The organism is Roseivivax sp. THAF30, from assembly GCF_009363575.1.
Classification (GTDB): Bacteria; Pseudomonadota; Alphaproteobacteria; order Rhodobacterales; family Rhodobacteraceae; genus Roseivivax; species Roseivivax halotolerans.
The window spans coordinates 2,412,668-2,643,353 of the sequence record NZ_CP045389.1; the positions used below are offsets into that span (position 1 = coordinate 2,412,668).

205 protein-coding genes, 3 tRNA genes, 1 other RNA gene and 1 pseudogene (2 of these 210 cut by a window edge) are annotated in these 230,686 nt (G+C 63.2%); 87 read left to right on the plus strand and 123 right to left on the minus strand.

Going from position 1 to position 230,686, the window contains the following annotated elements:
* From pgi to zwf, 3 genes are all read right to left on the minus strand, one after another.
* Positions 1–1,274 carry the 5' portion of a glucose-6-phosphate isomerase gene (pgi, locus tag FIU91_RS11710; protein ID WP_152462582.1) on the minus strand. Its footprint begins 310 nt before the window's first position, so the window shows 1,274 of its 1,584 coding nt (coding positions 1–1,274); it begins with the start codon at positions 1,272–1,274; its stop codon lies beyond the left edge, outside the window.
* Between the two features lie 4 nt (positions 1,275–1,278).
* Complete coding sequence (gene pgl, locus FIU91_RS11715; protein ID WP_152462583.1) at positions 1,279–1,950, minus strand: 6-phosphogluconolactonase; 672 nt, start codon at positions 1,948–1,950, stop codon at positions 1,279–1,281.
* Positions 1,951–2,015: 65 nt separating this feature from the next.
* Positions 2,016–3,467, minus strand: coding sequence for a glucose-6-phosphate dehydrogenase (gene zwf, locus FIU91_RS11720; protein WP_152462584.1), 1,452 nt, complete (start codon positions 3,465–3,467; stop codon positions 2,016–2,018).
* 217 nt (positions 3,468–3,684) lie between these two features.
* Here zwf and FIU91_RS11725 point away from each other — a divergent pair, with 217 nt between their 5' ends.
* From FIU91_RS11725 to FIU91_RS11735, 3 genes are all read left to right on the plus strand, one after another.
* Complete coding sequence (locus FIU91_RS11725; RefSeq protein WP_152462585.1) at positions 3,685–4,626, plus strand: nucleoside hydrolase; 942 nt, start codon at positions 3,685–3,687, stop codon at positions 4,624–4,626.
* On the plus strand, positions 4,623–5,237 hold the full coding sequence (locus FIU91_RS11730; protein WP_152462586.1) for a glutathione S-transferase family protein: 615 nt from the start codon (positions 4,623–4,625) through the stop codon (positions 5,235–5,237). The genes FIU91_RS11725 and FIU91_RS11730 overlap by 4 nt, the downstream gene beginning before the upstream one ends.
* A gap of 95 nt (positions 5,238–5,332) precedes the next feature.
* On the plus strand, positions 5,333–5,782 hold the full coding sequence (locus FIU91_RS11735; RefSeq protein ID WP_093010024.1) for an N-acetyltransferase: 450 nt from the start codon (positions 5,333–5,335) through the stop codon (positions 5,780–5,782).
* A gap of 4 nt (positions 5,783–5,786) precedes the next feature.
* Here FIU91_RS11735 and FIU91_RS11740 read toward each other — a convergent pair whose 3' ends face one another.
* The gene (locus tag FIU91_RS11740; RefSeq protein ID WP_093010025.1) at positions 5,787–6,326 is read right to left on the minus strand and encodes a CBS domain-containing protein; all 540 of its coding nucleotides are present in this window, start codon (positions 6,324–6,326) and stop codon (positions 5,787–5,789) included.
* A 99-nt stretch (positions 6,327–6,425) separates the two neighbouring features.
* Here FIU91_RS11740 and FIU91_RS11745 point away from each other — a divergent pair, with 99 nt between their 5' ends.
* The 6 genes from FIU91_RS11745 (at position 6,426) to eno (ending at position 12,884) form a co-directional block, all read left to right on the plus strand.
* Entirely contained in the window at positions 6,426–7,844 is a 1,419-nt protein-coding gene (locus FIU91_RS11745; protein WP_152462587.1) for a YdiU family protein, read from the plus strand.
* A 12-nt stretch (positions 7,845–7,856) separates the two neighbouring features.
* Positions 7,857–8,819 (plus strand): CorA family divalent cation transporter, encoded by a 963-nt coding sequence (locus FIU91_RS11750; RefSeq protein ID WP_172974997.1) that lies wholly within the window; start codon positions 7,857–7,859, stop codon positions 8,817–8,819.
* A gap of 70 nt (positions 8,820–8,889) precedes the next feature.
* Positions 8,890–9,684, plus strand: coding sequence for a tellurite resistance TerB family protein (locus FIU91_RS11755; RefSeq protein ID WP_152462589.1), 795 nt, complete (start codon positions 8,890–8,892; stop codon positions 9,682–9,684).
* A gap of 10 nt (positions 9,685–9,694) precedes the next feature.
* Positions 9,695–10,570 (plus strand): DMT family transporter, encoded by an 876-nt coding sequence (locus FIU91_RS11760; RefSeq protein ID WP_152462590.1) that lies wholly within the window; start codon positions 9,695–9,697, stop codon positions 10,568–10,570.
* Positions 10,571–10,630: 60 nt separating this feature from the next.
* On the plus strand, positions 10,631–11,527 hold the full coding sequence (locus FIU91_RS11765) for a DMT family transporter (protein ID WP_152462591.1): 897 nt from the start codon (positions 10,631–10,633) through the stop codon (positions 11,525–11,527).
* Positions 11,528–11,606: 79 nt separating this feature from the next.
* On the plus strand, positions 11,607–12,884 hold the full coding sequence (eno, locus tag FIU91_RS11770; RefSeq protein ID WP_152462592.1) for a phosphopyruvate hydratase: 1,278 nt from the start codon (positions 11,607–11,609) through the stop codon (positions 12,882–12,884).
* Here eno and FIU91_RS11775 read toward each other — a convergent pair.
* The 6 genes from FIU91_RS11775 to FIU91_RS11800 all read right to left on the minus strand — a co-directional run bounded on the left by FIU91_RS11775 (position 12,881) and on the right by FIU91_RS11800 (position 18,023).
* Positions 12,881–14,137, minus strand: a complete 1,257-nt coding sequence (locus tag FIU91_RS11775) for an MFS transporter (RefSeq protein WP_152462593.1) — start codon at positions 14,135–14,137, stop codon at positions 12,881–12,883. The genes eno and FIU91_RS11775 overlap by 4 nt on opposite strands.
* Before the next feature lie 37 nt (positions 14,138–14,174).
* On the minus strand, positions 14,175–15,512 hold the full coding sequence (locus FIU91_RS11780; protein WP_152462594.1) for a serine hydrolase: 1,338 nt from the start codon (positions 15,510–15,512) through the stop codon (positions 14,175–14,177).
* A gap of 100 nt (positions 15,513–15,612) precedes the next feature.
* The gene (ccmE, locus tag FIU91_RS11785) at positions 15,613–16,068 is read right to left on the minus strand and encodes a cytochrome c maturation protein CcmE (RefSeq protein ID WP_093010034.1); all 456 of its coding nucleotides are present in this window, start codon (positions 16,066–16,068) and stop codon (positions 15,613–15,615) included.
* A 55-nt stretch (positions 16,069–16,123) separates the two neighbouring features.
* Positions 16,124–16,960, minus strand: a complete 837-nt coding sequence (locus tag FIU91_RS11790) for a 1-acyl-sn-glycerol-3-phosphate acyltransferase (protein ID WP_254701953.1) — start codon at positions 16,958–16,960, stop codon at positions 16,124–16,126.
* The gene (locus tag FIU91_RS11795) at positions 16,957–17,718 is read right to left on the minus strand and encodes a GNAT family N-acetyltransferase (protein WP_152462595.1); all 762 of its coding nucleotides are present in this window, start codon (positions 17,716–17,718) and stop codon (positions 16,957–16,959) included. Before FIU91_RS11795 ends, FIU91_RS11790 begins: the two co-directional genes overlap by 4 nt.
* Before the next feature lie 116 nt (positions 17,719–17,834).
* A complete protein-coding gene (locus FIU91_RS11800; RefSeq protein ID WP_152462596.1) occupies positions 17,835–18,023 on the minus strand; it encodes a DUF3553 domain-containing protein in 189 nt (62 codons plus the stop codon).
* 11 nt (positions 18,024–18,034) lie between these two features.
* Between FIU91_RS11800 and FIU91_RS11805 the strand changes: the two genes are divergently transcribed.
* Positions 18,035–18,655: a histidine phosphotransferase family protein gene (locus FIU91_RS11805; protein ID WP_172974998.1), complete on the plus strand. Its 621-nt coding sequence runs from the start codon at positions 18,035–18,037 to the stop codon at positions 18,653–18,655.
* Between the two features lie 9 nt (positions 18,656–18,664).
* Here FIU91_RS11805 and FIU91_RS11810 read toward each other — a convergent pair whose 3' ends face one another.
* The 7 genes from FIU91_RS11810 to FIU91_RS11840 all read right to left on the minus strand — a co-directional run bounded on the left by FIU91_RS11810 (position 18,665) and on the right by FIU91_RS11840 (position 24,928).
* The gene (locus FIU91_RS11810; protein WP_152462598.1) at positions 18,665–19,930 is read right to left on the minus strand and encodes a glutamate-5-semialdehyde dehydrogenase; all 1,266 of its coding nucleotides are present in this window, start codon (positions 19,928–19,930) and stop codon (positions 18,665–18,667) included.
* 41 nt (positions 19,931–19,971) lie between these two features.
* A complete protein-coding gene (gene proB, locus FIU91_RS11815) occupies positions 19,972–21,078 on the minus strand; it encodes a glutamate 5-kinase (RefSeq protein ID WP_152462599.1) in 1,107 nt (368 codons plus the stop codon).
* Positions 21,066–22,115, minus strand: a complete 1,050-nt coding sequence (gene obgE, locus FIU91_RS11820) for a GTPase ObgE (protein ID WP_152462600.1) — start codon at positions 22,113–22,115, stop codon at positions 21,066–21,068. The genes proB and obgE overlap by 13 nt, the downstream gene beginning before the upstream one ends.
* Positions 22,116–22,231: 116 nt before the next feature.
* Positions 22,232–22,771, minus strand: coding sequence for a GNAT family N-acetyltransferase (locus tag FIU91_RS11825; RefSeq protein WP_093010042.1), 540 nt, complete (start codon positions 22,769–22,771; stop codon positions 22,232–22,234).
* A gap of 196 nt (positions 22,772–22,967) precedes the next feature.
* Positions 22,968–23,237: a 50S ribosomal protein L27 gene (gene rpmA / locus FIU91_RS11830; protein ID WP_093010043.1), complete on the minus strand. Its 270-nt coding sequence runs from the start codon at positions 23,235–23,237 to the stop codon at positions 22,968–22,970.
* A 28-nt stretch (positions 23,238–23,265) separates the two neighbouring features.
* The gene (locus FIU91_RS11835) at positions 23,266–23,916 is read right to left on the minus strand and encodes a 50S ribosomal protein L21 (protein ID WP_152462601.1); all 651 of its coding nucleotides are present in this window, start codon (positions 23,914–23,916) and stop codon (positions 23,266–23,268) included.
* 205 nt (positions 23,917–24,121) lie between these two features.
* The gene (locus tag FIU91_RS11840) at positions 24,122–24,928 is read right to left on the minus strand and encodes a DUF2059 domain-containing protein (RefSeq protein ID WP_152462602.1); all 807 of its coding nucleotides are present in this window, start codon (positions 24,926–24,928) and stop codon (positions 24,122–24,124) included.
* 145 nt (positions 24,929–25,073) lie between these two features.
* Here FIU91_RS11840 and FIU91_RS11845 point away from each other — a divergent pair.
* A tRNA-Ser gene (locus FIU91_RS11845) sits at positions 25,074–25,163 on the plus strand.
* Positions 25,164–25,333: 170 nt separating this feature from the next.
* On the opposite strand, the gene FIU91_RS11850 is transcribed toward FIU91_RS11845, so the two are convergent.
* From FIU91_RS11850 to FIU91_RS11900, 11 genes are all read right to left on the minus strand, one after another.
* Complete coding sequence (locus tag FIU91_RS11850) at positions 25,334–26,899, minus strand: bifunctional UDP-sugar hydrolase/5'-nucleotidase (RefSeq protein ID WP_152462603.1); 1,566 nt, start codon at positions 26,897–26,899, stop codon at positions 25,334–25,336.
* A 175-nt stretch (positions 26,900–27,074) separates the two neighbouring features.
* A complete protein-coding gene (locus FIU91_RS11855) occupies positions 27,075–27,956 on the minus strand; it encodes an intradiol ring-cleavage dioxygenase (protein ID WP_152462604.1) in 882 nt (293 codons plus the stop codon).
* Positions 27,957–27,966: 10 nt separating this feature from the next.
* The gene (locus tag FIU91_RS11860) at positions 27,967–29,751 is read right to left on the minus strand and encodes an FAD-dependent monooxygenase (RefSeq protein ID WP_152462605.1); all 1,785 of its coding nucleotides are present in this window, start codon (positions 29,749–29,751) and stop codon (positions 27,967–27,969) included.
* A gap of 48 nt (positions 29,752–29,799) precedes the next feature.
* Positions 29,800–30,846 carry a branched-chain amino acid ABC transporter permease gene (locus FIU91_RS11865; protein WP_152462606.1) on the minus strand — a complete coding sequence of 349 codons (1,047 nt, stop codon included), beginning with the start codon at positions 30,844–30,846 and terminating at the stop codon, positions 29,800–29,802.
* A complete protein-coding gene (locus tag FIU91_RS11870) occupies positions 30,846–31,709 on the minus strand; it encodes a branched-chain amino acid ABC transporter permease (RefSeq protein ID WP_093010050.1) in 864 nt (287 codons plus the stop codon). The genes FIU91_RS11865 and FIU91_RS11870 overlap by 1 nt, the downstream gene beginning before the upstream one ends.
* Positions 31,706–32,413: an ABC transporter ATP-binding protein gene (locus FIU91_RS11875; protein WP_093010051.1), complete on the minus strand. Its 708-nt coding sequence runs from the start codon at positions 32,411–32,413 to the stop codon at positions 31,706–31,708. The genes FIU91_RS11870 and FIU91_RS11875 overlap by 4 nt, the downstream gene beginning before the upstream one ends.
* A complete protein-coding gene (locus FIU91_RS11880; RefSeq protein WP_152462607.1) occupies positions 32,413–33,135 on the minus strand; it encodes an ABC transporter ATP-binding protein in 723 nt (240 codons plus the stop codon). The genes FIU91_RS11875 and FIU91_RS11880 overlap by 1 nt, the downstream gene beginning before the upstream one ends.
* Positions 33,136–33,193: 58 nt before the next feature.
* Entirely contained in the window at positions 33,194–34,474 is a 1,281-nt protein-coding gene (locus FIU91_RS11885; RefSeq protein ID WP_093010053.1) for an ABC transporter substrate-binding protein, read from the minus strand.
* 31 nt (positions 34,475–34,505) lie between these two features.
* On the minus strand, positions 34,506–35,561 hold the full coding sequence (locus FIU91_RS11890) for a maleylacetate reductase (protein ID WP_152462608.1): 1,056 nt from the start codon (positions 35,559–35,561) through the stop codon (positions 34,506–34,508).
* Positions 35,558–36,202 (minus strand): alpha/beta hydrolase, encoded by a 645-nt coding sequence (locus FIU91_RS11895; RefSeq protein ID WP_152462609.1) that lies wholly within the window; start codon positions 36,200–36,202, stop codon positions 35,558–35,560. The genes FIU91_RS11890 and FIU91_RS11895 overlap by 4 nt, the downstream gene beginning before the upstream one ends.
* A gap of 4 nt (positions 36,203–36,206) precedes the next feature.
* Positions 36,207–37,172 (minus strand): VOC family protein, encoded by a 966-nt coding sequence (locus FIU91_RS11900; protein ID WP_093010056.1) that lies wholly within the window; start codon positions 37,170–37,172, stop codon positions 36,207–36,209.
* Positions 37,173–37,312: 140 nt separating this feature from the next.
* Here FIU91_RS11900 and FIU91_RS11905 point away from each other — a divergent pair, with 140 nt between their 5' ends.
* Positions 37,313–38,260, plus strand: a complete 948-nt coding sequence (locus FIU91_RS11905; protein ID WP_093010057.1) for a LysR family transcriptional regulator — start codon at positions 37,313–37,315, stop codon at positions 38,258–38,260.
* A 63-nt stretch (positions 38,261–38,323) separates the two neighbouring features.
* Here FIU91_RS11905 and putP read toward each other — a convergent pair whose 3' ends face one another.
* Both putP and FIU91_RS11915 read right to left on the minus strand, forming a co-directional pair.
* Entirely contained in the window at positions 38,324–39,793 is a 1,470-nt protein-coding gene (gene putP / locus FIU91_RS11910) for a sodium/proline symporter PutP (RefSeq protein ID WP_152462610.1), read from the minus strand.
* A 292-nt stretch (positions 39,794–40,085) separates the two neighbouring features.
* A complete protein-coding gene (locus FIU91_RS11915) occupies positions 40,086–40,499 on the minus strand; it encodes a universal stress protein (RefSeq protein ID WP_093010058.1) in 414 nt (137 codons plus the stop codon).
* 236 nt (positions 40,500–40,735) lie between these two features.
* Between FIU91_RS11915 and FIU91_RS11920 the strand changes: the two genes are divergently transcribed.
* Positions 40,736–41,008: a hypothetical protein gene (locus tag FIU91_RS11920; protein ID WP_152462611.1), complete on the plus strand. Its 273-nt coding sequence runs from the start codon at positions 40,736–40,738 to the stop codon at positions 41,006–41,008.
* Between the two features lie 12 nt (positions 41,009–41,020).
* Here FIU91_RS11920 and yjfF read toward each other — a convergent pair whose 3' ends face one another.
* The 11 genes from yjfF to chvE all read right to left on the minus strand — a co-directional run bounded on the left by yjfF (position 41,021) and on the right by chvE (position 54,690).
* Entirely contained in the window at positions 41,021–42,001 is a 981-nt protein-coding gene (gene yjfF, locus FIU91_RS11925) for a galactofuranose ABC transporter, permease protein YjfF (protein WP_152462612.1), read from the minus strand.
* Positions 41,998–43,023, minus strand: a complete 1,026-nt coding sequence (locus FIU91_RS11930; RefSeq protein ID WP_152462613.1) for an ABC transporter permease — start codon at positions 43,021–43,023, stop codon at positions 41,998–42,000. Before FIU91_RS11930 ends, yjfF begins: the two co-directional genes overlap by 4 nt.
* Positions 43,023–44,531, minus strand: coding sequence for a sugar ABC transporter ATP-binding protein (locus FIU91_RS11935; RefSeq protein WP_152462614.1), 1,509 nt, complete (start codon positions 44,529–44,531; stop codon positions 43,023–43,025). The genes FIU91_RS11930 and FIU91_RS11935 overlap by 1 nt, the downstream gene beginning before the upstream one ends.
* A gap of 52 nt (positions 44,532–44,583) precedes the next feature.
* Complete coding sequence (gene ytfQ / locus FIU91_RS11940; protein ID WP_152462615.1) at positions 44,584–45,525, minus strand: galactofuranose ABC transporter, galactofuranose-binding protein YtfQ; 942 nt, start codon at positions 45,523–45,525, stop codon at positions 44,584–44,586.
* Positions 45,526–45,630: 105 nt separating this feature from the next.
* On the minus strand, positions 45,631–47,148 hold the full coding sequence (locus tag FIU91_RS11945) for an aldehyde dehydrogenase (NADP(+)) (protein WP_152462616.1): 1,518 nt from the start codon (positions 47,146–47,148) through the stop codon (positions 45,631–45,633).
* Complete coding sequence (locus tag FIU91_RS11950) at positions 47,145–48,089, minus strand: Gfo/Idh/MocA family protein (RefSeq protein ID WP_152462617.1); 945 nt, start codon at positions 48,087–48,089, stop codon at positions 47,145–47,147. Before FIU91_RS11950 ends, FIU91_RS11945 begins: the two co-directional genes overlap by 4 nt.
* Positions 48,076–49,818, minus strand: coding sequence for an L-arabinonate dehydratase (araD, locus tag FIU91_RS11955; protein WP_152462618.1), 1,743 nt, complete (start codon positions 49,816–49,818; stop codon positions 48,076–48,078). Before araD ends, FIU91_RS11950 begins: the two co-directional genes overlap by 14 nt.
* Positions 49,815–50,807, minus strand: a complete 993-nt coding sequence (araD1, locus tag FIU91_RS11960; protein WP_152462619.1) for an AraD1 family protein — start codon at positions 50,805–50,807, stop codon at positions 49,815–49,817. The genes araD and araD1 overlap by 4 nt, the downstream gene beginning before the upstream one ends.
* A 4-nt stretch (positions 50,808–50,811) precedes the next feature.
* Positions 50,812–52,008, minus strand: a complete 1,197-nt coding sequence (gene mmsB, locus FIU91_RS11965; protein WP_152462620.1) for a multiple monosaccharide ABC transporter permease — start codon at positions 52,006–52,008, stop codon at positions 50,812–50,814.
* On the minus strand, positions 52,005–53,540 hold the full coding sequence (gene mmsA, locus FIU91_RS11970; protein ID WP_152462621.1) for a multiple monosaccharide ABC transporter ATP-binding protein: 1,536 nt from the start codon (positions 53,538–53,540) through the stop codon (positions 52,005–52,007). Before mmsA ends, mmsB begins: the two co-directional genes overlap by 4 nt.
* An 85-nt stretch (positions 53,541–53,625) precedes the next feature.
* On the minus strand, positions 53,626–54,690 hold the full coding sequence (gene chvE / locus FIU91_RS11975; protein WP_152462622.1) for a multiple monosaccharide ABC transporter substrate-binding protein: 1,065 nt from the start codon (positions 54,688–54,690) through the stop codon (positions 53,626–53,628).
* 194 nt (positions 54,691–54,884) lie between these two features.
* On the opposite strand from chvE, the gene FIU91_RS11980 reads away from it, so the two are divergent.
* Complete coding sequence (locus FIU91_RS11980) at positions 54,885–55,823, plus strand: LysR substrate-binding domain-containing protein (protein ID WP_093010071.1); 939 nt, start codon at positions 54,885–54,887, stop codon at positions 55,821–55,823.
* 107 nt (positions 55,824–55,930) lie between these two features.
* Here the strand turns inward: FIU91_RS11980 and FIU91_RS11985 are convergent.
* From FIU91_RS11985 to FIU91_RS12045, 13 genes are all read right to left on the minus strand, one after another.
* A tRNA-Ser gene (locus tag FIU91_RS11985) sits at positions 55,931–56,020 on the minus strand.
* Between the two features lie 89 nt (positions 56,021–56,109).
* Positions 56,110–56,829: an alanyl-tRNA editing protein gene (locus FIU91_RS11990; protein WP_152462623.1), complete on the minus strand. Its 720-nt coding sequence runs from the start codon at positions 56,827–56,829 to the stop codon at positions 56,110–56,112.
* A 6-nt stretch (positions 56,830–56,835) separates the two neighbouring features.
* Positions 56,836–59,388 carry a DUF3772 domain-containing protein gene (locus FIU91_RS11995; RefSeq protein WP_152462624.1) on the minus strand — a complete coding sequence of 851 codons (2,553 nt, stop codon included), beginning with the start codon at positions 59,386–59,388 and terminating at the stop codon, positions 56,836–56,838.
* On the minus strand, positions 59,385–60,413 hold the full coding sequence (locus FIU91_RS12000) for a cysteine synthase A (RefSeq protein ID WP_093010083.1): 1,029 nt from the start codon (positions 60,411–60,413) through the stop codon (positions 59,385–59,387). Before FIU91_RS12000 ends, FIU91_RS11995 begins: the two co-directional genes overlap by 4 nt.
* A gap of 63 nt (positions 60,414–60,476) precedes the next feature.
* On the minus strand, positions 60,477–61,592 hold the full coding sequence (locus FIU91_RS12005; protein WP_152462625.1) for a gamma-glutamylcyclotransferase: 1,116 nt from the start codon (positions 61,590–61,592) through the stop codon (positions 60,477–60,479).
* A gap of 1 nt (position 61,593) precedes the next feature.
* On the minus strand, positions 61,594–62,034 hold the full coding sequence (locus FIU91_RS12010; RefSeq protein WP_152462626.1) for a TrgA family protein: 441 nt from the start codon (positions 62,032–62,034) through the stop codon (positions 61,594–61,596).
* 6 nt (positions 62,035–62,040) lie between these two features.
* Positions 62,041–63,249, minus strand: coding sequence for a cyclopropane-fatty-acyl-phospholipid synthase family protein (locus tag FIU91_RS12015; protein WP_152462627.1), 1,209 nt, complete (start codon positions 63,247–63,249; stop codon positions 62,041–62,043).
* 111 nt (positions 63,250–63,360) lie between these two features.
* Complete coding sequence (locus tag FIU91_RS12020) at positions 63,361–64,782, minus strand: deoxyribodipyrimidine photo-lyase (RefSeq protein ID WP_152462628.1); 1,422 nt, start codon at positions 64,780–64,782, stop codon at positions 63,361–63,363.
* Positions 64,783–64,870: 88 nt separating this feature from the next.
* Complete coding sequence (locus FIU91_RS12025; RefSeq protein WP_152462629.1) at positions 64,871–67,015, minus strand: DEAD/DEAH box helicase; 2,145 nt, start codon at positions 67,013–67,015, stop codon at positions 64,871–64,873.
* A gap of 210 nt (positions 67,016–67,225) precedes the next feature.
* Entirely contained in the window at positions 67,226–68,878 is a 1,653-nt protein-coding gene (locus FIU91_RS12030) for a BCCT family transporter (protein WP_152462630.1), read from the minus strand.
* Positions 68,879–69,181: 303 nt separating this feature from the next.
* Positions 69,182–70,825, minus strand: a complete 1,644-nt coding sequence (locus FIU91_RS12035; protein WP_152462631.1) for a BCCT family transporter — start codon at positions 70,823–70,825, stop codon at positions 69,182–69,184.
* Positions 70,826–70,955: 130 nt separating this feature from the next.
* Positions 70,956–71,942 (minus strand): acryloyl-CoA reductase, encoded by a 987-nt coding sequence (gene acuI, locus FIU91_RS12040; protein ID WP_152462632.1) that lies wholly within the window; start codon positions 71,940–71,942, stop codon positions 70,956–70,958.
* Between the two features lie 59 nt (positions 71,943–72,001).
* Positions 72,002–72,517: a DinB family protein gene (locus tag FIU91_RS12045; RefSeq protein ID WP_152462633.1), complete on the minus strand. Its 516-nt coding sequence runs from the start codon at positions 72,515–72,517 to the stop codon at positions 72,002–72,004.
* A gap of 122 nt (positions 72,518–72,639) precedes the next feature.
* Between FIU91_RS12045 and FIU91_RS12050 the strand changes: the two genes are divergently transcribed.
* From FIU91_RS12050 to FIU91_RS12065, 4 genes are all read left to right on the plus strand, one after another.
* A complete protein-coding gene (locus FIU91_RS12050) occupies positions 72,640–72,993 on the plus strand; it encodes a DUF4345 family protein (RefSeq protein ID WP_093010093.1) in 354 nt (117 codons plus the stop codon).
* Between the two features lie 40 nt (positions 72,994–73,033).
* A complete protein-coding gene (locus FIU91_RS12055; RefSeq protein ID WP_093010094.1) occupies positions 73,034–73,264 on the plus strand; it encodes an N-(5'-phosphoribosyl)anthranilate isomerase in 231 nt (76 codons plus the stop codon).
* 130 nt (positions 73,265–73,394) lie between these two features.
* Positions 73,395–73,750: a transfer-messenger RNA gene (gene ssrA / locus FIU91_RS12060) on the plus strand.
* A 251-nt stretch (positions 73,751–74,001) separates the two neighbouring features.
* Positions 74,002–75,309: a polysaccharide biosynthesis/export family protein gene (locus tag FIU91_RS12065; protein ID WP_172974999.1), complete on the plus strand. Its 1,308-nt coding sequence runs from the start codon at positions 74,002–74,004 to the stop codon at positions 75,307–75,309.
* A gap of 46 nt (positions 75,310–75,355) precedes the next feature.
* Here the strand turns inward: FIU91_RS12065 and asnB are convergent, their stop codons facing one another.
* The 5 genes from asnB to FIU91_RS12090 form a co-directional block, all read right to left on the minus strand.
* Entirely contained in the window at positions 75,356–77,353 is a 1,998-nt protein-coding gene (gene asnB, locus FIU91_RS12070) for an asparagine synthase (glutamine-hydrolyzing) (RefSeq protein ID WP_152462635.1), read from the minus strand.
* Positions 77,354–77,365: 12 nt separating this feature from the next.
* Complete coding sequence (locus tag FIU91_RS12075; protein WP_152462636.1) at positions 77,366–78,448, minus strand: glycosyltransferase; 1,083 nt, start codon at positions 78,446–78,448, stop codon at positions 77,366–77,368.
* A 154-nt stretch (positions 78,449–78,602) separates the two neighbouring features.
* A complete protein-coding gene (locus tag FIU91_RS12080; protein WP_152462637.1) occupies positions 78,603–79,952 on the minus strand; it encodes a UDP-glucose/GDP-mannose dehydrogenase family protein in 1,350 nt (449 codons plus the stop codon).
* A 34-nt stretch (positions 79,953–79,986) separates the two neighbouring features.
* On the minus strand, positions 79,987–80,673 hold the full coding sequence (locus FIU91_RS12085; RefSeq protein WP_152462638.1) for a PIG-L deacetylase family protein: 687 nt from the start codon (positions 80,671–80,673) through the stop codon (positions 79,987–79,989).
* Positions 80,670–81,302, minus strand: a complete 633-nt coding sequence (locus tag FIU91_RS12090; protein WP_152462639.1) for a sugar transferase — start codon at positions 81,300–81,302, stop codon at positions 80,670–80,672. Before FIU91_RS12090 ends, FIU91_RS12085 begins: the two co-directional genes overlap by 4 nt.
* Positions 81,303–81,946: 644 nt before the next feature.
* On the opposite strand from FIU91_RS12090, the gene FIU91_RS12095 reads away from it, so the two are divergent.
* The 5 genes from FIU91_RS12095 to FIU91_RS12115 all read left to right on the plus strand — a co-directional run bounded on the left by FIU91_RS12095 (position 81,947) and on the right by FIU91_RS12115 (position 89,615).
* On the plus strand, positions 81,947–83,137 hold the full coding sequence (locus tag FIU91_RS12095) for a glycosyltransferase family 4 protein (RefSeq protein WP_152462640.1): 1,191 nt from the start codon (positions 81,947–81,949) through the stop codon (positions 83,135–83,137).
* Position 83,138: 1 nt separating this feature from the next.
* The gene (locus FIU91_RS12100; RefSeq protein WP_152462641.1) at positions 83,139–84,479 is read left to right on the plus strand and encodes a lipopolysaccharide biosynthesis protein; all 1,341 of its coding nucleotides are present in this window, start codon (positions 83,139–83,141) and stop codon (positions 84,477–84,479) included.
* A 589-nt stretch (positions 84,480–85,068) separates the two neighbouring features.
* Positions 85,069–87,033 (plus strand): AAA family ATPase, encoded by a 1,965-nt coding sequence (locus FIU91_RS12105; protein WP_172975000.1) that lies wholly within the window; start codon positions 85,069–85,071, stop codon positions 87,031–87,033.
* Positions 87,034–87,135: 102 nt separating this feature from the next.
* A complete protein-coding gene (locus FIU91_RS12110) occupies positions 87,136–88,395 on the plus strand; it encodes an O-antigen ligase family protein (RefSeq protein ID WP_152462643.1) in 1,260 nt (419 codons plus the stop codon).
* On the plus strand, positions 88,395–89,615 hold the full coding sequence (locus FIU91_RS12115; RefSeq protein ID WP_172975001.1) for a glycosyltransferase family 4 protein: 1,221 nt from the start codon (positions 88,395–88,397) through the stop codon (positions 89,613–89,615). Before FIU91_RS12110 ends, FIU91_RS12115 begins: the two co-directional genes overlap by 1 nt.
* 141 nt (positions 89,616–89,756) lie before the next feature.
* On the opposite strand, the gene FIU91_RS12120 is transcribed toward FIU91_RS12115, so the two are convergent.
* Positions 89,757–90,968 (minus strand): polysaccharide pyruvyl transferase family protein, encoded by a 1,212-nt coding sequence (locus FIU91_RS12120; RefSeq protein WP_152462645.1) that lies wholly within the window; start codon positions 90,966–90,968, stop codon positions 89,757–89,759.
* A gap of 739 nt (positions 90,969–91,707) precedes the next feature.
* On the opposite strand from FIU91_RS12120, the gene FIU91_RS12125 reads away from it, so the two are divergent.
* Complete coding sequence (locus FIU91_RS12125; protein WP_093011030.1) at positions 91,708–92,853, plus strand: nitroreductase family protein; 1,146 nt, start codon at positions 91,708–91,710, stop codon at positions 92,851–92,853.
* A 277-nt stretch (positions 92,854–93,130) separates the two neighbouring features.
* On the opposite strand, the gene FIU91_RS12130 is transcribed toward FIU91_RS12125, so the two are convergent.
* On the minus strand, positions 93,131–93,970 hold the full coding sequence (locus FIU91_RS12130) for a sulfotransferase (RefSeq protein WP_152462646.1): 840 nt from the start codon (positions 93,968–93,970) through the stop codon (positions 93,131–93,133).
* A 781-nt stretch (positions 93,971–94,751) separates the two neighbouring features.
* Between FIU91_RS12130 and FIU91_RS12135 the strand changes: the two genes are divergently transcribed.
* The 13 genes from FIU91_RS12135 (at position 94,752) to FIU91_RS12195 (ending at position 108,774) form a co-directional block, all read left to right on the plus strand.
* Entirely contained in the window at positions 94,752–95,366 is a 615-nt protein-coding gene (locus FIU91_RS12135; protein WP_152462647.1) for a response regulator transcription factor, read from the plus strand.
* A 294-nt stretch (positions 95,367–95,660) separates the two neighbouring features.
* Positions 95,661–97,640, plus strand: coding sequence for a nucleoside-diphosphate sugar epimerase/dehydratase (locus tag FIU91_RS12140; RefSeq protein ID WP_152462648.1), 1,980 nt, complete (start codon positions 95,661–95,663; stop codon positions 97,638–97,640).
* Entirely contained in the window at positions 97,640–98,884 is a 1,245-nt protein-coding gene (locus FIU91_RS12145) for a DegT/DnrJ/EryC1/StrS aminotransferase family protein (RefSeq protein ID WP_152462649.1), read from the plus strand. Before FIU91_RS12140 ends, FIU91_RS12145 begins: the two co-directional genes overlap by 1 nt.
* 333 nt (positions 98,885–99,217) lie before the next feature.
* Entirely contained in the window at positions 99,218–100,141 is a 924-nt protein-coding gene (locus tag FIU91_RS12150) for a methionyl-tRNA formyltransferase (protein ID WP_152462650.1), read from the plus strand.
* Complete coding sequence (locus FIU91_RS12155; RefSeq protein WP_152462651.1) at positions 100,138–101,145, plus strand: ATP-grasp domain-containing protein; 1,008 nt, start codon at positions 100,138–100,140, stop codon at positions 101,143–101,145. The genes FIU91_RS12150 and FIU91_RS12155 overlap by 4 nt, the downstream gene beginning before the upstream one ends.
* The gene (locus FIU91_RS12160) at positions 101,142–101,816 is read left to right on the plus strand and encodes an HAD family hydrolase (protein ID WP_152462652.1); all 675 of its coding nucleotides are present in this window, start codon (positions 101,142–101,144) and stop codon (positions 101,814–101,816) included. Before FIU91_RS12155 ends, FIU91_RS12160 begins: the two co-directional genes overlap by 4 nt.
* A 464-nt stretch (positions 101,817–102,280) precedes the next feature.
* A complete protein-coding gene (locus FIU91_RS12165; RefSeq protein ID WP_152462653.1) occupies positions 102,281–103,660 on the plus strand; it encodes a polysaccharide lyase family 1 protein in 1,380 nt (459 codons plus the stop codon).
* Positions 103,661–103,670: 10 nt separating this feature from the next.
* Positions 103,671–104,867, plus strand: coding sequence for a glycosyltransferase (locus tag FIU91_RS12170; protein ID WP_172975002.1), 1,197 nt, complete (start codon positions 103,671–103,673; stop codon positions 104,865–104,867).
* Between the two features lie 123 nt (positions 104,868–104,990).
* The gene (chrA, locus tag FIU91_RS12175; protein WP_152462655.1) at positions 104,991–106,229 is read left to right on the plus strand and encodes a chromate efflux transporter; all 1,239 of its coding nucleotides are present in this window, start codon (positions 104,991–104,993) and stop codon (positions 106,227–106,229) included.
* Positions 106,230–106,317: 88 nt separating this feature from the next.
* A complete protein-coding gene (locus tag FIU91_RS12180) occupies positions 106,318–106,779 on the plus strand; it encodes an SspB family protein (RefSeq protein WP_093010997.1) in 462 nt (153 codons plus the stop codon).
* A gap of 151 nt (positions 106,780–106,930) precedes the next feature.
* Positions 106,931–108,325 carry a class II fumarate hydratase gene (gene fumC / locus FIU91_RS12185; RefSeq protein ID WP_152462656.1) on the plus strand — a complete coding sequence of 465 codons (1,395 nt, stop codon included), beginning with the start codon at positions 106,931–106,933 and terminating at the stop codon, positions 108,323–108,325.
* A 48-nt stretch (positions 108,326–108,373) separates the two neighbouring features.
* Complete coding sequence (locus FIU91_RS12190) at positions 108,374–108,550, plus strand: DUF4169 family protein (protein ID WP_152462657.1); 177 nt, start codon at positions 108,374–108,376, stop codon at positions 108,548–108,550.
* Positions 108,547–108,774: a ribbon-helix-helix domain-containing protein gene (locus tag FIU91_RS12195; RefSeq protein ID WP_093010988.1), complete on the plus strand. Its 228-nt coding sequence runs from the start codon at positions 108,547–108,549 to the stop codon at positions 108,772–108,774. The genes FIU91_RS12190 and FIU91_RS12195 overlap by 4 nt, the downstream gene beginning before the upstream one ends.
* Here FIU91_RS12195 and FIU91_RS12200 read toward each other — a convergent pair.
* Entirely contained in the window at positions 108,764–109,465 is a 702-nt protein-coding gene (locus FIU91_RS12200) for an SIMPL domain-containing protein (protein ID WP_254701954.1), read from the minus strand. The two genes, FIU91_RS12195 and FIU91_RS12200, sit on opposite strands and share 11 nt — an antisense overlap.
* 154 nt (positions 109,466–109,619) lie before the next feature.
* Between FIU91_RS12200 and FIU91_RS12205 the strand changes: the two genes are divergently transcribed.
* Positions 109,620–112,280 (plus strand): hypothetical protein, encoded by a 2,661-nt coding sequence (locus tag FIU91_RS12205; protein WP_152462658.1) that lies wholly within the window; start codon positions 109,620–109,622, stop codon positions 112,278–112,280.
* A 36-nt stretch (positions 112,281–112,316) separates the two neighbouring features.
* Here the strand turns inward: FIU91_RS12205 and hppD are convergent, their stop codons facing one another.
* A complete protein-coding gene (gene hppD, locus FIU91_RS12210) occupies positions 112,317–113,414 on the minus strand; it encodes a 4-hydroxyphenylpyruvate dioxygenase (RefSeq protein ID WP_152462659.1) in 1,098 nt (365 codons plus the stop codon).
* A 117-nt stretch (positions 113,415–113,531) separates the two neighbouring features.
* Here hppD and FIU91_RS12215 point away from each other — a divergent pair, with 117 nt between their 5' ends.
* Positions 113,532–114,005, plus strand: coding sequence for an Lrp/AsnC family transcriptional regulator (locus FIU91_RS12215; RefSeq protein WP_152462660.1), 474 nt, complete (start codon positions 113,532–113,534; stop codon positions 114,003–114,005).
* Between the two features lie 90 nt (positions 114,006–114,095).
* Complete coding sequence (locus FIU91_RS12220; protein ID WP_152462661.1) at positions 114,096–115,982, plus strand: monovalent cation:proton antiporter-2 (CPA2) family protein; 1,887 nt, start codon at positions 114,096–114,098, stop codon at positions 115,980–115,982.
* Positions 115,983–116,046: 64 nt separating this feature from the next.
* Here FIU91_RS12220 and FIU91_RS12225 read toward each other — a convergent pair whose 3' ends face one another.
* From FIU91_RS12225 to FIU91_RS12245, 5 genes are all read right to left on the minus strand, one after another.
* Positions 116,047–116,556: a CarD family transcriptional regulator gene (locus FIU91_RS12225; protein WP_093010974.1), complete on the minus strand. Its 510-nt coding sequence runs from the start codon at positions 116,554–116,556 to the stop codon at positions 116,047–116,049.
* A 282-nt stretch (positions 116,557–116,838) separates the two neighbouring features.
* The gene (gene fdxA, locus FIU91_RS12230; protein WP_093010971.1) at positions 116,839–117,177 is read right to left on the minus strand and encodes a ferredoxin FdxA; all 339 of its coding nucleotides are present in this window, start codon (positions 117,175–117,177) and stop codon (positions 116,839–116,841) included.
* Between the two features lie 50 nt (positions 117,178–117,227).
* Positions 117,228–117,641 (minus strand): RNA-binding S4 domain-containing protein, encoded by a 414-nt coding sequence (locus FIU91_RS12235; protein WP_172975003.1) that lies wholly within the window; start codon positions 117,639–117,641, stop codon positions 117,228–117,230.
* 82 nt (positions 117,642–117,723) lie between these two features.
* Positions 117,724–120,645: a helicase-related protein gene (locus FIU91_RS12240; RefSeq protein ID WP_152462663.1), complete on the minus strand. Its 2,922-nt coding sequence runs from the start codon at positions 120,643–120,645 to the stop codon at positions 117,724–117,726.
* Between the two features lie 17 nt (positions 120,646–120,662).
* A complete protein-coding gene (locus FIU91_RS12245) occupies positions 120,663–121,238 on the minus strand; it encodes a tetratricopeptide repeat protein (protein WP_093010965.1) in 576 nt (191 codons plus the stop codon).
* 70 nt (positions 121,239–121,308) lie between these two features.
* Here FIU91_RS12245 and FIU91_RS12250 point away from each other — a divergent pair, with 70 nt between their 5' ends.
* From FIU91_RS12250 to FIU91_RS12275, 6 genes are all read left to right on the plus strand, one after another.
* Positions 121,309–121,599 carry an SCP2 sterol-binding domain-containing protein gene (locus FIU91_RS12250; RefSeq protein ID WP_152462664.1) on the plus strand — a complete coding sequence of 97 codons (291 nt, stop codon included), beginning with the start codon at positions 121,309–121,311 and terminating at the stop codon, positions 121,597–121,599.
* Positions 121,599–122,561: an alpha/beta fold hydrolase gene (locus tag FIU91_RS12255; protein WP_152462665.1), complete on the plus strand. Its 963-nt coding sequence runs from the start codon at positions 121,599–121,601 to the stop codon at positions 122,559–122,561. Before FIU91_RS12250 ends, FIU91_RS12255 begins: the two co-directional genes overlap by 1 nt.
* A 39-nt stretch (positions 122,562–122,600) precedes the next feature.
* Positions 122,601–123,620, plus strand: coding sequence for a ligase-associated DNA damage response exonuclease (locus FIU91_RS12260; protein ID WP_152462666.1), 1,020 nt, complete (start codon positions 122,601–122,603; stop codon positions 123,618–123,620).
* Positions 123,617–125,215: an ATP-dependent DNA ligase gene (locus FIU91_RS12265; RefSeq protein WP_152462667.1), complete on the plus strand. Its 1,599-nt coding sequence runs from the start codon at positions 123,617–123,619 to the stop codon at positions 125,213–125,215. The genes FIU91_RS12260 and FIU91_RS12265 overlap by 4 nt, the downstream gene beginning before the upstream one ends.
* Positions 125,216–125,283: 68 nt before the next feature.
* Entirely contained in the window at positions 125,284–127,098 is a 1,815-nt protein-coding gene (locus FIU91_RS12270; RefSeq protein WP_152462668.1) for a M3 family oligoendopeptidase, read from the plus strand.
* Between the two features lie 3 nt (positions 127,099–127,101).
* On the plus strand, positions 127,102–127,458 hold the full coding sequence (locus FIU91_RS12275) for a YigZ family protein (RefSeq protein ID WP_152462669.1): 357 nt from the start codon (positions 127,102–127,104) through the stop codon (positions 127,456–127,458).
* A 4-nt stretch (positions 127,459–127,462) separates the two neighbouring features.
* On the opposite strand, the gene FIU91_RS12280 is transcribed toward FIU91_RS12275, so the two are convergent.
* The gene (locus FIU91_RS12280; RefSeq protein WP_152462670.1) at positions 127,463–127,732 is read right to left on the minus strand and encodes a DksA/TraR family C4-type zinc finger protein; all 270 of its coding nucleotides are present in this window, start codon (positions 127,730–127,732) and stop codon (positions 127,463–127,465) included.
* A 110-nt stretch (positions 127,733–127,842) separates the two neighbouring features.
* On the opposite strand from FIU91_RS12280, the gene FIU91_RS12285 reads away from it, so the two are divergent.
* A complete protein-coding gene (locus FIU91_RS12285) occupies positions 127,843–128,370 on the plus strand; it encodes a glutathione peroxidase (RefSeq protein WP_152462671.1) in 528 nt (175 codons plus the stop codon).
* On the opposite strand, the gene FIU91_RS12290 is transcribed toward FIU91_RS12285, so the two are convergent.
* The 7 genes from FIU91_RS12290 to FIU91_RS12320 all read right to left on the minus strand — a co-directional run bounded on the left by FIU91_RS12290 (position 128,348) and on the right by FIU91_RS12320 (position 135,382).
* Entirely contained in the window at positions 128,348–128,596 is a 249-nt protein-coding gene (locus FIU91_RS12290; RefSeq protein WP_093010936.1) for a YdcH family protein, read from the minus strand. The two genes, FIU91_RS12285 and FIU91_RS12290, sit on opposite strands and share 23 nt — an antisense overlap.
* Positions 128,597–128,669: 73 nt before the next feature.
* Positions 128,670–130,310 (minus strand): choline dehydrogenase, encoded by a 1,641-nt coding sequence (betA, locus tag FIU91_RS12295; protein WP_152462672.1) that lies wholly within the window; start codon positions 130,308–130,310, stop codon positions 128,670–128,672.
* Positions 130,311–130,382: 72 nt separating this feature from the next.
* Complete coding sequence (betB, locus tag FIU91_RS12300) at positions 130,383–131,849, minus strand: betaine-aldehyde dehydrogenase (RefSeq protein ID WP_371418168.1); 1,467 nt, start codon at positions 131,847–131,849, stop codon at positions 130,383–130,385.
* A 3-nt stretch (positions 131,850–131,852) separates the two neighbouring features.
* Complete coding sequence (gene betC, locus FIU91_RS12305) at positions 131,853–133,361, minus strand: choline-sulfatase (protein WP_152462673.1); 1,509 nt, start codon at positions 133,359–133,361, stop codon at positions 131,853–131,855.
* Positions 133,362–133,513: 152 nt separating this feature from the next.
* Positions 133,514–133,711, minus strand: coding sequence for a hypothetical protein (locus FIU91_RS12310; protein ID WP_152462674.1), 198 nt, complete (start codon positions 133,709–133,711; stop codon positions 133,514–133,516).
* 129 nt (positions 133,712–133,840) lie between these two features.
* Positions 133,841–134,743: a DMT family transporter gene (locus tag FIU91_RS12315; protein WP_245760219.1), complete on the minus strand. Its 903-nt coding sequence runs from the start codon at positions 134,741–134,743 to the stop codon at positions 133,841–133,843.
* 48 nt (positions 134,744–134,791) lie between these two features.
* On the minus strand, positions 134,792–135,382 hold the full coding sequence (locus FIU91_RS12320) for a LysE/ArgO family amino acid transporter (protein WP_152462675.1): 591 nt from the start codon (positions 135,380–135,382) through the stop codon (positions 134,792–134,794).
* A 116-nt stretch (positions 135,383–135,498) separates the two neighbouring features.
* Here FIU91_RS12320 and FIU91_RS12325 point away from each other — a divergent pair, with 116 nt between their 5' ends.
* Positions 135,499–136,239, plus strand: a complete 741-nt coding sequence (locus tag FIU91_RS12325; protein WP_152462676.1) for a YebC/PmpR family DNA-binding transcriptional regulator — start codon at positions 135,499–135,501, stop codon at positions 136,237–136,239.
* A 12-nt stretch (positions 136,240–136,251) separates the two neighbouring features.
* Here the strand turns inward: FIU91_RS12325 and FIU91_RS12330 are convergent, their stop codons facing one another.
* The 4 genes from FIU91_RS12330 to FIU91_RS12345 form a co-directional block, all read right to left on the minus strand.
* A complete protein-coding gene (locus FIU91_RS12330) occupies positions 136,252–137,364 on the minus strand; it encodes a PAS domain-containing protein (RefSeq protein ID WP_152462677.1) in 1,113 nt (370 codons plus the stop codon).
* Positions 137,365–137,487: 123 nt separating this feature from the next.
* Positions 137,488–138,645 carry an endolytic transglycosylase MltG gene (gene mltG, locus FIU91_RS12335; protein WP_152462678.1) on the minus strand — a complete coding sequence of 386 codons (1,158 nt, stop codon included), beginning with the start codon at positions 138,643–138,645 and terminating at the stop codon, positions 137,488–137,490.
* 113 nt (positions 138,646–138,758) lie between these two features.
* On the minus strand, positions 138,759–140,018 hold the full coding sequence (gene fabF / locus FIU91_RS12340; protein ID WP_152462679.1) for a beta-ketoacyl-ACP synthase II: 1,260 nt from the start codon (positions 140,016–140,018) through the stop codon (positions 138,759–138,761).
* 72 nt (positions 140,019–140,090) lie between these two features.
* On the minus strand, positions 140,091–140,888 hold the full coding sequence (locus FIU91_RS12345) for a glycosyl transferase (RefSeq protein ID WP_152462680.1): 798 nt from the start codon (positions 140,886–140,888) through the stop codon (positions 140,091–140,093).
* Positions 140,889–141,006: 118 nt separating this feature from the next.
* On the opposite strand from FIU91_RS12345, the gene FIU91_RS12350 reads away from it, so the two are divergent.
* Positions 141,007–142,068 carry a hypothetical protein gene (locus tag FIU91_RS12350; protein ID WP_152462681.1) on the plus strand — a complete coding sequence of 354 codons (1,062 nt, stop codon included), beginning with the start codon at positions 141,007–141,009 and terminating at the stop codon, positions 142,066–142,068.
* Positions 142,069–142,086: 18 nt separating this feature from the next.
* Here the strand turns inward: FIU91_RS12350 and FIU91_RS12355 are convergent, their stop codons facing one another.
* The gene (locus FIU91_RS12355; protein WP_152462682.1) at positions 142,087–143,913 is read right to left on the minus strand and encodes an ABC transporter ATP-binding protein; all 1,827 of its coding nucleotides are present in this window, start codon (positions 143,911–143,913) and stop codon (positions 142,087–142,089) included.
* A gap of 215 nt (positions 143,914–144,128) precedes the next feature.
* Between FIU91_RS12355 and FIU91_RS12360 the strand changes: the two genes are divergently transcribed.
* The 3 genes from FIU91_RS12360 (at position 144,129) to FIU91_RS12370 (ending at position 147,945) form a co-directional block, all read left to right on the plus strand.
* Entirely contained in the window at positions 144,129–145,835 is a 1,707-nt protein-coding gene (locus FIU91_RS12360; protein ID WP_152462683.1) for a peptide ABC transporter substrate-binding protein, read from the plus strand.
* A gap of 99 nt (positions 145,836–145,934) precedes the next feature.
* The gene (locus FIU91_RS12365; RefSeq protein ID WP_152462684.1) at positions 145,935–146,972 is read left to right on the plus strand and encodes an ABC transporter permease; all 1,038 of its coding nucleotides are present in this window, start codon (positions 145,935–145,937) and stop codon (positions 146,970–146,972) included.
* Positions 146,965–147,945 carry an ABC transporter permease gene (locus FIU91_RS12370; protein ID WP_152462685.1) on the plus strand — a complete coding sequence of 327 codons (981 nt, stop codon included), beginning with the start codon at positions 146,965–146,967 and terminating at the stop codon, positions 147,943–147,945. The genes FIU91_RS12365 and FIU91_RS12370 overlap by 8 nt, the downstream gene beginning before the upstream one ends.
* A gap of 89 nt (positions 147,946–148,034) precedes the next feature.
* On the opposite strand, the gene FIU91_RS12375 is transcribed toward FIU91_RS12370, so the two are convergent.
* The 4 genes from FIU91_RS12375 to FIU91_RS12390 all read right to left on the minus strand — a co-directional run bounded on the left by FIU91_RS12375 (position 148,035) and on the right by FIU91_RS12390 (position 153,130).
* A complete protein-coding gene (locus FIU91_RS12375) occupies positions 148,035–149,333 on the minus strand; it encodes a DUF3422 family protein (protein ID WP_093010888.1) in 1,299 nt (432 codons plus the stop codon).
* 213 nt (positions 149,334–149,546) lie between these two features.
* Positions 149,547–150,983, minus strand: coding sequence for an NAD(P)(+) transhydrogenase (Re/Si-specific) subunit beta (locus FIU91_RS12380; protein ID WP_152462686.1), 1,437 nt, complete (start codon positions 150,981–150,983; stop codon positions 149,547–149,549).
* 15 nt (positions 150,984–150,998) lie between these two features.
* Positions 150,999–152,573: a Re/Si-specific NAD(P)(+) transhydrogenase subunit alpha gene (locus tag FIU91_RS12385; protein ID WP_152462687.1), complete on the minus strand. Its 1,575-nt coding sequence runs from the start codon at positions 152,571–152,573 to the stop codon at positions 150,999–151,001.
* A gap of 125 nt (positions 152,574–152,698) precedes the next feature.
* Positions 152,699–153,130, minus strand: a complete 432-nt coding sequence (locus FIU91_RS12390; protein WP_172975004.1) for an isoprenylcysteine carboxylmethyltransferase family protein — start codon at positions 153,128–153,130, stop codon at positions 152,699–152,701.
* 123 nt (positions 153,131–153,253) lie between these two features.
* Here FIU91_RS12390 and FIU91_RS12395 point away from each other — a divergent pair, with 123 nt between their 5' ends.
* Both FIU91_RS12395 and FIU91_RS12400 read left to right on the plus strand, forming a co-directional pair.
* Positions 153,254–154,006 carry an SDR family NAD(P)-dependent oxidoreductase gene (locus FIU91_RS12395; protein WP_152462689.1) on the plus strand — a complete coding sequence of 251 codons (753 nt, stop codon included), beginning with the start codon at positions 153,254–153,256 and terminating at the stop codon, positions 154,004–154,006.
* 278 nt (positions 154,007–154,284) lie between these two features.
* Complete coding sequence (locus FIU91_RS12400) at positions 154,285–156,936, plus strand: Hint domain-containing protein (RefSeq protein ID WP_152462690.1); 2,652 nt, start codon at positions 154,285–154,287, stop codon at positions 156,934–156,936.
* A 3-nt stretch (positions 156,937–156,939) separates the two neighbouring features.
* On the opposite strand, the gene FIU91_RS12405 is transcribed toward FIU91_RS12400, so the two are convergent.
* From FIU91_RS12405 to FIU91_RS12435, 7 genes are all read right to left on the minus strand, one after another.
* Complete coding sequence (locus tag FIU91_RS12405) at positions 156,940–157,722, minus strand: gamma-glutamyl-gamma-aminobutyrate hydrolase family protein (RefSeq protein WP_152462691.1); 783 nt, start codon at positions 157,720–157,722, stop codon at positions 156,940–156,942.
* A 67-nt stretch (positions 157,723–157,789) separates the two neighbouring features.
* Positions 157,790–158,218, minus strand: a complete 429-nt coding sequence (locus tag FIU91_RS12410; RefSeq protein WP_152462692.1) for a heme-binding protein — start codon at positions 158,216–158,218, stop codon at positions 157,790–157,792.
* 135 nt (positions 158,219–158,353) lie between these two features.
* Positions 158,354–160,495, minus strand: a complete 2,142-nt coding sequence (locus FIU91_RS12415) for a malate synthase G (RefSeq protein ID WP_152462693.1) — start codon at positions 160,493–160,495, stop codon at positions 158,354–158,356.
* A gap of 132 nt (positions 160,496–160,627) precedes the next feature.
* Positions 160,628–161,158, minus strand: coding sequence for an adenine phosphoribosyltransferase (locus FIU91_RS12420; protein WP_152462694.1), 531 nt, complete (start codon positions 161,156–161,158; stop codon positions 160,628–160,630).
* Positions 161,159–161,187: 29 nt separating this feature from the next.
* Complete coding sequence (locus FIU91_RS12425) at positions 161,188–162,057, minus strand: S-methyl-5'-thioadenosine phosphorylase (RefSeq protein ID WP_152462695.1); 870 nt, start codon at positions 162,055–162,057, stop codon at positions 161,188–161,190.
* A 253-nt stretch (positions 162,058–162,310) separates the two neighbouring features.
* The gene (locus FIU91_RS12430) at positions 162,311–163,063 is read right to left on the minus strand and encodes an EcsC family protein (RefSeq protein ID WP_152462696.1); all 753 of its coding nucleotides are present in this window, start codon (positions 163,061–163,063) and stop codon (positions 162,311–162,313) included.
* A gap of 31 nt (positions 163,064–163,094) precedes the next feature.
* On the minus strand, positions 163,095–163,580 hold the full coding sequence (locus tag FIU91_RS12435) for a GNAT family N-acetyltransferase (RefSeq protein ID WP_152462697.1): 486 nt from the start codon (positions 163,578–163,580) through the stop codon (positions 163,095–163,097).
* 146 nt (positions 163,581–163,726) lie between these two features.
* Between FIU91_RS12435 and FIU91_RS12440 the strand changes: the two genes are divergently transcribed.
* Together FIU91_RS12440 and FIU91_RS12445 are read left to right on the plus strand one after the other, a co-directional pair.
* The gene (locus FIU91_RS12440; RefSeq protein WP_172975005.1) at positions 163,727–164,332 is read left to right on the plus strand and encodes a flavin reductase family protein; all 606 of its coding nucleotides are present in this window, start codon (positions 163,727–163,729) and stop codon (positions 164,330–164,332) included.
* A 160-nt stretch (positions 164,333–164,492) separates the two neighbouring features.
* A complete protein-coding gene (locus FIU91_RS12445) occupies positions 164,493–165,140 on the plus strand; it encodes a CatB-related O-acetyltransferase (RefSeq protein ID WP_152462698.1) in 648 nt (215 codons plus the stop codon).
* Between the two features lie 148 nt (positions 165,141–165,288).
* Here FIU91_RS12445 and ptsP read toward each other — a convergent pair whose 3' ends face one another.
* From ptsP to FIU91_RS12480, 7 genes are all read right to left on the minus strand, one after another.
* Positions 165,289–167,526: a phosphoenolpyruvate--protein phosphotransferase gene (gene ptsP / locus FIU91_RS12450; RefSeq protein WP_152462699.1), complete on the minus strand. Its 2,238-nt coding sequence runs from the start codon at positions 167,524–167,526 to the stop codon at positions 165,289–165,291.
* Positions 167,527–167,808: 282 nt separating this feature from the next.
* Complete coding sequence (locus FIU91_RS12455; protein WP_093010847.1) at positions 167,809–169,068, minus strand: aspartate kinase; 1,260 nt, start codon at positions 169,066–169,068, stop codon at positions 167,809–167,811.
* 97 nt (positions 169,069–169,165) lie between these two features.
* Entirely contained in the window at positions 169,166–169,621 is a 456-nt protein-coding gene (locus FIU91_RS12460) for an SgcJ/EcaC family oxidoreductase (protein WP_152462700.1), read from the minus strand.
* The gene (locus FIU91_RS12465) at positions 169,618–170,265 is read right to left on the minus strand and encodes an SDR family oxidoreductase (RefSeq protein ID WP_152462701.1); all 648 of its coding nucleotides are present in this window, start codon (positions 170,263–170,265) and stop codon (positions 169,618–169,620) included. Before FIU91_RS12465 ends, FIU91_RS12460 begins: the two co-directional genes overlap by 4 nt.
* A 7-nt stretch (positions 170,266–170,272) precedes the next feature.
* A complete protein-coding gene (locus FIU91_RS12470) occupies positions 170,273–170,695 on the minus strand; it encodes a DUF1178 family protein (RefSeq protein WP_152462702.1) in 423 nt (140 codons plus the stop codon).
* Positions 170,696–170,811: 116 nt separating this feature from the next.
* Positions 170,812–172,020 (minus strand): 3-deoxy-D-manno-octulosonic acid transferase, encoded by a 1,209-nt coding sequence (locus FIU91_RS12475; protein ID WP_152462703.1) that lies wholly within the window; start codon positions 172,018–172,020, stop codon positions 170,812–170,814.
* Between the two features lie 42 nt (positions 172,021–172,062).
* Positions 172,063–173,199 carry a glycosyltransferase gene (locus tag FIU91_RS12480; protein ID WP_152462704.1) on the minus strand — a complete coding sequence of 379 codons (1,137 nt, stop codon included), beginning with the start codon at positions 173,197–173,199 and terminating at the stop codon, positions 172,063–172,065.
* A gap of 103 nt (positions 173,200–173,302) precedes the next feature.
* Between FIU91_RS12480 and FIU91_RS19565 the strand changes: the two genes are divergently transcribed.
* The 7 genes from FIU91_RS19565 (at position 173,303) to FIU91_RS12510 (ending at position 180,035) form a co-directional block, all read left to right on the plus strand.
* Entirely contained in the window at positions 173,303–173,440 is a 138-nt protein-coding gene (locus FIU91_RS19565) for a hypothetical protein (protein ID WP_216651608.1), read from the plus strand.
* Between the two features lie 8 nt (positions 173,441–173,448).
* On the plus strand, positions 173,449–173,847 hold the full coding sequence (gene mobC / locus FIU91_RS12485) for a plasmid mobilization relaxosome protein MobC (protein ID WP_254701955.1): 399 nt from the start codon (positions 173,449–173,451) through the stop codon (positions 173,845–173,847).
* Entirely contained in the window at positions 173,844–175,121 is a 1,278-nt protein-coding gene (locus FIU91_RS12490) for a relaxase/mobilization nuclease domain-containing protein (protein WP_152462705.1), read from the plus strand. The genes mobC and FIU91_RS12490 overlap by 4 nt, the downstream gene beginning before the upstream one ends.
* 102 nt (positions 175,122–175,223) lie before the next feature.
* Positions 175,224–177,011 carry a type IV secretory system conjugative DNA transfer family protein gene (locus tag FIU91_RS12495; protein ID WP_152462706.1) on the plus strand — a complete coding sequence of 596 codons (1,788 nt, stop codon included), beginning with the start codon at positions 175,224–175,226 and terminating at the stop codon, positions 177,009–177,011.
* A 76-nt stretch (positions 177,012–177,087) separates the two neighbouring features.
* Positions 177,088–177,909, plus strand: a complete 822-nt coding sequence (locus FIU91_RS12500; protein WP_152462707.1) for a hypothetical protein — start codon at positions 177,088–177,090, stop codon at positions 177,907–177,909.
* Between the two features lie 75 nt (positions 177,910–177,984).
* On the plus strand, positions 177,985–178,338 hold the full coding sequence (locus tag FIU91_RS12505) for a hypothetical protein (protein ID WP_152462708.1): 354 nt from the start codon (positions 177,985–177,987) through the stop codon (positions 178,336–178,338).
* A gap of 260 nt (positions 178,339–178,598) precedes the next feature.
* On the plus strand, positions 178,599–180,035 hold the full coding sequence (locus FIU91_RS12510; protein ID WP_152462709.1) for a hypothetical protein: 1,437 nt from the start codon (positions 178,599–178,601) through the stop codon (positions 180,033–180,035).
* Positions 180,036–180,911: 876 nt separating this feature from the next.
* Here the strand turns inward: FIU91_RS12510 and FIU91_RS12515 are convergent.
* The gene (locus FIU91_RS12515; RefSeq protein ID WP_152462710.1) at positions 180,912–181,193 is read right to left on the minus strand and encodes a hypothetical protein; all 282 of its coding nucleotides are present in this window, start codon (positions 181,191–181,193) and stop codon (positions 180,912–180,914) included.
* Positions 181,194–181,823: 630 nt separating this feature from the next.
* Between FIU91_RS12515 and FIU91_RS12520 the strand changes: the two genes are divergently transcribed.
* Both FIU91_RS12520 and FIU91_RS12525 read left to right on the plus strand, forming a co-directional pair.
* Positions 181,824–182,066, plus strand: coding sequence for a hypothetical protein (locus tag FIU91_RS12520; RefSeq protein WP_152462711.1), 243 nt, complete (start codon positions 181,824–181,826; stop codon positions 182,064–182,066).
* A gap of 223 nt (positions 182,067–182,289) precedes the next feature.
* Positions 182,290–183,108 (plus strand): hypothetical protein, encoded by an 819-nt coding sequence (locus tag FIU91_RS12525; protein WP_152462712.1) that lies wholly within the window; start codon positions 182,290–182,292, stop codon positions 183,106–183,108.
* A 12-nt stretch (positions 183,109–183,120) separates the two neighbouring features.
* Here FIU91_RS12525 and FIU91_RS12530 read toward each other — a convergent pair whose 3' ends face one another.
* On the minus strand, positions 183,121–183,861 hold the full coding sequence (locus FIU91_RS12530; RefSeq protein WP_152462713.1) for a hypothetical protein: 741 nt from the start codon (positions 183,859–183,861) through the stop codon (positions 183,121–183,123).
* Positions 183,862–184,068: 207 nt separating this feature from the next.
* Here FIU91_RS12530 and FIU91_RS12535 point away from each other — a divergent pair, with 207 nt between their 5' ends.
* The gene (locus FIU91_RS12535; RefSeq protein WP_152462714.1) at positions 184,069–184,401 is read left to right on the plus strand and encodes a hypothetical protein; all 333 of its coding nucleotides are present in this window, start codon (positions 184,069–184,071) and stop codon (positions 184,399–184,401) included.
* A pseudogene (locus FIU91_RS12540) lies at positions 184,392–185,375 on the plus strand (recombinase family protein); the annotation flags it as partial. The gene FIU91_RS12535 and the pseudogene FIU91_RS12540, both read left to right, overlap by 10 nt.
* Here the strand turns inward: FIU91_RS12540 and FIU91_RS19695 are convergent.
* The 4 genes from FIU91_RS19695 to FIU91_RS12555 form a co-directional block, all read right to left on the minus strand.
* A complete protein-coding gene (locus FIU91_RS19695) occupies positions 185,271–185,714 on the minus strand; it encodes a hypothetical protein (RefSeq protein WP_254701956.1) in 444 nt (147 codons plus the stop codon). The pseudogene FIU91_RS12540 and the gene FIU91_RS19695 overlap by 105 nt on opposite strands.
* A gap of 205 nt (positions 185,715–185,919) precedes the next feature.
* A tRNA-Leu gene (locus FIU91_RS12545) sits at positions 185,920–186,006 on the minus strand.
* A 95-nt stretch (positions 186,007–186,101) separates the two neighbouring features.
* Entirely contained in the window at positions 186,102–186,896 is a 795-nt protein-coding gene (locus FIU91_RS12550) for a metallophosphoesterase (protein ID WP_152462715.1), read from the minus strand.
* Entirely contained in the window at positions 186,893–187,852 is a 960-nt protein-coding gene (locus FIU91_RS12555) for a diacylglycerol kinase family protein (RefSeq protein ID WP_152462716.1), read from the minus strand. The genes FIU91_RS12550 and FIU91_RS12555 overlap by 4 nt, the downstream gene beginning before the upstream one ends.
* A 111-nt stretch (positions 187,853–187,963) precedes the next feature.
* Between FIU91_RS12555 and lipB the strand changes: the two genes are divergently transcribed.
* The 6 genes from lipB (at position 187,964) to FIU91_RS12585 (ending at position 194,821) form a co-directional block, all read left to right on the plus strand.
* Positions 187,964–188,617 (plus strand): lipoyl(octanoyl) transferase LipB, encoded by a 654-nt coding sequence (gene lipB / locus FIU91_RS12560; protein ID WP_152462717.1) that lies wholly within the window; start codon positions 187,964–187,966, stop codon positions 188,615–188,617.
* Positions 188,618–188,701: 84 nt separating this feature from the next.
* The gene (locus FIU91_RS12565; protein ID WP_152462718.1) at positions 188,702–189,757 is read left to right on the plus strand and encodes an endonuclease/exonuclease/phosphatase family protein; all 1,056 of its coding nucleotides are present in this window, start codon (positions 188,702–188,704) and stop codon (positions 189,755–189,757) included.
* 124 nt (positions 189,758–189,881) lie between these two features.
* The gene (locus tag FIU91_RS12570; RefSeq protein WP_152462719.1) at positions 189,882–191,441 is read left to right on the plus strand and encodes an alpha-amylase family glycosyl hydrolase; all 1,560 of its coding nucleotides are present in this window, start codon (positions 189,882–189,884) and stop codon (positions 191,439–191,441) included.
* Between the two features lie 188 nt (positions 191,442–191,629).
* A complete protein-coding gene (ctaD, locus tag FIU91_RS12575; RefSeq protein WP_093010825.1) occupies positions 191,630–193,303 on the plus strand; it encodes a cytochrome c oxidase subunit I in 1,674 nt (557 codons plus the stop codon).
* A 109-nt stretch (positions 193,304–193,412) separates the two neighbouring features.
* Positions 193,413–193,913, plus strand: coding sequence for a DUF2244 domain-containing protein (locus tag FIU91_RS12580; protein WP_093010823.1), 501 nt, complete (start codon positions 193,413–193,415; stop codon positions 193,911–193,913).
* On the plus strand, positions 193,913–194,821 hold the full coding sequence (locus tag FIU91_RS12585; protein WP_152462720.1) for a hypothetical protein: 909 nt from the start codon (positions 193,913–193,915) through the stop codon (positions 194,819–194,821). The genes FIU91_RS12580 and FIU91_RS12585 overlap by 1 nt, the downstream gene beginning before the upstream one ends.
* Here the strand turns inward: FIU91_RS12585 and FIU91_RS12590 are convergent.
* The gene (locus tag FIU91_RS12590) at positions 194,818–195,279 is read right to left on the minus strand and encodes a GatB/YqeY domain-containing protein (protein WP_093010819.1); all 462 of its coding nucleotides are present in this window, start codon (positions 195,277–195,279) and stop codon (positions 194,818–194,820) included. The genes FIU91_RS12585 and FIU91_RS12590 overlap by 4 nt on opposite strands.
* Before the next feature lie 178 nt (positions 195,280–195,457).
* Here FIU91_RS12590 and carA point away from each other — a divergent pair, with 178 nt between their 5' ends.
* Together carA and FIU91_RS12600 are read left to right on the plus strand one after the other, a co-directional pair.
* Positions 195,458–196,618, plus strand: a complete 1,161-nt coding sequence (carA, locus tag FIU91_RS12595) for a glutamine-hydrolyzing carbamoyl-phosphate synthase small subunit (RefSeq protein WP_152462721.1) — start codon at positions 195,458–195,460, stop codon at positions 196,616–196,618.
* 86 nt (positions 196,619–196,704) lie between these two features.
* Positions 196,705–198,603 carry a glycosyltransferase family 2 protein gene (locus tag FIU91_RS12600; RefSeq protein WP_152462722.1) on the plus strand — a complete coding sequence of 633 codons (1,899 nt, stop codon included), beginning with the start codon at positions 196,705–196,707 and terminating at the stop codon, positions 198,601–198,603.
* Here FIU91_RS12600 and FIU91_RS12605 read toward each other — a convergent pair.
* Positions 198,575–199,219, minus strand: a complete 645-nt coding sequence (locus tag FIU91_RS12605) for a GntR family transcriptional regulator (RefSeq protein ID WP_093010814.1) — start codon at positions 199,217–199,219, stop codon at positions 198,575–198,577. The genes FIU91_RS12600 and FIU91_RS12605 overlap by 29 nt on opposite strands.
* Positions 199,220–199,333: 114 nt before the next feature.
* Here FIU91_RS12605 and FIU91_RS12610 point away from each other — a divergent pair, with 114 nt between their 5' ends.
* Positions 199,334–199,975 (plus strand): pyrimidine 5'-nucleotidase, encoded by a 642-nt coding sequence (locus FIU91_RS12610; RefSeq protein ID WP_152462723.1) that lies wholly within the window; start codon positions 199,334–199,336, stop codon positions 199,973–199,975.
* 70 nt (positions 199,976–200,045) lie between these two features.
* The gene (locus tag FIU91_RS12615) at positions 200,046–201,233 is read left to right on the plus strand and encodes a UbiH/UbiF family hydroxylase (protein WP_152462724.1); all 1,188 of its coding nucleotides are present in this window, start codon (positions 200,046–200,048) and stop codon (positions 201,231–201,233) included.
* Positions 201,234–201,236: 3 nt separating this feature from the next.
* Here the strand turns inward: FIU91_RS12615 and FIU91_RS12620 are convergent, their stop codons facing one another.
* Complete coding sequence (locus FIU91_RS12620; RefSeq protein ID WP_093010808.1) at positions 201,237–201,506, minus strand: usg protein; 270 nt, start codon at positions 201,504–201,506, stop codon at positions 201,237–201,239.
* Positions 201,507–201,701: 195 nt separating this feature from the next.
* On the opposite strand from FIU91_RS12620, the gene gyrA reads away from it, so the two are divergent.
* The gene (gene gyrA / locus FIU91_RS12625; RefSeq protein ID WP_152462725.1) at positions 201,702–204,464 is read left to right on the plus strand and encodes a DNA gyrase subunit A; all 2,763 of its coding nucleotides are present in this window, start codon (positions 201,702–201,704) and stop codon (positions 204,462–204,464) included.
* 154 nt (positions 204,465–204,618) lie between these two features.
* Complete coding sequence (locus FIU91_RS12630; protein ID WP_152462726.1) at positions 204,619–205,482, plus strand: LysR family transcriptional regulator; 864 nt, start codon at positions 204,619–204,621, stop codon at positions 205,480–205,482.
* 237 nt (positions 205,483–205,719) lie between these two features.
* Here the strand turns inward: FIU91_RS12630 and FIU91_RS12635 are convergent, their stop codons facing one another.
* The 3 genes from FIU91_RS12635 to FIU91_RS12645 are packed head-to-tail and all read right to left on the minus strand — an operon-like array spanning position 205,720 to position 209,155.
* Entirely contained in the window at positions 205,720–207,207 is a 1,488-nt protein-coding gene (locus tag FIU91_RS12635) for a carboxypeptidase M32 (RefSeq protein ID WP_152462727.1), read from the minus strand.
* Complete coding sequence (ctaA, locus tag FIU91_RS12640; protein WP_152462728.1) at positions 207,204–208,349, minus strand: heme A synthase; 1,146 nt, start codon at positions 208,347–208,349, stop codon at positions 207,204–207,206. The genes FIU91_RS12635 and ctaA overlap by 4 nt, the downstream gene beginning before the upstream one ends.
* Before the next feature lie 59 nt (positions 208,350–208,408).
* Complete coding sequence (locus FIU91_RS12645; RefSeq protein WP_152462729.1) at positions 208,409–209,155, minus strand: RNA methyltransferase; 747 nt, start codon at positions 209,153–209,155, stop codon at positions 208,409–208,411.
* 110 nt (positions 209,156–209,265) lie between these two features.
* On the opposite strand from FIU91_RS12645, the gene FIU91_RS12650 reads away from it, so the two are divergent.
* On the plus strand, positions 209,266–209,889 hold the full coding sequence (locus tag FIU91_RS12650) for a thiamine phosphate synthase (protein WP_152462730.1): 624 nt from the start codon (positions 209,266–209,268) through the stop codon (positions 209,887–209,889).
* Positions 209,890–209,985: 96 nt separating this feature from the next.
* On the opposite strand, the gene argC is transcribed toward FIU91_RS12650, so the two are convergent.
* From argC to FIU91_RS12670, 4 genes are all read right to left on the minus strand, one after another.
* Positions 209,986–211,014: an N-acetyl-gamma-glutamyl-phosphate reductase gene (gene argC, locus FIU91_RS12655; RefSeq protein WP_152462731.1), complete on the minus strand. Its 1,029-nt coding sequence runs from the start codon at positions 211,012–211,014 to the stop codon at positions 209,986–209,988.
* A 37-nt stretch (positions 211,015–211,051) separates the two neighbouring features.
* Positions 211,052–211,864 carry a glutamate racemase gene (locus FIU91_RS12660; RefSeq protein WP_152462732.1) on the minus strand — a complete coding sequence of 271 codons (813 nt, stop codon included), beginning with the start codon at positions 211,862–211,864 and terminating at the stop codon, positions 211,052–211,054.
* 36 nt (positions 211,865–211,900) lie between these two features.
* Positions 211,901–212,809, minus strand: coding sequence for a lysophospholipid acyltransferase family protein (locus FIU91_RS12665; protein ID WP_371418170.1), 909 nt, complete (start codon positions 212,807–212,809; stop codon positions 211,901–211,903).
* Positions 212,810–212,928: 119 nt separating this feature from the next.
* On the minus strand, positions 212,929–216,351 hold the full coding sequence (locus FIU91_RS12670) for an indolepyruvate ferredoxin oxidoreductase family protein (RefSeq protein ID WP_152462733.1): 3,423 nt from the start codon (positions 216,349–216,351) through the stop codon (positions 212,929–212,931).
* A gap of 165 nt (positions 216,352–216,516) precedes the next feature.
* Here FIU91_RS12670 and FIU91_RS12675 point away from each other — a divergent pair, with 165 nt between their 5' ends.
* Entirely contained in the window at positions 216,517–217,422 is a 906-nt protein-coding gene (locus FIU91_RS12675; RefSeq protein WP_093010787.1) for a LysR family transcriptional regulator, read from the plus strand.
* A gap of 179 nt (positions 217,423–217,601) precedes the next feature.
* On the opposite strand, the gene FIU91_RS12680 is transcribed toward FIU91_RS12675, so the two are convergent.
* Positions 217,602–218,024 carry a PaaI family thioesterase gene (locus FIU91_RS12680; RefSeq protein WP_152462734.1) on the minus strand — a complete coding sequence of 141 codons (423 nt, stop codon included), beginning with the start codon at positions 218,022–218,024 and terminating at the stop codon, positions 217,602–217,604.
* 74 nt (positions 218,025–218,098) lie between these two features.
* On the opposite strand from FIU91_RS12680, the gene FIU91_RS12685 reads away from it, so the two are divergent.
* From FIU91_RS12685 to gluQRS, 4 genes are read left to right on the plus strand one after another with little or no spacing between them, the layout of a single operon-like run.
* Positions 218,099–218,887 (plus strand): enoyl-CoA hydratase, encoded by a 789-nt coding sequence (locus FIU91_RS12685; protein ID WP_152462735.1) that lies wholly within the window; start codon positions 218,099–218,101, stop codon positions 218,885–218,887.
* Between the two features lie 31 nt (positions 218,888–218,918).
* On the plus strand, positions 218,919–220,280 hold the full coding sequence (trmFO, locus tag FIU91_RS12690) for a methylenetetrahydrofolate--tRNA-(uracil(54)-C(5))-methyltransferase (FADH(2)-oxidizing) TrmFO (RefSeq protein ID WP_093010781.1): 1,362 nt from the start codon (positions 218,919–218,921) through the stop codon (positions 220,278–220,280).
* 4 nt (positions 220,281–220,284) lie between these two features.
* Positions 220,285–220,494, plus strand: coding sequence for a hypothetical protein (locus FIU91_RS12695; RefSeq protein WP_152462736.1), 210 nt, complete (start codon positions 220,285–220,287; stop codon positions 220,492–220,494).
* Positions 220,478–221,365, plus strand: a complete 888-nt coding sequence (gene gluQRS, locus FIU91_RS12700; protein WP_152462737.1) for a tRNA glutamyl-Q(34) synthetase GluQRS — start codon at positions 220,478–220,480, stop codon at positions 221,363–221,365. The genes FIU91_RS12695 and gluQRS overlap by 17 nt, the downstream gene beginning before the upstream one ends.
* Before the next feature lie 10 nt (positions 221,366–221,375).
* On the opposite strand, the gene hisI is transcribed toward gluQRS, so the two are convergent.
* Positions 221,376–221,738 (minus strand): phosphoribosyl-AMP cyclohydrolase, encoded by a 363-nt coding sequence (hisI, locus tag FIU91_RS12705; protein WP_152462738.1) that lies wholly within the window; start codon positions 221,736–221,738, stop codon positions 221,376–221,378.
* A gap of 68 nt (positions 221,739–221,806) precedes the next feature.
* Here hisI and FIU91_RS12710 point away from each other — a divergent pair, with 68 nt between their 5' ends.
* Entirely contained in the window at positions 221,807–222,259 is a 453-nt protein-coding gene (locus FIU91_RS12710) for an iron-sulfur cluster assembly scaffold protein (protein ID WP_152463729.1), read from the plus strand.
* A 513-nt stretch (positions 222,260–222,772) separates the two neighbouring features.
* Here FIU91_RS12710 and recG read toward each other — a convergent pair.
* The 4 genes from recG to FIU91_RS12730 all read right to left on the minus strand — a co-directional run bounded on the left by recG (position 222,773) and on the right by FIU91_RS12730 (position 228,174).
* Positions 222,773–224,863: an ATP-dependent DNA helicase RecG gene (gene recG / locus FIU91_RS12715; RefSeq protein WP_152462739.1), complete on the minus strand. Its 2,091-nt coding sequence runs from the start codon at positions 224,861–224,863 to the stop codon at positions 222,773–222,775.
* Positions 224,860–226,995: an NAD-dependent DNA ligase LigA gene (gene ligA / locus FIU91_RS12720; protein ID WP_254701957.1), complete on the minus strand. Its 2,136-nt coding sequence runs from the start codon at positions 226,993–226,995 to the stop codon at positions 224,860–224,862. The genes recG and ligA overlap by 4 nt, the downstream gene beginning before the upstream one ends.
* 92 nt (positions 226,996–227,087) lie before the next feature.
* Positions 227,088–227,801 carry a response regulator transcription factor CtrA gene (gene ctrA, locus FIU91_RS12725; RefSeq protein WP_152462741.1) on the minus strand — a complete coding sequence of 238 codons (714 nt, stop codon included), beginning with the start codon at positions 227,799–227,801 and terminating at the stop codon, positions 227,088–227,090.
* A 94-nt stretch (positions 227,802–227,895) separates the two neighbouring features.
* Positions 227,896–228,174, minus strand: a complete 279-nt coding sequence (locus FIU91_RS12730) for a DUF1153 domain-containing protein (protein WP_152462742.1) — start codon at positions 228,172–228,174, stop codon at positions 227,896–227,898.
* 132 nt (positions 228,175–228,306) lie between these two features.
* Between FIU91_RS12730 and mnmA the strand changes: the two genes are divergently transcribed.
* Complete coding sequence (gene mnmA / locus FIU91_RS12735) at positions 228,307–229,449, plus strand: tRNA 2-thiouridine(34) synthase MnmA (RefSeq protein WP_152462743.1); 1,143 nt, start codon at positions 228,307–228,309, stop codon at positions 229,447–229,449.
* Positions 229,450–229,462: 13 nt separating this feature from the next.
* Here mnmA and mraY read toward each other — a convergent pair whose 3' ends face one another.
* Positions 229,463–230,545 (minus strand): phospho-N-acetylmuramoyl-pentapeptide-transferase, encoded by a 1,083-nt coding sequence (mraY, locus tag FIU91_RS12740; RefSeq protein ID WP_093010761.1) that lies wholly within the window; start codon positions 230,543–230,545, stop codon positions 229,463–229,465.
* Positions 230,546–230,589: 44 nt separating this feature from the next.
* Positions 230,590–230,686, minus strand: partial view of a UDP-N-acetylmuramoyl-tripeptide--D-alanyl-D-alanine ligase gene (gene murF / locus FIU91_RS12745; protein ID WP_152462744.1) — the final stretch only. It continues 1,334 nt past the right edge of the window; the window shows 97 of its 1,431 coding nt (coding positions 1,335–1,431); the start codon falls outside the window, past its right edge; its stop codon occupies positions 230,590–230,592.

Here is a 230,686-nt window from a genome sequence, read left to right on the forward strand (position 1 = left end):
CCGGCGACGGTCTCTCGCGCGTCCTCGATACTGCGCCCGCGCATGAGCGCCTCGGACTGCGCGAGGCAATTGGCGAGCAGAAGGTCGTGATGGTGCCCGAGCTCGGGTTCGTGCCCTTTCGCGGCGACCATGAATTCGCAAGGGATCACGCGTGTGCCCTGGTGGATCAGTTGATAGAAGGCATGCTGCCCGTTGGTGCCGGGCTCTCCCCAGACGACGGGACCGCTGTTGTAGGGCAGCGGCGTTCCGTCCATCGCGACGGACTTGCCGTTGCTCTCCATCTCGAGCTGCTGAAGGTAGGCCGGAAGCCGGGCGAGCCGGTCGTCATAGGGCAGCACGGCGCGGGTCGGGTGCCCGAGCACCTGGTTGTGCCAGATGCCGATAAGCGCGAGGAGCACCGGCATGTTCTCGTGCAGTTGCGCCGACTGGAAGTGGCGGTCCATCTCCTCCGCGCCGCTCAGGAAGGAGCGGAACGCCTTGGGGCCGATGGCGATCATCAGGGACAGCCCGATCGGCCCCCACATCGAATAACGCCCGCCGACCCAGTCGCCGAAACCGAAAACACGCGCCTCGGGGATGCCCCACTCGGCGGCCTTTTCCTTGTTCGAGGACAGCGCGACGAAACGCGTCTCGGGCTCCACGCCGCGATCCATCAGCCAGGCCCGCGCGGTGCGGGCATTGGTCATGGTCTCAATCGTGGTGAAGGTCTTGGACGCGACGATGAACATCGTCGTCTCGGGGTCGAGCCCGCGCAAGGTATCAGCGATATCCGCGCCGTCTACGTTCGAGACGAAATGACAGCGCGGGCCGTCCGCATAGGGCGACAGCGCCGTGTAGGCCATTGCCGGGCCGAGATCGGAGCCGCCGATGCCGATATTGACGACGTCGGTCACGGATGCGCCGCGCAGCTCCTCCGCGAGCGCTTCCATCCGCTCGAGCGTTGCCAGAACCTCGGGCATGACGTCCACGCCATCGACGTGCACCGGGCTGCCGGAGAGATTGCGTAGCGCCGTGTGCAGAACCGCCCTGCCCTCGGTCTCGTTGATTGGCTCGCCGGTGAACATCGCCGTGCGGCGCGTCTCGACGCCGCGCGCGCTTGCAAGGTTCAGAAGCGCGGCGCGGATCTGCTCGTCCGCCTGCGTCTTGGAATAATCAAAGAGCATGCCCGCGGCCTTGAGGCTGAACTCCTCGGCACGGTTCGGATTTTCGGCGAAAAGGCCCTCTATCCGGCGATCTTCGATCTTTCTCGCCAGTGCCTGCAAGTCTTCGAACATGGCTTTACTCCGCCCAGTGCACGGTTGCGCCGCCAAGGACGGCCTTGATCGGAGCCTCAGAGGGCGACAGCCCGCGCGCCCGTTCCAGCGCCTCGCGCTTTTCCTGTCCGAAGATCAGGATGTGTTTCGACAGCGCACCATTGAGCACGGGCGCGGTCAGCGTCACGCGCGGCTCGGGCGCACCTTCGGCCCGCATCGGCATCAGGATCGGTGCGCGTTTGTCGAGCGCATCCTCCAGCCGGTCCGCGCCGGGAAAAAGCGATGCCGTGTGCATGTCAGCGCCCATTCCCAGAAGCACGACCGACAGCGGCAACTCGGGCGCGATGATCTCGGCGATTTCGTCCAGACGCTCTTCCGGTGTCTGGCAGGGCATGTACATCGGCAGGAGCCGCGCTTCGGCGGCCTTCTCCACCAGCAATCGCTCGCGCAGAAGCCGCGTGTTCGAACGCTCGCTGTCCTCGGGTACCCAGCGCTCGTCTGTCAGCATCACGTCGACCCGCGACCAGTCGAGCTGCACCGAACAGAGATCGTCGAAAACGGGCCCCGGGGAGGTGCCGCCGGGCACGGCAAAGGTCACGCGCTCGGCTTGCGACAGCGCCGAGCGCAGCTCGCCGGCAATCTTGTTGGCCAGGTTGATCGCGAGCGCCTCGCGGTCGGGATAGCTGATGAACTCCATTGGCCTTTCTCCGTCCGAACCGGTGTCTACGTCGCGGTGAGGCTAACAGCCCGCACCGGCCCTCGTCATGCCTTGATCTCGCGCCAGCGCCGGCCGTCACGATGCAGGAGCATGAGGCTATCCTCTGGCCCCGGCCCACCCGGATCATAGGGTTTCGGCACGTCGCCGCGCGCCTCCCATCCCTCGATGATCGGATCGGTCCAGGCCCAGGCGGCCTCCACCTCGTCGCCGCGCATGAACAGCGTCTGGTTGCCCCGGATCACGTCCATGATGAGCCGTTCGTAAGCGTCGGGCACCGCCTCGGTATCGGGGCCGAGCGCGTCGGCAAAGGTCATGTCGAGTGGCACGTCCACAAGGCGCATGCCACCGGGGCCCGGTTCCTTGATCGTCACGTCGAGGGTCATGCCCTCGTTCGGCTGCAACCGGATCGACAGAACGTTCCGGTGCCGTCCGGCATCCGCGCCGAAGATCGAATGCGGCGCATCCTTGAAAACGACCGCGATCTCGGAGGTTCGTGCGCGCAGCCGCTTGCCCGTACGCAGGTAAAAGGGCGTGCCTGCCCAGCGCCAGTTCGAGATATTCACACGCATCGCGACGAAGCTTTCCGTGCGCGACTTCTCGTTCTCGACGTGTACGCGGTAGCCCTCTTCGTCCCCGCCGGCGGCATATTGGCCGCGCACCATGTGGTGCGGTTCCACCGGATCGAGCGCGCGGATCACCTTGAGCTTTTCGTCCCGAACCGCGTCGGGGTCGAATTTCGCGGGCGGTTCCATCGCGATGAGGCACAGAAGCTGCATCAGGTGGTTCTGCACCATGTCCCGCATCGCGCCGGACTTGTCGTAATAGGATCCGCGCCCGCCGACACCCACGGTCTCGGCCACGGTGATCTGGATGTGGTCGACGTATTGGGAATTCCACAACGGCTCGAACAGCATGTTGCCGAAACGGACGGCCATGAGGTTCTGCACCGTCTCCTTCCCGAGATAATGGTCGATCCGGTAGATCTGCGTCTCGTCAAAATGCTGGGCGAGCGTTGCGTTCAGGCTTTTGGCCGAGGTCAGATCGTGACCGAAAGGCTTTTCCACCACGATCCGGCTTTCCGCGTCGGCAAGACCTTTGTCGCGAAGCCGCTCTGCGATCGCGCCGAACAGCGACGGGCCGACCGAAAAATAGAAAGCGCGGATCGTGTCGTCGCGCAGATGGCTCTTGAGCGCCTCCCAGCCATCATCGCCTGTCGCATCCACGGCTTCGTAATGAACACGCTCGAGAAAGCTCGAAAGCTGACCGGGCTCGTGCGGGGTCGATCCGAATTCCTCGATCGAGGCGCGCACCATCTCGCGGAATTCCTCGACGCTCATTTCAGAGCGCGCGGCGCCGATGATCTTGGCCTCGGGCGGAACCTGTCCGGCACAATATCGGCGGAAAAGACCTGGCAGGATCTTGCGGCGGGCCAGATCGCCGGTGCCGCCGAAGATGACGAGGTCGAACCTGTCGACCGGGATGACGCGGGATACCATGGACCGTTGCTCCGATTCGTCCTGTCTTGTGCCCTTCCTGCCCGGCAGATGCGTCTATTCGCAATGCCCTGACCGAAAAGGACGCGATTTAGTTAGCGCTAACGCAAGCGCGCTGACGGGTTAGCCCAACTTAGCCGCTCTGTCTAATGCCTTGACGCGCTTGCCGTCCGAGACGGGCCATGCCACCACATTGCGACAATACCGACCGGAGATACGCATGGCGCCGCGCAAGATCATCATCGACACCGATCCCGGCCAGGACGACGCGGTCGCGATCCTGCTCGCGCTGGCCTCTCCCGAAGAGATCGAAGTGCTCGGTATCACCACGGTCGCGGGCAACGTGCCGCTGGAGCTGACCACGAAGAACGCGCGCATCGTCTGCGAACTCGCGGGCAAACCGGACACCCGCATCTTCGCAGGGTGCGACCGCCCGCTTGGCCGCGATCTCGTGACCGCAGAGCATGTGCATGGCAAGACGGGTCTCGACGGCCCCACCCTGCCCGAGCCGACCATGCCGCTTCAGGACCGGCATGCGGTCGATTTCATCATCGACACGCTTCGCGAGGAACCCGAAGGCAGCGTCACGCTCTGCCCGCTCGGGCCGCTGACCAATATCGCGACCGCACTGGACCGCGCGCCCGACATCGGCCCGCGCATCAAGGAGATCGTGCTCATGGGCGGGGCCTATTTCGAGGTGGGCAACATCACCCCGGCCGCCGAATTCAACATCTACGTGGACCCCGAGGCGGCGAAACAGGTCTTCGGCTGCGGTGCGCCGATCACCGTCATGCCGCTCGACGTCACGCACAAGGCGCTGGTTACCAAGCCCCGGAACGACGCCTTCCGTGCGCTCGGCACCCCGGCCGGGATCGCGGTCGCCGAGATGACCGATTTCTTCGAGAGGTTCGACAAGGAGAAATACGGCTCCGAAGGTGCGCCGCTGCATGATCCGTGTGTGACCGCCTATCTCATCAAGCCCGAACTTTTCTCGGGACGCCACATCAACGTGGAGATCGAGATCACCTCCGAGCTGACACTCGGCATGACGGTCGCCGATTGGTGGGGCGTCTCCGGCCGACCGCCGAACGCCACATTCATGGGCGATCTCGATGCGGACGGGTTCTTCGCGCTGCTGACGGGGCGGATTGGTCGGCTATGAGCGGCTTTCTTCTCTATGGACATCCGGATTCGGGCCATGCGTGCAAGGTCGCGCTGGCGCTGCGACTTGCGGGCCAAGCGCACGAGACCAGTCGCATCGACATCTGGGCTCCACGCGAGACGCGGGATGCGGCGTTTCTTGCCGCCAGTCCTGCCGCCGAAGTGCCCTGTCTGATGATCGACGGTGCGCCGCATGTTCAATCGGGTGCGATCCTGCTCGACCTTGGAGAGCGTCTGACCGGCCTGGGCGGAAACAACGCGGCGGGGATGCGCCGCGCGCGGGAGGTGCTGTTCTGGGAAGCCAACCGGATCGGCATGTGCCTGCCGCAGCTGATCGAAGCGCGCAGGACCGGAGCGGCCCCCTTCCCGCCCGGCGCTGTCGCGTGGCTCGAGGGCCGCTTCGCTGTGGATCGCGACCGCTTCGATCTTCTGCTCGGCGATGCGCCGTTCTTCCACGGCGACGCGCCGGGTATCGCCGATTGCGCGGTTTGGGGCTATGTCCAGTGGGTCGAGAAGGCGGGGCAGACCCCGTCTGCCGCGATGGCGGCATGGCTGACAAGGATGCGCGATCTGCCGGTCGAGACGCGGCCCGAGGCGCTCTTTCCCGCCTGAGCCGCGGGGCTTCGCCGATCACAGGGTCGCCCCCTTTCGCAGACGGGGCGAATGGCCTAGTGCACGGCGCAAAGCGGCGCGCAGGAAGGGCCCCCATGAAATCGCTTCATCTTGCCAGTCCCGGCGACGCGGAAAAGCTTCTGCCTCTCGTCGCGGCGTTCCATACCGAAATGGGCTTCGGCACCGATGCCGAACATCAGGCGCAGGCGATCGCGCCGCTCCTCGACGGCTCGCCGCACGGGGCAATCTGGCTCGTGGGGCCGCGCAAGGCCCCGGTGGGCTATATCGTCATCACCTTCGGCTGGTCGGTCGAGTTCGGCGGGCTCGACGCCATCGTCGACGAGGTTTACGTGCGCCCCGCAGTGCGCCGCCGCGGCATGGGCGGCGAGGCGCTCAACGAAATCGCCAAGGCGCTGAAGGATGCGGGCGTCCACGCTCTGCATCTCGAGGTGGCGCAATCGGACGACCAGGCGCAAAACTTCTATTCCCGCGCCCGGTTCAAGACGCGCGACGGTTACGTGTTCATGTCGCGCATCTTACGTTGAGCGGTCAGCTCATCGAAGCGACGACGATCACCATGAGGATCGAGTAGAGCATGATCCCGCCCCCGATCATCCAGACGGGGTAGTTCCTGCCGACGCTCGCCTTGGCCAGCTCCTTGGCCTGGTAGATGAGATCCGGCCACGTGTAGCTGACGAAATCGCCTTGCGTGAAGACCATTTTGATCCGTCCCTCGGCATCCACGACCGGAAGGCGGCGGAAGCGCTCGTTCGACATGATGCGAAGCCAGTCGATGAGATCGTCATCCTCTTTCGCCACGCGCGGATCGCGGGTCATGATCTCGGAGAGCTTGACCTCGGCCGCGTTCTTCTCGGACCCGACGATCTTTCGCATGACGTCGCGCTCGGTCACCACGCCGATCACCTTGTTGCCCTCGTCCACGATCATCACCGAGCCGTAATTCTTCTCGTTCATCGCCTTCACCGCGGCGAGAACGGTTTCGCCTTCGGGCATGGTCAGGGGCTTGGGTTTGCTCTTGAATTCCGGACGATCCTTGATCGCCATTCCGACACGGTCCGTCGCAGCCATGAGGGATCTCCTTCTTTCTCGGTCAATTCAAGGAGCTAGCGTGCCCCGCCAAAGAGCCAACCCTTTGCGAAGCTGCAATGCCCGGCCTATATCCCTGCTATGACCTTCGCGATCCCCTTCGATAATTCCTACGCCCGCCTGCCCGATGGCTTCTACACCCGGCTCGATGCGACGCCGGTCACCGAGCCGTCGCTTGTCGCCTTCAACAGCGAATTGGCCGCCGAGCTCGGCATCGGCGAGGCCGATCACGAGACGCTGGCGCGCATCTTCGGCGGCAACGAAAACCCGGAGGGCGCAGAGCCCCTCGCGCAGCTTTACGCGGGCCACCAGTTCGGCACGTTCAACCCGCAGCTCGGCGACGGTCGCGCGCTGCTTCTGGGCGAGGTCGTCGACAAATCCGGCATCCGCCGAGATATTCAGCTCAAGGGATCGGGCCGCACGCCCTATAGCCGGATGGGCGACGGACGCGCCTGGCTCGGGCCGGTTTTGCGCGAATACGTGGTCTCCGAGGCGATGCATGCGCTTGGCGTGCCGACCACGCGGGCACTGGCGGCGGTCCGCACCGGCGAGAACATCCTTCGCGAAGGCCCCCTTCCCGGTGCGGTCCTGACGCGCGTTGCGACGAGTCATATCCGCGTCGGCACGTTCCAGATCTTTGCCGCCCGCCGCGACTACGACGCGCTCCGCGCGCTTTACGATTACACCGTCGCACGGCATTACCCGGACGCCGCCGATCCGCACGATCTTCTGGATCGTGTGATCGCGAAACAGGCAGCCCTTGTCGCGCAATGGATGAGCGTCGGCTTCATCCACGGCGTCATGAACACCGACAATTGCACGCTCTCGGGCGAGACTATCGATTACGGCCCCTGCGCTTTCATGGACGATTATCACCCGGACCGGGTCTTCTCCTCGATCGACCGGATGGGGCGCTACGCCTATGCGAGCCAGGCCGATATCATCGTCTGGAACATGGCGCAGCTCGCGACGGCGCTTGTGCCGCTGTGCGAGGATCAGGAAGCGGCGGTCAAACGCTTCACCGACCAAGTGCATGCCATGCCCGATCTCATCCGCGCCGAATGGGAGGCGCGCTTCGCCGCCAAGATCGGCATCGCCGAGCCGCGCGCCGAGGACAAGATGCTGGTTGCCGAGCTTCTGACGCTCATGCAGGAGAACCAGGCCGATTTCACCAACACCTTCCGCGCGCTCTCCCGAGGCGCAGGAAGCGACGAGTTCATGGATCGCGCCGCCTTCGACGGCTGGGCAAAGCGCTGGCAGGAGCGGATCGCGGATGAGACCGAGCCCGAAGCCCTGATGCGCCGCACAAATCCCGCCTTCATCCCCCGCAACCACCGGATCGAAGCGATGATCGCCTCGGCCGTTGCGGGCGACGATGCGCCCTTCCACCGCATGAACGCCGTGCTTGCTCGTCCGTTCGACGATCAGTCCGAGGCGGAGGATCTGGCTCGCGCTCCATTGCCGGACGAGGTTGTCCCGGCAACCTTCTGCGGCACCTGAGGGGGAATGCGCTTGTCACCAAGCACGATTCAGCCTGTCTGCGCTTTTGATATCGCGAAGGATGGCAGCACCAAGCCCGCCGATCCGCTCACACCGCAGCCCGAAGGCGCGCTGCGCTGGATTCATCTCGATCTAGGCGATCCCGCGCTCGAAGACTGGCTATTCGCCAACCTGCCCGAGCGCGCCGCCGAAGCGCTCGTCCAGCCCGAAACCCGACCGCGCGCACTGGCGCATGATGGTGGGGTGATCGCTGTGCTGCGCGGGTTGAACCTTAACGAGGGCGAGGATCGCGACGACATGGTCGCGCTTCGGATCTGGGCGTCCAAGACGCTGTTCGTGACCGTGCGCCGGCGCCGCGTCTTCGCCGCGCAGGATCTCGAGGCGCGCGGCAAGGCCGGTCACCTGCCCGCCAGTGCCGACATGCTGCTCGTCGCGCTGGCCGAGAACTTCACAAGCCGGATCGAGGAAAATGGCGTCGCGCTCGAAAACCGTGTCGATACGCTGGAGGACATCCTTTTCCTCGACGACCGCGACCCGTCCTCGAAGGAATTGCCCGAGATGCGCCGCACGGTCATCCGTCTCAGCCGCTTTCTCGGACCGCAGGCGCAGGCGCTTGCACGCCTGGCACGGCCCGACATGAGCCTGATCGGACCTGAGGCGCGCGAGGATCTGGAAGAGATCGCGAACCGCGCCGACCGCGCCGTCGAGGAAGTGCAATCGACCCGTGACAGGCTCGAAGCGCTCAACGATCATCTCGATCAGGCCCGCAACCTGCGGCTTGCCAAGAACTCTTACGCCCTCTCCATCGTCGCGGCGGTCTTTCTGCCGATGGGGTTCCTGACCGGGCTTTTCGGCGTCAACGTCGCGGGCATGCCCGGCGTCGAGACGCCCTCGGCCTTTGCGCTTCTGACCCTCGGCAGTATCGCGCTCGGAGGCGGGGTCTTCCTTGTCCTTCGCGCCTTCCGACTATTCTAACCTTATGGGCTGCGCTGCCACCTCTTTTGTGCAACCCTCTCACTCAAACGCCTCGAACAGGAGCTAAGCCATGGGCCTGATGAAAACTCTCACCAAAGTCGCCTTGGGATATGCCGCCGCGCGGGGCGTCGACCGGATGTCGGGCGGCAAGGGCCTGCAAGGACTGATCGGCGGCGGCGCACAGATCAAGGGCGCGCATCCCGCGACCAAAGCGGGCAGCCAGGTCACGGACCAGATGCAGCAGGGCGCGACCCAGGCGGCCGCCCCGATGCAGGCGCTCTTGGCGAACCTTCGCACGGCGGGCTTCGATTTGTCCTCGATGATGGGCGGGCAAGGAAACCAGGCGGCGCAAGGCGGCGCGCAGAAGGGCCTTCTGTCTTCGATGCCGTCGACGGGCGGCGGTGGCTTCGCGGGCATGCTGGCAGCGGCCGGCGGCGCGGCGGCGATGGGCGGCAAGGGCGCGGGCGCCCTCCTCGACCAGTTCAACATGGAGAAATCCGCGCCCGAGCTCGAAAAGAGCGCCGGCCTCATGCTGCGCGCGATGATCCAGGCGGCCAAGGCCGACGGTCATATCGATGCCGAGGAGAAGGCGAAGATCCTCGAGCTTGTGGGTGACGATGCGACCGAGGAAGACCTCGCCTTCATCAAGGCCGAGCTCGAGGCTCCCATCGACATCAAGGGCCTCGCCGACGCCACGCCTGAATCGCAGAAGATGCCGGTCTACTCCGCTTCGCTGATGACGATCCGCGTCGATACGGATGAGGAAGCCGAATATCTAGACCGGCTGGCGCAGGCGCTGGGGCTCGACGAGCCCACGGTGAACGCGCTGCATGTCCAGATGGGCAACAAGCCGCTCTACGTCTGAGCCAGCCTGCATGACCTCCAGACCCCCGGCCTTCGGGATCGGGCTGGCTGCCTTCGGCGCGCTGGTCCTGTCGCCCGACGCACTCTTCATGCGCCTCTCGGGCATGGACGGGATGCAGATGGTCTCCTGGCGCGGCACCTCCATGGGCGCGCTCTTCCTGATCGCGTGGGCTTTGACCAGCGGGAACCGCGCGCGCGACATCGCGATGCTCGGCACCGGCGCGGGTCTGACCATCGTGGGCGCGCAGGTTCTGAATGCGATGCTCTTCCCGACCGGCATCGCGCTTGCCCCGGTGGCGGTCATGCTGATCGGCGTGGCAACCGCGCCGGTCTGGTCCGCGCTCCTGTCACGGTTCCTCTACGGAGAGACGACGGGCCGGGCGACATGGATCACCATCGGCGTCGTGCTCGCGGGCATCGCCATCGCCGTGACCGGCAAGGGCGATCTCGCCGTCTCGCCTGGTGCGGCGCTCGGCGCGCTCTGCGGTGTCGGGGTCGCCTTCGTTCTGGCGCTCAACTTCACGACGCTGCGCTTTCACGGCGAGGTGCCGATCCTTCTGGCGATGGGGCTGGGCGCGCTCTGCGCCGGGATGATCGGGATCTCGGTCACCGGCCCGGCGCAGATGCCTGTGGGAAACGTGCCCGCGATCCTCCTGACCGCGCTTCTCATCCTGCCAATCTCGTTCTTCTCGCTGTCGTTGGCGTCACGCTACACCGCGGCGGCCAATGTGAGCCTTCTGATGCTTCTCGAGACGGTGCTCGGGCCGCTCTGGGTCTGGATCGGGACCGGCGAAGCGCCGACCTCCCGAATGCTCACCGGGGGGGCTATCGTGGTCGGCGCGCTCGCAATCTATCTCGCCCGGCCGAAGCGGCGCGCGCGGATGTGAGGCTACTGGCCAAGCCGTCGAAAGCGGGTTAGCCCGAGGACGCAACTTAGCGGAGCCCTCATGGACAATGTGCGCGGCGCGCTCCTGATGATCCTCGCCATGGCGGGGTTCGCGGTCGAGGACGCCTTCATCAAAACCGCCGCGACGGACATGCCAACGGGTCAGATCCTGATCGTGATCGGATGTGTGGGCGGTGCGGTCTTCTGGGCGATCACCCGGCGGCGCGGCATCCGGCTGCTGACAGGCGATCTTCTCACGCGCCCGGTCATGCTTCGAAATCTCTCCGAAATCGCGGGCACGATCGGGTTCGTCACGGCGATCACCACGATCCCGCTCTCGACCGCCTCTGCCATCGCGCAGGCGATGCCGCTCGTCGTGACTCTCGGCGCGGCGATCTTCTTCGGCGAGGCAGTCGGCTGGCGGCGCTGGTCCGCGATCCTCGCGGGCCTCATGGGGGTGCTCATCATCATCCGTCCGGGTCTTCAGGTCTTCGACCCCAATGCGCTCTGGGCGGTGCTGGCTGTGTTCGGGCTCGCGGCGCGAGACCTCGCGGCGCGGGCGGTCCCGAAAGGCATCCCGCATCTTCAACTGGCCGCGTACGGGTTCCTGAGCCTCATCCCGACGGGCCTCATCCTGATCCTCGCATCGGGCGAGGCGCCGGTCTGGCCGGACGGGCGGCTGACGCTCCTTCTGGCAGGCGCGGTCCTGACCGGAATGCTGGCCTATTACGCGATCACCTCGGCCTCGCGCACGGGCGAAGTGTCGGTGGTCACGCCCTTCCGCTTCTCTCGCATGCTCTTCGCGCTTCTCATCGGCGTCACGATCTTCGGTGAGAGGCCGGACCTTGCCACCTATCTCGGCGCGGCGCTCATCATCGGCTCGGGGCTCTACACGTTCCTGCGCGAGCGCCGTCTGGGCCGGATCGAGGCGCGAAGGCGCGAAGCCCGCTATCACTGAGCGCGCCCGCGTTTACAGCGCGCGGCAGGCTGGTATAGGTCGAAGGCAACGACATGCGACAAGGGACAGGAGCTCACCCATGAGCATCATCATCGACATCTTCGCCCGAGAGATCCTCGACAGCCGCGGCAACCCGACCGTCGAGGTCGACGTCACGCTCGAGGACGGCACGATGGGCCGCGCCGCGGTCCCCTCGGGTGCGTCGACCGGCGCCTACGAGGCGGTAGAGCGGCGCGACGGCGATGCCGCCCGCTACAAGGGCAAGGGCGTGATGGACGCCGTCGCCTCGGTCAACGGCGAGATTGCCGAAGAGCTTCTGGGCATGGACGCGACCGAACAGGTCAGCATTGATCAGACGATGATCGAGCTCGACGGCACCGACAACAAGGGCCGGCTCGGCGCGAACGCGATCCTCGGCGTCTCTCTCGCGGTCGCGAAAGCCGCAGCCGATTACACCGAGCAGCCGCTCTATCGCTACGTGGGCGGCACCTCGGCGCGCGTTCTGCCGGTGCCGATGATGAACATCATCAACGGCGGCGAGCACGCCGACAACCCGATCGACATCCAGGAATTCATGATCATGCCGGTCGCCGCGACCTCGATCCGCGAGGCGGTCCGCATGGGCTCCGAAGTTTTCCACACGCTGAAGAAAGAGCTCTCTTCTGCGGGGATGTCCACGGGTCTCGGCGACGAGGGCGGCTTCGCGCCTGAGCTGAAGGGCACGCGCGATGCGCTCGATTTCATCCTCAAATCCATCGAGAAGGCGGGCTACAAGCCGGGCGAGGACATGTATCTCGCGCTCGACGCCGCCTCGACGGAATATTTCAGGGACGGCAAGTACGAGATGAAGGGCGAAGGCCTTTCCCTCACCCCCGAAGAGAACGTCGATTACCTCGCCAAGCTCTGCGACGAGTATCCGATCATTTCCATCGAGGACGGCTGCTCGGAGGACGATTGGGACGGCTGGAAGATCCTCACGGACAAGCTCGGCGACCGCGTCCAGCTCGTCGGCGACGATCTTTTCGTGACGAACCCGACACGCCTTGCGGACGGGATCTCGCGGGGCGTCGCCAACTCGATGCTGGTCAAGGTGAACCAGATCGGATCGCTCACCGAGACGCTGGCGGCGGTCGATATGGCTCACCGCGCCCGCTATACCAACGTGATGTCCCACCGCTCGGGCGAGACCGAGGACGCGACCATCGCCGATCTCGCGGTGGCGACGAATTGCGGACAGATCAAGACGGGCAGCCTCGCGCGCTCGGACCGGCTGGCTAAGTACAACCAACTCATCCGCATCGAGGAAGCGCTCGGCGAGACGGCGATCTATGCCGGCCGCTCGATCCTGAAGCGCTAAGGCGTGCTTTCTGGCTGGCCGGTCTCTGGATCGGCCGCCAGGGCAAGGGTTTCCGGGGTCTGGGACCGCGCAAGCGGACCCGCCTGGAAATCGGTCTTCTGCGCCTTCGGCACGGCCGCCGTCGTTCTGAGCCGCAGGATCGCGAAGACGATCAGCAGGAAATGCGCGACCCCGATCACGGCAAAGAGTGTCGCCGCGCCGTAAGCCGTCATAGCGTAGCCCGCGAGGGTTGGCCCAAGAATCGACCCCAGGCCGAACACCAGAAGCAGCCCGCCGCTGACCTGGATGAACGATCCGGGCTCGGCGTGGTCGTTGGCATGGGCGACGATCACCGGGTACATCGCGAAGACACTCGCCCCGAAGAGCGCAACGAGCGCGAGGACCAAGGTGCGCCCCGGCTCTCCAGCCATGATGAAGAGCCCGTCCGCCAGAACCGCGACGAGGGCCACTCCGATCAGCACCTTGCGCCGCTCGAACTTGTCCGAAAGGTATCCGACCGGGACCTGTGCCACCGCGCCCGCCAGGATCGGAATGCTCGCGAAGAGTGCGATATCGGACAGCGACAAGCCGATCCGTGCGCCGTAGACCGCCGCGAGCGTGCCGAACGAGGCATTCGCGATGCCGATCATGAAGACCGAGAAGACCGCGACCGGCGAATTGCGCCAGAGCGCGCGAAGATTGAGCGAGACCTGCGTCAGCGGTTTCGGCGTCATCGTCGCGCTCATCGCGGTCGGCAGAAGCGCGAGACAATAGACCATCGCGGCGATCACGAAGAAGACGTAACCGGACGCATCGCCGAGAGTCAGCGACATCTGTCCGGCGGTGGAGGCGAAGAGGTTCACCATCGTGTAGACGCCGAAGATCCGCCCGCGAGAGCCCGCCTCGGCGCGCTCGTTCAGCCAGCTCTCGACGATCATGGCCGCGCCCGCGAAACAAAAGCCCGACAAGGCCCGCACCGGGATCCAGACCCAAGGCGTAATGAGGAGCAGCGACAGCAAGACCGCGATGGCGGCAATCGCGCACATCGCGCCAAAAGACCGGATGTGGCCGACCCGCGCCACGAGTCTCGGCGTACCGAGACAGCCCGCGACATATCCAATGGCCCAGCCTGTGCCGAGCAGGCCGAGCGAAGCCGCTGTGAAGCCTTCCGCCTCACCCCGGACCGGCAGGATCAACCCGTTGAGGCCACCGGCAAAGAGGAGGAACGCGGACCCCATCAAGAGGGCCGTCAGAGGAAGAAGGCTGCGTACCATGACACGGAAGCTGGCGGTTGTGGTCGCCCGCCTCCTATCAGCCTTCGAAGGCGGCGATCAATGCCTCGGCCAGCGGCAGGGCCGAATAGCCGAGGTCTGACGGCGTAAGGCCAAGCCGCACGATCACCATGTCTTCAGACGGGAAGATGCCGACCGATTGCCCGTCATGACCGCGCATCCAGAACGCGTCTGCGAACTGCGCGCCGTTCCGGGCCCCTTCGAGCCAGAGATGTCCCTGTCCGTAGCGTCCCTCGGACGCGGCGACAGGCGCTTCCATCCAATCCGTGAACCCTTCCGGCAGAAGCCGCGCGCCGCCCCAGGAACCATCCTGCAGAAGGAATTGGCCGAACCGGGCCCAGTCACGCGCGGTCGCGTACATGTAGCTCGAGCCGACATAGGTATCTTCGGCATCGGTCTCCATCACGGCCGAACTCATGCCGAGGGGGCCGAAAAGCGCGTCGCGCGGATAAGAGAGGCTGTCGTCTCCCACAACGTCCTGCCAGCGGCGCGACAGCATCGTCGAGGTGCCGGAAGAATAGGTGAACTCCGCGCCGATCTCAGCCGCGAGCGGCTTGTTCGAGGCGTAACCGGCCATGTCATCGGTCAGGTAGAGCATCGAGGTCACGTCGGTGACGTTGCCGTATCCTTCGTTCCATTCGAGCCCGCTCGACATCGCCAGCATGTCTTCGACGGTGATCGCCGACCGGTCGTCTTCGGACCAGGCCGGGAAACTGCCCGTGAGATCGCCGTCGCGCGTCATCTCTCCCGACGCGATCAGCGTGCCGATCAAGCCGGCGGTCACGGTCTTGGTCATCGACCAGCCAAGAAGCGGCGTCTCGGCGTCGAATCCTTCGGCATATGTCTCTCCGACGATCCGGCCGCCGCGCACGACGACAACCGCGCGGTACCCAGGGCCGAGCAGCGCCCCGTCCGACAGAACGGCGTCTATCTCGGCATCCTGCGAGGGCGCGACCTCGTTGCCTTCGGGCCAGAGCCCTTGAGCGTCAGCGGTTACGGGTTCGAACTCGGCATCGCTGAGCGCCGCGCCGTGAACATTGGTGCAACCAAGCCCCGGCCGATACTCCGAGCGCGCGGGTGCGAAGAACCGGAACAGGCGCGCGTCGACGGCACGCTCGTCTTCATCTACGGTGACGGAGATGTGCCGCAGCAGAGGGTGGCCCGGCGCCTGCACGTCTTCGGCCAGCACCTCGCCCGCATCGCGACCGGCGAGGAAGACGTTGGAACAGACGATCTTCGCGGAATAGTTCGTGCCGACCCGCAGAAGGTCCGGCGGCGCGACCAAAAGGAACCCGATGAGCCCGACAGCCGCGACGACGATGACGCCAATCACCCCGGCAAAGATTTTCCTGAACATCAGATTGAGCCTTTCCCGCTACGTGCGGGACCAGACTGCGCGAGCCAGAGGACGGCTTCCAGCCTTCCGCGGCGTTACCGAGACCGCTCCTGCCCGGCCCTCAGCTCTCGGGCGCGCTTTCCTGGTAGACACCCTGCTCTTTCAGCGCGTCGACCACCTCTTTGGGCATATAGGTCTCGTCGTGCTTGGCAAGGATCTCGCTCGCCTCGAAGGTGCCATTCACATAGCGCCCGGTGCCGACCATGCCCTGGTTCTCTTCGAACAGGTCAGGCAGCACGCCGGTATAGGTGACGGGCACGCTGGCACCGCCATCGGTGACGCGGAAGGAAATCGTCTCCCCCTGCCCGCGCACGAGGCTGCCCTCCTCGACAAGCCCGCCGATGCGAAACACCTCGTTCGGCGCGGGCGGCTCTTCGGCGACCTGGCTCGGCGAGCGGAAGAAGTTGATCCCGTCGCGCATGGCATAGCCGATGAGCGCGGTGGAGATCACCAGCGCCACGGCTGTCAGGGCCACGATCTGGATGCGGCGTTTCTTCTTGAGCGACGTAAGGGCCATGTCACCTCGGAGATAAGGGTGTCAGCAAAGATATAATCGATCGGGCGGACCGCGCCTAGAGGCGCTCCTGCCGCAGGGCTGCCTCGTGCCGGGCGCGCAATTCGGCCTCGAGATGCCGGGCGAGCGCTTTGCGATCCGCGAAATCCCCAACGGCGATGGGCGGTGCGAAGACAAGCGTGACGGAGCCGTGCGACTTCGCCGCGAGCATCCGTAGAAGGTGAGGTCCGAAATTCATCTCGCCCCACCATCCGTAGAAGTCAGGCCGCGCCGTTTGAGGGGCGTGGTAGATGACCGCGACGGATTGCAAATGCATCCGCTCGCTCAGCCCCTCGGTGCGGAACGCTTCGAACAGTGTCGTCTTGAAGGGCAGCACCCGCATCCCGTCCGTGGACGTGCCTTCGGGAAAGAAGAGCAGACGATGCCCGTGGCGGAGCCGCGCCTCGAAAAGCCTGGCCTGCGCTGCGGCATGACGGCGATCGCGCTCGATGAAAACGGTGCCCGTTGCCCGGGCGAGCCAACCAATCCCCGGCCAGCCCGCAACCTCGGCCTTCGAGACGAAATAGAGGTTTGTCGCGGCGTTCAGCACGAAAATATCGAGCCAGGACGCATGGTTGGCCACCATCGCGCCGGGCTCTTGCAAAGGCGTGCCCTCGCGCACGACCTTGATCCCGAGGATCGCGAGCGAGGCTTGACACACGCCGCGCGTGATTGAGGGCGTCACCGGCCGACGCATGCCGAAAAGCGGACGCTCGATGAGGCGCAGAACCAGCGTCAGCGCCAGCCCGCCAAAGACGACGCAGCCCATCGGGGCGCCGCGCAGCGCGATCCTGAGCCAGTCGCTTGGTCCGAAGATCGGCTGCGGCGGCTCGGGTGCACCGTGCCAGGTGCTCACGCGCGACCCTTGGCGTAAATCGCCCGCCGCATCGGCTCGAGCGTCGCTGTGTCCATCACGAGGCAGACATCGACGGTATTGAATGCGCGGTCCACGAACGCGCCCTCGCCTACCGCACCGCCGAGCCGCAGATAGCCCTTGATGAGCGCCGGGGTCTCTCGCACGGCCCGTGGCCGGTCCAGCGCGTCTTGAGGAACCAGATCCATCCGCTCGAACGCACGGGAGCGCACACGCAGCACTTCGGGTGCGAGGTGATTGTAGTGAAGATTGGACAGCGGCTGAGCCAGCGCCGAGGTATCGGTGCCATGAAAGGAGGCAACGCCGAAAAGGATCTCGATGCCGTGACGCTCCACATAATCGGCAAGCCCCTGCCAGAGATGCATCATCCCAGGCCCGCCGCGATAATCGCGGTGCAGGCACGAGCGCCCGAGCTCCATCAACCGGCGCCCCGAGGCATGGAGCGGCGAGAGGTCGTACTCGTCCTCGGAATAGAACTGGCCGATCTCGCGGGCCTGCGTGTCGGGCAAGAGACGGTAGACGCCGACCACGGGATCTGCGGGACGCGCATCGTCGAACAGCAGAAGGTGGTCGAAGATCGGATCGAACCGGTCCATCTCGAGCCGCGCCGCGTGATCGATCATCGCGCCCGATCCGCCCAACTCCTCGACGAACACCTCGTAGCGCAAGCGCTGCGCGGCACGAAGATCGGCCTCGCTCTCGGCAAGGGCCACGCGGAACTGAGGAGCGGTCTTGAACATCGCGAGATGAACTGCCTGATCGTCGTTTCGCGTCGGTTTAGGACAGCAGGGGACCCGATTGCAACTCGAGGCCGGTCCGAGGGTTCGGCCGTTAACCCTTTGCTAACGATCCGCGGCTAGTCTTCGCCGAATATCGGCATAAGCGACACGCGCTTGCCGTCGATGACGACCTTGCCTTCTTCCCGGAAGTTGACCGTGATGCGCCCACCGATATTCGATTGCACCTGCCCGCGCCCCCATTCGGGCTTGTCGGGATGCTCCACGATCATGCCGGGCTCGAGGATCGAATTCAGGTCTTCGGACATGGGGGACTCTCGTGTCTGAACTCGCCACTCTCGATGGGCGCGACGTCGATCTTGCCGGGCTGATCGGCGCTCGCATCTGTCATGACCTGATATCTCCGATCGGGGCTATCGGCAACGGGCTGGAACTTCTGGAACTGTCCGGCGCAAGCGACCACACGCCCGAGATGACACTTGTCGCGGAAAGCCAGCGCGCCTGCGTCGCGCGCATCGGCTTCTTTCGCGTGGCTTTCGGGCCTGCCGGCGCCGATGCGCTGATCGCCCCGGCCGACGCCGACCGCCTGATCGCGGACTTTGCGAGGGATGGTCGCACAAGCCCCGTCTGGCGCGTCGAAACGGCCCTGTCTCGCGCAGAGCTGCGGTTCGGTTTTCTGGCCTACCTCTGCCTCGATACGGCCCTGCCGCGCCGTTGCTCGGTGGAGATGCGTCATGAGGGCGGCCGATGGCAGCTCTTGACCCAAGGCGCCCTCCCCCGTCTCGACAAGGCGCTCTGGGGTGGGCTGACCGACCCCGGCCAGACCCTAGAGGTCACGCCCGCGACGGTTCAATTCGCGCTTCTCGCAGAGGCTGCGCGGACAGCAGGGCGTGACATCCGGCTCGACGTCGATGCCGAAGCGGTCACGCTTTTCATCTGACCGGCAGGATCAGGCGCGCACCGTTCCGTCGCCGACAACGATATATTTGAACGAGGTCAGCTGCTCGACGCCCACGGGGCCCCGCGCATGCATCTTGCCGGTCGCAATCCCGATTTCAGCGCCCATCCCGAACTCGCCGCCATCGGCGAACTGGGTCGATGCGTTGTGCATAAGGATCGCCGAATCGACGCGCGCGAAGAACCGCTCCGCCGCGCTCGGCTCTTCCGTGAGGATGCACTCGGTATGCGAGGAGCTGTAGCGCGCGATATGCGCGATGGCCGCGTCGATGTCCGGCACGACCCGAGTGGCCACGATCATGTCGAGATATTCGCGCCCCCAATCCTCCGCATCGGCAGGGGTCACGCCGTCGATGGTTTGAAGACGCTCGTCGCCACGCACCTCGACGCCCTTGTCGATCAGTGCACGGATCACGCCCTGCCCGATCGTTTCCACCACGTCTTGGTGGATTAGAAGGCATTCCGCCGCGCCGCACACGCCTGTGCGCCTGGTTTTCGCATTCAGCACGACATCGAGCGTTTTCTGCGGGTCGGCGTCCTTGTCGATATAGATATGCACAATCCCCTCGAGATGGGCGAAGACCGGCACCCGGGCCTCGCGCTGAACGAGACCGACAAGACCCTTGCCGCCGCGGGGCACGATCACGTCCACATACTCCGTCATGCCGAGAAGGTGCGACACGGCCGCCCGGTCGCGCGTCGGCACGAGCTGGACGGCATCCTCCGGCAGACCAGCCGCCTGCAAGCCCTGGACAAGGCAGGCATGGATCGCGCGGGAGGAATGAAAGCTCTCCGAACCGCCACGCAGGATTGCCGCATTGCCCGCCTTGAGACAGAGCGCACCGGCATCGGCGGTCACGTTCGGGCGGCTCTCATAGATCACGCCGATCACACCGAGCGGTGTCCGGACGCGCGAGATATGGAGCCCCGTCGGACGGTCCCATTCGGCCATGACAGATCCGACCGGGTCCGTCAGCGCCGCGACCTCGCGCAGCGCCGCCGCAATGGCCGCAACGCGCGCATCGTCAAGCATGAGCCGATCCATCATCGCATTCGAAAGACCCTTTTCGCGGCCGAACTCCAGATCCTGGGCGTTAGCGGCGACGATCTCGGCCTTCTGCGCGTCGATGGCGTCCGCGGCTTCGGTCAGGGCACGGGTCTTGGCCGCAGGTGTGGCATAGGCCAGCTCGGCCGCCGCCGCTTTGGCGCGTGCGCCGATCTCGTCCATCGTCGCGGCGATATCGCTGTGGTCTTTCATCTCTGTCGCCCTCTTCTCTGGCAGCGCAAGCCTAACATGGCTCAAAGCGCCATGTCGTCCCTATGGATCAGCACGGCGCGGCCCGGATAGCCGAGGATCGCCTCGATCTCGTTGGATTTGTGTCCCCGGATCGCGCGCGCCTCGGCCGCGGTGTATCGTGTCAGCCCATGGCCCAGCATCGCGCCGCCCACAGTCTTGATCGCGACCGGATCGCCCCGACCGAAACTGCCTTCGACATTGGCCACGCCCGCGGGCAAAAGCGACCGGCCCGCCGTGAGCGCGGTCTCCGCGCCGGCATCGACAACGAGGGCGCCGCGGGGTTTCATAGCCGCGATCCAGCGCTTGCGGGCGGTATGCGGGTCGGTCTGAGGCGTGAACCATGTCACAGGCGCGCCCGCTTCGAGCGCGCTGAGTGGCTTCACCCCCGATCCTTCGGTGATCGCCATCGCGCAACCGGCCGCCGTCGCCGTCTTGGCCGCGAGAATCTTGGTTTTCATGCCGCCCTTGGACAGACCTGAGCCCGCATCGCCGGCCATGGCCTCGATCTCGGGCGTGATGCGCTCGATCACGTCGAAGCGCCGCGCGCCGGCATCGAGCGCGGGATTTCCCGAGTAGAACCCGTCGACATCCGACAACAGGATCAGCTGGTCCGCCCCGACCGTCACGGCGACCTGCGCTGCGAGCCGGTCATTGTCACCATACCGGATCTCGTCGGTCGCGACGGTATCGTTCTCGTTCACGATAGGCACGACACCATGCGCCAGCAGCGCTTCCATCGTGGCGCGCGAATTGAGGTAACGGCGGCGATCGGCGCTGTCCTCGAGCGTGACGAGCACCTGCGCGGTAGTGATGCCATGGGGCGCGAGACCCTCTTCCCAGGCGCGGGCCAGCCGGATCTGACCCACGGCCGCCGCCGCCTGGCTCTGCTCGAGCGGCAGGTCGCTGCGCGGCAGACCCAGCACGCCGCGCCCGAGAGCGATGGAGCCTGACGAGACCAAAACGACATCAGCGCCCCGCGCGCGCAGCCGCGCCACATCCTCGGCCATACCGCGCAGCCACGTGTCGCGGAACGCCCCGGTTTCCTTGTCGACGAGTAATGCCGAGCCGATCTTGACGACGACGCGGCGCGCGTCGCTCAGGGCTGCCATCCGCCGCTCTCCTCCTCGTCGGCCGCTTCTTCGCGGCGGCGGAGCGCACGGGTCGCCTCGACCTCGGCGCGCAGCGCGCGCAGAACATGGGTGACGCCCTCGCCCGAGATACCGGACATCACGAAGACGCGGGATCCGGCCACCTCCTCCAGTTCCTCGCGCAGGAAAGTCCGCTCTTCATCATCGAGCGCGTCGACCTTGTTCAGAACGGTGATGCGCGGCTTGTCGGCGAGTCCCGATCCGTATTCCTCGATCTCGTTGATGATCGTCTTGTAATCCTCAAGGAGCGTGCCGGATGTGCCGTCCACGAGATGCAAGAGCGCCGCGCAGCGCTCCACATGTCCCAGGAACAGATCGCCGAGGCCGCGCCCCTCATGCGCGCCCTCGATGAGGCCCGGAATGTCCGCGACCACGAATTCCACGTTGTCGACGCCAACAACCCCAAGATTGGGATGCAGCGTGGTAAAGGGATAATCGGCGATCTTCGGCCGCGCATTGGAGGTGGCGGCAAGGAAAGTGGACTTGCCCGCGTTCGGCAACCCCAGGAGCCCCACATCCGCGATGAGCTTGAGCCGCAGCCAGATCGTCCGCTCGACGCCTTGCTGACCCGGGTTGGAGCGGCGCGGCGCCTGGTTCGTGGCGCTCTTGAAGTGGACGTTTCCCCAGCCGCCATTGCCGCCGCGCGCAAGCTCGACCTTCTGGCCAAGCTCGGTAAGGTCCGCGAGAACGGTCTCCTGGTCCTCATCAAGGATCTCGGTCCCCACGGGCACGCGCAGGGTGATGTCTTCGCCGTCGCGGCCCGTTTTTTGACGGCCCATGCCGGCCTGGCCGTTCTGCGCGAAGAAATGCTGCTGGTAGCGGAAGTCGATCAGCGTGTTGAGCCCGTCCACGGCCTCCACCCAGACAGACCCGCCCGAGCCGCCGTCGCCACCATCCGGGCCACCGTATTCGATATATTTCTCGCGCCGGAAGCTCGCAGCACCCGACCCGCCGGAGCCGGAGCGGATATAGACCTTGCAGAGGTCGAGGAATTTCATGAGCCGGGCCTTTCCTGTCGCGCCCTCGCCGATACGTCCAAAACGCGCCGGCCTCAAGGGATCGGCTTACAGGCGGCGATCATACCGCCTGTCGCAGACCCCTCTGCTCATGCGCGTCAAGCGAGTTTCTTGATGTAGGTCCAGGTCGGAACCTTGGCCTCGCGAGCGACGCAGAACGTCTCCGCATCGCCGATATATTCAAAGCCGAGCTTCGTCAGCACACGCGCCGAGGCGGTGTTGTCCTGGAAGACGCTCGCGAACATCGTGCCATTTCGCATCGGGTTGGCCGCGACCAAGGCTTCGACCGCATCCGAGGCAAGGCCGGTATTCCACAAGGCCGGCACGACCCAATAGCCGATCTCGGACTGGTTGCGGTCCATCCGCTTGAGAGAGATCACGCCCATGAGCTCGGGCAGATCGGACTTCTGACCGTCGATCGCCCAGATGTCCTCGGTCCGGTCGGGGGCATTGGCGCGCGTGACATAGGCTTCGGCCGCGCCTGGCGGATAGGGATGCGGGATCGCGCCGGTCATGCAGGCCACGCGCTTGTCGCCGGCGTGATGGGCGATGAGGCCCTGATCCGACATGCGTAACGGGCGCAGATCGAAGCGCGCCGTCTCGATGACCGGCTGCGTGATGACCTGGTCGAGGCTCATTGTGTCTCTCCTCCACTCATGCCCGCGCATTCCTCCAAAGCTGATGCCGGCATGCATGTTAAATTGGTCTCGGTCCGTGCGATGTCCAGATTATCTTGCACCGAAATGACCAAGCCGTTTCCGGCCATGTCGAGAACGAAAAAAGGGACCGGTGTTTCCACCGATCCCCTGGTTATTCGTGCCCGACGGGGTCGGCTTACTCGGCGGCCTCGGCCACTGGAAGAACGGATACGAAGGTACGTCCCTTGAGACCTTTCGAAAAGGTCACGGAGCCTTCGGCCGTTGCGAACAGCGTGTGATCCTTGCCCATGCCGACGCCATTGCCTGCATAGAACTTGGTGCCGCGCTGACGCACGATGATGTTGCCGGGGATCGCGCGCTCGCCACCGTAGAGCTTTACGCCCAGACGACGGCCGGCGGAGTCGCGACCGTTGCGGGAGGAACCGCCTGCTTTTTTATGTGCCATTGGTTAAGTCTCCTGTCTCAATCGCGGCTCAGGCTTTCGCCTTCGCCTCTTCGATCCATTCGGGTTTCAACTTAACAGCGTCGAAGCTGTCGGCGTCGAGTGCTGCAAGCTGGGAAAAACTCGTGATCCCGGCTTCGTTCAGCTTCTTTTCTGCGGCAGGGCCGATCCCGTTGATTTCCTTGAGATCGTCCTTCGCGCCTTCGGAGACGCCGGCCGCGGAGGTCGGCTTCTCTTCGGCTTCGTCGTTCTTCACGCGGGCCTTCATATCGGCCTGCTCCGCCCGGTTGGCGGTGTAGCGCTCTTCGCCGAGCCCGCGGGGCAGCGTGCCCGCGCCGACGGCCGCTTTCACGCCGGACTTGTCCGCACCCGAGGAAAGGATGTCGGTCACGCGGATCATCGTCAGCTGCTGACGGTGGCCCTTGGTGCGCTTCGACGAATGCTTCCGGCGGCGCTTCACGAAGTGGATGACCTTGTCACCCTTGATCTGATCGACGACCTCGGCCTGCACGGCCGCACCATCGACGAGGGGCGCGCCAACCGTGAGGTCGTCGCCGCCCAGCATGAGAATCTCGTTGAACTGGACCTTGTCTCCAGCGTCGGCAGCCAGCTTTTCGATCCGAAGCGTGTCGCCCGCCTGGACCTTGTATTGCTTGCCGCCGGTCTTCATCACCGCGAACATGCGCGTCTTCCTTGTTCTCTCTCGCGTTCTTCGGCCCCCGCCCCGCGGGTGTTCCGGGGTCGCCCCCGCCTCGAACAGCGCGCCCCGAATTGCGAGGCGTCATTGCGTTCAAAAATGACAAGCGGGGCCGTAAGCCCCGTCGTCAGAACCGCGCTTATGCAGATGCAGCCCTGTCCTGTCAAGCAGTGTCGCGGGCTTCGGAGCGCTAAAGATCCGTCGCCGCCATCTCGGACGCGGCGGCCAATCCCATCGCGTAGGAGATGTCGTTGTACATCGCGTTGAACCCGGCAAACAGCGCCCGGTTGAGCGCCCGTCCCGCCTCGCTTTCGGAAAGCTCCACGTAGCGTGTCAGCTCGTCCTCGGAGAGCGGGCCGTAGGCCATCAGAAGGTAGGCATGCACCCATTCTGTCGTATCGTTCCGGGTGTCCTCTTCCTGGCTCCAGATTTCCGACAGCATCTCGCTTTCGCTCATCTCGAGCGCGCCGCCATCGGCGAGGCCATTGTAGAAGGCAAAGGACGCGTTGAGCGCGCCCGACACGTTCTGCTCGACAAGATCATTGGCCTCGACGAAATCCTCGACGAGCCCAAGGCGGGCGTCGTCGCCGCCCTCGAGATCGCGGTAGCGCTCCCGCGCGGCGTCCTCGACATCCTCGTCGACCATCGCCTCGCGCGCCTCGATCTCGAGCGTGACGACCTCCTGGCCGAGATCGGAGGTGAAGAAGTCAAGAAGCGGAGCGGCCATATCCTCGGGCAATGCCTCGCGGAAGGCCGTCCGCACGGCTTCTTCCATCGCCTCGACATCGTAGACCCGCGCGACCGAGGCTTCCCAGCTCTCGCTCGTGCCGCCGAGCATGTTGTCGGCCAGATCGCGTCCGTAGTCGCGCCCTTCAGCCTGCATCACCGCAACCGTCTCGTCGATCTTGAGCGCATCGAGGAGGTCGTCGGCGGTCTGGGCCACCCCGGGACTGGCGAGCGAGACGGCGAATGCGGCGGCAAAAGCGCGGTGAAACATGGTGAACGATCCCTTGTCTGTCCCGATTAGAGATACGCACCGCCCGCATCATGTCCAACCACAATACGCAGACGTGAAATTTTGCGTCTGCGCGGGTTGCACAGCCCCCGCGGCTTCGTTACATGCCCCATCCACAGACCCCCGCGGAGAGGTGCCGGAGTGGTCGAACGGGGCGGTCTCGAAAACCGTTGACCCTTCACGGGGTCCGAGGGTTCGAATCCCTCTCTCTCCGCCATACACCGCTCGTTCGGTTCTCCCAGAAATAACGCGTTCGGAACATGTGCGGTCAGCTGCGCGATCTGCGGGACCGCATGCCGAGCCCAGGCAGCTGAACCACCCCAGCATGGGCAAAACAAAGGGGCGCCCGGCAGGACGCCCCCAGCGCTGACCCGGGGGTCAGGTTTTTCAGTTGCCCATCACCGTGATGCGCCCGTCAGTATAGGGCTCGTAGGGCGTGTTGTCGGCGAGGTAGTCCGCCACGACCTCGGCAACGTCCGGACCGAAATCGTAGGCATTCTCGGCATCGACGAACATCGAATACCCGTCGCCGCCGTTGCGGACGTAATTGTTGGAGACCACCGCGTAGGTCGCTTCGGGGTCGATGGCTTCGTCGCCGACCATCACCTCGGAGATCCGGCTGCCGACCTCCGCCGAGGGATCGACCGTGAAGGACATGCCCGAGACCTGCGGGAAGCGCCCTGCGCCCTCTTCCATCTGGCTCACGCCATTCTCGAGCGCGTCGATCAGATCCTGACCGGTCACTTCGAACGTGGAAAGCGTGTTCTGGAACGGCAGCACGGTGTAGACGTCGCCCATGGTCACCTCACCCGCCTCGATCGAGGCACGCAGGCCGCCGCCGTTCTGGAAGGCGATCACAACGCCCTGGTCGGACACGCGGTCGAGCATGGCGTCGGTGACGAGGTTGCCCATCTGGCATTCGCCGGCGCGGCAGACCTCGCGGGAGCCTTCGATGGCGCTTCCCGTCTCGGCGACGACTTCGTTGCGGAGTTCCTCGAGCGGCTGCGCCAGTTCCTCGATGCGCGCCACCGCCTCTTCGTCCTCGGCAACCGATGCGTCGAGAAGGATCGGATCGCCCGAGATCTGGGTGACCTCGCCGTTATCGTCGAAGGTCAGCTTCACCTCGCCAAGGTACTTGCCGTAGGCGTATGCGGTGACGATCGGCACGCCGTTGACCTCGGTCGGGTAGCTGCCCGCTGCGTCCTCATCCTCGTTCGACAAGAGCGTATGGCTGTGGCCGCCGATGATCAGGTCGACATCGCTGACCTCTTCCGCGAGTCGACGATCGGCGGGAAAGCCCACATGGGTCAGGAGCACGATCTTGTTCACGCCCTGCTCGGTGAGCGCATCGACCTGCGCCTGTGCCGCGTCGATGATGGAGGAGAAGATCACCGTATCGCCCGGAGAGGAGGTCTCGGGGGTGTCCTCGGCAAGAACCGAGATGACGCCCACCTGCTCGCCATTCACATCGAGCGTCACCGACTTCTGCACCCTGTCGGCGAGCATGTTGTTCTGGCTCACATCGATGTTGGCGGAGAGGACCGGGAAGTCCACGAGATCGAGGAACTCCGCCAGACCTTCGGGCCCGTTGTCGAATTCGTGGTTACCCACCGCCATCGCATCATAGCCGAGCTGGTTCATGAACTCGGCCGAGATCTCGCCGCCATATTCGGTGAAGAAAAGCGAGCCCTGGAACTGGTCGCCCGCGTCGAGCAGCAGCACATTGTCGCCAGCCTCTTCGCGCGCCGCCTCGATTGCGGTGACCATCCGCGCGATACCGCCGAAGCACTCGCCGGCCTCGTTATCCTCGGGCGCGCAAGTCGAATCGTATGCGTTGATCGGCTCGAAGCGATCGTGGAAATCGTTGGTGTGCAGGATGGTCAGGTCCCAGGCCTGCGCGGTGCCGGCTGTCAATGCCAGTGCACAGGTCGTTGTCAGAATACGGGCCTTCATTCTTGTCTCCCTCAGGTTGGATGACGTCAGCTTGGCGAGCCGCGCGGCGCAAGTCAAAACACTCCGTGCCGCGGCCGATAATACCCTTGCGTAACGCGTGCGTGACGGGACCGTCGAGATCAATCCATCGGCACTTTTCGTCCAGCCCGGTCGCCCGCCCTGGCCAAGTCTGCCCCTAGCCCCGCGCCAGCACGAAGTCGTGCTCGACCTCGAAATACGGCGCATCCTGACCGGCGGCACTTAGCTTGGCCGCATCTTCTACCCAAATGAATTCGGCCATAAGGCTTTCCTTCACACCGAAGACCGCGTCCGAGTGGATATAGGGGTCATCCGGGTCGAAGATGTGGGTGACCAGCGTATCGTACCCCTCGGCCTCGATGATGTAATGCAGGTGCGCTGGCCGGAACGGGTGCCGTCCCAGCGCGCCAAGCATCTTGCCCACCGGTCCGTCATCCGGGATCGGGTAGAATTTCGGCTTCACCCCCCTGAACCAGTATTCGCCCTTCTCATTGGAGCGGAAGACGCCGCGCAGATTGAAATCGGGCTGCAATCCCTTCTGCTGGACATCGTAGAAGCCTTCGTCATTGGCCTGCCAGACGTCGATCTTCGCCCCTGCGATCGGCTGCCCGTCGATGTCGAGGATGCGGCCCTTGACCAGCATCGGGTCGCCCTTCTGGTCGAGGCAGATATCGTCGCCGAGCGCGCGTTCAGGCGCATCGGCAACATGGAACGGCCCGAGAACGGTCGACTCGGACGCACCCGAAGGTTTGCGGTTGTTGATCGCGTCCACGAGCATCGACACACCGAGGACGTCGGACAAAAGGATGAATTCCTGACGCCATTCGTTGCACATCTGTCCCGTGTCGGTGAGGAACAGGATCGCCTTCATCCACTCATCCTGCGTGGGTTCGACCTCTTTGACGGCCGCATGCAGATGCCGGACGATCGTCTCCATCACCTCCTTGAGACGCGCGTCCTCGGCGTTCGCATTGCGCGAGACGACGACATCGGCCGAGCTTTCCTCGGTGAAATAGCCCTGTTCGACTGGATCGGTCATAGCATTCTTCCTATTCGGCGGCCTGACGCGCGGCGGCGCTTTCCGGTTGCAGGATCGCGGAGAAGACGCGGCGCAGCTCTCCTTCGGGATCTTCGGCCATCTGAGCGGCACGGAAGCAGACGTGCTGGTCGGGCCGGGTCATCACCGCCCCCGCGTCGGACGTCTCGCGCAGCCGCGCCCAATCTCCGAGATGATCCTCGATCTCGCGGCGGGGGCCGATCACATGCACGTCGATTGCGAGTCCCGTCTCTGCGGCGACGTTGCGCGCCGCCTCGGCCCAGGCCTCGCCGCCGATGCCGGTGAAGATCGCCCAGCGCCCCTTGCCGCAAAGATCGAGCGTCGAGACACGGCTGCCATCCGCGCGATAGAGCCAGGCATGCGGCAGGCGCGCGCCGGGCCAGGTCGTCGGCTGGTAATGCAACTCGGGATCACGCGCGAACCCCGGATCAGGCTGTCCGTCCCGGACCACCGCGCCGCTGTCGTAGCGCTGGTTCATCTCGACACCGTGGCAATCGAATTCGTATTTCTTGAACTCGATGGCTTTGCGGAGGGCTTCGCGCTGCGCTTCGGCCGCCGCGCTGGTCTCGACGCGCTTGTCCATATTGGCCTGCATCACGTCGGGATCGGTGCTTTCGGTCAGGCCCAGCGCTTCGAAAATCGCGCCGAATTCGCCGATCGACTGGTTGGCGCGGGTCACGATCTGCTTTGCCACCGGCGCGCGTTCTTCGGAATAGCTGGTCAGCAGCCCCGGCCCGGCCTTGCCCGTCAGTACATGCGCGAGCTTCCAGGCAAGGTTGTAGCCGTCCTGGATCGACGTGTTCGAGCCGAGCCCGTTCGACGGCGGATGCCGGTGCGCCGCGTCGCCCGTGATGAAGACGCGATCCGTCTGCATGTGCGTTGCATACATGTTGTTCACCGTCCAGGTATTGGCGGAGAGAAGCTCGATCTCGAGCTCTGGATCGCCGACGAGCTGACGCGCCACCTCGGTCGCCATCGCCTCGTCCACTTCCGGGGCAGGCTCGTTGATGTCATAGCCCCAGACGATCAGCCATTCGTTCCAGGGGCGAACCATCCGCACAAGGCCCATGCCGATCCCGCCGACATTCGCGCCGGGCTGCATCACCCAGTAAAGAACGGACGGGCGGTGCGCGACAAAGCGCGAGAGATCCGCGCGGAACAGAATGTTCATCGATCCGCCGACCCCCATCTGCCCCTCGAACGGCAGGCCAGCGGTCTCGGCGACGCCCGAATTGCCGCCATCCGCACCGACAAGGTATTTCGAGCGGATGTCGAACTCGCGGCCCGTGAGCCTGTCGCGGCAGCGGGTCGTGACTCCGGCCTCGTCTTCCGAGTGGCTCAGATATTCCGTCTGCATCCGCGCCTGCGTGCCGCGCGAACAGGCGGTCTTGAACAGCAAGGGTTCCATGAAGGTTTGCGGCAGATCGTTCATGTGGCACGGCGAGGAGCGCAGATGTTCGGCCCGGCTCTCGGGCGAATTGCCCCAGGACAGCATCCGGCCCAGCTCTTCTCCTGCAAGGCTCTCACAGAAGACGTTGTTGCCCATGAGATCGCCTTCGGTGGCGTGCATATAGGCTTCGTCCTCCACCTCGCGGCCGAGATCGCGCAGCACCTCCATCGTGCGCTGGTTGGTGATATGAGCGCGCGGCGTGTTGGCGAGCCAGCGGTAGCGGTTGATCGCAACGTTCTCGATCCCGTAGCTCGACAAAAGCGCGGCGGTCGCGCTGCCGGCGGGTCCGGTTCCGACGATCAGGACATCGGTTTCAATCTCGGCCATGTCTGCTTCCTCCCTTCGCCACGTGCGGCGTCTTGCAAATTGTCGGTCTCAGTCCCTGCGGTTGAGACGCCTCCGGATCGGAAAAAGCTCGATGCCCGTGCGTCCCGAGACCAGGCCCCAGAGGCCGCCCGGCGAGAACAGCATCACGGCGATGCCGACCCCTCCCAGCACCATCAGATACCACGCCCCGAAATCGGCCAGCAGCGTTTGCAGGGCAAAGAAGACCAGGACGCCCACGATCGGTCCCTCGATCGTGCCGATTCCCCCGATCACCACGATGAAGATGACGAAGGCAGTCCAGTCGATGATCGAGAACGCGCTGTCGGGGCTGATCCGCCCGTTCTGCATGAAGATGAGCCCGCCGGCGATGCCGGTGCCGAAGGCCGCGACAAGGAAGACCAGCCATTTCATGCGCGCGCTGTCGACACCAACCGATCGCGCCGCCTCCACGTTGTCGCGGAGCGCGGCGAGCGCGAGGCCGCGCTTGGTTCGCAGAAACAGATAGATCCCGCCGATCGTCGCGACCACAAGTGCCAGCGCCAGCCAATAGGCGAGGATGTCGCGCGCAGCGGACGCGCGGGTGTCGAAAATCGTCTCGATCCACTCCACTCCCCACATGGCATCGCGCGCATCGCGTGGCAGGGACGTCCCGGTGCCGCCACCGACCGCCTTCCACTGCGCGACGCTGAGCCGCACGACCTCGGCCACCACCCAGGTGCCGATGGCGAAATAGGCCCCTTGAAGGCGGAAGGCGAAGAACGCCATCGGGATGGCGAGGAGCAGAGCGAAGACCCCCGACAGCAGCAGCCCCGCCACCGGGTTCACCCCCCACAGGATCGCTCCGCCGAAGAGCATATAGGCCCCGAGTCCCACGAAAGCCTGCTGCCCCACGCTGACCAGCCCGCCATATCCTGCCAGGAGGTTCCAGAACTGCGCCAGCGTCAGCATCGTCAGGATGAAGAACATGTCCTGGATGAGAGAGCGCGAGGCGAAGGCAGGAAGCGCCACGGCGATCACCAGCAGCGCCAGCGCCGCCAGAGCCGCGGCTTGCGACGCGGCGGTGCGCGTCACGACCGTATACTTGCCCGCCGCCATCAGTCGAACGCCCTCGGAAAGAGGCCACGTGGCCGGATCAGCAAGACGACGAGGAAGGCGATATGGCCTGCGAGGATCTGCCATTCGGGATTGATCTGCGCGCCCACGGTCTGCGCCACGCCGATGATGATGCCACCCGCCAGCGTGCCCCAGAGTGAGCCGAGCCCCCCGATAATGACCGCCTCGAAGGCGTAGATCAGCCGCGCAGGACCCGTGGTCGGATCGAAATTTGCCCGGGTGCCAAGATAAAGCGCGGCGATCGTCACCACGATCATCGCGATGCCCGTGGCCTTGGCGAAGACGGAGGCCGGCTTCACGCCCATGAGGCTTGCCGTGACCGGATCATCCGAGGTCGCCCGGAAGGCCCGGCCGAGCGAGGTGCGGTAGAACAGCCATTGCAAAGCCAGCGTCACCAAGATCGCCGAGGCGAATGTCATGAGTGGCATGACGCCAAGCGAGATCGGCCCAAGCGGCACCGATGCGGTCTCGAGCCAGCCAGCGGGAATGCGGCGGCTATCCGCGGAAAAGCCCTCCTGCAACGCGTTCTGCAAGAGAACGGAGAGGCCGAACGTGACGAGAAGCGGCGGCAGGATATCGGTGCCAAGCACACGGTTCAGCACCAGCCGCTGCAACGCGAAGCCGAGCGCGAACATGATCGGTGCGGCGATGGCCGCCGCGAGGAACGGCCCGAGCCCCAGCAGCGTCACGAGAACGAGGATCAGGTATGCCGCGAAGACGATGAGATCGCCGTGTGCGAGGTTCACCAGGCGCATGATCCCGAAAACGAGGCTCAGCCCGAGCGCAAAGAGCGCGTAGAGGCCGCCGAGCAGGATGCCCTGCAGGATGGTATCGATCCAGATCATGCGGCAGTCCCGAAATAGGCGTCGTGGATCTCTTCGCGGCTGAGATCGGCGGGTGCTCCGGACAACGTGACCCGGCCTTCCATCATGCAATAGACGCGGTCGGCGACCTTCATGGCCTGCCCGATATCCTGCTCCACGACCACGATGCTGGCCCCGGTCGCGCGGATCTGCGGAAACGCGGCATAGATGTCCTTGATGACCACCGGGGCGAGGCCGAGGCTGATCTCGTCGCACAACAGAACGCGCGGATTGGACATCAGCGCCCGGCCGATCGATACCATCTGCTGCTGCCCGCCCGAGAGTGCCGTTCCGGGCCGGTCCCGGCGTTCCTTCAGAATGGGGAACAACTCGTAGACGCTTTGCAGCGTCCAGGGCCCGTTCACCTTGCGACGATGGCAGCCCATCAGGAGGTTTTCCTCGACGCTGAGCGAAGGGAAAAGCTTGCGGCCCTCGGGGACCATCGCGATTCCGGCCGCCATGATGTCATCGGCCGCCGTCGCGCCGATCTCCCGGCCCTCGAACCGGACCATGCCGGGCGCCTGCGCGATCACGCCCGAGATGGAGCGCATCAGGGTCGTCTTGCCCGCGCCGTTCGCGCCGATCACGGCGACGGTTTCCCCCTCGGAGAGCGACACGTCGACGCCGAACAGCGCCTGGAAGTCGCCGTAAAAAGCCGTCAGCCCTTTGGTCTCCAGAAGCGCCATCAGACCTCGATCCCCAGATAGATTTCGCGCACCTCCTTGGAAGCCATGATCGCGTCCGGTGCGCCGATCCCGATCACCTTGCCGAAATCGAGAACGAGTAGCCGCTCGACCACGCTGTTGAGCGCATGAAGCACGTGCTCGATCCAGATGATCGTGACGCCTTCGGCATGGATGGCCTTGATCGTCTCGACCAACGCCACGCATTCGGCCTCGGTCAGCCCTCCGGCGATCTCGTCGAGCAGGAGCAGTTTGGGCCGGGTCGCCATCGCGCGCGCCATCTCGAGCCGCTTGCGCTGCAGGAGCGTGAGCCCGCCCGCCGGACGGTTCGCAACCTCGATAAGCTCCGTCCGTTCCAGCACCTCGGCGCAATCGTCGGTGACGGCCCGCTCCGGCAAGCCGCGGCCATGCGTGGCCGAGACCAGAAGGTTCTCGAAGACAGTCATCCGGTCGAACGGTTGCGGGATCTGGAACGAGCGTCCGATCCCCGAAAGGCAGCGCTGCATCGGCGGTGCCTTCGTCACGTCGCGCCCGTCATACTCGATCCGCCCTGCATTCGCCGAAAGGTTGCCCGTGATCAGGTTGAACAGGGTCGACTTGCCCGCACCGTTCGGTCCGATGATGCCGAGCGCCTGCCCTTTCGGCACGTCGAACGACACGCCGTCGGCGACCGTCAGGGCACCGAAGCTCTTCGTAACATTCTGCAACGACAGGATGGGCGTCATGGAAACCGCATATCTCGGAGGGTGCCCGCCCGGACGGGTATCCGGGCAGGCCGGTGCCTTACGAAAGGGGCTGCATCTCGCCCTGGGTCGGGATGTCGGGCGCGGTGGTGTTGTCGACCGTGACGAGATCGAACGTACCATCCTCGTTGCGCCGCCATTGCCCACCGACGAGCGGTGTCTTGCAGACGTTCTGCGCGGCGAAGTCCGGCACGCCCTCGCCGTTCCAGGCCACCCGCCCGACGATCGTGTCGAGATCGGTCGATGCGATGGCGTCGGTGAGCTGATCGAGATCGGTGGGGTCCCCGGCCCGCTGTATGACGTCGGCGGCCGTTTCGAAAAGCGAGTGGATGAAGCCGATGGGCTGCGTCCAGGGTCGGCCGGTCGCATCGGTGAAGGCTTGCGCGAGCTCGGCGCAGCCCTGCCCCGTCAACGAGGAGGTGAAGGGATGGTTTGCCGACCACCACACCTCGGACGAGAGGTTGTGCCCCGCCTCGCCGAGGGTCTCGACCGATTGCGGGAAGAGGATCGCCTTCGCCACCGTGATCGCCTTCGGAGTGAAGCCCTGCTGGCTCGCCTGGTTGCGGAAGGTGGTGAAGTCCGGCGGAATCACGACGCCGGTCACGATCTCCGCATTGGCCTGTTTGAACGCGTTGATCTGCGCCGAGAAATCGTCGGTCAGGTTCTGGTAGCGCCCCGGGTCGATCGTCTCGTAGCCGGCCTCGGCGAACCCGGGCGCGACACCGACATTGGGATCGCCCCAGGCATTGCCGTCGGCATCATTCGGAAAGAGCCCGCCGACGACCTTGTTGGTCTCGAGCTGGTTCCACATGTTGGTGAACACGGCGATGACGTCTTCCAACCCCCAGAAATAGTGGAACGTGTAGTCGAAGGGCCGCCAGCCCGACGGATCACCCGGATTGCCTTGCTGCCCGATGAACCAGGGCTGCCACGGCGCCATGGTCGAAATGGTCGGAATGCCTTCGCTTTCAGCCACCGTCGAGACTGGGTTCGTCGTCTCGGGCGTGGAGGCCACCAGCATCAGGTGGATCTCGTCGTCGATGATCAGCTCCTGCGCCACGTCGGCGGCACGGTTCGGGTTCGACTGGCTGTCCTTGACGATCACCTCGACATCGAGCCCCTGATCCGCGGCGATGCGGTTGAAGGCGTCGATCGTGAAGGCATCGGCTTCGGCGAACCCGGCAAGCGGGCCCGTCTGCGGGCTCACATAGCCGATGCGGACGCGCGCCCCCTGTGCGAGCGCAGGCGCGGCGAGCGCTCCCGCACTGGTGACAAGGCCGGTCGCGGCGGCGGATTTCAAAAGGCGTCTTCTGGTCAGCATCGTGGTCTCTCCTCCCTCGGTGTGAGCGTCATCATGCGTCTGGCCGCCGGCCCTCCCAAGCCGCTTGCAGCAGATCCCGTATATCCTTCTGATCGAAGGGACGGGGATTTTCGTACTCGTTTTTCATCGCGATCTCGGATGCGCGGTCGAGATCGGCTTCGGACAGGCCGAGATCGGCCAGCCGCAACGGCGCACCCGACGCCTCCGCCAGATCCCAGAGCCCGCCGCCGACAGAACCGCCGAAGATCTCGGCGACCGGATCGAGCGCGGCCGTGCCGGTCTCGTTGAAGTGCGCCGTATGCGGCAAAAGGATCGCGTGGGTATCGGCGTGCGGCATGTCGAAAGAGCCGCCCACCACATGCGCCAGCTTGTGATGCAGCGACATCGCGACATAGCCGAGCGCGGTGGAACACAGCCATGCGCCGTAAAGGAGCCGGGCGCGGATCTGGGCATCGCGAGGGCTCTTCCGCAGGTCAGGCAACGCCGCCTTGATCGCGCGAAGCGCATCCAGCGACATCAGCGTCGTGACGGGATTCGCGTCGGGCGCATAGATCGCCTCGACCGCGTGGGCCGCCGCGTTCAGCGCGGATTTGACCGACATATCGACCGGCAGATCGAGCGTCAGAGCGACATCGTAGATCACCGTCTCGGGCCGGATCGACGGATCGCGGCGAGTGGTCTTCTCGCCGTTCTCGGTCTCGCCCAGAATATCGGTCATCTCGGAGCCGGCATAGGTGGTCGGGATCGCAACCTGGTCGCACCCCCTGCGCGTGGCGATGGCCTTGCCGAGCCCGATGGTCGAGCCGCCGCCCAGCGCGACGACGCAATCCGCACCGGCCGCGTCATAGGCGTCGAGCGCGCGGGCGGTCACCTCGACCGGCGTGTGCATTGCAGCCTCGGCAAAGGTGCCCGCGGCGAGATCTCCGAGCTGCTTGGCGAGTGCCTCTCCCGCCCCGTCCTGTTCGGGCGTGGTAAGCACCAAGGCGTGCGAGGCGCCGAGCCGGCGGAGTTCATCCCCGGTCTGCGCCAAGGTGCCCTCTCCGAAGACGACGCGCGTCGAGATGCCGGGAAAGACGAACGGGGTCATTGCGCTCCTCCAAAGACGGTGGTGCCGCGCACGACATCCGAGAGGAGCGCATCGACGACCGACGCTTCCAGCGCCGATATCTCGTGATCCCGGCCGGGCAGCACGTCGCTCCGAACGCGCGCACCACACGCCACGAGATCCGAGACGGCATCCTGGAAAGCCCAGGTCGGAATCCAAGGATCCTCGTCACCATTGCTGCAATAGATCGGCAGGCCGGGCAGCGCCGCGCGGGGCAGATCGTCACTTGCCGCACCGACGCGGCATCCGGTCAACATCGCGGCCGCATCCGCGCGGCCGCCACGCATCAGATGTTCGATGACGAGGCACGCCCCTTGCGAGAAACCGATCAGCACAAGGGGACAATCCGGGCAGTCCGCGCGGGCCGCCGCCTCGGCATCGGCGACAACCTTTAACGCCGCGCGAAGCTGCGTTTCTGTATCCTCGGTCAGCGTCTCGACGGCCTTGGCGTCATACCAGCCCTCGCCCTTTGATGCGGGCAGCACGTAGCGCACGCCCTCGACGGACAGACGGCGGACGAGGTTATCGAGCATGTAGTCCGGCGCTTGCCCGCGCCCGTGCAGCACCACCGCGACGGCTTTCGCCGCCGCGGGATCTGCGCCTTGTGTGACCAAGTCGGACAAGAGTTCAGGCGTCCTGGAAGCTGGCGGGCTCGAGCCCCTCGATGAGCTCCGCCTTCCGGTCCTCGAACCAGGGCGGGAACACCAGCGTTTGGCCGATCGCGTCGGCGGGCTCGTCCCGCGCCCAGCCTTCGGGAACCGTCCATGCCAGTTCGAACAGCGCGCCGCCGGGACTGCGGACGTAGCAGGACTTGAAGTACATCCGGTCCTTCTGCTCCGAGATATCGGTGAAGCCGAGCCCCTCGATATGGGCGCGCAGGTTCATCTGGTTCTCTTCGTCGCCGGTATTGAGCGCGAAGTGGTGAATCGTCCCGCCCGAGAGCGTCCAGGAGCCCTGCGCTTCGTCGCGGATCTCCATGACTTCGACGACACTGGTCGGACCATTGGCGTTCGGCACCTCGTAGGCCATGCCATGATCGTCGTCGGCCATCTTCTTGAGAGGAAGCGCGATGGTCAGGAACTCGTCCATCGCGGTCTTGTCCATCACCGCGACGACGCCGCCATAGATACCCTTGATGCCATGCTCAGCAGTGACGCCCGCCTCTTCACTGACGATGGACGGTCGCGGATCGCCCGGATTCTCCACGAGCTGCATCTCGATGCCGCAAGGATGGCGGAAATCGACCCGGTCGATACCGAAGCGGTTGCTCTTCGTGGCCTCGATGCCGTGCTCGCCGAGACGGTTCACCCAGTAATCCGACGCGCCCACGGGGATCGATTGCTGCACGATCTTGGATTGGTTCGTCCCGCGCCGTCCATAAACGCCCGGCTTGCGGAACGGGAAGGTCGTGATGATCGTCGATTCGTCGCCGTTCTTCGATCCGTAGTAGAGATGGTAGACGGGGATCGTTCCGTCGAAGAGCACCGTGCGCTTTACGGAATGGAGCCCCAGCGTCTTGGTGAAGAAATCGAAGTCTTCCTGAGCCCCGTCGGTGCTCATGGTCAAATGATGATACCCCTTGATCTGCGCCATGGGCCCTCCTCCCTGATCTTCGGTCTGACACGGCTCCGGCGCTCGGAAAGCGGCGCGGACAGGTGTCTCCACGCTTGGAACGATACGGCGCCTACACGGCAGGACTATGCAATTTCATATCCGCAGCATAACAAGTCCTCATGAAGTTCGAGGAAAAGCACCTGGTCCATCTGGCCGCCGTGATCGAATATGGTGGCGTCACCGCTGCGGCGGAGCAATTGGGACTGTCGCAACCGGCCGTCTCGCGCACCTTGTCGGCGCTCGAAAAACGGGTGGGCGAGCCGCTTTTTCAACCCGGCAGGCGACCATTGCGCCCGACGGTGATCGGCGCGGAGCTGGGTCGTCACGGCCGCGTCATCCTCGAGGCGGCGCGCGAGGCGGCGGAGACCATGTCGAGCTTTCGCTCGGGATCTTCAGGCAAGGTGCGGATCGCGGGCGTTCCCTTCTTCATGGACGCCTTCATCAGCGGCATGATCGGCGGCTTCCAGCGGATCGAGCCGGACATCCTGGTGGAGCAGGGGTATGGCAACCTTCAGGATCTAGAGAACGGCATCGCCTCCAAGCGGCTCGATCTGGCGATCTGTCCGCTCGGCGCGATAAAGCCCAAGCCGGAGTTCCGCTTCACCCCGATCCTCAAGGCGCGCAACGTGATCGCCTGCCGTCAGGGGCATCCCCTTCTGCGGCGCAAGAAGCTGAACCGCACCGACGTTGCGGATTTCCCCTGGGTCGCTCCCCTGCCCGGCTCGCCGCTCATGGCCGATTTGCACACGGTGCTCCTGAACCTCGGCCTGCAGGAGATTTCCATCCGCTATTCCGGCGGGTCGCTTCTGTCGGTGCTGAACTATCTTGAAGAGACGGACGCGCTGACGATCCTGCCCCATTCGGTGACGTTCGCGCACCGCAAGGATCGCAAGGTCACGGTTTTGCCGCTCGATATCCCGCAGCCGCCACGATCCCTCGGCATCCTGCGCGCCCGCGAGGCGCAGCAACCGGCGGCCGAGCATCTTGTGGCGCATATTCTCAAGGAGTTCGACGCGTTGCGGGCTGCGATCGAACGCCATCAGACCTCGGTCGTCTGGGGGCCCTGAGCGCAAGCGCGATACCAAGACCGGGGTCGCAGAGGCCGGCACTCCGGCCCCGGCCGAACCGGCTCATTCGGCCGGCGATGCCTCCGCTGCGCGGAACTCGCCCTTATCCTCGGTGGCAAGGCTGACCACGTAGATCGCGAGCCAGGACAGCGCGAAGCCGGGGATCATCTCGTAAAGCCCGGTCGCGGCCTTGAGCGGCGTGAAGATCCAGAGCCCGACGGTCACGGCGCCCACAACGAGACCCGACACGGCCCCGGCGCCGTTCATACGGGGCCAGGTGAGCGACAAGATGACGAGCGGCCCGAACGCCGCGCCGAACCCCGCCCAGGCGTTGGCGACAAGACCGAGAACCTGGCTCTCGGGATCCCCTGCGATCAGTGCCGCGACGATGCCGACCGCGACGACCGCGATACGTCCGACCGTTACCAGCGTGGTCTCGGAGGCGTTCTTGTTCAGGACGAGCTTGTAGAAATCCTCCGCCAGCGAGGAGGACGAGACGAGAAGCTGGCTCGACACCGTCGACATGATCGCCGCCAGAAGCGCCGCCAACAGGAAGCCGGTAATCAGCCCCGGAAAGAGGTTCTCCGCGAGATAGATGAAGATCGTCTCGCTATCCCCGATCTCGACGCCGTTCCGCTCGACATAGGCCCGACCGAAGATGCCGACGCCCACCGCGCCAATAAGCGCGATGCCCATCCAGGCCATGCCGATGTTGCGCGCGGTCGAAACCGCCGCGACGCTTTTTACGGCCATGAAGCGCACGATGATATGCGGCTGTCCGAAATAACCGAGGCCCCAGGCGAGAAGTGAGATGAACCCGATGAAGGTCATGTCAGCAGTCCAGAGATTGAGGCTGAAGCCGTCGACGCCCGACAGGGTCTCCTGCGCCTGACCGAAGCCGCCGCCCTCGCCCGCATACAGGACGATCGCGGGCATGATGATCAGCGCCAGCATCATGATGAGACCCTGGCAGAAATCGGTGAGCGACACGGCGAGGAAGCCGCCGACGACAGTGTAGGCCAGAACGACGCCGAGGGTCAGCCAGACGCCGAACTGGTAGCTGCCGTCGAATGCGCTCTGGAAGAGTTTCCCGCCTGCGACGAGACCCGAGGCGGTGTAGACTGCGAAGAAGACCACGATGATGACCGCCGAGACCATGCGCAGCGTGCCGCCTTGCGAGGGGAAGCGGTTGGCCAGAAAGGCCGGGATCGTCAGCGCGTTGTCATATCGTTCTGTCTGCTCGCGCAAGCGCGGCGCAACGACGATCCAATTGACCAGTGCCCCGATGAAAAGGCCGATCCCGATCCAGGCTTCCACGAGACCAGAGGCATAAAGCGCCCCCGGAAGCCCGAGCAATAGCCAACCGGACATATCCGACGCGCCCGCGGACAGCGCGGCGACGGCCGGGGGAAGGTTGCGTCCGCCGAGAATGTATTCCTCGGAACTCGAAGTGGCATTTCGATAGGCGTAAATCCCTATCCCGAGCATCAGGATGAAATAAGCCGCCAGGCTGATGAGAACTCCTAAAGACATAAAGGCCCTCCGAACCGTTTTGGTTTTATCGACATGGCATCATTCGCCTGCCGCAGGGCCGAGCATGTCTGAGTTTCAATGGCGATCAAGAAATCTCCCTGCAGCGCTCTTTCTCGAACGGAATTCGTCAACCGGTATCTCATTGAAACCTAGGACGAGATGACGCAGCGGCCAGCTCGCGATTTTTCACGCGCCTGACGCAAAAGCCGCTATGCGCGCGCGACGAGCCTTCCGAGCCATCATCTGGACACCTACCAACGGCGTCGAAGTCGCGTCCCGGCACCCGGCGCGATCAGGTTCGGACAACGAGAACCGAGCAGTCCGCATGGGCCACAACATGGCTCGCGGTGGTTCCAAGCAAGTAATCCTTCACCTTGGGGTTCGCCGATTCCATGACGATTATGTCGACCTTGCGCTCGTCTGCGAGCTTCACGATCTGGCGATGGGTCGAGCCTTTCCTGACAACGAGCTCGACCTCGATCCCTTCCGCGGGATGGCTGCGGATGAATTTCTGCAATTCCTGCTTCCAGAAGGCTTCGGAATCCCGGATGTTCAGATTTCGCTCCATCTCCGGGGCGATCGTCGTCACGATGAGCTTCGCCCCGCGGCGGCGGGCCATTTCAACGGCCTCGTCATAGGCAGCGAAATCCACGGCCGCGTGCCTGAGGTTCACCGGACAAAGGATGAGCTTGGTCTCACGGGCCATGACACGTTGCCTTTCGTGCAAATCGATATGTCTGACCAGACCGTGAAGATGCCTGAGGCGTCGCGCAAGCCGCCAATTTCCCTTTGAGGGCGTCAAATCCCGATTTTTGCGCTGCTGTTCACTCAACGAAACCCGCCGGCTATCGCAAGCCTCGATCACGGATCCTTTCATCGCCTTTGATTTTGAAACGCCAGCCTACAGGCTTAGCTCGTCATATGAAGGAAAGGAGCGCTCTTATGGCACCGCAACTCATCGCACTGATCATCGTGACACCCTTCATTCTTATCTTCATCTATGCCGGTTATCACGAATACCGCCGCTACAAGACCGAAGGACGCGCAACCTACGGCCTGATGTTTGACGAAGAGACGGGCACAAGCCACGTCACCGGCATTGCGGATCACGAAGACGCATATGATCCCGATGATTTCGACCCAAGCGCCTACAACGACCCGGATGTGAAAACCTCGGAGGACGACGAGACGGACGCCACGCCCGAGCGGTCCTGACCGCTTGGACCCCTAGCCTTCGCTTGAGGCGCGCACGGGCGTCGCGATCCGCAGAAGGCTCTTCTGCAAGAGGATGAAGCAAAGAAGAAGCACGCCGATCACGATCTTCGTCCACCAGCTCGAGAGCGTGCCATCAAAGACGATGTAGGTCTGGATAAGCCCCATTGTCAGAACACCGAAGAGCGTGCCGACGACGTAACCGGCACCGCCGGTCAACAAAGTGCCCCCGATCACGACCGCGGCGATGGCGGTCAACTCGGTTCCGACCGTTGCGAGCGGATAGCCAGAGCCGGTATAGATCGCGAAGACAATGCCCGAAAGCCCGGCCATCAAGCCAGAGAACGCATAGATGCCAATCGTCGTGCGTCCGACCTCGACGCCCATCAGGCGCGCCGTGTCGGGCCCGCCCCCGATCGCGAAGACGCTCGCCCCGAAGCGTGTGCGATGCGCAACGAGCGCACCGCCCGCTATGGCGAGCAGCATCAACGCCCCGATCAGCGTGAACCGTCCGCCACCGGGCATACGCCAATAGCTGTCCTGCAGCGCCTCGAAGAAGGCATGGTCGATCGGCACGGAATCGATGGTGAGCATGTAAGCCGCGCCACGCGCCAGGAACATGCCGGCCAGCGTGACGATGAAGGCGGGCATCGCGAGCCCGTGTATGATCGCGCCCATCACGGCGCCGAACGCGGTCGTTACGACCAGCAGCAGCGCGAAGACGATGATCGGATGCAGGCCCGTGTCCCTCAGCATCACCGCGATGAAGACGCCCGAGAAGGCGATGACCGACCCGACGCTGAGATCGATGCCGCCCGAAAGGATCACGACGGTCATGCCGACGGCGACGATGCCGAGATAAGCATTGTCCGTCAGCAGGTTGCCCACGACGCGGGTCGACAGCATGAACGGAAATTGCAGCCAGCACAGCAGGTAGGCTGTGAAGAAGATCGCGATTGTCGCAAGCAGCGGGTAGAGGCGTGGATTGGGTCTCATCTGGTGTCTCGGCTGCCAATGGGTTTCGGCTCGCGCTGGCGCCGGATCTCCATTCGCAGCCAATGCCAGTGCTGCGACAGGTTCGGCGATTGGACGAGCAGGATCACAAGCACGAGCCCGGCTTTGATCACGAGGTTGTATTCCGACGGAAAGCCCGCGAGCAGGATGCCGGTATCCACCGTCTGGATGATGAGTGCGCCGAGGATCGAGGCCGCGACGGAGAAGCGCCCGCCCAGAAGGGAATTGCCGCCGATCACCACCGCGAGGATGGCATCGAGCTCCAGCCAGAGGCCGGCATTGTTGGCATCCGCACCGCGGATGTCGGCAGTGGCGACAATGCCGGCCAACGCCGCGCAGAAGCCCGAGGCCGCGTAAACGGCAATCAGGAGCACCCTCGCGTTGATCCCGGCCACGGTCGAGGCCGAGCGGTTGATGCCGATGGCTTCGACCAGAAGGCCGAGCGCCGTGCGCCGCATGATGAAGGCGACCGCGATCCCCGTCACGAGCCAAAGGACGGCCGGAACGGGCACGCCCGCCACCGTTCCCGACCCGATCCAGGCGAAGGCCGGGTCCGAGAAGGTCAGGATTCGCCCCTCAGTGATAAGCTGGGCGATCCCGCGCCCGGAGGTCATCAGGATCAGCGTTGCGACGATGGGCTGGATGCCGACATAGGCCACGAGGCAGCCGTTCCAGAGACCGCAGGTCAGCCCTGCGACGATTGCCAGGAGGACAGCCGGGAACACGCCCCAGCCGGCGGCAAGCGTCCAGGCTGCCACAGCGCCGGAAATCGCCATGACCGTGCCGACGCTGAGGTCGATGCCTCGCGTCGCGATGACCAGCGTCATGCCGATCGCCAGAAGCGCCACGGGCGCGCCACGCTTCACGATATCGACGACCGGCCCTGTGAGGCGTCCGTTTTCGAAGGAGATCGCCAGGAATTGCGGAAAGAAGATCGACACGAGCGCGACAAGCGCCAGGAGCGTCAGGATCTGCGGCAGGCAACGGCGGAGCGCACGGGTCATCACGCGACCTTCCCTGTATCGGGCGCAGCGATGGCGGTCACGATCGCGCCGCTGGTGATCTCCACCCCGCTCAACTCCGCGACATGGGCGCGGTCCCGAACGACGATGATGCGGTCGGAGGCCGCGACCAGCTCGTCAAGCTCGGACGAGATCACGAGGACCGACATGCCGCCCTCGGTGATTTCTCCGATCAGCCGCAGGATCTCGGCATGTGCCCCGACATCGATACCGCGTGTCGGCTCGTCGAGGATCAGGAACCGCGGGTTCATCGCCAGCCAGCGCGCGAGGACGACCTTCTGCTGGTTACCGCCGGACAGCTCGCCCACCGCCTTCTCCGCATCGGAGGTTCGGATGTCGAGCCGCTTGATATAGGTCTCGGCAATTCGGGCCTGTTCGGCGCGCGGCACCGGTTTGGCCCATCCACGCCGGGCCTGCAGCGCTAGTATGATGTTCTCGCGCACGGACAGGTCCGCAACGATGCCGTCGGTCTTGCGCTCTTCGGGGGCGAAGCCGAACCCGGCGGCGATGGCCTCGCGAGGGCTGGTCAGCGATACGGGCTCTCCGTCGACCTTGGCTTCTCCGCGCTGCGCGGCGCGGATGCCGAACATCAGCTCCGCCGTTTCAGTGCGGCCCGACCCCAAAAGACCGGCGAGCCCGATCACCTCGCCCTCGCGCACAGTCAGATCGAAGGGTTCGACAAGCCCGTCGCGTCCATATTTCTTGAAGTCCACCACGGTCCGGCGCGCCTCGCTGCGGGCGTGATCCGCCCCTTGCTCCGCCTCAACCTCTTCGAGCTCGCGTCCCAGCATGTGGCGGATCAGGGCCACGCGGTCGAGTTCGGCGGTCGTTTCCGTGACGATCTTCGCGCCGTTCCTCAGAACCGTGACCCGATCCGTCAGCTCGAACACCTGGTCAAGGAAATGCGAGACGAACACGATGCCAAGCCCGCGATCCCGCAGACCCCGGACCACATCGAAAAGCATCCGCGTCTCGGCCGCATCAAGGCTCGCCGTCGGCTCGTCGAGGATCAGTATCTTGCCGGACAACTCAACCGCGCGGGCGATGGCGACGATCTGCCGGATCGCCACGGAATAACTGCCAAGATCGCGCCCCACATCGATATCGAGCCCGTATCCTTCAAGCATCCGCCGCGCCTCGGCGCGCTGCGCCCGTCCGTCGATCAACCCAAAGCGGCGCGGCTCGCGTCCGAAGGTCAGGTTCTTCGCGACCGTGAGGTTATCCAGAAGGTTCACCTCCTGGTAGACAGTCCCGATGCCGAGCGACTGCGCCTCGGCCGTGCTGCCTGGCGAGATCGGCTCGCCATCGAGACGGATATCTCCGTCGTCGCGCCGATACGCGCCGGTCAGGCACTTGATGAGCGTGGACTTGCCCGCGCCGTTCTCGCCCAGAAGCGCGTGAACCTCGCCCGCTGCAAGATCGAAATCGACGCTGTCGAGGGCCTTCGTGCCCGGAAACGACTTGCTGAGGTCGCGGATGGTCAGAAGCATGACGTCTGTCCCGTGTCAGGGCCGGGGCGGCGATGCGCCCCGGCTCGTTCGCTCAGTAACCCAGATCCTTGCGGGCCTCGTATTCCGCCATCGGATCATCGTCCTGCGTATAGAGCCGCGATTCCGTCTGGATGAACTTCTCGGGCTCGGTGCCATCCGCCCAGTATGCCTCGAGCGCATCGAACGCCGGCCCCGCCATGTTCGGCGTCAGCTCGACGGTCGCGTTCGCGTCGCCATTGGCCATCGCCTGGAAAATGTCCGGCACCGCGTCGATGGAGACGATCAGGATATCTTCGCCGGGGTTCATCCCCGCTTCGTTGATCGCCTGGATCGCACCGAGCGCCATGTCGTCGTTATGGGCGTAAAGCGCGCAGATGTCGTTGCCGCTTTCGGCCTGCAGGAAGCTTTCCATGACTTCCTTGCCGCCCGAGCGGGTGAAATCGCCGGTCTGGCTGCGGACGATCTCGATGCCCTCCGCCCCGTCGATGGCGTTGCGGAAGCCGGTCGCGCGGTCGATCGCCGGCGACGAGCCGGTCGTGCCTTGCAGCTCGACGACGCGGCACTCGCCCTCGGGCTTGTTGTCGACGAGCCATTGCCCGGCGACCTCGCCTTCATGCACAAGATCCGAGCCCACCGCCGTCAGGTACAGGTCTTCGGAGCTGTCCACCCGGCGGTCGAGCAGCACGACCGGGATGTCCGCCTCCGCGGCTTCCTCGAGCACGCTGTCCCAGCCGGTCGCGACAACCGGTGCGAGCAGGATGGCGTCGACGCCTTGCGCCACGAAAGACCGGATGGCCGCGATCTGGTTTTCCTGGCGCTGCTGCGCGTCCGAGAAGCGCAGATCGATCCCGCGCGCTTCGGCTTCCTGGCGCGTCAGCGTCGTTTCCGCCGCCCGCCAGCCCGATTCCGAGCCGATCTGCGAGAAACCGACGGTCTGCGCGCTCGCCGCGGTGCCCGCGAGCAGCGCGGCACTTGTCAGAAGAATACGTTTCATTATCTCACTCCCTTTGATGAACGGGACCGCCGTTTCGGTGCAAGCCCCTTTGTCTGGCCGGGTCCGGGAGACCGCCCGGGTCCGGCCATCTTGTAAGAGGGCTCCTCAGTCCCTCAGATCCTCGGGCAAGAGCGCCTGAGGCATGTTCTGGTAGCAGACCGGCCGCAGGAAACGGCGGATTGCCAGTGTTCCGACACTCGTCGCGCCGAAATTCGTCGATGCCGGGAAAGGTCCGCCATGCACCATTGCGTGGGCGACTTCGACCCCGGTCGGAAAACCGTTCACGAGCACCCTGCCCGCCTTGCGTTCGAGGATCGGCATGAGCGCCTTCGCGTCGTCCGTATCGCCGTCGTCCATCTGCAAGGTCGTGGTGAGCTGCCCGGCAAGATCCGCCGCGATGGCGCGGCGCTGACCGGCATCCTTCGCACGCACCACGATGCCCGCGGGTCCGAAGATCTCGTGGGCCAGCACCGGGTGGGCCTGCCAGTCATCGCCCGATACCGCGAAAACCGCCGGCGCGCCTTGCCGCCCCTCGCAGCTGGCCGCGGTGATCCGTTCGACCCCGTCCGTGCCGGAGACGGCCTCGACCCCGCCGCGATAGGCCTTCGCCACGCCCGCAGTCAGCATCGGCTGCGCCGGAACTTTTCCAAGCGCCTCGGCAGCCTGCGTGAGGAACGCTTCGGCCCCCTCGCCCTCGGTCAGGATAACGACCCCGGGATTGGTACAGAACTGGCCGACGCCCATCGTAAGTGAGCCGGCCCAGGCCGCCCCGATCTCTCCGCCCCGCGCGGCTTGCGCCGCCGGAAGCACGAAGACGGGATTGATCGCGCCCAGCTCTCCGAAGAAGGGGATCGGCTCGGGCCGCGCCATCGCGAGGTCGAACAGCGCCTTGCCCCCGCGGAACGAGCCGGTGAAGCCGACAGCGCGTGTGATGGAATGCGTGACCAGCGCTTCTCCTGCCTCGTTCGTGTTCGACTGGATGAAGCCGAATACCCCGGCCGGCATTCCCGTCTTCTCGCTCGCCGCAGCGATGGCGCGCGCGACAAGCTCGCCGCAACCGGGATGCGCCGGATGGCCCTTGTAGACCACCGGGCAGCCCGCCGCGAGTGCAGCGGCGGTGTCGCCGCCTGCCGTCGAGAAGGCCAGCGGGAAGTTCGACGCTCCGAAGACCGCAACGGGCCCGAGCGGCCGCTGGATCATCCGAAGATCGGGGCGCGGCATCGGTTGGCGGTCTGGCAGGGCCTCGTCGTGCCGCCGGTCGAGATAAGCGCCGTCGCGGATATGGGTCGCGAAGAGGCGCAGCTGGTTGGCGGTGCGGGGCAGCTCGACGCTACGCAGGCGCGGCTCCGGCAGGCCGGTCTCGGCCATGCCAATCTCCGTGATCGCATCGACCCGCGCTTCGATCTCCTCGGCGATGGCGTCGAGAAACAGCGCCCGATCCTCACGGGACGTCCAGCCATAGGTTTCGAAGGCGGCCTCGGCGGCCTTCATCGCCGCGTCGATCTCGGCCTTGCCGCCGGTATGGACATGCAGGGGCGTACCGGACACCGGGTCGGACTCGAAGGTCTGGCCTGCCGAGACCCAGTTTCCGTCGATGTAATGCTGTCCTGTCAGGTCGGTCATGAAATCTCCTGTGGGTCGTCGTGAAAAGCTGCAACGGCGATGTGACGTCCGAGCATGAATGCATCGGCGACATGAACGAGCGGCTCGACGTCCACATCGCTCTGGCCGGTTTCGATCAGTTCGGCGAAACGCCGGTAGAGACTGGGGTATTCGCCCGGCGCCTCGACACTCTGTTCCGCGCCGTCGATATGAAGCCGGGCGCCACCCTCGGTCAGCTTCAAGGTGCCGCTGTCGGTCTCGATCTCGATCTGCCAGATCTCGCCGCCCTCCTGCCGCCAGTCGAAGACAGCCTCGGCGCGAAGCCCGTCCGGGCCGACGAAGGTCAGATCGGCGGCGATCGGGGCCGCACGGTTCTCGGGGAAGGACAGCGTGGCACCGGTCAGATGCAACGAGACGGGCAGGATCTTCGACAAGAGCGAGAGCGCGTTGATCCCGGGATCGAACACGCCGAGCCCGCCCGGTTGCCAGATCCAGTCCTGGCCCGGATGCCATTTCCGCACGTCTTCCTTCCAATCGACGCGCACCGCCCGGATCCCCTTGCCTGCAAGCCAGTCCCGCGCTGCGTCGGCGGCCTCCGCATGGCGGCTGTGCCACGTGGCAAAGAGCGTCTTGCCCGCCGCGCGCGCCTGACGCTCAAGCTTCAGAACCTCGGCGATCGAGGCGCCGGGCGGCTTCTCCAGCATGACGTGGCGACCTGCGGCCAAGGCGGCGCTCGCCGCAGCGAAACGCGGCACCGGCGGCATGGTCAACGAGACAGCCGGGATATCGGGCCGCGCCGCGAGCATCGCGCCGATCTCTGCATGGTTCTCGACGCCCTCTACGCCGCCAGAGCCGCTAACCGTGGCTGCGAGATAGAAAGCCGGATCGGCCGCAATGGACGGGATATGCTGGTCGCGGGCGATCTTGCCGATGCCGACGAGGGCGATGTCAGTGACTGTCACGCGGCACCTCCCTTCCTCGGCAGCCTTTGAGGAAGTCGAAATCGACCCCGGTATCGGCTCCTTCCACATGATCGTGGAACAGCTTGGCATAACCGCTCGCGGGCGGCTCGATGCGGGATTGCCACGCAGCGATGCGCTGTTCCAGCTCCTCTTCGGAGATATCGAGATGCAAGCGCCGGTCGGGCACGTTCACCTCGATCATGTCGCCGGTACGGACCACCGCCAGCGGGCCGCCGACCGCCGCCTCCGGGGCGGTATGCAGGATGACCGTGCCATAAGCCGTGCCCGACATGCGCGCATCGGAGATCCGCACCATATCGGTGATGCCTTTCCTCAGCAGCTTCGGCGGCAGCCCCATATTTCCCACCTCGGACATGCCGGGATATCCTTTGGGTCCGCAATATTTCAGCACCATGATGCAGGTCTCGTCGATCTCGAGCGCATCGTCGCCGATGCGCGCCTTGTAATCGTCGATATCCTCGAAGACGACAGCGCGGCCGCGATGGACCATCAGGTGCTCGGAGGCGGCCGAGGGCTTGATGACCGCACCGCCCGGCGCGAGGTTGCCGCGCAGAACCGCGATGCCGCCGCTTGCCGAGAGTGCCTTGTCGGCGGGCCTGATCACGTCCTCGTTCCAGTTCACCGCGTCCTTCACCTCGTCCCAGATCGGCCCGCCCGAAACGGTGAGCGCGTCCCTGTTGAGCATGCCCGCCTCACCCAGCCTTTTCAGCACGACCGGCAGGCCTCCGGCATAGAAGAACTCCTCCATCAGGTACTTGCCCGAGGGCATGAGGTTGACGATCGTCGGCACGTCGCGGCCGAGCCTGTCCCAATCGTCGAGCGTCACATCGACGCCGACGCGCCCCGCCATCGCCAGAAGATGCACGACCGCGTTCGTCGAGCCGCCGATCGCGCCATTGGTGCGGATCGCGTTCTCGAACGCCGCCTTGGTCATCACGTCCGACGGCTTGAGATCGTCCTTGACCATCTCGACGATGCGCCGGCCGGACATCTGCGCCATCACGCGGCGCCGCGCGTCGACAGCCGGGATCGCCGCATTGCCCGAAAGCGCCATGCCCAGTGCCTCGGCCATGCTCGCCATCGTGCTCGCCGTGCCCATCGTGTTGCAGGTGCCGGTAGAGCGCGACATCGCCTGCTCGGCCTCGAGGAAGTCCTCCTGGGTCATCTTGCCGGCCTTGATATCCTCCGACATCTGCCAGAGCGCCGTGCCCGACCCCACACGCTCGCCCCGGAACCAGCCATTCAGCATCGGCCCGCCGGTGACGACGATCGATGGAATATCGGTCGAGGATGCACCCATGATGAGCGAAGGCGTGGTCTTGTCGCAACCGACCATCAGCACCGCGCCGTCGATCGGTTGGGCCCGCATCACTTCCTCGACGGCCATCGCCGCGAGGTTGCGGTACATCATCGCCGTCGGGCGAAACGTGTTCTCGGAAGCCGAGAAGACGGGCACTTCGAGCGGAAAGCCTCCCGCTTCCCAGATCCCGGCCTTCACCTTCTCGGCAAGCTCGCGCAGATGGCCGTTGCAGGGCGTCAGCTCTGACCAGGTGTTGAGAATGCCGATGACCGGCCGCCCGTCGAACACATCATGCGGGTGCCCCTGGTTCTTCAGCCATCCCCGGTGGTAGATCGTGTCCCGGCTGGTGCCGCCATACCATTCCTGGCTGCGCAGCTTTCTCGGCCATTCTGCAGGTTTGAACGTCACAGCGGGCGCACCTCCGTCATCGGCTCCGCCTTGCCCAGGGGATCAAAGGAGAGCGGGTTTCTGAGGGGAAGACCGAAGGCCGCGGCCTCGATCTCGAAGACGTCGCCATCTCTCGGCTGCACCCCGTCGGCAAAGGACAGCGTCGCCGTGCCGAACATATGGACATGCACGTCGCCCGGTTGGCGGAAGATGTCATACTTGAAATGGTGGTGTTCGAGATTGGCGATCGTGTGGGACATGTTGGCCTCTCCCGAAAGGAAGGGCTTCTCGAAGATCACCTCCTCCCCGCGCCGGATCCGGCTCGTGCCCTCGACGCTCTGCGGCAGCTCGCCGACGAGGAGTTCCGGCCCGATGGCGCAAGGGCGCAGCTTGGAATGGGCGAGGTAGAGGTAGTTCTGCCGCTCGGTGACGTGATCCGAGAATTCATTGGCGAGGGCAAAGCCCAGGCGCACGGGCGCGCCGTCCGGCGCGATCACGTAGATCCCTGCGATCTCGGGCTCTTCGCCGCCATCGAGCGCGAACGGCGGGCTTACGAGCGGCGCGCCGGGCGCGACGAGCGCCGCGCCGGTGCCCTTGTAGAACCATTCGGGCTGCACGCCCGCCGCGCCGTTGCCGGGCTTACCGCCCTCGACGCCCATGCGGAACATCTTCATCGAGTCGGTTTCGTCCTCGGGTTTCTTGGCATGCATCGACGCCCGCGTTGAGGCCGACCCCAGATGCGTCAGCCCCGTTCCGGTGAGGTGCAGATGCGCCGGGTCGGCATGGGTCACGGGCGGCAGAAGACGTCCTTCGGCAGCCAGAACCTCGAGATTGACCGCGCCATTGAGACCAAGCGACAAGACAAGGTCGCGCAGGCCCAAGCCCTCTTCGAGAGCGCGCATGGCAAGGTCGTAAAGCGACAGCTCGCTTTTCACCTCGTAGGCTTCGGACCCGTCGCGCGCGACGACCTGAATGCTTCCCGAGGATGTGCGGTATTGGGACAGATGCATCGGCTCAGCCCTTCTTTTTGTTCATGACGTCGAAGATGACCGCAGCGAGCAGCACCAGGCCCTTGATGACCTGCTGGTAATCGATGCCGATCCCGAGGATGGACATGCCATTGTTCATGACACCCATGATGAAGGCGCCGATCACCGTGCCCACGCCGCCGGCCATCGACGCGCCACCGATGAAGACCGCCGCGATCACGTCGAGCTCGAACGTCGCGCCCGCTTTCGGCGTGGCGGTGTTGAGCCGCGCGGCGAAGACGAGACCCGCAAGGGCGGCCAGCATGCCCATATTGGCGAAGGTCAGAAAGGTCAGCCGCTGCGAGTTTATGCCCGAGAGCGACGCCGCCTTCTCGTTGCCGCCGATGGCGTAGATCCGCCGGCCGATCGTCGTGCGGCTCGTGATGAACGAATAGACCGCGATCAGGAACGCCATGACGATGAAGACATTCGGCAGGCCGCGGAAATCGGCCATGAGCCAGCTCATCCAGACGATACCGAAGAAGATGAGCGCGGTCTTCGCGGCGAAAAAGGCGAAGGGCTCGGCCGGAACGCCGGTGCGCGCCTCGGCCTGCCGGTTGCGGATCGCAAGCCATGTCAGGACAGCGGCAACCCCGAGGCCGATCAGGAGAGAGAGCAGGTTGAACCCGTCCATTCCGAACGGATCGCCGATAAAGCCCGAGGAGATCAGTTGAAACTCGCGAGGGAAGGGACCGACCGACTGCCCGGCCAGAAGCCACAGCGTCAGCCCTTTGAAAACGAGCATGCCCGCAAGCGTCACGATGAAGGACGGAATGCGGAAATAGGCGACCCAGAAACCCTGCGCTGCCCCGATAAGCGCGCCCGCGGCGAGGCACAGGATGCCTGCGAGAAGGTAATGCATGTCCCAGTTGACGATCATCACCGCCGCAAGCGCCCCGATGAAGCCCAGCACCGATCCGACAGACAGATCGATATGCCCCGCGACGATCACGAGCAGCATGCCCACGGCCATGATGATGATGTAGGAATTCTGCAAGATCAGGTTGGTGAGGTTCACCGGACGCAAGAGGATGCCCCCGGTGGCGATCTGGAAGAAGGCCATGATCGCGATCAGCGCGAACAGGATCCCGTATTCGCGCAGGTGGGTCTTGAGAAACCGCCAGCTCGCGCGGGCCTGTTTCGCCGCGGGAGCCTCTTCTCCACGGTCTACGGTCTCGCTCATATCGCGCGCTCCCCTGTCTTGATGATACGGGCCATGATCTTTTCCTGGCTGGCTTCGTGGGTGGGCATCTCGCCGACGAAGCGGCCCTCGTTCATGACGTAAAGACGATCCGTGATGCCAAGAAGCTCGGGCATCTCGGAGGAGATCACGACGATCGCCTTGCCCTGTTTGGCGAGATCCCGAATGACCGTGTAGATCTCGAATTTCGCGCCGACATCGATGCCGCGCGTCGGCTCATCGAGGATCAGGATATCCGGATCTGCGAAGAGCCATTTCGACAGGACAACCTTCTGCTGGTTGCCGCCCGAGAGGTTCACCGTTTCCTGCTCGATCGAGCTCGACTTGATGTTGAGCCGCTCGCGGTATCGCTCGGCGACCTCAGTCTCGCGGGCGCGGTTCAGCACCATCCCGTCTGCCACGGCATCAAGCTTGGCCATCGAGATGTTGCGCCGGATCGTATCCTCGAGCACCAGCCCATAGGTCTTGCGATCCTCGGTGGCATAGGCCAGCCCGGCATTGATCGCGCGTCGCACGCTCGACAGGTCGACCGGCTGGCCGTTGATCTTCGCGCTGCCCGAGATGTCGCGCCCGTAGGACCGGCCGAAAAGGCTCATGGCCAGTTCAGTCCGGCCCGCGCCCATTAGACCGGCAATCCCCAGGACCTCGCCTTTCCGGACATGGAAGGACACGTCGCGCACGACGATACGGTCAGCGTCGATTGGGTGATGCACGGTCCAGTTCTCGACCTCCAGCGCGACCTCTTCGGTGAAGGTCGGCTCGCGCGGCGGGAAGCGGTCGTCGAGCGCGCGTCCCACCATGTCGCGGATGATGTCGTCCTCGCTGATGCCATCGGCGCAATCGAGCCGGGAAACCGTCGATCCGTCCCGCAGAACGGTGATCGTATCTGCCACCTGGCTGATTTCATTGAGCTTGTGACTGATCAGGATCGAGGTCACGCCCTGCTGGCGGAATTCGGCCAGAAGCGAGAGCAGCTTCTCGCTGTCCTGTTCGTTGAGAGACGAGGTCGGCTCGTCCAGGATCAAGAGCCGCACATCCTTCGACAGCGCCTTGGCGATTTCCACGAGCTGCTGCTTGCCGAGGCCAAGATCACCGACCGGCGTCTTGGGGCTTTCCTTCAGCCCGACCCTTTCGAGCAGCTCGGCTGCGCGCTGTTCGGTCTGCCGCCAATCGATGATGCCGCCCGCGGCGCGCTCGTTGCCGAGAAAGATGTTCTCCGCCACCGACAGAAGCGGCACCAGCGCCAGTTCCTGGTGGATGATGGCAATGCCGACCGCCTCGCTGTCGCGGATCGTGCGAAAGGACTGCACCTCGCCGTCGAAGACGATCTCGCCGTCATAGGTTCCATGCGGATAGACGCCCGAAAGCACCTTCATCAGCGTGGACTTGCCCGCGCCGTTCTCTCCGACCAGCGCGTGGATTTCACCCGTCTTGACGCTCAGGTTCACTCGGTCGAGCGCCTTCACGCCCGGGAATTCCTTCGTGATGTCCCGCATCTCGAGGATCGTCGACATATCGCAATGTCCTGTGTTTGATCGTCCCCCGGCTCTGGGCCGGGGGGCTTTCGTGACCGACGCCGAAGCGCGGCCACAGGGAGGATCACTCGAGCTCGGAGGCCTCGTAATAGCCCGAGTCGATCAGCACTTCGGTGATGTTTTCCTCGGTCACCGGCACCGGCTCCAGGAGGTAGGAGGGGACGACCTTGACGCCGTTGTCATAGGTCTCGGTGTCGTTGATCTCGGGCTCGCCGCCCTGCAGGAGCGCATCCACCATGCCAACGGTCACGCGCGCAAGTTCGCGGGTGTCCTTGAAGATGGTCGAATACTGCTCGCCACGCTGGATCGCCTTGATCGACGGGATCTCGGCATCCTGCCCGGTGACGATGGGCATCGGCATGTCGCCTGAGCCATAGCCGACACCGCGCAGCGACGAGATGATGCCGATCGAGAGCCCGTCATAAGGTGACAGAACGCCGTGGACGCGCGCATCGGTGTAGTTCGCGGAGAGAAGGTTATCCATGCGCGCCTGCGCCACCGAGCCATCCCAGCGCAGGGTGCCCACCGTGTCCATGCCCATCTGGCCGGACACGATCTGGATCGAGCCGTCATCGATCAACGGCTGCAAAACGCTCATCGCGCCATCGTAGAAGAAATAGGCGTTGTTGTCGTCGGGGCTGCCCCCGAATAGCTCGACGTTCCATTGCTCGGCATCCGGGAACCTCTCTTCGAGGCCGTTCACGAGGTTGGTCGCCTGCTGCACACCAACCTGGAAATTGTCGAAGGTGGCGTAGTAGTCGACATCGCCGGAATCGCGGATGAGACGGTCATAGGCCACGACCGGAATGTCCATCGCAGCGGCGTTGGCCAGCGCGTTCGTCAGCGTCGTGCCGTCGATCGCCGCGATCACCAGCGCGTCGACGCCCGTGGTGATCATGTTCTCGATCTGCGCGAGCTGGTTGGGAATGTCGTCCTCGGCATATTGAAGGTTTGTCTCGTAGCCGGCTTCCTCGAACTGGGCGACCATGCTCTCTCCATCGGAGATCCAGCGCGCCGAAGATTTCGTGGGCATCGAAATGCCGATCGTTCCCGAATCCTGCGCGAAGGCGGGCATCGCGATCAGGGTAGCCAAAGCGGTCGCGCCGAGGGCGCGTCTCGTGAATGTCATGTTATCCTCCCAGACAGGCGGAGCGGACTGCCCCACATCCGCCGCCCTCGTGCCATCCGTGTCTCCTCACGGGCTGCAAGCGAGCGGCTCGCGCCCACACTTGCGCTACGGATATATATCAGTCAAATGATTAAGCGGCAGATAGATATACCATTTCTGATATGTCATTTCCGTGGGAGACCAGAGGCAGACCGATGACTGAACTCATTCGAAGCGGGCTGAAATTCTCGCATCTCCGAATCCTCGCGGCGCTCCGCGAAACCGGGAAAATCGGCGCTGCGGCGCAACATGCGGGCATGACCCAACCTGCGGCCTCGCGGCTTCTGGCGCAGCTTGAGACGATGCTCGGAACGCCGCTTTACGTGCGCCACGCGCAAGGTGTCGTTCTGACCGAAGCGGGGCGGACGCTAGCGGACCAGGCCATCGCCACCTTGCGCGATCTCGACCGGACGCATCAGCAGATCGGCCAGATCGCGAGCGGCACGCGCGGCCATGTGCGGATCGGATCTGTGACCGGCCCCTCGCTCGACCTTCTTCTGCCCGTCCTGCGCGAGATCCGGGTCGCCTATCCCGACATCCAGACGAGCGTGAACATCGACACGTCGGACCGGCTGGCGGAGGGGCTGATCGCCGATGAGCTCGATCTCTATATAGGCCGGATCCCGGACCAGGCCGATGCGCGCCCTTTCGCAATCAAGACGATCGGCCCCGAACCCATCAGCCTCGTGGTCCGCCTGGACCATCCTTTGAGCGGACGCTCGGGTCTAACGATCGACGATTGCCTGCCCTTCGATTGGGTGATGCAGCCTCCGGGCGGCCTTCTGCGCCGCACGGCGGAAGCCTATCTTCTGGAGCGCGGCAGGCCGCTTCCAAGGCGCGTTCTCGGCACGACCTCAATCCTCTTCACGCTGGCCCATGTGAACGAGACGAACGCCATCGCCCCCCTCGCCCGCGCAGTCGCAAGCTTCTTCATCGAGCGCGGCGGCCTCGGAAGCCGCCTTTCGATCCTGCCTGTCGCCTCCGACATGGCGGTGGGCGATTACGGCATCGTCACCCGCACGGAAGAGGCGCTGTCCCCAGCCGCGGCGCAGGTCTTTGATCTCTTGGGACGATATAGTCGTTCGAAGGAATGATGGTCGAAGTGCAGGAATGGGCCGGGCGCTTGCGCCAAGCGGCCAAGCGCCAGAACATGTGCAGTAATTCCGGCTGAGGCGAATTCGCGATAGCGCTGCAAGGGAAATGGCGGAGAGGAAGGGATTCGAACCCTCGAGACGGTTTCCCGCCTACACACTTTCCAGGCGTGCGCCTTCGACCACTCGGCCACCTCTCCGCCGCGCGGTCTAGCGGAAGTCTCTAGGCAGGTGCAAGGGCCTCGGCGCGATAAATTTCCTCGGACGTGGCGACGCCGCGTGAGCCGGCTCAGCCGCCAAGGTGGAGGGTCACGCGGCGGTTCTGCTTGCCCTTGTTCTCGATCTTGCCAAGCTGTGCGGGGCCGATTTCGCCGGTTCGGGCAACATGCGTGCCGCCGCAAGGCTGCAGATCGACCTGGCTATCGCCTTCGCCGCTGCGGACCAGCCGGATCCGGCCCGCGCCGCGCGGCGGCTGGACGGACATCGTCTTCACAAGGCCCGGATTGGCGTCGAGATCCGCCTCGTCGATCCAGTCTTCGCTCACCGGCAGATCGCGGGCGATCAGCGCGTTGAGCTCCGCCTCCAGCGCATCGCGGTCCTCGGGCGGCTCGGGCATGAGAAAATCGAGCCGGCCTTTTCCCGCGCCGATCTGGCCGCCCGTCACCGGAAACGGGATCGCGACGGAGAGAAGGTGCAGCGCGGTGTGCATCCGCATATGCGCGAAGCGCCGGTCCCAATCGAGCCGCTGGGTCACCTCTGCGCCCACGGGCGGCAGGGAGACGGGCTCGGAGGGCACCAGCACCACCGCGTCACCCTGCCCCTTTACCGCCGTCGCGATCGCAATCTCTCCATCCGCCCAAAGAAGCGTGCCGCTGTCACCCGGCTGTCCACCACCCGTGGGGTAGAACAGCGTGCGGTCTAGCACGATCCCGCCCTCCTCGGTCAGCCCTTTTACGCGGGCGCTGGCCTCGCGCTGATAAGGATCGGTCCGAAACAGCAAGTCCGTCATCTCTCGTCACTCTCCGTCGGGATCGCCGCCGCCCGTGCTGCGTTTCATCGCAGCCGGCATCGCGGCGCGCTCGTCCATGCTTTGTGGTGTCTGGTCCTGCCCTGCAAACCCGCGATGATCCGCGCTGCCGCGCCCGGTGAGCTCTTCGGCGTTGCGAAGCCACAAATCGCGCTGCGGGAACGGGATCTGAATCCCCTCCTCCGCGAAGCGCTCGGCAATCTGGTGATTCATCTCGGTCTGCACGTCGAAGATCTCGAGAATGTCGGTCAGGATCACGCGGATCTCGAATTCGATCCCGCTATCGGCGAATCCCTTGAACCAGACATAGGGGGCGGGGTTCATGAACACGAGCGGATGCGCGCGCGCGATGGACAAGAGGATCCGCTCGACCTTGCGCGTGTCAGAGCCGTAGGCCACGCGCACCGGCACGATCAGGCGGCCGAACGTGTTGCCGCGCGTGTAGTTTGTCACCGTGCCGGTCACGAGGTCCGAATTCGGCACGATCACATCGAACCGGTCGAAGGTCTCGATCCGGGTGGACCGCACCGAGATGTCCTTCACGAAGCCCATGTTGTCGCCGACCGCGATCCAGTCGCCCTCCCCGATGGGCCGCTCGATCAGAAGGATGATCCCCGAGACGAAGTTCGACACGATGTTCTGCAGGCCAAAGCCGATGCCGACGGACAAGGCACCGGCGACAAGCGCGATGGAGGACAGATCGATCCCCGCCGCCGCGAAGGCGATCAGCGCGGCGGTAAAGACGCCCACATAGCCCACACCTGCGACAATGGCGTTGCGCCCGCCGATATCGATCTTGGTCTTCGGCAGGACGCTGGAGCGAAGCCCGCCCTGTAGGCCCCGCGTCAGTGCGTAGCCGATCAGGAAAACGGCGATGAAATAGAGGAAATCAGCCGGGCGGATGCGGCTGTCGCCCACCTGATAACCGGCGGTAAAGGTCGCCCAGAGCTCGGTCAGGTCCGAGACCCGCGCGCCCCATATAAGCGCCAGCGCGGGCAGCGCGGTCAGCAAAAGAAGGAAACCTGCGAAGACGGGCACGAGGCTGTTGGCCTCCTGCACGGTCTTGCCCGCCACCAGCAGATAGAGATCCGACACGAACCGCAAAAGCACCAGAACCGTACCCGCGAGCACCAACGTCGCGATCATCGGGAAGGTCAGCGCTTGCGCGACCTGCAGGTATCCGGCAGCCGCAAAAACAGGTGCCGCGACGGCCGTCAGCACCACGAGCCGCCCGAAGACGCGGCCGATCCGCATACGGAACGCCATCGGATCAGGAGAGTCCGGATCGTCGATCTCGGTATCGAGCACCGCGCGGCTGAAGATCGTCCCGATGCGGAACATCACAGCGCTGGCGATCACGATGATCGGGAAGGCGAGGACCGCCGCAACTTCCGAGGAATAGTCGTCAACCTCGGTGAAAACGGAGCGCACACCGCTCAGCACGACCAGGATCGCGAGCGCACTGAAATAGAAGCGCGCCTCCGTCCGCCGCGCGGAATCGAGCGGCATAGTCGCCTCGTCATCGTCCGGCGAGAAGGTCTGTTGTGCCAGCCAGCGGATATAGACGAAGACGCCGACCCAGATCGGCAGTCGGCGGAGGATCACCTCGCCGCGCTCCCCGATCAGTTCGGTATATTCCAGACCGAGCGCGATCAGGATGATGCCGGTCAGCGGCAGGATGATCATGCCGAGCGAGGCGATGAAGCGCCACACGCCCGAAGCGCGGCGCGAGATGCGGTTGCGGAGCCAGTGCACGCCCGATTCCGCCCAGGCCCGTCCGCGCGCCAGGAGCAGGATTCCGAAGAGCCCCATGCCCAGTGCGACCGGCAGCCGCTCCCGGTCAAGCTCGTCGTCACCGGTGAAGATCTCGCCTTCCGCCTCGTCCCAGAAGGCCCGGATCGAGCGCGCAAGTTCCTCGAGGGCGCCGGGCCAGAGCGCGGGATTGAGCGGCGTCGGACCTTGCGAGAAGAGCCGCTCGGCCGCACGCGCCCGGATGCGCGCGTCGATCTCGCGGATGAGACCGTCGGCGCGGGTGAAGGCCTCCTCGGCGGTCACGATAGGCGCGCGCGCCTCCTCGAGCTGCGCGTTCAGCGCGGCCCGGCGATCAGCCACATCCTGCGCCTCTTCTTCGCCTTCCTCAGGTGCGGGCCCCAGCGCGTTCAGCTGCGCTTCAAGCGTCTGGATGCGCGCGTTCTGCTGATTCTGAAGGATGCTGAAACGGTCACGATACCCCACGAGGTCGCCCCGGATCCGCTCAAGAAGGCCGGTTGGCGGCTCGCCATCCGCGAGCGTTCTCTCGATCCGCTCCGCTGTATCGCTCCAGGCGGAGAAATCGACATCGAGCGCGTCGTCAGGCGGCGCGATGTCGGACAATTCGTCGGATGGGTCGGGCCCGGTGAGCGCTTCGCCCAGTGCCTCAACGCCCTCGGTGGCCGCCTCGGCGGGTGCGGATTGCTCCTGTGCGGTGCCCGCGACCGGCAGCCATGCCAGACACAGGACGAGCGCTGCGGCGAGCCGGCGGATCGCCGCGATGCGTCTCATGTGTCCTCGAATACGCCCGGAATGGAGGCAGGCGCTTTGTCGAGCCACGGCGGTGTCGGAAGGCCCTTGGCCTCGAGAAACTCGCGGTTGAAGAGCTTGGACTGGTAGCGGTTGCCGTAATCGCAGAGGATCGTGACGATCGTATGCCCCGGCCCCATCTCGCGAGCCATGTGCATCGCGCCCGCGACGTTGACCCCGGTCGAGCCGCCCATCACGAGCCCTTCATGCTGCAATAGGTCGAAGACGATGGGCAGCGCTTCGGCGTCGGGCACGCGGCACGCGAAATCGGGCGTGTAACCGTCAAGATTGGCGGTGATCCGCCCCTGCCCGATGCCTTCGGTGATGGAATCGCCAGGGTTTTCCTCGCCGGTCATCAGCTTGAGCAGGCCCGCGCCCTCGGGGTCGGCAAGACCGACTTTCACGCCCTTTGGCTGCAGCGCCGCCGCGACACCGGCGACCGTCCCGCCCGATCCGGCGGCACAGATGAAACCGTCGACCTTGCCGCCTGTCTGCTCCCAGATCTCGGGTCCGGTCGTCTCGATGTGGGCCTGGCGGTTGGCAACATTGTCGAACTGGTTCGCCCAGATCGCGCCATGCGGTTCGGTCTTGGCAAGCTCTTCCGCCAGCCGGCCCGAATAGCGCACGTAGTTGTTGGGGTTCTTGTAGGGCGCGGCCGGCACCTCCACGAGTTCCGCACCCGCAAGCCGCAGCATGTCTTTCTTTTCCTGGCTCTGGGTCTCGGGAATGACGATGACCGTCTTGAAGCCCATCGACGCGCCAACGAGCGCGAGGCCGATCCCGGTATTGCCCGCCGTGCCCTCGACGATTGTGCCGCCGGGCTCGAGCAGGCCCTTCTCCACCGCGTCACGGATGATGAACAGCGCCGCGCGATCCTTCACCGACTGGCCGGGATTCATGAATTCCGCCTTGCCGAGGATCTCGCAGCCGGTCTCCTCGCTCGCCTTGCGAAGGCGGATGAGCGGCGTGCGGCCAATCGCGTCAGCCATGTCCTTTGCGATACGCATGGGCGGTCTCCTTTGCTTGTCCCGCTCGGTTGCCCTTGGGTGTAGGGCGCAGGTCGGGCGAACTCAAGCGCCCGTGCGCAAGGCGGGCCTTTCCCGCGCAAGCCAGAGCAGCATCATCGCGAGCGGCCCGGCATTGACTTCGCCCGTCTCGACGAGCCCCATCGCCGCGTCGAAGGAAATGACGTGGCTGCGGATATCCTCGTTTTCCTCGTCGAGCCCGGCATAGACCGTGCCGCGTCCGGCCAGATCGGCCAGCCCTAGGAAGCAATGGAAATACTCGGTCGAATAACCGGGGGAGGCATAGACCTTGAGCATGGGGCGCAGCTCCGAAAGCTCGAGCCGTGCCTCCTCGACCGCCTCGCGCCGCGCGGTCTCCATCGGATCCTCGCCCGCATCGACAAGCCCCGCGATGGGTTCCAGCACCCAAGGCCCCGGATCGCCGCGCATGAGCGGGCCGTAGCGGAACTGCTCGATCAGAAGCACCTGGTCCGTCACCGGATCATACGGCAGAACGAGCGCCGCATCGAAGGCGCAGAACGCCTCGCGCGTCACCGCCTCCGAATAGCCGCCGCGATATTGCGGGTAGCTGACTGTAAAGCGCCGCAGCCGGAAGAACCCGTCATGCCCGCCTTCCGCGATTTCGAGGCGCGGCAAGTCCCCCCGCCCCATATCGGTTCGAAGCGCGTGCGGCGCGCCCTCCGCTGCCATCGCGCGGGCCCAGCCGCGGGCGCAGAAAACGGACCACAGCGCGTGCGCCGCGTCCGCGTCGGTCTTGCCGTACCGCGCCATCACCTCCTCGGCCGCGGAGACCATCACCGTCGCCCAGCGAGACGCCCAATCCTCGATATCGAAGAGCGCGCCCAGTTCCGGCCGCGTATCCGACAGGTAGACCCTCGCCTCGCGCGGCCCCGTCTCGGTCTCGACAGTGACGGTCTCTGGGCGGTAGCCGAACCCTTCCTCGAAGAAGTCGAGCCGCGCCGCCGCTTCGGCGGAGACATCGACCAGTACGCCGTCCGCCTCCGCGCCGTCCTTCGCGATCAGAACCGGATAGGCCTGTCCGGCAACCCAGTGGACCGCGTGCCCGGCCAGCGACGCGCGCTCCGCCGTGGCGGGCGTGCCCGCGACGCGCTCAAACAGCTCCGGATGGCGGAGCGTGCCGTAAAGAAAATACCTAGTCATGTCAGCGCCAGTAGTGGCTCGCGACTTCGGCCGCAACGGCCACGATGATCGCGCCGATCGCCATCAATCCCAGGACATTGAACGTCAGCAGAAAAGAACCGTATTCGAGGAAATACGTGATTGCGCCGTCGATCGCCTCGAAAACGGTTCGGTACTTGCGGTCCATCGAATCCGCGACCATCTGCTCGACCGCGTGCACGAAGAGGCAGACCACGGTGGTCGCAAAGGTGCCCGTGATCCCGTTGGTGATCGCAGCGGACGTGCCCTTGCCGACCCGCGCACCGATGAACTTCCAGCCGCCGAAGAAAGCGATGAGCGCGTTGACCTCCGACACCGCCCCGACCGTGATCGAGCTAGGCAGGCCCGCCTTCACCATTTCGGTGACGACGAAGGCCAGCGCTGCGAGCAACAAGCCCGCGACAAGTTTCGGTGCCGTGGGCATGTGTTCTCAACCCGGACGAGACAACGTGATCTGCGTGACGTCGCAATTCCCCGTCGCGAAGGTCGCGGCGCAGGACGTCAGGTAGAAATTCCACATGCGGCGGAAGCGGTCGTCAAATCCTAACTGCGCCACCTCGTCCCATTTGCGGTTGAACGTGTCGTGCCAGCGACGGAGCGTCTGGTCGTAGCTGTCGCCGAACTCGATGCTGCGTAGAACCTCGAGCCCGGCGCGCTTGATCTCGTCGCGCAGCACCACCGGCGAAGGCAGCATGCCGCCGGGGAAGATGTATTTCTGGATGAAATCGGGCCCGCGCTTATAGACGTCCCAGCGGCGGTGATCGACGGTGATGACCTGCAGCGTGGCCGTCGCGCCTGGCTTGAGCCGGTCCTTGACGGTGTTGAAATAGACCGGCCAGTAGCGCTCCCCGACCGCCTCGAACATCTCGATGGAGGCGATGCCGTCATAAAGCCCGCGCTCGTCGCGGTAATCCTGCAACTTGAACTCGACCCGGTCCTCGAGCCCCGCGCGCCGAATGCGCTCCTTGGCGTAATCGTATTGCGCCTGGCTGATGGTGAGACCCGTCACCCGCAGGCCGCGCTCCTTCGCGGCATATTCGGCAAAGCCGCCCCAGCCGCAGCCGATCTCGAGCACGTGGTCACCGGGCTGCGCGCCCATCTGGTCCACCATCGAGGCGTATTTGGCGATCTGCGCTTTCTCGAGGCTCTCCTGGCCGGTATCGAACTTGGCCGAGGAATAGGTCATCGTGTCATCGAGCCAGAGCTGGTAGAACTCGTTGCCGAGGTCGTAGTGCTGCGCGATGTTGCGACGCGCCTGGGTCTTGGAATTGGATTTCAACCAGAACCGCAGCCGCTCGTAGGCGCGCAGGAGCCCCATGCCGGGAAATCCGTCGTAGATGTCCTCGTTGTCCGCATGGACGAGATCCATGAAGGCCTGCAGGTCCGGCGTCGACCACCAACCGTCGAGATAGCCGTCGCAGAACCCCAGATCGCCCTCACGGATGAGGCGCGCAAAGAGATCTGGATTGTGCAGATGTAGCTCGGCGACCGGTCCGGGATTGCGCCCCTCTGCGCGGAAAACGCGCCCGTCCGGCATCACGAAGTCGATGCGTCCATTGTTCATCTTTTGCGACATGTCGAAGACTTGCGCAAAATACCGCGGCAGGCCGTCCTGGCCCTGCGTCGAGGTCAATACCATCGAGTTCCCCATTTCATCCGACGCTCCAGACACGGGCGCCGGGTGTGTCCCGTTTCACGGCAAGCTATAGCGCGGAGGCCGCACCCCGCAAGTTGACGCCGGGACATGCGTTCAGAAGTCACGGTTCTCATAGGCGTCAAGCGCGCGCTGCCGACCTTCTTTCGCACCCACGATCGGCTCGGGGTAGTCGTCATCCGGCGAGATTTTCCAGCTGCGCGGAATGGCCTCGAAATAGGACAGAGCCGTCTCGGGCGGGGTGTTCTGCCCTTCCGCGATCCAGCGATTGATGAATGTGCGGTCCTTGTCGAACCGGTCCACCTGCGTTTCGGGATTGAAGACGCGGAAATAGGGGGTCGCGTCGGGGCCGGAGCCCGCCGACCATTGCCAGCCCATCGCGTTCGAGGCCGGATCCCAGTCAATCAGGCAATCCTCGAACCATTCCTTGCCGATCTTCCAATGACACATGAGGTGTTTGCAGAGGTAGGAGGCGACGATCATTCGGCCGCGATTGTGCATCCGGCCCGTAACGTACATCTCGCGCAGCGCCGCATCGACGAACGCCATGCCCGTCCGGGCGCGTTTCCACGCGATGACCTCGGATTTGCGCTCGTCCTCGTTCCAGGGAAAGGCATCCCATTCCTCGCGCCAATTGCCGGTCTCGAGCTGCGGCGTGTGCCAGAGAAGGTGGTAGGCGAACTCGCGCCAGACGAGCTCCTGCAGGAAGGTCTGCGCGTCGTCCTTGCCATCGTTCAGGGCGCGCATGCCCGCCGCCCAGCATTGATGCGGCGTGATCTCTCCGAGCGCGAGGTTCTCAGACAGGTTCGACGTGCCGTCCACTGCCGGGATGTCACGGTTCGCCTTGTATGCCCCGATCTTCGAGGACACGAACGCGCCGAGCCGCGCTTGCGCCGCGCTCTCGCCGAGCTGCACATAGGGGCGCACCACGTCCGCGCCGCGATCCATGCCCGCCCCGAAGCTCCACTCGTCCAGCGCATCGCTCGCAGGCCAGTCAGCTGGCGCGGGGATCTTGCCAGGCGTCGCGATCGGCTCGGGCACCTCGCGATCCTTCACCGCGCGCCAGAACGGCGTATAGACCTTGTAGAACTCGCCCTGTTTGGTTTCGACGCTCCAGGGTTCGAACATCAGGTGTCCGGCAAAGCTTTTGGCCTCGAGCCCGTCATCCTTGAGCCCCGACTTCACGCGCTCGTCGCGCTCGACGCTGTCCGCGTCGTAGGCGCGCATCCAGTAGACCGCCCCCGCCCCGGTTTCCTCCACCAGCTTTCGCAAGACTTCGAGCGGCGGGCCTGCGCGCAGGATCAACCGGCTGCCCTTCTCCGCATAGCTCTCGCCCAGCGCGCCGAGGCCGAGGCCCAGCCGCCAGACCGGCGCGGTGCCAAGCTTGTCGACCAGGTTGTCGCGAATGAAGACCGGGATCACCGGACCGCCACGACTGGCCGCGGCGTCGAGCGCCGGATGGTCCGAGAGCCGCAGATCGCGGCGATGCCAAAGGATCGTGGGTCGCGTGTCGGCCAAAGGTCTCTCCCGGAATTGCGGCGCATGTTCCGGGAAAGCTAGCGTGGGCGCGCGAGGGTCAACAGACCCCGCGCGTCATGACCCGGCCTCAGACCCTGGAGCGGCGCGGCGGCTGACCTCCGCCTTGACGGCGCGCGGTGCCCCGCGCCTGTCCCGGCTTGCCCGGCCCCTTGCCCGCACGATGCGGCGGGGTGAAGCGCTGGGAGGTGTCGGATGCCTTGCTGCGGGGTTTCGCGGGCGCGGTTGCCGCCTCGGGCTTGTCCTTCGGCTTTTTCGGGCGTCCGGCTTTCGCATCGGATTTCTGGTCGAACGGCTTCTTGCCCGCGGGTTTGGATGCGCTCTCGCCGGCGGAAGTCGTCTTCTTCCAGTCGGGCTTGGCGGGCTTGCGGGCCTCGGGCGCCGCGCGCTCTTCGCGGGGCTTCGCCGCAGGCGCAGGCCGGTCTTTCTTCCAAGCGGGTTTATCGCCTGGCTCGCGGCTTTTCTCCTCACGCGGGGCCGACGCCCGCGCGGGCTTGTCTTTCTTCCAGTCAGGCTTGTCGCCTTGAGGGCGGTCGGACTTGTTCGCCTTCCAGTCTGGCTTGTCGCCGCGCGGACGCTCGGGCTTGCCCGGCGCGCGCCTCGGCGCAGGTGCGGGGCGGCTCATGTCCGGCACGCCGTCGAGCTTCTGCGCGATCACGCCCTGTTCGAGTTCGCCGCCCTCACCGAGGCTTGCAAGAAAGCCCTCGGCGCTGGGTGCGGCCAATTCCACGTAGGTTTCGGCATCCTGCACGCGGATCGCGCCGACCGCGTCCTTGTCGAGCCCGCCGGTCCGCAACAGCAGCGGCAGGAGCCAGCGCGGCTCGGCGCGGTCTTTGCGGCCCACCGAGAGGGAAATCCAGACGCTCGGCCCGAAAGGCGCGCGCTCTTTCACGGGGCGGTCTTTCGGGGCTGCGCGCTCTTCGGGAGCTGACAGCTCCTCGGGCGCGGAATGACGGGTGCGGTAGAGGCGCAGATAGGCGGCGGCCACGGCTTCGGGGCTTTGTTGCGCGAGCAGTTTCGCGGCGAAGGACGCCTGTTCCTCGGTGATCTCGCTCGCCCAGTCAGGATCGGCCAATAGCCGCTCCTCGTCGCGCGCAAGGATGTCTTCCGCGCCGGGCGCTGTGGTCCAGTCGGCGGTGACGCGCGCGGTCTTCAGCAGACGCTCGGCTTTCTTGACGGCTTTCGGCGGCACGATCAGCGTGGAGATGCCCTTGCGCCCTGCCCGGCCGGTCCGGCCAGAGCGGTGCAGCAGACCTTCGGAGGTCTTGGGAAGCTCGGCATGCACGACGAGTTCGAGGTTCGGCAGGTCGATCCCGCGCGCGGCGACATCGGTCGCAACGCAGACCCGCGCGCGCCCGTCGCGCATCGCCTGAAGCGCATGACTGCGTTCGGATTGGCTGAGCTCGCCCGACAGGCACACGACCGCGAAGCCGCGATTTGCAAACCGCGCCGTCAGACGGTTCACGGTCGCCCGCGTGTTTGCAAAGACGATCGCGTTTTCCGCATCGTGGAAGCGCAGGACGTTGATGATGGCGTTCTCGGCATCGCGCTCAGCGACGCGCAGTGCCTGGTATTCGATATCGGTGTGCTGGCTCGAGCCGGAGCTTGTCACGACGCGCCGCGCATCCTGCTGGTATTCGGAGGCGAGCTTTTCGATCATCGGCGGCACGGTGGCCGAGAACATCAGCGTCCGGCGATCTTCAGGCGCTTCGCCCAGCATGAATTCGAGATCCTCGCGGAATCCCAGATCCAGCATCTCGTCCGCCTCGTCGAGCACGACCGCACGGATCGACGACAGATCGAGGGAGCCGCGCTGGATATGGTCGCGCAGTCGGCCCGGCGTGCCGACAACGATATGCGCTCCGCGCTCAAGCGCCCGTCGCTCGTCGCGCATGTCCATGCCGCCGACGCAGGTCGCAACCGACGCGCCGGTCTTCGCATAGAGCCATGTCAGCTCGCGGCTGACCTGGAAGGCCAGTTCCCGCGTGGGCGCGACAATGAGCGCAAGCGGCGCGGAGGCCGGCACCGGCACCCGGCCCTCTTCAAGGATCGTCGGACCAATCGCGAGGCCGAACCCCACGGTCTTCCCCGAGCCGGTCTGCGCGGAAACGAGAAGGTCCGCGTCATCGAGACCCGGATCCGTCACCGCGTCCTGAACGGGCGTCAAAGTGGTGTAGCCACGCTCTTCGAGCGCATCGGAAAGGGTCTGGATCATTCTGGGAAACCGATCTTGAGAAGTGCCGCGAGAGGCTCGCAGTCCGCCAATGGGGGGCGGAGATTGCGCCTCATAGCGCAAAATGCGCCCTCTGTATATGGCATTTCGCGCAGTGCGCCTGACATGGCCCATCTGCGCGCAGTGCATAACAGCGATGACCGGAAGGATGGGATCACCGGGCGGGTTCGGTCCCGCCCGGTGTGATTGTCTTTACCGCGGCTCTGTCCGCAGGCCCCGGTAGATGGCCCAACAGAGGAACAAGAGAACCACCGTGAAGATGATGCCCGTGGCATTCACCATCGCCTGAAGCGCCGTCAAACCGCCGCCGATCAGGAGCGTGATCGCAACGACGCCCTCGATCGTGGCCCAGAAGACCCGCTGCGCCGTCGGCGCTTCGGTCTTGCCGCCCGCGGTGATCGTGTCGATCACGAGGCTTCCCGAATCCGACGAGGTGATGAAGAAGACCAGCACCAGGATGATCGCCAGCGAAGAGGTGATCGTCGTGAGGGGCATGTCCCCGAACATCGCGAACATCGCGAGCGAGTCGTTATAGTTGGCGATGACGTTCTGGTAGACGCCGCTTTCGGTGCCCATCTCCGCGACCTGAGTGATCGCGGTGCCGCCGAAGGTCGCCATCCAGAAGACGCCCACGAGGGTCGGTATCAGCATCACGCATGTGATGAACTCGCGCACCGTGCGGCCACGGCTGACGCGGGCGATGAACATGCCCACGAACGGTGACCAAGAGATCCACCAGGCCCAGTAGAACGAAGTCCAGCTCTCGCGGAAGCTGTCATCGTCGCGGCCGATCGGGTTCGACAGCGGCACGACATCCATCACGTAGGTCGACAGACCGTTCCAGACGTCCCGGAGGATCTGCATCGTCGGTCCCGCGAAGAACACGAAGAGCACGAGAAGAACGGCAAAACACATGTTCAGGTTCGACAGAACCTTCACGCCGCCGTCGATGCCCCGGATCACCGAGAACAGCGCAACTGCGGTCACGCCTGCGATCACGATAATCTGGGTGTTGAGCGAGTCCGGCACGTCGAACACGTAGCTCAGCCCGGATGTCGCCTGCTGCGCGCCAAGGCCGAGCGACGTCGTCAGGCCGAAGAGCGTCGCGAAGACGGCGATGATGTCGATGATATGGCCCGGCCAGCCCCAGACTTTGTCCCCCATCAACGGGTAGAACGCCGACCGGATGGAGAGCGGAAGCTGCTTGTTGTAGGTGAACAAAGACAGCGCGAGCGCCACCACCGCGTAGGCCGCCCACGGGTGCAGGCCGAAGTGGAAGATTGTGGCCGCCAGCCCGTGTCCGCGCGCATCGGCAAGTTGCGCCTGGTCGATCTCACCGGTTTCGGTGTTGATCGGTCCTTCGAGACCGAGCGGGTTCGACACCTGCATGTGATAGACGGGCTCGAGCACGCCGAAGAACATGAGGCCAATGCCCATGCCGGCGGCGAAGAGCATCGCGAACCAGGACAGATACCCGAAATCCGGCGTCGCATCCGTGCCGCCGAGTCTCACCTTCCCGAGCGGGCTGACCACCAGATAGAGGCAGAACAGCACGAAGATGTTCGCCGCCGAGAGGAAGGCCCAATCGAACGTCGTGGTTACAAAGGTGAAGAGCCAGTTGAAGACGGCCGACGCGGATTCCTGGAAGATCAGGGTGACAAGGACGAAGACGAGGACTGTCAGAGACGAGATCAGGAAGACCGGGTTGTGAATGTCGAAGACGAGCGGGCCGATCTTCTTTTCCACATTATCCTGGCCGACCTTGTAGGTCGTATGGATCGTGTTGACGTCGCCGTCGGGACTGGGAATGTCCAAGCCTTCCGACTCCGATGAAGCGTCGGTCATATGGCACCTCCGTTGTTGGCGTTTTCTTGCTCAACATCTCAAGTAGAGCCCACGGACCTGCGACAACCCGTAACACGGTATTTCTGGACCATAATTCTCTCATGCGGGACCTAAGCCGCTGAGATAGGGGCAACCTTTTCCACAACTGACCTTGCCATCCTATTCCGCAAACCCGAGATTACGCAGCCTTTCACGCGCGCAATCTTCCGTCCTTCAGACATGAAAACGCCCCGGACCAAGGGGTCCGGGGCGTGTCTGGCGTGGTTTACGGCCGGGTCGTTGCGGCCGCATCATGTGACGCGATCAGCCGCGCTTTTCGCTCCTGAGGCCAGCGATGATAGCCCAGCACATCAGCAAAAGCACGATCGTGAACGGCAGGCCCGTGGAGATCACCATCGCCTGGAGCGCTCCGAGTCCGCCGCCGATCAGGAGCACGATGGCGACCGCGCCTTCGAAGATGCACCAGAACACCCGCTGCGGGACCGGCGCATCGACCTTGCCGCCCGCTGTGATCGTGTCGATCACAAGGCTGCCGGAGTCGGACGAGGTCACGAAGAACACGATGACGAGGATCACCGCGATGGTCGATGTGATCGCCGCCATCGGCAATTCCGACAGCATCCCGAAGAGCGAAAGCTCGGGGCTGTAGCTGTCGATCACGTTCGCCTTCACGAGGCTGTCGGGGTTGTTCAGAACCTGGTCGATCGCCGCACCGCCGAACACCGCCATCCAGAGGACGCAGACAAGGCTCGGGATCAGGATCACGCAGGTGATGAACTCGCGCACCGTGCGGCCGCGGCTGACGCGGGCGATGAACATGCCCACGAACGGTGACCAGGAGATCCACCAGGCCCAGTAGAACGCGGTCCACCCGTGACGATAGCTGTCATCCTCGCGCCCGACCGGGTTGGACAGCGGCAAGAGCTCGCGGCCATAGGCAAGAAGCCCCTCGCCGAAGCCCGTCAGCAGCATCACAGTCGGGCCTGCCAGCAGCACGAAAAGCAACAGCAGCGCCGCCACGACCATGTTGACCTCGGAGAGGACTTTCACCCCCCCATCAAGGCCACGCAGGACCGACACCAGCGCGACAAGCGTGATCGCCACGATCAACACCACCTGGCTCGTGATCGTGTTGGGCAGACCATAGACGAATTCGAGACCGGCGACCGCCTGCTGCGCGCCGAAGCCGAGCGAGGTCGCAAGGCCGAAGAGCGTCGCGAAGACCGCCAACGTGTCGATGATGTGCCCGGTCCAACCCCAGACGCGATCGCCGAAGATCGGATAGAAGGCCGACCGGATCGTCAGAGGCAGACCCTTGTTGTAGCTGAAGAGCGCAAGGCTCAGCGCCACGATCGCGTAGATCGCCCAAGGGTGCAGGCCCCAGTGGAAGATCGTGCCCGCCAGGCCGATCTCGCGCGCCGCGGCGACATTCGCCTCGATCACGGTGCCGTCCTCGGCGAATGGAGACGGCACGCCGAGCGGTGACGAGACAGCCATGTGATAGACCGGCTCGAGCACGCCGAAGAACATCAGACCGATGCCCATGCCCGCCGCAAAGAGCATCGCGAACCAGCCCGCATAGGTGAAGTCGGGCGTGGCTTCCGTCCCGCCGAGACGGACGCCGCCCCAGGGGCTCACGATCAGGAACAAAGAGAAAAGAACGAAGAAGTTGGCCGCCGACAGGAAGAACCAGTCGAAGGTCGATGTCAGGTAAGGCCTGAGTTCGCCGAAGAAGGTCGATGCCTGCTCGCGGAAGATCAGGGCATAGACGACGAACAGGATCACGGAGGCGCCGGAAATGACAAAAACCGGGTTGTGAATGTCGAAACCGAATGGCCCGAGTTTGCCGTCTATATTGTCCTGGCCGACATCGTAATCGGTTTCGATGAGGTTCGTATGGCCTTCTGGCGTTGGTATGCCTTCGGCCGTGATGTCCTCGTTTGACATGCGAGGGGCTCCCTACTTGTATTTTGCATTCCGCGACTTGCGATCTTGCGCCGCTTTGCGATGATTTGCCCACCGCGAGCGGTCGTGCCGACAAGCCGTGGAGACAAATGCGAACTGAAGGGTATGACAATCAGCCGCGGACGTCCACCACGACGCGGCCGCGCACCTGCCCGTTCAGGATATCCGCCCCGAGTTTCGGCAGATCGGAGAGCGTTGCCGGCTGCACCATCGCGTCGAGCTTCTCCATCGGCAGATCTTTCGCAATCCGCTCCCAGGCGCGCAGCCGGTTGTCGTAGGGCTGCATGACGCTGTCGATGCCGAGAAGGTTCACGCCGCGCAAAAGGAAGGGGACAACCTTGGCCGGAAGGTCGGCTCCGCCCGCCAATCCGACCGCCGCGGCAGAGGCTCCGTATTTGAGCTGGCCCAGCACCCGCGCCAGCATCGCGCCGCCGACGACGTCGACACAGCCGCCCCAGCGCTCGGTTTCGAGCGGGCGCTTCGTGGTCTCGGCAAGATCCTCGCGCGCCACGATTTCGGTCGCACCGAGCGCCTTGAGGTAATCGGCGCTGTCCGGGCGGCCCGTCACGCCAGCGACCTCGTGACCGAGCGCGGCGAGGATCGCCGTGGCAACCGAGCCGACGCCGCCGGACGCACCTGTGACGAGAACGGGGCCATCCTTGATCCCGTGATCCTCGAGCGCCATCACCGCGAGCATGGCCGTGAAGCCCGCCGTGCCGACGGCCATCGCCTGCCGAGTGTCGAGGCCCTCGGGCAGCGGCACCAGCCAATCGGCCTTCACGCGCGCCTTCTCGGCATAGCCGCCCCAATGCGCCTCCCCGACGCGCCAGCCTGTTAGGACGACCTTGTCGCCGGCGCTGTATCGATCGTCGCTCGAGCTCTCGACCGTTCCGGCAAAGTCGATGCCGGGCACATGCGGGTAATTGCGGACAAGCCCGCCGCCCGGCCCGATGCAGAGCCCGTCCTTGTAGTTGAGCGTCGAATACTCGACCGCGACCGTCACCTCGCCCTCGGGCAGATCGTCGTCCGAGATCTGTTTGACGGCGGCGCTTGTCTTGCCGCTCTCTTCGTCCTTCTCGACGAGCAATGCATTGAACATGTGTGTCCTCTCTTCCTCAACAAGTGTCGGCTATGCGAGCTAGCGCGCAACCCGCAGCGTTACAGCACGGGCCCGTCCTCGGGCATGAAGGCCAGGTCCGAGACCGGTGCCGTTGCACCGGCCGCGGTCAGCATTGCGTGGATCTGGCCGCGGTGATGGGTCTGATGGTTGAACATGTGGGCCACGCAAAGCGCGCGCGGCCGCGACACCTCGCGTCCCTGAGCGCCCGAATACCATGCGAGATCACCGAAAAGCTCGGTCGAGCGCAGGTTCTCCGCCCAGTCGAGGATGCGCGCATCCATGCGGAACCGCGCGATGTCCCAATCGGGCAGCGTATCGGTGAACGCGATGCTCTCCGCGATGCCGCCCTTCGGAGCGGGGCTCTGCGTGAAGCGCGCCATCCAGATCGTATCCGCCCATAACAGGTGGTTGGCGGTCGCAAAGATCGAGCCGAAGAAGCCCTGCCCCGTCTCGCGCAGCCACGCCTCGCCACGCTCTTTGAAGATCGCCTTGAGCTGGCGGTTTTGCCAGGCGTTGTAGCGCGCCATCTGGACAGTGAAACTTGCGTCGATCATGGCGGTCCCTCCGTCACCATTGAGAGCAGTCGAGCATCCTTCTGCGTGACTGGCAAGCCGGAGCGCTTTTCCCGGGGCGCGGCCAGACTAGCTCACGCAGTGGTAGTGAAAGGAGCCCTGGTATGGTCGACGCGATTAACATCATCCTGGCGCTGGCGACGATCGCGCTCGGTGCATTCGGCCTTCTCGCGCCGCGCTACACGGCCGATGTGCTCGATCTCGATTTTCGCGGCAGCACGATGGGCATGAGCGAATTGCGCGCCTCGGCGGGCGGGCTTTTCGTTGCGCTGGGCCTTGTGGCGCTTTTGTCCGGCGCCCCCTGGGCATACGGCATGACCGGCGTCGCGTATCTGGGCGCGGGCACCGGGCGGATCGTCTCGATCCTCGCCGACAAGCCGCCGCAGCCAAAAGCCTGGATCTTCTTCGCCTGCGAAGCGGGGTTCGGCGCATGGCTGGTGATCGTGAATCTGCTCTGAGATTTACCTGACCTTAATCGGTCTCGTGTCTTGTGACGACATGACCGGACTTTATGGCCCCCTCTCGCCCGAAGCTTGGATCGAAGGCGTGTTCTCGAGCAAATCCGCCATGCGCGGTCAGGTCATCCGCCGCGCGCGGCGCGACGTGGACCGCTACGCCGGCCTTGAGCGGCTTCTGTCCGAAGTTGGCCGGCGTGGCTACCGGGCGATAGAGAATGGCGGGCAAGTCATCATATTTTGCAACAACGAGCCTGTCCGCGTGCTGGTCTAGGCCGGTTTCGCACGCAAAACCGGGACTGAAATCCGACGCGGATTTCGTGTCCAGAGACCATCGCCGTCACAGAGGCCATGTTTTCCGCGTGCGGAAAACCGGCAAAATCTTCGAGAAGATTTCGCCTGCGCCTCTTTGCAAGCGCGCCAGAAACGCCTATCTTTCGCCTGTCTCGGCAACGGGACTATGGGCATAAACGCGCTCGTAATAAGCGGATCGGACCCGGGGGCGGTACCCGGCGGCTCCACCAATCATCCCGTCGTTGGGGGGAATTTGGGGCCGAAACAGGATCGACGAACGTGTAAAGGGGTAGCTTTGTCCCGGTGAGGTACCACCGTAATCGGTCCGTTAAGCATAATTGCCAACGACAATCGTGCTCCGGTCGCTCTCGCAGCCTAATGCTGCGCGAAAGACCGAAATCTTAAGTCCAGTCCTCTAGCCAGGGCTGGCGGGGTTCGCAGGCACCTGGCAACAGAAGCCTGCATTTTCCTCTTTAGCCCGTACCTATCTTGTCGCCGGACCAGCGTGTCTCGTGGATTTTCTTAAGCTGTCTTTCCGGCCGTCGGCGATTGTACCCAATTCAGCTTTTTGCTCCACTTTCGGACAGGAAAATGCCGCGAAATCAGACGGGAGCAATGACGCGGAACTGACTTGCCAAGCCGGGTGGCTCCGTACGAAGCTTGGCCGAAGGCGGGCAAGCCACGCGAGTGACACCGATGATGACACGAGACGGCGACATGGACCACGTGACCGGTGCTTCTATGACCCCAGAGCTCTGGAAGAGTTCAATGCGCGCGCTCAGAATAAGCGTGGCGCGCCTGCTCGTCATATCAGTTTCAATTCTTCTTCTGGCGACAATCCAGACGCCGGCGCAAGCCGAGCAGGATGAAACCTATCAGTTGGGCCCGGGCGACAGGTTATCTGTCCGCGTCGTCAGATGGGACAATCAGGAGCTCGACTTCGTGGAATGGGATGCGGTCAGCGGCAGTTTCTCCATCTCGAGCAACGGCACGCTGAGCATTCCGCTGGCAGGGACTTTCTCGACCTTGGACAAAGATCTCGATGAGCTGTCCCAGGAAGTTTCCGCCAAGCTGAACGAAAGCGTACAATTGATCGAGACGCCCTCTGTCGTGATCGAGATCGAGACTTACCGTCCGTTTTACGTGATCGGCGATGTGGAACGGCCCGGAGCCTTCGAAGCGACCCCTGGTCTGGGCGTCATGCAAGCCTACGCTCTGGCGGGCGGTGCGCCATATCTGCGCGAAGCTGAATCCAATGATCTGCGCGGCGTGATGCGGGATGCCGGTGACCTTTCGCGCATCCGCAGGGAGGAAGTGCGCCTGCAGGTTCTCGCACACCGCCTGAACGCCGAGCTGCGCGGCGCGGATACGTTCGAGATCGACGTGGAGCTCCGCCACCCGGACGGGTCCGAAGCGCTCGATCGCCTGATCTCGGACGAGACGGAGATTTTCGCGACACGGAAAGAAGCACGTGCTCTGGAAAGGCAGAGCCTTGAAGAGCTCAAAATCCTTCTGGCGACAGAGATTTCCCAGCTTGAGACAAAACGTTTAAGGCTGGCGGATCAGATCCTCACGGCGCGGGAGGTCAGCGACAACCTCGCCGAGCTCGGCGACCGTGGTCTCGCACGTGCAGACCAGTTGCGCGACGCGCAACGCGCGATATTCGAGCTCGAGAGCCAGGATATCGACCTGGAGAACGGCATCTTTCGCGCGCAACAAGGGATCAAGGAGGCTGAGCGGGACATTGTCTCAATCCAGACCCAGCTTCTAACCCAGGTGACCGCCGAACTTCAGCGCGTCAATGCGGAGCTGGAAGACAGGGCGCAGCGTTCAAAACTGCTCGTTTCCATGCTGGACCTTTTCAGCGTCGGCGTTCCCCAGTCCGAAAGGCAGTTCTCTACGGAGTTCTTCATCACGCGCGGTACAACTGATGGGGCCGAAGTGCAGGTCACCGGCGATACCCCTATCGGACCGGGCGACATCTTGCGCGTTCAGCGACGGGCAGCCGATTCCACGAGCAACTAGGTCGGATTGGCTGAGTGGAGGTGGCGAGAGGCCAGGAAACGCGGGATCAACACACCGCTTCCCGTCTTTGGTGACGATTGCTGTCTTGCGTGCCGAGCCAGGTATCCTGCCAGGCGTCGAGCATGATCAGGGTCCAGAGATGTCGTCCCCAATTGCGGCGCCCCGACACATGTTCATCGAACTTGGCTGCGGCGCGGTCAGGATCGACGACACTGAGCACTGACAATCTCTCGGGTGAAACCGCGTCGGCCGCCAGATCGCGCAGCGGACCGCGGATCCAGTCTTCGATGGGTATGCCGAACCCTTGCTTGGGACGGTCGAACAAGGCCAGAGGCACGCGTCGTTCCAGCAGCCTCCGCAGAACCAGCTTTCCGACGCGGCCATCAAATCGCAGGTTGTTCGGTAGGGACCATGCCAATTCGACCACCCTGTGGTCGAGAAGCGGAGACCGGACCTCCAAAGACGCGGCCATCGACGCGCGATCGACTTTCACAAGGACGTCATCGGGCAGGTAGATGGACGTATCGAGCGCCATCATCTCGGCCACCCTGTCATCCATCTCCGTGGTGTTGCAGGCTTCAAATGGACCCGTCGGTCCCAATCGTGCCTCGGGGACCAGATCGTGGTCCGACCACATCGTGAAGGACTGACCATAGCGCGCCCGGAACGAGGGTTCAGCGGCAATACGTGTCAGCTTCTTCAGCCTGTCCGTGCTGATCTGTTTTCCGACGCGGGCAGGCAACACTCCGCGGGCCATCGAAATGGCAGTATCGAGACGCGCCGAGGGCACACCGTTGGCCGCTTGGAAAAACGCTCTGGGCAGAAAACGCGAATACCGCTCGAAGGTATCGGCGGCCCAGTACCGCTGATACCCACCGAACGACTCGTCTCCACCGTCACCCGACAGGGCAACCGTGACATCCGAGCGGATCAGTCGCGAGATCAGCAGCGTAGGAAGCTGTGACGGGTCCGCAAACGGTTCATCGAAAACCGCCGGCATGTCCGATACCAGCGCCAATGCGTCTGCCGCCGAGGCGGTCAGTTCATGATGCGCGGTTCCCAGATGCTTGGCGATATGGGCGGCCGCATCGGCCTCGTTGATCGCGTCGTCGTCGAAGCGGACGGTGTAGGTCGACACGCGATGGCTTGCCTGTTCCTGCATCAGCGCCACGATCAGGCTGGAGTCAATTCCGCCCGAAAGGAACGCACCCACCGGAACATCCGACACGAGGCGTTCCGCGGTTGCTTGCGACAGAACCTCATCGACACGCTCAATGGCTTGCGCTGCATCTGTGCAGGGATCGGCCCTCCCCTTCGCGATGACCTCTTCGAGAGACCAGTACGGGCGGGCGCAAGATAAAATGTCGGCTGGATCGGAAACGGAAGCCTCCACGGGGATGGCCGCCCAATGACCCGCTGGAAATTTCACGACGCCTTCGTAGATCGAGCGAGGTGCCGGCACATAGCCGTAGCGGAGATAGAGAGCGACCGATCGGCGGTCGGGCGTAAGGTCGGAAAAATCGGGGTGCGCGCGTATCGCCTTAAGCTCCGAGGCAAAGGCGGTCGTTCGGCCTCGGCATCCGATGTAGAGTGGCTTCTTGCCGAGCCTGTCCCGCGCAAAAATTATCGAATTCGTCGCGCGATCGAAAACCGCGAAGGCAAACATCCCGGTCGCGCGCTGCAGCGTCGGTTCGATACCCCATCTCTCGATACCGTTCAGAAGAACCTCGGTATCGGAGCTCCCCCGAAAGATCACGTCTTCCGCCGCCAGCGCGTCGCGCATGCCGCCGAAGCCGTAGACCTCTCCGTTATAGACCATCTCGAAGCGGCCGCTGGCCGAGCGCATCGGCTGCGCGCCGGCTTCGGACAAATCGATGATCGCCAACCTGCGGTGGCCGAGCGCCACGCGGCCGCCGGGATCGACGAAGTGACCATCGGCGTCGGGGCCGCGATGGCTCAGGGTTTCGGTCATGCGCGCAAGGATCGCCTTGGCGTTGGACGACTCATTGGGCGCTGAAGTGATGAAACCGGCTATCCCGCACATTGAACCGGCTCCCTAGCACCGATGCCAGACCGGCGTTTCAAGCCTGTCTGCATCCAGAACGGATTGATAACGCGCGGCGATTGCGGCCAGCTCGTAGTTTTCGCGGATTTGCCGTGCTGCGCGCCGCGAGAGTTCGGCATAAGCTGCGGGCTCGAGGCCGCACATCCTTGCCATTGCCTCGGCGACGGCCCGGTCATCCCCGGGGGGCACCGCTTCGCCCGTATTCCCTACGATGGTCGCCGCGTCTCCGACATTCGTTGTCACCACAGGTATTCCGTAGGACATGGCCTCCGCGACGACGTTGGGAAAGCCCTCGGTCCGCGAGGACAGAACCAAGACATCGATCGCTCTGTAAAACGGGTCCATATCGGTCAGCGGCCCAAGCAGCTCGATGCTCTGAGGATCCAGATCGGCAGCTCGTATTTGCTGCGCGAGTTCTTGGTTTTCGGAAGTCATGCCGTGCCCGGCTGCCACGAATTTCGCATCCGGCACGCGACCAAGCAGGCGCGCTGCCGCCCGCAAGAACGTCGGGTGATCCTTTTGCGCATGGTGGCGCGCAGCGATTCCGAACACGCGCGGCACGCGGGCCTTGTGATTGGGGTGCGCGGGCATCTCGATGCCATTCGGGATCACGACCGCAATGTCGTTGTGAAAGCCGGCCTTTCCATGCTGGACCAGTGCGCGCCGGGAATTGTAGATGATCCCATCGCAGAACCGCGAGAAGACCGACGCCGCTCGGACAGTAAGACGGAGCGTTCGTCCGAACGCCTGCGGATCGTCGAGCGATTGCCGGATCGTCCAGTAGACGCGGGGCCGAGGGCCGAAAAGGAACCCTGCGAGCAGACCCAGCAAAGCGGCATGATACATCCAGCAAAGGATCGCTTCGGGACGCTCGCGCCGCAGGATGCGGGCAAGCGTCCACAGCCCGTTCGGCACACGGGAAAGTCCCGTCATCCCGAGCGAATAGTAGCGGATATCGTGACCGCCGGCCCTTTTTCTGGCGTCGTCGGAGACCCCCCTGAGCGACACGACGACAGGATCGGGATCCAAGCCTTGCCGCAAGAGGCGCGCAAGCATCACCTGAGCGCCTTCCATCCTCGAGAAATCCGTTATGATGTGGAAAGACACATTCAATCCATTCGATGTCTGAGGGCCTGCAATGTGCCGGCATGCTGGCCGCCGGTCTTCAGGCGCAACAACGCGATCCTCCGAAAGTCACGCTCTGTGACGCTCTGCGCGTTCAAGGTTGTCATTCCGCGGCCAGAACAATCGCGTCATCGCGTTGGCCATAGCCTGGACGCCCGACGCCGACGATCCGATCAAAGCCGGCGGCGCGCAGGGCGTCGATTGGGTAGACGTTGCGCAGATCGGCAAAGCGACGCGTGCGCATGCCTGCAGCCAGCCTTGCCAGATCCAGCGCGCGGAAAGCGTTCCATTCGGTCAGTAGCACAACGGCATCCGCATCCGCTGCGGCAGCATAGGCATCGTCCTCCCATGTGACGGACGGCAGCAGCGCGGCGCCTTCGACGCGTCCCTTGGGATCGACGACGCGGACATGCGCTCCCGCCCCGATCAGCGCGGGAACGATTGTCAGGGCGGGGGCCTCACGCATATCGTCCGTGCCTGGCTTGAAGGTCACGCCCAAGACCGCGATGGTCTTGTTCGCCACGCTGTCGTCGCACAGCTCGAAGATCTTCTCGACCGCGCGCCGCTTTGCCGTCTCGTTGGAGCCGATGACAGCTTCCACGATCTGCAGCGGTATTCCGACTTCCTGCGCGGTGCGAGCCAGGGCGCGCGTATCCTTTGGGAAGCACGATCCGCCATAGCCCGGTCCGGCATGGAGGAATTTCGGACCGATGCGTCCGTCCAGGCCGATCCCTCGGGAGACTTCGCGCACGTCGGCGCCGATCCGTTCGCACAGGGCCGCGATCTCGTTGATGAAGGTGATCTTCGTCGCGAGAAACGCATTGGCCGCGTACTTGATCATCTCCGCAGACTCGAGATCGGTCTCGACGATGGGAAAGGATCTCAGGAAAAGCGGGCGATAGATGTCCCGCATGACACCTGCCGCGCGCTCGGACTTGCAGCCGAAAACGACCCGATCCGGTTTCATGAAGTCCTCGATGGCTGCCCCCTCGCGCAGAAACTCCGGGTTCGACACGATGTCGAACGACAGATCCGGGGCGGTGGCCGCGATTTCTGCGGCGACGCGCGCATTGGTTCCGACGGGGACCGTGGATTTGACGACGATGACCAGACCGTCGTGAGCAAGACGCGCCACATCCCGCGCCGCGGCCATCACGTAGGACAGATCGGCCTGCCCGTCTCCGCGGCGGGACGGCGTGCCGACCGCGATGAACGCCGCATCTGCGCCTTCCAGCGCTTCGGCCAGGTCCGTTGTGAAGCGCAGCCGGCCCGCCTCGGCGTTGCGGACCATGAGTTGGTCGAGCCCGGGCTCGTAGATGGGCACCTGCCCAGCGCGCAACCGGTCAATCTTTGCCGCGTCGGTATCGACGCATGTCACTGTATGCCCGAAATCCGACAGGCAGACGCCGGAGACGAGGCCCACATATCCGGTTCCAATCATCGCGATACGCATAAGTCCAATCCTTTGTTAGGTTCTCAAAATACGTTCAATAGCATTGCCGGACTGCCACGAAGCCTTCCGCGGCCTTCCGGTGGACGGTGGCGCCGCGCAAGGTCGCCAGCGCGCGCAGCGCGTCGATGGAGCGTTCCGCGGGGCTCGCACGGACCTGGCTGGCGAAGGCCGCGAAAGCATCGAGCTTGGTCTGAAGGGTATCGCCGATATCGACGAACGTGTTCGGCGTGAAGGGCGGCGTCAGATAAGGCGCGTTCCAATTGGTTTCAGACAAGGTTTCATAGACGTAGATGGCCGCAGGATATTCCTGCTGCGCCGGTCTGGAGGCGACCATGGCGGACAGGAACACCAGCTGATGGTCGAGATGGATGTCGCCTGGGTGCGGCAAGAACAGAACCTGCGCGCCGATGCGGCAGACAAGGTCCGCAAGGCTGCGATTGAGCGCACCGTGCGGCTCCGTATCCAGTTCTGCCGCCGCGTGGTCCAGCCAGTGCGTCTGATGAATGCCAAGGATGTCGTGGGCGGCCGCAGCCTCTGCCTTGACGGTCTCGACCTGATCCCGACCGAACCGCTTGGCGCGGCCGCGCGTCGCGATGCACACGTGGACTTCGCGCCCTTTTTCAGTCAGCCGCGCAATCGTGCCGCCGACGCCCAGAACCTCATCGTCAGGATGCGGAGCGATCACCAGGACCGGGCCAGTTTGGGCAGTCTCGAAGATCATGGCCGGCCCGGCGATAGGCTGGAAGGTGGCGCCTCGACAGCGCGTCTGCGCAGAACGTCGGCGGCGGCACGGATCCGGGCCTCGGCCCTGGCCTCTCCGCGCAAAAGAGTGACGACCGTCAGCCCCAGGATGGACATATCCAAAGCGGCGCTGCGATGATCCACGTACCACAGATCGAGCGCGACCTTCTCGGCATCCGTCAGGCGGCTGTTGCCACTGACCTGCGCCCAGCCAGTCATGCCCGGGCGGACACGTCCTCGGAGAACGGCGTCGTTACCGAAAGCGCGCAACGTTTCGGGCAGTAATGGCCGCGGCCCCACGAGGGCGAGATCGCCGCGCAGGATCGCCAGCAGCTGCGGGATCTCGTCGAGCCGGAACCGGCGGAGCATACGGCCGATGGCGTTGGTACGCGCCTCGTCCGGCAAGAGGGCGTCGCTTTCGTCGCGGTCCTCGTTCATCGAGCGGAATTTCGAGATGACGATCCGGCGACCGCCTTGTCCCGATCGGACCTGCCGGAAAAAGATCGGGCGGCCGAGCCCCGCCCAGACAAGCAAAGCGACGAGGCAGCCGAGAGGCAGAGCCACGACCGACAAGGCAAGTGTCAGAAATATCTCAAGCAATCTCGGCATCGGATCTCCGCATGCGGTCGATCCGAAGCTACCGGCGGTGCCGAATGGAACAATTGGCCGTCTCGGTAGAAGACTAGCCCTTTCGGTCCGGATCGGTGCCAAACGAAGCACGCTCCGGGATGGAGCGATCATCGCGGTCCGGCGGCTCGACATCGAAACGACGCGAAAACAGGCAGTCAACCTGGCAGAGGTGGCGCGCAAAAGTGGATTGGTCGGGTCGGCTCGGGCCACGCTTTGAGGGCAATCCTCACCCGAAGGGAGTAAAGCCCGATACTCATCGGTTAAACCCGTGTCGGAAGTTGAATTGATTTAGAGCGCGCTACACCGGACTTTCGCCATACTTGTGAGCGTCTGGCCCGCGTCTGGCCCGTGCCGGGACTTACGCAGGGCCATCGTGCGGCCAGTATCAAGGCGATACCAAGGAAGAACCGCGTGACGCATAACCTTGTTCTTGTCGATCTGTCCCGGACCGTGCGCGCGCACTTCCAACCGAGAACTGCAGCGAGCCTCTCGCAAATTTCGGCTTATCAGTCTGAAGTTGGAGCTTGCACGCCACGGCGCATGCCCGTTCAGCAAACATTGGACGAGACAAACGTCGTCTCGCCCATGCCCGGTCCGAGTCCTGCAAAGAAGATGTCGGCACGATGAGGTCGGTTACGTCCCGAGCCAAGTCCATCGCTCTGATCAGCAGCTACGCGCAGAGCCTGGTGCGTTTCCGGCTCGACCTCATCCGGGCGATGATCGCCGAAGGACATTCCGTTACGGCCTTTGCACCTGAAGACGACGACCAGGTCCGGCGGATCCTCGCACGCGAAGGATGCGCCTTCGAAGTTGTCGAGATGGCACGGACGGGCACCAATCCATTTGCCGACGTGTCACTTCTCATTCGTTTGTTCACCAAATTGCGTCAGCTGCGTCCGGATGTCGTCATCAGCTACACGATGAAACCCGTCATCTACGGCGGCATCGCCGCACGTTTGCTGCGTATCCCGGAACGGTACGCGCTCATGACGGGCCTCGGCCACGTCTTCGCCGACCCCGAACCGCGCGGCAAGGCCAGGATCCTGCGCGGCTTGTCCACCTGGCTCTATCGTCGCGGGCTCAGGGGCGTGAACCGTGTCTTTGTCTACAACGGCGCGGACGAGGCCGAGATCCGCCAACTTCGGATGATCGATCGGCACACACCGCTGATCCGGGTGGCGGGGACAGGCGTGAACCTAGATCGGTTCGCTCAGAGCCCCCTGCCCGAGGGTGCGCCCCGTTTCCTGCTGATCGCACGGCTGTTGGCCGCCAAGGGGGTCCGGGAATACGTTGAGGCAGCGAGACGGCTGAGGGAGGACTGGCCTGAGGCGCGATTTCGGATCGTGGGACCGCTGGATCCCAATCCGGACGGTATCGGGCCCGAAGAAGTCGCAACTTGGCGGCAATCGGGCGCGGTCGAGTATTGCGGCGAGACCAGCGATGTTCGCCCTTTCCTCGACGCGGCGTCGGTCTTTGTCCTTCCTTCCTATTACCGCGAGGGCGTTCCCCGCTCGATCCTCGAGGCGATGTCAAAGGGCCGGCCAGTGATCACCACGAATTTGCCGGGCTGTGGAGATACCATCGAAGACGGTGTGTCGGGCTATTTTGTGCCACCGCGCGATACGGATGCGCTGACGGACCGGATGCGGCGTTTTCTGGACGCTCCCGAGAGCGTCGCGTCAATGGGCAGGCAGGCGCGGAAGCGGGCGGAGCAGGCCTTCGACATACACGCGGTGAACGCGCACCTGATCGCCGAGATGGGTCTTTCGCGGGTTCATCGAAACCGGGCGCCGCGTGCCACGAAGGTCGCCTGAGATGAGCGGTATCGCAAGAAGCGTCCGGCGATTGGTCCAATTCGACGACGTGATCTCCCGCATCATGCGCAACACCGGCATCCTTGTGGTCAGTTCCACGACGATCGGGGTTCTGGGGGTCATCACCCTGGCGGTCACGGCACGCGCGCTTGGTCCCGCCGGGGTGGGAATCCTCGCGTTGGTGGAGGCCTATATTCGTTCGGTGGATCTGATCGTCAGATGGCCGCCGACACAAGCCGTCATCAAATACGCAGCGCGGATGCTCGAAGCCGACGATCGTGAAGCCTTTTCGCGCCTCGTGAAATTATCCATCGTCATCGACCTTGTCGGCGGTTGTCTGTCAGGTGTTATCGCCATCCTGTTGGGATACTGGGCCTCCACATGGTTCGATCTTGGCGGTGACGGCTATCGCTATATCCTTCTGGCCGCAGCATCGCTGTTCTTCTCGTTCCGGCCGACTGGCATCGCCATATTGCGGATGTTCGACAGGTTCGACCTCCTTGCGATAAGCGATACCGGCATCGCGATCGGACGGCTTGTCGTGGCGCTTGTCGCGCTGGCCCTCGATCTCGGCATCTGGGCGTTCGTCACACTTCTGTTCCTGCAGGGCGTGGCGGATGGGCTGGTGGTCTTTTTTCTATCCCTTCGAGAGATGCGTCGACGCGGATACCCGCGGCTCCGCTCCGGATCGGTGCGGCAGGCCCTGGCGGAGAATCCGCGGTTCATCGGCTTCCTGTTCAACACCAATGCCAGCCAAGTCCTGCGTCAAGCGGTGACCCGCTTCGACGTCCTCGCCCTGGGCCTGTTCGTCAGTCCGACCATCGTCGGCTTCTATCAGGTCGCGAAGCGCTCCGGGAAAGCGGTGCAGCGTTTTGGCCGGACCTTGACGCAGGTGCTGTTCCCCGAACTCGCCAGGATGTGGGTACGCGGGGAACGCGCCCAGTTCGACAAACTGATCTGGTTCATCACACGGACGACGCTGGCGATCGTCGCGATCGTGTTTGTACCGCTTGCTTTGCTCATTCCCTTCATCGTTCGGACCTTGTTCGGCGTCGAGTTTCTGGATGCCGTGCCCATTGTGCAGCTGCAACTGGTGGCAATCGTGATAAACCTCGCCGGCGTTTCCTTCCTCCCTGCCCTTCTGAGCATGGGCCTGGACCGCGAACTGATGATACTCGCCATTCTCGTGACCATCGGCTTTGCCGCGGCTTTCGCCCCGGCAGTTTTGCTCGCCGGTGCGCTTGGCGCGATGGGCTGTCATGTGCTCTTCAGCGTGTTCTGGTTTTGCGGCTGCATGTGGCTCTTCTTCCGGCAAGCCCGGAAAGAACGGGCCGCGGCATGAGGCGGGTGAATGGGGTCTTGTCCGGGCTCGCCACCGGCCTGTCACCGGAAACAGCCGGGTCGGTACCTGCCCCGCGACAAAGCCATTCCTGCGATCACGACGACCGCTCGATCCTAGATGCCCCTCGAGGTCATCCACCCGAAAGATACAAATTCCCGCCCGCCCGGCACGAGCGTCTAGCCCTGATGAAGGGGGAGGCTATCCGAAAGGTCGGTTCTCAGGTCTTCTGCTTTCGGGCTATCGTGCTTTGGGTTCAGATATTGTCTGCCGATTTTATCCAAATGTTTTCCGTGGTTATGCTACAAATCAAAGGAGCTTTTCCTGGATTCATGCAACGCATCGACACCTTTGTGGCGAGCGTTGACCTTCCGTGTTCTCGCCCGTTCGATCGTTCATTCCCGTGCATTCGCTGTGCCAAGGCCGTTCGGGTTTTGAATGCAGCTTTTCATTTTGCCGTGCCGGCCGCCGAACCCGGCGGTCGAGATGCAGGCGCCACGCGATTGACGAGGTGGCCGGCGACCCGATCCCGTCAGCGGTCCTGGGCGGCCGACCGTAGCAGATGTTTGACCATCGGACTGGAGATCTGCGGATGACCGCGCAGGAAAGCTTCACACCCATGATGATCGAGTCGTCGCAATCGTCCGATGAACGGATAGGCGTTGCGGAGTTGTTGGTCATCCTTCGGCGTCAAGCAAAGATCGCCGTGTTCATTGTTTTGGCCGTCATGTCTGCCGCACTTTATTATCTGAGCACGGTGGAGGAACGCTTTGTCACTCGCGCCATGCTCGTGCTGACGCAGCAGGAAACGCGCATAGACCGAGCCTTGGCACAGCTTGAATCATTCGACTTGTCGCGCTCGATCGTCGAGACAGAATTGGATGTTCTGAGATCTCGCGAATTCGCAGCAAGTCTCGCAGAGCGTCTGTCGCTCGATGACGAGCCGGCTTTCGCACGGGCTGCCGATGCTCCACCGATCTCAGAGGCGGAGCGGCAGGCCGAGCTGATCGACAAGCTTCTGGCAAGCTATTCGGTGTCCCGCTCGGGTGAAAGTCTGGCTATCGAGATTGTCGCAGAGACTGCGGACCCCGAGCTTACGGCCGCCATCGCCAATGGCGTCGCGGAAACATACATCCAGCGCACGACGTCGGAACGGCGATCCGAGATCCAGCGGTCCGTCACGTTTCTTGAGGCCCGCGTCGAAGAGATGTCCGCCGATGTCGGTGCGATGGAGATGAAGATTGCCGACTTTGTGCGTGAAAACAATCTCGATGACCCGACCCGCCTGAATCGGCTCGTCGCAGAACAGATGCGGTTGCAGACACTGCTTACGACAATTGCAGGCGACCCGGGCCGATCCGCGGAAGTTCGGCGTAGCGAAGCCGATTTGGTCGAGGCCGAGGACCGCCTGCGGAGGCATACATCTGCAAGCTTGTCTCTCGGCGGTATGGAGCGCGCTCTGGAGCTCGAGCAAACCCGCTATCAGCAAGCGATCTCCCGTCTTTACGAGCTCGAAACCCAACTCGACTTCGTGCCGCGCTCGGCGCGGCACGTGACCGAGGCTCGCGTTCCCGTTGAAGCAGACTGGCCAAATACGAAGGTTGCGTTGGCACTGAGCTTCCTAGCGGCGGTTATCCTTGCCTTCGTGGCATCGCTGCTCTTCGAGGCTTTGAATCGGCGTGTCTGGTCCGAAATGGACATCAAGCGGCTTACTGGCCTGACGAATGTCGGCTCGGTTGCGCGCATCCCGCGCCGAGGCATCATGCGGCGCAAACCGACGCCGTTGCAGTTCCTGTCGACCGATCCACGGTCGGTCTTTAACGAAGGTCTGCGCGGAATTTTGACATTGTGGCTGAACGTCTATCGCACAAGCCGCTCGAAAGTAATCATGGTCACGTCGAGCCTTCCCAATGAAGGCAAATCCACCGTTGCACTTTCATTGGCGGGATCTGCGGCGCGGGATGGCTTGCGCGTTCTTGTCTTGGACCTAGACGTTCACGACCAAGGCGTCACGGAGCTTGCCGGTGATAAACGAGCGTCGATGTCGCTTCAGTGGATGGTCGATAAAATCGACAATATCGACAAAGAGGAGGACCCGCCCGAGCTTGGAGAACCGCCTATCATGAGGCACGCCTCTGAGGAGCACTCGGAGGTCGGCGCCGATGAACAGCCTCGACGGTTGGCGGAGGGTCTCGATCTTGTCACTGTCGGCGCTCAGGGCCGCCTAAATCCTCATCTTCTCATGGAGGTGAAAGCCAAGCTCTTTCCGCATTTGCGGACGCAGTACGATTTGATCGTCATAGACACGCCGCCCGTCCTGGTCCTAAACGATGCATGCCGGTTCGGCTCCCTGGCCGACGCAGTTCTGGTCGTGGTTCGCTGGGGCCGCACGAAATCCGACGAATTGCGTGAAACGCATGCCAGGCTGAACAGGAGCGGCGCCCATGTCTTCGGCACCATCCTGAATGACGTGGATCCACGCAAGCAGCTTCGTTACCACACCGGCGGCTATCTCGGAAGTTCTGCTTATGGGAAGACTTTGCCAGACAAGGCTTAGCCGGAAGATTCCGCCCGCGCGGATCTCTCGGAGGATGGCGGCATTGTCGCTCCGCGACGCTGATGCGTCCGTACCGACGTCCCAGAAACATGGTGGAGCCTGATGACCGGCGTGTCTATTCCCGTGCATAGCGCCAATCGCAGCCCGGGACGCACTCGGACGATCGACGCTCTGCGGAGCCTCGATGCAAAGCTGGCGGCGTTGGCAGTTTTCTTGTCGCCAATGAACTACTTCCGGCTCGATCAGGTGTATCTGACGCTCGCGGACCTTGCCGCCTGCGCAACGCTCTTCGTGATGCTGTTGCGAGGGCGCCTGCCTAGGGCACCTTTTGGCATTGTCACTTCGCTCTGGCTGGCGGGCGTCCTGGCGTTGGCGGCCGGGCTGACGTTTGGCTCGATCATCAACGGCGACATGAGTTCGCTGATGGTGATCCTGTCGCAATACGTCTTCACGCTCGTCGTTCTGGTCTACATTTTGGCTGGCCGACCCTATCCCGAAACCGTCGCACTGATGAAGGTGCTGGTCCTCTCTATCACGGTGATCATGGTCTTCGGCGCATACGTCGTGCATTTCGTCCCCAATCCGGACCCGCGGTTCGTATCCGGCAGCGGACGTTTGCGTTCGCTGGTCGAGCGTACGAACGAGGCTGCGGCTCTTGGAGCGATAGGCATTGTTATGGTTCTCAATCTCGCGCTCCTAAGGGAAATCCGCGGGAGTATCGCGTCCTTTTGCCTTCCGGTCCTGCTTTACGGGATCACACTGACAGGGTCCAATACCGGCCTGATCCTCACGACCTTCGGCATTCTCGTAACCGTCGTATTCAGTGGCTCGGCAAAATTTCTTTTCGGAGCAGCCGCGGCGGTCGCGGCGGTCGTGGTCACGACCATCTGTGCAGGCGACATCATTCTGCCCGATGTGTTCCGCGAGCGCGTCCTGAATGCACTCACTTCCGGCGACGTAAATCAGGCCGGCACATTCGAAGATCGATACTACCTGATCCGAGAGGCCCTTCACGTCGCCCGCGACACACTGGTGGTCGGGCTCGGTGCGGATCAGTATCGAACGGTAAGCGCTCACAGCACCCCGGTTCACAACTCCTATCTGTTGCTTCTCACAGAGGGAGGATTACTCGCTCTTATCGGATTGCTCCTGTTGCTCCTGACGGGAGTCAGTGTCGCATGGCTGGCAGTTTTTACCGCGAATGCGCGGACGCAAGGCTTGATCGCATTGACGATCACGCTGATCTACGCGTTCACCCTGAACACCTTTACGCACTTCTACGCGCGCTTCTGGGCCGTTCCCCTCATTTTGGCGCTCGCATTGGCAGCCGCGTCTTTGGACAAGCGACAAAGGAGTCGATAATGGATCAGCAAAACTGCATCCGTGTGCTGTTTCCCTATCAGGATGGTGATGCGATCGGGGGCAGCCATACGTCTTCGCTTACTCTCGCAGCCGGGCTCGACCGCCGAGAGTTTTCGCCGCTCGTGCTTCTGCATGGGGCCCCGGGAGTGCTGGGCGACATGGTGGCCGAGATGGACTTGCCAATCCTTCGCATGGAACGGCCGCCTGTCATGGCCGGTCGCCTGATGCGGAACGCAGACAATGCGTCATTGCAAGGCTATCTGAGACGCTCGTTGCCCGCGTTGGTGCGGCTACTGCGGAAAGAACGGATCGACATCGTTCATACCAATGATGGCGGGATGCACGCGAGCTGGGCGCTACCTGCAAAACTCGCCGGAGCGCGTTTCATCTGGCACCATCGCCAGGCCCCGGACGCCAGGGGCGTGAATCTCGTCGCGCCACTTTTCGCAGATCATATCTTTTCTGTCTCGGAGTTCTCACGACCTTCAAAGCCAGTTCTTGATATCTCGAAGCGCTTCGAAGTGGTCCGCAGCCCGTTCACGTTGTCATCAGACGTGCCTGATCGCCAGGCTGCGCGCCAAACGCTCCTGCAAGAGATTGGCGCGGAAGAGAATGCCTGTCTGATCGGATATTTCGGGTCGTTGATCTCGCGCAAGCGACCCGAACATTTCGTTCGCGTCGTGGACGCAGTGCGGAAGATGATCTCGGATCGGCCAGTGCACGGCCTCATATTCGGGAAAGATCAGGTCGAAGGGCTCGGGATCGAGGCTGAGTGCCGAAAGCTCGTCGACACGCTAGGGATGACCGGATGTCTGCATCTGATGGGACATAGGACACCGGTCGATCCGCTGATCGCGGGTGTGGACGTGCTGGCGGTCACCGCCCTGGATGAGCCCTTCGGCCGGACCTTGATCGAAGCGATGCATGTCGGAACGCCGGTGGTCGCGACGCAACACGGCGGAAATATCGAAGCGATCCAGGATGGGCAAACCGGATTTCTGGTTGATCCGACTGAGCCCGCGGCCTTCGTGCCGGCGATCCGCACTATTTTGGACGAACCAAAAACACGTCGCCGGATCACATCGGCGGCGAAGGGGTTCGCCCGCGCCCTGACGGTCGAGGCGCATGTCTCGAAGGTCTCTTCAGTCTACCGGTCGCTTGTCAGACCGACCGGTGACGGAAAGCGTAGAGTCGCGTATATCGGAAGCGGTACGCCCTGATCGCTCATGCTTCGGCATGTATCGGGAACGCTGATTTTCAGCACATCGGCGGCCGCTTACCGCAACTCGGGAAATTGGTGCGTAGATCCGTCGTCACCCCGGCGAGCGAAGCAAATGCCCTGTTGCCAAATTTGTGAGAGCCTAAAGGGCTTGCGTCGCTTCCAGGATGACCGAACTGCCCTGAACCTTGTCCAACCGCTCGCCGATGCGCCGAGACTCCGCTCCGCAATTAGCGCTCATCTTGTCGATCTTCTTGAGAATTTGATCAGCATCCACTTCTCGAATATCGAAGACATATTCTTCCTGCCCAAAATGTTCCGCAAGATCTATATATTTTGTAGCCCAGCCAAGAATGACCGCGGGAACACTGCTGCGATACCCGAAGATAATGGAGTGGTAGCGAGATGCGACGATAAACTTGAAACGAGATATTATGTCGATCAATTCCGGGCTTGAATACTCGCCCGAAATAATCTTGATACTTTCTTTTCCGGGAACACCGCGAAGAACACTCTCAACCAGATGTGTGTCCGCCCCGGACGTGTTGAGAATGTAGACCTTTTCCCCATTCTTAACAAGTCGCTCCAGTATATTTCTGTACAGATCCAATGATGATTGGGAGTCACCTATCCGAAGCACATTTTCATTGATAATGAGGCCGACGGAGTTTCGCTCCGGATACTCGATTTCATCGGCTCGGGGCGTGGCATAGATATCATTCGCCTTTGGGAAGGCCTTTTCCCGAATAACCATATCAGCGGATAACTCGACGTTTGTCAGCCCGAGAGATGTAAGGCATTCATAGCCTTCCTTCTCTCGAGCATATATCTTGGTGCAATAACTCAGCTCTTTCTTGACTTCGTCGAGGAACGCAGCGTCATCGCTCTCGCCCCAATCAAAAGGACCGAAGCTCTGGGGCATCAATATGATCTTCTTTTTGTACGTCTTGGCCAACCGCACGGTCTCCAGCAGCCGCCGCCCCCCGCCCTTGGGCCAACCGGAACCAAGAGTGTACCCGCTCGCGTCAAAAATCGCATCCGCTTCGCGAAGGGCCTCGTCCATCTCGACAAGCTTCCCGTTCCATTTGTCTTTCTTTCGGATTCTGGAAGCCAGAAGCGTTGCGGTTGATGCCAGAACCGGAACCTTCTGCAAGCCGAGCTTCAGCGCGGGCCGTGTGAAGTCGTCATGCGGGAGAAGGGTGAAGCTGTATACTTCCGGACAATCATATTTATTTGCGAAACCTAGTACCTCGCAATCTCCATAAATCAATTTCAAATGATGCCTGAGCGTGAAGAACATGGCCTGAGACCCCTTGTTCTTCATCTGAACCCCAGTCACGATGAATTTTTTCATAGTCGATCATCAACGGATAGAGAGACCGCTGCCCCAATGTGTTCGGAAATAAGTATTTTCGATCATGCTGGATTGATACGTGCTACCCACGAATTACCTGGAAGTTGTGCCCAACAACAGCTTCTAGTACATTGAAACAGGCCTCCAATCCGCTAGCTGGAAATGAGGCAGTACGTGACACGCAAGGCGCGCAAATTTTCGATAAAGGTATCATTGTAAAAACGAGTTATCTGATAAAATCCTTATGTAAAAGGTATACATTCGTCAATTTACTACTTCAGAAGTTTTAAAAACTACGTTCTTGCATAAGGATAGTGAGCATTCCGGCTGCCTTATGGCTGATTTAGGCACACCCAACCGGTCCAATCAGCCAAATGATACATTTCTGACCAAAGGAGGTAGTACCACACCCACCAAGGCCAGCCCATTACCAGAAGTTCGATTGCGTCTCACAACAGCTCACCGAATTATTTCATAGCGCGACATATTTGGGAATAAATTATTGACGTGTGAAACTCTACTGACCCATTTGAACGCCTACCTGTCAGTTGCAGTTGCTCTTACTTTTGGCCACCGGGAGGTACTCACACGCGAACAGGCTCATTTCTATCCGCCTGAGCCGCGTCTGATCCCTCTCGGCGCGGGTCCTTGATCGGCCAACGGACAAACAAGGCATCTGCAAGCCCGAAGGGCCTGGGGGCCCCTAACCGACAAGTACTTCCACGAAGGATATCTCAGAATGAAAACTCTCGCTAAGACCTTCTTACCGGATACGCAGGTCGATCGTCTTCGGGATGCGCGCCTGCTTCTGAGAGAGTCGAAGGCTGCCAGGATTGTGACCTCTGCGCAGACGGGCGCTCTGCGGTTTGCCTCTCTGACGAAGTCATTCGCGTCTGTCTATTATTCACTCCTGTCAGGGCAATTCCGACGCGAGGAGCGGGCCGTCCTGGCCGGCCTCGCGAAATACCATGCGGAGCTTCAGGACGATGATGCCAATGTCTTCTTGATGCGCCGGAATGTGCATCGGCTCGAAAAGGGTCTGCTTATGCGGCCCCGTCGGCCAGTCTTTGCAAAGGACTACATACTCGAGACCGTCAACGTCTATCGCAAGATCGTTTCAGAACCGGCGCGCTCTCAGGAAAGTTCCGCCGAGTCGCTCCGGTGGGGGTACGACGTTCTGAGCGAATATTTCGCTGTCACCGCAGCTGACCCCGTGATCGATCATGCCCGCGACGTATTCGAAAAATGTCCTCCTGCACCGGGTGCCGGGTCAAACGTAAAGCGAATTCCATACCAACGCGCGCTGGAGGAACAGCCGGTCACATATGAGCAGCTCGAGCAGCTGTCTCTTAAGCGCCGCTCCGTAAGATGGTTCGAGCAGAAGCCCGTCCCCCGCGATCTGCTGGACAAGGCGTTTCACATCGCCAACCTGTCGCCGAGTGCGTGCAACCGTCAGCCTTTCCGGTTCCTCGTCTTCGATGATCCTGAAATGGTTCAGGAGGTTGCGTCACTGCCCGGCGGCACGATCGGCTGGAAACACAACATCCCGGCGATGGTCGTTGTTCTGGGCTCGCTGGATGCATTCTACAGCGAGAAAGATCGTCATGTCATATATATCGACGGTTCGCTTGCATCGATGTCGTTTTCATACGCACTTGAAACTTTGGGCCTCAGCTCGTGTATCTGCAATTGGCCGGACATCGAAGCACACGAGGCGCGCGCGCAAAAGGTTTTGGGACTCCAACCCTATGAGCGACCGATATTCTTCATGGCAGTCGGATATCCTGATCCTGACGCGATGGTTGCCTATTCGCAGAAACGCCCGCTGGACGTCATGCGTCAGTATAATACCGAAATCGCGTCGAGCGAACGCGCATCGGCATAGCTCGCGTCGTCGCGCCATCTTCGTGGTACAAGACTGGGCATCGGTGATCCGTGACTGCCGGAGGAGTAGAGCAACCGGCCGCTAGCCCTTGCGGTACGGTATGTGCATGAGCTCGCGAAGATAGTGACTTTCCCTGTGCTTCAGATTACGGCGAAATCGCAACTTCGACTGCAGGCGCAAAACGTCAGAAATTCATCCCGCGATGGGCCGTGTCCGAGATGTGAAAATTAAATTCGACGACCCGAAGGTATTTTTCTTGGCTCGGATGCTATCAAATCTACGAGGTCGCGTCGACCGACAAGTACCAGTGTTCCAGCGATCTGCCACTGATCTTCTCGAGCGCCAAGATGGACGGCTCATAATAATCAAAGAGCCGGCGTCTTAGATCATCGCTGAGCGGCGGATATTGCTGTTCGCGGGCGATCAAGCCATGCACGGCCTTGAATGCCGCAGTTCTGCGACAGGGCCGAACGATCGGTTTCATCCATTCGAGTCGTTTACGTATCTTCGGAGGAATGTATGGATCGGTCTTGTCTTTTGCTTTCGCTCGAGCGGCCGGAGCAAGCCCCCACGCAGGCAGACCCAAATGAGACCGCACTTGAGCGATCTGATTTTCAGGATCGGCAGCCACACCTTCGTAGAACAGGACCAGCAGCCGATCTCTGCCGAAGAGTTCCAAATACGCCTCGAGATGCGTTGCAAACTGACCGAGTATCAGCAGCCTTTGGTCACCCGCGACAGCGGGCTCAAGATAGGACGCGATATCCGGCCCGACCTCACCGCGGCGGTAAAGCATGCAGTAGTGTGAGTACGCACGTTCGACCGGGTTGCGAAGCTGTACGATCAGTTTCACATGAGGCATGCGATCGTGAATGAGTTTCGCAGCACCAGGCGTGTAGAGATATGAGTTCGATTTCTCACCGATGAGCCGATCGCGCATCTGATCGTTAAACTGTGACAGATACCAGGCGTCCCCTCGGTTGAGGTTTCGCGAAAAATAATGTAGCTCCGGGTCTGGCATGTAGACCGCCGGATCCGACTGAAGTTGGATTTGTAACCAAGTCGTTGCAGACTTGCCAGATCCGATAATCAGGAAATCGATATCCGCGAATTGCATTTAATACCACTCTATCCTTTGAGGCCTTAGGGCGCGGTTGGTGGGCTGCATTCCCTCTGTAATGTGCAACAGCGTTGATGCATGGCAGTTCGGGATCCTTCGGCACGCAGATCGCCTCTGGGTTGTTGTTCGATCGACAACCTAAGGTGAAAGCTACAGCCAATAAGCCTGTTTCCAAATATACCATAAGGCTAGCGGGTACTCCTGTCGGGGCGTAGGGTTCGTTCAATGTCACGCTACCGAGGCTGACCGTATGCGACCGACTGCGATCATGCGTGGGTGCTAAGCGGTAGATGCAGGCCCCTTCGCTCCAAGATCGCACGCGAATGTTTGCAGCCACACGCCGAAGATTGACCAAGCTTGAAATTTTGCGAAGCCTTTTCAATCCTTTGCCACTATCACAGCAGATTGTCGTCGGCTTACGAACGCCTCTAACCAGACACGTATGGCTAGAAGGTCGACACAGAGCGAATCGATTCGAAAGCAACAAGCCCTCATGGCTTACTAAAACACAAGTGAAAAATGAAAGTACTTTCAACCATTAGTTGCTTGCGACATCAGCGAATGTTTAAATCTTTAATATTTAATAAGTTTTCTCGGGGGAGCGGACCTCCGAAACATGCAATCCCGCCCTAGCAAAAATTCACCAGATCAACCGATTTTGTGGTAAGATACTGCTTGTTCCCGAAAAACTATTCTTAGGACTGATATTCACTCGAAGGGAGCAACGATAGATTTTTTTGATACTTAGGGCTTGAGCTAATACCGGGAAGGTTGAGCAATGTTTAAGGTCGGCGTATGCAGTTCTAGTATATTCTTCAGAGGTGCGATCAAAGGTTTGCTGCCAAATCATGACCTCATGGAGTTTGAGACGATACATGATGCTCGGCGTGCGGCAGCAGCGTATCGATGCGTGCAGATAATCGTTCATGAGAATGATCTTCTGAGCGAAACGGGTGATGAATCCAAATTTAGTGATGAAAATCTACGCATAATTGTAATCTCACCGAGGTTCAACCAAGCGAACCTAGCGAGGCTCATTGATAGGGGCATTAGGGGATACCAGCTTGAAACCGTATCGTCATCGGTTCTCCAAGCCACGTTACAACTTGTAGCGCTGGATGAAATCGCCCTGCCCTCGGTCCTTGCCGAGCATCTTGCCGGCATCCCGCGAGATGTGGCCTATGTGCCCCTGTCGGCCAAAGAACTCGTCGTCATGCGTTGTCTGGCAAAGGGCTACGGAAACAAGGAGATTTCTCGATCGGTTGGCATCGCCGAAGCCACTACGAAGGTTCACGTCAAGGCGATCATGCGTAAACTTGGTGTATCCAACCGAACCCAGGCCGCTGTCTGGGCGGTGCGGAACGGCCTCGATCAAGCCTCTTTCCACGCGTGACGCTCAGACCAATTTAACGCTTTAGGGTCGCTGTAAGCCGCGACCCTTTTTTTATACACCAGATCAGGTAAACAATTAATCATTTTGAATTAGATCAAGGCTTATTGATTAACTTTCGCCCTCTTTCAGCTCGAGGCGGGGCATACGTCTACCCCCCTTTTGAGCACTTTCCCGCCGAAGCCGGGCACAGTTAACCTTCTTTGACAACTATTGTCACGATCCCATTTTTGGAGAAGTGAAGTGTCAGAGATAAATAATTTTGATAACGTCCCCGTATTTCCCAGAGCAGGATTATTGGAAATCCTGCAAGAGAAATCCATCCGAATTCGTGCGCTCTTTCTGTGCGACATCATTGCAACCAATTTGGCTTTCCTGATTAGCCTGTCACTCGCCACGGGCATGTTTCCTTTCGTCGAGGGGCTTATCCTACAGATGGGGTTCTTGACCGTCATAGCGATATTCCTGCTGCCGAAACTGGTCGTCTATCGTGCGAACCTTCGCTTTGTGTCACTGGGCGATTTGGTCAGTGTAGGTGTGGCAACAGCCGCCGTCGTGGTGGCTTTCGGTCTGACCCTTGCCATGACCGCCGTCCCCATGCCGCCGGTGCGCGCACTGGCGATCCTACTCTTCGTGCAGACCGCACTTTTATCGGCACCAAGGCTCGCAATGCGCTCGCCCGACCTCCGGTCAGGACTGCGGACCACGCTGGGTCGCTACGGCCCATCACGCGTGACGGAGCCGGTACTCCTCATCGGTCGCGGTACTGCCTGTGATCTGTTTCTGCGGTCGCTACGGACCCAGCCGAGCCTAGCCTACCGCCCGGTGGGCATCATCGACGACATGTCGGACACGACGGGCACCTTCATCCACGGCATTCCGATCCTGGGTGATTACAACGATTGCAGCGCCGTGGTCGCCAATCTGGCCAACCGAAAGGTCAAGGTGGATCGTATCATTCTGACGGAACCGTTGACCCGTCAGGCGACCATCGCGCTCGAGCCGCTTCTCGAATGGGCGCGAGCCGAAGGTATCGCGGTTTCACAGCTTCCTGGTCTGAGCGCGCTGCGTCCGCTGCCCTCCGAAGTCGGTCTTGGCACCATTAATGTATCCGAACTTCTCGATCGGCAGGAGGCTCGGGTCGACTACGCGGCAATCCAGCGGTTGATCCACGGAAGAAGGGTGATGGTAACTGGTGCCGGCGGCTCGATAGGGTCCGAACTGGTGCGCCAAATCGCGTCGCTCAAACCTTCTGAGCTTACGCTTATCGAGAATTGTGAGCTGAACAGTTACCAGATCGACATGGATCTGGCGCGTCATTTCCCTAATGTTCTGCGTCATTCCTACATCTGCTGCATTCGGGACAAGACCCGCCTGAAGGAGATCTTTCGTCGCCATCGGCCGGAACTCGTCTTCAACGCGGCCGCGCTGAAGCATGTGCCCATCGTCGAGTGCAATCCGTGCGAAGGCGTCCTGACCAATGCGATCGGTGCTCGCAACGTAGCCGATTTGGCCGCCGAGACAGGCTCGATGGCAATGATCCAGATCTCGACCGACAAGGCCGTCAATACTTCGAACGTGATGGGCGCGACCAAACGTGTGGCGGAAATGTATTGCCAGGCACTCGATCGCAAGCTGCCGACCCGCTTCATGACTGTCCGGTTCGGCAACGTGCTCGGCTCATCGGGATCACTTGTGCCTTTGTTCAAGAAGCAGATCGATGAGGGCGGTCCTCTGACGGTCACCGATCCGCGTATGACGCGCTTCTTCATGACCATCCGTGAAGCGGTCGAGCTGACCCTTCTAGCCTCCGCGAGCGGACTTCAGCACACCACGTTGCAGGGGCAGATCATGGTTCTGGATATGGGCAAGCCGATCCGGATCATGAGCTTGGCAGAAAGGATGATCGGCCTCGCAGGCCTGGTGCCGGGGCGAGACATCGAGATCAAGACCGTGGGCATTCGCCCGGGCGAGAAGCTTTTTGAAGAACTTTTCGACGCCCGTGAGATGCGCTCTGAAAGCCCGGTTGAAGGCATCCTCGTTGCCACTGCCGAAGGACGCCGTCTTGAGGATATGCAAAAAGCCATTGCCTCGCTTGAGATCGCCGCCCGTCGCGGTGATGCCGCCGCGGTTATCTCTCAACTGTCGCAGATCGTTCCTGGCTACGCTTCCGCTGCCATAGGCGACGCGAAGGCCCTGCTGCCCGCTACCGTTGTCCCGAGCAGCCTAGCTCAGCCCGGTCCCGCATTTGCTGCAAACCAAGCAGAGGTGATGTGATGCCTCAGGATGTCTCCATTCGCAATGGCGTCTCCGGAACTGCCGTGGTGCCACTCCAGCCTTCTGCCCCATCGATCCCGACGCGCCCCATCTGGCCTCATTTCGATGAGGAGCAAATCCGTGAAGTGACACGTGTGCTGCAAAGCGGCCGTGTGAATGCGTGGACAGGAACCGAGGTTTCGGACTTCGAGACCGCCTTTCGCGAGATGACAGGCGCATCCCACGCGATTGCGCTGGCCAATGGCAGCCTGTCGCTGAACCTCGCCATGGAATGCCTGGACCTCGAGCCAGGGGACGAAGTCATCGTTACTCCGCGCAGCTTCGTCATCTCGGCGAGTGCAGTCATCCTGGCTGGCGGGACACCGGTCTTTGCCGATGTCGACCCTGATACTCAGAACATCACACCCGAAAGCATTTCCGCGCAGATCACCAAGCGTACCGTTGGTATAATTCCCGTGCATCTGGCCGGCTGGCCTTGCGACATGCCCGGCATCATGGAGGTGGCACGCACTCATGGCCTATGGGTTATCGAGGATTGTGCGCAAGCTCACGGCGCTCAGATCGAAGGCCGCCACGTAGGCACCTTTGCCGATTTCGGTTCATTCTCGTTCTGCCAGGACAAGATCATTTCGACGGGCGGCGAAGGCGGCATGCTCGTCACTCAAAGAGAGCCATTGTGGCGCGAAGCTTGGTCACGCAAAGATCACGGCAAAGACTACGATCTTGTGCATAGCCAAGCACATCCACCCGGCTTCCGCTGGTTGCATACTCGTGCAGGAACAAACTTGCGCATGTCGGGCATTGCAGCCGCAATTGGCTCGGTGCAGGTCCGCCGAATGCCGCTGTGGACCGACCTACGCCATCGCAACGCGCAGATCCTCGCAGACGGTCTGCGCGACTGCCCGGCCCTGCGGGTACCGATGCCGGGCAAAGGCATAAGGCACGCCTGGTATCGATTCTACGCATTCACCCGGACTGATCGGCTGAAACCGGGTTGGAGCCGCGACAGGATTATTCAAGAGCTTGCCGAACGCGGCCAGTCTGTCTTCAGTGGCAGCTGCCCCGAGATATACAACGAAGGCGTATTCCGGTCTCGAAGATTCACCCCAGCCAGCCCGCTTCCGGTCGCGCACGAATTGGGACACACCAGTCTCGCCTTTCGCGTGGATCCGACGATTGAGCCCGCTGAGATGCATGTGATGGTCCAAGCAGTGCGCGACGTAATGAAACTGGCAACCCGCTAGGGACCGGCGAGCTGCAAGTGGCTCTTCAAAAGCGAAATACCAGCATCATGGCCAATTGAGGCGGCCGGCATTTCTCAGCTCCCGAGTGTGACGATTCAACTTGCGGTGGCATCAACCCTACCGATCTCAAAGGTCGTAAATCGCCAATATGACACCTCTCGCACCAGTCTCCGCCGATTACGTCCATAGCGCCTCAGTACAAACCGGCAGCGGAATTCGTCTTTTAGTCGGGTGCTAGCCTTAAGGCGTAGCTTGGATCACAAAGGGGAATTGAGCCTCCCCTTCTAAATCTGCACACCTTCTGAGCAGAGTTCCGATCGTCATGGGTGGAACATGAGAACTGTTTTCGTGGGGGCTGTCGAAGGGTCCTTGGAGGCCCTGAAAGCGTTGGTCGCATCCGGGCAAACACCTGACCTTGTGGTAACGCTACCGCCGTCAAAGTCCGCGCGCCACTCAGATTTTGCCGACCTGTCCGATTTAGCGCGAGGCTCAGGATCGCAGCTTTTATACACGACCGATATCAACGATGCAGCCACCGTCTCGGAGATATCTTCTCGCGCCCCTGATTTGGCTCTGGTCATAGGCTGGTCCCAGATCTGCCGGGAGCCTTTCCGGTCTTTGCCACGGCACGGCACGCTGGGCTTTCACCCTGCACCTCTTCCGCAATTGCGGGGCCGCGCGGCGATCCCGTGGACAATTCTCGCCGGGCTGGAAGAAACCGCAGCCAGCCTGTTTTGGATAGACGCAGGCTGCGACACCGGGGACATTGCCGCGCAGACTTTCATTCAAGTAACGCCGCGTGAAACCGCCCGCTCGCTCTACAACAAACAAGTGAGTGCGATGTGCGAGCTGCTGCCGAGAGTTGTAGCAGAGATTTCAGCCGGCAAAATTACGCGCCTCCCCCAGGATCCGGCCGGCGCAAGCTATTGCGCAAAACGCCGACCTGAAGATGGCCGTATCGACTGGACCCGTTCTGCTGTGCAACTGGACCGTCTGATACGAGCGGTCGGGGATCCCTATCCCGGGGCGTTCACCGAACTGGACGGGCGTCTAGTGCATATCGATAGCGCTCACGTCTTTGAGGGTCCGCCCCTCTATATTGGATTGCCAGGTCAGATTCAGGACCAGACCGACGGTGGGTTCCGCGTCAGCTGCGGGGATTTCACCTGCCTGGAAGTCACCAGTTGGCGTGCCTCCAGCCCGGGACCGCTGCCTCGGCATGCGGTCTTTGGCGCGTCAAGGAAAGTGCCCGCATGACGGCGTGGGGACCGCGCGTTCTTATCACGTCCGCAGGGCGTCGAGCCGGTCTTGTCGAGGCATTTCGCGCGGCCGGACCTGCCCTCGGCGTACCCGCTACGATCTACGCCGCCGACATGAACTCGATGCTCAGCGCGGGATGCGCGGCCGCGGATTACTCATTCGACGTGCCGTCTTGTACTGATCCGGACTACATTGATACGCTTCTCGAGTTTTGCGCCGCGGAAGACATAATGCTGCTCGTGCCGACGATCGACACCGAATTGGCGGTCCTTGCAGATGCGAGCCCTCGCTTCGCCGAAATTGGCTGCCGTGTCCACGTCGCCCCGCGCGCGCTCATCGATATTGCGCGCGACAAACAGCGCACCTGCGCTCTTTTGGCGGAGCATGGCGTGCCGACACCCCGCAGCTATACCCCCGAGATCGCCCGCACTTTGCAAGACCCCGGCGCGTGGCCACTCTTCGCGAAACCCGTCGCTGGAAGTGCCAGCCGCGGGTTGATGAAGATCGAGACGCCGAGGGACATTCCCGCTCGCTTCAACGAGCCAACGATACTTCAGGAATATCTCGACGGACCCGAATATACCGTCAACGTTTTCGTGGACAAGTACGGCTCCTTGCGCACTGCCGTGCCGCATCTCCGCCTGTCCGTCCGCGCCGGTGAAGTAGAAAAAGGGCGCACGGTCCGTGATCCCAGGTTCACGCAGATCGCCCGCAATCTGGTCGATGCGCTGCCTGGTCCCATCGGCGTGATGTGTTACCAAATTATCGACGACAAGAATAGCGGACCGAAGGTCTTCGAGATCAACGCGCGGTTTGGCGGCGGATTTCCGTTGGCGGACCGCGCAGGCGCGACTTTCGCGCGCTGGCTGCTGGCAGAGTGTCTGGGCCGAGATAGTGGAGCCCACGACAACTGGATCGATGGGGTGGAAATGATCCGATACGACGCCGCCTTCTTCAATATGCCGCAGACGAGTGCTGCCTGCGCCTCTCCGGCGAAATGACCTTCGTCGTTTTCGATCTAGACGATACGCTTTACCTGGAACGCAACTTTATCCTAAGCGGCTACCGGGCTGTTGGCATCTACGCGCGCGATCAGCATGGCATCGAGAATTTGGAACCGGCCTGCCGAACGGTTTTTGCCAGCGGAGAGCGGCGTCGCGTTTTTGACAAGGCTTTGCTGAGCCTCGGCGCCATGCCCGAGCGTGATCTGGTGCAGGATCTCGTTAGGATCTACCGCGGTCATACGCCCATGATCGCCCTACAGGCGGATGCCGATCGCGCTCTGCGCCGCTTTTCAGGCCGGTGCGCGTTGATCAGCGATGGCCCCGCGAAGACGCAGGCCGCCAAGGTCGCGGCACTGGGGCTGAAGGATCGACTGTCGCCGATCATTCTGACGGGCACGCTTGGAATTGGGGCCGGCAAACCGGCGCCCCTGGCCTTCGAAATGCTCGAGGATGCCACCGGATTAAGCGGTGCCGACCTGGTTTATGTCGCGGACAACCCGGTCAAGGATTTCGTGAGTCCGCGCCGAATGGGATGGCAGACTGTGATGATCGCGCGAAAGATGCGGGTTCATCTCAGCCCTCCCCCGACGACAGATCATGCCGCCGCGCACAGGATCACATCGCTGGACATGCTGGACGACTGCCTGACAAGAGACCCCAAGGACTGAGAGGGAAGCTCTGCCAACGAAACTCCCGCACGCTCGGGCCTGCCCGGACATATCGCAGGACGGCACGAGACCCGGTATTGAGACCGCCTTCGCCGGTCGGATTGCTTTCACTCTCTTATGCGCCGGACGCTAGTCCTTTCAGAGTATTCCGCGCCTCTTGCCCAAGATCTAGATTGCGAAGAGCACAGCAGCGGAGCGACCTGTCGTGACCCATTTCAATCCGATCGATTCCGCGGAGGCGTCAAGACCCATCCCCGCGGCGACTGGACCCGAGGATTGCCGCCGTCTCGAGATGACACCGGCCGTTTGCCATCATCGCTCAGGCAGGTCGGACGGCCCCCATCGGCGCACGTTGAGTGCCGTCGGCGCGAGGCGCGGCGACGCTCAAAACGAAAGCCTCAACAACGGCTTTTCGAGAACTTGTAGGCCGCATCCCCGATCCCTGGCTTGAATAGGTACAGAGCATGTCTGATATCTCATCTTTCTTAAGGCACGCAGGACTGACGCTTCTCGCCTCGGTCCTGCCCGTTGCAGCCCTGGCCGAGGCTTTTCCAGGCGCAGTGGGCTACGGCAAGGACGCAGATGGCTGGCGCGGCGGACGCGTCCTGTCGGTTACCAATACCAATCCCGAAGGCCCCGGCTCTCTGAGGGCGTGCGCCGAGGCGGAAGGTCCGCGGGTCTGCCTTGTCCGTACCGCCGGAACGATAATCCTCGATCGCCCCATCAAGGTGGCGTCGAACGTCTATATTGCGGGCCAGACCGCGCCGGGCGACGGCCTGCAGATTAGACTCGACGGCGAGGGTGCGACCCCGATTGTCATCAAGGGCGTCAACGATGTCCTGATACGGTTCCTCAAGGTTCGTCCTGGCCCGACCGATATCCCCCATCCTTCGGTCGACGCCGTCACGGTCGAAAATGCGCAGCACGTCTACCTCGACCACATGTCGCTGTCCTTTTCGACGGACGAGACATTCAACGTCCACGCCAGCCGCGGCGAGACCTCGCACGTCACCCTGGCGCGCAGTCTTCTGAGCTATTCGCTGGATCGCTCGAGCCATCCAGAGGGACGCCACTCGAAAGGCGCGCTCATCTGCTCGTCCGAAAAGTCGGCGACCGGGTGCGGACGGATCACACTCTGGCGCAACCTCTTTGCGCATCATCGCGACCGGATGCCCGACGTGAATGCGTCGGAGATCGGCCCTGTCGAGGTGGTCAACAACCTGTTCTTCAATCCGATCAGCCAGTTCGGCGAATACTACAACCTCGTTGGCGATACGCGTATCGCCCATATTGCAAATGTCGCGGTGCCCGGTCCAAGCACGCATGACGACACGCCCCCGGCAGTCGAAGTCTTTCTTTTGCATGACGCGAATCCGTTGGGACTCAGGGCAGAGGACAATCTGGCATTCGGCGGACCCTGTGTCTCAAATCCGGGCCCGGCGGTTCTCGGCCCGACCGCGCGGTCCCGGATCGACTTGGACGTACCCTTGTCCGAGGGCCTGCCGATCCTGCCAGCCGCGCAGGTGATGGACGCGTTGCTGCCCATGGTTGGCGATATCCTCCACCGTGACGCCCTCGACATCCGCGCATTGGACGGTCTCATCAACTGCTCCGGAAGGGTCATAGATCGCGTCGAACAGGTCGGCGGGTGGCCGGTTCTCGCGGGTGCCGTGCCCGACCCCGATACGGATGGCGATGGCATGCCGGACGCTTGGGAGGCCACACACCCTTCGCTGTCCGGGGAGAGCTATGACGATGCCTGGGCCGCCGATCCCGATTCCGGCCTGTCTTTTCTCGAAACCTATCTTTCGACGCTGGCGGGCGATTTGCCCGAGGCGCGCTGATCACTGGACCATGCCCTTCGCCAAGCCCGACCGTCCCACGCTCCAAAGCCCCAAGGTGGCCCTCGTTCAGGCTGGTCTTGGCAGCGGCGGAACGGAAAAAGTGCTGGCGCGACTTGCCGCGCATCTCGACGCGCAGGGTTATGCGGTCACGATGGTATCCTTTCAAGGCGACCCTGAAGCCCCCTACTATCCGGTTCCAGACAGCGTGCGATTGCGCAGCTTGCAGGTCGAGATCGGCACCGACGCATCCCGGAGCACGCGGCGCCGTGTGCCCTGGCTGCGCGCGGTCTTGCGGGATCAGGACCTCGCTCTGTCTTGCCTGACCAAGATCAACGTGCAGACAGCATTGGCAACACTCGGCCTGAGACAGCCCCGAATAGCGTCCGAGCGAAACAATTTCCAACGCCAGCAGATGAACCGTCTATGGCGTTGGTCGATGCCTGTCGCACTCGCCGGAGCGGATCGCGTGATCATGCAGACCGCCGCCGCGCGCGATGCGCTGCCGGCCTGGTCCATGCGCCGAGCCGTAATCATCCCCAACCCAATTCCTGATCTGCTTGGCGCACCGCCTCCCCCCCCGAAGCCAGAGCTGGTTGCTGTCGGCAGGCTCACGGACCAGAAGGCGTTCGACACGCTGCTGCACGCGTTGGCGCTTGCCAGGGACCGAGGCAACGCGATGCCTCTGACAATCTACGGCGTCGGAGAACTGGAGGAACAGCTTCGGACGCTTGCGAGATCTTTGGGGTTGCGAGATCAGGTACGCTTTGCCGGCCGGTCCGACGTGCCTCATGGCTGGACCGCCCGTCCCGGGATCTTCGTTCTTTCTTCCCGCTTCGAAGGGTTTCCAAATGTCCTTATTGAGGCGATGGCCGCAGGGTTCGCGGTTCTTTCCACACGCTGCGATTGGGGACCGTCCGAGATCGTGACCCATGAACTCGACGGGTTGCTGGTTCCGATGGACGACCCCGCATCGATGGCCGATGGTCTCATCCGACTACACAAAGACGCACACCTGCGCGTGCAACTGGCAAATGCCGCACGTATCCGCGCGGTTGAATACGTCGAAGCCAACGTTATGGAGCAATGGGAAGCGGTGATCGCTGACGTGTTGTCGACGCGAAACCGAAAGACGTCGGGTCGCACGGCCCTCAATCACTTGGCCCGCAAGATCGGCACCGACCCGAAAACCGGCACGCCGCGCGATTGAAGAAAATTCTGCAACTGCCTGCTCCGTTCCCGCGCCTGCGAAGATCGGAGTCTCTATTTTGCTCCTCGGCATCGCGGTTATCTGTCATCCTGACGTCACAGGATACCCCTACCCCTCGCGCGCATGTCTTCTCCCTCGCTCTCTCGCATCGCCCGCATCTTTCACAGGATCGGCTGGCTGTCCTTCGGTGGGCCCGCCGCCCAGATCGCGCTGATGCACCGCACCATCGTCGATGAGGAGCGCTGGCTCGACGAGCCGCGTTACTTGCGAGCGCTGTCGTTCTGCATGCTATTGCCCGGCCCCGAGGCGATGCAGGTCGCGACTTATGCCGGCTGGTCGCAGCGCGGCATCCTCGGCGGATTGATCGCGGGCGGGCTTTTCGTTCTGCCGGGTGCGCTCGTCATCGCGGCGCTGGCGCTGGCCTACTCCGCGCTTGGCACCGCGCCCCTTGCCGAAGCTCTGCTGCTCGGCGTGCAGGCAACGGTGATCGTGATCGTCCTGCAAGCGCTCTGGCGGCTCTCCTCTCGAAGCCTCAAAGGTCCAGCGCGGCTTGTCCTTGCGCTTGCCGCTTTCATCGCGATCTACGCGCTCGATCTGCCCTACCCTGCGATCCTCGCCGTCGCCGCCGGGATCGGCGCGCTGGCTTTCCGGGAGGACGCGCCGGGCGAAGCGGCCCCGGCCCTCCCGAGCCTGCCCCTCCGCACGATCACGCTCTGGACAGCGCTTTGGCTCGCACCCTTGGCGTTTCTCTGGATCGCCGACGCCCCTTTCCTGACCTCTGTCGGAGCTTTTTTCGCGAAACTCGCCGTTGTCAGCTTTGGCGGCGCCTACGCGGCACTCGCCTACATGGCGCAGGACGCGGCCTGGGTCGATGCGGAGACGATGATCGACGCGCTCGGTCTCGCGGAGACCACGCCGGGCCCGCTCGTTCTTGCCACGCAATTCGTCGCGATGAGCGCGGGGCACGAAGCGGGCGGCGCGGTGTTGTCGGTCCTCGCCGGGCTCCTGACGCTCTGGATGATGTTCCTGCCCTCCTTCCTGTTCATCTTCGCTTTCGCCGCGCATATCGATTGGCTGAGCGGCCGGCCGGGCCTGTCGGGAGCACTCAGCGGGGTCACCGCGGCTGTGGTCGGCGTGATCCTCAACCTTTCGGTCTTTTTCGCTTTGAACGTCCTGTTCGCCGAAACGAGGCGGCTCTCCGGTGGCCCGTTCGACGTGGAAGTCCCTGTTTTTGCCAGCCTCTCTCCACTTGCGCTCGGACTGACGCTGTTCGCCGGCGGCCTCATCTTACTCCTGAACCGCAATATCGTCACGACGCTCGCCCTGACCGCGGCGCTTTCGGCGGCAATCTCGCTCCTCTGACGGCGCAGCGGGATTTTTGGGGCCCGCGCCCCTTTCGCTCGGCCTGAAAACCAATATGCTCCGAGTCGTTCCACGCCACGGATGATCCATGTCTCAAGGAATCGACTACGGAAATCTGATGCACGAGGCCATGCGTGGCCTGATCCAGAAGGTATTGATCGGTGTGTCCGAGACCGGCCTTCCGGGCGACCACCATTTCTTCATCACCTTCGACACCGCGCATCCCGATGTCGAACTGGCCGACTGGCTGTCCGACCGCTATCCGGGCGAGATGACCGTTGTCATGCAGCATTGGTTCGACGGGCTCGATGTCACCGACGAGGGCTTCTCGGTCACGCTGAACTTCGGCGACGCGCCGGAGCGTCTGTATATTCCCTATGACGCGATCAAGACCTTCGTGGATCCCTCCGTCGAGTTCGGCTTGAAATTCGAAAGCCCAGAGGATCGCGACGGCGAGCCGCCCGAGCCCGACGACAGCGATGACGACGACGAGGACGAGGGCGAAAAGAAGGACGCCGAGATCGTCAGCCTCGACTCGTTCCGGAAGTAGCGACGCCCACGTCCTGCGATAGCGATAACGGGCATGGTCAGACGCGCCCCCACTCTCTAAACATCGACGAAAGTCAGCTTGCCTGCCTCTTGGCGCAGCGCCTCGGGGCGGCTAGAGCGTATGCGACAGTATACCAGCGAAAGGACGCGCCATGACAGCGACCCGCACCGAGACCGACAGCTTCGGCCCCCTCGAGGTTCCCGCCGAGAAGTACTGGGGCGCACAGACCCAGCGCTCGATCATGAACTTCCCCATCGGCTGGGAGCGTCAGCCCGTCCCGATCATCCGGGGCCTTGGCGCGATCAAGAAGGCCTGCGCGCTCACCAACGTGGAACTCGGCAACATGGAGGCCGAGATCGGCGAGGCCATCGCAGCTGCCGCGCAGGAAGTCATCGACGGCAAGTTCGACGACAATTTCCCGCTGGTCGTCTGGCAAACCGGCTCGGGCACGCAGTCCAACATGAACGCAAACGAGGTCATCTCGAACCGCGCCATCGAGATGCTGGGCGGTGAGATGGGCTCGAAAACACCCGTTCATCCCAACGATCACTGCAATATGGGCCAGTCCTCGAACGATACCTTCCCGACTGCCATGCATGTGGGCATCGCGCTGCAGGCCCGCGACGTGCTCCTTCCCGGGCTGCGCAAGCTGCACGCGGCGCTCGTCGCGAAATCCGAGGCGTTCGACCACATCATCAAGATCGGCCGCACCCATACGCAGGATGCAACGCCCTTGACGCTCGGCCAGGAATTCTCGGGCTACGCGCACCAGGTCGCGAAGGGAATCGAACGCGTCGAGGCGTGCCTGCCCGACATCTACGAGCTGGCGCAGGGCGGCACTGCTGTCGGCACGGGCCTCAACACGCAGAAGGGCTGGGCCGAGAAGGTCGCGGCGCGCATCGCAGAAATCACCGATCTGCCCTTCGTCACGGCCCCCAACAAGTTCGAAGCGCTGGCCGCCCATGACGCGATGGTCATGTTCTCGGGCGCGCTCAAGACCGTTGCGGCCTCGCTCTTCAAGATCGCCAACGACATCCGCCTTCTGGGCTCGGGCCCGCGATCCGGCCTTGGAGAGCTGATCCTGCCCGAGAACGAACCGGGCTCCTCGATCATGCCGGGCAAGGTGAACCCGACCCAGGCCGAGGCGCTGACGATGGTCTGCGCGCATGTGATGGGCAACGATGCCGCAGTCGGTTTCGCAGGAAGCCAGGGGCATTTCGAGCTCAACGTCTACAATCCGATGATGAGCTATAACGTATTGCAGAGCATGCAGCTTCTGGGCGATTCCGCCTCGGCCTTCACCGACAACATGGTCTCCGGCATCGAGGCGAACGAGACCCGGATCGGTGAGCTGATGCGCAATTCGCTCATGCTCGTGACCGCGCTCGCGCCGACCATCGGCTACGACAACGCCACCAAGGTCGCCAAGACCGCGCACAAGAACGGCACGACGCTGAAAGAAGAGGCGATCGCCCTCGGCTTCGTCGACGAGGCGACGTTCGACGCGGTGGTCCGGCCCGAAGACATGATCGGCCCGAAGGAGTGACCGCCACGGGCCTTTGCCTTCCTGCCGCAGCTTTCTAGACTTGTCGCCATGAGCAACGTGAGGAATCTTGGTCGCTTCAGGAAGGTGAAGGCCCGCGACGAAAAACGCCGTGCGGGCGACGCCAATGCCGCGAAGTTCGGGCGAACGAAGGCCGAGAAGCGGCGTGATGAGAGCGCCCGCGAGAAGGCGGAGCGCGGTCTCGACGGCCACAAGCGCGAGGAATGAGCGGGCGTCCGGTCAAACGCTCGCTGACGTTGAGCGGGCATCGCACGTCGGTCTCGCTCGAAGAGCCGTTCTGGCAAGAATTCCGCGCCATCGCGCGCGCCGAGGGCAAACCGATCAACCGCCTCGCCGCGGAGATCGACGCGGACCGCGATGTCGAGGTCGGCCTCGCATCGGCAATCCGCCTCTACGTGCTCGAAAGCCTGAAAGCGCGGCTTACTGGGTGATTTCGTAAACGATGCGCACGTCTGCCGAAAACCCCGCCTCCCCACGCGCAACGGGCACCGAGTCAGCCGCCATCCGCATCTCGGCCATTGGCATTGGATAGGGGCGCGCGCCGCCTTCCTCGTCGATGGAGAGAATGCGGCCAAGGCTCACACCGGCAGCCTCCGCGTAGAGGTCTGCCTTGGCGCGGGCATCCGCAACCGCATCTCGCCGCGCCTCGTTCATCACCTCGTCCGAGTCCGAGACGCCAAAGGACAGACCCGAAAGCTGGTTCGCGCCGTCACCCGTCACAGCGCCGAGGATATCGCCGAGCCGGTCCAGGTCGCGCACGCGCACGGACAGCATATTGGACGCACGGAAACCGGTGATGCGCGGCTCCTCGTCCTCGCGCCTGTCGGAATAAACGGGGCTCAGTGACAGACCGGAGGTTTGTACGTCCCGCTCGGCCACCTCGAACTCGGAAAGACGCTCGAGGATGCGACCGGCCACCGCGGATGTCTCATCCAAGGCCGCGCTCGCCGTCTCGGCCTCGGCCGTCACGCCAAGGGTGATCGTCGCCATATCCGGTACCGCACGCGCCTCGCCGCTGCCCGAAACGGTCAGCCGCGTAGGCTCACTGCCCTGCGACTGCGCGTGAAGCGGTCCCGCCGCGACGACAGAAAGTGCAAGAACAACGCCGATCATTCGGAACATGGTCGAAATCCCTTTGAAAATACGGGGCAAGTCTCCGTGAAGGCAGACAGTTTCGCAAGCTGCATTCCTTGGCGTCGGCGGTCCTCTGCTATATAAGGAGGCCCAAGCAAACCACAGACTCCCATGAGCATCGGGGCAATGCTAAGACGTGGTCATGAAACCTGATTTCGCGCTGAAACTTTCCTTCGACGGCATATCGCTCTTGCAAAAGGTTCGCGGTGGCTGGGCGGTCCTCGGCACGGCCGGTCTCGATGGCGATCTGGCCGCGGAGATGGCCGATCTTCGAAAAACTGCGCTTGCGGAAAGTGCCGATGGCACAATCGTGAAGCTGCTTCTCCCGGAAGAGCAGATCAAGTTCCTCTCTCGCGACGCGAGCGGAGACAAAACCGAGGCCGCGCGCGCCGCGCTGGAGGGTGCGACGCCCTACGAGGTCTCGGAGCTTCGCATCGACGCCGAAGAGGCGGGCGGGCAGCTCCACGTCGCCGCCGTCGCGGAGGAGACCATCGAGGAAGCCGAGGCCTTCGCGCTGGAGCACGGCTTCGTGCCGGTCGGTTTCGTTGCCGCGAAGTCGAACGGGTTCAACCGCGAGGTTCTGTTCGGAGAAGCGGCCTCCTGGACCGGAGCGGCGCTGAAACCCGACACGGGCGGTCTGCGGATCGTGCCGAAGCCGGCCCCAGAGCCCGAGCCCGAGCCAGAGCCAGAGCCGATTGCGCCGGCTTCTGCGACGCAAGACGCGCCGCCCGAACCACCGGCAGCGCCGACGGCCCTTGATCCTCTCGCAGTGGAGCCGACCGCGAAGGCCGAGGTCGAACCGGCTGAGGCGGAGGACGCGCCGCAGGACACCGGCGACCAAGAGCCGCCAGCCGCGCCGCCATATCCCGTCCGCGAGCGCCCCGCCGATCCGCTGGCGGCGCCCCGCGCGCCCGATCCCACCCCTCCGGCAGCGCCCGTCGCGTTCCAGAGCATCCGCGCGCGCCGCGACGTGCCCGAGACGCCGCGCGCCCCGCTCCGCGCAGATGCCACGCCGTCGCGCCTGTCGCTGAGCGCAGAACCGCAGGAGCCCGCGCCGCGCAAGACGCCGCCGCCCGAAGCGCCTGCTCGCCCGGCTCCCGCACTCGAGGAGAGCCTGAAGCGCCCCGAACCGGCTCCGCCCCGGAAGCCTGCCCCTGCCCCTGCCACGAAAGCCGAACCCGCACCGCCCGCGCCCAACGTCGCCGCGCCGGCAGCCGCGGCGGCCCCGACCCCGAAACTGTCGGCCCGCGAGCGGATCGCGGCGCTGCGCCCCGGGGCTGCGGATGCAGGCACCGCGCTCGACACGCCCGCGCTGGCTGCCGCGGCGGTACCTGTCGACGAGGAGCCGCGACAGACACCTCGAAACGCCGAGACGTCTCGCGACGGGGGGATGAAATTGTTCGGGCTGGGTCGCAAGAAGCCCAAGCAGGACACGTCGGCGCAGAACGAAGAACTCAAACGCATGACGGTCTTCGGCGCGCGCCGCGACGAGATCGTCATCGGGGGCAAGCCGCGTTTTCTCGGCCTGATGCTGACCTCCGCGCTGATCTTGTTCCTTCTTGGCGTTGCGGCCTGGGCGTCGGTGTTCCTCGAGGATGGGCTCGCGCGGTTCTTCTCGTCCGATCCCGAGCCCGAAGTCGCGGCCCTGCCCGAGGACGCCGTCGATACCTTGCCGCAAGTCACCGGGTTGCGGCCCACGGCCCGCCCCGAAGAGGCAGCGCCCGTGGTCGAGGCCCGGCTCGAGACGGAAACCGACGCGGCGCCCGAGATTGCCGAGCCTCGATCGGTGCCCGCCGCACCCGAGGCAATGACGCCCGACGAGGCCGAAGCGACCTATGCCGCGACCGGCATCTGGCAACGCGCACCCAATGCACCGAGCGAGATCGAGGAAACCGGTTCCGGCGATCCCTACGTCGCCTCCATCGACCCGGTCGTTGCGAAGCTCGACGCGACCGCCCTGCCCGAGGCCGACGCCTCGACCGACACGGCGCTCGAACCGCTGCCCCTGCCCGCGCCTGCGGGTACGCCCTTCGACCTCGATGCGCGCGGCCTTGTCCGCGCCACGCCCGAAGGCGCGGTCAATCCCGACCGGGTGCGCGTATTTGCCGGACTGCCGCCCGCCGTTCCGCCGCTTCGCGGAGACGCGCTTGCCCCGGTGATCGAAGCGATCCCGGAGCGCGAGGACGGCACACGCCCGCAAACAACCGAAATTTTCCAGCGCAATCAGCAATATGATACGTTCCGGCCGATCCTGCGCCCTAACAACCTGCAAGAACAGAACGATCGCGCCAATCTGACAGGATTGTCACGGCCAGAACTTGCTGCGTTCCGGCCGTCACTTCGGCCCGAAACGGTCAAGGCTGAAGCCGAGGAAGACGTAACCGCGACCGCGCAGGCCGTCGGAACGTCCGAAAGACCCTCTGTCCGGCCCGGCAATATCGCCGCTATCGTCGCTGCCGTGGAGGCCAGTCGCGCTGCCAGCGCGCAGGAGCAGCAGCAGCCCGCGCAGACCCAGCAGGTCGCGGCCGTCGCGCCGCGCACCGTCGCGCCGAGGGTTCCGTCGAATACCTCCGTCTCGCAGGCCGCGACGGAAACGAACGCGATCAACCTTCGGCGAATGAACCTGATTGGCGTCTACGGCAATCCATCGAACCGCCAGGCGCTCGTGCGTCTGTCGAACGGCCGTTACGTGCGCGTCGGTGTCGGAGACAGGATCGATGGCGGCCGGGTCTCGGCCATCGGCGAGAGCCAGCTGCGCTACGTCAAAGGCGGCCGCAACCTTACGCTCGAAATTCCCGGATAAACGGGCCCGAGCCTTGTGGCCCGGGCCCTGCAAGGATCACTCGGCGGCGTCGAGCTCGCCGTTGGCGATCTGCTCGGCCTCGATCGACTCGAAGAGCGCCTTGAAGTTGCCCTCCCCGAAGCCGTCATCGCCCTTCCGCTCAATGAACTCGAAGAAGATCGGACCGATCACGGTCTTGGAGAAGACCTGCAACAGGATCCGCGTCTCCCCGCCATCGACGACGCCTTCTCCGTCGATGAGGATGCCGTGCTTCTTCATGCGGTCGACCGGCTCTTCATGGCCCTGCACGCGGTCGAAGCTCAGATCGTAATAGGTGTCGGGCGGGCCGGGCATGAACTTGACCCCCTTCTCGGCGATCGCGTCGGTGGCCTCGTAGATATCCTTGGCACCGACCGCGATGTGCTGGATGCCCTCGCCATTATACTTCTCGAGATAAGCGACGATCTGGCCCTTCTCGCCCCGATCCTCATTGATCGGAATACGGATGCGGCCACATGGCGAGGTCAAAGCGCGGCTGAAGAGGCCGGAATGCTTGCCCTCGATGTCGAAGAACCGGATCTCGCGGAAGTTGAACAGGTCTCCGTAGAAACGGAACCATGTATCCATGTTCCCCTTGAAGACGTTGTGCGTCAGGTGGTCGAGATACCAGAAGCCGACGCCTTCGGGCTTCGAGGTGGCGACCCAGTCGAACTCCTCGTTATAGGGCGAGGTGTCGTAATACTGGTCGGTGAAATAGATGAGGCTGCCCCCAATGCCCTTGATCGCGGGCCAGTCGACGGTCTTGTCCGCACCTTCATAGGGTTCGGCGCCGTTCTTCACCGCGTGCTGAAAGGCATGGGTCGCATCGACCACGCGCCATGCCATCGAGGGCGCGCAAGGTCCATGCTCGTCTACGAAGCGGGCCGCGAACGATCCCGGCTCGGCGTTGATGACATAGGTGATATCACCCTGCTGCCAAAGCTCGACCGCCTTGGTCTTGTGCGTCGCCACATGCGAATAGCCCATCTTCGCGAAGAGGTCGCGAAGCTGTTCGGGCTCGGGATGAGCGAATTCGACGAATTCGAACCCGTCCGTGCCGGCGGGGTTTTCCTCGGTGATCTTGGCTTGCGGTGCATCGTGGGGGAAGGGTCCCATGGCTGCGCTCCTCTCGTTGGTTCACCATGAGGATAGGCTTTTGACGATGCGGTGTCCGCGCGATATTGGCTATATATGAACCCATAATGACCGCTCACCGCATCATAGGTCAAAACCATGCAGGATTCCCGCGTCACCCTCGATGACACCGATCTGCGCCTCCTTGCTGCGCTTCAGCGCGACGCGCATTTGACGGCAGAGGCGCTCGGCTCGGAGCTGAACCTTTCGGCGAGCCAGGCCGGCCGGCGACGGCAGCGCCTCGAAGCCTCTGGCGCGATCCGCGGATATACAGCGCGGCTCGATCCAGAGGGGCTGGGACTTGCCGTGCAAGCCTTCATCCAGGTCACTCTCGAACGGCACGGCCCCGAACAGGCGAAGAGTTTTTCGCGCATGGTCGAGACCCGGCCCGAGATCGTGTCGGCATGGACGCTGACGGGCGACGCCGATTACCTCCTGCGTGCCTATACGACGGGTCTCCGTGCGCTGCACACGCTCATTCACGAAGTGCTGCTCTCACACCCGACCGTCGCGCGCGTGCAGAGCCAGATCGTCATGGATCAGCTCAAGGCGGATGCACCCCTGCCGCTTTGAGCCGCACCCGGCCATGGGTCGCGCTGCGTCGTGTTGCGCCCGCGCCTCCGGCCTGCATGATGGAGCGGAACGAACGGGAGCCCCTCGCCCATGGATACCTTTCTGCTTCAGGCCTCGATCTATCTTCTGGCCGCCGTGATCGCCGTGCCTATCGCCTCCCGGCTCGGGTTTGGATCGGTCTTGGGCTACCTCGCCGCGGGCCTGGTGATCGGTCCGATCCTCGGCCTCGTTCACGAGACCGGAGACCTTCAGCATTTTGCAGAGTTCGGCGTCGTGATGATGCTGTTCCTGATCGGGCTCGAGCTGGAACCGCGCGCGCTTTGGGACATGCGGCACAAGCTTATCGGGCTGGGCGGCTTGCAGATCAGCGTCACGACGCTCGCGGTGATGGTCGCGGCAATGGCTTTGGGCCTCGCCTGGCAGCCCGCGCTGGCGGTGGGTCTCATCTTCGCGCTCTCCTCGACGGCGATCGTGCTGCAGACGCTCACGGAGAAGCGGCTAATCCAGACCTCGGGCGGGCGCTCCATCTTCTCGGTGCTGCTCACGCAGGACATCGCGGTGATCCCGATGCTGGTGTTGCTGCCGCTTCTGGCGGTCGGCGGCGGCGGCGGAGCGAGCCTGTCGGCGGACGGCTCCATAGACCGCACTCATGCGGACGACGCGGCACATCATTCCATGAGCCTCGTCGAAGGTTTGCCCGGATGGGGTGTAGCGCTTGTCACGCTTGGCGCGATCGCCGCGATCATCGTCGTCGGCTTGTACCTGACCGGGCCGCTCTTCCGGTTCATTCATCAGGCCCGCCTGCGTGAGATGTACACGGCCTTCGCGCTTCTGATCGTGCTCGGCATCGCGTTTCTGATGATCCTCGTGGGTCTTTCCCCGGCCCTCGGCACCTTCCTTGCGGGCGTGGTTCTGGCGAACTCGGAGTTCAGGCACGAGCTTGAATCGGATATCGAGCCGTTCAAGGGGCTACTTCTGGGCCTCTTCTTCATCACGGTCGGTGCGGGCATCAGCTTCACGACCTTCCTTGCCGCGCCCTTCGTGATCCTTGGCCTGACCTTCGGGATGATGGCGCTGAAGGGCGTCATTCTTTATGGTCTCGCCCGCGCCTTCGGTCTCAGCCATTCAGATCGCTGGCTTTTCACGCTTGGGCTGGCACAGGCGGGAGAGTTCGGTTTCGTGCTGGTCTCTTTCTCGCTGCAGCAGAACGTTCTGACCGGCGCGCTCGGCGAGCGGATCCTGCTCGTCATCGCACTCTCCATGCTATTCACGCCGCTCGTCTTCATGCTCTACGAATATCTCGCGCCGCGCCTTCAGGGCGAAAGCACGCGGCCCGACGACGACGAGATCGACGAGACCGGCCCGGTCATCATCGCGGGCGTCGGGCGCTTCGGTCAGATCGTGAACCGGATGCTGCAATCGACCGGCTTCAAGACCGTCGTGATCGACCACGACATGGAGACGATCCAGCTCATGCGGCGGTTCGGTTTCAAGGGTTTCTTCGGCGATCCGACACGGCCCGATCTTCTGCACGCCGCCGGGATCGAGACGGCGCGCGTCCTTTGCGTCGCGCTCGACGACCGCAAAAGCACGAACACGCTGGTCGCCTATGCGCGCCGCCTGCGCGGAGACGATCTGCACATCGTCGCCCGCGCCCGCGACCGGACGCATGTCTACGAGCTGTATCAGGCCGGCGCGAACGATATCGTGCGCGAGACCTTCGACAGTTCGCTCCGCGCGGGCCGCTACGTGCTGGAGAATATCGGGCTTACGGAATACGAAGCCTCCGAAGCCGAGAAGACCTTTTTCCACCACGACCGCATGACGGTGCGGGAGCTTGCCAAGCACTGGAAACCGGGTGTCGCGGCGGCGGACAATCCCGAATACATCGCGCGGGCGCGGGAGCTCGAGAAGGAGCTGGAGACCGCGCTTCTCTCCGCACTCGATTCGACGGGGCGCACCGGGACCGATGGCTAGCGCATGAAAAAGCCGCGCTGCCCGGGTGGGGCAACGCGGCCAATCTCTTGTCAGGATGCGACGCTTACGCGGCGCGGCCGATCAGAACCTCGTCGACCTGCTTCGCCGCGGCAACCTCGTCGTCGCCGCTGACGGCGGCGATTTCGCGGGTCAGGCGCTCGAGCGCAGCTTCATAGAGCTGACGCTCGGAATAGCTCTGCTCGCGCTGGTCGTCCGCACGGTGCAGATCGCGCACGACCTCGGCGATGGCGATGAGATCGCCGGAATTGATCTTCTGCTCGTATTCCTGCGCCCGGCGCGACCACATGGCCTTCTTGACCTTGGCCTTGCCCTTGAGCGTTTTCATCGCCTGGTTCACCACATCGGGGGACGACAGCGTCCGCATGCCCACTTCGCTCGCCTTGTGGGTCGGAACACGCAGGGTCATCTTGTCCTTCTCGAAGGAGATGACGAACAATTCGAGCTTGATGCCCGCGATCTCCTGCTCTTCAATGGACATGATCTGACCGACACCGTGGGCGGGGTAGACCACGTAATCGTTCGGGTGGAACTCAGACTGTTTGGTTTTGGTCATTCTTGGTCCTCAGGCAGCTCGGCGATGCGTGATCCGACGCGAAAAAAGCGAGCGGACAGCCTTAGGCTTCCGATCACTTTTTAGGATTTCGGTATTATGACGCGGGGCAGTCGAACCACGCGCGATATGCACACATCGCTTTCATTTGTGACAGAAATACTACCATAAAATCCGCGCCCTGAACAGAGCGCAGTTTCTCGCCGTTCCACGTTGAGAATCAGCGGCTTGGCGCTGAATTCTCAAGTAGCGCACAGCGCGCGCAACGCGGAGCCGATTCGGAGATCAGCCGCCCTCGCCCGGCTGCTCGGAGAAGTATTTCTCAAGCTTGCCCTCTTCCCCGTCATGCTTCTCAGCGTCCGGAAGGGGGTCCTTCTTGGTGATGATGACGGGCCACATCTCGGAATACTTGCGATTGAACTCGACCCATTTCTCTGCCTCCGGCTCGGTATCGGGGCGGATCGCGTCTGCCGGGCATTCGGGCTCGCAGACGCCGCAATCGATGCATTCGTCGGGATGGATCACCAGCATGTTCTCACCCTCGTAGAAGCAGTCCACCGGGCATACCTCGACGCAGTCGGTATATTTGCAGGCAATGCAGGCATCGTTGACGATATAAGTCATGAGGGAGATGTCCGTTTATCTGGTCGCCCCGTGAGCTAGACCAAGTGCCGTTATTCTTCAAGCGCCTCACGGCGACTTTGATCGAGGGCGCGACGATCCTTCTTGGTGGGCCGTCCGCCACGTTCGTATTTCGGCACGTGCGCCTGCGGCTCGCGCTCGGATTTCGGGCGCGGCGGGTCGAGATCGTCGTAGAGGAGCCGCGCCTCCGAGGCCGGTCCGCGCCGCTCGCCGGGTGCTATGACCCGCACGACGCGGATCTCATGCGCCTGCGGAAAGGTCAGCACGTCGTCCGGGCCGACGGCATGAGCCGGCTTGGCGATGGGCTGGGAATTCACACGCACCCTGCCTGAGGCCACGATCTTCGCCGCAAGGCTGCGCGTCTTGAAGAAGCGTGCCTGCCAGAGCCATTTATCGATGCGGATGCGGTCTGTCACAGCGATCTTTCCCGGAAAGATCGCCGGCATTCCGACGCGGAATGCCGCGGCGCTACGCCGGTTTCAGCGTCTGAAACCGGCCGCGTTTTGCGACAAAACGCGTGCGCCCGCGTCACGACTTGCTCTTGAACCCCGAAAGTGCCGCGGCAAAGGGATTGTCCGGATCGATCCGTTCCTTGCGCTCAGGCTTGGCAGTGTAGTTCTGCGCCTTTTGCCCCTGTGGCGGGCGCTTGCCCTTGCCCTTGCCTTTCGGCGGGCCGCCACGGCCCTTGCCCTGGGGCTTGCCACCACGCTGATTGCCGCGATTTCCGGCCCAGGTGAACGTATAGAAAACCTCCAGCTCGGGCCCGGCCAGCTCCTCGTCGGGGGCCGTGCCAACCGGCACTTCCTCGTCCGAGACCTTGTCCACGGGCACGTCGTCCTGCGGCTGCGCGGGCTCAGCGGCGATCGGAGCTTCACCGTGATCGGTGATCTCTTCTACCGGAGTCTCTTCGGTGACGGGTTCGGCCTGCTCGGTGATGGCGCCAGGCTCGACCGCGTCCGGCTGGCCTGCGTCGAAGACCGGGGCATCTGCATTCTCTGCCCCCGGCTCTTCGGGTGGCACGGTGTCCTGATGAGCGACACCCTCATCGGTCGGCACGGTCTGATCGACCGCCTTCTGCTTCACCCGCTCGCCCTTCTCCGCGCGATAGCCGAGCCCATCCATGAGATCGGCGAATTGCTCCAGCGTCAGGCCGGTGATCGACAACATGTCGGCCTTGGCCTCGAAACCACCACGACTGTCCTCGGGCCGCAGAAGATCCGCGAGCCGTTCGAGCATGTCGATTCGGATCGCCCGCGCACCGGCCTTCCGATAGCCCATCGCCGCGAAATCGGCAGCGCTCGTTCCGGCCTCCGCCGGAACGGTGACAAGGCCCGGCGGCGGCGCTTCGGGGAAGATGTCGCGGCCCTGCGCGAGACTCCAGAGCACCAAGCGCAGGCGCGTCGGCGCGGGCTTCAGCAGGAGCGGCATGAAGATGGTGAACTGACCGAAGCGCATCCCGTGCTTGCGCAAGGCGCCCCGCGCGTCCTGGTCGAGCGACTTGACCTCGCCCGCGACCTCGGCCCGCGGCAGGATGCCCATCGCCTCGATCATGCGGAAGGCGAAACCCTTGGCGAGGCCCGAGAGCGTCTCGTCGCGCTGCAGGTTCATCAAGGGCTCGAAGAGGCTCGCGATCTTGCGGTCGATGAAGTGCTGCAGGCGCCGCTCCACCTTCTGGCGCACATCGGGGCCCGCCTCGTCATCGACGAAGGCCACGACGCGCGGCTTCAGCGGATCGTCGCCCTTCTCGAGCTTGCCGACCGCCTGCTCGCCCCACATGAGGCCGCCCTGCTCGGTGAAGTCGATCTCGGTATCGGGCGCGTTGTAGAACCTGTCGGCGCGCAGATGGAAATGCGGCGCGAGCGCCTGCAGCGAGGCGGACTTCAGCGTCTTCGCCTCCTCGCCCTTGGCATCCTTGTCCTGGCGGAACCGGAACCCTACAAGCTGACCGACGAATTCGCCTTCGACGGTCACTTCACCTTTGTCGTTCACTTCGGCCAAGAGGGCCTCCTTCTGTTTCAACCGGCGAAGAAGGACACTTGTCCGCCGGTCTACAAATCTTTGGGTCAGACGCTCGTGCAGGGCGTCCGATACCCGATCTTCTACCGCTCGCGTGCGGTCGCGCCAATGCTCTTCATCGTGGGTCCAGCCTTTGCGCTGCGCCACGTAGGTCCATGTGCGGATATACGCCAACCGTTTCGACAATGTGTCGATGTCGCCGTCGGTTCGGTCGATCCGGTGGACCTGTCGGGCCAGAAAGTCATCGGGAACGGTTCCACGCTCGTGCAAATGCCCGAATATAACGTCGAGAAGGCCAGCATGTTCCGCGTGGGAGATGCCGCGGAAGTCGGGGATCCGGCAGACATCCCAAAGAAGCTGCACCGAGCGGGCATCGGACGCTCGCGCGCGCACCTCCGCGCGGGAGGACAATTCCTTCAGCGCCTTCAGATCGTCCGCCTCGCGCGCTTTCACGAGAATCTCGTCATCCGTGCTCGCCTCGAGCGAGGCGATCAGCGAGTCCGGGCTGCCGAAGGCGAGTTTCGAGTTGCGCCATTGCAGTTTACGGATCGGCGTGAAGCGGTGATTGCAGATCGCCTCGGCGACCTCCTCTTCCAGCGGAGGCGCCTCACCCGTGACGCCGAACGTACCGTGGCTCATACCGCGCCCGGCGCGGCCCGCGATCTGTGCAAGCTCATTGGGCGCGAGCGGTCGCATCCGTCGCCCGTCGAACTTCGTGAGCGACGAAAACGCGACGTGATCTATATCGAGATTGAGCCCCATGCCGATAGCGTCCGTCGCCACCAGGTAATCGACCTCGCCGTTCTGATAAAGCTCCACCTGCGCGTTGCGGGTCCGGGGGCTGAGCGCACCCATGACCACCGCTGCACCGCCCTTTTGTCGGCGCAGAAGCTCGGCGATCGCATATACATTCTCAACCGAAAAACCCACGATCGCGGAGCGAGACTGCAGCCTACTTATCTTTTTCGAACCTGAATACGCCAATTGGCTCATACGCTCGCGGCGCAGGAATTCACAGCCGGGCACAAGGGCCGCGATGGGTCCGCGCATCGTGTCCGCGCCCATGAACAAGGTCTCGTGGGTGCCGCGCATCCTCAAAAGGCGGTCGGTGAAGACGTGGCCGCGTTCGGGATCGGCGCAAAGCTGGATCTCGTCGATAGCGACGAAATCGGTGCCCATTCCCTCGGGCATCGCCTCGACCGTGCAAACCCAATAGGCCGCGCGCGGCGGCACGATCCGCTCTTCCCCGGTGACCAGCGCGACGACCGACGGCCCGCGCGCCGCGACGATCTTGTCATAGACCTCGCGCGCCAGAAGCCGGAGCGGCAGGCCGATCATGCCCGTGCGATAGCCCAGCATACGCTCGATCGCGTAATGCGTCTTGCCGGTATTGGTCGGGCCGAGAACGGCCGCGACCCGCGATGTCATCTCCATGAGATGTCCTTGAGAAGTTAGAGGCGGATCCCGTTCGCAAGGATGTCGAGCCGTGTCATCGCGTTGGTCACACGTTCGTCGAAGGGACGCAATGCATCCGCCTGTGCATAGGCACGATACGCAAGCGTCGCGTCACCCAGTTGTTCGAAGATCGCGCCGAGACCCTGGAGGGCGCCGAAATGATTGGGATTGATCGCAAGCGTGCGCTCGAGACTGTCGACCGCGAGGCCAAGCCGCTCTTGCGCATAATAAACCTGGGCGAGCTCGTACCAGCCTTCGGCGAAATCCGGCGCGTGATCGGTCAGCGCGCGGAGGTGTTCGGCCGCGCGTTCGGCATCCTCGACCTCCATCGCGTCGCGCCCGCGTTTCAGCAGAAGATCCATCGCAGCAGAGCCGGATTTCGACCATTCCAACACGATCTCTCGCTCGAGGGACCGGGCCTCCTCCGGGCTCGTCGCGGCGGCGAGTTCGCGCATCAATTCGGCCGAACGGTCGGAGCCAGCCTCCGCAAGCGCCGAACCCGGCACGAAAAACGCTACCGCGACGGAAAATGCCGCGACGACAGATTTGAATTTTCGCAAGGTCCTGAGCATGGTGAGTCCGAGATTAGCGCATGGATCGCGAATTGAAACCCGCGAGAGATCACAGTTGGGAAGACAGATTATGAGCGACACGATCAACGAAGCCGTCACCGCCCTGAACGAGAAGCTGGCCGGCGAGGAAATCGGCGGCACCGCAAAGTTCGACATCGAAGGCGAAGGCGCGATCATGATGGACGACAATGGCGCGCGCGCCGGCGACGAGGAAGCCGACGTCACGATGACCGCCGATGCCGATACCTTCCGCCAGATCCTCGACGGCGAGATGAACCCGACAGCGGCCTTCATGTCCGGCAAGCTCTCCATCGACGGCGATATGGGCCTCGCGATGAAGCTCGCAGGCGTTCTCGGCTAATGACCGAAACGGCCCCTTTTCTCACCGATCTGGCCCAGGGCCCGGACGGCGCACGCGCCGTCTGGGTGCAGGCCGTGGACGGCAAGCGAATTCGTCTTGGGCACTATCCTGGCGGAGAGAAAGGGACCGTGCTGCTCTACCCCGGGCGCACCGAATACATTGAGAAATACGGTCGCCTCGCGGCCGATTTCGCAAAGGCCGGGTATCACACGCTCGCCATAGACTGGCGCGGTCAGGGCCTCTCCGACCGGCTTTTGCCGGATGTGCGGACGGGACATGTCGATCTCTTTCACGATTACCAGAAAGACGCCGACGCGATGATCGCCTGGGCCGAGGCGGAAGGATTGCCGCGTCCTTTCCACCTGCTCGGGCATTCGATGGGTGGCTGCATCGGCCTGCGCTCGCTCGTGAATGGCATCGACGTTGCAGGCGCCGTCTTCACGGGTCCGATGTGGGGTATCCGCATCGCGCCGATGATGCGCCCCGTGGCCTGGACCCTGTCGCTCGGAGCCTCGCGCTTCGGCCTAGGCCACAACATCGCGCCCGGCACCAACCCCGAAAGCTATGTCGTCTCGGAGACGTTCGAGGGCAATCTGCTGACCCGCGACCGAGAGATGTACGACTACATGCGCGCGCAGGTTCTGGCCGAACCGGGCTTGCAATTGGGTGGCCCTTCCTTGCGCTGGCTGAACGAGGCGCTCGTGGAATGCCGCACGCTCGCGCGGATGCCCGCCCCCGATTACCCCTGCCTGACCTTCGTCGGCACCAATGAGCGGATCGTCGACATCCCGCGTATCGAGGCGCGCATGGCCTCTTGGCCAGGCGGAAAACTGGTCAAGATTCCCGGCGGCGAACATGAGGTTCTGATGGAGAGCCCCGAGGTGCGTGGCGAAGTCATCCCGGCGATCATCGCGCATTACGACGCAGCCGAAAGCCGCACGCCGAAAGCGGCCTCCGCCTGACATTGGCGGCGGCCCGCGCCCGCCCTATCCTTCCGGGTCATGGCGGATCCGGTCCTCACATTCACAGAACGCGGCATCTACTGCCCCGCAGGCGATTTCTTCATCGATCCCTGGCGACCGGTGGACAAGGCGCTCATCACCCACGGCCATGCGGACCATGCGCGATGGGGGCATAAATCCTATCTCGCGACAGAGGTCGCCGCGCCGGTCATGCGCTATCGCCTCGGCGACATCGCGCTCGACACGATCCGCTTCGGAGAGGTCCGGCAGATCGGCGGAGCGTCAGTCTCCTTCCATCCCGCAGGGCATATACCGGGTTCAGCGCAGATCCGCATCGAGGTCCGCGGCGAGGTCTGGGTCGTCTCGGGTGACTACAAGACCGAACCTGACATGCTCTCGGAGCCGTTCGAGCCTATCCGATGCCACGCCTTCATCTCCGAATGCACCTTCGGCCTGCCCGTCTTCAAATGGCGGCCCGAAGCGGAGGTTGCCGCGGAGATCAACGCCTGGTGGGCGTCGAATGCCGCCGAAGGTCTCACCTCGGTTCTCGGCTCCTATTCGCTCGGCAAGGCGCAGCGCGTCCTGTCGCTGGTCGATCCCGAGATCGGCCCGATCCTCACGCATGGCGCGGTCGAGGCGACAAATGCGATCCTGCGCGAACAGGGCCTGCCGCTGCCAGCAACGACGCAGGTTTCCGCAGACGCCAATCCGAAGAACATGACCGGTCCGCTCGTCATTGCGCCGCCCTCGGCGCTCGGCACGCCGTGGATGCGCCGCTTCGGTCCGTCGAGCCAAGCTTTCGCGAGCGGCTGGATGGCGCTCCGGGGCGTGCGCAGGCGGCGCGCGATGGACCGGGGCTTCGTTGTCTCGGACCACGCGGATTGGGACGGTTTGCTTGCCGCGATTAAGGAGACGGGCGCGAAAAAGATATTCGTTACGCATGGTTACACCGATATTTTCGCGCGCTGGCTGAAGTCCGACGGATATGACGCGCATGTCTTGAAGACCGAGTTCGGCAGCGAGGACGCGGACGAGGTCACGGAGGAAGAGCCGGCATGAAGGATTTCGCCGCGCTTTTCACGGAAGTCGATCAGACCACCAAGACCACGCGCAAGACGAAGGCGCTCGCGCGGTTCTTCGCGGAGGCCTCGGACGAGGACAAGCTCTGGACCATCGCGCTCTTTTCGGGCCGACGTCCGAAACGAGCCGTCAACACGACCCAGCTTCGCGAATGGGCAGCCGAGGAAGCCGGCATCCCGCTTTGGCTTCTGGAGGAAAGCTATCCAATCGTCGGCGATCTGGCGGAGACGCTGGCACTGGTCCTGCCGCCCGCGCCCGAGGTCAGCGACAAGCCGCTCTCGCATTGGATCGGCGAGCTGAAGGCGCTCGGCCAGGTCGATATCGATGCGCGTCGCGACCGGATCGTCGCCGCCTGGAGACAGCTCGACGAGACGGAGCGCTTTCTGTTCAACAAGCTGATCACGGGCGGCTTTCGCATCGGTGTCAGCCAGAAGCTCATGACACGCGCGCTCGCCCAGGCGACGGGTCAGGACGAGGCGGTACTCGCGCACAAGCTCATGGGCAAGTGGACCCCCGATGCGACGTCTTACCACGCGCTCATTGAGGCGGAAGATCCTGCCGCCGACGCGTCCCGCCCCTACCCGTTTTATCTCGCGTATCAGCTCGATGACGGGCCGGTAGACATCGGCCCGCCCGAGGATTGGCAGGCGGAATGGAAGTGGGATGGCATTCGCGGCCAGCTTCTGGTGCGCGGGGCCCAGCATCACGTCTGGTCGCGCGGCGAGGAGCTGATGACCGACCGTTTTCCCGAGCTTGCGCCCGCCCGCGACTTCCTGCCCGACGGCACGGCGCTGGACGCCGAGATCGTCGCCTGGGACTTCGAGAATGAAATGCCCCTGCCGTTCAACACGTTGCAGGCGCGGATCGGGCGCAAGACGGTGCCGAAAAAGCTCTTGCGCGAAGCGCCCGTGATCCTTCTGGCTTATGATCTTCTGGAACAGGATGGCACAGACATCCGAGCGCATCCGATGGCCGAGCGGCGCGCGGCGCTCGATGCGCTGATCGCAGATCTGCCGCCCGAAGCCCCGATCCGGGCGTCCCGGATCATCGCCTTCGACACTTGGGAGGCGCTCGCGAAGGAGCGCGCCAAGGCCCGCGATTTCCGTGCCGAGGGGGTCATGCTCAAACGCCTGGACAGCCCCTATCTGTCGGGGCGCAAGAAGGGCGACTGGTGGAAGTGGAAGCTCGACCCGCTCACCATCGACGCTGTGATGATTTATGCCCAGCAGGGCCACGGGCGGCGCGCGAACCTCTTTACCGACTTCACCTTTGCCGTGCGCGACGGCGAGGCGCTGGTTCCCTTCACCAAGGCCTATTCCGGTCTGACCGACGCCGAGTTCCGCAAGATCACCGCCTGGGTGCGGAAAAACACGCTGGAACGATACGGCCCGGTGCGTCAGGTCACGCCCGAGCATGTCTTCGAGATCGCCTTCGAGGGGATCCACGAAAGCCCGCGCCACAAATCCGGTGTCGCGCTGCGCTTCCCCCGGATGAGCCGCTGGCGGCATGACAAGCGCGTGGCAGAGGCAAACACGCTGGACGATTTGAAGGCGATGCTGGCCGCCTACGGTTGAGGGGATCGCCCCTTGAACCTCGCGCGGCACCACGCCACGTTCTTGACAAAGCCAAAAGGAGCCAGCCCATGAATGTCCGTCCCGTCCTCGACGCCAATGCCTCCGCCGGTGGCGGCAATCTGGGCAACCTGCCCGAATGGGATCTGACGGACCTCTACGCTGCGCCGGACGCGCCCGAGCTCAAGCGCGATCTCGATTGGCTGGAGGCGTCCTGCAAGAGCTTCGCTTCGGATTACGAGGGCAAGATCGCTGGGCTCGATGCGCGCGGTTTCCTCGAGATGGTCGAACGCCACGAGAAGATCGAGAATATCGCAGGACGCATCATGTCCTTCGCCGGCTTGCGCTACTACCAGAACACGACCGATCCGGATCGCGCGAAGTTCCTTTCGGACGCGCAGGAAAAGATCACGGTCTACACAACGCCGCTCGTCTTTTTCTCTCTTGAGATCAACAGGCTGGAAGACGCAGCTTATGCTGATCTCTTTAACGCCGATGCCGATCTCGCCCGATACAAGCCCGCCTTCGACCGCATCCGCGCGATGAAACCCTACCAGCTCTCCGACGAGATGGAGAAGTTCCTGCACGACATGGGCGTCGTCGGCGATGCCTGGGAGCGGCTCTTCGACGAGACGATCTCGGGCCTCGAATTCGAGGTCGATGGCGAGGTCATGGGCATCGAGGGCACGCTCAACTGCCTGACCGAACAGGACCGCGCCAAGCGCGAGGCCGCCGCGCGAGAGCTTGCGCGGGTCTTCGCGGGCAACATCCGAACCTTCGCGCGCGTGCACAACACGCAGACCAAGGAAAAAGAGGTCATGGACCGCTGGCGCGGCATGCCGACCCCGCAGACCGGACGACACCTTGCCAATGACGTCGAGCCCGAGGTCGTCGAGGCCTTGCGCGACGCCGTTGTCGCCGCCTATCCCAAGCTCTCACACCGCTATTACGAGCTCAAGCGCAAGTGGCTCGGGCTTGAGCGGATGCAGGTCTGGGACCGCAACGCACCCTTGCCCATGGAAACGACCCGCACCGTCGATTGGGACGAGGCACGCGAGACGGTGATGAACGCCTATTCGGAGTTCGATCCGAAGATGGCCGAGATCGCCGAGCCGTTCTTTACCAAAGGTTGGATCGACGCAGCCGTGACGCCGGGCAAAGCGCCCGGCGCCTTCGCGCACCCGACGGTCACGAACGTGCATCCGTACGTTCTGCTCAACTACCTCGGTAAGCCGCGAGACGTGATGACGCTCGCCCATGAGCTTGGCCACGGGGTTCACCAGGTTCTCGCGGCGGGCCAAGGCGAGATGCTGTCCTCCACCCCGCTCACCTTGGCCGAGACCGCGTCGGTCTTCGGTGAGATGCTGACCTTCCGCCGGATGCTGCGAAACGCCAAGGACGATGCCGAGCGCAAGGTTCTGCTCGCCGGCAAGGTCGAGGACATGATCAACACGGTCGTGCGCCAGATCGCGTTCTACGATTTCGAGTGCAAGCTGCACGAGGCGCGACGCGGCGGCGAACTGACACCGGACGATATCAACGCGCTCTGGATGTCGGTCCAGGCCGAGAGCCTCGGGCCCGCCTTCGATTTCATGGACGGCTACGAGACCTTCTGGGCCTATATCCCGCATTTCGTGCACTCGCCGTTCTACGTCTACGCCTATGCTTTCGGAGACGGTCTCGTGAACGCGCTCTACGCGAATTACGAAGAAGCGCCCGACGGCTTCCAGGAGAAGTATTTCGATATGCTGAAGGCGGGCGGCTCGAAGCATCACACCGATTTGCTCGCGCCGTTCGGCCTCGACGCGACCGACCCGGCGTTCTGGGACAAGGGTCTGTCAATGATCTCGGGCCTGATCGACGAGCTCGAGGCGATGGAGGACTGAGCCCTGCTCGTGCTCGAAAACGTGCTCAGCGACCGCGGATCGAAATACGCGGTCGCCGGCGCGCCCTGCGCCTCCGAGGACGAGGCAAAGGCGCTGGTGAAAGACCTCAAGCGCCACAAGAAATTTGCCAAGGCCACGCATAACAGCTGGGCCGTGCTGCTTCCCGATGCGCCCATCAAGAACGACGACGGCGAGGCTGGCGCTGGCAACGTCATCCTGCGCATGCTCGAACGGGATGGGGTTTCCGAGCACCTCGTCGTCGTCACGCGCTGGTTCGGCGGCAAGCATCTGGGCGGTGACCGCTTCCGGCACGTCCAGACCTGCGTGCGCGCCTATCTCGACGAGATCGGGGCAGACTGAGCGATTATTTGAGCTGGCTGTCCTTTGAGCCGCGCCGGTTGATCCCGCCGCGCGCCGGGGCAGCGCCGTCCCGCTCCTGCTGGCAGTCGATACAGAGTTTGACGCCCGGCAAGGCCAAGCGGCGCTTCTCGGGGATCGGCTCTTCGCATTCAGCGCAATGGGTCAGGCTTTCGCCCGATGGCATGCGCCGCGCCTTCATGCGCGCCAGCTCGTCCGAGATCGACGCTTCGATCTGTTCGCTCACCGCGCCGTCGCGTGTCCATCCACCGGCCATGGTGCACCTCCTGGGAATGAAACTAATGCGCTTGCGCCGCCGTGCCTATGGTCGCGGTTGGAAAAGTCGCGGCGCGGACTATCTCGCGTCCCAGTTTCCGAAGGTGACCCATGCGACATTTACTTGCAGTTTTCGCGCTGATGCTGACGGCCAGCCAAGCCGCGGCTCTCGATTTCCGCTTCCCCTCCATAGATGGCGGCGAGATCGACATGCGGGACTGGGCAGGCCAGCCCGTGCTCGTGGTGAACACGGCCTCGCGCTGCGCCTTCACCGGGCAATATGATGCGCTGCAAGAGCTCTATGACCGCTACCGGACCGACGGTCTCGTCGTGCTTGCCGTCCCGTCCAACGACTTCAAGCAGGAGCTTGGCTCGGACGAGGCGGTCAAGGATTTCTGCGAGCTGAATTTCGGGATCGACATGCCCATGACGACCATCACCGCCGTGCGCGGCGGCGAGGCGCATCCGTTCTATGCATGGCTCCGCGAAACTGCGGGCTTCGAGCCGGCATGGAACTTCAACAAGGTTCTCATCGACCCCGACGGCCGCGTCACCGCCACCTGGGGGTCGACCGCCCGCCCGATGTCGCCCGCGATCACGCGCGAGATCGAAGCCCTTATTCCGCAGGCTCGCGGCTGAGAATCCTGTAGACTTCGTCCTTCAAGGCCGCGCGCTCGCGCCGGATCTCCAGCGCTGCAAGATCGTCGATCGGCACCACGTTGGTCTCCGCCAAGTGCACCTCGGCGTTGAGCGCATCGTAGCGATCGGCAAGCCGCGCGAAATAAAGGTCGGTCTGCCGCAGGGTCGCGATCCGCGCGCGATGTTCGGGAAAGTCCTCGGGCAGCTTGTGGGGAACGTGGGTCATCTGGGCCTCCTTCATTGGTTGCGCCGATGACATCACGCGCCGATGCCGAGGTCTTTGACAGGGATCAAATGCGCTACCGCTGCGCCTCCTGCCAGTGCGGATGAATCCAGGGCTCCGCATTCTCCGGCGGAAGATGGCGACCGAGCACATGATCCGCGATCTTCTCCCCGACCATGATCGAGGGCGCGTTGAGGTTGCCGTTCGTGATGCGCGGGAAGATCGAACTGTCGGCGACGCGAAGCCCATCGACGCCGATCACCCGGCCTTCGGGATCGACCACGGCTTCGGGATCGTCCCGCCGACCCATCCGGCAGGTGCCGCACGGGTGGTAGGCGCTTTCGACATGGGCGCGGATGAAATCGTTCAGCTCGTCGTCGCTCTGCACCTCGGCGCCAGGCTGGATCTCGAAATCGGCGTATGGCGCGAATGCCTCCTGCGCGAAGATCTCGCGGGTGAGCCGGATCGCTCGCCGGAAATCCGCCCAATCCTTCTCGTCCGACATGTAGTTGAAGCGGATGCTGGGCGCGGCCTCGGGGTCGCGCGAGGTCAGTGTCACCTCCCCCCGAGACGGAGACCGCATCGGCCCGACATGCGCCTGGAACCCGTGGCCCTCGGCGGCTGCCTTGCCGTCATAGCGTACCGCGAGCGGCAGGAAGTGATACTGGATGTCCGGGTAATCGACACCTGCCTCGGAGCGGATAAATGCTGCGCTTTCGAACTGGTTCGACGCGCCCGGCCCGCTGCGGTTAAAAAGCCAGCGCAGCCCGACATAGGCCTTCCCGAAGAGGTTCCAGTACCGGAAAAGGCTGACCGGCTGTTTGGAGGCCATCTGGATGTAGAGCTCGAGATGATCCTGAAGGTTCTGTCCGACGCCGGGACGGTCGGCCACGGGCTCGATGCCGTGCTCGGCAAGATGCGCCGCGGGGCCGATCCCCGAGAGCATCAGGAGCTTGGGTGAGTTGAGCGACGAGGCCGCGAGGATCACCTCGCGCCGCGCGTGAATGGTCTCCCGCGTATCGCCGCGAGCGAAGTCGACGCCGGTGGCCCGGCCATCCTCGATGACGACACGGCGGGCGAGACCGCGCACGATCTCCACCCCCATCTTCTGGGCCGGCCGAAGATAGGCATTGGCCGCGGACCAGCGGGTGCCCTTGTGGATCGTGGCCTCCATCGGCCCGAACCCTTCCTGCTTCTCGCCGTTGTAATCGGCGGTGGCCTCGTAGCCGGCCTGCACGCCCGCCTCCGTAAAGGCTTGGACGAGCGGGTTGTCCCGAGGGCCGCGGCTCACATGCAAAGGGCCGTCCGTGCCGCGCCAGCCGGGCTGACCGCCATGCGACGTCTCCATCCGCTTGTAATACGGCAGAACATCCGCATAGCCCCAGCCATCCGCGCCCTGATCGCGCCAATGGTCGAAATCGCGCGCATGGCCGCGCACATAGACCATGCCGTTGATCGAGGAGGAGCCGCCGATCACCTTGCCGCGCGGACAGGCGAGGCGGCGACCGCCGAGATGGGGCTCAGGCTCGGTCTGGTAGCCCCAATCATAGAGCGGCATGTTCATCGGGTAGGACAGCGCGCCCGGCATCTGGATGAACGGGCCGCCATCCCAACCGCCATGTTCGATGACGATGACCGACCGGCCCGCCTCCGCGAGGCGATAGGCCATGGCGCATCCGGCGCTGCCGGCTCCTACGATGACGTAATCGGCGATCATGGATCTGGTCCTTGATTGGTTGTGCCCGTTCGGGCTGTGTCGAGGACGCTCGACAGAGCGGAGGAGACGCGCCTAGAACGGCGCTTCCACGCGTCCCATCCGCACATAGACGGATTTCAGTTGCGAATAATGTTCGAGCGCGGCTTTCGCGTTCTCGCGGCCCACGCCGGACATCTTCACGCCCCCGAACGGCATTTCGACCGGCGCGTCATTGTAGGAGTTGATGAAGCAGGTGCCTGCTTCGAGCTTGCCGATCACCCGGTGCGCGCGGGAAATATCCCGCGTGAAGACACCCGCGGAGAGACCGTATTCGGTGGCGTTCGCCCGCGCGATGCCCTCCTCCTCGGTCTCGAACTCGAGAACCGACAGGACGGGCCCGAAGATCTCCTCGCGCGCGATGCTCATCTCGTCGGTCACACCGTCAAAGAGCGCGGGCGTGATCCAGAAGCCGTCGCGGTCGAGACGCTCTCCGCCAGTGACGAGCCGCGCCCCTTCGGCCACGCCCGCCTTGAGGTAGCCCTCGACGATCTCCATCTGGCGCGCGCTGACGAGCGGGCCGAAATTCGTCGCCTCGTTAAGCGGATCGCCGATCACCGCGCCCTTCAGGCGCTCTTCCATGCGGGCGACGAAGCGGTCCTTCAGCCCCTTTTGCACGAAGACCCGCGTCCCGTTGGAGCAGATCTGGCCGGACGAGTAGAAATTCCCCATGATGGCGCCACCGACCGCGTCCTCAAGATCGGCGTCGTCGAAGATCAGGATCGGGGACTTGCCGCCAAGCTCCATCGTGACGTGCTTGAGCCCGTCCGCCGCGGCCGCATAGACCTTTCGGCCCGTCGGCACCGACCCCGTGAGCGAGACTTTGTCGACACGGGGGTCTGTGGTCAGCCGGCCGCCAACCTCGCCTGCGCCCTGAACCACGTTGAACAGCCCCGAGGGCAGACCTGCCTCATGCAGGATCTCGGCCACCTTGAGCGCGGAGAGCGGCGTCGTCTCGGACGGCTTGAAGATCATCGCGTTGCCGCAGGCGAGCGCGGGTGCGGCTTTCCAACATGCGATCTGCGTGGGGTAGTTCCACGCGCCGATGCCGACACACAGGCCAAGCGGCTCGCGGATCGTGTAAGCCCAATCGGCGCCGAGCGGGATATGCTCTCCGGTCAGGCCCGCCGCGATGCCGCCGAAATATTCCAGCGCATCGGCACCGGACGTGGCGTCGGCGACCAGCGTTTCCTGCAAGGGTTTGCCGGTATCCTGCGTCTCCAGGATCGACAGCGGGCGATTGCGCTCGCGCATGATCTGGGCGGCACGGGTCAAGACGCGGCCGCGCTCGCGCGGACTCATCGCCGCCCATTCGGCTTGCGCGCGGCGACCGCTTTCGATCGCCTTGTCGATCACTTCATCCGTTGCCGCGTGCACGCGGCCAATGACCTCGCCCGTGGCGGGATAGATCACGTCGATCGGCATGCCGCCCGTATCTTCGAGATAGGCGCCGTCGACGAAGTGGCTGGCTTGCGGCTGGGTGTCGTAGATCAGATCGTCCATGACTCATTCACCCCTTGGAAAGCGTTGATTTTCCTCGACCTCGTTGAGGTCCATGTGGTTGCGCATGTAGCGGTCGGAGGCATCGCGAAGCGGCTGGTAATCCCACGGGTAGTGGCCGCCCTGCTTGAGCGCCTCGTAGACGACCCAGCGCTTGGCCTGGCTCTGGCGGACATCGGCGTCGAACTCTTCCAGATCCCAGCGCATCGCAGCCTCGCGGCGGAGGGTTTCGAGCGTGGCTTCATGGGCCGGGTCTTCTGCGAGGTTCACACGCTCATGCGGGTCAACCTCGAGATCGAAGAGCTGTTCGGGGTCGAGCGCGCAATTGGTGTATTTCCAGCGCCCGTGACGCAGCGCGATCAGCGGCGAATAAGACGCTTCGGCGGCGTATTCCATCGCGACGGGGCTCTTGCGGCTCGCCCCTTGCCCCAAGGGCTTCAGGCTTTCGCCGGTGGTCCAGGGCATCACCTCATGCATCGACACACCTGCAAGATCGCAAAGCGTGGGGCAGAGATCGATGGTTGATACCGGGCTTTCGACAAGGCCCGGCTGCATGTCGGGGGCCGAAACCAAGAGCGGCACGCGGGCCGAGCCTTCGTAGAAGCTCATCTTGAACCACAAGCCACGCTCGCCGAGCATGTCGCCGTGATCGGAGACGAAAACGATGATCGCCTCCTGCCGCGTGCGCTCCAGCACGTCGAGGATGCCGCCGATCTTCTCGTCGAGATAGGAGATATTCGCGAAATAGGCGCGGCGCGAGCGTCGGATATCCTCGTCCGTGATTTCGAAATTGCGCCAGTCGTTGGCATCGAAGATGCGTTGCGAATGCGGATCGTGGTCCTCGTAGGCCAGCGCCGGAACCTCGGGCTCCAGATGCGCGCAATCCTCGTAGAGATCCCAGTATTTGCGCCGCGCAACGTAAGGGTCGTGCGGATGCGTGAAACTCGCGGTCAGCATCCAGGGGCGTGGATCGTGATCGCGCGCCAGGTCGTAGAGCTTCTGTTCTGCCTCGAAGGCGACCGCATCGTCGTATTCCATCTGGTTGGAGATCTCGGCGACACCCGCGCCCGTGACCGAGCCGAGATTGTGATACCACCAGTCGATCCGTTCGCCGGGCTTGCGGTAATCGGGCGTCCAGCCGAAATCGGCCGGGTAGATGTCGGTCGTCAGGCGCTCTTCGAACCCGTGGAGCTGGTCGGGGCCGACGAAATGCATCTTACCCGAGAGGCAGGTCTGATAGCCCGCGCGGCGCAAGTGGTGCGCGTAGGTCGGAATTGAAGACGTGAACTCCGCCGCATTGTCATAGACGCCGGTATCGGAGGGCAACTGGCCCGACATGAAGGACGCCCGCCCCGGCGCGCAGAGCGGCGAGGCCGTGTAGGCGTTGCGGAACCGCGTCGACCGCTCGGCCAGCTTGCGCAGGTTCGGCGTGTGCAGCCAATCCGCGGGGCCATCGGGAAACAGGGTTCCGTTCAGTTGGTCGACCATCAGGACAAGGATGTTCGGGCGCGACATGAAACCTCTCGAGGGTGAGCATTGCACCCGAGAAGGTAAGGCGATCTGATTGACTCGTCAATCAATCATCCGAAAGCCACTAGAGGCCAGGCACGAAAAAGCCCGGACGCGCGTAGCGGCCGGGCTCTAGGTCTGATTTGTCATGGTGCGTATCAGGCGTCGATATGGCCGATAACGCTCATATGGGGCAGCCGTGCTACCTCGTATCCGGCGTCGGTCGGCCGCAGGTTGTAGCCATAGCCGCGCATGCGGAATCGCCATTCGGCATCGGAGACGACCTTGGACCGTTCCTTCAGCGCAAAGTGGCGGATTTCGTCGAAATTCTCTGTCAGTCTGTTTTCAGCAAACATGGGTGTCACTCTCCGTAGATCACAAGGGCCGGGTCTTGCTCGCCCGATGGGGCCGAAATTTGCGCGCGATTGCGGCAAGACCGGGACATTGGCGTGATCATTTCTGGAAGAGAAACAGTTAAGACTTCCCTATTGCTTTGTTGCGTGGATCGGCGGGGTGACGCCCTGCTTTTTCAACTGCGCCTCGCGCCAGGTGATGAAACTCACCGCCGCGATGATGATCGCACCGCCCGCAATCACGAACGGATCGGGTGGCTCGGCGAAGAAGGCGGCCCCGACGATCACCGACCAGACGAGCTGCAGGAACGTGACAGGCTGGGTCACCGTCACCGGCGCCGAGGCGAAGGCCAGCGTCATCGTGTAATGCCCAGCCGTCGCGAAAAGCGCGACACAGGCGAGAACGCCAAGCTCGTAAAGATTGGGCCAGACCCAGTTGAGCATGGCGAAGGGCGCAAGTCCGATCGTGACCATCACCGACAGAAGCGCCACGACGACCGTCGCGTCGGTCTCGTCGGACAGGATCTTTGCCACGAGGTAGCTGCACGAGAACGTCCCCGCCGTGACCAGCATCGCGAAATGACCCGGATCGAGCTCCCGAAAGCCCGGACGCAGGATGATGACCGCACCGGCCAGCGCCGCGCAGATCGCGAGGATGCGCCGCATCGCCATGCGTTCCCCGAGGAAGATCACGGCAAGGATGCTGACCCCGATCGGGTTCAGGTAATTCATCGCCGTGACCTCGGCGATCGGGATACGGGTCATCGCGAAGAACCAGCACCCGACGCCAATCGTGTGACACGCCCCGCGCAGCGTGAAGAGCCCCCACTGCCTGCGCGTGAGCCGGGTGGCGGAGAGCGACCGCCAGAGCGGCAGCAGGAAGACGAGGCCGAGAAGATAGCGCAGAAAGGCGCTTTCCGTGGCAGGAATACGCCCGCCCAGCATCTTCACCAGCGCCGTCACCATCACGAAACAGAACCCGGTGACGACCATCCACAGGATACCGCGAAGCGGGGATTGGGGTCTTTCGTCCATGCGCTGCATCAAGCGCCCCGGCGCACCGGATTGCAAGGCGGCTCGGGACTACAATAAAAGCGAAGCCGCGATTGCAAGCATGGTGCATCCGACCAAAGCATCGAGGACGCGCCAGGCGCGCGGCCGCGCAAAGATCGGCGCAAGCGCCCGAGCGCCGTATCCCAGCGCGAAAAAGAACACGAAGGAGGCCGTGACCGCCCCCGCCCCGAAGAGGAGGGGCGCGCCATATTGCGCCGAGAGCGCGCCCAAAAGCACGACCGTGTCGAGATAGACGTGAGGATTGAGCCAGGTCAGCGCGAGACAGGTCAGGAGCGAGGCCCTGAGGCTCGGCGCCGATGCGCCCGCCTCGAGCGCCGCACCGCCCGCGACGGCCGAACGCAGGGCCCTCAGCCCATACCACGTCAGGAAGGCCGCGCCGCCCCAGCGCATCACCGTCTCGAGCCAGGGCAGACGCGCCGTGAGCGCGCCGAACCCCGCCACCCCGAGGCTCACCAGCAGCGCATCCGAAATCGCGCAGGTCAGCACCACGGGCAGGACGTGCTGACGCATGAGACCCTGGCGCAAAACGAAGGCGTTCTGCGCGCCGATGGCTAGGATAAGCGAGAAGCCGAGCCCGAAGCCGGCAAGGTAGGCTTGCATGGCGCGTCTGTTGGCACGCGTCCTGCGCAAGGGCAAGCGTGTCCGGCCCCTTGCCCCCTGCCCCGAACCTCCCGTATATGACACACGATTTTCAGACAGGACGTGAAGAGGCAGACATGGCCGGCCATTCAAAGTGGGCGAATATCCAGCATCGCAAGGGGCGCCAGGACGCGGCCCGCTCGAAGCTGTTCTCCAAGCTCTCCAAGGAGATCACCGTCGCCGCGAAAATGGGCGATCCCGATCCCGAGAAGAACCCGCGCCTGCGTATGGCCGTGAAAGAGGCCAAGGGCCAGTCCATGCCCAAGGACAATATCGAGCGCGCGATCAAGAAGGCGACGGGCGGCGATGGCGATGCCTATGAGGAGATCCGGTACGAAGGGTACGGCCCGAACGGCGTCGCGGTGATCGTCGAGGCGATGACCGACAACCGCAACCGCACAGCATCCAACGTGCGCTCCACCTTCTCGAAGAACGGCGGCAACATGGGTGAGACGGGCTCCGTCGGCTTCATGTTCGAGCGCAAGGGCGAAGTCGTCTACGCGGCCTCCGTCGGCTCCGCCGAAGAGGTGCTGGAAGCGGCGATCATGGCCGGCGCGGAGGATGTCGAAAGCTCGGAGGAGGGGCACGTCGTCTGGTGCGCCGATACCGATCTCAACGACGTCGCGACCGCTCTTGAGGAAGCTCTTGGCGAATCCGAGACGACGCGCCTGGTCTGGAAGCCGGTCAACACGACCGAGCTGGACCTCGAGGGCATGCAATCGCTGATGAAGCTGGTCGATGCGCTCGAGGATGACGACGACGTTCAGCGCGTCACGACCAATTTCGAAGCCTCCGACGAGGTGATGGCGCAGCTCTGATCGCTGCGCCGCTCAGGTCTCGCGGGTGAAATCGAGCGACACCCGCGTGCCCTCGCCCGTGCTGTTGATGGCAAGCTCGGCATCGAGCGAGCGTGCCAGCGACACGACGATACTGCCGCCGACGCCCGGCTGGTGATTTGCCCCGGTCGTATCGAGCTTGCCGTTTTCCCCTTCCGCCTTGCGCCGCTGCTTGGCGAGCGAATCCGCGCCGTGCGGCCAGTTGCTGCCCTCGGGCAGGCCGATGCCATCGTCGGTCACTTCAAGCCGCAGGCGATCCTCGCCGAGATCTTCCAGCGAGACATGGATGGAGCCGGAATCGCGCGCCTCGAAGGCGTGCTCCATCGCGTTCGTCACCAATTCAGACAGCAACAACCCGACCCGCGCCGCCTGATCGACGGACATCACGATAGGATCGCTGGTCACGCGAACCTTGACGGTTCCGCGCCCGTCGATGCCCGACAGAACCTCGCTGATCCGCTTGAGATACCCGTCGACCTGGATGCGGCTGTCCCGCTCCACGTTGACGTTGAGCTTGAAAAGCTCGTCATAAAGGAGCGCCAGTGCCTCGATCCGGCGCGACAGCGCCTGGAAGCTGTCCGTCGTCACCTCGCGGCGTGCCTGCATGCGGATCATGCTGACCACCATCGCCAGGTGGTTCTTCACCCGGTGCTGCAATTCGCGCAGCATCGACACCGCGCTGTCGCGATGCCGGACCGTGTTCTCGGAAGCGGCGCGGGCCAGGTCGCGGTCGACCTCGCGCTGAAGTCCGAACCGCGCGATCATCGCGCCGCTCTCGTCGTGCACGGGCGAGATCAGAAGCTGGTTCATGAACGGCGTGCCGTCTGCCTTGTAGTTAAGGAGGGTCACCTCGAACTGCTCGCCCGATTTCAGACCTTCCCGCAAACGTCGTACGTCGTCGGGATCGGTATCCTCGCCCTGCAGGAAGCGGCAATTGCGGCCCACGGCCGATTGACGGGAATACTGCGTCGTGCGGACGAACGCGTCATTCACATAAGTGATGGGCTCATCTTCGATCCTTGGATCGGTAAGCACTATCGACAGCGGTGAAAACTTCACCGCCGTGCCCACGATGGACTCGGGGCTTTCCTGCGAAAGTCCGGTCATGCATTCCCTCGATCCAAGCTCGCACGTCCCGCGCCATGCGAAAAATAAGCTTAATTACCTGCCCCGGAGACCTAAGGCAGGAATACAGGATTTCAACAGCGGGGTTCGCGAGGCGGCTTGGGCTCAGTTCTGCTGGGCCTGCTCCGCCTCGATCTCGCGCCAGCGCGCGACGTTTTCGTTATGCTCTGCCAGCGTTTCGGCGAAGGCGTGACCGCCCGTGCCATCGGCGACGAAAAAGACGTAATCCGTCTCCGCCGGATTGAGCGCCGCCCGGAGCGACGCGCGGCCGGGATTGGCGATCGGTGTCGGCGGAAGCCCGTCGATGACATACGTGTTGTAAGGCGTCTCGGCGCGCAGTTCGGACTGGCGAATACCCCGGCCCAGCACGCCTTGCCCGTTGGTGATGCCATAGATCACCGTGGGGTCCGTTTGCAGCCGCATCCCGTCGCGAAGCCGGTTCACGAAGACCGAGGCGACCTGCGGACGCTCTTCGGCGACGCCGGTTTCCTTCTCGACGATGGAGGCGAGGATGAGCGCTTCCTCGGGGCTTTCGATCGGCAGATCGTCCGCGCGATTGGCCCATTCCTCCTGCAGGATGATGTCCTGTGCCCGGCGCATCCGCTCGATGAGGCTCGCGCGGGTGTCGCCTTCGGCAACCTCGTAGCTGTCGGGCGCGAGCGAGCCTTCAGGCGGCACCTCGACCTCACCGTCAAGCACGTCGACGGATCTCAGCTCCTCGACCACCTGCCAGCTGGTCACGCCCTCGGCGAGCGCGATCCGGTAGCGGGTATCGGCGCGGCCGCGCACTTCGGTGAAGGCTTCGGGCGCGGGCTCGTCCGCGGCGGGATCGAATTCCGCCAGCTCCACGAAACGGCCCGTCGCCGGGTCGAGCGAGCGGACTTCGACCTCGGCGGAGTTCACACCGATCCGGTACACGACCTCGGTGCCGCAGGTCGACGCCCCGCCGCGCGTGATGATGTCGGTGATCTCGCGCATGGACGCGCCTTCGGGGACAAGGTAACTGCCCGCTTTGAGATCCTGCGTCTTCTCGGAATAATCTGCGCCGAGCCGGAACAGCGTGCCCGAGCTCACCGCGCCCTGGCTGACCAGGTCCTCGGAGACGCGGGACATGTTCGAGCCGCGCGGCACTTCTAGGCAGATCGGCTCAGGCAGCGGACCGGCGTTCTCGTATTCCGATTGCGCCCAGATCAGGACGCCGCCTGCCAGAAAGACGGCGACGACCAGGAAGGTCAGCGCGTTGGAGGCGATATTGCGCCACATGGGTCCGGTGCCTGCTCTTGTTTGTCGCTCGCAGCCCGCGGGGGCCGCCTGATGTCAGTATCGCCGAGCCAGGGCGCAACGGGAAGCCCCGCCTGCCCCGGCTCGCGCGAAATTCAGCTCATCTTGCCGAAGATCACGCTCGCATTGGTGCCGCCGAAGCCGAAGGAGTTCGACAGCGCGTGGGTGATCTCGCGCTCATGCTTGGCGTTCGGCGCGAGATTGAGCTTCGTCTCGACCGCCGGCGTGTCGAGGTTGATCGTCGGCGGCGCGACCTGGTCGCGGATCGCGAGGATGGAGAAGATCGCCTCGATCGCGCCCGCCGCGCCCAGAAGATGCCCCGTTGCGGATTTGGTCGAGGACATCGTGGCCTTGCCCGCCGCATCGCCGAGCATCCGCTCGACCGCGCCAAGCTCGATCACGTCGGCCATCGTCGAGGTGCCGTGGGCGTTGATATAGTCGATATCGGCTGGCTCGAGGCCCGCATTCTTCAGCGCCGCGCGCATGGAGCGCTCGCCGCCCTCTCCGTCCTCGGAGGGCGCGGTGATGTGATAGGCGTCGCCCGAGAGGCCATAGCCCTTCACCTCGGCGTAGATATGCGCGCCGCGCGCAACCGCGTGTTCGTATTCCTCCAGAACGACGACGCCCGCGCCCTCGCCCATCACGAACCCGTCGCGGTCGGCGTCATAGGGGCGGCTCGCCGCCTGCGGATCGTCGCCGCGCTTCGTCGACAGGGCCTTGCAGGCGTTGAACCCGGCGATCCCGATCTCGGAGATCGCGGCCTCGGCCCCGCCGGCGATCATCACGTCCGCATCGCCGAACATGATGAGCCGCGAGGCGTCTCCGATGGCATGCGCGCCGGTCGAACAGGCGGTCACGGGCGCGTGGTTCGGACCCTTGAAGCCGTACTTGATCGACACGTTGCCCGAGATGAGGTTGATGAGCGCGCCCGGAATGAAGAAGGGCGAGACCCGGCGCGGGCCCTTGTCGCGGATGAGATATGCGGTCTCGGCGATGGAATTGAGCCCGCCGATGCCGGAGCCGATCATCACGCCGGTGCGGAGGCGATCCTCCTCGTCCTCGGGGGTCCAGCCGGCATCCTCGACGGCCTGCTTGGCGGCGGCCATGCCGTAGAGGATGAAATCGTCGACCTTCCGCTGCTCTTTCTTGTCGAGATAGGCGTCGGGGTCGAAGGTGCCGTCCGAGCCGTCGCCATAGGGCACTTCGCAGGCATAGGTGGTGGCAAGGTGGCTGGCATCGAACTTGGTGATCGTGCCCGCGCCCGACTTGCCGGCCAGAAGCCGCGACCAGGTTTCCTCGACGCCCGAGGCGAGCGGAGTGACAAGGCCCAGTCCGGTGACGACGACACGACGCATGAGATGCCCTTCTCGATAATTCTTTGCCCGAGTTCGGCTTTACCGCGCAGCTATTTCAGGAGCAAGGGGCGGTCAGGCCCAGTCCGGGCCGAGATCCGCCGCCGCGCGTGTGATCCAGTGATCGCACAGCCACTCGCACGGGGCCGAACGGCGGATGAGCGAGCCGGAATAGCCCTCCACCGCCTCGTCCATCTTGGGATGGCCGTGAAAGCAGACGACGCGGGCATCGGGGGGCAGCTCGGGCCCACGCACCCAGTTCCTCGGGAACGGGTTGCAGTCGTATTTGAAGGACACGACCCACTCTTGCGGCAGGTAGGCGAAGGCGTCCTTGTCCATCGCCTTGTGGGACGTGTAGCGCTGCTCTGAGCCGCGCGCCTTCTCGACCTCGGCATAAGGGTTCGCGGCGAGATCGTCATAGAGAAAGCCGTGCCGCGCCGGATCGAACCGGAAGACGGAGCCGTGCCCGGTCGGCCGCCCCTTGCGCTTCTCGGTCCAGTCATGGCGCATCGCGACCTTCTCGGGCGCAAGCTCGAAGAACGGATCGAGGCTGCCGGTGATGACCACGTCGAGATCGAAGCCGAGGACCGGCCCTTCGAGATCGGGGATCAGCCCCTCTCGGAAAAGCGAGACCTTCCGCATCGCCCCCTGCCGGTTCGCGACCGCGAGCGCGGCGTCCATCTCGGGCCGGAACGGCTCTTCGGGTAGATCGAGCGTCTCGATCTCGGGGTGCAGGCCGTCCCTGTGTTCGGTCATGCAGAGGAAGCGCACCGGCGACGTGAGGTGCCGCCGGACCCCCGAATAGAGCCGGTTGACATATTCGGGACCGAAGAGCGTCCCCCACTTGATGCAGATCGCGGTGACATGGGTCATGGGCAGGGGGTGTAGCGGAGGTGGGAGGTGGGGGGAAGATAAATTGTTCCATATCGACTACAACTGGCTAAACTAGCCCACAATCCAGACTTGATTCAAGGTAACGGACGGACCAGAAATGCGTATTGAGCGTTATGGCGATGTGCAAAAATTAGAGCCAATTGTCGAGCATTTCCTAATCGAGAATCTATCTGGGATTTCAATGGATGATCTTGAATCTCATGAGAAAAAGCGCGCGGACTATTCGTGTCTAGATGGTCGGATAGCGATTGAGATAAAAACTCTTCAAGAGAATGGTGAAGCACGGATCGGCACGCTGATTGATCGCCTTAAGAAGAGGCACAAAAATTGGCCGGAATTCCTCAGACCTACGCAACTGAGCTCTCACCTCAAAAAGCTTGACCTTTCACAGCGGGATATTGATGAAGTATTTTCATTTATGGGCCGGAGTATTAAAAATCACCTTAAGAAGGCTAACGAACAATTGGCCGAGCATGTTAGTCGTCACAAAGAGACCCAGCTACGCGCAGTCTTCCTAATAAATGAAGACCAAGAGATATACGACCCTCAAAATGTTGCATACATTACACAAAAGCTACTAAATGAAACCAGAAGTGATAATAGTATTCGCCTCAGCTCAATCGATGCGGTTTTCTTTCTGACGCGCCGCCATGCGACAGTTCATGCGGGAAGAATAGCATTTCCCTTCCTTTGCATTGAATCCCAGTCAGTTGAAAATTCGAGTGAAAAAAATGATCTTATCGAGATCATTATTGATCGTTGGTTTGCTAAGACAAAAAGTTACAGGATTGAAAAGCCAGACGATAACCTTAAATTTACTGCAATTGATATAATACCAAATCGAATCAAAAGGTATGAGAAATGGGAGCTAGACTACAAAAGAAATAGGTACATGCAGTCTTGGAGCAAAGAAAGTCTCCAAAATACCTACAACCAACTAGTAGCAGTTGGTGCACTTAACTTCGTAAAAGGCTCGCCCGAAAAACCCAGCGGAGAGATGACTCTTTGGAGCATGGAGACCATGACTCACCTATCTCTTGAGCTGGGGTATCGAAGCATATCCAATAAAGAGCTTCTTAGAGATAATATTTTGATCTCCGAAGCAGCAAAAAGTCTTGGCTTTTCAGACATTGCGATTGACTGGCTGAAAGATCTCTGAGGCGCAGCCCCGCCCCCCTCAATACCCACTCTCACTCACCAGCACCCGGTGCCCCGGCCCGACCTCCCGGTACTCGTTCGCGACAGGCTCATATCCCACCGGATGTATCGGTGACGGGATCGGCTTGAAGTTCAGGTCCCGCTCCGACTTGCGGCGCTCGGGGTCGGCGATGGGCACCGCCTTCATCAGCGCCTGCGTATAGGCGTGCTGGGGGTTCTCGAAGACCGCGCGGCGGGGGCCGATCTCCACGATCCGGCCGAGATACATCACGCCCACATGGTGCGAGACGCGCTCCACCACCGCCATGTCGTGGCTGATGAAGAGGTAGGAGAGGCCGAGCTCCGCCTGCAGCTCCATCATCAGGTTCACCACCTGCGCCTGCACCGAGACGTCGAGCGCCGAGACCGCCTCGTCCGCGACGATGAGCTTGGGATTGAGCGAGAGCGCCCGCGCGATGGCGATACGCTGGCGCTGCCCGCCCGAAAGTTCGTGCGGATAACGGCGCATGAAGCTGCGCGGCAGCTCCACCCGGTCGAAAAGATCCTCCACCTTCCGGGCGATCCCGGCCTTGTCGAGACCCATCCCGCCGAAATTGTGGAGAGGCTCGGCCACCTGGTCGGCAAGCTGCATCTGCGGATTGAGCGAGGCGAAGGGATCCTGGAAGATCATCTGCATGTCGCGCCGCGCTTTACGCAGATCGCGGTCGTTCAGCGCCATGATGTCCGTGCCGCCAAGGTCGATCTTGCCCGAAAGCGGCTCCACCAGCCGCAGGATGGAGCGCCCGGCGGTCGACTTGCCGCAGCCCGACTCGCCCACGAGGCTCAGCGTCTGGCCCTTGTTGATGGTGAAGGACAGGTCCTCCACCGCGTGCACGTTCGCGACCGTGCGCCGGAAGAAGCCCCCCTGCACCGCGAACCGGGTCGTCAGGTTCTCGACGCGCAAGAGCGGCTCCTCGGTGCCGGGGATCGGATCGAGGGTCTGATCCTCGCGGCCCACGAGCTTCATCGGCGCGGGCGCGTCGGTGCCCGACATCTCCCCAAGGCGCGGCACGGCGGCCAGAAGCGCTTGCGTGTAAGGGTGCTGGGGATGCGCGAAGATCTCCGCGACCGGCCCCTCCTCCACCTTCTCGCCGCGAAACATCACGACGACGCGGTCGGCCATCTGCGCGACCACGGCCATGTCATGGGTGATGAACATCACCGCGGTGCCGGTCTCGCGTTTCAGCCGGTCGATCAGCGCCAGGATCTCCGCCTGGATCGTCACGTCGAGCGCGGTGGTCGGCTCGTCCGCGATCAGAAGGCGCGGCTTGCAGGCGAGCGCCATCGCGATCACGACACGCTGGCGCATCCCCCCCGACAGCTCGTGCGGATATTGCTTGAGCCGGCGTTCGGGTTCGGGAATGCGGACCTCGCGCAACAGCTCGAGCGCCCGCGCCTCCGCCGCGCTCCGCGACATCCCGCGATGTACGCGCAGCCCTTCGGTGAGCTGCCGACCAACGGTGAAGACGGGGTTCAGGGCCGTCATCGGCTCTTGGAAGATCATGCCGATCTCGTTGCCCCGGATCGTCCGCATCAGGTCCTGATGCGTCGTGGCAAGGTCGATCTCGCCGCCTTCCTTGCGGTCGAAGACGAGCTTGCCACCCGCGATGTCGCCGCCCGAGAACTCGATCAGCCGCATCAGCGAGAGCGAGGAGACCGACTTGCCGGAGCCCGACTCGCCAACGACGCAGACCGTCTCGCCCGGTGCGATGGAGAAGGACACGTCCTTGACCCCGACCACCGTGCCGGACTTCGTCTCGAACTGGACGCGCAGGTTCTCGATCCGTGCGATGGGGGTGTCGAGCATGGGTCCGGCTCCGTCTAGCGATCTGGTCCGCTGACGCTAGAGGCAGTGTCGTCAAACTGTCAAACCTTGCCATCGGCGCGGCGTCTCAAAGCTTGCAATCTGCCGAAACTCTGCTTTCGATAAAGCCATTGCCCACCCTCGGCGCTTCCGGCCCGACAAGAGGCAGACAAGAAAACCCGGCCAAAAAGGTCGGGTCCAACACGGGAGAGATATCCATGAAACTCAAGACCATGCTCCTCGGAGCGGTGGCAACGACCGCCTTCGCGCCAGCGGCGTTCGCCGAGCGCGGCTCGGACGGCCAGGTGAATATCATCTACTGGCAGGCCCCCTCGATCATGAACCCCTACCTGTCGGGCGGCACCAAGGACATCGAGGCCGCGAGCCTCGTGATCGAACCGCTCGGCCGGTATGACGAGACCGGCGCGCTCGTGCCCTACCTCGCCGAAGACATCCCCACCGTCGAGAATGGTGGCGTCTCGGAGGACCTGACCCAGATCACCTGGACGCTGAAAGAGGGCCTTCTGTGGTCCGATGGCAGCCCCGTGACCGCCGAGGACGTCGTGTTCACCGCCGAGTACTGCATGGCCCCCGAGGGCGGCTGCGCCCAGCGTGCCAAGTTCGACGGCGTCTCCTCGGTCGAGGCCCTCGACGAGCGCACGGTGCAGGTCACCTTCGACAGCCCCAAGCCCAACCCCTATGGCCCCTTCATGGGCGGGCAATCCCCCATCATCCAGAAAGCGCAGTTCGAGAACTGCCTCGGTGCGAACGCCTCCTCCTGCACCGAAGAGAACTTCAACCCGATCGGCACCGGCCCCTTCGTCGTCACGGATTTCCGCCCGAACGACGTGATCTCGCTCGAGGCTAACGAGAATTACCGCGATCCTGAGAAGCCCGCCTTCGCATCGGTGAACTTCAAGGGCGGCGGTGACGCCGTGGCCGCCGCACGCGCGGTGCTCGAGACCGGTGAATACGACTACGCCTGGAACCTGCAACTGGCGCCCGACGTGCTCGAGCAGATGGCCGCCGCCGGCCAGGGCGAACCCATCGCCGCCTTCGGCACGCTGGTCGAGCGGATCGAGATGAACCTCACCGATCCCTCGCCCGACCTGCCCGAAGGCGAGCGCTCGACGGTCGCGCATCCGCACCCGATCCTGTCGGATGAGCGGGTCCGCCGCGCGCTGTCCATGGCGATCGACCGCGAGCTTCTGGTCGAAGTCGGATATGGCCAGGCCGGCCGCGCCACATGCAATCTCGTGCCCGCGCCCGAGCTTTACGCCTCCGACAACACCGAATGCCTGACGCAGGATATCGAGGGCGCCAAGGCTCTGCTGGAGGAAGCCGGCTGGACCGACGCGAACGGCGACGGCATCCGCGAGAAGGACGGCATGGATCTCAGCCTCGTCTACCAGACCTCGACCAACGCCGTGCGCCAGGACTTCCAGGCGCTGATCAAGCAATGGTGGACCGAGATCGGCGTCGAGACCGAGCTTCGCAACATCGATGCCTCGGTCTTCTTCGGCGGCGATCCGGGCAGCCCGGACACGTTCCAGAAGTTCTACGCGGACGTGGAGATGTACGCGAACAACTTCGACGGCACGGATCCGCAATCCTACCTCGCCATGTATCGCTGCGGCAACGAGCCGAAGCCGTCCTCGCAATGGCAGGGCGAGAACATCAACCGCTTCTGCAACGAGGAATACGATGCGCTCCTCGATGAGCTGGCCCAGACCGGCGAGCTCGAGAAGCGCGGCGAGATCGCCAAGCGCCTCAACGAAATCATCACCAAGGAAACGATGACCATCGTTCCCCTGGTGGATCGCGGCCGGGTCTCGGCGCGCTCCAACACGCTGGGCGGCGTTGTCCTCAACACCTGGGACAGCGAGCTCTGGAACGCGGCCGACTGGTACCGCATCGAGGAGTGATCCTCACGTCGGGGCGCGCGAGCAACGCGCGTCCCGAACCTCCGCGTCGGGTGACGCCCAGCCCAGCCCCTCACCGCCTCCAAGAACGGCCGACACCCCATGCTGACCTATACGATCCGACGACTTGTCCTCGCGGTGCCGACGCTGCTCTTCATCAGCTTCGCCATCTTCATGCTTTTGCAGCTCGCGCCCGGCGATCCGATGGCGCAGGTGCCGCTGACCGTCCCGCCCGAGGTGAAACAGCAGATGCGCGAGGCGCTCGGCCTCGGTGAGCCGCCGCTCGTACAATACTGGAAATGGCTGGTGCAGGTCTTCTGGATCGAGCCTCAGGTCTTCATCGACTGGGCGACACGCGAGTCCTGGATTCTGGGCTGGCTGCCCGACACGCAGCTGTATCAGAACGAGCTCAGGGTGATCTCCTGGCAGACGCGCTCTCCGGTGATGGACATCGTGATCCAGCGCCTGCCGCAGACCATGTGGGTCGTGGGCCTCGCCTATGTCGTGGGCGTGCTGATCGCGCTGCCGATCGGCGTCTATTCGGCCTACCGGCAATACTCGGTGTTCGACCAGGCGGGCACCTTCGTCACGATGATCGGCTTCTCGATCCCGCCCTTCTTCACCGGACCGCTCCTGATCGTGATCTTCTCGGTGAGCCTCGGCTGGTTCCCCTCGATCTACGACACGACCCATGTCGTGAACGACTGGGCGAGCTTCAAGGTCCAGCTTCAGCAAATGGTCATGCCGGTCATGGTGCTGGCGCTTCAGACGACCGCGCAGATCTCGCGCTACATGCGCGCCTCGATGCTCGACAATCTCGGCGCCGATTACGTGCGCACGGCGCGCGCCAAGGGCCTCTCCGAAGCCGTGGTGGTCACGATCCACGTCCTGCGTAATTCAATGATCCCCGTCGTCACCGTGATCGCGCTCGGCGTGCCCGCGATCTTCGGCGGCGCGATCATCACCGAGAACGTCTTCAAGGTGAACGGGATCGGCCAGCTTCTCATCACCGCGCTCTTCGCCAATGACCTGCCGATGGTGATGACGCTGACATTCATCTTCGCCTTCCTCATCGTGATGTTCAATCTCATCGCCGATGTGCTCTACGGCGTACTCGACCCCAGGATCCGCTATGACTGAGCCCGTCCCCGCCTCCCCCGTCGCCATCGACGCGCTGGCCGACGAAGGCCCGCTCGAGCCGCCCCGCAGCCAGTGGGTCGATGTCTGGCAGCAATTCACCCGGCACAAGGGCGCGATGATGGGCGGGGCTTTCCTCGTGTTCATCACGCTCGCGGTGCTGGTCGGCCCGTGGATCTGGACGCTCGATCCGCAAACCCTCGATATTCGCAACAAGGATCTGCGCCCGATCTATACGATCATCTGGGATGGCAGCGCCAAGGTGTCCTGGGCTCACCCGTTCGGCACGGACAATCTTGGCCGCGATCAACTGGCGCAGATGATCGCGGGCGGACGCGCCTCGATGGCGGTCGGCTGGGCGGCGATGGTGCTGTCATTGCTGATCGGCACGGCGGTGGGTGTCGTCGCGGGCTATTTCAAACGCCTCGACGGCATCCTCATGCGCCTTACGGACTTGTTCCTGTCGCTGCCGATCCTGCCGCTCCTCCTCGTGGCGGTGACGCTCTTCCGCCAGCCGCTGCGGGCCAATTTCGGCCCCGAGGGGGGCATGTTCATCCTGATCGTGACGGTGATCGGCCTGACATCCTGGATGCCTACGGCACGGATCGTGCGCGGCGATATCCTGGCGCTCAAGGAACGCGAGTTCATCCTCGCCGCGCGCTCCATCGGCACCACGAGCGGCAAGATCATCCGCCGCCACCTTCTGCCGAACGTTCTCTCACCGATCATGGTCTCGGCAACGCTCGGCCTTGCCACCGCGATCATCACCGAAAGCGCGCTGTCCTTCCTCGGCGTGGGCTTCCCTTCCGATTACCCGACCTGGGGCAAGATGCTGGCCGACGCGGTACCGCGCATGGTCGATTTTCCCGAACGCGTCATGCTGCCGGGGATCGCGATCTCGCTGACCGTGCTTTCGGTGAACTATCTCGGCGACGGCCTGCGCGACGCGCTCGACCCGCGCATCCGGGGACGCTGACGCGCCGCCCCTGCCCGTTTGGGTTGGCGAAAATACCGTGCGGGGGTCTGGGGGCGCAAAGCCCCCAGCGCGTGCCGCCCGAGCGCCGCTCAGAGCGTGGGGCCCTGCTTCTCCATCTGGATGCGGATGCGCCGGATCATCCACCAGACCGCGAGCACGACCGGCAAAACCACCCCAGCGGTCAGCATCCCCCGCGACAATCCCACCGCTTCGGCCAGCGGATAGAGCAGATAGGCAGCAAGCGAGACCGCGTAATAGCTGATCGCAACTACCGACAAGCCTTCGACGGTCTTCTGCAGGCGCAGCTGCATATCGGCCCGCTGGTTCATGCTTTCCAGAAGCTGCTGGTTCTGCGCCGAGCGCTCGACCTCCACGCGCGTCCGCAAGAGGTCGCCCGCCCGCATCGCCCGTTCGGCCATCGTGCCGAGCCGCCGCTCGGCCGATTTCACCGTTCGCATCGCCGGATCGTAGCGCCGCGTCATGAATTCACGGAAGGTCTGCCGCCCGTCCCAGCGCTCCTCGCGCAGCACGTCGATGCGCTGCTCGACGATGGCCTCGTAGGCTCCGGTCGCGCCCAGCCGGAAGGATGTCTGCGCGGAAAGAGCTTCAAGCTCGGCCGAGACCGCGAGCAGCGCCTTCAGCGTCTCCTCGGCCGGTGCCTCGCCTTGCGTCATCACCTCCATGAGGCGCGTGAGCTCGCTGTCGATCTCCCCCATACGCGGGCTGATCGCCTTCACGCGGGTAAAGCCGAGCATCGACATTGCCTTGTAGGTCTCGATCTCTGTGAGCCGCTGCACGATCCGCCCCACGCGCCGCTGCCCGACACCCTGCCGGGTGAAGACGGCGAAGCGGGTATGCCCTGCCGGATCGATGCGGAAATCGCCCGCGATCACCGCCTCGTCGTCGATCACCGACGAGACCGCGAGGCTTTCGGGCACGAACCAATCGTCCAGAGGATCGGAGATGGCATCTCCCTCGGGCCGGATCTCACACCGGATGAGGCAGGAGGTTACCCGCACGCCCGGCGCGTCGTCGAGCCATTCACTGGGAAAGACCTCGAAATCCGCGGCGTCATAGGGACGCTCGCCCAGCCCTTCGAGGAAAACGGTATAAGTGACGAACTCGGTATGCTGCTCCCATTTCAGCATATGCCGCCCGATCGCGCCCTGGAAATGCGTGGCGCCCGGCTGCGGATGCGGCGCGCCGTAACGATCGAGCAAGTCCGTCAGGTGCCGCAGATCGAGCGACTTGTCGCGCGAGGCCGCGCCCTTGGCCTTCTTGATCGCCAGGAACACCGCGCGGCACGGCGTCTTGAGCGCGGGAAACGGCCGCGCATGCAGCTCGTTCGCGAGGCTGTATCGCAGGGGATGATCCTGAATCGGCGGCATGTCCGCACTCCTTGACTTCGCGGCAACCTAGCCTGCCAACTCGGATAGGGAAACAGAAAATATCTTTCGATCCAATGAGTTATGCGCGTACAACGGTATACTGCGCCTATTGAGGCGCACGCCTCCCTCAGTTTCGTCCGTCGGAGCGGTGGAGCGCAAAAAAAACGGGCACCGCGCGAAGCGATGCCCATTTCCCAGTAGCGTTCGGAGTGCTTAGCTGATCTTGCTCAGCAGCTCCGTGATCGTGGCTTTCGCGTCGCCGTAGAACATCCGCGTGTTGTCCTTGAAGAACAGCGGGTTCTCGATGCCGGAATAGCCCGTACCCTGGCCGCGCTTGCAGACGAAGACGTTCTTGGCCTTCCAGACTTCCAGAACCGGCATCCCGGCGATGGGCGAGTTGGGATCGTCCTGCGCCGCCGGGTTCACGATGTCATTGGAGCCGATGATGATGACGACATCGGTATCGGGGAAGTCGTCGTTGATCTCCTCCATCTCGAGCACGATGTCGTAGGGCACCTTCGCCTCGGCGAGAAGCACGTTCATGTGGCCCGGAAGGCGGCCTGCGACCGGGTGGATCGCAAAGCGGACCGTCTTGCCCTTGCCGCGCAGTTTCGATGTCAGGTCCGACACCGCACCCTGCGCCTGTGCCACGGCCATGCCGTAGCCCGGCACGATCACGACGCTGTCCGCTTCCTCGAGCGCGGAGGCCACGCCATCGGCATCGATGGCCACCTGTTCGCCCTCGACCTCGGCCTGTGCGCCGCCGGAGCTGCCGCCCCAACCGCCCAGGATCACCGAGACGAAGCTGCGGTTCATGCCTTTGCACATGATGTAGGACAGGATCGCGCCCGAAGAGCCGACCAGGGCACCGACCACGATCAGAAGGTCGTTGCCGAGCGAGAAGCCGATCGCTGCCGCGGCCCAGCCCGAATAGGAGTTCAGCATCGACACGACGACCGGCATGTCCGCGCCGCCGATGCCCATGATCAGGTGATAGCCGATGAAGAAGGCCAGAAGCGCCATCAGGATGAGCGTCCAGGAGCCCGATCCGCCGAGATAGAGCACCAGCATCAGGAGCGAGCCGAGCACCGCCGCGAGGTTGAGCATATGCCCGCCCGGCAGCTGCTTAGCCGAGGTGTCAACCTTACCGGCAAGCTTGCCGTAGGCGATAATCGAGCCGGTGAAGGTGACCGCGCCGATCCAGATGCCGAGGCTGAGCTCAACCATCAGGATGCCGATCTCCACCGGCGTCTTCTTGGCAACCAGCTCTGCGAAGTTGCCCTCGACACTCTCGCCGGCGGCTTTCGCCGCTTCGACCATGTTGATGGTGATGTCGGCGTTGAAGCCCACGAAGACCGCAGCGAGGCCGACAAGGCTGTGCATGGCCGCCACAAGCTCGGGCATCTGGGTCATCTGCACCTTGCTGGCGAGCTGCCAGCCGATCGCGCCGCCCAGCGCGACCAGCACGATCGAGACGAACCAAAGCCCCGATCCCGGCCCGATGAGCGTCGCCACGGTCGCGATGGCCATGCCGACGATGCCGTACCAGATCGCGCGTTTCGCGCTTTCCTGCCCGCTCAGGCCACCGAGCGAGAGGATGAAGAGAACTGCCGCGACCACATAGGCCGCCGTCGTGAATCCGAAGTCCATAATCCTGCCTCCCGCTTACGATTTCTGGAACATGGCGAGCATGCGCCGTGTCACCATGAAGCCGCCGACGATGTTGATACCGGCCATGAAGACCGACACCGCGGCGAGCAGGATCACCAGGAACGAGCTCGATCCGATCTGCATGAGCGCGCCCAGGATGATGATCGACGAGATCGCGTTCGTGACCGCCATCAGCGGCGTGTGCAGCGAATGGCTGACGCCCCAGATCACCTGGAAGCCGACAAAGACCGACAGGACGAAGACGATGAAGTGCTGCATGAAGCTCGCGGGCGCGATGAGGCCCACCGCGAGGATCAGCACAGCCCCGACGCCCAGAAGCGCGACCTGCTGCTGGGTCTGCTTCTTGAATGCGGCCATCTCTTCGGCGCGCTTCTCCTCGGGAGTCTTTTCCTTTTCCTTCGGCTTGGGCTTCTGCGCCGCAATCGCCTTTGTCTTTGGCGGTGGTGGCGGGAAGGTCACCTCTTTCTCATGCGCGACGGTCGCGCCGCGGATGACATCGTCTTCCATGTTGTGATTGACCTGCCCGTCCTTCTCGGGGGTCAGGTCGGTCATCAGGTGACGGATGTTCGTGGCGTAGAGCAGCGAGGATTGCTTGGCCATCCGGCTGGGGAAGTCGGTATAGCCGATGATCGTCACGCCATTGTCGGTGACGATCTTCTTGTCCTTCTGCGTGAGCTTGCAATTGCCGCCCTTCTCGGCGGCAAGGTCGACGATCACCGAGCCGGGCTTCATCGCCTTGACCATGTCCTCGGTCCAGAGCTCCGGCGCTTCGCGGTTCGGGATGAGCGCCGTGGTGATGACGATGTCGACGTCGGGCGCGAGCTCGCGGAACTTGGCAAGCTGCGCCTCCCGGAATTCAGGCGAGGAGGGCTTGGCGTAGCCGCCCGATTCCGATCCGTCCTCCTGGTCTTCCTCGAAATCGAGATAGACGAACTCGGCGCCCATCGATTCCACCTGTTCGGCGACCTCGGGACGCACGTCGAAGGCCAGCGTGATCGCGCCGAGCGAGGTCGACGTGCCGATGGCGGCAAGGCCCGCCACGCCCGCGCCGACGATCAGAACCTTTGCCGGGGGCACCTTGCCCGCCGCCGTCACCTGCCCGGTGAAGAAGCGGCCGAAATTGTTGCCCGCCTCGATCACCGCGCGATAACCCGCGATATTCGCCATCGAGGACAGCGCGTCCATCTTCTGCGCGCGGGAAATCCGCGGCACCATGTCCATCGCGATGACGCTGGCGCCCTTGTCGGCTGCGGCCTTCATCAGGTCTTCGTTCTGGCCAGGCCAGAAGAAGGAGATCAGAAGCTTCTTCTCGGACAGCCGCTTGACCTCGGTATCGGTCGGCGGCTGCACCTTGGCGATGACATCGGCCTCCTTGTAGAGCGCCGCCGCGGTCTTGATGATCTCGACGCCGGCCTCCTCATAGGCGGCATCGGGGAAGCCGGCCTTGTCGCCCGCGCCCGTCTCGATCGCGCAATCGTAGCCGAGTTTCTGAAGCATCTTGGCGCTGTCGGGCGTCATCGCGACGCGCGCTTCGCCCTCCATCACCTCTTTGGGTGTTCCAATCTTCACGGATCTCGTCCCCTTTTCGGTCCATCGGTCTTGGTGCCAACGTAGAGCGCGGCGACGGCTGGAAGCCATAACCCTCGCCCGCGCACGCCGGATCGCTCGAACCTAGAGCATAGGTTCCGGCGGAGTTAAAGCCACCTATTCGTTTGTTGCGCGTATGCGTCGAATTCGGAAAGAAATGTAGCCTGGATGCGCTGCTCTTCGGGAAGGATGAAGCGGAGCTGAAGGATCATGGCAAGGATCGGCGCAAGGATCAGACCGGGCAGAGAGCCCCAGTAGAGCGACGCGCCGAGCAATATCGCGACATCGGCCAGGTAGATCGGATTGCGGCTGAACCGATAAATCCTCGTTGTGACAAGGGCACTTGGCGTGTCGCCGGGAATGATGCTGGTGCGGTGACGGCGGAACTCGCGCGCTGCGAGCGCGATCACGCAGGCTCCAGCGAGCACGATGAGGGCTCCGACACTCTCCAGCGCGAAGTCAGGGCCAACACCACGAAAGAGCCAGGACAGCAGCAACAGGCCCGCCAGCCATACGGGCGGCATGTCGATCCAGCGCATCCTCGGTCCCTCCGCATCCTGACGCAACGTCCAGCCTGCGCCAGCCATGCAGCGGCGGCAAGCGCCCTTGTGGCCGGAGCATCGCGGCTTCTAGGCTTCGCGCACTACCAAAGGAGGACCATCATGCATCTCGACGGCAAACACGCGCTCGTCACAGGCGGCGGAACCGGGATCGGCCTGGCCATAGCGAAGGCGCTCGCAGCGCAAGGGGCCCAAGTGACGATCACCGGGCGGCGCGAGGACCGCCTGCGGGCCGCCGAGACTGACCGGATCCACGGCATCGTCATGGACGTCTCGGACGAGACCTCGGTCGAAGACGGTGTCGCCGCCGCGGTCACGGCGCGCGGACCCGTGCAGATCTGCGTCGCCAATGCCGGCATCGCCGAGGGCCGCGCAATCCACAAGACCGACCTCGAGTTCTGGCGGCAGATGATGGGCATCAATCTCGACGGCTGCTTCCTGACGATCCGCGCCTGCCTCGCATCGATGCGGCAGACCGATTGGGGCCGCGTGATCGCCGTCTCCTCCATCGCGGGTCTGAAGGGCCTGAAGGGCGCACCGGCCTACTCGGCTTCCAAACACGGCATGATAGGGTTGATGCGCGGGCTCGCCGCCGATTACGCGGGCAAGCCCTACACGTTCAACGCGCTCTGCCCCGCCTATGTCGACACCGACATCGTGTCCTCGAATGTCGAGAAGATCATGGAGCGCACTGGCATGTCGGAGGCCGAAGCGCAGAAGGTCATGGTCGGCGTGAACCCGCATGGGCGCCTTGTCACCTCCGAGGAAGTGGCCGAGGCCGCGCTGTTTCTCTGCGGCGAAAATTCGGGCAGCATGAACGGTCAGGCGATCCAGATCGCAGGCGGCGAATTGTAAAATCGCGCGCGGCGGAGCGCAGGCGAGCCATCATCTTCCGCCGCTTTCTCGCCACATCTTCCGCGCCCCTGCCAGCGATCTTTCGAAACCCTCCCTCATAGGGGGCGTTTCATCGTTTCGCGACCATGGACTTTTCCAAGTTTAGACAGATTCCTCGCCAAATTTCGACATCGCCCGCGGCTAGTTCTGGTTAACAACGCTGCGGTCCGGCCGGAGCATTCTAACCGGCCGCGATGTCCCGTCAGAAGGACAGCGGCACAGAAGTGCAGAGCAGTCCCATGCCGACTTACACGTTCGATATCTATCTGACCGACCCGTTGGGCCAATTCGGCTCGAGCGCGGGTGCGACCCGCACCTGGAACGGAGCGGCGACGCCGAACGGGACGGCCTCGATCACCGACAACCAGTCCGGTGCCGGAGGTCTGAGGCTCGAGGATCTGGGCGCGGGCGAGACCGCGACCGCGACAGTCACGACACCGGGCGGCACCTCCACCAACGCGGTGGTCTACGCCGAAGAGGTCTGGACCGTCACCGATACCGTCAGCGGCGAGACGTTCCAGGTTGCGACCCTGCGCGTTCAGTCTGGCGACGCGACCGGCTATTACACGCTGTCCGAGGAAACGCTCGTTGCGGGCCGTAGCTACACGATCAACCAGGTCGATACGACACCAAATGGCGCGGCCGGTGATCCCGTCTTCTCTTACGAGGACTACGCGGTCGGCTATGTCGACGGCACGTCCGGCGGCGATCTCATCGACTACGCCTATACCGACGGCGAAGGCGAAGGCATCGACGACGATACGGCCTCGCTCGGCGACACGATCGTCGCGGGCGCGGGCAACGACACGGTCTATGGCGGCTTTGGCTCGGATACGATCGAGGGCGGCGACGGCGACGATCTAATCTATGGCGGCAACGATACGCTGACCGGTCCCGGACCCGACCTCAGTGAGACGTTCCGCTGGAACGCGGTCGGAGGCAACGGAACGAACGTCGCCGGAGGTATCACCCAGAATACCGGCGGCGTCGATGTGACCGTCTCCTTCGCCAATGCCGGCAACAACAACCCGACCTTCCAGATCGACACCGACGATCCGCAATATGTCGGCGCGGAAGGGTTCAACCCGAACTCCTCGCTCTATCTTTTCGGAAACGGTGACGGGCAGACCTCGGTCACGACGATCGATTTCGACGGCGCGAACGCCGATTACGAAGACCATGTCGAGAACCTGACCTTCATCATCAACGACGTCGACTGGGGCAGCGGCAACCATACCGACGTCGTGACGGTCAACGCGGTCGATATCAACGGCGACCCCGTCACGGTCACCCTGTCGCCCTATGGCGCCGATACGGTCAGCGGCAATACGGTCACCGCCTCCACGAACGCAAACACGACGGCCCAGGCCGGTGGCGCCGTTCTGGTCGAGATCGCGGGTCCGGTCTCCTCTGTGTCGATCTCGTATGCCAACCTGCAATCCGGCACCCAGGGGATCTGGGTCACGGATATGAGATACGACGTGGTCCCCTCCGAGAACCAGGACGATGTCATCTCGGGCGGCGCGGGCAACGACACGATTTTCGGTGAAGGCGGCGACGACACCATCACCGGCGACGCCGGCGCGGACTCGCTCTCGGGCGGACGCGGCAACGATTCCCTTGTCGGCGGAGATGGCGATGACACGCTCGAAGGTGGCGAGGGCGCTGACACGCTTTCGGCCGGAGCGGGCATGGACTTCGCCTCCTACGCCTCGTCCGATGCCGGTGTCACGATCAACCTGGCCAACAGCACCTTCTCGGGCGGCCACGCGACGGGCGATGTCAGCGAAGGCGGGATCGACGGGATCATCGGCTCGGATTTCGACGACAGCCTGACCGGCTACGACCAGGAAGGCCCGGATTTCACGAATGAATTCTATGGCGGCCTCGGCAACGACACGCTGGACGGTGCGGGCGGCGCGGACAGGCTCTTCGGTGAGGAAGGCGACGATTCCATCATCGGCGGCACTGGCGCCGATACGCTCGATGGCGGCGCGGGCAACGACACGATCGAAGTGGCCCAGGGCGACGTGGTCTTCGGCGGCGACGGCGACGACCTGTTCCTGCTGACCGATCTCGGCGAGCCCGGCACCGACGGCATCAGCATCGACGGCGGCACAGGGGACCAGACCGGCGGCGACATTCTCGACCTGACGGGCGCTGCCGACCGCGGCACGCTCTCCTTCACCACCGACCCGATCACCGGCGAGAGCTTCGGCACCGTTCAGCTCTTCGACGGCTCGATCGTCACCTTCTCGAATATCGACCAGATCATCTGCTTCACGCCCGGCACGCGGATCCGCACCGCGGCAGGCTGGCGCGCGGTCGAGACGCTCGAGACCGGCGATCTGATCGCGACGCAGGAGTCGGGCCTCAGCCCCCTGCGCTGGATCGCCTCGGACCGGGTTCAGGGCGATGGAGACTTCGCGCCCGTGCTGATCCCCGCAGGCACACTGCCCGGCCAGTTCGGCGATCTGAAGGTCTCACCGCAGCACCGTATCCTGATGCGCGGCCCCGCCGCCGAGATGCTGTTCGGAGTGGACGAGGTCTTCGTTGCGGCGATCCACCTTGTCGGATGGCATGGCATCCGACGCGATCCGGCCCCCGCAGTCGAGTATTACCACCTCGCGCTGGCACGTCACGAAGTCATCTTCGCCGAAGGGGCGGAGACCGAAAGCTTCTTCGTCGGCAAAAACGGCCTCGAGGGGATCTCGAAGATCAACCTTGCGCGGCTTTGGGCGGCCTTCCCGCATGTAGAGCGGAGCGAGGACGCCTATGGGCAGACCGCGCGGCTCTGTCTCAAGGCATTCGAGGCCAAGGCGCTGCTCGACCGGATCGCACCGCTCGAGCTTTACGCCCCACCCATGCGCGAGGCGAAAGTCAGCGCCTGACCTTCAGGCGCTGATCTGGTCGGCGCGCTTCGGCTGCTTGCGCTCGGCCCATTCCCTCGCCGCGGCACCGAACGCCTGGAACAGCGGACGCGACACCGGATCGTTCGCCGCATCCCATTCGGGGTGCCATTGCACTGCGAGCGTGAAGCCCGGCGCGCCATCGATATAGGTCGCCTCGGGTGTGCCGTCCGGCGCATGTCCGTCAATCACGACCCGCGCGCCCGCGCTCTTGATCCCCTGCCCGTGAAGCGTGTTCGTCATCACTTCCCGTGCGCCGAGAATACGGTGGTACGGGCCGTTCTCGGTAAAGCTGACCTTGTGGCGCAGCGCGAATTTCTCTTCCAGCGTCCCATCAGGCGGCATCCGATGATTCATCCGGCCTGGCAGATCGCGGATCTCGGGATAGAGCGTGCCGCCCATCGCGACATTCACTTCCTGGAAGCCGCGGCAGACGCCAAAGACCGGCTGGCCGCGCTCGACGCAGGCCCGAACCAGCGGCAGGGCGATGGCATCGCGGTCACGGTCGAAAGCGCCATGCGCCTCGGTCGCTTCCTCGCCGTATTCCTCGGGATGCACGTTGGGCCGCCCCCCGGTCAGAAGGAACCCGTCGCAGGCGTCGAGAAGCTCGGCCACCGAGACCACGCGCGGATCGGCCGGGATCAGAAGCGGCAGCCCCTCCGAGACGAGCGCCACCGCCTCGGAGTTCATCGTTCCGCCCGCATGGGCCGGATACTGATCGTTGATCAGGTGATGATTGGTGATGATCCCGATGACCGGACGGGTCATGACGGCCTCTTTCTTGCGAAATGGAACCCGTCATATGTAATCGAGAGCCCCCGCGAGGTGAAGCCCCTCAGACCTCCGCCTCGAGCCCGGCGGCCTCGATGCCCGCTTTGGCGGCAGCCGCGTCGTTGTCGGACGTATCTCCCGTCACCCCGACCGCGCCGAGAAGCCGGCCCTTGCCGTCACGCACCAGAACGCCGCCCGGAACCGGCACGAGCGCCCCGCCGAACGCGCCATTGGCGCAGGCGATGAAGTAAGCCTGATCCTCCGCGCGCTTCATCTGCGCCGAGCCCGGCATGCCGAGCATCACCGCGCCATAGGCCTTGCCATGCGCGATCTGGTACCGCCCCGGGCTTGCCCTGTCCGAGCGTTCGAACGCGATCGGGTTACCGCCGCTATCGAGCACGATCACCGACAGCGGCTTCATCCCGGCCGCCTTTCCATGATCCAGCGTCTTGCGAATGATGGTGCGCGCCCGGCGCAATGAGGTCTCGGCCATGTCGTCTCCTTTTCAACGCAGCGGGGACATGTGGACCCTGCCCGTGCCCCCCATTTGGGTTGGCGAAAATACCGCGGGGTGTGGGGCAGAGCCCCACCCGGATCCGGTCGGCCCCGCCGACCGGATCCGCCGGTCTCACCCGGCCGCCTTCAATTCAAGACGCCGGCGATGCAGCACCGGCTCGGTATAGCCCGAGGGCTGCGCGCGGCCCTCGAAGACCAGATCGCAGGCCGCCTGGAACGCGATCCCGTCAAAGCCCGGCGCCATCGGCCGGTAGCCCGGATCGGAGGCGTTCTGCTTGTCCACCACCTCGGCCATGCGCTGCAACGTCTCCATCACCTCGTCCCGAGAGACGACACCGTGATGCAGCCAGTTCGCGATATGCTGCGCGGAGATGCGGCAGGTCGCGCGATCCTCCATGAGCCCGACATCGTCGATATCGGGCACCTTGGAGCAGCCGATCCCGTGATCGACCCAGCGCACCACATAACCCAGGATACCTTGCGCGTTGTTCTCGATCTCGCGGCGCACCACGTCCTTCTCCCAGTTGCGGCCCTCGGCCACCGGGATCGTCAAGAGCGCGTCGAGACCCGAACGCGGCCCGCCCTTGGCAAGCGCGTCCTGCCGGGCGGCGACATCGACCTCGTGGTAATGCGTCGCGTGCAGGGTCGCCGCAGTCGGCGACGGCACCCAGGCGCACGTCGCGCCGGATTTGGGATGGCCGATCTTCGCCTCCAGCATCGCCGCCATCCGGTCGGGCATGGCCCACATCCCCTTGCCGATCTGCGCCCGGCCCTTCAATCCGCAGGCAAGACCGATATCGACGTTGCGATCCTCGTAGGCAGCGATCCACTCGCTCCCCTTCATCTCGCCCTTGGGCACCATCGGGCCTGCTTCCATCGCGGTGTGAATCTCGTCGCCCGTCCGGTCGAGAAAGCCGGTATTGATGAAGGCCACCCGGTGTTTCGCGGCCCGGATACACTCCTTGAGGTTCGCCGAGGTGCGCCGCTCTTCATCCATGATGCCGAGCTTCACGGTGTATTGCTCGAGCCCAAGAACCGCCTCGACCTTGAGGAAGATCCGGTCGGCGAAAGCGACCTCGGCCGGTCCATGCATCTTCGGTTTGACCACGTAGACAGAACCGGCGCGGGAATTTCCGGCACCTTCTTCCTTGAGATCGTGCATCGCGATCAGCGTCGTGATCATCGCGTCCATCAGCCCCTCGAAGACTTCGTTGTCTTCCGCATCGAGGATCGCGGGATTCGTCATCAAGTGGCCGACATTGCGCACGAGCATGAGCGCGCGGCCGGGCAGCGTGAGCCCCGCGCCATCGGGTGTCTCGTAGACGCGGTCAGGGTTCAGCCGGCGCGTCACTGTCTCTCCGCCCTTCTCGAAACTCTCTTCGAGATCACGCTGCATCAGGCCGAGCCAATTGGAATAGGCGAGCGTCTTGTCCGGCCCGTCGACGCAGGCGACCGAATCCTCGCAATCCATGATCGCGGATACCGCGCTCTCGAGCTCCACATCCGCGAGGTTCGCAGGATCGGTCTTGCCGATGGCATGGGAGGGATCGACGACAAGCTCGATCTTCAGACCGTTATTCTCCAGAAGATACCGCGTCGCGCCGTCTTCATTGCGCCAGCCCTTGAACTGCGCCGGATCGGCAAGCGGGCCGGTATCTGTGACGAGCGCGCCGCCTTCTACGGAATAAGCCGAGACGTCCTTGTGCGAGCCCGACGCCAGCGGCACCGCCTTGTCCAGAAACTCCTTCGCCCAGGCGATGACCCGCGTCCCGCGTTCGGGATCGTAGCCCTTGCCTTCGGGCAGATCGCCCAGCGCATCGGTGCCGTAAAGCGCGTCATAGAGCGAGCCCCAGCGCGCATTCGCGGCGTTGAGCGCGAAGCGCGCATTGGTGATGGGCACGACAAGCTGCGGGCCGGCGATCTTCGCGATGGCGGGATCGACATTGCGCGTCTCGATCTCGAAATTGCTCCCTTCGGGCAAGAGATAGCCCAGATCCTCGAGAAACGCGCGATAGGTCTGCATGTCCGAAATCTTGCCGGGATTGTCGCGATGCCAAAGGTCGATCTTTGACTGCATCTCCTCGCGCGTGGCGAGATGGGCGCGGTTCTCGGGCGTCATTTCGGCAACGAGTTCGGAGAAGCCTTTCCAGAAGGCATCCGCCGCGACGCCCGTGCCAGGCAGGGCGCGCTTTTCAAGGAACTCGGCGAGCCCTGCTTCGACCTTCAATCCTTCGCGGATCACGCGCTCGACCATGCTGTCCTCCCGTTTGTTCTCTCAGCTCCGAGACATAAGCGCCGTGTTTCCGATAGGCAACTCGCGGACGTGCGGGCGCACCGCCGATTTCGCATTCGCGATCGGGCCCGCACTCTTCTTCGAGAGTGCGGCTCACGCACCGCCATAGGCGCAGAGCGCATGGACCTCCATGCCCAGCGCCTCGAGCCGCTTGCGTCCGCCAAGGTCCGGCAGATCGACGATGAAGGCACAGCCGATGATCTCGGCCCCGAGCCGCTCGCACAGCTTGATACCGGCCTCGGCGGTGCCGCCCGTCGCGAGAAGATCGTCGACGATCAGCACTTTCTCGCCCGGCTGCAGCGCATCGTCATGCACCTCGACCACCGCCTCGCCGTATTCGAGCGTATAGCTTTCCGAGATCACCCGCCCGGGCAGTTTGCCCTTCTTGCGGACCGGCACGAAGCCCGCCGAGAGCTGATGCGCGACCGCGCCGCCGAGGATGAAGCCCCGCGCCTCGAGGCCCACCACCTTGTCGAATCTCAACCCCGCATAAGGATGCAGAAGCTGGTCGATCGCCATCCGAAACCCGCGCGGATCGGCGAAGAGCGTGGTGACATCGCGGAACATGATGCCTTCGTGCGGAAAATCCGCGATCGTGCGGATATAGTCTTCGACCTTTGTCATCGTCTTGGCCTTTTTTCGCAGGTATTCGGTCAGAGAACCCGGCCCACCACAGCATCGAGCCGTGCGAGAAGCGCGGGATCGCGCGCAGCCGGTGCGGTCAGGATGGCATGATCGAGCGCGCGGTCACAGCCTTCTGGGCAGATCTCGGGCCGCGTGCCCAACAGATCCGGCAAGCGGCGGATCAGCGCGCGGGCATTCTCGGCATTGGAGGTCAGAACGCGCACAACGTCCGCGACGGTGACTGCGTCATGGCCCGGATGCCAGCAATCGTAATCCGTGACCATCGCGACCGTCGCATAACAAAGCTCGGCCTCGCGCGCGAGCTTGGCCTCGGGCAGGTTCGTCATCCCGATGACATCCGCGCCAAAGGCCTCGCGGTAAAGGCGGCTTTCGGCATAGGTTGAGAATTGCGGCCCTTCCATCGCAAGGTAGGTGCCGCCTTCATGCACCGTGACGCCCGCTGCACGGCCCGCCTCGGCGGCGGCCTTGGAAAGCCGCGCGCAAGTCGGATGCGCGAAGGAGATATGCGCGACGCAGCCCGAGCCGAAGAACGAGGTCTGGCGCGCGAAGGTGCGGTCGATGAACTGCTCGACGATGACGAAATCGCCCGGCACCATCTCTTCGCGGAACGACCCGCAAGCCGAGACCGAGATGACGTCGGTCACACCGAGCCTCTTCAGCGCATCGATATTTGCGCGGTAGGGCACGTCGGTCGGCGCATGGACGTGCCCGCGCCCGTGGCGCGGCAGGAAGGCCATCGGCTGCCCATCGAGCGTGCCGGTAAGGATGCGGTCGGAAGTCGGCCCCCAGGGCGTGTCCACCTGCACCCAGTCCGCATCCTCGAGCCCGTCCATGTCGTAGACGCCCGAGCCGCCGATGATCCCTAGCCGTGTGCTCATGCCTGTCCCCGCACCGTTCGGGCCAAGACAATCAGGTCGGGTGACGCTTGGCAATGCGGCGCGGCCCAGGGGCCGGTCTGGCAGACAAAAAAGCCCGGCCGCCATTCAGGCACGGCCGGGCATCGAGTATTATATCATCGCGCAGGGGCCGTTCTGACCGATCTCCGGGCCGGGCCATTCTGACCCGCGCCGGCCGCGCATGGGCCGAATTTCCAGCCGCACCTGGTCTTCGCACATTAACCTTGCCGAAGTGTTAAGGCCGCTCGGCGATCTTGGCGCGGAGCGCGGTCACCAGCGCCTCCCGGCTCTGGCCGCTGTCTTCGGCCAGACGTTTCAGGCCGAAATGCACCTGCGCCATCTCCTGGTAGTAGCTGGTATAGGCGTAATTCGTGGCCGCTCCGGCCGCGGCGCCCAGGATCGGAACCGTCTGGGCGGCAAGCTTCTGGCCGAGCACGGTGGCAAGACGCGGCGCGACGCGCCCGATGATCCCGTGCACCGTCGCCCCGGTCAGCGTCACCCGCGCCGAAAGAAAGGCCATGTCCGCGCCGTCATCGGCTTCGAGCGGGCCGGCAGAGCCGAAGACCAGGAGGCATTCCTTCGCGATCTCCGGATCGGACGCATCGTATCCGTGTTCCGCCGCGATGCCCTGGATCGCGCGCAACAGCACGGTCGTCGTGACCGGCAGTTCTGCCATCGCGGTCGGCAAGCCGCCCGCACCGCCCGCCGCGCCCATCGCCGTCGTCAGCGCGGTATTGAGCCAGCCTTGCTGGTCCGGCACCGTCCTTCGCGACGAACTGGCGGCGCGCATCGCGATCTCGAGCGCACGGGTCGTCGCGCTCTCGAGCCGGTCCTTGACCCGGTCGGGCAATCGCTCGAGAAGGTTTTCCGCTTGGCTGCCGAGGATGTTCAGAACCTGCAGGCCGACGCCGCCCGCGCGTTCGTGACGGCGGGCCAAGGCCGTGAGTTGCGCGTCATAGGCGCGCGGGACAAGATCGGTCGTCGTCATGACAGAAAGATCGGCGCGCCGGAGGCGGCTTTCAAGCCGCGCGAGACACCTCTCCGCGGATTTCCGACCACGCGCCCTCTTCGAGCGCGAGCGTCAACACGCGGTCCGGGTTTGTCGGAGGGGGCATCTCTACTCCCTCCGCGCGGGTAAAGCCGAAGCGTGAGTAATAAGGCGCATCGCCGACAAGCAGGACACGCGGACAGATGGATCGCGCCCGCTCGAGACTGTCGCGGATGAGCGCGCCGCCCACCCCCTCGCCCTGCGCGGTCGGATGCACCGCGACCGGACCGAGGAGCAGCGCCTCCGACCCGCCGACGCGCACCGGCCAGTAGCGGATCGCCCCTCCGATCGCCCCGCCGTCTTCCCAGACCGCGACCCGGCAGAGCGCGGCCACCGGGGCCACGTCCTCGCGGAGCCGGTAGGACGAGAGCGCCGTCCGCCCCGGCGCGAAGCTCAGGTCGTAGAGCGCCTCGATTTCCCACCAGTCGCCCGGCTGTTCCTGTCTGAGCGTATACACCCGTGCCGCCCGCCTGCCCTCAAACGTTCGCCGGGCCTAGCATGACGCTCACGGCTCGGCAAACGGGGCCGGGGCTTGCGGCCGGCGGCCGGGCGCGCTCTACGTTCGACCAAGCACACCGGACACCGATGCCGAGGAGACAGCCCATGTTCTACCGCCCCGAGGATGGCCACGGCCTGCCGCACAATCCCTTCAACGCGATCGTTACGCCCCGGCCCATCGGCTGGATATCGAGCCGCGGCGCGGATGGCCGCGAGAACCTTGCGCCCTATTCCTTCTTCAACGCCGTGGCCTACACGCCGCCGCAGGTGATGTTCGCCTCGACCTCGGCCAAGGAAGATCGCGGCGACACCAAGGACAGCGTCGCCAATATCCGCGAGACAGGCGTCTTTTGCGTCAATATCGTCGAATACGCGCTGCGGGACGCCATGAACCAAACCTCGGGGCCGTGGGACAAGGAGACCGACGAGTTCGAACTCGCGGAACTGGAGAAGGCAGAGTGCGAGACGATCGCCTGTTCTCGCGTCGCCGCCGCGCCCGCCAACCTCGAATGCCGCCTCACGCAAATCGTCAAGCTCGAGGGCGAGTCGAATTTCGCCGTCTTCGGCGAGGTGACCGGCGTGCACATGCGCGATGCCTGCATCGTCGACGGGATCTTCGACGTGCTGACCTTCAACCCTCTCTCGCGGATGGGCTATCGCGACTACACCGTGGTGCGCGAGAAGTTCGCGCTCAAACGGCCAGGCGATTGAAGGGCCAGCCAGAGAATTTTATCTAAAATTCTCTGGCACCGGGTGGGCTTTGATCTTTTGCGCGTGTCGCGGTAGAACTGAGCCAGCACCGATGGAGGGAGCGATGGACCAGCACCTTTGACCGAACCCAACTGACCTGTTCCGTCAAAGGAGGCATACCATGCCTGTCCATACGCTCGACCCGCGCCTCGCGCACCCCATCACCCTGCCCGATGGCACGTTGCACGAAGGCACCGTCAACCTGAGCGCCGTGATCGACCATCCCCGGATGGAGATCGGCGACTTTACCTACGCTTCCGATTTCGCCCCTCCTCCTCCGGACGGCTGGGCGGCACGCCTTGCACCGTATCTCTTCGATTTCGCCGAAGAGCGCCTCGTGATCGGGCGCTACTGCCAGATCGCCCACGGGGTGCGGTTTATCGGATCGGCGGCGAACCACGAGACCCGCGCGCTCACGAGCTTTCCCTTCCAGGTCTTCGATCCAACCCGGATGCACGGATATGCGCCAGACACTCGTGATACGATCGTCGGGAACGATGTCTGGCTCGGCTACGGCGCGCTCGTCTGTCCCGGCGCGCGCATCGGCAATGGCGTGTTCGTCGGCGCTGGCAGCGTGGTGCGGGGCGAGATCCCCGATTACGCGGTCGTCACCGGAAACCCGGCGCGCGTCACACGAATGCGCTTTTCGGAGAGCGAGATCGCGCGGCTGAACGCGCTTGCCTGGTGGGATTGGTCGCCCGAACGCGTCGCGCGGGCGGTGCCGGCCCTGGAGGCGGGCGACGTCGCGGCGTTGGACGCCGTCGACTGAGATGGCGGGCGCCCGAGAATATTAGATAATATTCTCGGGCGTGACGCGCGGCATTGCCGGCTGCGGCACGCGCCAGATGGCATGATCTTGGATGAGCGCCTCCGCGTCCGGGGCCAAGCTCATTGCGCTCGGTTCGGGAAAAGCGTCGTCAGTCGAGCCCGCGCAGGTATTCGATGACCGCAGGACGGGCGCTTTGCGCCCCCTTGTCGCGAGCCGCGTCGATCACCGCTTTCAGATCCGCGAGATCGACCCGCATCATGAGGTGTTTCACCGGCCCGATCGAGGCGGGCCGCATGGACAGGGTCCTGAGCCCGATCGCAGCAAGGCAGAGCGCCTCGATCGGGCGGCCCGCATCCTCGCCGCAGAAGGACAAGGGGGTGTCGGTCTGCGCGCAGCGCGTCACGATCTCTTCCACGAAGGTCAGGAAGCAGCAATTCAGCGTGTCGTAGCGGCGACGCACCCGTTCGTTCTCACGGTCGGCAGCATAGAAGAACTGCTTGAGATCGTTGCCCCCGATAGAGAGGAAATCGACCTCCTCGAAGAACCGGCGCGGCGCGTAAGCAAGGCTTGGTGTCTCGAGCATCGCGCCGATTTCGATCTTCTCGGGCACGGGATGGCCGAGACGGCGCTCGCGGGCGATGGTCTTGTCCATCTCTGCGCGCGCCGCGTAAAACTCGTCGAGCTGGGCGATGAAGGGGAACATCACCGTCAGCGGCCGCCCTTGCGCCGCGCGGAGCAGCGCCTGGAGTTGCATCCGCATAACGCCTGGTCGGTCGAGCCCTACGCGGATGGCGCGCCAACCGAGCGCCGGGTTCGGTTCGTCATTGGGCTTCATGTAGGGAAGCACCTTGTCCGAGCCGATGTCGAGCGTGCGGAAATTCACCCGCTTGCCATGCGCGGCATCGAGCACGCGGGCATAGAGTGCCGCCAGTTCCGTGCGCTTGGGCATCTGGTTGCGGACGAGGAATTGCAACTCCGTCCGGAACAGGCCCACGCCTTCTGCGCCCGAGCTTTCAAGGCTCGGCAGATCGGCCATGAGCCCGGCATTCATGTTGAGGTGGATGCGACTGCCGCAGGCGGTCACGCACGCGGTCTCGCGGATCGAGGCGTAGCGCTCGAGCGCCTTGGTCTGCATCGCCATCTTGTCGCGGAACGCGCCGACGACTGTCTCGTCGGGACGCAGATGCACAACGCCCTGATCGCCGTCGACCATGATATGATCGCCGTTGAGCGCCTCGGTGGTGATCCCGCCGGCATGGATGACGAGGGGGATCGCCAGCGCCCGCGCGACGATGGCCGCGTGGCTTCCGACAGAGCCTTCCTCGAGGACGATGCCCTTGAGCGAGCGACCGTAATCCAGAAGCTCGCCGGGCCCGATATTGCGCGCAACGAGAATGGGATCGGGCGGCATCTCGGCGCCGGTCTCGTTGCCCTGCCCCGTCAGAAGTCGCAAAAGACGATTCGACAGATCGTCGAGATCCTGAAGACGTTCTCGCAGGTAGGCATCCGTCGCCTGGGACATGCGCGCACGGGCGAGCGATTGCTGCTTCTCCACGGCGGATTCCGCTGAGAGACCGCGCTCGATGTCCTCTTCCATGCGCCGCAACCAACCCTTGGAGGACGCGAACATGCGATAGGCTTCGAGAACCGCGCGCTGCTCGGGATCCTGCGCGGAGGCCAGAAGATCATCGACCGAGACCTGCAAGGACTGCACTGCCTCGTCCAGCCGTTCTTTCTCGCGGGCCGGATCGTCGGCCACTAGGTTGGTGACGACGACGCGCGGCTCATGCAGCCACACATGGCCTTCCGCCGCGCCTTCCTGCCCCATCGTTCCGCGCAGAAGCCGCGGCTCGGTATGGCGGGCCGCCAGTGCCGCACCCTCGCCGACGAACGCGCCCAGCTCCGCCATCTCGGCGAGGACCATCGCCACAACCTCGAGCGCGTAGACCTCGTCCGAGGTGAATTCACGCGCCTGGCGCGACTGCACGACCAGAACGCCGAGCTTTTCACCGAGTCGCTGGATCGGAATGCCGAGAAAGGAGGAATAGATCTCCTCCCCGGTCTCGGGCATGTAGCGGAACCCCGCGAAGGACGGCGCATCCGCGGCGTTGATGATCCTGCCGGTGCGGGCGACGCGGCCCACGAGGCCCTCACCGAGTTTCATACGGGTCTTGTGGACGGCTTCGGCTTTCAGACCCTCGGTCGCGCACAGCTCGAGCGTGTTGTCGTCGCGAAAGAGATAGATGGAGCACACTTCGGTGCCCATCGAATCCGCCGTCAGATGGGTGATCTTGTCGAGCCGCGCCTGACCGGCCGCATCCTCGGCCATCGTGTCGCGCAGTCGGCGGAGGAGCTTGCGGCTCTCGCTTTCTAGACCATCCGGCATTCTGCCCCGTTCCTCGGCTTGGGAGGCGTAGAAGCCTCCGGCGACACTTTAGATCACAACCCAGCCGGGAATGGAATGACGTAGCATCCCGGCATATGCCGTTCGGGCGCCCAAACCGGACAATCCGCCTGCTAACGCGTCATACCTGCTCAGGGTTCAGTGCAAGGCGCACATGGACAGCGAAATTTCGGAGACCCTCGCGCTGACGTGCGATCCGTGTCGTTGCCGCCGGCATCAATGCGGCGCAGCACCTTTTCCCCGCCGCGAAGCGCGCAGGATCAATCAGGCGGCGCGGTCCAGCTCGAACGCGTCGTGCAGGGCCTGCACGGCAAGTTCCATGTACTTGCGCTCGACCAGCACGGAGATCTTGATCTCCGAGGTGGCGATCACCTTGATGTTGATGCCTTCCTGCGCGAGCGTCTTGAACATCTTCGCGGCAACGCCTGCATGGCTTCGCATCCCGATCCCGACGACGGAGACCTTGGCGACCTCGGTTTCCGTCTCCAGCCGGTCGAAACCCAGCTTGCCTTCCTCGCGCGCGGCCACGAGCGCCTTCTCGGCACGGGCAAGCTGATCGTTCGGGCAGGAGAAGGTCATGTCGGTCACGCCGTCCTTGTGGCCCTCATAGCCCGTCTCGGAGATGTTCTGGACGATCATGTCCACGTTGACCCCGGCTTCGGACAGCGTGCCGAAGATCGAAGCGGCGATGCCGGGTCGATCCTCGATGGTGACGAGCGTGACCTTCGCCTCCTCGCGGGAAAAGGCGACACCCGAGACGACCTTGCTTTCCATGATCAGTTCCTCCGAACAGACGAGCGTTCCAGCCTCGTCGGATTGTTCCTCGAAGCTCGACAGAACGCGCAGCTTCACATTGTAGCGCATGGCCAGCTCGACCGAACGGGTCTGCAGCACCTTCGCACCGAGAGAGGCAAGCTCCAGCATCTCCTCGAAAGCGATCCGGTCGAGCTTGCGGGCCTTCTCGCAGATTCGCGGGTCGGTCGTGTAGACGCCGTCCACGTCGGTGTAGATGTCGCAGCGCTCCGCGCCGAAGGCGGCGGCGAAGGCGACGGCGCTCGTGTCAGATCCGCCGCGACCGAGGGTTGTGATGCGGCCCTCGGGGCTGATCCCCTGGAACCCCGCGATGACCGCTACGCGCATCCCCTCACCGAACTTGGCATTGATATTGTCGGTGGGGATTTCCTCGATCCGGGCCGCGCCATGCGCCGAGGTGGTGATGAGCGGCACCTGCCAGCCCTGCCAGGAGCGGGCGGGCACGTCCATTTCCTGCAAGGTCAGCGCCATAAGCCCGGCGGTGACGTTCTCCCCCGAGGAGACGACCGCGTCGTATTCGCGCGCGTCGTAGAAGGGCGAGGTCTCGTTGACGAAGCCCACGAGCTTGTTGGTCTCGCCGGACATGGCCGAAACGATGACGATGACGTCGTAGCCCTTGGATACCTCGACGCCCACGCGCTTGGCCGCCCGGCGGATACGGTCGAGCGTGGCGACGGAGGTTCCGCCGAACTTCATCACGAGAACGGGCATCACGGGGCTCCCGGTTGTCGAATCGTTCGGCGGTGTAATCGCGGGGTGTGCTCCGCGCAAGAGACCCGCGCGACGGAGCCAGACGGCAATGGCGCGGCTACCGCGTGCCGCGATAATCCGCAGGAGAGAGCCCGTTCGTGTTCACATGTGTCTCCGCGCCATCGACGAGGTCGGTGTTCTGCGCGGCGACGCCGATCCAACCCGTCTCCGAGCGTTCGAGAACGAAGCTGAAGATCGTCCGTCGGGGGTCCGCCGCGCTGCCATCGGGGGCTGTCTGGCCGGTCAGGGTGAAGCGGCACTGCACCAGGGCGTGATCCGCGCCGAGCATCCGTGTCCGCGTCGCGCCAGGCGTCAGGCTTGTCTTTGCGAAGAAGCTCTTGAGAGCGATGTCATGCGCCTTCGAGATCGCATCGCGATCGTGCCACCAGAGACCGACGACATTCACGAAATCCGCGTCTTCCCGGAATAATGCGCCGATGGCATGACCATCGCGGCTCGCCCAAGCCTCGGCGAAGGCGCACGGGAAGTCCTCCGGAGCGGTGGGGAGGCTCAAAAAGGATGCTCCCGCCCGTCCCAGGTCTCGAACCGGCCCGTATTCTCGAGGCTCAGACCTTCGATCCGGTCGACGAGACCCTTCGCGCTTTCCTCAACCGATATCTCTGCCGTCTGCCCGCCCATATCGGTGCGGACCCAGCCCGGATGGTAGATGCCGACGGCGATGCCCTCGGGCTTCAGATCGACTGCGAGGTTGCGGCCCAGATTGACCGCCGCCGCCTTGGAGGACCGGTAGATATAGCTGCCGCCAGGCGCGCGTGTCGACGAGCCCATCTGCGACGAGATGATCGCGACCCGCCCCAGATTGGCGCGGCGCAAGAGTGGCAGGAAAGCCTGCACGGTCAAAAAGACGCCGGTCACGTTAACGGCGAAAGCCTCCGCCCACATATCGGACGGAAAGCCGTCCGCAAGATCGTGCCCCTTGTCGGGATAGAGTCCGGCATTGCAAACGAGCGTGTCGAGTTCGACATCCGCCATGCGTTCCGCAAGGTCGGTGATCGAGGCGGGGTCCGAGACGTCGAGTGCGATCTCGCCGCCCGAGCCGCGCGCCGTGGCAAGAACTTCCGAGCCGCGCGATCTGAATTCACGGGTAAGCTCGGCGCCGATGCCTCGATTGGCGCCGGTTATCAGGATGCGGGGCATAGGGGCCTCAGTTGCTTTTTCGGGTGGGTGTGAAAGGCAACGGCGCGACTTTGACGCCTTCTTCGATGAGCTTTCGGGCTTCGTCGGCCCGCGCCTCGCCCCAGATGGGCCGCTCGGGCGCGCTGCCATCATGGATGGCGCGGGCCTCGCGTGCGAAATCGCGGCCAACATAATCGGCGGATGTCTCCACATGCGCCTTGAGGCGTGCGAGCGCTTGCTCTGCGGGGCTCTTGGGGCCGGAAAGCCTTTCTTTCGGCGAATCCCGTCCTTTCGAGACAGCCGGTGCCATGAGCGCCTTCTCGACATCGGTCGTGCCGCAGATCGCGCAGGCGACATGGCCACGCGCTTTGAGCGCATCGAAGGCCGAAGCCGATGCGAACCAGCTGTCGAAGCTATGCCCGTCGGCGCATTTCAAGGTAAAACTGATCATGGCTCTGACCGCTTAAGTACCGAGCGAAAATAAACGTTCCAAGGATTTCATCAAGAAGCGCTCACCTCCGCGAGAGCGCAGTTGGGGAGCCTCGGCAACAGCGGACGATCGGCGCGTCACTCCGGCAGGAGCGGCAGGACCAAGGCCATCAGGTCGGCAAGATCGGTCTCTGCACCGAGAGCGGCCCGCGCCCTGTCACCCGCGAGCGCCTGACTGGCCGGATCCGAGAGGTGAGCAAGTCCTTCGGCAAGATCGCTCGCGGTCTCGACCTCGATCGCCGCATCTTCGGACAGGAGCCGCGCAAATGGCCGGGCGAAATTCGCGACATCCGGCCCGTGCAGGATCGCCGCACCGAAATGCGCCGGCTCGAACGGGGTATGCCCGCCGCGGTCCGTCAACGTGCCGCCGATGAAGACCCGCCCCGCCTGCGAATACCAGCGCGCCATCTCTCCGAGCGTATCGGCCAGAAGCACCTCCCGCGGCGCGTCCCCGCGGGAGCGCAACGCGTAGTCGAGCCCCGCCTCGCGCAAAAGCGCGGCAACCTCGGCAGCGCGATGCGGGTGTCTCAGGGCGAGGATCAGGCGAAGATCCGGCTCACGCGCTTTCGCCTCGAGATGCGCGGCGATGACGATCTCCTCCTCGCCCTTGTGGGTAGAGGCGGCCAGCCAGGTCGTCTCGCGCGGATAGGCGTCCGCGAATGCGTGGTCCGATGTCAGATCGGCCGGCGGCGCGTAAAGTGACTTGAGTTCCGTCACCGGGCCCGCCGCCGCGTCGGGAAGCCCCAGCGACAGGAACCTTTCGCGCGAGGCGGCATCCTGGGGGATCAGGAGATCGACCCTGCCCAGAAGCCGCGCCGCCAGATCCGGCAAACGGGCCCAGTTGCGCGCGCTCTTCGCGCTAATCCGTCCGCCGAGGACGATCACCGGCCCCGGCACCGCGAAGAGCCTGTTCGGCCACAGCTCGGATTCGACCGCGACATGCGCGGCAACGCTCCAATCGCGCACGAAACGCCGCACGATCCAAGACAGATCGACCGGGGCGAGGCGCGCATCGAGGCCCATCTCGCGCGCGAGAGCGACACCGCTTTCGGAATTGCAGGTGACGATGAGCGACAGGTCGGGACGTGCCTCCGCCAGCGCCCGGATTACGGGCCGCACCGAGGACAGCTCTCCGTTCGAGGCCGCGTGCAGCCAGATCCGCGCTTTGCCATCCTTCGGACCGCCCCGCCCGAGCCGCTCGCGCAGCGCCGCGCGTCCCTGCCGCGCAAGAGCGCGGGTCAGGACGACGACTGCGAAGACGGAAACAAGAATGCGGTAGAGCAGCATGACCTCCCTCCTATCCCGAGCCGCGCATCGAGGGAAAGCGCCTCAGTGGCGGAGCGTCTCGCGGATCACATCCTCGAGCCGGTGGAGGAGCGCGTCGTTGTCGAAGCGGGTTTCGGCCACTTTTCGCGCGCGGGCCGCCATAGCGCCCCGGTCGTCCGCCGTCATCGCTTTCTCGATGGCGCCGGTGAACCCTCGCGCATCATGCTCATCGACAAGGAATCCCGTCTCGCCCTGATCGATGGCTTCGGGAATGCCCGCGTGGCGGGTCGAGACCGTGATGCAGCCCGAGGCCATCGCCTCCTGAATGGCGGTCGGCAGTCCTTCGGTATTGCCGTCCTTCGCGGTGACGGAATGCTGGAGGAAGAACTCCGTTTCCGACAGTTTCTGACGCACGAAATCATGGGGCTGCGCGCCGTGGAAGGTGACCTTGTCCGCGACATCGAGACCGTCCGCCGCCACGCGCGCCGCATTGAGGAGCGGGCCATCGCCGACGAAGTCGAGCCGTGCGTCCGGCAGATCGCGCGTCGCTTCCGCAAAGGACGTGAGCGTTATGAGCGGGGCCTTCTTCTCCACGAAGCGGCCCACCGCAAGGCAGGAAAGCGGCCGCTTTTCACCCGGAACAAAGCGGCGAACGTCGACGCCCGAGGGGATCACATGCGCGTTGGGATGCGTGACGCCATGCGCCGCGAGGTTGTCGAGAAGGAACTGGCTCACCGCGACGACGCCCGACAGGCGCGGCATCATCAGCCGGTAGGCCGCCTGCATCCGTGGCGGGCGCAGGCTCTTCGAGGCGTCAGTGCCGCGAAAATACGTGAAAATGGGGATCTCGAGCTCGTTGGCAAGAGGCGCGAGCGCCAGCGCCTGCGTACCGAACTCCGAGAGGATCAGCTCGACCTTCCGCTCGCGGAGAAATGTGGCAAGAGCCCTCTTCTGACTGCCGAAGGGCAGCCGCGTCGTCTTGTGACGCCAGCGGTTCAAGGCGCTCCAGACCGGCATCTGCAGCATGTCCCCTGCCCCGAGCGAAGAGCGCCGCTCGAACACGTCCTTGCTATAGGGATTCTCGCCGTTCGACCGGCCGGCGACGACCACCGTATCGCCGCCAAAGAGATGCGCGATGTGCCGATTGATGAAGGTCTCGCCGGGAACGTGGTAGTCGCTCGTGCCGATAGCCGTCCGCATCGCGGTCTCCCTGCCGGAACAGCCGGCCAAGCTTGCGCGTAGCAAGGCAGCTTCGACCGGGCAAGAGCCCGCCCGTTCGGCGCATCCGCAATTTCGGAGATAAATGGTGCGCTTCGACGAGGAAAAGTCGAACGAGCTTTTCCAACATCTTGAGGACTGGACCACGGCGCTGAAGCCGCATGCGGACGAGCTACGTGAGGTTATTTCCAAGACCTCCCCGCCGCCGGGGCCACGGCCATGACGGAGCGGGTGATATTCAAACGCAAACGCGCCGCCCCGTTCTCGATCCGGCTCACGGATGAAGAACGAGACGCAGTGCAAGCTCGTGCGGGTACGATGCCGGTCGGGGCCTATATCAAGTCAGTCGTACTGGCCGATGATGCGCCGAAATATCGCAAGCGCCGGAAGCTCGCTGATGAGGATCAGCGTCTGCTGGCGCATATCCTCGCCCGGCTTGGCGAAAGCCGGACGGCGAACAATCTGAATCAGATAGCGAAGCATCTGAACCAGGGCACGCTGGTCCTGGACGAAGAGCTAGAAGCCGATCTCAAATGCGCCTGCGCTGAAGTCGCATGGATACGGGCCACGCTGATCGAAGCGCTTGGCCTTAAAGGACGGGGCTCCGATCACCGGAACGAGGGATCATGATCCTAGTCGGATCACAACGTAGCGGTGCCCTTGCGCTCGCCGATCACCTCACGAACACGCACGACAATGATCATGTCGAGCTGCTGGAGATAGAGGGCTTCATGGCCGATGACCTCCACAGTGCATTGCAAGAAGCCCAAGCCATCGCAAAGGCGACGAAGTGCAAACAGTTTCTGTTTTCTCTCAGCCTGAACCCACCCGAAGATGCCATCGCCTCAGAACAGGATTTTATCGATGCCGCCGACAAGGCAGGCGCAAAGCTGGGTCTATCGAACCAGCCGCGAGCCATCGTCATCCACGAGAAGGAAGGCCGGAGGCATGCTCATGTCGTCTGGTCTCGGATCGATGCAGATGAGCTGAAAGCCATCAACCTGCCCCACTATAAGACCAAGCTTCGAGACGTAGCCCGTGATCTTTATCTCGATCACGGTTGGGAGATGCCGGAGGGTTTGCGTGAGTACGGACATCGCAACCCGCTCAATTTTACATTGGCCCAATGGCAGCAAGCCCGCCGCCAGAATATCGACCCGCGTGAGGTTAAGGCGTCTCTTCGGGAGGCCTGGGAACGGTCAGACGATGCAGCGTCCCTCAAAGCCGCCTTGGCGGATCGTGGCTTCTTTCTGGCAAAGGGAGACCGTCGAGCAGCGGTCGCCCTTGATATCAACGGCACGATCTATTCTCTCAGCCGCTGGTCGGGCGTGAAGGCCAAGGATGTGAAAGCCCGTCTTGATCGCGACACTCTGCCATCGGTTGCCGAGCTTCAGGCGGACCTAAAGAGCAGGATGACCGCTCAGGTGCGAGAATACATTGCGGCGGTCAAAGGCAAGCACGATGTGGAGCTTCAACCCCTGCTGGATCGCAAAATCGATATGGCACGAGCGCAGCGTGACGAACGCAAGATGCTCAAAACCAAACAGCAAGAGCGCTGGCGTGCTGAGACCAAGGCCCGGATGGACCGGCTGAACAAGGGTCTGCGCGGGCTCTTCGACCGCCTGACCGGAAAGTCCAAGTCGATCCGCTCGGATAATGAGAAACAGGTACTGGCTGGGCTACGGCGGGATCAGCGGCAACGGGACGATCTGGTCGAGGCCCAGATGAAGGATCGGAAAGCTCTCCAGAGAGACATGCATGCCATCCGACGCAAGCAAACACAGGAACGAAATATCCTGGCACGTAATATCCGAGATTACATTCGAAGGCAGTCACACGAGCATAGGCAACATGATCAAAATTGCGGGCGAAGTCGGAAACAAACGCTCAATCTGAGCCGCTAATTGGGGCTTCTACCCGGTCTTACCTGCGCCGTACCCGCGCGGAGCGTCGAGGCATGCTCCTAATCACACGGTCACTATCAACCCTCAGAGGATATGTGACCCATGAAACCTTCAAACCATTTTACGACGCTGGCTTCGGCTGCGTTGTTTGCGACAGCTTGGGCGGCCTGCGCCCATGCACAAAGTTCCGGCTGGAGCAATTACGACCCTTACCGTGGCTATTACCTGACATTGACCCTTTGGCGTGTCGGCATGATAGTAACAGCAACGCTCGCAGGCTTCCTGCTTGGTTGGTTCTTCTCCCCCCATGCCAAAGAATTGCGGCGGGTCATCGGCATCACACTGGCGGGTGCCGCAATTCTAATTGCGGTTTTTGATCACGGCGCATTGGGGTGGAGCACGGCCTTCGTTATTTCCCTCATCGGCTTCTTTGTCGGTCTGGGCTACTGGATGGGCCGGTTTGTCAAAGCCTTGGCCGAGGTTCCGACAACTTTCGGCTCCGGTCAGTTTGCGGATGCTGAGCACATGAGCGAGCGTGGCTTTTTCAAGCCGGGAGGCCTACTGCTGGGTGAGGCTTTTGATGGGATGAGCACGAGCCGCTTTGCCTATCATGGGCAGCGGCACGTGCTGACCTTTGCCCCGACGCGGGCCGGTAAAGGCGTGTCGCATCTGGTGCCGAACTTGCTCAAATATCAGGGCTCCTGCGTCGTCATCGACCCCAAAGGCGAAAACGCCCTGATCACGGCCAAGGCCCGGATAGAGATGGGCCAACAGGTCTATCTGGTCGATCCTTGGAATATCGCAGCTTCCAAGCTCGGGATGGAACCTGCCAAGATCAACCCTATGGACTGGCTCAAGCTCTCCGACACTGATGCGCCGGAGAACGCCATGATCCTCGCCGATGCCCTCGTCGTGAATGACGGCAAAGGTGAGGCCTTTTGGCGTGAAGAAGCGAAGGCACTGATCCAAGGTGTGATGCTCCATGTCGCCTTCGATGCCGCCTATTCGGGACGCAGTGATCTGGGCACGGTGCGTGATCTTCTTCTGGGCGATGCGGATCAGCTCTCCCGCCTGTTCCAAGAGATGGCAAAAAGCCCACATCAGCTGATCGCCTCGACTGGCTCCCGGTCCCTGCAAAAGGACCCCAAGCTGCTCTCCAACGTCATGGCCTCGACGCAAGCCGAGCTGCATATGATGGACAGCCCCCGCCTTCGGGAAGCGATGTCCGACAGCGATTTCCGGTGGGAAGAGCTTAAGGAGAAACCGATGACGGTCTATCTGATCCTCCCCTCGGACAGGATCAACGCCTTCAGCCGCTTCCTCCGTCTGATGGTCGAGCAGTCGCTGACGATGAACGCCCGCAACATCGAGATAAAACCGGACCATCCGGTTCTCTACATCCTCGACGAGATGCCCGCTCTGGGCCGCCTGAACATGGTCGAACAGGCCTATGGCCTCATGGCGGGCTATTCGGTGCAGCTCTGGGGCATCGCCCAGAACGTCTCGCAGCTGAAGACCATCTACGGCGATAATTTCGAGACCTTCATCGCAAATGCCGGAGCGATCAGCTATTTCGGGTCGAAGGACAAAATGAGCGCCGAGTATTTCTCGGACCTGTGCGGCGTCACCACCGTGTGGAACTTCAGCACGGCCCTGTCCAACGCCCTGAGCTCCAATTCCGGCTCCGGCGGCTACAGCAACGGCAGCAGCACCTCGACCACAGACACGCGGGCAGCGACCCAGCGTAAGCTGGCGTTCCCGGATGAGCTGATGCGCCTCAATGACCGCCAGCAACTAGTGCTGATCGAAGACGCCAACCCGATCATGGGCAACCGTCTCCGCTGGTACGAACAGCCGGATATGCGTCAGCGGGGCGCAAGTCTTCGCTGATCACGCCACAGACCTCGGGGCCGGATCATCCGGCCCCCTGCGTTTCTGATCCCCTCACATGATGAGAGACACCGCCATGAGCAATGATGACGAGACCAAGCGAGTCCAATTCCGCCCTATCGATGAGCCTCTGAGAGATAAGGATAATGCCCAGCCTGAATTCAAACCCGATTTCGCATCAAAACCGCGACTCAACCTGGCTCCGCCGGGCATGATGGGCATCCGCCGGACCGCATCTCCTCAACAGCCTCAACGCGGCCAAACGCAAGAGCAAATGACGGAGCCGAGCGAGCCTATGCAAGAGCCTGACCATGACGATGAGCGTTCATTTACGACAGACGGCGATCTGCTCAATCCACCGGGATATAGCTTCACGGTCACCGTCGATCTTGAACCTTCCCCGGAGGGACTGAATGGCGGCACGATCTCAATGCTGAGCCTCCGCAAAGACGGCGAAGTCGTCGCCCGCTATGACGGAGGCTGGGCGCAGGAGCCTGAAAGCACTGAGGCGCAAGAGGCCGTGCAGAAGGTCCGGGAGAGCTTCGATCCCGATCATGCGCACGACGCCGATCAAGAGATGGAACCCCAGCTGGAGCCTGACGATGATAGATCACTCTTCACCGATGGCTGCTTGGTCACGTTGCCCGAATACGAATTCCAGGCAAAGCTCTATGATGAGCCTTCCAAGCACGGCATCGACGGTGGACGCATCTCAAAGCTCGATATTCGCAAAGATGGAGAGCTGGTCGCATCCTATGATCGTGGCTGGTCACAAGAGCCTGAGACGCCTGAAGAAAAACAGGCGCTGCATACGATCAAACAGGAGCTTGATCCGCAGGCCGATAAAGAATTCAAACGTTTGGTGCCCAAAGGCCCAGGGCATGACCACGACCGCTGATCTATAGGAATATGGTCAAATACCAGGATAGCACGCTTTCGTGCTATCCTTTTGCTTATGAACCATCGCCGATACATGGACCATCTACGCAAGATGCATGAGCGCCGTCCTGATAGTCCGCCGACACCACGCACATATGAGAACAGCGCTGGAGCGGATGAGCTGATCTTCTTACCTGCAAGCACTTGGGACTATGTGGACTGGCTGGAAGCACGTGGTGATATCGACTTCCAGACCTGGGTCCTACACTGCGAGGCCAACCCCACTGCGGAGATGACCCTGTCGCATTTGCTGTTCTACTGGCTCTGGCTCGATCAATGCCGTCGCCATCGCTACGGCCTGCATACACCGACCAACGTGAAGCCCGAAGGCTATGAGGAATATGGCGAATCTGCCAACGATCCAGGCCTACCGCCTGCCGCTGCGTGATCCTTAATGGGCCATGATTGGTTGCATGCCTGCAACCGATCTGCCCCTCTGGCGAAGAGAGGGGGTGCAAGGGGCAAAGGCGGCGCAGCCGGGACTGTAGCCACGCAGAGCTGCACGAAGCCGCAAGGCGCAGGAAGCGAGCATGGCGAGGACCCACCCTTTGACCCGCGCCGGGGGCGAAGCCCTAAGCCACTGAAAACTAATTTCTTTACAGACACCCAAAACAATATATTGTTAAATAAATTGAAAATGGGAAAGTTATGCTTTTTTCAGAGTATTTTAAGATCGACATCAATGAGCGGGAAACTTGGTTTGATCCACTACTACATCTGGACACAAAGCTCTACGTTGACCCTTTCTTAATTTTTCAAGATGAATTTGGACCATTCCGCGGGTCACACAATGAACTAATCGAATTTTATGAAAGCGCCTTTACTTTAATTGCTGAGGCAGGCGAGAAGAAGAAAAGTCAACCATGGAACCGCGCAGTGCAAATTCTTGGAACCCCTGAGGTTGAAGAGTTTTGCCTTGGCGTTACTGCAGCAGGAACGGGCGGAGCTGGTGCTGGTACTGGAAAAGCAAAGTTAATTGCTCAGGCATTTCATAAGGCCATTATGTTTGGACTGGGAAACCCAGAGCACTTTGAAACCATCCAGCTGTTTCAAGAGAATATTGCAGAAGACACTATCTCCGATGCAGCTGGTAACATACTTAGGCACCGCTTTGCATCTTATACGAAATCAATTTGTGACGAACTTGGGATCCCAACTGAGCGGCGCCCTCACATGCGAGGTCGTTTCAATCCCTCAAAACGTCGCTGGGAAAGAATCTTCGTTGATGCGCCGATAAACCCCTATAATGGAAAGCAAGTTTTACTGGTTCCCAAAGACTACTTAAGACCGATGCCAACATTGAATCCAAGTGATTTTTGGGGATATTGCTTTGACCAGAACTCGGATGAACTACGAGCAGAGTTTGGTGAAGAAATCACCAGGAACGTCAAAAAAGAAGTAATTCTTGAGAAGGCTCTAAATGATTACGGGAGTGTAGAAGATTTTGTTGGCTTCCTTGAGCGCATTGGTGGCACACCTTACAATTTGGAAAAAGATCCAAAGGGTCTGATTAGATGGTACTACGCCACAAAAAGCTTTGTCGCCAGAAACCCGATCTCATTAGAATTTTCGGACAAAAAAGGTTTTTGTGAATTTATTGATAGAATTCTTTTGATCTTCAAGAACTATGTAGAAAACCAAGGCGGGTGGGAACTTATATATAATGATGACGGAACGGCCAAGAGTGAAAGCGCCTGTCAGAGATTGTTCCTAGGTATTGTCCGTCATTATTGTCAGGCAAATAATATTGATTTATCCCCAGAGGTGAATATTGGACGAGGGCCAGTTGACTTCAAAGTATCAAGGGGTTTTGAATTTCGAGCGCTTATCGAGGTGAAGCTGGCCAACAATACCCGATTTTGGCACGGTTTAGAAAGTCAACTAACAAAATACCTTGAAGCTGAGGAGGTTTCTTTGGGGAGATTTCTGATCATTGCATTCAATGAGAAAGATATTGAGCGGTTGGGCGACATCTACAAGCGTGTAAACAAGGTAAATTTAGAAACTCAGTATGAGATTTCTCATAGCCTTGTGGAAGCTACATTCCGCCCTCCTTCAGCATCAAAGCTAAGGGGTGAAAGGTAATATTAAGCCACTCATTCCTCGCACGGCATTGGCTGTAGGCGCTAGAGTAGTGCACTCAGGTCTGCTGGCATCAGTTTCTTAGTTTCGAACGCAAGCACGCTTAGTTTCAGAAAAATCGTCTTTTTGACGTGGTGGGGATCGAACGCCCTGATGTTCGTGCATGGTTCGGTGCAGGTGGAGAGGCACGTCTCCAAGTCCTGCGAGTGGTTCCAAGGGCGAGATAGCCCTGGTCTTCCTGAAGGGATCGATGGGGTGCAGGGGAGCGCCGAAGGCTCCCTTGCAAGTGATTGACCGGCGATACGTTCTCTCGGTGCGATGTGGGGCTCAACGCCCTAGATCGTACCGCTGGCCGGGGGGATGCAACGGGGGCACGCAGCGGGCCCCCTTGCCAAGAGGTGTGGTACTACCACACACATCTTGCAGTATCTCAGATGCTGGAAAGTGCCCGCAAGATCGCAGCGCTACTCGGTAAGCGTGTGCAATCCATTCTTGACTGTGAGTTTAACGGTGCCTCAATATCAAAGATATGTACGGCTCCCTAACTTCTCTTGAGTCGATGGCGGCAGAAAACCTTGTCAGAAAAATGCTAAAAGCTCAGAATAAGTTGGATCAAAATTGCTATGCCCTGAATAGAAAAGCCGAGACCAATCAAAGAGAGCCCCTTAAGGGACAGTTCTTCGCTGGTTCGTCGTGTTGCAGGTTCAAGAAAATTAGACGCGCTAACGTATCTTAATCTAGCCGCCTTAGAGAAAGCGCACTTTAATAATGCAATAGGGATCTCTATTCTGCGCATTCGAAGGTGCCTATCCGCCATAACAACAACACCAGCAACCTCGATCACTGTTCCAAAAAAACCCAAAGCAAGTGCACCATTCATTATTCTACACCCAAGTCTTGACAGTGGCGGATCCTTTTAAACACCAATCTATCCGGATGAATCTCTACAAAAAAATGATGATCACAGTCTTCAAAAAACCTTTCATTTATGTAAGGAATATCCTCCAGAAATACTTCCCGCCCATTATTCTCGCAATCAACTAAAAGGTTTTGTATGCAGTCCCGAAGTCCATCCTCAAGACCTTGAACAAAAGCGCCTATTTCGCTGATTAGCTGATCTGAGAACTCAATCCGCCTAGCTTCTATAAAAAATGCACGCATTTTAGGCGCTCTTCAGTTCATAAATAAACTGACTGCCATTTACTTCTTCTGTGTCACGATACCCCAAACTCCGCTTTAGGTCCTCGGACCAGCGCTTTGCAGACTGCATCCGGTGAACCAAGCGCATAGAGTTGTACTCACGTGGCGACACTAGAACGCTACGTATACGACCATCAGCGAGCGTCAGTGCCCGAGCCTTATAGAATTTGGATCTAGAATCCGAGCCAAGAAGGTGATCAAGCTCGGAATTGGAGATGCATACTGGGCGCGCCTGAGAGCAAAATCGCTCAAATAAGCGGCGGTTTGCACTCGGACGGAACGAGCATCGCCGTGCGCCAACGGATACTAAAAAGTTATTTCTATCAACTAGATACCCAACGATCCGACCTTCAGAGGATAAAGGTACACATCCAATTTCTGACGTAAACATTCTTGAGGCGCGGAGCAGCCTATCCGTTGGAACACTTTCAGATGTTAGATAGTTAGCCATTCAAGCCTCATTATGTTACAGTTGAAGTTTGACGCTAGCGGCATGTGAAGGTGAGTCAAGAGGTCTTGACCTCACCCTAGCATACTAAATGTTGCGCCTCCCGCCCCCTCGTGGTACAAATCATGATAAAGATACAAAATATGGAGGCAGGCATGATTGTTAGCGGTGGCCAATTGTCAAAAGAGGAATTTGTCGAGGCGGTTGGTGACATTCTAGGTGAGACGGCAGGCGAAAGAGACTTAGATGTTGACTATCAAGGATACAAATTTGTTACCTGGGACGGCACCACGCATTCGATAGAGAAAGAGATCGATTCAAATAACAGAGTCGGATATAAAATTGTTCGGAGAATGACAACTGGAATCGTCGCACCTAGGCTGTGAACGGCTAGTATCATCTAGAGATAGGTGCAAAAATGCGCACGCTCGGCTAAACAAAGCTTTGGAAATAGCGCTGAGGCAATATACTGCACGCGTCCAAGAGCCGTTCCCTTTTTCAATAGATCTCACTTTTTCGGACGAACTTAGCTTTTCTGCGGGAGTTTCATTAATTGGCGGTGACGTTAGCATAAATTTATCTACAAGCATTGTTGACAGAGTCGATGATGTGTTCGGTGCATTGTCAGCACTTTCCATTCTTTATCCGTCTCCACTCAGGATCAATCTTTTAGGCGACTCCGCTGATACAGTTGATGTTGCACTCAGCTGGCTCGTGCAGCACGAGCTCAACCACGCTGCCATCGGGCACTTCAAGCTCACCGATGGGGCTGCACTAGTCGAGGGCGGCGGTGAGAAGGCCTTCAGTATTGCGACTAGGCGCTCAAGCAAATCCTCCCCTCTCGAAGCTCTTCCGGAGCAGGAGCAGCAGCTCGCATCACTGTGTCTGGAACTGCAAGCCGACCATGATGCCACGGAGATCGTGATCGGGGCCTACTCATCCGAGAACCATGAGCTGTTCCGTTACTATGCGATCTGCATTGCGCTTGTGATCTTCGTCATTGAGAGGGTTGACCGTGAAAACTCTAGCCAAGAGATCACGCATCCGAAGGCCTCGACGCGCCTGTTTCAGCTTCTCGCCTACCTAGTCGAACTGCCATACATTCCGGCTTACAAGCGCGCACATTCTGAGGGCCTGACAGAGATGCCGGAGGACTACCTGCCACCGCGCGACGAGCTGATCCGATATAGCGAGAACGTCTTCGCGCCCGTCTTCGCTGCTTGCGAAATCATGGCCGAAGCGGTGGAGTTACCGGGCATCATGACCGAACTTGGTGGCGTTGAGGCGTTCTTCGCAGACATCAATCGTGCTGTCTTTGAAGGGCATGAGGATGTCGAGGCCTTTGTCACGCCCTGCGCGCGGCAGTGGGCTGAGTTGAAGCCTCTCAACGACCGATTGCTGGCGATGCTCGGCTGGAAGGACCGATAGACCAGGCGCAAGTCACGTCACAAACAGCACGCAAGCCTCATAGGCGCGCAGGTCCGTATCGCCTGACCGCTCTGCCAGCAGGTCCGTGCTGGCTGCAACGTCTCTGTCCATCGCTGTCACAATGACGAAGCGATGCTCACCTGCATCATCCATCTCATTGAGCGGATCCGGCTTCCGGTTCGCCTTCCGGGGCAGCAAACACGTTCCGGCGTCGATATGCGCCCGGAAATGTCTATCGCTCTCCCCAAGCGCCAGCGGATGCCATGTCCCACCATATTTTTCGAAGGCGACGGCATAGCCAGAGCGATCTGAAGTCAGCTCCAGACAGTAGGGCTCGGTCAGGCGCAGGCGATCATAGTGCTCGCAGGTCTCGCTTGCTCGCCGGGCTATGCCGAATCCGTTGCGCATCTTGACAATTTTCAGGCCGTCACCATGTCGCCGTGCTTCGACGAACCGCTCAAAGGCTGATCCTGGTCGGATATGGAACAGCTCGGGCGCAAGCTTCCTGCCGGTCTCGAAGTAATATTCCTTCAGATAGAAGTGGATGAGCTTGGCTTTCGCGGCAGCGATGTTGCTGCGCCGGAAGTTCGACTGATATTCGCTGACCTCCTGATCCGGCAGCGCACGGTAGTACAGGCTATCAATCGTCTGATCCGTTGCGGCGGCGATGGCGCTGATGGCCTTGTAAAGATTCTGCACGGCCTTGGTCTTCTCAGCGGTCGTGATATCCAGCCAATTCACCTCTTCGGTCATCGTCCCTAGCGCCTCTACCCGGTCTGACCCTCGTCCTACCCGGACGGCCCCTGATCTCAAAGCCTAAGCTGAGCGCGCACTAAGTGCGAATGCAAAATAACGCTTTGAGAAATAGGACTTTTATCCTATAATGTTCTCTTTATGTTCCAATGTGGAAAAGGAGGGAACAACGATAAAAGCCCGGATGGGCAGAAAGGACGACCGGCCATGACCGATAAAAAACAGGAGATGCAAAATCCCTCCACCCCGCAAGCCCTCACCCTCGATTGGGACCGCTACGGCGCAATGCTTGAGGCGAGCGATCTGAGTGAAGATCAGAAGCGGGAGTGCATCGAAACGGTCTGGTCGCTGGTCGTGTCCTTCGTCGATTTTGGCTTTGGGATTCACCCCGTGCAATTTCCCTGTGGAGAAGGGGATGAAACCGCTCCGGTCGATCTGATCGATGTGCTATCCTTGATCTCAACATCACAACAGCAGCAGAGCGATCCGGCGGATGGGGCCTCCCATGGCGCTGGGAAAAGGAGTCCAGCATGGGAGTAGCATCAGATATCAAACAGCAAGCTGTCATCTACTGCCGTGTATCCGGCCTGAAGCAGGTCCGAGAAGGTGATGGTCTCCACTCCCAAGAAACCCGCTGCCGCGAGTATGCCACGTATAAGGGCTATGAAGTGGCGCAGGTCTTCACAGACGATATGACCGGCTCTTCGACCGCCCGTCCAGGTATGCAAAGCATGCTTGGCTATCTGCATATGAATGCGAACGCAGCGGCGAAGATCGTTGTCATCATCGACGATATCAGTCGTCTGGCCCGTGGGCTTACAGCTCACCTTGAGCTACGCCAATCGCTGCTCCATGCCGGGGGCAAGCTGGAAAGCCCGTCCATCGAATTTGCCGAAGACAGTGACTCTGTCCTCGTCGAAAACCTCCTCGCCTCCGTCGCCCAGCATCAGCGGGAGAAGAACGGCGAGCAAACCCGCAACCGAATGAAAGGGCGGCTGCTCAATGGGTATTTCGTATTCCAGGCCCCTGTGGGCTATCGCTATGAGAAGCGGGCTGGCCGGGGCAAGATGCTGGTGCGGGATGAGCCGCTCGCCTCGATCATTCAGGAAGCTTTGGAAGGCTACGCCGCCGGGCGTTTTGCATCACAAGCGGAAATGACCCGTTTCCTTGAGTCCTGCCCCGCTTATCCGAAATGTTTTCCCAGCGGTCATATCCGCCAACAGCGGGTGAGCGAGCTGATCTCGCGCGTGTTGTATGCGGGGTACATCGAGCATGCGCCCTGGGGCGTCTCTCGCCGCAAGGGCCAGCATGAGCCGATCATTTCGCTGGAGACTTATCAGCGGAACCAGGAACGCAGCAACGCGCGCGCCGTCGCTCCGATGCGGAAAGACCTGAATCAAGATTTTCCACTACGTGGTGCGCTGGCTTGCTCGGAGTGCGGGCACACTATGACCGGCTGCTGGTCCACGAGTTCCACGGGTAGGCGATATCCATACTATCTCTGCCAGACGAAAGGCTGCGAACGCTATCGCAAGTCCCACAACCGTGACAAGGTGGAAGCCGCCTTCGAAGATATCCTTCAACGGCTTCAGCCGTCGCGCGACCTGACCACCATGATCACGGCAATGTTCAAAGATGTCTGGGCGCAGCGACAAGGCCAGACGAATGCGGCCAAGGCTGAGATCGACCGGCGCATGAACGATGTCGATAAGCAAATCGCCAGCCTGCTCGACCGCATCGTCGTAAGCGACAATGCGACTGTGATAGCTGCCTATGAGAAGCGGATCACAGAGCTGGAAAATAACAAGCTCGTGCTTGCCGAAAAGCGTGAGACGAAGGTCAAACCGAAGCACACCCGAGAGGAAATTATCGAACTCGGGATGAACTTCCTGTCAAACCCTTGGAATATCTGGAAAAGCGGGTCGCTTCAGCTCAAGCGAATGGTCCTCAGACTGGCCTTTGCGGGGCCTTTGGCCTACGATGCGAAAAACGGATTTCGAACGCCGCAAGTGGCTGTTCCGTTTGAGTTTTTAGGGCTGAACAAGCCGAAATGTAAAATGGTGCGGTCGAGAAGACTCGAACTTCCACGGGAGTTACCCCACAGCGACCTCAACGCTGCGCGTCTACCAATTCCGCCACGACCGCACTGCCTGTGACTTGGTGAGCGGGCGTATAGACGAGCGGTTTGGGGATGTGAAGGGGATTTTCGCGATTTTTTGCGGGCCTTGCCGTAGCGGCATTCACAGCTCCTGCCAGCGCCCGTTCTGCTTCTCGAAACGGTGGCTCGACAAGCGCGTGAAGCCCGTCTCGCGCGCCCCCGCACCGTAGCGGTCGAGCGCCAATCCGCTATTCTCCAATGTCATGACGTTGAAATCGTTGGGCTCGCCGCGTCCGCGCGTCGACAAGCCCGTGCCGACCTGCAACAGCAAGATTCCCTCGCTCTGGAAGACGGGCCGCGCGCGCCAGACATGCAGGTGCCCGCAGAGGACGATATCGGCGTTCATCTCGGCGAGACGGTGCAGACCGTGCGAGGCACCGCGCATGGGCTGTTTTTCGTCGGCCTCGAGCTGTTCGGGCGGGTGATGCATCATCACGATGGCCGTATGCCCCGCTTTGGCGGCTTCGCCGAGCCGCCCCTTGATCCGCGACAGGCCGCGCGGCCGAAGCCGCCCTCGCTGCCAAGCCAGTGGATCGGCCGTATTCAGCCCCACCACCGCGCAATCGGGCCCATCCCAGACCGGTTCAAGCTCGGGCGAGACATAACGCCGCCAGCGCTTCCAGGGCCTCGCGAAGCGCACGAAGAGATTGTCGAGCGGGGTGTCGTGATTGCCTGGAACCGCGATCCAGGGCGCGGACAGGAGGTCAAGAAACTTTCGCGCAGCGCGGAACTGCCCCGGGCGGGCTCGCTGGGTCAGATCGCCGGAGACGCAGATGAGGTCGGGCTCGGCAAGGTCGATCGCCTCGCGCAGCGGACGCAAGAGTTCGGGGCGATCACGGCCGAAATGCAGATCGGAGATATGGACGATCCGGGTCATGCCTCGCGTTCGTCCCCGGCCTCGCTGTTCTTCGGGCCTGCGGCGGAAGGCGCTACCACATCAAGCGCATCGTCCAGCATCCGGAAGCGAAACGGTCCTTCGATGCGGCGGCGCTCCCCGTCCATCGCGACCGATTGGCTCTTGCGGCTTGTCTCGATGACGATGTCGGTGCCGGTAAAGAGCTCGAAGTCCCGGTTCAGGACCATGCCTTTCGAGGCGAGCTTGAGCGCGCGCATCAAAAGCTCCCAACGGCTGGCTTCCGGAGACAGGTAAAGCGCGAAGGCCCCGTCCCGGACGGCATCGGCGCCTTCGAGACCGTAATGTTCGAGTTGGAAGGCAGACCGGCCGATGAAGGCGAGCGGCGTCTTCCGCCGGACCTCCCGCCCTCCGACGCGGACCTTCATCTGCACCGGTCGCCGAAACGTAAGAAACGTGAAGATCACCGACCAATGCGCGGCCAACCGCGAGCGGCCCCAGCGCTTGTAGGTGCCCTCGCGTTCTTTCAAGACTTGCGGATAGACCCCCAGCGAGGCGTTGTTCACGAAGACATAGCCGTTGACCTCGCCAAGCGGAAAGGGACGCGCCTCGCCCGAGGCAAGAAGCGCGACCGCTTCCTCCGGATCCTCGGGAATGCCGAGCCCGCGCGCCACGAAGTTGAACGTGCCTTGCGGGATGATGCCCATGCGATGCCCGCTGCCTGCCAGCTCCTGCGCGACGCCCGAGATCGTGCCGTCGCCTCCCGCTGCGACGATGGTGCCGTATCCGGCTTTCATCGCGCGGCGGCATTCGGGGATCAGCCGGTCCCCCTTCTCGAAGGCGAATAGCTCGAACCGGTCGCCGTGTTCGGCAAAGGCGGCCTTGAGGCGGTCGGCGACGCCATCCTTGTCGTCCGCCCCGGAGGCCCGGTTCAGCAGGACCGCAATGCGGTTCGAATTGTCTGTCTTCTGCTCGCTCATGGCCGGTCCCTGCCTGGTACCGGGATAAACCGGATGACACGGTGGCGGGTTCCGTCCGCGCCGGCAAAGCGGTAGAGGAACAGCCAACCGAACACGGAGGCCGAGAAAGCGATGGTCGAGTGGCGCATCAGCGAGGGCCTGACCGGCTATGAGGAGGCCGTCGAGGTCATGGAGGCGCGCGCCGAGGCAATCGCGGCGGGCGACGCCGAGGAACTCGTCTGGCTGGTGGAGCATCCGCCGCTTTATACCGCCGGCACGTCCGCCCGCACCGAGGATCTGCGCGAGCCGGATCGCTTTCCGGTCTTCACCACGAAACGCGGCGGGCAATACACCTATCACGGGCCGGGTCAGCGCGTCGCGTACACGATGCTCGACGTCGGCCGGCGCGGCCGCGACGTGCGCCGGTTCGTGGCGGATCTCGAGGCATGGGTGATCGCGGCTCTGGCCGAGTTCGGCCTGACCGGCCACATTCGCGAAGGCCGGGTCGGGGTCTGGATCGAAAGGTCCGAGAAGGCAGCTCTGCCCGATGGCAGCACAGCCGAGGACAAGATCGCCGCCATCGGCATCCGCCTGCGCCGCTGGGTCAGCTTCCACGGCGTGTCGATCAATGTCGAACCCGAGCTTGAGCATTTCTCGGGGATCGTTCCCTGCGGCATCACCGATTACGGCGTGACCAGTCTCGTCGATCTCGGCCTGTCAGTCACCATGCCGGACGTCGACGTGGCCCTGCGGAAAAGCTTCGAGGAGGTGTTCGGCCCGCTGTAATGCCCGGCGGAGATGCGCGTTCAAAACGTCACAAAGTCACGCTAAGGTTGTGGCATTTGACCCAAGAGATAGAGGAACGCATTCATGGCCCAATTCAGCCTCGCCACTTTCAACCTCTACCAATACGCCGCACCCGGCACCTACTGGTATGATCGCGAAAGCGGCAATTCCAACTCCGAGGCCAAGTGGGCCCTGAAGCAGGACTTCATCCTTCGGACCCTCGCCGATCTCGATGCCGATATAGTGGGGTTCCAGGAGGTCTTCTCGAGGGTAGAGTTCCGGGCGCTCGCGACCGCAGCGGGCTATCCCAACGTCGTCTTCGGAGGCGATCCTGCCTTCGAGACGGAGGAGGACGGCACCGTCGTCTGGCAGGGGCCGGTCGTCGCGCTTGCTTCGCGGTTTCCGATCCTGAGCGCGGGCCCGCTGGCCGCCGATCCCTCGGTCGAGCCCGATGGTCTTCTTGCGCCCGACTTCGACTTCCGCCGCCAGATCATCGAAGCGGAGATCGAGGTGCCGGGCCTCGCGCAACCGCTCGTCGTCTATTGCGCGCACCTCAAATCCCAAGGGGCCTTCGTCGACAGGGATCGGGTCGCGGCCTTCGGTGGATGGTCCGAACGATTTCGCGACCACCTCTCTCAACGCGCGCAGGCCGATGCGAGCCAGGTGATCCGCCGCGCCGGCGAGGCGATCATGCTCTATGAGGCGGCGATGAAGCGAATGGCGACGGATCGCGATCTGCCGCTCGCGGTGCTTGGAGATCTCAACGACGAACCCGGCAGCTTCACCTTGCGTATCCTCACCCAGAACGAGGACGTGCCCTATATCGCCGGAACGCGATACCAGGCACTCGACAACTCCGAGAAATCGAACCGCTACACCTGGCAGCTTTATTCGACCGCCGGGCTCGGCGCGCCGCAGGGTCTGGGCCTGACGCCGACGCATGTCGGCTGGATGCACGCCTCGGTCCTCGACTACGTGCTCGTCTCGAACGGGCTCAACCGCCGCAATCCGCGCGGACCTGTCGCCGACACCACCTATGACGTCTTCAATTCCCATCACTGGGATCCCGAGAGCGACAGCAAGGAAACCTCCGACCACGCCCCGGTCCGCGCGATTTTCGAGCTGAAAAGCGAGGCGTGAGCCTGCCGAAACTTCGGGCAGCAGGGCCGGGTCACTCGCCATTCGGGCCTTGCGCCTCTTGAAGTCCGCTCCAGGCCGCGCAGGTTGGCCCAAGACCAGGACTTACCCGGAAAGGAGCCGACAGATGAGCGAATGGTGGAAAGACGGCGTGATCTACCAGATCTATCCGCGCTCCTTCCAGGACACGACCGGCAACGGGATCGGCGATCTCAAGGGGATCACGTCCCGGCTCGGGTATCTGGAGGATCTCGGGATCGATGCGATCTGGATCTCCCCGATCTTCCCCTCGCCGATGAAGGATGCGGGCTACGATGTCTCGGACTATACCGGGATCGACCCCACCTTCGGCACGCTCGAGGATTTCGAGGCGCTGGTTGCGGATGCCCATGCGCGCGGGATGAAGGTGCTTCTCGATTTCGTGCCGAGCCATACCTCCGACCAACATCCGTGGTTCGAGGAGGCCCGCGCATCGAAGGACAGCCCGAAGCGTGACTGGTATGTCTGGCGCGATCCCGCGCCCGATGGCGGCCCACCGACCAACTGGATCAGCGAATTCGCGGGGCCAGCCTGGACGCTCGACGAGGCGACGGGACAATATTACCTGCACGTTTTCCTGCGCGAGCAGCCCTCGCTCAACTGGCACAATCGCGAGCTGCGCGAGGCGATGTACGACGTGATGCGAACCTGGTTCGATCGCGGCGTCGACGGCTTCCGCGTCGATGCGGTGGAGAATATGGGCCCCGACCCCGAAGCCGGGGACAACCCGCCCAATCCCGACTGGGTCGAAAGCATGGGGCCCGCACGCTCGCATCTCGGCACCAACACAAAGCACCAGCCGGTCATTTTCGACATCGCCCGCGAGATGCGTGCCGTGGCCGAGGAATACGATCCCCCGCGCCTTCTGGTCGGCGAGGCCTACGGCGAGATCCCGCAGGTGATGAAGTATTACGGCGACGCGCTCGACGCCTTCCAGCAACCGTTCAACTTCCTTCTGATCGAGGCGGAGTGGGACGCAGGCAACCTCGTGAGGCTCATTACCGAATATGAGGCCGCCCTGCCCGACGGGGCCTGGCCCAATTGGGTACTCGGCAACCACGACCGAGCCCGCATCGCGAGCCGCGTCGGTCCCGCACAGGCGCGCAACGCGATGATGCTCCTGTTGACGATCAGGGGCACGCCGACGATCTACCAAGGCGACGAGCTGGGCATGGAAAACGTCGTGATCCCGCCCGACCGCGTGCAAGACCCGTGGGAGAAAAACGTTCCAGGTCAGGGTCTTGGCCGCGACCCCGTGCGCACGCCCATCGCCTGGGAAGACGGTCCCTTCGGCGGGTTCTCGACCGTCGATCCCTGGCTACCAATGGATCTCGGCCCCGAACGCGTGGTGGCGCGGCAGATCGCGTCGGAAGGCTCGATGCTGTCCTTCACGCGCGCGCTCCTCAAGCTGCGCCGCGAGATGCCGGAGCTACGGCGCGGCACGCTCGAGGACGTGCGCGCCGAAGGCGATGTCCTGCGATACGCGCGAGTTCTCGATGGATCGCGGATCGAGGTTCTTCTCAATATCGGCACGGAGGAGGCGATGCTCCGGCAGGAAGGCGCCCTGATCCTGTCGACCTCGGGCGACTCGGCTGTGGCGGAAGACCCGCTTGCCCCTGGCGAAGGGCGCATCATCCGCGCGGAGTGACACTGGGCGAGGCCGAATCTGTCCAGTCTGAATGACAGATTCGGCAACTGTCCTTGATCTGCGACAAAAATACTCCCCGTGCGACGAAAGCGGTCATTGCCGCGGGCGGGCGCTTTGCCTAAAACGCCCCTCAAAGCCGGGAGAGGTGCGTGCATCTCTCCCCCTTTCTGTCACTTGAGGAGGCTTTCATGGCAGACGCCGCCATTCACGGCCATGAGCACGAAGACAACCGGGGCTTCTTCACCCGGTGGTTCATGTCCACCAACCACAAGGATATCGGGATCCTTTACCTGATCACCGCGGCTCTCGCGGGGTTCATCTCGGTCGCCTTCACCGTTTACATGCGGATGGAGCTGATGGAGCCCGGCGTGCAGTACATGTGCCAGGAAGGCGCGCGCCTCCTGCCCGCCGCGACGGCGGAATGTACGCCGAACGGGCACCTGTGGAACGTGCTGATCACCGCGCACGGCATCCTGATGATGTTCTTCGTGGTCATTCCCGCGCTCTTCGGGGGCTTCGGCAACTACTTCATGCCGCTCCAAATCGGCGCGCCGGACATGGCGTTCCCGCGTCTGAACAACCTCTCCTACTGGCTCTACGTCGCCGGCACGACGCTGGCCGTCTGCTCGGTCTTCGCGCCGGGCGGGAATGGTCAAGCGGGCTCCGGTGTCGGCTGGGTTCTCTACCCGCCCCTGTCGGTCCGGGAGGGCGGCTGGTCGATGGACCTTGCGATCTTCGCGGTACACGTCTCCGGTGCCTCCTCCATCCTTGGCGCGATCAACGTGATCACCACGTTCCTCAACATGCGCGCGCCGGGCATGTCGCTCTTCAAGGTGCCGCTGTTTGCATGGTCCGTGTTCGTCACCGCATGGCTGATCCTTCTGGCCCTGCCGGTTCTCGCGGGCGCGATCACCATGCTGCTGACCGACCGCAACTTCGGGACGACCTTCTTCGATCCCGCAGGCGGCGGGGATCCGGTGCTCTACCAGCACATCCTGTGGTTCTTCGGGCATCCCGAGGTCTACATCGTGATCCTGCCGGGCTTCGGCATCATCAGCCACGTCATCGCAACCTTCAGCCGCAAGCCGATCTTCGGCTACCTGCCGATGGTCTGGGCGATCATCGCGATCGGCGCGCTCGGCTTCGTCGTGTGGGCGCACCACATGTACACCGTGGGCATGTCGCTGACCCAGCAGAGCTACTTCATGCTGGCGACGATGGTCATCGCGGTGCCGACGGGCGTGAAGGTGTTCAGCTGGATCGCGACGATGTGGGGCGGCTCGATCGAGTTCAAGACGCCGATGCTCTGGGCGTTCGGCTTCCTGTTCCTCTTCACGCTGGGCGGCGTGACGGGCATCGTGCTCAGCCAGGCCGCCGTGGACCGCGCCTACCATGACACCTACTACGTCGTGGCGCACTTCCACTACGTGATGTCTCTGGGTGCCGTGTTCGCCATCTTCGCGGGGATCTACTTCTACTTCCCCAAGATGACCGGCCGGATGTATCCCGAATGGGCAGGCAAGCTGCACTTCTGGACCTTCTTCATCGGCACGAACATCACGTTCTTCCCGCAGCACTTCCTGGGCCGTCAGGGCATGCCGCGCCGCTACATCGATTACCCGGAGGCCTATGCGCTCTGGAACTACGTGTCGAGCTGGGGCGCCTTCCTGTCCTTCGCCTCCTTCCTGTTCTTCTTCGGCGTGATCTTCTACTCGCTGTTCAAGGGCCGGAAAGAGACCGCGGCGAACCCGTGGAACGAATACGCGGACACGCTGGAATGGACCCTGCCCTCCCCGCCGCCCGAACACACGTTCGAGCAGCTTCCGAAGCGGGAAGACTGGGACAAGAACCCGGCGCATTGATCCGGGCCTGAGACCGAAACCGACAAAGGCCCCGCCAGATGCGCGGGGCCTTTTCCGTCAGAGGGGCGATACATCCGTCGCTTCTTTCCGCCGAACAGAGACACGCGCCATGCCCTATGCCTGGACATCGCAAGACCCCCAGCGTCCCGAGCAGGAACTGAAGCTCTGGCCGCACAACTCCCTGCCGCCGAAAGGCTTCGCCGCCTTCATCCTTGCGACCTTCGGGATGGCGACCCTGCCGCTTTACGGCCTTCTGGGCACAACTCTCCTCTGGGGGCTTCTGCCCTTCCTGCTGATCGCGCTCGCCGGGCTCTACTACGCGCTCCGGCGAAACGAAGCGGACCGGCAGATCGTAGAGATCCTCAAGATCACGCCCGAAGACATGCATCTGACCCGCGTCAATCCGAAGGGTGACGCGCTCGACTGGCACTGCAATCCCTACTGGGCGCGGGTGGCACTTCATCAGAAAGGCGGCCCCGTGCCGAACTACGTCACCCTCGCGGGCGCGGGCCGGGAGGTCGAAATCGGGGCGTTCCTGTCCGAGGATGAGCGCAAGGCGCTTTACTCGGACCTGTCGGATCGGCTCCGCCACATCGGCCCGGCCGCCTGATGGCGCAGGTTCCCGCGACGCCCAAGGCGCGGCGCTGGCTTCGCCTCGTCGAGGCGCGCGCTTTCGGGCCGGAGCGTCTTCTGGCGCAAGAGGATCTTCAGCAGTCGGAGCGCGCGGCCCTCAAGCTGCGCCTTGCACGCGCCGATGCGCCCTCGCGCGACGCCGAGCGCGTCTTCTTCCTGATCCCCCTCGTCTCCCGCGCGCATGTGGGCGACTGGGACGCGGTCACCGCTCGGCTTACGCGCACGCTGGCCAGTTTCCAGGCACAGAGCGATCCGCGCTGGGAGGCGGTGATCTGCTGCCAGGACGCGCCGCCGCTTCCGGACGATTCCCGCATCCGTCACCTGCCGTTCGAGGATGCCGAGCCCGGCAATGACAAATGGCGCAAGCTGGACGCGCTGGCGCGGGCACTTGCCGAAGATGCCGGCCCTGCCGCCTACGCCATGAGTTTCGATGCCGATGATCTTCTGCACCCGAGTGCGGTCGGCTGGATGTTGCGCGGCCAGGGCCCCGGCTGGCTGGTAGAGACCGGTTACGTGCGCGATGTCGCGGCACGGCGCATCGCCCTTGCCCGCCCGCCGAGCCTGGTCGCGCCGCGCCAGCGGGCGTTCTGGAAGCTCTGCGGCTCCTGCGCCGCGCTACCGCATGATCCGAACCTGCCCGAGAGTGCGGCATTCCTCGGTGCTATGTGGCAGCACGAACACCGGATGTTCCCCTATCTCGCCGCGCTCGCGGGCGCGCCGCTGCAGCCGTTGCCAGAGCCTGCGGTGCTCTACGAGCTCAATCACGGTGAGAATTTCGGAGCGCGGCGCGGACGGGTGTCCTTCAAGACCCGCTTCGTGGAGCGGTTCGAGATAGAAGATCGCGCGACATTGGGCAGCGTCGCGCGGCATTTCGCAGAGATCTAGCTCGAGAGCCGCGTCTTCACGCGCGCACCGGCCGCGCCGAAATCCATCTGGCCCGAATAGCGCGATTTCAGCTCGCCCATGACCCGGCCCATGTCCCGGATAGAGCTTGCGCCGACATCTGCGACCGCCTTGTCGATGGCCTGGTCGACCTCGGCATCCGAGAGACGGCGCGGCAGGAACTCCTCGATCACCGTGATCTCGCCCTCTTCCCGCGCGGCAAGATCGAGACGTCCGCCCTCTTCATAGGTCTTCACGCTTTCGCGGCGCTGTTTGACCATTTTGGACAGGATCGACAGCACCTCCTCGTCCGAGACGCCGTCTTCGCGGCCCTCGCCACGGGCGGCGATGTCGCGGTCCTTGATGGCCGCGTTGATGAGCCGGAGCGTGGACAGCCGATCGGCATCCTTCTCCTTCATCGCCTTCTTCGTTGCTGTGTTGATGCGGGTTCGCAGGTCCATGCCTGTCCTCGTCTGAGACTGTGGTGCCAGCGCTCGACCCTACCCGCAACCTTTCCGACACGCAACATCGCGCGACGCGAGGTTAAGTAGTTGAAATCGATGTATTTTCACTATTTTGGCCGCTCTTGACGCTGGGTCGGAGCCTCCTTAGGTAGGTCAGGATTTGATCGTCCCGAGGATGCTGCCCATGTCCACACCGACCGCTTGCCTCGCCCTTGCCGATGGAACGCTGTTCTTTGGACAGGGTTTCGGCGCGACGGGCGATACCGTTGCCGAGCTTTGCTTCAACACGGCGATGACCGGCTACCAGGAAATCATGACCGATCCGTCCTATGCCGGGCAGATCGTCACCTTCACCTTTCCCCATATCGGCAATGTCGGTGTGAACCCGGACGACGACGAGACGCAGGATCCGGTCGCCGCGGGCATGGTCGTCAAGTGGATGCCGACGCAAAGCTCGAACTGGCGCGCCGCGCAGGAGCTGGGCGACTGGCTCGCCGCACGCGGCCGGATCGCGATCGGCGGCGTCGATACGCGGCGGCTGACGCGTGCGATCCGTCAGCTTGGCGCGCCACACGTGGCGCTCGCTCACGATCCCGAGGGTAATTTCGACACCGACGCGCTAGTCGCCAAGGCGCGGGGTTTCGCGGGGCTCGAAGGCGTCGACCTTGCCAAGGACGTGACTTGCGCCCAGAGCTATCGCTGGGACGAGATGACCTGGGCCTGGCCTGACGGCTACACGCGCCAGACCGCGCCAAAGCAAAAGGTCGTCGCAATCGATTATGGCGCCAAGCGCAACATCCTGCGCTGCCTCGCTTCGGCGGGTTGTGACGTGACGGTTCTGCCCGCGACGGCGACCGCAGAGGATGTGCTCGCGCTCGAGCCCGATGGTGTGTTCCTCTCGAACGGCCCCGGCGATCCGGCGGCAACGGGTGCCTATGCCGTTCCGATGATTCAGGGCGTCATGGAAAAGGAGATCCCCGTTTTCGGGATCTGCCTCGGCCACCAGATGCTGGCGCTCGCACTCGGCGCCAAAACCGTGAAGATGAATCACGGTCACCACGGCGCGAACCATCCGGTCAAGGATCACGAGACGGGCAAGGTCGAGATCACCTCGATGAACCATGGCTTCGCTGTCGACTCGCAAAGCCTGCCGACAGGTGTTCTGGAAACGCATGTCTCCCTGTTCGACGGATCGAATTGCGGCATCCGGGTCGCCGATAAGCCGATTTTCTCGGTCCAGCATCACCCCGAGGCCAGCCCCGGTCCGCAGGACAGCTTCTATCTGTTCGAGCGGTTCGCGAACTTCATGAGCGAGAAGAAGACCGCGGACGCCTGAAAACGTCTCCCGACCGGGTATCGTTAATCAGCGCTTAACCATGCGCGCGCCAAAAGGCTTTCCGAGTTGTTTCGGAGGCCTTGCTCATGTCCGCGCCATTTCAGACCGATATTGAGACCGGCAACGCCGCGTCGCGGCGTCCACTTTCGGCCCGCCTTCTCGAGGCAGGCGCGGTCCCTGTGCCGGACATGGTCGAAGCGATGGGCGAGGCGCACCTCACCGCAACGCCGCTGCACCGCGTGCTGCAATCGCGGGACATGGTTGGCGCGGATATTCTGGCGCGCGCCTTGGGCGACGGGGCATCGCTTCTCGACCGCGACGAGTATCCGCCCGACCCCGAGGTCACGAGCTTTCTTTTCGCCGATGAATGTCTCGCGCATGGCGTCTTGCCCTGGCGGTTGGTTGGCCAAGAGGTGCAGCTTGCGGCAGCCTCGCCCGAAGGGTTCGAGGCGGGACGCACGCTTTTGAAGGCGCAAGGGCGCGATGCGGTCATGCTTCTTGCCAGCGAAAGCGTGATCCATGCGGAGATCGGGGCGCATCACGGCGCGCAGCTTGTCGCGGAGGCCGAGAGCCTTGTCGCAGCGGAAGACTCCTGCCGCGATATGGGCCGCGCGGGGCCGCTGCGAACCTTGGTTGCCTTGACGATCGCCGCGGCCGCGGCCGCGACCCTCTGGGCCGCGCCGCTGACCTTCTTCACGGCGATCCTCGCGCTCGCGACCCTGTCGCTCGTGGTAAGCCAGGCGCTGAAACTCGCGGCGATGGTGGCAAGCCGGACCCGCGCACCGGAGGATCCCGAACCTCAGGCGCCCTTGCCCCCGGTCACGATCATGGTGCCGCTGTTCCGCGAGGCCGAGATCGCCACGGCCCTTACGGAACGGATCGGGCGGCTCGATTATCCGCGCGCGCTTCTCCAGGTTCTCCTGGTGCTTGAGGATTGCGACGAGGAGACCGCACAGGTCCTGGCCCGCACGCGCCTGCCCGGCTGGTGCCAGACGGTCGTGGTGCCCGAAGGCACGCTCAGAACGAAGCCGCGCGCGCTCAATTATGCGATGCGCTTCGCCCGAGGCGAGATCATCGGCGTTCTTGATGCGGAGGATGCGCCCGCCCCCGATCAGATCCGACGGATCGTGGCGCGCTTTCGCAATCGCGGACGGGACGTCGCCTGCCTGCAAGGCATTCTCGACTTCTACAATCCCAAGGCCAACTGGCTCTCCCGATGTTTCGCGATTGAGTATGCGAGCTGGTTCCGCTTGCAGTTGCCGGGCATTGCAAGGCTCGGTCTGCCGGTGCCGCTGGGAGGGACGACGGTCTATTTCCGCCGCGACGTGCTCGACGAAGTGGGCGGATGGGACGCGCACAATGTGACCGAGGATGCCGATCTCGGCATCCGTCTGGCGCGGCGCGGCTACCGGACCGAACTCGTGCCGACGGTGACACGCGAGGAGGCCAACAATCGCGCCCTTCCGTGGATCAAGCAGCGCTCGCGCTGGCTGAAAGGCTACGCGATGACGTGGGCGGTCCACAGCCGCCGACCTGCCGGCCTCGTGCGGGATCTCGGTATTTGGCGTGCGCTCGGCTTTCAGATCATGTTTCTTGGCGCCTTGGCGCAGTTCCTCCTGGCCCCGGCGCTCTGGTCCTTCTGGCTGATTCTCGCCAATGTGCCGCACCCGACCGAGGCCGTTCTGTCGGCCCCCGCTCTTCACGCGCTCTTCGCCACCTACGTGACCACCGAAGCCGTCTCGATCCTGTCTGGTCTCATCGCGGTCGCGCGCTCACCGCATATCGGGCTGATGCCCTGGGTGCCGAGCCTGATCTTCTATTATCCGCTGGGCACGCTCGCCGCCTGGAAGGCGATCTGGGAGGTGGTCACGAAACCCTTCTACTGGGACAAGACCCAGCACGGGAAATCTGCCCCCGACGGGCCGGGCGCAGACCTTGTAAGCCGCGACGAGGGTCTCAACGCTCTCCCGCCGCGTCGAGCTTGAGGCGCGTGACGAAGGCGACGGAGATATGGTCCCGCAAGGCCTGGTAGGCGGCCTCCTCGTCGCGGCGCCCGATGGCATCTACGATCGCCTGATGCTCGCCGAGCGCACGCTCGCCCCGCCCCTCGGCCGCAAGCGAGGTCGTCGCCATCAGCGCCATCGATCGATGCACGAGATCGAGCTGCTGAACCAGAAAACGGTTATGCGAGGCAAGGTGGATCTGCTTGTGAAACCGCCGGTTCGCTCGGGCCAGCGCGGACGGATCGGTGAGCCGCGCGCGGTCTTCCTCGATCATGTCCGCGAGAACCTCGATCTCCTCTTCGGTCGCGTGACGTGCGGCGAGCCGGGCCGCGAGCCCCTCAAGCTCCGTGCGAACGGCGTAGAGCTCGGCCATCTGGTTGTGGTCGAGCGATGCCACGATGAGCGAGCGCCCGTCGCGGGTCAGCAGCGATTGCGTCTCGAGTCGTTGCAGCGCTTCCCGAATCGGCGTGCGCGAGACGCCGAACCGTTCAGCCAGATCGCTTTCGACAAGTCGGTCGCCCGGCCGATAGGTGCCGGTATCGATCGCTTCGAGGATCAGCGAATATGCGTCCCTCTGCGGTGTGGTCTTCTCGCGCATCGCGCCTCTCTCCCTCGCCCCGATCCCGCGACGATAGGCGCGGCCCGCCCCGAGAGGCAAGCTGCCTGTCCCTAAGCCATTGCGCGCGGAAGGTTTCAGCCCTAGCTCAGGGGAATGAAACCGCATTTTTCCCATGTCGAGACCTGGATCTTCGACCTCGACAACACGCTCTACCCGCCAAGGATGCGGCTCTTCGATCAGATCGAGGTGCGGATGACAGAATGGGTCATGCGCGAGCTCGGCGTCGAGCGCGCGGAGGCGGACCGCCTGCGCCATGCCTACTGGGCCGAATATGGCACGACGCTTGCCGGGCTCATGGAGGTGCATGGCGTTGATCCGCATGGCTACTTGCACGAGGTCCACGACATCTCCTTCGATGTGCTGACGCCCGATGCGGCGCTCGGGGCGCATGTCGCGGCGCTGCCTGGGCGGCGCATCGTCTATACCAACGGCTCGGCCCCGTATGCCGAACGGGTGCTGCAGGCGCGCGGGCTCGATGGGCTGTTCGACGCGGTCTATGGCGTCGAACATGCCGAGTTCCGGCCCAAACCCGAGCGCCGTGCCTTCGAGACGATCCTTGCCTTGGGCGGGATCGATCCGGCCCGCGCCGCGATGTTCGAGGACGATCCGCGCAACCTCGCCGCACCGCACGCGATGGGAATGCGGACGGTGCATGTCGCGCCCGAGCCCGAGCCGCAGCCGCATATCCACCATCATACCGACGATCTCACGGAGTTCCTGTCTCGCCTCGTCTGAGGGCCCGCGACAAAGCGCGGCTGGCATTCGAGGCGCGGCAAGACTAGCTCACGGATACGGAGGTTCTGCGATGGATTGCGATATTCTGATCTCGGGCGGCGGCATTGCCGGTCTCACCGCGGCTTCGGCATTCGGGCGCGCGGGGTTCTCCGTTCTCATCGTCGATCCCGCCCCTCCGGTGACGAGCCGGGATGCGGAAGGGGCCGACCTGCGCACCACGGCATTTCTGCAACCGGCGCGCGACTTTCTGGACCGCGCCGGTCTCTGGGCGCGTCTGGCGGACCACGCGACCCCGCTGCAGGTGATGCGGATCGCCGATATCAGCCAGGATCCTCCCGTCATCCGCGAGTTTGACGCGATCGATATCTCCGACGCGCCCTTCGGATGGAACCTGCCCAACTGGCTTTTGCGCCGCGAGATGTCCGCGGCCCTCGAAGAGATGCCGAACGTCGATTATCGGCCCGGGACAGCGACGACCTCGCTCTTCACGCGCACGAGGGAAGCCCGCGTCAGTCTGTCGGATGGCAGCCGGGTGAAGACGCGGCTCGTGATCGCGGCGGACGGACGCGGCTCGCCGATGCGAGAGGCCGCCGGAATCGGCGTGCACACCATGCGGTTCGGTCAGAAAGCGCTTGCCTTCGCGGTGACCCATGAGCGTCCCCACGACAACGTCTCGACCGAGATCCATCGGGAGGGCGGCCCCTTCACGCTGGTGCCCCTGCCCGATCACGAGGGCAAACCATCGTCGGCCATCGTCTGGATGTGCGATGCGGCCGAAGCAGACCGCTTGGCGGCGCTCGACACCGACGCCTTCGAGACGGAGATGAACGTCCGCTCCGGCGGGCTATACGGAACCTTGAGCCTCGCCTCGCGCCGGCCGACATGGCCCATCGTGACACAAGCGGCGGAGCGACTGACCTCGGAGCGGCTGGCCCTCGTCGCGGAGGCCGCGCATGTGATGCCGCCGATCGGCGCGCAGGGTCTCAACATGTCTCTGAAGGATCTTGCCGCGCTTCTCGAGCTGGCCGAGGCGCGCCCGAATGAGCTTGGCGACAGCAAGATGCTGGAAAGCTATGCCCGCGCCCGCATGCCCGACATCCGTCTCAGGCTAAGCGGGATCGCCGCGCTCAATCGCGCTTCGCAGCAAGGCCTGCCGCTGTTGCAGGCTGCGCGGGCGAAGGGCCTTGGCCTTCTGCATGACGCCGCGCCGGTGCGCCGCGCCTTGATGGAGCTCGGGCTCGGAGCGCGCAGCCGCTGAGGCTCAGTGATACTTGAGCTCGCCTACGACGTTGCGCCATTCGCCGGGCGCGATCATCTTGCGATGGGCAAAGCGCACGGAATGCAGCGGCCCTTCGATCTCGTCCTGCCAGAACTCGATGAACTCGAACAGCTTGGGATGATCGGGGGCAAGATCGTAGTCCTGCCAGACGAAACTGTTCAGCACATGTCGGTAGTCTGGCATCCGATAAAAGATCTCGGCGGTGGTCAGGCCGTAGCCTTTCAGCATCAATTCGGTCTCGCTCATCTCCATTTTTTTCTCCTCGATGACCTCGTAGGAAGAAATGCTTGCCGAGCTCCTCTCAAAAATCAACAAAAACAAGTTGTTAGCACAGCTCTCCGCATGCTGCCAAAATCGCTTTGCAGCGGCGTGGAGTTGCACCTTTCTCTTGGGGTCTGCTATAAGAACGACAACAAGATATAGAAATAGCACAGGCCAGCGCGACACGTGACCGATACGCCGGAACCCCCTGAAAACGAAGGACAAACCCCGCCCGAGCCGGCAGCTCCGTCGGGGCCTTCGATTTCCATCGTCGACGAGATGAAATCCTCCTACCTCGATTACGCGATGAGCGTGATCGTGAGCCGGGCGATTCCCGATCTGCGCGACGGCCTGAAACCTGTGCACCGGCGCATCCTTTACGCGATGCACGAGACCGGGAACACGCACGACAAGTCGTATCGAAAGTCCGCGCGCCCGGTGGGCGACGTCATGGGTCGCTATCACCCGCACGGCGACAGCGCGATCTACGATGCGCTGGTCCGGATGGCGCAGGATTTCTCCATGTCGCTGCCGCTTCTCGATGGTCAGGGCAATTTCGGCTCGATGGACGGGGACAACCCGGCCGCGATGCGCTACACCGAAGTGCGGATGGACAAGCCCGCGGGCTATCTTCTGGCCGATATCGACAAGGATACGGTCGACTTCCAGGACAATTACGACGGCAAGGACCGAGAACCTACCGTCCTGCCCGCGCGCTTCCCGAACATGCTCGTCAATGGCGCGGGCGGTATCGCGGTCGGCATGGCCACGAACATCCCCCCGCACAACCTGGGCGAAGTGGTGGACGCGACGCTCGCGCTGATCGACGAGCCGGATCTCACATCCGAGCAACTCATCGAATACGTGCCGGGGCCGGATTTCCCCACCGGGGGACTGATGCTTGGCCGTTCGGGCGCGCGGAAGGCGTATCTCGAAGGGCGCGGCTCGGTCATCATCCGCGCCAAGACCCGCGTCGAGGAGCTGCGGAAGGACCGTTACGCCATCGTCGTCGACGAGATCCCCTACCAGGTGAACAAGGCCTCGATGATCGAGAAGATCGCCGAGGCGGCGCGCGACAAGAAGATCGAGGGCATCGCCCATGTTCAGGACGAGAGCGACCGCTCGGGCGTCCGCGTCGTGGTCGAGCTCAAGCGCGACGCGACCCCGGACGTGGTGCTTAACCAGCTTTTCCGGTTCACCCCGATGCAGACTTCGTTCGGCTGCAACATGCTGGCGCTGAACGGCGGCAAGCCTGAACAGCTGACGCTGCGAAAGTTCCTGACCGCCTTCATCGACTTCCGCGAAGACGTCGTCGCCCGGCGTACCGCCTATCTTCTTCGCAAAGCGCGCGAGCGGAGTCACATCCTGTGCGGTCTCGCGGTCGCGGTGTCCAACGTGGACGAGGTCGTTGCCACGATCCGGGCCTCCGCCGATGCGTCCGAAGCGCGCGAGAAGCTGATGACGCGCCGCTGGCCGGCCGAAGAGATCGCTCCGTATATCCGGCTCATCGACGATCCGACGCACAAGATGAACGAGGACGGGACATATAACCTGTCCGAGGCGCAGGCCCGCGCGATCCTTGAGCTACGCCTCCAGCGCCTGACCCAGCTCGGCGTGAAGGAAGTCACCGACGAGCTCGAAGAGCTGGCCGGCAAGATCAAGGAATACCTCGAGATCCTCGGAAGCCGCGAGCGGATCATGGGCATCATCGCCGACGAGCTGCGCGAGGTGCGCGAGCTTTTCGCCGTGCCGCGCCGCACCGAGATCGCCGATTGGGCCGGCGACATGGACGACGAGGACCTGATCGAACGCGAGGACATGGTCGTCACCGTCACGCAAGGTGGCTACATCAAGCGCACGCCGCTGGCCGATTTCAGAAGCCAGAAGCGCGGCGGCAAGGGTCTCTCCGGCGGTCAGCTGAAAGAAGATGACGCGGTCACGACGCTCTTCGTCGCCAACACCCATACGCAGCTTCTGTTCTTCACGACCGACGGGATGGTCTACAAGCTCAAGACCTGGCGGCTGCCGCTGGGCGGGCGGACCTCCAAGGGCAAGGCGATCGTCAACATCCTGCCCATTCCGACGGGCGTGTCCATCGCCGCGATCATGCCGGTCGACCGCGACGAGGCAGATTGGGACGAGCTGCAGATCGTGTTCGCCACGTCCAAGGGCTCCGTCCGCCGCAACCGGCTGTCCGATTTCACCAACGTCATGCGCAATGGCAAGATCGCGATGAAATTCGAGGGCGAGGACGAGAATACCCGCCTTATCAACGCGCGCATCTGCTCCGAAGAGGACGATGTGATGCTGGTGACGGATTCAGGCCGCGCGATCCGCTTCCGCGTGCCGGATGTACGCGTCTTCAACTCGCGCAATTCCACCGGGGTGCGCGGCATCAAGCTGTCGAACGGCGACGAGGTCGTCTCGATGTCCGTGATCCGCAGTTTCTCGGCGGAGTCCGATGAGCGCGCCTCCTATCTCAAGATGCGCCGCGCGATGGCTGGTCTTGCTGACGACGCGGAGGTCTCCGACGGCGAGGAAGAGGATGGCAATGCCAACGCTCCCCTCTCGCCCGAGCGCTATGCGGAGATGTCGGCCGCAGAGAACCTGATTCTCACGATCACCGCGGGCGGTCTCGGCAAGCTCACGTCGAGCCACGACTATCCGGTGCGTGGCAGGGGCGGCATGGGTGTCACTGCATGGGAGAAAACCATGCGCGGCGGACCGATCGTCGCGTCCTTCCCTGTGGAGATCGACGACCAGATCATGCTCGCCACCTCAAAGGGCCAATCGATCCGTGTGCCGGTCGACGGCATTTCCTTCCGCTCCCGCTCCGCGGGAGGTGTGAAAGTGTTCAACACGGGCAAAGGTGAGACCGTCGTGTCGGTCGCCTGGATCGCAGAGCAGGCGGAAGGCGACGGCCCCGAGACGGAAAACACAGAAGAATAGGTGTGAATCCGCTCACACACGCAAAATGCAATGGCGGATTTCCGCAAATGAGCCACATTACCCAAGGTGACGTGGGGCAAAGCGGTCGTGTCCCACGTTGTATGTTGTGTTAGGCGCACATCTTCACTCGCTTCAATCGCAGGTAGCACGCTCAATGGACAACTGGGATGATCTGAGGTTCCTCGTCGCGCTCTCGCGAACCGGAACCATGACAGCCGCAGCCAAGATGCTGGGGACCAATACCGCGACCGTGTCGCGCCGGATCGAACGGCTGTCCGAAACCCTTGGCGAGCCGGCATTCGTGAAGACCGCGCATGGGTGGAAGCCGTCCACCTCCGTTGCGCGGCTGATCGACCTGGCGCAGACCTTCGACGGAGAGCTGCAGACCGCGCTCAACTCCCGAGAGCCGTCCGAAGGTTCGCAGCAAGTGCCGGTGAATATTGGATGTCCCCCATTCGTGACCTCCCAGGTCCTGATCCCGAACATGAGCACCGAGACGGAGACGCTGTCCGTCATCGGGCTGACCTTCAACGATCGGCTCCTCCGCGAGGGTCTAGGAGAGCATGACATCGTCGTTCAGTTGGGCACGCCCGATAGCGGGCGCGTGGTGACGCGCAAGGCAGGCAGCATCCTGTTCAACATGTTCACCAAGCGTGGCAGCAGCGCCGAAACCAATCGCTGGATCGGTCTGTCAGAAATGTTCGACCAGGCTCCGGTCATGACGATGGGGCGCGACATGTTCGACACTCAACCGGCAGTGCGCGTTGAAAATTTCGCGGCGATCTTCAGCCTGATCCATGTCACCGCCATGCACGGCCCCCTGCCCGAAATCATGGCGGCGGCATCGAGCGAGCTCGAATATTCGAAGCCCGGCACGGAGCCGTTCGAGGCGGAATTCTGGATCATGTTCCATGAAACGCGGCGCTCCGACCCGGTGATCCGCAGGGTTGTCGACTGGATCATGGACGCCTTCGTGAATCTCGACGAACTCCAGCGCCGGCATCTGAAAAACGGTTGAGTCGCCAGCCGTCTTTGCAATCTCAGGTTTGAGAAAACGGCACTTGGCAGGCAACACGTTCTGATAGAGTGTTTAACTTGTACATGTATTCGTAGCTGAGTTCTTCGAGCGGCATCCCGCCCCTGACATTCCGGGAACGGACCATGCCAATCGGTCTCTCAGTGGGGTTACACGGTGCTTTCGCACCACACCACTTGCACACCGTAGCACTGGCGCGGCCTTCGGGCCGCGCTTTTTTCATGCCGCGCGGAGCCCGTAGAGCTCCGTGAACTTGGCCTCGAGATAGCTCAAGAGCGGCTCCTCCGTTGGCTCAGCCCCGGTCGCTTGTCCGATGACCTCGCGCGGCTGGTAGCGGCCACCATGCACCTGGACATTATCCCGCAGCCAGCCTGTCGCCCCGGAGAGATCACCGGCCGCGAGTTCGGCATCGAGGTTCGGTCTTGCCTGCCGCAGCGCCTCGTTGAGGCAGCCGGCATAGACATTGCCCAGCGTGTAGGTCGGGAAATAGCCGAAGAGGCCCACGGACCAGTGCACGTCCTGCAGAACGCCGTTGGATGCGCGGTCGACCTTGTAGCCGAAATCCGCCTCGAACCTCTCGTTCCAGGCCGCCTCGAGATCGTCGACCTCGAGATCCCGCGCGATAAGCGCCCGTTCGAGGTCATATCGAAGAAGCACGTGCAGGTTGTACTGCACCTCGTCTGCCTCGGTGCGGATGTAGCCGTTCCGCACGTTGTTCACGGCGCGGTAGAACCCGTCGGGCGAGGTGATGCCGATGTCGCCGAAGGCTTCGCGCATTTGACCGAAAAGCCAGTGGGTGAAGGCTTCGGAGCGCCCGAGCTGGTTCTCGTAAATCCGGCTTTGGCTTTCGTGAACGCCCATCGACACGCCCTGCCCCAGCGGTGTCAGCAGGTAGGCCGGATCGACGTTCTGCTCGTAGCTCGCATGACCGACCTCGTGGATCGTCGAATAGAGGCAGTTAAACGGATCGTCCTCGGCGGTGCGGGTCGTGATCCGAACATCGGTGCCCGAGCCGGAAGAGAACGGATGCACCGCCTTGTCGACCCGGCCCCGGCTCATGTCATAGCCGAAGGTCTTGGCAATATGCCGGGCCAGGCGCATCTGAGCGCCCTCGTCGAAGCTGCCCGACAGCCCGGCCGGCGCTTCGGCGCCCAGCACCTCCTCGCGCAGCGCGACGAGCCTCGGCCGCAGCGCACCGAACATCGCATCGAGGCTTTCGGCCGTCGCACCGGGCTCGTAATCGTCGAGAAGCGCGTTATAGACATCGCCGCCATCGCTCAGGGCCGCGCCCTCTTCGCGCTTGAGGGCCAGCACCTCTTTGAGAGTGGGCGCGAAGGCCTGGAAGTCGTCCTTGGCACGAGCCTCGGCCCAGACGCCTTGCGCGACGGACGTGACGCGCGCGAGCTCGGAGGCGAGCTTGGCGGGCATCCGGCTCGTGCGGTCGAAGCTGCGGCGGATGTGGCGCATCTGCGCGCGCTCGACCTCGCCTAGCGCGGTATCGTCTATCGCCGCCAGCCAGTCGCCGACGCGGGGATCGCTACGGCGGGCATGAAGGACGGATTCCATCGCCGCCATCTCCTCGCTGCGCTGCTGGGTCGCGCCGCGCGGCATGACGGTTTCCTGGTCCCAGCCAAGACGTCCGGCGACCTGGCCGAGTGCCTCGGTCTCCCGCTGGAATGCCATCAGGTCGGAATAGGCGTCGGTCATGCATGGCCTCTCAGGGATTGCGGTTTGGGATAGCCCGCGCCGAAGCGCGCGCGAAGGATCAGCACCCAGAGGATCACCGCCCCGAGCTGGTGCACGATGGCGATCTCGAGCGGTGCGCCGTAGAGCACCGTGACGACGCCCAGCACCATCTGCAGGAGCATCATCGCCATCACGGCGTTGAAACGAAAGCGCGTATCGGCGTTGGGCGAGCGGCGCGCGCGAAGCCACACCACGATGCCGAAGGCAAAGAGCAGATACCCCGCCAAGCGGTGCATGAACTGCACAAGGCCCGCATTCTCGAAGAAATTGCGCCAGACAGGCTCGATCTCGAACGGCGTCGGCGGGAAGATCCCGCCGGCCATCAGGGGCCAGTCGGTGTAGTTGCGCCCCGCGTCGATGCCCGCGACGAGCGCGCCGAGCAGGATCTGCAGAAATGCGAAATGCATGAGGCCCGTGCCCATCGAGAAGAGCTTGGCCTCGCGCATCCGCCGCCGCTGGATGAGGTCACGCTCTGGCTGGCCAAGCTGGAAAGTGTACCACGCGATGAGGCCAAGGATCACGAAGGCGAGGCCCAGATGCGTCGCGAGACGGTAACTGGCCACGTCGATCCGGTCGCCCGAGAGACCGGACGAGACCATCCACCAGCCGATCGCCCCTTGCAACCCGCCAAGCGCGCCAAGCCCCAGAAGCCGGCCGGTCCAGCCGGGCGGGATATTGCGCGTGGCGAGGAAGCCGACGAACCCGAGCGCCCAGACAAGGCCGACGAACCGGCCCAGCTGCCGATGGCCCCACTCCCACCAGTAAATGAACTTGAACTCCTCAAGGCTCATCCCGACATTCTGCAGCCGGTATTCGGGGATCTGGCGGTAGGCGTCGAACTCGCGCTGCCAGGCTTCGGCATTCATTGGCGGCAGCGCCCCCGAGACCGGCGCCCATTCGGTGATCGACAGGCCGCTATCGGTCAGCCTGGTGAGCCCGCCCACGACGATCATCGCGAGGACGAGCGCAAAGAGCAGCATAAGCCACAGACGCACCGCGGCTCGTGCACCGCGCCGTCCCTTGTCGATGACGCCGGTCTCGGCGGCCTGCCTCGGAGCGCTGTCGGCGCCGACTTCCTCGAACAATTTTCGCTGTTTGCTCATGCCTTGGAACCTTGGGAATTAGTGCCGGGACAGTATGCGCGGGGCAGTCCCGCTTCAAGTCAGCCGCCCCGGTCTTTCCAGCGCACCATTTGCCGCAGGATGCCGTGGAAGGTCTGCACGTCGGAGCGCGTGAGCGGCATCCGCGACCAGAGATTCCTCAGGTTGCGCTTCATGCCTTCGGCCTTGTGGTCCGGGAAGAAGAAGCCCGCCTCTTCCATGCGCTCTTCGTAATGACGCGACAGCGCGGCGACCTCCGCCTGGTTGGCCCATTCCGTGCCGCCCATCGCCGTGATCAGCTCGCTCACCTCCGCAGAGGCACGCCGCCATTCATAGGCGGTCAGCAGGACACATTGGGCCAGGTTGAGCGAGGGGAAATCGGGGTTCACCGGGACGGAGATGATGCCGTTCGCAATGGCGATATCGTCATTCTCGAGCCCGGCGCGCTCGGGACCGAACAGCACCGCGACCTTCTGACCTTGCGCGCTGCGCTCGGCAAGCTCGCGCATCGCCGCCTCGGGCGAGTAGACGGGTTTCGTCAGCCCGCGCGGGCGCGCCGTCGTTGCCAGAACGAAATCGGCGTCGGCGACCGCCTCTTGCGTGGCGCCGAAGAGTTGCGCGTCATCGAGAAGCCGGCCCGCCCCGCTGGCCATCGCGACGGCCTTCGGGTTCGGCCAGCCGTCGCGCGGGGCGACAAGGCGCATGCGGTCGAGCCCGAAATTCCACATCGCGCGCGCGGCCGCGCCGATATTCTCACCCATCTGGGGCGAGACAAGGACATAGGCGGGCTGCGGCAGGTCACTGGACATGGGACGGGACTTACGCCCTCGGCCCTTGGCCCGCAAGCGCGCGCGAGACCGTCTGGTCCTTTGCCGCGGCATTCTGTATGAGGCCCCAACATCCTGAAGGAGCGCGCGAAATGGCCGAGAGCGACCGCCCGCAAATCTACCTCGTCACCCCGCCCGAAATCGACCTCATGCGCTTTCCCGAGACGCTGTCCGCGGTGCTCGAAGCGCAGGAGATCGCCTGTCTGCGCCTGTCGCTTGCAACGCGCGACGAGGACGTGCTGATGCGCGCAGCCGACGCCATCCGCGAGATCGCCCATGCCTACGACGTGGCGCTCGTGATCGACACGCATGTCGTTCTGGCCGACCGGCTCGGCCTTGACGGCGTGCACCTGACCGACGGCGCGCGATCGGTGCGCGCGGCGCGCAAGGAGCTGGGGCAGGACGCCATCGTTGGCGCGTTCTGCGGCACGTCGCGCCATGACGGCATGAACGCGGGCGAAGGCGGGGCCGATTACGTGAGCTTCGGCCCGGTCTCGGGCGGCGCGCTTGGCGACGGAACGCTTGCGGAGCGCGATCTTTTCGCCTGGTGGTCCGAGATGATCGAGGTGCCGGTCGTGGCCGAAGGCGGCATCACCTCCGAGGTCGCGCGCGATCTCGCGCCGGTCGTCGATTTCGTCTCGGTCGGCGAGGAGATCTGGCGCACCGACGATCCGGGAACGGCCCTCGCCGGGATCGTCGCCGCGCTGGAAGGATAGCGCGCGAAGGGGGCTTGCTGCCCCCTCTTCGGGGCCTTTGGCCCCGAATTCACCCCCGCCGGTATTTTCGCCAACCCAAAGATAGGGGCGCGCGCCTCAGGGGAAGCAGGGCGCGAGCATGAGGCCCGTCGTCTCGGGGAGATCGAGCATCAGGTTCGCGTTCTGGAGAGCCTGCCCCGAGGACCCCTTGGTCAGGTTATCGAGCGCCGCCACAACGATTGCGCGGCCCGGGATGCGGTCCGCGACAACACCGATATGGCAGAAATTCGAGCCCCGCACGTGATGGGTCGAGGGCGTCTCGCCCATCGGTAGGACTTCGAGGAACGGCTCGTCCGCGTATGCGGTCGCCAGTGCGTCGTGGATGGCGGCGGGATCGCCTGAAAGGTACGCGGTGGCGAGGATGCCACGGTTCATGGGCGCGAGATGCGGGGTGAACTGGATTCGGACCTCGCGGCCCGCGAGCTGCGAGAACTCCTGGTCGAACTCGCCCAGATGCCGATGGGTACCGCCGACCCCGTAAGCATTCGTGCCTTCGGAGAGCTCGGCATGGAGAAGGTTCTCCTTGAGCGAGCGCCCGGCCCCCGACACACCGCATTGCAGATCGAGGATGATATCGTCGAGCCCGATCACCGAGGCCGAGATCAGGGGGCGCAGGACGTACTGGCCGGTCGCCGCATTGCAGCCCGTCCCGGCGACGATGCGCGCCTTGGCGATCTCGCGGCGGTAGAACTCGGTCAGACCGTAGACGGCCTCTTTCTGAAGCTCGGGCGCGGCGTGATCGTTGCCGTACCAGCGCTTGTAGTCCGCCGGATCGCGTAGCCGGAAATCGGCCGACAGATCAACAATCTTCAGATGGCCGGGCAGCTGCGAGATGACTTCCTGGCTGGTTTTGTGCGGCAGCGCGCAGAAGCATAAGTCGATGCCGGAAAAGTCGATCTCTTCCCAGGTGACGAGGCGGGGCAGCTCCAGATGCCGCAGATGCGGGAAGACTTGCGCCATCTCCTGGCCCGCCTTGGAATTGGCGGCCAGGGCGGCGATCTCGAGGTCTGGATGTGTGGCGATGAGGCGGATCAGTTCGGCGCCGGTATAGCCCGAGGCTCCGATGATGGCGATATTCTTGGTCATGGCGGGGCTCCCTTTCGTGGGGGCGGAGGTCGTTGGATCAGGCGGGCTCGAAGGCGATCGATCGTCGGAGAAACTGCGTCGCCTGGCCCGAGACGCGCGCGGGATCGCCCGTGGTGAAGAAGCGCGAGGCGGTGCCCGGTCCGGTCATCTCGGGGTGCCGGGCGAGATAATCCGCAAGGCTTTCGGAGACGACCGAAGGTTGGGAATAGACCGACACGTCCGGGCCCAGCGCCTCACGGAAGATCTCTTCCATGAGCGGGTAATGCGTGCAGCCGAGAATCGCGGCGTCGGGTTCGGGCATCTTGCGCTTGAGCGCATCGACATGACTACGCACCAGCGCCTCGGCGAGGATCATGTCGCCCTCCTCGATCGCATCGACCAGCCCGCCGCAAGCCTGCGCCTCGACGTCGACGCCCACCGCGCGGAAGCTCAATTCGCGCTGGAAGGCACGGCTCCGGACGGTGGCCGGCGTCGCAAAGAGCGCGACGGAATTGATGGCGACCTCGCGCGGCGGAGAATTGTCGCCCCATTGCCGTTCTGTCAGAGCCTCGATCAGCGGCACGAAAACGCCGAGCACCCGCTTGTCGCGTGGAATCCACGTCTCCTGCATCCGCCGCAACGCCGCGGCGGAGGCGGTGTTGCAGGCCAGAATTACCAGATCGCACCCCTCCGCCCAGAGCCGCTCGACCCCGCGCGTCGTCAGATCGTAGATCGCGCCGGCGTCGCGGACGCCGTAGGGCGCGTTGGCATTGTCGCCGAGATAGACGAAGGGCTGGTCGGGCAGACGCTTTTGCAGCGCGTCGAGCACGGTGAGGCCGCCCAGCCCCGAATCGAAGACGCCTATGGCCATCGGCCGCTCCCTGCCCTCATCCGCGACGATACCGGCCTAGTGGCGGGTCCGTGCGCGATGTTTTTCCTCGAACTCGTAGCCCGGCAAATCGGGAACGAGCGGTGTCGGGGACAGCTCATAGGTGGATTTGCGAAGGAAATCCATCATCCCGCGCGCATCCGAGGCGCGGGCGGCAATCTCGCTTGCCGGGATCGGAGCGCCGATCACGATCCGCACGGGTTTATCGACCCGGCGGCGGAATTCCCGGATCAGAAGGCCCATCCGCAGCGTGGTGTGAAGATGGCTCGCAAGCTGGAAGAGGCGCGAGTTCGCACCATCGAAATAGACCGGAACGACGGTCGCGCCGGACTTGGCAATCATCCGGGCGGTGAAGCTGCGCCAGCCAGGATCCATCGGCCGCGCGAACGGCGTGAGGCTGGTGGAGACGGTGCCGCCCGGAAAGATGCCGATCGCGCCGCCCTGGCCAAGATAGCGCAGGGCTTCCTTGCGGACGGAGACATTCTCCGCCACCGCCTCTTTCGTCTCGTCGAAATTGACCGGTAGGATCACCCTGTCGAGATCGGACGCCTTGCGGAAGACCTTGTGGGCGAGGATGCGGAAATCGCCGCGCCGCACCGAGAGAAGATGGCCCAGGATGAGCCCGTCGAGGATGCCGTAGGGATGGTTCGCCACGACGACGAGCGGCCCCGAGGCGGGGATATTCTCGAGAGTGCCGCCGACGATATCGAGCTTCAGACCGTAGCGGTCGACCATCACTTGCCAGAAATCCGCGCCGTTCGCGACATCGCCTTCATAGCCGCGCACACGCTTGATGAGGCGCACCCGGCCCGTGGCGTTCTCCATCAGGCGAATGAGCGCGCGGCCGGGGCGGCTTTGCGCGGAATAGGAATAGCTGATGTCGCGCGCGACCTGTCTTTCGGCCTTCACGGTCGGTCCGTCCTTCATGCCCGGGCCCGGTGGTAGGCGTTCTCATGCAACGGATATGTAACGAGGAGATGACGAAAGCGCTGCCCCGAAGGCGACACGCTGCCGCGGCGGATGGTCCCGCCGCGACAGCAAGGCGCTTATTCGGCGGCCTTGCGCAGGCCCTCGCCACCCGATCTCAGCGAGGCGAGGATCTCCTCGCGGCGCTTTTCGGCCTTGGCGAGGTTCGCCGCCTTCACCGGGCCGAAGCCACGCACCGAGAGGGGAAGCTCTGCGAGCGCGCTCAGAGCGTCCTTCCGCTCGGGTGTGGCCTTGGGCAGCCATTCGGCCATGTCCGCCTCGTATTGGCGGATGAGCGCGCGCTCGGAGCGACGTTCTTCGGAGCGGCCGAAGGGATCGAACGGCGTGCCGCGCAAGAACTTGAGTCGCGCAAGGGGGCCGAAGGCGCGGGTCAGCCCCTCGCCGAAGGATTTCTTGCGCGGGCGGCCGTCAGAGCCTTCCTTCGACAGAAGCGGCGGAGCGAGATGGAAGGTCATCTTGAAATCGCCACCGAATTCCTCGCGGGCCTTCTCGCGGGTGGCAAGGTGAAGGCGCGCGACCTCGTATTCGTCCTTGTAGGAGAGGACTTTGTGATAGCCCTTGGCGACGGCTTCCTTGAGCCCCGGATCCTCGACGCTGTCCACAAGGTTTCGGTAGCGCCGGGCGAGACGCTTGGACTGGTAGGCAGTCAAGTGCTCGGCGCGCGCCTCGATCCGTTCATCGAGCGTCTTCGGCTTCTGCACGACCTTGGGAGCGACCATGTTCGCCGCCTCCTCGGGGTGCAAAGCGGCCCAGCGACCGATCTCGAAAGCGCGCAGGTTCTTTTCGACCGCCGCTCCGTTCAGCCGCATCGCCTGTTCGATCGCATCATGCGGCAGCGGCACGAGGCCCATCTGCCAGGCCGCCCCGAGGATCATCGTGTTCGAGAAGATCGAATCGCCCATCACGACGCGGGCGAGATCGGTCGCATCGAAGAAGACCGCCCGCTCTTTCATGCGCCGCTCGAGCGCAAGGCGCAGCCTGTCTGCGGGCAGCGCGAACTCGGTATCGCGGGTGAAGTCGCCGGTGATGATTTCATGGCTGTTCACGATGGCGCCGGTACGGCCCGTGCGCGTGAGGCCGAGTGTCTTCGAACCGGCACTCACGACAAGGTCGCCGCCGATCAGCGCGTCGGCTTCGCCGGTCGCAACGCGGATCGCGGAGATATCGTCCGGTCTCTCGGCGATCCGCAAGTGGATGTGCACCGCCCCGCCCTTCTGGGCGAGGCCCGCCATCTCCATCATGCCCGCGCCCTTGCCTGCGATCTGCGCGGCCTGGGCGAGCACCGCGCCGACCGTCACGACGCCGGTGCCGCCGACGCCGGTGATGACCATGTTCCACGTCTTGTCGATCTCGGGGATTTGCGGCTCGGGCAGGTCCGGCAGGTCGATCCCGGTGCCGCCGCCCACCTTGGGCTCTGCCCCGGTGAGCGTCACGAAAGACGGGCAGAAGCCGCGCAGGCACGAATAATCCTTGTTGCAGGACGACTGGTCGATGGCGCGTTTGCGCCCGAACTCGGTCTCTTTCGGGACGATGGAGACGCAGTTCGACTGCACGCCGCAATCGCCGCAGCCTTCGCAGACATCGGTGTTGATGAAGACACGGGTATCGGGATCGGGAAAGAGGCCGCGCTTGCGGCGGCGGCGTTTCTCGGCGGCGCAGGTCTGCACGTAGATGATGGCGGAGACGCCCGCCACGTCGCGGAGTTCCTTCTGCACCGCGTCAAGATCGCGGCGGGGATGCCAGCCGACGGAACCGGGGAAGTCCTCGCGCCGGGGTTCTTCCTTCTCGTCGAACACGACCTCGATCCGCGGCACGCCCATCGCCTCGAGTTCGCGCGCGATGCGGTCGGGCGTCAGCCCACCCTCGTTCTTCTGCCCGCCCGTCATGGCGACGGCGTCGTTGTAAAGGATCTTGTAGGTGATATTGGTGCCGGCCGCGAGCGCGGCGCGGATCGCCTGCACGCCCGAATGGTTGTACGTGCCGTCGCCGAGGTTCTGGAAGACGTGTTCTGTCTTGGAGAACGGTGCCTCGCCGATCCAGTTCGCGCCTTCCGCCCCCATATGGGTGAAGCCTTCGGTATTCCGGTCCATCCACTGGACCATGTAATGACAGCCGATCCCGGCATAGCCGCGGCTGCCTTCGGGCACCTTGGTCGAAGTGTTGTGCGGACAGCCCGAGCAATAATAAGGCAGCCGCGCCGCGATCTCCTCGGCATTGTCGGCGCGGCGGGCCTCGTCGAGTTTCGACAGCCCTGCCTTCACCGCGTCCGTGCCGCGCCCTTCCTCGATCAGGATGCCGCCCAGCTTCTCCGCGATCCAGACAGGATCGAGCGCGCCTCGGGTCGGGAACAGCTCTTCTCGGTGCATCCCGCCCGCGCCGCCCTTGTACCAGCCATAGACACGGCGGCCCCGGCGATCATCGAAAATCGCCTCCTTGACCTGAACCTCGATGAGCTTGCGCTTCTCCTCCACGATGACGATGAGCTCGAGATCCTCGGCCCAATCGTGAAAGCCCTTCATGTCCAGCGGGAAGGTTTGGCCGACCTTGTAGGTGGTGATGCCGAGCCGCTCTGCCTCCGCCTCGTCGATCCCGAGAAGCGTCAGGGCGTGGGTCAGATCGAGCCAGTTCTTGCCGGCGGCGACAAGGCCGATCTTGGCTCCGGGCTTGCCCCAGACGCGCTTGTCCATGCGATTGGCGTGGCTGAACGCCTCGGCGGCATAGCGTTTGAAATCGATCATCCGCGCCTCTTGCAGGTGCGGCGTATCGCCAAGGCGGATGTTGAGGCCGCCTTCAGGCATGTCGAAATCGCCCGGAAGCGCGAGCTGCATCCGGTCCGGGCGCCCGTCGACGACCGCCGTCGCTTCCACGGTGTCCTTCATCGTCTTGAGCCCGACCCACAGACCCGAAAAGCGCGACAGCGCATAGCCGTAGATGCCGTAGTCGAGGATTTCCTGCACGCCCGCGGGCGATACGACCGGCATGTAGGCATCGACGAGCGCCCATTCGGACTGATGCAGAACGGTCGAGGATTCGCCGGTGTGGTCGTCCCCCATCGCCATGAGGACGCCGCCATGTTTCGAGGTGCCCGCCATGTTCGCGTGGCGCATTACGTCGCCCGATCGGTCGACGCCCGGCCCCTTGCCGTACCAGAGGCCGAAGACCCCGTCATACTTGCCCTCACCCCGAAGCTCGGCCTGCTGGCTGCCCCAGAGTTGCGTGGCGGCGAGATCCTCGTTGAGGCCCTCGCGGAACAAGACGTTCGCCTTGGCAAGGTGCTTTGCGGCGCGGTTCATCTGCAAATCGACTGCACCGAGCGGCGAGCCGCGATAGCCGGTGACGTAGCCTGCGGTGTTCAGACCTGCCGCGCGATCACGTGCCGATTGCGTCAGCATCAGCCGAACCAGCGCCTGCGTGCCATTCAAGAGAACCTGGTTCTTTTCGAGGTCGAACCGGTCGTCGAGGGAAATTTCCTGCTTCGACATTTTGCGCCTCCCGTCGCTAAATGCTGCCGCCAATACTTGAATTTTAGGTCAAATGAGCTGACCTGCATAGGCAAATTGCGGATTTATCCGGAGCTTGGGCAGCAAGATGCTTAACCTTTCACATAGTTTTGCGTAGGTGCTTGGACAGGGAAGAAAGAGACCGCCATGGATTGGGATAAACTCAGAATCTTTCACGCCGTTGCCGACGCTGGCAGCCTCACGCATGCGGGCGATGCGCTTCACCTGTCGCAATCGGCCGTGTCACGGCAGATCCGCGGGCTCGAAGAGGCGCTCGATACGACCTTGTTTCACCGACATGCGCGTGGACTGATTCTCACCGAACAGGGTGAATTGCTATTCGATGCGACGGTCGCGATGGTCAAACGGATCGACGCGGCCACAGCGCGTATCCGCGACAGCGAGGAAGAGGTCTTCGGCGAGTTGCGCGTGACGACCACGACGGGTTTTGGCTCGCTCTGGCTCGCCCCGCGCCTGTCGAAGCTTTATGACAAGTATCCCGAGCTCAATATCGACCTCATGCTGGAGGAACGCGTGCTCGACCTGCCCATGCGCGAGGCCGATGTTGCGATCCGCATGAAAGAGCCCTCGCAGGCAGACCTCATTCGCAAGCGGCTGATGAACATTCGGATGCGGCTCTACGCATCGCCCGATTATCTCGCCGCCAATGGCACGCCCGAGACGCTGGAGGACATGAGCCAGCATCGGCTCATCTGCCAGAACACCCGCTCGGCGCAGGTTTCGGCGGGCCTGAACCTCGTGCAGGAGCTCTTGACCTACGACATCAGAACCACGCTTTCGGTGAACAATTACTTCGGCGTTCTGCAGGCGGTCATCTCCAACCTCGGGATCGGGGTGTTGCCGGATTACATCATAGAGGATTTCCCCTCCATCGTCCGCGTCCTGCCTGACGTAGAGTCAAACGATGTGCCGGTTTTCCTCGCCTATCCCGAGGAACTGCGCCATTCCAAGAGGATAGAGGCGTTCCGCGATTTCGTTCAGGACGAGATTTTCGCCCATCGCAAGACGCGGCAGCAGATGGGCACCGGCTGACCGGCCCGCTATGTGAAAAGCGCATAACGGCCATGTTGCAGGTGCGGCACAATCTGGCTTGAACGACTCAAAACTGCTCATTAATTGCCCAGTATGTCGATGGCGCGGTCAGACGCGCATCATCTTCATACCTCCCTGTTGGACTTCGGCCGAGCTTTGTGCTCGGCCTTTTTTTTGGCTCAGGGCTTCGGCGGCAGGGAATAGGTCAGATTCGCCCGCGCGACCGGCTCCGGCGCACCCTCGGAATAAAGCAGCACATCACAGACGCTGAGCACCCGGCCAAGCTTCAGAACACGGCATTCAGCCAGCACGTCCCGGCCGGCTTCGGGCTTTCGCATGAAATCGATGGAGCAATTGGTCGTGACCGCCAGCGCCTCCTTCCCGATCCGCGCCATCGTCGCCACATAGGCTGCGACATCGGCCAGACCGAACATCGCCGGGCCCGAAACCGTCCCGCCGGGACGCAGATGCCGTTCATTGGCGAAAAGCCGCATCACGAGAAGATCCTCGTCGAGGCGGTCGATCCCGAACATGCCTTTGACTTGCGGGAAGACCTCGTCGAGGAAGGGGCCCATCTCTTCCGCTGTCACCTTGATCGTCATCGGAGTGTCGTCTCCCCCGTTTTCTTCCGCTCCACTCGCGCGTAGGCTGACGCGCGGGAATGAGGAGGGCAAGCATGTCGCATCTGTTACGTGACGACAAAGGCGCGGTTGCACATCTGACGCTGAACGCACCCGAGCGATTGAACCCGCTCTCGGACGCGATGATCGCAGCTCTCGTGGAAGAGCTCGATCGCATCGCCAATGATCGAAGCGTGCGCGTCGTCGTACTGAAAGGCGCGGGCCGGGCGTTCTGCGCGGGGCATGATCTTAAAGAGATGACCGCCGCGCGCGGGGCTGATGACAAGGGACGCGCCGCGTTCAAGGATCTCTTCGATCGCTGCGCCGAGATGATGCAGAAGGTGATCCACCTGCCCCAGCCGGTCATCGCCGAGGTGCACGGACTTGCGGCCGCAGCGGGCTGTCAGCTCGTGGCAAGTTGCGACATGGCGGTTGCCGCCGAAGGCACGAAATTCGGCGTCAACGGCGTGAATATAGGGCTTTTCTGCTCCACCCCGATGGTGGCTCTCTCGCGCAACATTCCGCGGAAGCACGCCTTCGAGATGCTGACGACCGGCGCGTTCGTCGAAGCGGCGCGCGCGCAGGAGCTTGGGCTTATCAACCGTGTCGCGCCCGCGAACGCGCTCTCCGAGACGACGGACGAGCTCGCGCAGACGGTGGCCGCCAAGCTCGGCTCGGCGGTTCGAACCGGCAAAGAGGCGTTCTATCGCCAGATCGAGCTGCCGCTTGCAGAGGCTTACGAATACACGGGCGCGGTGATGGTCGAGAACATGCTCGACCGCGACACCGAGGAAGGCATCAAAGCCTTTCTCGAAAAGCGCACGCCCGCCTGGTCGCAGCAGTGACAAACGCGGATCGAATCCCTATCTGGGCGGCATGACGGATAAGTTGCATATCGTGGGCGGCGGCATGGCCGGGTCCGAGGCCGCATGGCAGGCGGCGAATATGGGCGTCTCGGTGGTGATCCACGAGATGCGCCCCAAGGTGGAGACCTTTGCCCACAAGACGGGCAAGCTCGGCGAGATGGTCTGCTCCAATTCATTCCGCTCGGACGATCACGAACAGAATGCCGTGGGCCTTCTCCACTGGGAGATGAAGGAAGCGGGCGGCCTCGTGATCTCCACCGCCTATCGCCACCGCCTGCCGGCTGGCGGCGCGCTGGCGGTCGACCGCGAGCCGTTCTCCGAAGAGATCACCGCGCAGCTGAACGCCCATCCCAATATCGAAGTGAGCTACGAGGAAATCTCCGAGCTGCCGCAGGACGGGCAGTGGATCATGGCGACCGGCCCCTTGACCTCGGACGGGCTCGGCCAGGCGATCGCGCGCGCCACCGGCACCGAAAGCCTCGCTTTCTTCGACGCCATCGCGCCCATCGTCTATGCCGATACGATCGACATGTCGAAGGCCTGGATGCAGTCGCGCTACGACAAGGGCGAGACCGAGGAAGAACAGCGCGCCTATCTCAACTGCCCTATGGACAAGGAGACCTACGAGGCCTTCATCGACGCGCTTCTGGCCGCCGACAAGACGGAGTTCCACGAAGGCGAGACTGCCGGCTATTTCGACGGATGCCTGCCGATCGAGGTCATGGCAGAACGGGGACGGGAGACGTTGCGCCACGGCCCGATGAAGCCTGTCGGGCTGACCAACCCGCACGAGCCGGACGTGAAACCCTGGGCCGTCGTGCAGCTTCGCCGGGACAACGCCTTGGGAACGCTGTTCAATATCGTCGGCTTCCAGACCAAGATGAAATACGGCGCGCAGAAAGAGGTGTTGCGGATGATCCCCGGCCTCGAGAACGCGTCTTTCGCGCGGCTCGGCGGGATCCACCGAAACACCTTCCTCAACTCGCCGACGCTGCTCGACGAGCGGATGCGCCTCAGAACGCAGCCGAATATCCGTTTCGCCGGGCAAATCACCGGGGTCGAGGGCTACGTGGAATCCGCCGCAATGGGTCTTCTCGCGGGCCGTATGGCTGCGGCTGAGATCCTCGGGCAAGAGCTGCCGAGCGTGCCGCAAGACAGCGCGCATGGTGCACTCGTTCACCACATCACCGGCGGTGCCGAGGCCAAGACGTTCCAGCCGATGAACGTGAATTTCGGCCTTTTCCGCCCGCTTGAGGGCGTCAAGGGCGGGCGGCGCGGACGGCGCGACCGCTACAAGGCCTATACCGACCGGGCAAAGGAAGCCTGGCAGGGCTGGCTCGGCACCCAGACCATAGCGACTGCGGCGGAGTGACCCGATGAACTACGTGCTCGCCCTTTTTCTACCGCCGCTTTCGATCCTGCTGACGGGTCGGATTTTCACGTCGATCATCGTTTTCGTGATCTGGATTCCCGCGATCCTGTTCTCCGGCGGCCTGACGCATCCGATGTTCATCCTGCTCGCATGGATCCTGATCTACCAGTCGGGCGAAGAGCGCCGTGCGCGCCGCTATGGCCGCGACGAGTGAGCGCGCGGGTCTGATCACCCGCTTCGCGCCGTCGCCCACGGGGCCGCTGCATCTTGGCCACGCCTATTCTGCCTGTCTGGCATTCGATCTGGCACGCAAGCATGGCGGCACCTTTCTCATCCGGATCGAGGACATCGACCGGCAACGCGCCCGCCCAGAATGGGAAGCGCAGATTTATGAGGATCTGAACTGGTTGGGACTGACTTGGCCCGAGCCCGTGATGCGGCAGTCGGATCGCCAACCTGCCTATGACGCGGCGCTCGACAGGCTCTGGGACATGGGCCTTCTTTATCCCTGCTCCTGCTCGCGCCGTGACATCCAGGAGGCAGCCTCCGCACCGCAGGAAGGCGTACCGCGCTTGGGGCCGGACGGGCTCGTCTATCCCGGAACCTGCCGGCCGGACGAGTTGCCGACAGGTGTTAGACCCCGCGAGACCGCGCTCCGCCTCGACATGCGGCGTGCGATGCAACGCATTGGCGCAGAACAGCTTTCATTTATCGAGTGCGGCGGAGGCCCCGGCGATGAAACCGGCGAGATCGGGATTTCGCCCGAAGCTCTTGTCTCGGAGATCGGCGATGTCGTTCTCGCAAGACGCGACATGGGCACGTCCTATCATCTGTCCGTGGTGCTCGACGACGCAGCGCAAGGTGTGACCGACGTCGTGCGTGGACGGGATCTGTTCGAGGCAACCCGGATTCATGTTGTTCTTCAACGCCTTCTCGGACTTGCCTCGCCAAGATACCTGCATCACCGGCTGATCCGCGACGACACTGGCAAGCGCCTCGCCAAACGCGACGATGCTCGCGCGATCCGCACCTACCGCGACAGCGGGCTCAGCCCCCGGGATATTCGCGCGAAGTTAGGCCTGTAAGCCCCTAGAGTCACGGGACCATCGGCTCCATGATCTCCACCTCGTCGCCATCGCGGACCGCCGTGTAAAAGCAGCTTCGGCGGTTGGTGTGACAGGCCGGGCCGGTTTGTCGCACCCGCACGAGAATGCAGTCTCGGTCGCAATCGACGCGCATCTCGACCAGCTCTTGCACGTGGCCGGAGCTTTCGCCTTTGACCCAAAAAGATTTTCGGGAACGAGACCAATAGGTTACGCGCCCGCTTTCAAGCGTTTTCGTAACGGCCTCCGCGTTCATCCATGCCATCATGAGCACTTCCTCGGTCGCTGCATCCTGCGCGATCGCCGGCACGAGACCGTTTGCATCATAGACCAAGGTCTGAGGATCAAAGGACATGGGAAAAAACCCTTTTGCAGCAGCCGTTGCCGCCCCTATCTATGAGGACAAGCGTGAAAGGGAAAGCCATGTCGGCCGAACAGGATCTTATCAAACTCTATTCCGATCGCATTCTTGCGCTCGCCGCCGATATCCCGCGGACGGGCCGGCTCGACGCGCCGGATGCGACTGTGAAAAAGCGATCGCCCCTGTGCGGATCGACGGTGACGGTGGATCTCAAGGTCGAGGACGGCCGGGTCGTTGACTACGCACAGGATGTGAAGGCCTGCGCGCTCGGTCAGGCGGCCGCCGCAGTCGTCGGCGATGCGATCATCGGGCGCAGCGAGGCCGAGGTCACGGCGGCACGGGACGCGCTCAAGGCAATGCTGAAAACGGACGGGCCGACACCGCCTGCCCCCTTTGACGGGCTTGAGGTGCTGCGCCCCGCCGCGGCCTACAAGAACCGCCACGCCTCGATCCTTCTGGCGCTCGATGCGGCGTCCGAAGCGATGGAACACGCAACGCACCACCAATCCGCTTAAGGAAATCTTCGTCTCTCGCGCGCAGGCTGTCCTTGTATAGACAGCTTCGGTGCGAGGATGTGATGAGACTTTCGGTTGGGCCACCGGCGCCGCATCAGCTCACCTCACCGCATGACTCAAAGAAAAAGCCGCCATGCGTTGGGGCGCATGGCGGCGAGTGGCGTGTCTTGTGAGATCCGGGCACGCAGGGTCGCGCACGAGGGGGACAGGCAGTGTCAGTCGCGAGGCATCCGGGACAAAGGATGCGGAATTACGTCCGGCACAAGCAACGCAGGCAGAAAGCGAAAACGGATCAGAGGTGCAAACCGGCGACGAGCATCAGAACCAGCGACAGCGCCCCGAGAGCATCGGTCAAAAGCGTGTTTTGCGAACGGTGGATCGTGGTCTTGATCTGGTCGAGCATCTGTACCTCCAACTCCGTGTTAACCTTTTGTTCTCATACTTAGCGCTCGGAGTAAAGAACTTTTTAGGAACATTTGAGAACACGGGAGAACGGAGCGGAACTTTTCGCGACTATCCGACAGAGATAAGCCGGATCGCCCGATCCTGCCGCATGAGCCAGAGTAGCAGGCGCGCGGCCTTTCCACGGTCGCTTTCGAGAGCCGGATCGCTCGACAAGAGATGCCGCGCATCGCTTTGGGCGATCTTCATCAACCCTGCCTGCCGTTCGAGATCGGCGATACGAAAGCGCGGCAGACCGGATTGCGCGGTTCCGATCAGGTCTCCGGCACCGCGCATCTCGAGGTCAACCTCGGCGATCCGAAAGCCGTCCTCGGTCTCGCGGAGGGTCGTCAGGCGGCGCTCTGCTGCTTCGCCCAAGGGAGGGCGATACATCAATAGGCAGGTTGATGCGGCCTCGCCCCGCCCGACGCGGCCCCGCAGCTGGTGCAACTGCGCGAGGCCAAACCATTCGGCGCGCTCGATCACCATGATCGTGGCATTGGGCACGTTGACCCCAACCTCGATCACTGTCGTCGCGACGAGGACCTGCGTCTCCCCCGCCACGAAGCGGGCCATTGCTGCGTCTTTCTCTGAAGGCGGCATCTGTCCGTGAACGAGCCCGACACGGCCCTCTCCCAGAACGGCACGCAGATGCCTGAACCGATCCTCGGCCGCGGCGAGGTCGATCGCCTCGCTTTCATCGACCAGCGGGCAAACCCAATAGGCTTGCCGTCCGTCCTCGATCGCGCCTCTGAGATGCGCGACCACTTCGTCCATCCGCTCTGACGAGACGAGCGCCGTCCGGATCGGCTTTCGCCCCGGCGGCTTCTCATCGAGGATCGACACATCCATGTCCCCGAATTGCGCGAGCGACAGCGACCGGGGAATCGGTGTCGCGGTCATCACCAGGATATCCGCCATCGGACCTTTCGCGCCCAGCTCGAGCCGTTGCGCTACGCCGAAACGATGCTGCTCATCGACGACCGCAAGGCGAAGGTCCCGAAACCGCACGTCTTTCTGGAAGACGGCATGCGTTCCGACGAGGATGTGGATCTCGCCGCGCTCCAAGGCATCGAGCTTTTCCGCGCGCTCTCGCCCCTTGTCGCGGCCGGTCAGAAGCTGAAGGCGGACATTCGCCGCCTCGGCCAACGGGGCCAGACCTTCGAGGTGCTGCCGCGCCAGGATCTCGGTCGGGGCCATCATCACGCCCTGCCCGCCCGCTTCGACGGCGACAAGCAGCGCCATGAGCGCCACCAGTGTCTTGCCCGACCCGACATCACCCTGCAAAAGCCGGTTCATTCGGGTGCCGTCGGCCATATCGGCCGCGATCTCGTCGATGGCGCGGCTCTGCGCGCCCGTCGGCGCATAGGGCAATGCCTCAAGAACGCGTGCGCGCAGCGCCCCGTCGCCGCGGCTGACCGCACCCGGTCTGCGACGGCGCGCGGCACGCGCCAGGCCGAGCGTCAGCTGGTGCGCGAAAAGCTCGTCATAAGCAAGCCGCGCCCGCGCCGGCGCGTCGGGAAGCAGGTCCGCCACCGAAGCAGGCGCATGCGCCGCGATCAAGGCCTCGCGCCAGCCTGGCCAGCCTGCCTGAGACTTTTGCGCCGGATCGATCCATTCCGCCAAGTCCGGCGCACGTTCGAGCGCGGCCTGGACCGCGCGGCTCATGGCGCGCTGCGTGACGCCGCCCGTCAAGGGATAGGTCGGCTCGAATGCCGGCAGGGCGTCGGCCTCAGCCTCGGTCAGAACGTGGTCGGGATGCACCATCTGCGCGCGCCCGTCGAAAAGTTCGACTCGGCCCGAGACAAGACGGCGCTGCCCGGTCGGCAGAAGTTTCTGCAGGTAATCCGAGCGGCCCCGGAAATAGACCAACTCGAACTCGAGCCGATTGTCGGAGACTTCGATCCGGTAGGCGCCCGTCCGGGTGCGCGAGGGCCGGTGCGCCCCGATCGTGACCGGCACCGTCAGCGTTTGCGGCAGTTCCGCGCCCTGCACGCTGTCGCGAACCTGCCGATCGATGCCGGAATACGGGAGCAGGAACAGAAGATCTCGCGGCGCCTCGATGTCGAGGCCTTCAATTTGTTGCGCGATCTTCGGCCCGACGCCCGGCAAAGTCGTGAGCTCGGCGAAGATCGGAAACAGGGCCTCGGGCCGACCCGTCATGCCTGACCGATGAGCGCAAGCCAGCCGTCCTCATCGAGGATATCGACGCCAAGCTCGCGGGCCTTCGTTTCCTTGGAGCCTGCGCCGGGGCCCGCGACCACGAGATCGGTCTTGGCCGAGACAGACCCGGACACCTTTGCGCCAAGCGCCTCGGCCCGCGCCTTCGCTTCCGCGCGTGTCATCTTCTCGAGGGTGCCGGTGAAGACGATCGTCTGGCCCGCAACGGGGCTGCCCTCGGTTGCGGGTTTGGCAGCGCGTTCGACGGACAGATGCCTTACGAGCCGGTCGATCGAGGCGCGCTCCGCCTCCTGGCTCATCGTCGTGACAAGCGAGCGGGCCAGCACCTGGCCGACCCCGTCAATGCCGATCAGGTCATCCCAGGCTGAACCTTCGAGATCCGCCGCTTCGTCCATCGCGGTCTCGAAGGTTGGCCAGTCACCGTAATGCCGCGCCAGAGTGTTCGAGGCGACCTCGCCCACATGCCGGATGCCGAGACCGAAGATCAGCCGACCGAGCGGAATGCGCCGCCGCGCTTCGATCGCATCGAAGAGGTTCTGCGCCGATTTTTCGCCCCACCCTTCGCGATTTTTCAACTGCTGCATGCCGCTGCCATAGCGGTCCGACAGGGTGAAGATATCCGCGGGCTCCTTGATCCACCCATCGACATAGAATTGCTCGACCTGCTTCGAGCCGAGCCCCTCGATGTCGAAAGCGGCACGGGACACGAAATGCTTGAGCCGCTCCACCGCCTGCGCGGGGCAGATCAGCCCGCCGGTGCAGCGCCGGACGGCGTCGCCCTCTTCGCGGATCGCGGCAGAGCCGCAGCGCGGGCATTCTTGCGGGAAGGCAAAGGGCTGGCTGTCTTTCGGGCGCTTGTCGAGGTCGACATCGGCGACTTTCGGGATCACGTCGCCAGCGCGGTAGACCTGGACCCAGTCCCCTTCGCGAATGTCCTTGCCGTCGCGGATGGGCGCGCCATTCGCGTCCCGCCCGGCAATGTAATCTTCGTTGTGAAGCGTCGCGTTCGACACAACGACACCGCCGACCGTGACCGGGGCCAGCCGCGCGACCGGTGACAAGGCGCCGGTCCGCCCGACCTGGATCTCGATCTTCTCAAGCCGGGTCCAGGCGAGTTCAGCGGGAAACTTATGGGCAATTGCCCAACGTGGCGTGGTCGAGCGGAAGCCAAGACGCGCCTGCAAGGCCAGATCGTCGACCTTGTAGACGACACCGTCGATGTCATAGCCGAGCGTCGCGCGCTGTTCCTCGATGCGGGCATAATGCGCGAGCATCTCTTCGGGACCGGTGCAGATCGCGGTCAATGGATTGGTCTGAAAGCCCAGAGCGGCAAGTCGGTCGATCGCACCGCCTTGCGTTTCCGCCAGAGCCTCCGACAGCTCACCCCATCCATAGGCAAAAAAGCGTAAAGGCCGGTCCTTGGTGATCGACGCGTCGAGCTGGCGCAAGCTGCCCGCCGCAGCATTGCGCGGATTGGCGAAGGTCTTGCCACCGCGGCTTTCCTGCCGGGCGTTCAGCGCCGCGAAATCGTCATGGCTCATATAGACTTCGCCACGCACCTCGAGGATCTCCGGCGCGCCCGTCAGGCGCTCGGGGATCGTCTCGATCGTGCGGGCATTTTGGGTGACGTTCTCACCGACTGCACCGTCGCCGCGTGTGGCCGCCTGAACGAGAACCCCGCCTTCGTAGCGAAGTGCGAGGGACAGACCGTCGATCTTGGGCTCGGCGGTGTATGCGAGAGGCGCATCGGCGGCCAGACCCAGATAGCGGCGGATGCGCGTATCGAACTCGAAGATCTCCTGATCCTCGAAAGCATTGCCAAGCGACATCATGCGCTGACTATGCGTGACCTTGTCGAAACCCTCCGCGGGCGCGGCGCCGACTTGCTCGGACGGCGAGTCCGCGCGCTTGAGATCGGGGAAACGATCCTCGATCTCGCGGTTGCGCCGCTTGATCCGATCATATTCGGCGTCTGTCAGCTCTGGCGCATCATCGCGGTGATAGGCGGTATTCGCTTCGGCGAGCAGCTCGGCAAGGCGCGCCAATTCCGCCTCCGCGGCGGCTCGGTCGAGATCGGCGACCGCAACTTCGGCATGGTCCGTCTGCCCGTTCATGCGCCTCTCCGCTGACATCCTGCGCGCCCAAGTGATAGGTCGCTGATCGCGCAGGGTCCAGCGGGAGTCTCGCGGGCAGACGGAGGATCAGGTCAGGCGCGGGCCGCGACCTTTTGGCCGGCAGGTTCCGCAACCGGATCGCGCAGGACGTAGCCACGCCCCCAGACCGTTTCGATGTAGCTTGGCTCACCGGTCGCCTGGGACAGTTTCTTACGCAACTTGCAGATGAAAACGTCGATGATCTTGAGTTCGGGCTCGTCCATGCCGCCGTAAAGATGGTTCAGGAACATCTCTTTCGTCAGGGTTGTGCCCTTCCTGAGACTCAAGAGTTCGAGCATCTGGTATTCCTTACCCGTCAGATGCACCTGGCGCCCCGCGACCTCGACGGTCTTTGCGTCGAGATTGACGTCGATTCGGCCCGTCCGGATGATCGACTGGGCATGCCCTTTCGAGCGGCGGATGATCGCGTGAATCCGGGCGACCAGTTCATCACGATGGAAAGGTTTGGTCATGTAATCGTCGGCCCCGAAGCCGAAGGATTTGAGCTTGCTTTCCGTATCGAGATCACCTGACAGGACCAGGATCGGCGTGTCGATCCGCGCCATCCGCAGCTGCCGCAGCACATCATGCCCGTTCATGTCGGGCAAATTGATGTCGAGCAGGATCAGATCGTAGTCGTAGAGCTTCGCCAGATCGACGCCCTCTTCCCCAAGATCGGTCGCATAAACATTGAGGTTCGCGTGAGTGAGCATCATTTCGATGCTTTTGGAGGTCGTCGGGTCGTCTTCTACGAGCAATACACGCATGAGGTGTCTCCGGTGCGGATTGAGAGGTGAACTCAAGCCTCATTCAAAAACCTTAACGTGTGTTAAATGTACTGCGTTAAACGATTCGCGCAACCTATAGTTGTCGTCTCGACTGAACGCGCGTTGCTTTCAGGCCGTTTTTCCCGAAAGTCTTAGCCGCGCTCATCCATTCGGCGAGTTCCTCCTCCGAAAGACCGTAGAGCTCAATCGCCTGTGCCTCGGTGATCAGGCCGAATCGGACGCCGCGCACCACCGCCAGTTTGCGCGAGGCGACCCAGCGTTCTGTCTCTGCAGGCGGCAGGTCGGCACGCGTCATCATCGTGCCGTCGGGCAGCCGCACCGCACGCGGCCCGTCGATTTTCTTGAGGTACATTGCCCTCTCCGTCGAAATACTCGGAGGGACCATGCGCCGACGCCCTTAATGGCGGATGAAACGCGGCCTTGAGAATAGAGCGGATTTTCTTATATTCCGCCGGTCCGGACTCACCCTTTCCTCGGAGCGATCATGCCCCTCGATGCCTCCAAGCTGAATTCGCTTGGCTTTGCCAAACCGCCCGCCGAAACCCGCGTCGTCGTTGCGATGTCGGGCGGCGTAGACAGCTCGGTCGTGGCCGCGAAGCTTGCGGAAGAAGGTTACGACGTCGTGGGCGTGACGCTGCAGCTTTACGATCACGGTGCGGCACTCGCCAAGAAGGGCGCGTGCTGCGCCGGTATCGACATTCACGATGCGCGCCGGGTGGCAGAGGAAATGGGCTTTCCCCATTATGTTCTCGATTACGAGAACATCTTCCGCGACGCGGTCATCGACGAGTTCGCCGACAGCTATCTTGGCGGCGCGACGCCTGTGCCCTGCATCAGGTGCAACGAACGCGTCAAGTTCAAAGACCTGCTGGAAACAGCGAAGGATCTCGATGCCGATTGCATGGCAACCGGTCATTACATCCAGCGCAAGGACGGACCGAACGGGGCGGAGCTGCACTGCGCCACGGATGCGAACCGCGACCAGAGCTATTTCCTGTTCTCCACGACGCCCGAGCAGCTCGACTTCCTGCGCTTTCCGCTGGGGCACCTGCCCTCGAAGGACGCGACCCGCGCGCTCGCGCAGCGCTATGGTCTTGTCGTTGCCGACAAGCCCGACAGCCAGGACATCTGCTTCGTGCCCGACGGCAATTATGCGAGCGTGATCGAGAAATTGCGCCCCGGCGCGGCAGAGCCCGGAGAGATCGTGCATGCGGATGGCAGGGTGCTCGGAACACATCGGGGCGTGATCCATTACACGATCGGCCAGCGGCGCGGGCTCGGGATCGGCGGCCTCGACGAGCCGCTTTACGTCGTGAAACTCGATGTCGAGAACAAGCGCGTCGTCGTCGGCCCGAAAGAGCTGCTGGCGACCCGCACCATTCCCGTCCGCGAGATCAACTGGCTGGGCGATGGGCCTTTCACCGGCGCCGAGGAATGGCACGTTTCGGTCAAGGTGCGCTCCACCCGGCCACCGCGCGAAGCCGTGATCCGGCCGATTTCCAAGACCGAAGCCGAGGTTGAATTGCTGACGCCCGAGGAAGGCGTCTCGCCCGGTCAGGCGTGCGTTTTCTACGAAACCGGCGGCAGCCGCATACTTGGCGGTGGCTGGATCTGGCGCGGGTACTAACGCCCCGCGCCGCTCAGCGCACCTTCAGCGTGGCGAGGCCGATCAGCGCCAGGATCAGCGAGATGATCCAGAACCGGATCACGATCTGCGGCTCGGCCCAGCCCTTCTTCTCGTAATGGTGGTGGATCGGTGCCATCAGGAACACCCTCTTGCCCGTGCGCTTGAAGTAGAGCACCTGCACGATCACCGAGAGCGCCTCCACCACGAACAGTCCACCGACAATGGCCAGAACCAGCTCGTGCTTGGTGGCAACCGCGATCGCCCCAAGTGCGCCGCCAAGCGCGAGCGAGCCGGTATCGCCCATGAAGACCGCCGCAGGCGGCGCGTTGTACCACAGGAACCCCAGCCCGCCGCCAAAGATGCCGGCGGTGAAGATCAGAAGCTCGCCCGTTCCCGGAACGTAGTGCACGTCGAGATACTCGGTCACGTCGACGCGGCCGACCGCGTAGGCGATGATACCGAGCGTTCCGGCGGCAATCATTACCGGCATGATCGCGAGCCCGTCGAGCCCGTCCGTCAGGTTCACGGCATTCGCCGCACCCACGATCACGATGATCGCGAACGGCACGAAGAACAGGCCCATATCGAGAAGCAGGTTCTTGAAAAACGGAAAGGCCAGCTGCCCCGTCAGCGCCTCGGGGTGGTAGAGGGCGGCCCATGTGCCCGCGACGCCCGCAATGATGAACCCGAGCAGAAGCCGCACCTTTCCGGGCACCCCCGCCGAGGTCTGCTTGCGGACCTTTGAATAATCGTCGGCAAAGCCAATGGCCGCGTAGGACATGGTCACGAAGAGCACCATCCACACAAATGGATTGTCGAGCCGTGCCCAGAGAAGCGTGGAGGTCAGAAGCGCGCCAACGATCAAGAGCCCGCCCATCGTCGGCGTTCCGGCCTTGGTGAGATGTCCTTCCGGCCCATCGCTGCGGATCGGCTGCCCCTTGCCTTGCGTCCGGCGCAAGACATCGATCAGCGGCCGTCCGAACAGGAAGCCGAAGACAAGCGCCGTCAGGAACGCGCCGCCCGCGCGGAAGGTGATGTAGCGAAAGAGGTTGAAGGCACCGCCCCCGTCCGACAATTCGGCCAGCCAGTAGAGCATGAAAGGGTTCCTTTCTCCGCGATCACGGGGTCAGCGCAGCACTGTCAGGATGGGTCGGTGCCTTGGCGCATTTTGCGTATCGCGTCAACCAGACGGCCCAGCCCCATCGAAAGCGATCCTTTCACCAGCACCACGTCGCCG

Bases quoted from the DNA above. Each gene is read 5' to 3' on its own strand.
- pgl (WP_152462583.1), bottom strand. From the start codon at position 1,950: ATGGAGTTCATCAGCTATCCCGACCGCGAGGCGCTCGCGATCAACCTG.
- zwf (WP_152462584.1), bottom strand. From the start codon at position 3,467: ATGGTATCCCGCGTCATCCCGGTCGACAGGTTCGACCTCGTCATCTTC.
- FIU91_RS11725 (WP_152462585.1), top strand. From the start codon at position 3,685: ATGGCGCCGCGCAAGATCATCATCGACACCGATCCCGGCCAGGACGAC.
- FIU91_RS11730 (WP_152462586.1), top strand. From the start codon at position 4,623: ATGAGCGGCTTTCTTCTCTATGGACATCCGGATTCGGGCCATGCGTGC.
- FIU91_RS11735 (WP_093010024.1), top strand. From the start codon at position 5,333: ATGAAATCGCTTCATCTTGCCAGTCCCGGCGACGCGGAAAAGCTTCTG.
- FIU91_RS11740 (WP_093010025.1), bottom strand. From the start codon at position 6,326: ATGGCTGCGACGGACCGTGTCGGAATGGCGATCAAGGATCGTCCGGAA.
- FIU91_RS11745 (WP_152462587.1), top strand. From the start codon at position 6,426: ATGACCTTCGCGATCCCCTTCGATAATTCCTACGCCCGCCTGCCCGAT.
- FIU91_RS11755 (WP_152462589.1), top strand. From the start codon at position 8,890: ATGGGCCTGATGAAAACTCTCACCAAAGTCGCCTTGGGATATGCCGCC.
- FIU91_RS11760 (WP_152462590.1), top strand. From the start codon at position 9,695: ATGACCTCCAGACCCCCGGCCTTCGGGATCGGGCTGGCTGCCTTCGGC.
- FIU91_RS11765 (WP_152462591.1), top strand. From the start codon at position 10,631: ATGGACAATGTGCGCGGCGCGCTCCTGATGATCCTCGCCATGGCGGGG.
- eno (WP_152462592.1), top strand. From the start codon at position 11,607: ATGAGCATCATCATCGACATCTTCGCCCGAGAGATCCTCGACAGCCGC.
- FIU91_RS11775 (WP_152462593.1), bottom strand. From the start codon at position 14,137: ATGGTACGCAGCCTTCTTCCTCTGACGGCCCTCTTGATGGGGTCCGCG.
- FIU91_RS11780 (WP_152462594.1), bottom strand. From the start codon at position 15,512: ATGTTCAGGAAAATCTTTGCCGGGGTGATTGGCGTCATCGTCGTCGCG.
- ccmE (WP_093010034.1), bottom strand. From the start codon at position 16,068: ATGGCCCTTACGTCGCTCAAGAAGAAACGCCGCATCCAGATCGTGGCC.
- FIU91_RS11795 (WP_152462595.1), bottom strand. From the start codon at position 17,718: ATGTTCAAGACCGCTCCTCAGTTCCGCGTGGCCCTTGCCGAGAGCGAG.
- FIU91_RS11800 (WP_152462596.1), bottom strand. From the start codon at position 18,023: ATGTCCGAAGACCTGAATTCGATCCTCGAGCCCGGCATGATCGTGGAG.
- FIU91_RS11810 (WP_152462598.1), bottom strand. From the start codon at position 19,930: ATGAAAGACCACAGCGATATCGCCGCGACGATGGACGAGATCGGCGCA.
- proB (WP_152462599.1), bottom strand. From the start codon at position 21,078: ATGGCAGCCCTGAGCGACGCGCGCCGCGTCGTCGTCAAGATCGGCTCG.
- obgE (WP_152462600.1), bottom strand. From the start codon at position 22,115: ATGAAATTCCTCGACCTCTGCAAGGTCTATATCCGCTCCGGCTCCGGC.
- FIU91_RS11825 (WP_093010042.1), bottom strand. From the start codon at position 22,771: ATGAGCCTCGACCAGGTCATCACGCAGCCGGTCATCGAGACGGCGCGC.
- rpmA (WP_093010043.1), bottom strand. From the start codon at position 23,237: ATGGCACATAAAAAAGCAGGCGGTTCCTCCCGCAACGGTCGCGACTCC.
- FIU91_RS11835 (WP_152462601.1), bottom strand. From the start codon at position 23,916: ATGTTCGCGGTGATGAAGACCGGCGGCAAGCAATACAAGGTCCAGGCG.
- FIU91_RS11840 (WP_152462602.1), bottom strand. From the start codon at position 24,928: ATGTTTCACCGCGCTTTTGCCGCCGCATTCGCCGTCTCGCTCGCCAGT.
- FIU91_RS11850 (WP_152462603.1), bottom strand. From the start codon at position 26,899: ATGAAGGCCCGTATTCTGACAACGACCTGTGCACTGGCATTGACAGCC.
- FIU91_RS11855 (WP_152462604.1), bottom strand. From the start codon at position 27,956: ATGACCGATCCAGTCGAACAGGGCTATTTCACCGAGGAAAGCTCGGCC.
- FIU91_RS11860 (WP_152462605.1), bottom strand. From the start codon at position 29,751: ATGGCCGAGATTGAAACCGATGTCCTGATCGTCGGAACCGGACCCGCC.
- FIU91_RS11865 (WP_152462606.1), bottom strand. From the start codon at position 30,846: ATGGCGGCGGGCAAGTATACGGTCGTGACGCGCACCGCCGCGTCGCAA.
- FIU91_RS11870 (WP_093010050.1), bottom strand. From the start codon at position 31,709: ATGATCTGGATCGATACCATCCTGCAGGGCATCCTGCTCGGCGGCCTC.
- FIU91_RS11875 (WP_093010051.1), bottom strand. From the start codon at position 32,413: ATGGCGCTTCTGGAGACCAAAGGGCTGACGGCTTTTTACGGCGACTTC.
- FIU91_RS11880 (WP_152462607.1), bottom strand. From the start codon at position 33,135: ATGACGCCCATCCTGTCGTTGCAGAATGTTACGAAGAGCTTCGGTGCC.
- FIU91_RS11885 (WP_093010053.1), bottom strand. From the start codon at position 34,474: ATGCTGACCAGAAGACGCCTTTTGAAATCCGCCGCCGCGACCGGCCTT.
- FIU91_RS11890 (WP_152462608.1), bottom strand. From the start codon at position 35,561: ATGACCCCGTTCGTCTTTCCCGGCATCTCGACGCGCGTCGTCTTCGGA.
- FIU91_RS11900 (WP_093010056.1), bottom strand. From the start codon at position 37,172: ATGGCGCAGATCAAGGGGTATCATCATTTGACCATGAGCACCGACGGG.
- FIU91_RS11905 (WP_093010057.1), top strand. From the start codon at position 37,313: ATGAAGTTCGAGGAAAAGCACCTGGTCCATCTGGCCGCCGTGATCGAA.
- putP (WP_152462610.1), bottom strand. From the start codon at position 39,793: ATGTCTTTAGGAGTTCTCATCAGCCTGGCGGCTTATTTCATCCTGATG.
- FIU91_RS11915 (WP_093010058.1), bottom strand. From the start codon at position 40,499: ATGGCCCGTGAGACCAAGCTCATCCTTTGTCCGGTGAACCTCAGGCAC.
- FIU91_RS11920 (WP_152462611.1), top strand. From the start codon at position 40,736: ATGGCACCGCAACTCATCGCACTGATCATCGTGACACCCTTCATTCTT.
- yjfF (WP_152462612.1), bottom strand. From the start codon at position 42,001: ATGAGACCCAATCCACGCCTCTACCCGCTGCTTGCGACAATCGCGATC.
- FIU91_RS11930 (WP_152462613.1), bottom strand. From the start codon at position 43,023: ATGACCCGTGCGCTCCGCCGTTGCCTGCCGCAGATCCTGACGCTCCTG.
- FIU91_RS11935 (WP_152462614.1), bottom strand. From the start codon at position 44,531: ATGCTTCTGACCATCCGCGACCTCAGCAAGTCGTTTCCGGGCACGAAG.
- ytfQ (WP_152462615.1), bottom strand. From the start codon at position 45,525: ATGAAACGTATTCTTCTGACAAGTGCCGCGCTGCTCGCGGGCACCGCG.
- FIU91_RS11945 (WP_152462616.1), bottom strand. From the start codon at position 47,148: ATGACCGACCTGACAGGACAGCATTACATCGACGGAAACTGGGTCTCG.
- araD1 (WP_152462619.1), bottom strand. From the start codon at position 50,807: ATGCATCTGTCCCAATACCGCACATCCTCGGGAAGCATTCAGGTCGTC.
- mmsB (WP_152462620.1), bottom strand. From the start codon at position 52,008: ATGAGCGAGACCGTAGACCGTGGAGAAGAGGCTCCCGCGGCGAAACAG.
- mmsA (WP_152462621.1), bottom strand. From the start codon at position 53,540: ATGTCGACGATCCTCGAGATGCGGGACATCACGAAGGAATTCCCGGGC.
- chvE (WP_152462622.1), bottom strand. From the start codon at position 54,690: ATGACATTCACGAGACGCGCCCTCGGCGCGACCGCTTTGGCTACCCTG.
- FIU91_RS11980 (WP_093010071.1), top strand. From the start codon at position 54,885: ATGACTGAACTCATTCGAAGCGGGCTGAAATTCTCGCATCTCCGAATC.
- FIU91_RS11990 (WP_152462623.1), bottom strand. From the start codon at position 56,829: ATGACGGACTTGCTGTTTCGGACCGATCCTTATCAGCGCGAGGCCAGC.
- FIU91_RS11995 (WP_152462624.1), bottom strand. From the start codon at position 59,388: ATGAGACGCATCGCGGCGATCCGCCGGCTCGCCGCAGCGCTCGTCCTG.
- FIU91_RS12000 (WP_093010083.1), bottom strand. From the start codon at position 60,413: ATGCGTATCGCAAAGGACATGGCTGACGCGATTGGCCGCACGCCGCTC.
- FIU91_RS12005 (WP_152462625.1), bottom strand. From the start codon at position 61,592: ATGACTAGGTATTTTCTTTACGGCACGCTCCGCCATCCGGAGCTGTTT.
- FIU91_RS12010 (WP_152462626.1), bottom strand. From the start codon at position 62,034: ATGCCCACGGCACCGAAACTTGTCGCGGGCTTGTTGCTCGCAGCGCTG.
- FIU91_RS12015 (WP_152462627.1), bottom strand. From the start codon at position 63,249: ATGGTATTGACCTCGACGCAGGGCCAGGACGGCCTGCCGCGGTATTTT.
- FIU91_RS12025 (WP_152462629.1), bottom strand. From the start codon at position 67,015: ATGATCCAGACCCTTTCCGATGCGCTCGAAGAGCGTGGCTACACCACT.
- FIU91_RS12030 (WP_152462630.1), bottom strand. From the start codon at position 68,878: ATGACCGACGCTTCATCGGAGTCGGAAGGCTTGGACATTCCCAGTCCC.
- FIU91_RS12035 (WP_152462631.1), bottom strand. From the start codon at position 70,825: ATGTCAAACGAGGACATCACGGCCGAAGGCATACCAACGCCAGAAGGC.
- acuI (WP_152462632.1), bottom strand. From the start codon at position 71,942: ATGTTCAATGCATTGCTCGTCGAGAAGGACGAAGAGAGCGGCAAGACA.
- FIU91_RS12045 (WP_152462633.1), bottom strand. From the start codon at position 72,517: ATGATCGACGCAAGTTTCACTGTCCAGATGGCGCGCTACAACGCCTGG.
- FIU91_RS12050 (WP_093010093.1), top strand. From the start codon at position 72,640: ATGGTCGACGCGATTAACATCATCCTGGCGCTGGCGACGATCGCGCTC.
- FIU91_RS12055 (WP_093010094.1), top strand. From the start codon at position 73,034: ATGACCGGACTTTATGGCCCCCTCTCGCCCGAAGCTTGGATCGAAGGC.
- FIU91_RS12065 (WP_172974999.1), top strand. From the start codon at position 74,002: ATGGACCACGTGACCGGTGCTTCTATGACCCCAGAGCTCTGGAAGAGT.
- asnB (WP_152462635.1), bottom strand. From the start codon at position 77,353: ATGTGCGGGATAGCCGGTTTCATCACTTCAGCGCCCAATGAGTCGTCC.
- FIU91_RS12075 (WP_152462636.1), bottom strand. From the start codon at position 78,448: ATGGAAGGCGCTCAGGTGATGCTTGCGCGCCTCTTGCGGCAAGGCTTG.
- FIU91_RS12080 (WP_152462637.1), bottom strand. From the start codon at position 79,952: ATGCGTATCGCGATGATTGGAACCGGATATGTGGGCCTCGTCTCCGGC.
- FIU91_RS12085 (WP_152462638.1), bottom strand. From the start codon at position 80,673: ATGATCTTCGAGACTGCCCAAACTGGCCCGGTCCTGGTGATCGCTCCG.
- FIU91_RS12090 (WP_152462639.1), bottom strand. From the start codon at position 81,302: ATGCCGAGATTGCTTGAGATATTTCTGACACTTGCCTTGTCGGTCGTG.
- FIU91_RS12095 (WP_152462640.1), top strand. From the start codon at position 81,947: ATGAGGTCGGTTACGTCCCGAGCCAAGTCCATCGCTCTGATCAGCAGC.
- FIU91_RS12100 (WP_152462641.1), top strand. From the start codon at position 83,139: ATGAGCGGTATCGCAAGAAGCGTCCGGCGATTGGTCCAATTCGACGAC.
- FIU91_RS12105 (WP_172975000.1), top strand. From the start codon at position 85,069: ATGACCGCGCAGGAAAGCTTCACACCCATGATGATCGAGTCGTCGCAA.
- FIU91_RS12110 (WP_152462643.1), top strand. From the start codon at position 87,136: ATGACCGGCGTGTCTATTCCCGTGCATAGCGCCAATCGCAGCCCGGGA.
- FIU91_RS12115 (WP_172975001.1), top strand. From the start codon at position 88,395: ATGGATCAGCAAAACTGCATCCGTGTGCTGTTTCCCTATCAGGATGGT.
- FIU91_RS12120 (WP_152462645.1), bottom strand. From the start codon at position 90,968: ATGAAAAAATTCATCGTGACTGGGGTTCAGATGAAGAACAAGGGGTCT.
- FIU91_RS12125 (WP_093011030.1), top strand. From the start codon at position 91,708: ATGAAAACTCTCGCTAAGACCTTCTTACCGGATACGCAGGTCGATCGT.
- FIU91_RS12130 (WP_152462646.1), bottom strand. From the start codon at position 93,970: ATGCAATTCGCGGATATCGATTTCCTGATTATCGGATCTGGCAAGTCT.
- FIU91_RS12135 (WP_152462647.1), top strand. From the start codon at position 94,752: ATGTTTAAGGTCGGCGTATGCAGTTCTAGTATATTCTTCAGAGGTGCG.
- FIU91_RS12145 (WP_152462649.1), top strand. From the start codon at position 97,640: ATGCCTCAGGATGTCTCCATTCGCAATGGCGTCTCCGGAACTGCCGTG.
- FIU91_RS12150 (WP_152462650.1), top strand. From the start codon at position 99,218: ATGAGAACTGTTTTCGTGGGGGCTGTCGAAGGGTCCTTGGAGGCCCTG.
- FIU91_RS12155 (WP_152462651.1), top strand. From the start codon at position 100,138: ATGACGGCGTGGGGACCGCGCGTTCTTATCACGTCCGCAGGGCGTCGA.
- FIU91_RS12160 (WP_152462652.1), top strand. From the start codon at position 101,142: ATGACCTTCGTCGTTTTCGATCTAGACGATACGCTTTACCTGGAACGC.
- FIU91_RS12165 (WP_152462653.1), top strand. From the start codon at position 102,281: ATGTCTGATATCTCATCTTTCTTAAGGCACGCAGGACTGACGCTTCTC.
- FIU91_RS12170 (WP_172975002.1), top strand. From the start codon at position 103,671: ATGCCCTTCGCCAAGCCCGACCGTCCCACGCTCCAAAGCCCCAAGGTG.
- chrA (WP_152462655.1), top strand. From the start codon at position 104,991: ATGTCTTCTCCCTCGCTCTCTCGCATCGCCCGCATCTTTCACAGGATC.
- FIU91_RS12180 (WP_093010997.1), top strand. From the start codon at position 106,318: ATGTCTCAAGGAATCGACTACGGAAATCTGATGCACGAGGCCATGCGT.
- fumC (WP_152462656.1), top strand. From the start codon at position 106,931: ATGACAGCGACCCGCACCGAGACCGACAGCTTCGGCCCCCTCGAGGTT.
- FIU91_RS12190 (WP_152462657.1), top strand. From the start codon at position 108,374: ATGAGCAACGTGAGGAATCTTGGTCGCTTCAGGAAGGTGAAGGCCCGC.
- FIU91_RS12195 (WP_093010988.1), top strand. From the start codon at position 108,547: ATGAGCGGGCGTCCGGTCAAACGCTCGCTGACGTTGAGCGGGCATCGC.
- FIU91_RS12200 (WP_254701954.1), bottom strand. From the start codon at position 109,465: ATGTTCCGAATGATCGGCGTTGTTCTTGCACTTTCTGTCGTCGCGGCG.
- FIU91_RS12205 (WP_152462658.1), top strand. From the start codon at position 109,620: ATGAAACCTGATTTCGCGCTGAAACTTTCCTTCGACGGCATATCGCTC.
- hppD (WP_152462659.1), bottom strand. From the start codon at position 113,414: ATGGGACCCTTCCCCCACGATGCACCGCAAGCCAAGATCACCGAGGAA.
- FIU91_RS12215 (WP_152462660.1), top strand. From the start codon at position 113,532: ATGCAGGATTCCCGCGTCACCCTCGATGACACCGATCTGCGCCTCCTT.
- FIU91_RS12220 (WP_152462661.1), top strand. From the start codon at position 114,096: ATGGATACCTTTCTGCTTCAGGCCTCGATCTATCTTCTGGCCGCCGTG.
- FIU91_RS12225 (WP_093010974.1), bottom strand. From the start codon at position 116,556: ATGACCAAAACCAAACAGTCTGAGTTCCACCCGAACGATTACGTGGTC.
- fdxA (WP_093010971.1), bottom strand. From the start codon at position 117,177: ATGACTTATATCGTCAACGATGCCTGCATTGCCTGCAAATATACCGAC.
- FIU91_RS12235 (WP_172975003.1), bottom strand. From the start codon at position 117,641: ATGCCGGCGATCTTTCCGGGAAAGATCGCTGTGACAGACCGCATCCGC.
- FIU91_RS12240 (WP_152462663.1), bottom strand. From the start codon at position 120,645: ATGGAGATGACATCGCGGGTCGCGGCCGTTCTCGGCCCGACCAATACC.
- FIU91_RS12245 (WP_093010965.1), bottom strand. From the start codon at position 121,238: ATGCTCAGGACCTTGCGAAAATTCAAATCTGTCGTCGCGGCATTTTCC.
- FIU91_RS12250 (WP_152462664.1), top strand. From the start codon at position 121,309: ATGAGCGACACGATCAACGAAGCCGTCACCGCCCTGAACGAGAAGCTG.
- FIU91_RS12255 (WP_152462665.1), top strand. From the start codon at position 121,599: ATGACCGAAACGGCCCCTTTTCTCACCGATCTGGCCCAGGGCCCGGAC.
- FIU91_RS12260 (WP_152462666.1), top strand. From the start codon at position 122,601: ATGGCGGATCCGGTCCTCACATTCACAGAACGCGGCATCTACTGCCCC.
- FIU91_RS12265 (WP_152462667.1), top strand. From the start codon at position 123,617: ATGAAGGATTTCGCCGCGCTTTTCACGGAAGTCGATCAGACCACCAAG.
- FIU91_RS12270 (WP_152462668.1), top strand. From the start codon at position 125,284: ATGAATGTCCGTCCCGTCCTCGACGCCAATGCCTCCGCCGGTGGCGGC.
- FIU91_RS12280 (WP_152462670.1), bottom strand. From the start codon at position 127,732: ATGGCCGGTGGATGGACACGCGACGGCGCGGTGAGCGAACAGATCGAA.
- FIU91_RS12285 (WP_152462671.1), top strand. From the start codon at position 127,843: ATGCGACATTTACTTGCAGTTTTCGCGCTGATGCTGACGGCCAGCCAA.
- FIU91_RS12290 (WP_093010936.1), bottom strand. From the start codon at position 128,596: ATGACCCACGTTCCCCACAAGCTGCCCGAGGACTTTCCCGAACATCGC.
- betA (WP_152462672.1), bottom strand. From the start codon at position 130,310: ATGATCGCCGATTACGTCATCGTAGGAGCCGGCAGCGCCGGATGCGCC.
- betB (WP_371418168.1), bottom strand. From the start codon at position 131,849: ATGGACGATCTGATCTACGACACCCAGCCGCAAGCCAGCCACTTCGTC.
- betC (WP_152462673.1), bottom strand. From the start codon at position 133,361: ATGTCGCGCCCGAACATCCTTGTCCTGATGGTCGACCAACTGAACGGA.
- FIU91_RS12310 (WP_152462674.1), bottom strand. From the start codon at position 133,711: ATGTTTGCTGAAAACAGACTGACAGAGAATTTCGACGAAATCCGCCAC.
- FIU91_RS12315 (WP_245760219.1), bottom strand. From the start codon at position 134,743: ATGGACGAAAGACCCCAATCCCCGCTTCGCGGTATCCTGTGGATGGTC.
- FIU91_RS12320 (WP_152462675.1), bottom strand. From the start codon at position 135,382: ATGCAAGCCTACCTTGCCGGCTTCGGGCTCGGCTTCTCGCTTATCCTA.
- FIU91_RS12325 (WP_152462676.1), top strand. From the start codon at position 135,499: ATGGCCGGCCATTCAAAGTGGGCGAATATCCAGCATCGCAAGGGGCGC.
- FIU91_RS12330 (WP_152462677.1), bottom strand. From the start codon at position 137,364: ATGACCGGACTTTCGCAGGAAAGCCCCGAGTCCATCGTGGGCACGGCG.
- mltG (WP_152462678.1), bottom strand. From the start codon at position 138,645: ATGTGGCGCAATATCGCCTCCAACGCGCTGACCTTCCTGGTCGTCGCC.
- fabF (WP_152462679.1), bottom strand. From the start codon at position 140,018: ATGCGTCGTGTCGTCGTCACCGGACTGGGCCTTGTCACTCCGCTCGCC.
- FIU91_RS12345 (WP_152462680.1), bottom strand. From the start codon at position 140,888: ATGACCCATGTCACCGCGATCTGCATCAAGTGGGGGACGCTCTTCGGT.
- FIU91_RS12350 (WP_152462681.1), top strand. From the start codon at position 141,007: ATGCGTATTGAGCGTTATGGCGATGTGCAAAAATTAGAGCCAATTGTC.
- FIU91_RS12355 (WP_152462682.1), bottom strand. From the start codon at position 143,913: ATGCTCGACACCCCCATCGCACGGATCGAGAACCTGCGCGTCCAGTTC.
- FIU91_RS12360 (WP_152462683.1), top strand. From the start codon at position 144,129: ATGAAACTCAAGACCATGCTCCTCGGAGCGGTGGCAACGACCGCCTTC.
- FIU91_RS12365 (WP_152462684.1), top strand. From the start codon at position 145,935: ATGCTGACCTATACGATCCGACGACTTGTCCTCGCGGTGCCGACGCTG.
- FIU91_RS12370 (WP_152462685.1), top strand. From the start codon at position 146,965: ATGACTGAGCCCGTCCCCGCCTCCCCCGTCGCCATCGACGCGCTGGCC.
- FIU91_RS12375 (WP_093010888.1), bottom strand. From the start codon at position 149,333: ATGCCGCCGATTCAGGATCATCCCCTGCGATACAGCCTCGCGAACGAG.
- FIU91_RS12380 (WP_152462686.1), bottom strand. From the start codon at position 150,983: ATGGACTTCGGATTCACGACGGCGGCCTATGTGGTCGCGGCAGTTCTC.
- FIU91_RS12390 (WP_172975004.1), bottom strand. From the start codon at position 153,130: ATGCGCTGGATCGACATGCCGCCCGTATGGCTGGCGGGCCTGTTGCTG.
- FIU91_RS12395 (WP_152462689.1), top strand. From the start codon at position 153,254: ATGCATCTCGACGGCAAACACGCGCTCGTCACAGGCGGCGGAACCGGG.
- FIU91_RS12400 (WP_152462690.1), top strand. From the start codon at position 154,285: ATGCCGACTTACACGTTCGATATCTATCTGACCGACCCGTTGGGCCAA.
- FIU91_RS12405 (WP_152462691.1), bottom strand. From the start codon at position 157,722: ATGACCCGTCCGGTCATCGGGATCATCACCAATCATCACCTGATCAAC.
- FIU91_RS12410 (WP_152462692.1), bottom strand. From the start codon at position 158,218: ATGGCCGAGACCTCATTGCGCCGGGCGCGCACCATCATTCGCAAGACG.
- FIU91_RS12415 (WP_152462693.1), bottom strand. From the start codon at position 160,495: ATGGTCGAGCGCGTGATCCGCGAAGGATTGAAGGTCGAAGCAGGGCTC.
- FIU91_RS12420 (WP_152462694.1), bottom strand. From the start codon at position 161,158: ATGACAAAGGTCGAAGACTATATCCGCACGATCGCGGATTTTCCGCAC.
- FIU91_RS12425 (WP_152462695.1), bottom strand. From the start codon at position 162,057: ATGAGCACACGGCTAGGGATCATCGGCGGCTCGGGCGTCTACGACATG.
- FIU91_RS12430 (WP_152462696.1), bottom strand. From the start codon at position 163,063: ATGACGACGACCGATCTTGTCCCGCGCGCCTATGACGCGCAACTCACG.
- FIU91_RS12440 (WP_172975005.1), top strand. From the start codon at position 163,727: ATGTTCTACCGCCCCGAGGATGGCCACGGCCTGCCGCACAATCCCTTC.
- FIU91_RS12445 (WP_152462698.1), top strand. From the start codon at position 164,493: ATGCCTGTCCATACGCTCGACCCGCGCCTCGCGCACCCCATCACCCTG.
- ptsP (WP_152462699.1), bottom strand. From the start codon at position 167,526: ATGCCGGATGGTCTAGAAAGCGAGAGCCGCAAGCTCCTCCGCCGACTG.
- FIU91_RS12455 (WP_093010847.1), bottom strand. From the start codon at position 169,068: ATGCCCGTTCTCGTGATGAAGTTCGGCGGAACCTCCGTCGCCACGCTC.
- FIU91_RS12465 (WP_152462701.1), bottom strand. From the start codon at position 170,265: ATGCCCCGCATCCTGATAACCGGCGCCAATCGAGGCATCGGCGCCGAG.
- FIU91_RS12470 (WP_152462702.1), bottom strand. From the start codon at position 170,695: ATGATCAGTTTTACCTTGAAATGCGCCGACGGGCATAGCTTCGACAGC.
- FIU91_RS12475 (WP_152462703.1), bottom strand. From the start codon at position 172,020: ATGCTGCTCTACCGCATTCTTGTTTCCGTCTTCGCAGTCGTCGTCCTG.
- FIU91_RS12480 (WP_152462704.1), bottom strand. From the start codon at position 173,199: ATGCGGACGGCTATCGGCACGAGCGACTACCACGTTCCCGGCGAGACC.
- FIU91_RS19565 (WP_216651608.1), top strand. From the start codon at position 173,303: ATGGTGCGCTTCGACGAGGAAAAGTCGAACGAGCTTTTCCAACATCTT.
- FIU91_RS12490 (WP_152462705.1), top strand. From the start codon at position 173,844: ATGATCCTAGTCGGATCACAACGTAGCGGTGCCCTTGCGCTCGCCGAT.
- FIU91_RS12495 (WP_152462706.1), top strand. From the start codon at position 175,224: ATGAAACCTTCAAACCATTTTACGACGCTGGCTTCGGCTGCGTTGTTT.
- FIU91_RS12500 (WP_152462707.1), top strand. From the start codon at position 177,088: ATGAGCAATGATGACGAGACCAAGCGAGTCCAATTCCGCCCTATCGAT.
- FIU91_RS12505 (WP_152462708.1), top strand. From the start codon at position 177,985: ATGGACCATCTACGCAAGATGCATGAGCGCCGTCCTGATAGTCCGCCG.
- FIU91_RS12510 (WP_152462709.1), top strand. From the start codon at position 178,599: ATGCTTTTTTCAGAGTATTTTAAGATCGACATCAATGAGCGGGAAACT.
- FIU91_RS12515 (WP_152462710.1), bottom strand. From the start codon at position 181,193: ATGCGTGCATTTTTTATAGAAGCTAGGCGGATTGAGTTCTCAGATCAG.
- FIU91_RS12520 (WP_152462711.1), top strand. From the start codon at position 181,824: ATGGAGGCAGGCATGATTGTTAGCGGTGGCCAATTGTCAAAAGAGGAA.
- FIU91_RS12530 (WP_152462713.1), bottom strand. From the start codon at position 183,861: ATGACCGAAGAGGTGAATTGGCTGGATATCACGACCGCTGAGAAGACC.
- FIU91_RS12535 (WP_152462714.1), top strand. From the start codon at position 184,069: ATGACCGATAAAAAACAGGAGATGCAAAATCCCTCCACCCCGCAAGCC.
- FIU91_RS12550 (WP_152462715.1), bottom strand. From the start codon at position 186,896: ATGACCCGGATCGTCCATATCTCCGATCTGCATTTCGGCCGTGATCGC.
- FIU91_RS12555 (WP_152462716.1), bottom strand. From the start codon at position 187,852: ATGAGCGAGCAGAAGACAGACAATTCGAACCGCATTGCGGTCCTGCTG.
- lipB (WP_152462717.1), top strand. From the start codon at position 187,964: ATGGTCGAGTGGCGCATCAGCGAGGGCCTGACCGGCTATGAGGAGGCC.
- FIU91_RS12565 (WP_152462718.1), top strand. From the start codon at position 188,702: ATGGCCCAATTCAGCCTCGCCACTTTCAACCTCTACCAATACGCCGCA.
- FIU91_RS12570 (WP_152462719.1), top strand. From the start codon at position 189,882: ATGAGCGAATGGTGGAAAGACGGCGTGATCTACCAGATCTATCCGCGC.
- ctaD (WP_093010825.1), top strand. From the start codon at position 191,630: ATGGCAGACGCCGCCATTCACGGCCATGAGCACGAAGACAACCGGGGC.
- FIU91_RS12580 (WP_093010823.1), top strand. From the start codon at position 193,413: ATGCCCTATGCCTGGACATCGCAAGACCCCCAGCGTCCCGAGCAGGAA.
- FIU91_RS12585 (WP_152462720.1), top strand. From the start codon at position 193,913: ATGGCGCAGGTTCCCGCGACGCCCAAGGCGCGGCGCTGGCTTCGCCTC.
- FIU91_RS12590 (WP_093010819.1), bottom strand. From the start codon at position 195,279: ATGGACCTGCGAACCCGCATCAACACAGCAACGAAGAAGGCGATGAAG.
- carA (WP_152462721.1), top strand. From the start codon at position 195,458: ATGCTGCCCATGTCCACACCGACCGCTTGCCTCGCCCTTGCCGATGGA.
- FIU91_RS12600 (WP_152462722.1), top strand. From the start codon at position 196,705: ATGTCCGCGCCATTTCAGACCGATATTGAGACCGGCAACGCCGCGTCG.
- FIU91_RS12605 (WP_093010814.1), bottom strand. From the start codon at position 199,219: ATGCGCGAGAAGACCACACCGCAGAGGGACGCATATTCGCTGATCCTC.
- FIU91_RS12610 (WP_152462723.1), top strand. From the start codon at position 199,334: ATGAAACCGCATTTTTCCCATGTCGAGACCTGGATCTTCGACCTCGAC.
- FIU91_RS12615 (WP_152462724.1), top strand. From the start codon at position 200,046: ATGGATTGCGATATTCTGATCTCGGGCGGCGGCATTGCCGGTCTCACC.
- FIU91_RS12620 (WP_093010808.1), bottom strand. From the start codon at position 201,506: ATGGAGATGAGCGAGACCGAATTGATGCTGAAAGGCTACGGCCTGACC.
- FIU91_RS12630 (WP_152462726.1), top strand. From the start codon at position 204,619: ATGGACAACTGGGATGATCTGAGGTTCCTCGTCGCGCTCTCGCGAACC.
- FIU91_RS12635 (WP_152462727.1), bottom strand. From the start codon at position 207,207: ATGACCGACGCCTATTCCGACCTGATGGCATTCCAGCGGGAGACCGAG.
- ctaA (WP_152462728.1), bottom strand. From the start codon at position 208,349: ATGAGCAAACAGCGAAAATTGTTCGAGGAAGTCGGCGCCGACAGCGCT.
- FIU91_RS12645 (WP_152462729.1), bottom strand. From the start codon at position 209,155: ATGTCCAGTGACCTGCCGCAGCCCGCCTATGTCCTTGTCTCGCCCCAG.
- FIU91_RS12650 (WP_152462730.1), top strand. From the start codon at position 209,266: ATGGCCGAGAGCGACCGCCCGCAAATCTACCTCGTCACCCCGCCCGAA.
- argC (WP_152462731.1), bottom strand. From the start codon at position 211,014: ATGACCAAGAATATCGCCATCATCGGAGCCTCGGGCTATACCGGCGCC.
- FIU91_RS12660 (WP_152462732.1), bottom strand. From the start codon at position 211,864: ATGGCCATAGGCGTCTTCGATTCGGGGCTGGGCGGCCTCACCGTGCTC.
- FIU91_RS12665 (WP_371418170.1), bottom strand. From the start codon at position 212,809: ATGAAGGACGGACCGACCGTGAAGGCCGAAAGACAGGTCGCGCGCGAC.
- FIU91_RS12670 (WP_152462733.1), bottom strand. From the start codon at position 216,351: ATGTCGAAGCAGGAAATTTCCCTCGACGACCGGTTCGACCTCGAAAAG.
- FIU91_RS12675 (WP_093010787.1), top strand. From the start codon at position 216,517: ATGGATTGGGATAAACTCAGAATCTTTCACGCCGTTGCCGACGCTGGC.
- FIU91_RS12680 (WP_152462734.1), bottom strand. From the start codon at position 218,024: ATGACGATCAAGGTGACAGCGGAAGAGATGGGCCCCTTCCTCGACGAG.
- FIU91_RS12685 (WP_152462735.1), top strand. From the start codon at position 218,099: ATGTCGCATCTGTTACGTGACGACAAAGGCGCGGTTGCACATCTGACG.
- trmFO (WP_093010781.1), top strand. From the start codon at position 218,919: ATGACGGATAAGTTGCATATCGTGGGCGGCGGCATGGCCGGGTCCGAG.
- FIU91_RS12695 (WP_152462736.1), top strand. From the start codon at position 220,285: ATGAACTACGTGCTCGCCCTTTTTCTACCGCCGCTTTCGATCCTGCTG.
- gluQRS (WP_152462737.1), top strand. From the start codon at position 220,478: ATGGCCGCGACGAGTGAGCGCGCGGGTCTGATCACCCGCTTCGCGCCG.
- hisI (WP_152462738.1), bottom strand. From the start codon at position 221,738: ATGTCCTTTGATCCTCAGACCTTGGTCTATGATGCAAACGGTCTCGTG.
- FIU91_RS12710 (WP_152463729.1), top strand. From the start codon at position 221,807: ATGTCGGCCGAACAGGATCTTATCAAACTCTATTCCGATCGCATTCTT.
- recG (WP_152462739.1), bottom strand. From the start codon at position 224,863: ATGACGGGTCGGCCCGAGGCCCTGTTTCCGATCTTCGCCGAGCTCACG.
- ligA (WP_254701957.1), bottom strand. From the start codon at position 226,995: ATGAACGGGCAGACGGACCATGCCGAAGTTGCGGTCGCCGATCTCGAC.
- ctrA (WP_152462741.1), bottom strand. From the start codon at position 227,801: ATGCGTGTATTGCTCGTAGAAGACGACCCGACGACCTCCAAAAGCATC.
- FIU91_RS12730 (WP_152462742.1), bottom strand. From the start codon at position 228,174: ATGTACCTCAAGAAAATCGACGGGCCGCGTGCGGTGCGGCTGCCCGAC.
- mnmA (WP_152462743.1), top strand. From the start codon at position 228,307: ATGCCCCTCGATGCCTCCAAGCTGAATTCGCTTGGCTTTGCCAAACCG.
- mraY (WP_093010761.1), bottom strand. From the start codon at position 230,545: ATGCTCTACTGGCTGGCCGAATTGTCGGACGGGGGCGGTGCCTTCAAC.